At 71.3% G+C, this 225,772-nt stretch carries 209 protein-coding genes, 1 tRNA gene and 1 pseudogene (2 of these 211 running past the window's edge); 110 read left to right on the top strand and 101 right to left on the bottom strand.

Annotated features, from left to right (window positions below; translation table 11 throughout):
• The 3 genes from ASG91_RS13500 to ASG91_RS13490 all read right to left on the bottom strand — a co-directional run.
• A protein-coding gene (locus tag ASG91_RS13500; protein WP_056923114.1) for a DUF1972 domain-containing protein crosses the window boundary here: on the bottom strand, positions 1 to 400 show its beginning. 722 nt of this gene lie to the left of the window's left edge; 400 of the gene's 1,122 nt are visible here — the first part of the coding sequence; its start codon is at positions 398 to 400; the stop codon falls past the left edge of the window.
• A 101-nt stretch (positions 401 to 501) separates the two neighbouring features.
• Positions 502 to 1,302: a CDP-alcohol phosphatidyltransferase family protein gene (locus tag ASG91_RS13495; RefSeq protein ID WP_235545614.1), complete on the bottom strand. Its 801-nt coding sequence runs from the start codon at positions 1,300 to 1,302 to the stop codon at positions 502 to 504.
• Entirely contained in the window at positions 1,302 to 1,718 is a 417-nt protein-coding gene (locus ASG91_RS13490; protein WP_056923113.1) for an adenylyltransferase/cytidyltransferase family protein, read from the bottom strand. The genes ASG91_RS13495 and ASG91_RS13490 overlap by 1 nt, the downstream gene beginning before the upstream one ends.
• A 257-nt stretch (positions 1,719 to 1,975) precedes the next feature.
• On the opposite strand from ASG91_RS13490, the gene mfd reads away from it, so the two are divergent.
• The 3 genes from mfd (at position 1,976) to ASG91_RS13475 (ending at position 7,192) form a co-directional block, all read left to right on the top strand.
• A complete protein-coding gene (mfd, locus tag ASG91_RS13485) occupies positions 1,976 to 5,569 on the top strand; it encodes a transcription-repair coupling factor (protein WP_056923112.1) in 3,594 nt (1,197 codons plus the stop codon).
• A gap of 65 nt (positions 5,570 to 5,634) precedes the next feature.
• A complete protein-coding gene (locus ASG91_RS13480) occupies positions 5,635 to 6,162 on the top strand; it encodes a hypothetical protein (RefSeq protein WP_056923111.1) in 528 nt (175 codons plus the stop codon).
• Between the two features lie 7 nt (positions 6,163 to 6,169).
• Positions 6,170 to 7,192, top strand: a complete 1,023-nt coding sequence (locus ASG91_RS13475) for a MazG family protein (protein ID WP_157606349.1) — start codon at positions 6,170 to 6,172, stop codon at positions 7,190 to 7,192.
• Here ASG91_RS13475 and ASG91_RS13470 read toward each other — a convergent pair.
• The 4 genes from ASG91_RS13470 to ASG91_RS13455 all read right to left on the bottom strand — a co-directional run bounded on the left by ASG91_RS13470 (position 7,150) and on the right by ASG91_RS13455 (position 20,499).
• Entirely contained in the window at positions 7,150 to 11,313 is a 4,164-nt protein-coding gene (locus ASG91_RS13470) for a BTAD domain-containing putative transcriptional regulator (RefSeq protein ID WP_056923109.1), read from the bottom strand. The genes ASG91_RS13475 and ASG91_RS13470 overlap by 43 nt on opposite strands.
• A gap of 90 nt (positions 11,314 to 11,403) precedes the next feature.
• The gene (locus ASG91_RS13465; protein WP_056923108.1) at positions 11,404 to 11,928 is read right to left on the bottom strand and encodes a 2'-5' RNA ligase family protein; all 525 of its coding nucleotides are present in this window, start codon (positions 11,926 to 11,928) and stop codon (positions 11,404 to 11,406) included.
• Positions 11,929 to 11,949: 21 nt separating this feature from the next.
• Complete coding sequence (locus ASG91_RS13460) at positions 11,950 to 16,179, bottom strand: BTAD domain-containing putative transcriptional regulator (RefSeq protein ID WP_056923107.1); 4,230 nt, start codon at positions 16,177 to 16,179, stop codon at positions 11,950 to 11,952.
• A gap of 135 nt (positions 16,180 to 16,314) precedes the next feature.
• Entirely contained in the window at positions 16,315 to 20,499 is a 4,185-nt protein-coding gene (locus ASG91_RS13455) for a BTAD domain-containing putative transcriptional regulator (RefSeq protein ID WP_056923106.1), read from the bottom strand.
• A 151-nt stretch (positions 20,500 to 20,650) separates the two neighbouring features.
• Here ASG91_RS13455 and ASG91_RS13450 point away from each other — a divergent pair, with 151 nt between their 5' ends.
• The 7 genes from ASG91_RS13450 to ASG91_RS13420 all read left to right on the top strand — a co-directional run bounded on the left by ASG91_RS13450 (position 20,651) and on the right by ASG91_RS13420 (position 26,941).
• Positions 20,651 to 20,968 (top strand): hypothetical protein, encoded by a 318-nt coding sequence (locus tag ASG91_RS13450; RefSeq protein ID WP_056923105.1) that lies wholly within the window; start codon positions 20,651 to 20,653, stop codon positions 20,966 to 20,968.
• Between the two features lie 122 nt (positions 20,969 to 21,090).
• Positions 21,091 to 22,287, top strand: coding sequence for a PfkB family carbohydrate kinase (locus ASG91_RS13445; protein WP_082594162.1), 1,197 nt, complete (start codon positions 21,091 to 21,093; stop codon positions 22,285 to 22,287).
• Complete coding sequence (locus tag ASG91_RS13440; protein WP_056923104.1) at positions 22,284 to 23,210, top strand: pseudouridine-5'-phosphate glycosidase; 927 nt, start codon at positions 22,284 to 22,286, stop codon at positions 23,208 to 23,210. The genes ASG91_RS13445 and ASG91_RS13440 overlap by 4 nt, the downstream gene beginning before the upstream one ends.
• 249 nt (positions 23,211 to 23,459) lie before the next feature.
• Complete coding sequence (gene eno, locus ASG91_RS13435) at positions 23,460 to 24,749, top strand: phosphopyruvate hydratase (protein WP_056923103.1); 1,290 nt, start codon at positions 23,460 to 23,462, stop codon at positions 24,747 to 24,749.
• A 23-nt stretch (positions 24,750 to 24,772) separates the two neighbouring features.
• Entirely contained in the window at positions 24,773 to 25,456 is a 684-nt protein-coding gene (locus ASG91_RS13430) for a septum formation initiator family protein (protein WP_056923102.1), read from the top strand.
• Positions 25,453 to 25,968 (top strand): DUF501 domain-containing protein, encoded by a 516-nt coding sequence (locus ASG91_RS13425; protein WP_157606348.1) that lies wholly within the window; start codon positions 25,453 to 25,455, stop codon positions 25,966 to 25,968. The genes ASG91_RS13430 and ASG91_RS13425 overlap by 4 nt, the downstream gene beginning before the upstream one ends.
• Before the next feature lie 16 nt (positions 25,969 to 25,984).
• Positions 25,985 to 26,941, top strand: coding sequence for a Ppx/GppA phosphatase family protein (locus tag ASG91_RS13420; protein ID WP_056923273.1), 957 nt, complete (start codon positions 25,985 to 25,987; stop codon positions 26,939 to 26,941).
• On the opposite strand, the gene ASG91_RS13415 is transcribed toward ASG91_RS13420, so the two are convergent.
• Positions 26,927 to 27,568 carry a TetR/AcrR family transcriptional regulator gene (locus tag ASG91_RS13415; RefSeq protein WP_235545611.1) on the bottom strand — a complete coding sequence of 214 codons (642 nt, stop codon included), beginning with the start codon at positions 27,566 to 27,568 and terminating at the stop codon, positions 26,927 to 26,929. The genes ASG91_RS13420 and ASG91_RS13415 overlap by 15 nt on opposite strands.
• Before the next feature lie 52 nt (positions 27,569 to 27,620).
• Here ASG91_RS13415 and ASG91_RS13410 point away from each other — a divergent pair, with 52 nt between their 5' ends.
• Positions 27,621 to 29,120, top strand: coding sequence for an NAD(P)/FAD-dependent oxidoreductase (locus tag ASG91_RS13410; protein ID WP_056923100.1), 1,500 nt, complete (start codon positions 27,621 to 27,623; stop codon positions 29,118 to 29,120).
• Positions 29,104 to 29,961, top strand: coding sequence for an SDR family oxidoreductase (locus tag ASG91_RS13405; RefSeq protein WP_056923099.1), 858 nt, complete (start codon positions 29,104 to 29,106; stop codon positions 29,959 to 29,961). Before ASG91_RS13410 ends, ASG91_RS13405 begins: the two co-directional genes overlap by 17 nt.
• Positions 29,962 to 30,063: 102 nt before the next feature.
• On the opposite strand, the gene ASG91_RS13400 is transcribed toward ASG91_RS13405, so the two are convergent.
• From ASG91_RS13400 to ASG91_RS13385, 4 genes are read right to left on the bottom strand one after another with little or no spacing between them, the layout of a single operon-like run.
• Complete coding sequence (locus tag ASG91_RS13400; RefSeq protein WP_157606347.1) at positions 30,064 to 30,393, bottom strand: hypothetical protein; 330 nt, start codon at positions 30,391 to 30,393, stop codon at positions 30,064 to 30,066.
• Between the two features lie 13 nt (positions 30,394 to 30,406).
• A complete protein-coding gene (locus tag ASG91_RS13395) occupies positions 30,407 to 30,709 on the bottom strand; it encodes a hypothetical protein (protein ID WP_056923097.1) in 303 nt (100 codons plus the stop codon).
• Entirely contained in the window at positions 30,706 to 32,295 is a 1,590-nt protein-coding gene (locus ASG91_RS13390; protein ID WP_371262050.1) for a radical SAM protein, read from the bottom strand. The genes ASG91_RS13395 and ASG91_RS13390 overlap by 4 nt, the downstream gene beginning before the upstream one ends.
• Positions 32,292 to 33,125, bottom strand: a complete 834-nt coding sequence (locus ASG91_RS13385; RefSeq protein ID WP_235543360.1) for a prolipoprotein diacylglyceryl transferase — start codon at positions 33,123 to 33,125, stop codon at positions 32,292 to 32,294. The genes ASG91_RS13390 and ASG91_RS13385 overlap by 4 nt, the downstream gene beginning before the upstream one ends.
• 51 nt (positions 33,126 to 33,176) lie before the next feature.
• On the opposite strand from ASG91_RS13385, the gene ASG91_RS13380 reads away from it, so the two are divergent.
• A tRNA-Leu gene (locus ASG91_RS13380) sits at positions 33,177 to 33,254 on the top strand.
• 90 nt (positions 33,255 to 33,344) lie between these two features.
• Here the strand turns inward: ASG91_RS13380 and ASG91_RS13375 are convergent.
• Positions 33,345 to 34,121, bottom strand: a complete 777-nt coding sequence (locus ASG91_RS13375; RefSeq protein ID WP_056923095.1) for a hypothetical protein — start codon at positions 34,119 to 34,121, stop codon at positions 33,345 to 33,347.
• 198 nt (positions 34,122 to 34,319) lie between these two features.
• Positions 34,320 to 35,438, bottom strand: coding sequence for an endonuclease/exonuclease/phosphatase family protein (locus ASG91_RS13370; protein WP_056923271.1), 1,119 nt, complete (start codon positions 35,436 to 35,438; stop codon positions 34,320 to 34,322).
• A gap of 160 nt (positions 35,439 to 35,598) precedes the next feature.
• Between ASG91_RS13370 and ASG91_RS13365 the strand changes: the two genes are divergently transcribed.
• Positions 35,599 to 36,468: a Bax inhibitor-1/YccA family protein gene (locus tag ASG91_RS13365; RefSeq protein ID WP_056923094.1), complete on the top strand. Its 870-nt coding sequence runs from the start codon at positions 35,599 to 35,601 to the stop codon at positions 36,466 to 36,468.
• 350 nt (positions 36,469 to 36,818) lie between these two features.
• On the opposite strand, the gene ASG91_RS13355 is transcribed toward ASG91_RS13365, so the two are convergent.
• From ASG91_RS13355 to ASG91_RS13345, 3 genes are all read right to left on the bottom strand, one after another.
• The gene (locus ASG91_RS13355) at positions 36,819 to 37,874 is read right to left on the bottom strand and encodes a DUF695 domain-containing protein (RefSeq protein WP_056923092.1); all 1,056 of its coding nucleotides are present in this window, start codon (positions 37,872 to 37,874) and stop codon (positions 36,819 to 36,821) included.
• A gap of 104 nt (positions 37,875 to 37,978) precedes the next feature.
• Positions 37,979 to 39,202, bottom strand: coding sequence for an acetyl-CoA C-acetyltransferase (locus ASG91_RS13350; RefSeq protein ID WP_056923091.1), 1,224 nt, complete (start codon positions 39,200 to 39,202; stop codon positions 37,979 to 37,981).
• Between the two features lie 50 nt (positions 39,203 to 39,252).
• Entirely contained in the window at positions 39,253 to 40,335 is a 1,083-nt protein-coding gene (locus tag ASG91_RS13345) for an SGNH/GDSL hydrolase family protein (protein WP_056923090.1), read from the bottom strand.
• Positions 40,336 to 40,523: 188 nt separating this feature from the next.
• Between ASG91_RS13345 and ASG91_RS13340 the strand changes: the two genes are divergently transcribed.
• Positions 40,524 to 41,900 carry a cystathionine beta-synthase gene (locus ASG91_RS13340; protein WP_056923089.1) on the top strand — a complete coding sequence of 459 codons (1,377 nt, stop codon included), beginning with the start codon at positions 40,524 to 40,526 and terminating at the stop codon, positions 41,898 to 41,900.
• A 40-nt stretch (positions 41,901 to 41,940) separates the two neighbouring features.
• Here ASG91_RS13340 and ASG91_RS13335 read toward each other — a convergent pair whose 3' ends face one another.
• Complete coding sequence (locus ASG91_RS13335) at positions 41,941 to 42,831, bottom strand: cobalamin-binding protein (protein ID WP_056923088.1); 891 nt, start codon at positions 42,829 to 42,831, stop codon at positions 41,941 to 41,943.
• Between the two features lie 69 nt (positions 42,832 to 42,900).
• Between ASG91_RS13335 and ASG91_RS13330 the strand changes: the two genes are divergently transcribed.
• The gene (locus tag ASG91_RS13330; RefSeq protein ID WP_056923087.1) at positions 42,901 to 43,410 is read left to right on the top strand and encodes a DUF1992 domain-containing protein; all 510 of its coding nucleotides are present in this window, start codon (positions 42,901 to 42,903) and stop codon (positions 43,408 to 43,410) included.
• A gap of 75 nt (positions 43,411 to 43,485) precedes the next feature.
• Here the strand turns inward: ASG91_RS13330 and msrA are convergent, their stop codons facing one another.
• The gene (gene msrA / locus ASG91_RS13325) at positions 43,486 to 44,208 is read right to left on the bottom strand and encodes a peptide-methionine (S)-S-oxide reductase MsrA (RefSeq protein ID WP_371262054.1); all 723 of its coding nucleotides are present in this window, start codon (positions 44,206 to 44,208) and stop codon (positions 43,486 to 43,488) included.
• A 122-nt stretch (positions 44,209 to 44,330) separates the two neighbouring features.
• Between msrA and ASG91_RS13320 the strand changes: the two genes are divergently transcribed.
• The 8 genes from ASG91_RS13320 to ilvA all read left to right on the top strand — a co-directional run bounded on the left by ASG91_RS13320 (position 44,331) and on the right by ilvA (position 52,074).
• Positions 44,331 to 45,344, top strand: a complete 1,014-nt coding sequence (locus ASG91_RS13320; protein ID WP_056923085.1) for a GNAT family N-acetyltransferase — start codon at positions 44,331 to 44,333, stop codon at positions 45,342 to 45,344.
• Positions 45,344 to 45,829, top strand: a complete 486-nt coding sequence (locus ASG91_RS13315; RefSeq protein WP_056923084.1) for an MOSC domain-containing protein — start codon at positions 45,344 to 45,346, stop codon at positions 45,827 to 45,829. The genes ASG91_RS13320 and ASG91_RS13315 overlap by 1 nt, the downstream gene beginning before the upstream one ends.
• A 21-nt stretch (positions 45,830 to 45,850) precedes the next feature.
• Positions 45,851 to 47,041, top strand: a complete 1,191-nt coding sequence (locus tag ASG91_RS13310; protein WP_056923083.1) for a cystathionine gamma-synthase — start codon at positions 45,851 to 45,853, stop codon at positions 47,039 to 47,041.
• Between the two features lie 16 nt (positions 47,042 to 47,057).
• Complete coding sequence (locus tag ASG91_RS13305) at positions 47,058 to 48,386, top strand: glutamate mutase L (protein ID WP_056923082.1); 1,329 nt, start codon at positions 47,058 to 47,060, stop codon at positions 48,384 to 48,386.
• A gap of 9 nt (positions 48,387 to 48,395) precedes the next feature.
• Entirely contained in the window at positions 48,396 to 48,812 is a 417-nt protein-coding gene (locus ASG91_RS13300; protein ID WP_056923081.1) for a VOC family protein, read from the top strand.
• 125 nt (positions 48,813 to 48,937) lie between these two features.
• Positions 48,938 to 49,909: an ATP-binding cassette domain-containing protein gene (locus tag ASG91_RS13295; RefSeq protein ID WP_056923080.1), complete on the top strand. Its 972-nt coding sequence runs from the start codon at positions 48,938 to 48,940 to the stop codon at positions 49,907 to 49,909.
• Complete coding sequence (locus tag ASG91_RS13290; RefSeq protein WP_056923079.1) at positions 49,906 to 50,763, top strand: ABC transporter permease; 858 nt, start codon at positions 49,906 to 49,908, stop codon at positions 50,761 to 50,763. The genes ASG91_RS13295 and ASG91_RS13290 overlap by 4 nt, the downstream gene beginning before the upstream one ends.
• A gap of 84 nt (positions 50,764 to 50,847) precedes the next feature.
• Entirely contained in the window at positions 50,848 to 52,074 is a 1,227-nt protein-coding gene (gene ilvA / locus ASG91_RS13285) for a threonine ammonia-lyase (protein WP_200961304.1), read from the top strand.
• A 65-nt stretch (positions 52,075 to 52,139) separates the two neighbouring features.
• Here the strand turns inward: ilvA and greA are convergent, their stop codons facing one another.
• Entirely contained in the window at positions 52,140 to 52,634 is a 495-nt protein-coding gene (gene greA, locus ASG91_RS13280; RefSeq protein WP_056923078.1) for a transcription elongation factor GreA, read from the bottom strand.
• A 398-nt stretch (positions 52,635 to 53,032) separates the two neighbouring features.
• On the opposite strand from greA, the gene ASG91_RS13275 reads away from it, so the two are divergent.
• Positions 53,033 to 53,488 (top strand): hypothetical protein, encoded by a 456-nt coding sequence (locus tag ASG91_RS13275; protein ID WP_056923077.1) that lies wholly within the window; start codon positions 53,033 to 53,035, stop codon positions 53,486 to 53,488.
• Between the two features lie 62 nt (positions 53,489 to 53,550).
• On the opposite strand, the gene ASG91_RS13270 is transcribed toward ASG91_RS13275, so the two are convergent.
• Positions 53,551 to 53,919: a DUF4307 domain-containing protein gene (locus tag ASG91_RS13270; RefSeq protein WP_056923076.1), complete on the bottom strand. Its 369-nt coding sequence runs from the start codon at positions 53,917 to 53,919 to the stop codon at positions 53,551 to 53,553.
• Between the two features lie 96 nt (positions 53,920 to 54,015).
• Here ASG91_RS13270 and mca point away from each other — a divergent pair, with 96 nt between their 5' ends.
• Positions 54,016 to 54,951 (top strand): mycothiol conjugate amidase Mca, encoded by a 936-nt coding sequence (gene mca / locus ASG91_RS13265; RefSeq protein WP_056923075.1) that lies wholly within the window; start codon positions 54,016 to 54,018, stop codon positions 54,949 to 54,951.
• Positions 54,948 to 55,223, top strand: coding sequence for a hypothetical protein (locus ASG91_RS13260; protein WP_157606346.1), 276 nt, complete (start codon positions 54,948 to 54,950; stop codon positions 55,221 to 55,223). The genes mca and ASG91_RS13260 overlap by 4 nt, the downstream gene beginning before the upstream one ends.
• A 70-nt stretch (positions 55,224 to 55,293) precedes the next feature.
• Here the strand turns inward: ASG91_RS13260 and ASG91_RS13255 are convergent, their stop codons facing one another.
• Both ASG91_RS13255 and ASG91_RS13250 read right to left on the bottom strand, forming a co-directional pair.
• Positions 55,294 to 55,992 carry a hemolysin III family protein gene (locus ASG91_RS13255; protein ID WP_056923073.1) on the bottom strand — a complete coding sequence of 233 codons (699 nt, stop codon included), beginning with the start codon at positions 55,990 to 55,992 and terminating at the stop codon, positions 55,294 to 55,296.
• Between the two features lie 143 nt (positions 55,993 to 56,135).
• The gene (locus ASG91_RS13250) at positions 56,136 to 56,942 is read right to left on the bottom strand and encodes a thioesterase family protein (protein ID WP_082594160.1); all 807 of its coding nucleotides are present in this window, start codon (positions 56,940 to 56,942) and stop codon (positions 56,136 to 56,138) included.
• Positions 56,943 to 56,993: 51 nt separating this feature from the next.
• On the opposite strand from ASG91_RS13250, the gene ASG91_RS13245 reads away from it, so the two are divergent.
• From ASG91_RS13245 to ASG91_RS13235, 3 genes are all read left to right on the top strand, one after another.
• The gene (locus tag ASG91_RS13245; RefSeq protein WP_056923268.1) at positions 56,994 to 57,755 is read left to right on the top strand and encodes an isoprenyl transferase; all 762 of its coding nucleotides are present in this window, start codon (positions 56,994 to 56,996) and stop codon (positions 57,753 to 57,755) included.
• A 354-nt stretch (positions 57,756 to 58,109) separates the two neighbouring features.
• Positions 58,110 to 59,438, top strand: a complete 1,329-nt coding sequence (locus ASG91_RS13240; protein ID WP_056923267.1) for a PhoH family protein — start codon at positions 58,110 to 58,112, stop codon at positions 59,436 to 59,438.
• Positions 59,439 to 59,769: 331 nt separating this feature from the next.
• Positions 59,770 to 60,519: a lytic transglycosylase domain-containing protein gene (locus ASG91_RS13235; protein WP_056923072.1), complete on the top strand. Its 750-nt coding sequence runs from the start codon at positions 59,770 to 59,772 to the stop codon at positions 60,517 to 60,519.
• Between the two features lie 10 nt (positions 60,520 to 60,529).
• Here ASG91_RS13235 and ASG91_RS13230 read toward each other — a convergent pair whose 3' ends face one another.
• Both ASG91_RS13230 and coaA read right to left on the bottom strand, forming a co-directional pair.
• Positions 60,530 to 61,954 carry an aspartate ammonia-lyase gene (locus tag ASG91_RS13230; protein ID WP_082594158.1) on the bottom strand — a complete coding sequence of 475 codons (1,425 nt, stop codon included), beginning with the start codon at positions 61,952 to 61,954 and terminating at the stop codon, positions 60,530 to 60,532.
• Between the two features lie 159 nt (positions 61,955 to 62,113).
• A complete protein-coding gene (gene coaA, locus ASG91_RS13225) occupies positions 62,114 to 63,085 on the bottom strand; it encodes a type I pantothenate kinase (RefSeq protein ID WP_056923071.1) in 972 nt (323 codons plus the stop codon).
• 67 nt (positions 63,086 to 63,152) lie between these two features.
• Here coaA and glmS point away from each other — a divergent pair, with 67 nt between their 5' ends.
• The 15 genes from glmS to ASG91_RS13150 all read left to right on the top strand — a co-directional run bounded on the left by glmS (position 63,153) and on the right by ASG91_RS13150 (position 77,086).
• Positions 63,153 to 65,012, top strand: coding sequence for a glutamine--fructose-6-phosphate transaminase (isomerizing) (gene glmS / locus ASG91_RS13220; protein WP_056923070.1), 1,860 nt, complete (start codon positions 63,153 to 63,155; stop codon positions 65,010 to 65,012).
• A gap of 13 nt (positions 65,013 to 65,025) precedes the next feature.
• Positions 65,026 to 65,376: a holo-ACP synthase gene (locus ASG91_RS13215; RefSeq protein ID WP_056923069.1), complete on the top strand. Its 351-nt coding sequence runs from the start codon at positions 65,026 to 65,028 to the stop codon at positions 65,374 to 65,376.
• A 3-nt stretch (positions 65,377 to 65,379) separates the two neighbouring features.
• Entirely contained in the window at positions 65,380 to 66,837 is a 1,458-nt protein-coding gene (locus ASG91_RS13210) for a bifunctional ADP-dependent NAD(P)H-hydrate dehydratase/NAD(P)H-hydrate epimerase (RefSeq protein WP_056923068.1), read from the top strand.
• A gap of 29 nt (positions 66,838 to 66,866) precedes the next feature.
• Complete coding sequence (gene alr / locus ASG91_RS13205) at positions 66,867 to 68,045, top strand: alanine racemase (protein ID WP_056923067.1); 1,179 nt, start codon at positions 66,867 to 66,869, stop codon at positions 68,043 to 68,045.
• The gene (locus tag ASG91_RS13200) at positions 68,042 to 69,214 is read left to right on the top strand and encodes an alpha/beta hydrolase (RefSeq protein WP_056923066.1); all 1,173 of its coding nucleotides are present in this window, start codon (positions 68,042 to 68,044) and stop codon (positions 69,212 to 69,214) included. The genes alr and ASG91_RS13200 overlap by 4 nt, the downstream gene beginning before the upstream one ends.
• A complete protein-coding gene (gene tsaE, locus ASG91_RS13195) occupies positions 69,207 to 69,680 on the top strand; it encodes a tRNA (adenosine(37)-N6)-threonylcarbamoyltransferase complex ATPase subunit type 1 TsaE (protein ID WP_082594157.1) in 474 nt (157 codons plus the stop codon). Before ASG91_RS13200 ends, tsaE begins: the two co-directional genes overlap by 8 nt.
• Entirely contained in the window at positions 69,677 to 70,351 is a 675-nt protein-coding gene (gene tsaB / locus ASG91_RS13190) for a tRNA (adenosine(37)-N6)-threonylcarbamoyltransferase complex dimerization subunit type 1 TsaB (RefSeq protein WP_056923065.1), read from the top strand. The genes tsaE and tsaB overlap by 4 nt, the downstream gene beginning before the upstream one ends.
• Positions 70,348 to 70,815: a ribosomal protein S18-alanine N-acetyltransferase gene (gene rimI, locus ASG91_RS13185; RefSeq protein WP_056923064.1), complete on the top strand. Its 468-nt coding sequence runs from the start codon at positions 70,348 to 70,350 to the stop codon at positions 70,813 to 70,815. Before tsaB ends, rimI begins: the two co-directional genes overlap by 4 nt.
• Positions 70,812 to 71,891, top strand: coding sequence for a tRNA (adenosine(37)-N6)-threonylcarbamoyltransferase complex transferase subunit TsaD (gene tsaD / locus ASG91_RS13180; RefSeq protein WP_235543384.1), 1,080 nt, complete (start codon positions 70,812 to 70,814; stop codon positions 71,889 to 71,891). Before rimI ends, tsaD begins: the two co-directional genes overlap by 4 nt.
• A 224-nt stretch (positions 71,892 to 72,115) precedes the next feature.
• Entirely contained in the window at positions 72,116 to 72,955 is an 840-nt protein-coding gene (locus tag ASG91_RS20700) for a hypothetical protein (RefSeq protein WP_157581731.1), read from the top strand.
• 401 nt (positions 72,956 to 73,356) lie between these two features.
• Positions 73,357 to 74,166: a hypothetical protein gene (locus ASG91_RS13170; protein ID WP_056923062.1), complete on the top strand. Its 810-nt coding sequence runs from the start codon at positions 73,357 to 73,359 to the stop codon at positions 74,164 to 74,166.
• A gap of 175 nt (positions 74,167 to 74,341) precedes the next feature.
• The gene (locus ASG91_RS13165; RefSeq protein WP_056923061.1) at positions 74,342 to 74,713 is read left to right on the top strand and encodes a hypothetical protein; all 372 of its coding nucleotides are present in this window, start codon (positions 74,342 to 74,344) and stop codon (positions 74,711 to 74,713) included.
• A 114-nt stretch (positions 74,714 to 74,827) separates the two neighbouring features.
• Positions 74,828 to 75,901: a hypothetical protein gene (locus ASG91_RS13160; RefSeq protein ID WP_056923060.1), complete on the top strand. Its 1,074-nt coding sequence runs from the start codon at positions 74,828 to 74,830 to the stop codon at positions 75,899 to 75,901.
• Positions 75,898 to 76,434, top strand: a complete 537-nt coding sequence (locus tag ASG91_RS13155; protein ID WP_082592332.1) for a SigE family RNA polymerase sigma factor — start codon at positions 75,898 to 75,900, stop codon at positions 76,432 to 76,434. Before ASG91_RS13160 ends, ASG91_RS13155 begins: the two co-directional genes overlap by 4 nt.
• A gap of 127 nt (positions 76,435 to 76,561) precedes the next feature.
• Positions 76,562 to 77,086: a hypothetical protein gene (locus tag ASG91_RS13150; RefSeq protein WP_056923059.1), complete on the top strand. Its 525-nt coding sequence runs from the start codon at positions 76,562 to 76,564 to the stop codon at positions 77,084 to 77,086.
• A 276-nt stretch (positions 77,087 to 77,362) separates the two neighbouring features.
• On the opposite strand, the gene ASG91_RS20270 is transcribed toward ASG91_RS13150, so the two are convergent.
• Complete coding sequence (locus ASG91_RS20270) at positions 77,363 to 78,976, bottom strand: alpha/beta hydrolase (protein WP_082594156.1); 1,614 nt, start codon at positions 78,974 to 78,976, stop codon at positions 77,363 to 77,365.
• Between the two features lie 200 nt (positions 78,977 to 79,176).
• On the opposite strand from ASG91_RS20270, the gene ASG91_RS13140 reads away from it, so the two are divergent.
• A complete protein-coding gene (locus tag ASG91_RS13140; protein WP_056923058.1) occupies positions 79,177 to 79,611 on the top strand; it encodes a MaoC family dehydratase in 435 nt (144 codons plus the stop codon).
• Positions 79,612 to 79,651: 40 nt separating this feature from the next.
• On the opposite strand, the gene ASG91_RS13135 is transcribed toward ASG91_RS13140, so the two are convergent.
• Positions 79,652 to 80,893 (bottom strand): glycoside hydrolase family 3 N-terminal domain-containing protein, encoded by a 1,242-nt coding sequence (locus ASG91_RS13135; RefSeq protein ID WP_235545609.1) that lies wholly within the window; start codon positions 80,891 to 80,893, stop codon positions 79,652 to 79,654.
• Positions 80,894 to 80,971: 78 nt separating this feature from the next.
• On the opposite strand from ASG91_RS13135, the gene ASG91_RS13130 reads away from it, so the two are divergent.
• Together ASG91_RS13130 and ASG91_RS13125 are read left to right on the top strand one after the other, a co-directional pair.
• Entirely contained in the window at positions 80,972 to 81,952 is a 981-nt protein-coding gene (locus ASG91_RS13130; protein WP_056923057.1) for a nucleoside hydrolase, read from the top strand.
• Positions 81,952 to 82,785, top strand: a complete 834-nt coding sequence (locus tag ASG91_RS13125) for a PfkB family carbohydrate kinase (RefSeq protein ID WP_056923056.1) — start codon at positions 81,952 to 81,954, stop codon at positions 82,783 to 82,785. Before ASG91_RS13130 ends, ASG91_RS13125 begins: the two co-directional genes overlap by 1 nt.
• Positions 82,786 to 82,853: 68 nt before the next feature.
• On the opposite strand, the gene ASG91_RS21250 is transcribed toward ASG91_RS13125, so the two are convergent.
• The 4 genes from ASG91_RS21250 to ASG91_RS13105 form a co-directional block, all read right to left on the bottom strand.
• Positions 82,854 to 83,561 carry a hypothetical protein gene (locus tag ASG91_RS21250; RefSeq protein WP_056923055.1) on the bottom strand — a complete coding sequence of 236 codons (708 nt, stop codon included), beginning with the start codon at positions 83,559 to 83,561 and terminating at the stop codon, positions 82,854 to 82,856.
• A gap of 115 nt (positions 83,562 to 83,676) precedes the next feature.
• The gene (locus ASG91_RS13115; RefSeq protein ID WP_056923261.1) at positions 83,677 to 84,909 is read right to left on the bottom strand and encodes a hypothetical protein; all 1,233 of its coding nucleotides are present in this window, start codon (positions 84,907 to 84,909) and stop codon (positions 83,677 to 83,679) included.
• An 80-nt stretch (positions 84,910 to 84,989) separates the two neighbouring features.
• Positions 84,990 to 85,322, bottom strand: a complete 333-nt coding sequence (locus tag ASG91_RS13110; protein ID WP_056923054.1) for a DUF6299 family protein — start codon at positions 85,320 to 85,322, stop codon at positions 84,990 to 84,992.
• Positions 85,323 to 85,408: 86 nt separating this feature from the next.
• Positions 85,409 to 86,227 (bottom strand): GNAT family N-acetyltransferase, encoded by an 819-nt coding sequence (locus ASG91_RS13105; protein ID WP_056923053.1) that lies wholly within the window; start codon positions 86,225 to 86,227, stop codon positions 85,409 to 85,411.
• A gap of 259 nt (positions 86,228 to 86,486) precedes the next feature.
• Here ASG91_RS13105 and groES point away from each other — a divergent pair, with 259 nt between their 5' ends.
• From groES to ASG91_RS13090, 3 genes are all read left to right on the top strand, one after another.
• On the top strand, positions 86,487 to 86,780 hold the full coding sequence (gene groES, locus ASG91_RS13100) for a co-chaperone GroES (protein WP_056916628.1): 294 nt from the start codon (positions 86,487 to 86,489) through the stop codon (positions 86,778 to 86,780).
• A gap of 94 nt (positions 86,781 to 86,874) precedes the next feature.
• On the top strand, positions 86,875 to 88,494 hold the full coding sequence (groL, locus tag ASG91_RS13095; protein ID WP_056923052.1) for a chaperonin GroEL: 1,620 nt from the start codon (positions 86,875 to 86,877) through the stop codon (positions 88,492 to 88,494).
• A gap of 146 nt (positions 88,495 to 88,640) precedes the next feature.
• A complete protein-coding gene (locus tag ASG91_RS13090; RefSeq protein WP_056923051.1) occupies positions 88,641 to 90,119 on the top strand; it encodes a hypothetical protein in 1,479 nt (492 codons plus the stop codon).
• A 32-nt stretch (positions 90,120 to 90,151) separates the two neighbouring features.
• On the opposite strand, the gene ASG91_RS13085 is transcribed toward ASG91_RS13090, so the two are convergent.
• Both ASG91_RS13085 and ASG91_RS13080 read right to left on the bottom strand, forming a co-directional pair.
• On the bottom strand, positions 90,152 to 90,376 hold the full coding sequence (locus tag ASG91_RS13085; RefSeq protein WP_056923050.1) for an RNA-binding S4 domain-containing protein: 225 nt from the start codon (positions 90,374 to 90,376) through the stop codon (positions 90,152 to 90,154).
• Between the two features lie 36 nt (positions 90,377 to 90,412).
• A complete protein-coding gene (locus tag ASG91_RS13080) occupies positions 90,413 to 90,706 on the bottom strand; it encodes a WhiB family transcriptional regulator (protein WP_056923260.1) in 294 nt (97 codons plus the stop codon).
• A 236-nt stretch (positions 90,707 to 90,942) separates the two neighbouring features.
• On the opposite strand from ASG91_RS13080, the gene guaB reads away from it, so the two are divergent.
• The 4 genes from guaB to ASG91_RS13060 all read left to right on the top strand — a co-directional run bounded on the left by guaB (position 90,943) and on the right by ASG91_RS13060 (position 97,468).
• Complete coding sequence (gene guaB, locus ASG91_RS13075; RefSeq protein ID WP_056923049.1) at positions 90,943 to 92,544, top strand: IMP dehydrogenase; 1,602 nt, start codon at positions 90,943 to 90,945, stop codon at positions 92,542 to 92,544.
• A 375-nt stretch (positions 92,545 to 92,919) separates the two neighbouring features.
• A complete protein-coding gene (locus tag ASG91_RS13070; protein WP_056923048.1) occupies positions 92,920 to 94,041 on the top strand; it encodes a GuaB3 family IMP dehydrogenase-related protein in 1,122 nt (373 codons plus the stop codon).
• A gap of 119 nt (positions 94,042 to 94,160) precedes the next feature.
• The gene (locus ASG91_RS13065; protein ID WP_056923047.1) at positions 94,161 to 95,753 is read left to right on the top strand and encodes a succinic semialdehyde dehydrogenase; all 1,593 of its coding nucleotides are present in this window, start codon (positions 94,161 to 94,163) and stop codon (positions 95,751 to 95,753) included.
• Positions 95,750 to 97,468, top strand: a complete 1,719-nt coding sequence (locus ASG91_RS13060; RefSeq protein ID WP_056923046.1) for a GMC oxidoreductase — start codon at positions 95,750 to 95,752, stop codon at positions 97,466 to 97,468. Before ASG91_RS13065 ends, ASG91_RS13060 begins: the two co-directional genes overlap by 4 nt.
• 134 nt (positions 97,469 to 97,602) lie before the next feature.
• On the opposite strand, the gene ASG91_RS13055 is transcribed toward ASG91_RS13060, so the two are convergent.
• Both ASG91_RS13055 and ASG91_RS13050 read right to left on the bottom strand, forming a co-directional pair.
• A complete protein-coding gene (locus ASG91_RS13055) occupies positions 97,603 to 99,366 on the bottom strand; it encodes an ABC transporter ATP-binding protein (RefSeq protein ID WP_056923259.1) in 1,764 nt (587 codons plus the stop codon).
• A 38-nt stretch (positions 99,367 to 99,404) separates the two neighbouring features.
• Positions 99,405 to 101,156, bottom strand: coding sequence for an ABC transporter ATP-binding protein (locus ASG91_RS13050; protein WP_056923045.1), 1,752 nt, complete (start codon positions 101,154 to 101,156; stop codon positions 99,405 to 99,407).
• A 128-nt stretch (positions 101,157 to 101,284) separates the two neighbouring features.
• Between ASG91_RS13050 and ASG91_RS13045 the strand changes: the two genes are divergently transcribed.
• From ASG91_RS13045 to ASG91_RS13025, 5 genes are all read left to right on the top strand, one after another.
• Positions 101,285 to 102,532, top strand: a complete 1,248-nt coding sequence (locus ASG91_RS13045; RefSeq protein WP_162257540.1) for a YncE family protein — start codon at positions 101,285 to 101,287, stop codon at positions 102,530 to 102,532.
• Between the two features lie 4 nt (positions 102,533 to 102,536).
• Positions 102,537 to 103,280, top strand: a complete 744-nt coding sequence (locus ASG91_RS13040) for an SURF1 family protein (RefSeq protein ID WP_056923043.1) — start codon at positions 102,537 to 102,539, stop codon at positions 103,278 to 103,280.
• On the top strand, positions 103,273 to 103,623 hold the full coding sequence (locus ASG91_RS13035) for a DUF3817 domain-containing protein (RefSeq protein WP_235545607.1): 351 nt from the start codon (positions 103,273 to 103,275) through the stop codon (positions 103,621 to 103,623). The genes ASG91_RS13040 and ASG91_RS13035 overlap by 8 nt, the downstream gene beginning before the upstream one ends.
• 63 nt (positions 103,624 to 103,686) lie before the next feature.
• Complete coding sequence (guaA, locus tag ASG91_RS13030; RefSeq protein ID WP_304438275.1) at positions 103,687 to 105,297, top strand: glutamine-hydrolyzing GMP synthase; 1,611 nt, start codon at positions 103,687 to 103,689, stop codon at positions 105,295 to 105,297.
• Between the two features lie 3 nt (positions 105,298 to 105,300).
• The gene (locus tag ASG91_RS13025; protein ID WP_235545605.1) at positions 105,301 to 106,047 is read left to right on the top strand and encodes a 1-acyl-sn-glycerol-3-phosphate acyltransferase; all 747 of its coding nucleotides are present in this window, start codon (positions 105,301 to 105,303) and stop codon (positions 106,045 to 106,047) included.
• 125 nt (positions 106,048 to 106,172) lie between these two features.
• Here ASG91_RS13025 and ASG91_RS13020 read toward each other — a convergent pair whose 3' ends face one another.
• Entirely contained in the window at positions 106,173 to 107,174 is a 1,002-nt protein-coding gene (locus ASG91_RS13020) for an AraC family transcriptional regulator (protein ID WP_056923041.1), read from the bottom strand.
• Between the two features lie 76 nt (positions 107,175 to 107,250).
• Between ASG91_RS13020 and ASG91_RS13015 the strand changes: the two genes are divergently transcribed.
• Positions 107,251 to 107,538, top strand: coding sequence for a DUF2892 domain-containing protein (locus ASG91_RS13015; protein WP_157606344.1), 288 nt, complete (start codon positions 107,251 to 107,253; stop codon positions 107,536 to 107,538).
• Between the two features lie 16 nt (positions 107,539 to 107,554).
• Here ASG91_RS13015 and ASG91_RS13010 read toward each other — a convergent pair whose 3' ends face one another.
• The gene (locus tag ASG91_RS13010) at positions 107,555 to 108,088 is read right to left on the bottom strand and encodes a GNAT family N-acetyltransferase (protein ID WP_200961303.1); all 534 of its coding nucleotides are present in this window, start codon (positions 108,086 to 108,088) and stop codon (positions 107,555 to 107,557) included.
• A 163-nt stretch (positions 108,089 to 108,251) separates the two neighbouring features.
• Here ASG91_RS13010 and ASG91_RS13005 point away from each other — a divergent pair, with 163 nt between their 5' ends.
• From ASG91_RS13005 to ASG91_RS12990, 4 genes are all read left to right on the top strand, one after another.
• On the top strand, positions 108,252 to 109,064 hold the full coding sequence (locus ASG91_RS13005; protein ID WP_056923038.1) for a helix-turn-helix transcriptional regulator: 813 nt from the start codon (positions 108,252 to 108,254) through the stop codon (positions 109,062 to 109,064).
• Positions 109,065 to 109,109: 45 nt separating this feature from the next.
• Positions 109,110 to 109,904 carry an oxidoreductase gene (locus tag ASG91_RS13000; protein ID WP_056923037.1) on the top strand — a complete coding sequence of 265 codons (795 nt, stop codon included), beginning with the start codon at positions 109,110 to 109,112 and terminating at the stop codon, positions 109,902 to 109,904.
• Positions 109,905 to 109,973: 69 nt separating this feature from the next.
• Positions 109,974 to 110,798 (top strand): carboxylesterase, encoded by an 825-nt coding sequence (locus ASG91_RS12995; protein WP_056923036.1) that lies wholly within the window; start codon positions 109,974 to 109,976, stop codon positions 110,796 to 110,798.
• A 49-nt stretch (positions 110,799 to 110,847) separates the two neighbouring features.
• Positions 110,848 to 111,681, top strand: a complete 834-nt coding sequence (locus ASG91_RS12990; protein WP_056923035.1) for an alpha/beta hydrolase — start codon at positions 110,848 to 110,850, stop codon at positions 111,679 to 111,681.
• A gap of 57 nt (positions 111,682 to 111,738) precedes the next feature.
• On the opposite strand, the gene ASG91_RS12985 is transcribed toward ASG91_RS12990, so the two are convergent.
• Positions 111,739 to 112,521 carry an alpha/beta fold hydrolase gene (locus tag ASG91_RS12985; protein WP_056923034.1) on the bottom strand — a complete coding sequence of 261 codons (783 nt, stop codon included), beginning with the start codon at positions 112,519 to 112,521 and terminating at the stop codon, positions 111,739 to 111,741.
• Between the two features lie 133 nt (positions 112,522 to 112,654).
• Here ASG91_RS12985 and ASG91_RS12980 point away from each other — a divergent pair, with 133 nt between their 5' ends.
• Positions 112,655 to 113,230, top strand: coding sequence for a hypothetical protein (locus ASG91_RS12980; RefSeq protein ID WP_157606343.1), 576 nt, complete (start codon positions 112,655 to 112,657; stop codon positions 113,228 to 113,230).
• Positions 113,230 to 113,517, top strand: coding sequence for a transcriptional regulator (locus ASG91_RS12975; RefSeq protein WP_056923032.1), 288 nt, complete (start codon positions 113,230 to 113,232; stop codon positions 113,515 to 113,517). The genes ASG91_RS12980 and ASG91_RS12975 overlap by 1 nt, the downstream gene beginning before the upstream one ends.
• A gap of 15 nt (positions 113,518 to 113,532) precedes the next feature.
• Here the strand turns inward: ASG91_RS12975 and ASG91_RS12970 are convergent, their stop codons facing one another.
• Positions 113,533 to 114,510 (bottom strand): NAD(P)-dependent alcohol dehydrogenase, encoded by a 978-nt coding sequence (locus ASG91_RS12970; RefSeq protein ID WP_235543392.1) that lies wholly within the window; start codon positions 114,508 to 114,510, stop codon positions 113,533 to 113,535.
• Positions 114,511 to 114,572: 62 nt separating this feature from the next.
• Here ASG91_RS12970 and ASG91_RS12965 point away from each other — a divergent pair, with 62 nt between their 5' ends.
• On the top strand, positions 114,573 to 115,148 hold the full coding sequence (locus ASG91_RS12965; protein WP_056923031.1) for a helix-turn-helix domain-containing protein: 576 nt from the start codon (positions 114,573 to 114,575) through the stop codon (positions 115,146 to 115,148).
• On the top strand, positions 115,148 to 115,939 hold the full coding sequence (locus ASG91_RS12960) for an SRPBCC domain-containing protein (RefSeq protein ID WP_056923030.1): 792 nt from the start codon (positions 115,148 to 115,150) through the stop codon (positions 115,937 to 115,939). Before ASG91_RS12965 ends, ASG91_RS12960 begins: the two co-directional genes overlap by 1 nt.
• A 50-nt stretch (positions 115,940 to 115,989) precedes the next feature.
• Here ASG91_RS12960 and ASG91_RS12955 read toward each other — a convergent pair whose 3' ends face one another.
• Positions 115,990 to 116,649 (bottom strand): class I SAM-dependent methyltransferase, encoded by a 660-nt coding sequence (locus ASG91_RS12955; RefSeq protein ID WP_056923029.1) that lies wholly within the window; start codon positions 116,647 to 116,649, stop codon positions 115,990 to 115,992.
• Positions 116,650 to 116,745: 96 nt separating this feature from the next.
• Positions 116,746 to 117,780 (bottom strand): alpha/beta fold hydrolase, encoded by a 1,035-nt coding sequence (locus tag ASG91_RS12950; RefSeq protein ID WP_056923028.1) that lies wholly within the window; start codon positions 117,778 to 117,780, stop codon positions 116,746 to 116,748.
• A gap of 160 nt (positions 117,781 to 117,940) precedes the next feature.
• Here ASG91_RS12950 and ASG91_RS20265 point away from each other — a divergent pair, with 160 nt between their 5' ends.
• The gene (locus tag ASG91_RS20265) at positions 117,941 to 118,312 is read left to right on the top strand and encodes a type VI secretion system tube protein Hcp (protein WP_235543395.1); all 372 of its coding nucleotides are present in this window, start codon (positions 117,941 to 117,943) and stop codon (positions 118,310 to 118,312) included.
• A gap of 104 nt (positions 118,313 to 118,416) precedes the next feature.
• On the opposite strand, the gene ASG91_RS12940 is transcribed toward ASG91_RS20265, so the two are convergent.
• Entirely contained in the window at positions 118,417 to 118,767 is a 351-nt protein-coding gene (locus ASG91_RS12940) for a hypothetical protein (protein ID WP_056923026.1), read from the bottom strand.
• A 203-nt stretch (positions 118,768 to 118,970) separates the two neighbouring features.
• Here ASG91_RS12940 and ASG91_RS12935 point away from each other — a divergent pair, with 203 nt between their 5' ends.
• Positions 118,971 to 119,303: a hypothetical protein gene (locus ASG91_RS12935; protein ID WP_056923025.1), complete on the top strand. Its 333-nt coding sequence runs from the start codon at positions 118,971 to 118,973 to the stop codon at positions 119,301 to 119,303.
• Here the strand turns inward: ASG91_RS12935 and ASG91_RS12930 are convergent.
• The gene (locus tag ASG91_RS12930) at positions 119,278 to 120,531 is read right to left on the bottom strand and encodes an AGE family epimerase/isomerase (protein ID WP_056923024.1); all 1,254 of its coding nucleotides are present in this window, start codon (positions 120,529 to 120,531) and stop codon (positions 119,278 to 119,280) included. The two genes, ASG91_RS12935 and ASG91_RS12930, sit on opposite strands and share 26 nt — an antisense overlap.
• 65 nt (positions 120,532 to 120,596) lie before the next feature.
• On the opposite strand from ASG91_RS12930, the gene ASG91_RS12925 reads away from it, so the two are divergent.
• Positions 120,597 to 121,928, top strand: coding sequence for a Mur ligase family protein (locus tag ASG91_RS12925; RefSeq protein WP_056923023.1), 1,332 nt, complete (start codon positions 120,597 to 120,599; stop codon positions 121,926 to 121,928).
• The gene (locus tag ASG91_RS12920; protein WP_082594154.1) at positions 121,925 to 122,734 is read left to right on the top strand and encodes a type 1 glutamine amidotransferase; all 810 of its coding nucleotides are present in this window, start codon (positions 121,925 to 121,927) and stop codon (positions 122,732 to 122,734) included. The genes ASG91_RS12925 and ASG91_RS12920 overlap by 4 nt, the downstream gene beginning before the upstream one ends.
• A 73-nt stretch (positions 122,735 to 122,807) precedes the next feature.
• Here the strand turns inward: ASG91_RS12920 and ASG91_RS21065 are convergent, their stop codons facing one another.
• The 5 genes from ASG91_RS21065 to ASG91_RS12900 form a co-directional block, all read right to left on the bottom strand.
• Positions 122,808 to 123,623, bottom strand: a complete 816-nt coding sequence (locus tag ASG91_RS21065; protein ID WP_200961301.1) for an HNH endonuclease — start codon at positions 123,621 to 123,623, stop codon at positions 122,808 to 122,810.
• The gene (locus ASG91_RS21060) at positions 123,620 to 124,219 is read right to left on the bottom strand and encodes a DUF222 domain-containing protein (RefSeq protein WP_200961300.1); all 600 of its coding nucleotides are present in this window, start codon (positions 124,217 to 124,219) and stop codon (positions 123,620 to 123,622) included. Before ASG91_RS21060 ends, ASG91_RS21065 begins: the two co-directional genes overlap by 4 nt.
• Before the next feature lie 186 nt (positions 124,220 to 124,405).
• Positions 124,406 to 124,843, bottom strand: coding sequence for a hypothetical protein (locus ASG91_RS12910; RefSeq protein WP_056923022.1), 438 nt, complete (start codon positions 124,841 to 124,843; stop codon positions 124,406 to 124,408).
• Entirely contained in the window at positions 124,836 to 125,936 is a 1,101-nt protein-coding gene (locus tag ASG91_RS12905) for a lysylphosphatidylglycerol synthase transmembrane domain-containing protein (RefSeq protein WP_082594153.1), read from the bottom strand. The genes ASG91_RS12910 and ASG91_RS12905 overlap by 8 nt, the downstream gene beginning before the upstream one ends.
• Positions 125,933 to 126,754: a PIG-L deacetylase family protein gene (locus ASG91_RS12900; RefSeq protein WP_056923253.1), complete on the bottom strand. Its 822-nt coding sequence runs from the start codon at positions 126,752 to 126,754 to the stop codon at positions 125,933 to 125,935. Before ASG91_RS12900 ends, ASG91_RS12905 begins: the two co-directional genes overlap by 4 nt.
• A gap of 41 nt (positions 126,755 to 126,795) precedes the next feature.
• Between ASG91_RS12900 and ASG91_RS12895 the strand changes: the two genes are divergently transcribed.
• Together ASG91_RS12895 and ASG91_RS12890 are read left to right on the top strand one after the other, a co-directional pair.
• Entirely contained in the window at positions 126,796 to 127,917 is a 1,122-nt protein-coding gene (locus ASG91_RS12895) for a glycosyltransferase family 4 protein (protein WP_235545602.1), read from the top strand.
• Positions 127,918 to 128,000: 83 nt separating this feature from the next.
• Positions 128,001 to 128,642, top strand: coding sequence for an NUDIX hydrolase (locus ASG91_RS12890; protein ID WP_056923020.1), 642 nt, complete (start codon positions 128,001 to 128,003; stop codon positions 128,640 to 128,642).
• Positions 128,643 to 128,762: 120 nt separating this feature from the next.
• On the opposite strand, the gene ASG91_RS12885 is transcribed toward ASG91_RS12890, so the two are convergent.
• Positions 128,763 to 129,275, bottom strand: a complete 513-nt coding sequence (locus tag ASG91_RS12885; RefSeq protein WP_056923019.1) for a hypothetical protein — start codon at positions 129,273 to 129,275, stop codon at positions 128,763 to 128,765.
• A gap of 5 nt (positions 129,276 to 129,280) precedes the next feature.
• On the bottom strand, positions 129,281 to 130,759 hold the full coding sequence (locus ASG91_RS12880) for a PspC domain-containing protein (RefSeq protein ID WP_056923018.1): 1,479 nt from the start codon (positions 130,757 to 130,759) through the stop codon (positions 129,281 to 129,283).
• A gap of 125 nt (positions 130,760 to 130,884) precedes the next feature.
• Between ASG91_RS12880 and ASG91_RS12875 the strand changes: the two genes are divergently transcribed.
• Together ASG91_RS12875 and ASG91_RS12870 are read left to right on the top strand one after the other, a co-directional pair.
• Positions 130,885 to 132,294 (top strand): ATP-binding protein, encoded by a 1,410-nt coding sequence (locus tag ASG91_RS12875; protein ID WP_082594196.1) that lies wholly within the window; start codon positions 130,885 to 130,887, stop codon positions 132,292 to 132,294.
• The gene (locus ASG91_RS12870) at positions 132,281 to 132,961 is read left to right on the top strand and encodes a response regulator transcription factor (protein ID WP_056923017.1); all 681 of its coding nucleotides are present in this window, start codon (positions 132,281 to 132,283) and stop codon (positions 132,959 to 132,961) included. The genes ASG91_RS12875 and ASG91_RS12870 overlap by 14 nt, the downstream gene beginning before the upstream one ends.
• A gap of 35 nt (positions 132,962 to 132,996) precedes the next feature.
• On the opposite strand, the gene ASG91_RS12865 is transcribed toward ASG91_RS12870, so the two are convergent.
• From ASG91_RS12865 to ASG91_RS12855, 3 genes are all read right to left on the bottom strand, one after another.
• Positions 132,997 to 134,154: a DNA polymerase IV gene (locus ASG91_RS12865; RefSeq protein WP_256363726.1), complete on the bottom strand. Its 1,158-nt coding sequence runs from the start codon at positions 134,152 to 134,154 to the stop codon at positions 132,997 to 132,999.
• Positions 134,155 to 134,216: 62 nt separating this feature from the next.
• Positions 134,217 to 135,221, bottom strand: coding sequence for a quinone oxidoreductase (locus tag ASG91_RS12860; protein WP_056923016.1), 1,005 nt, complete (start codon positions 135,219 to 135,221; stop codon positions 134,217 to 134,219).
• A 65-nt stretch (positions 135,222 to 135,286) separates the two neighbouring features.
• On the bottom strand, positions 135,287 to 136,477 hold the full coding sequence (locus tag ASG91_RS12855; RefSeq protein WP_157606342.1) for a hypothetical protein: 1,191 nt from the start codon (positions 136,475 to 136,477) through the stop codon (positions 135,287 to 135,289).
• A gap of 144 nt (positions 136,478 to 136,621) precedes the next feature.
• Between ASG91_RS12855 and ASG91_RS12850 the strand changes: the two genes are divergently transcribed.
• A complete protein-coding gene (locus tag ASG91_RS12850) occupies positions 136,622 to 137,329 on the top strand; it encodes a response regulator transcription factor (protein WP_056923014.1) in 708 nt (235 codons plus the stop codon).
• Positions 137,326 to 138,696, top strand: coding sequence for a HAMP domain-containing sensor histidine kinase (locus tag ASG91_RS12845; protein WP_200961299.1), 1,371 nt, complete (start codon positions 137,326 to 137,328; stop codon positions 138,694 to 138,696). Before ASG91_RS12850 ends, ASG91_RS12845 begins: the two co-directional genes overlap by 4 nt.
• Before the next feature lie 38 nt (positions 138,697 to 138,734).
• Here ASG91_RS12845 and ASG91_RS12840 read toward each other — a convergent pair whose 3' ends face one another.
• The 3 genes from ASG91_RS12840 to ASG91_RS12830 are packed head-to-tail and all read right to left on the bottom strand — an operon-like array spanning position 138,735 to position 140,697.
• On the bottom strand, positions 138,735 to 139,301 hold the full coding sequence (locus tag ASG91_RS12840; RefSeq protein ID WP_157606341.1) for a GNAT family N-acetyltransferase: 567 nt from the start codon (positions 139,299 to 139,301) through the stop codon (positions 138,735 to 138,737).
• Positions 139,302 to 139,306: 5 nt separating this feature from the next.
• A complete protein-coding gene (locus ASG91_RS12835; protein WP_056923011.1) occupies positions 139,307 to 140,140 on the bottom strand; it encodes a uracil-DNA glycosylase in 834 nt (277 codons plus the stop codon).
• A complete protein-coding gene (locus tag ASG91_RS12830; protein ID WP_056923010.1) occupies positions 140,137 to 140,697 on the bottom strand; it encodes a GNAT family N-acetyltransferase in 561 nt (186 codons plus the stop codon). The genes ASG91_RS12835 and ASG91_RS12830 overlap by 4 nt, the downstream gene beginning before the upstream one ends.
• Positions 140,698 to 140,778: 81 nt before the next feature.
• Here ASG91_RS12830 and pcrA point away from each other — a divergent pair, with 81 nt between their 5' ends.
• Positions 140,779 to 143,238 carry a DNA helicase PcrA gene (gene pcrA, locus ASG91_RS12825; protein WP_056923009.1) on the top strand — a complete coding sequence of 820 codons (2,460 nt, stop codon included), beginning with the start codon at positions 140,779 to 140,781 and terminating at the stop codon, positions 143,236 to 143,238.
• 82 nt (positions 143,239 to 143,320) lie between these two features.
• Here the strand turns inward: pcrA and ASG91_RS12820 are convergent, their stop codons facing one another.
• Together ASG91_RS12820 and ASG91_RS12815 are read right to left on the bottom strand one after the other, a co-directional pair.
• Positions 143,321 to 144,100, bottom strand: coding sequence for a M23 family metallopeptidase (locus tag ASG91_RS12820; RefSeq protein ID WP_157606340.1), 780 nt, complete (start codon positions 144,098 to 144,100; stop codon positions 143,321 to 143,323).
• A 125-nt stretch (positions 144,101 to 144,225) separates the two neighbouring features.
• Positions 144,226 to 145,209 (bottom strand): alpha/beta fold hydrolase, encoded by a 984-nt coding sequence (locus tag ASG91_RS12815; RefSeq protein WP_082594151.1) that lies wholly within the window; start codon positions 145,207 to 145,209, stop codon positions 144,226 to 144,228.
• Between the two features lie 136 nt (positions 145,210 to 145,345).
• Here ASG91_RS12815 and ASG91_RS12810 point away from each other — a divergent pair, with 136 nt between their 5' ends.
• A complete protein-coding gene (locus tag ASG91_RS12810) occupies positions 145,346 to 145,756 on the top strand; it encodes a cobalamin B12-binding domain-containing protein (RefSeq protein ID WP_056923006.1) in 411 nt (136 codons plus the stop codon).
• A 109-nt stretch (positions 145,757 to 145,865) separates the two neighbouring features.
• Here the strand turns inward: ASG91_RS12810 and ASG91_RS12805 are convergent, their stop codons facing one another.
• Complete coding sequence (locus tag ASG91_RS12805; protein WP_056923005.1) at positions 145,866 to 146,447, bottom strand: hypothetical protein; 582 nt, start codon at positions 146,445 to 146,447, stop codon at positions 145,866 to 145,868.
• 202 nt (positions 146,448 to 146,649) lie between these two features.
• Between ASG91_RS12805 and ASG91_RS12800 the strand changes: the two genes are divergently transcribed.
• A complete protein-coding gene (locus ASG91_RS12800) occupies positions 146,650 to 147,024 on the top strand; it encodes a helix-turn-helix domain-containing protein (RefSeq protein WP_082594150.1) in 375 nt (124 codons plus the stop codon).
• On the opposite strand, the gene ASG91_RS12795 is transcribed toward ASG91_RS12800, so the two are convergent.
• The 3 genes from ASG91_RS12795 to ASG91_RS12785 all read right to left on the bottom strand — a co-directional run bounded on the left by ASG91_RS12795 (position 147,021) and on the right by ASG91_RS12785 (position 150,261).
• Entirely contained in the window at positions 147,021 to 147,623 is a 603-nt protein-coding gene (locus ASG91_RS12795) for a ClpP family protease (RefSeq protein ID WP_056923003.1), read from the bottom strand. The genes ASG91_RS12800 and ASG91_RS12795 overlap by 4 nt on opposite strands.
• Positions 147,620 to 148,237, bottom strand: a complete 618-nt coding sequence (locus tag ASG91_RS12790) for a ClpP family protease (protein WP_056923002.1) — start codon at positions 148,235 to 148,237, stop codon at positions 147,620 to 147,622. Before ASG91_RS12790 ends, ASG91_RS12795 begins: the two co-directional genes overlap by 4 nt.
• Before the next feature lie 116 nt (positions 148,238 to 148,353).
• Complete coding sequence (locus tag ASG91_RS12785; protein WP_056923001.1) at positions 148,354 to 150,261, bottom strand: CocE/NonD family hydrolase; 1,908 nt, start codon at positions 150,259 to 150,261, stop codon at positions 148,354 to 148,356.
• Between the two features lie 385 nt (positions 150,262 to 150,646).
• Here ASG91_RS12785 and ASG91_RS12780 point away from each other — a divergent pair, with 385 nt between their 5' ends.
• Positions 150,647 to 152,710, top strand: coding sequence for a M4 family metallopeptidase (locus ASG91_RS12780; RefSeq protein WP_235545600.1), 2,064 nt, complete (start codon positions 150,647 to 150,649; stop codon positions 152,708 to 152,710).
• A 211-nt stretch (positions 152,711 to 152,921) separates the two neighbouring features.
• Positions 152,922 to 154,475: a M4 family metallopeptidase gene (locus ASG91_RS12775; RefSeq protein WP_056922999.1), complete on the top strand. Its 1,554-nt coding sequence runs from the start codon at positions 152,922 to 152,924 to the stop codon at positions 154,473 to 154,475.
• Positions 154,476 to 154,557: 82 nt separating this feature from the next.
• Here ASG91_RS12775 and ASG91_RS12770 read toward each other — a convergent pair whose 3' ends face one another.
• On the bottom strand, positions 154,558 to 155,025 hold the full coding sequence (locus tag ASG91_RS12770) for a hypothetical protein (protein ID WP_157606339.1): 468 nt from the start codon (positions 155,023 to 155,025) through the stop codon (positions 154,558 to 154,560).
• 120 nt (positions 155,026 to 155,145) lie between these two features.
• On the opposite strand from ASG91_RS12770, the gene ASG91_RS12765 reads away from it, so the two are divergent.
• The 4 genes from ASG91_RS12765 to sucD all read left to right on the top strand — a co-directional run bounded on the left by ASG91_RS12765 (position 155,146) and on the right by sucD (position 159,417).
• A complete protein-coding gene (locus tag ASG91_RS12765; protein ID WP_056922997.1) occupies positions 155,146 to 156,117 on the top strand; it encodes a threonine dehydratase in 972 nt (323 codons plus the stop codon).
• A 60-nt stretch (positions 156,118 to 156,177) separates the two neighbouring features.
• Positions 156,178 to 157,185, top strand: coding sequence for a DUF3048 domain-containing protein (locus ASG91_RS12760; protein ID WP_157606338.1), 1,008 nt, complete (start codon positions 156,178 to 156,180; stop codon positions 157,183 to 157,185).
• A 134-nt stretch (positions 157,186 to 157,319) separates the two neighbouring features.
• Positions 157,320 to 158,507: an ADP-forming succinate--CoA ligase subunit beta gene (sucC, locus tag ASG91_RS12755; RefSeq protein WP_056922995.1), complete on the top strand. Its 1,188-nt coding sequence runs from the start codon at positions 157,320 to 157,322 to the stop codon at positions 158,505 to 158,507.
• A 19-nt stretch (positions 158,508 to 158,526) separates the two neighbouring features.
• Positions 158,527 to 159,417: a succinate--CoA ligase subunit alpha gene (sucD, locus tag ASG91_RS12750; RefSeq protein WP_056922994.1), complete on the top strand. Its 891-nt coding sequence runs from the start codon at positions 158,527 to 158,529 to the stop codon at positions 159,415 to 159,417.
• 132 nt (positions 159,418 to 159,549) lie between these two features.
• Here sucD and ASG91_RS12745 read toward each other — a convergent pair whose 3' ends face one another.
• Positions 159,550 to 160,956, bottom strand: coding sequence for a hypothetical protein (locus tag ASG91_RS12745; RefSeq protein WP_056922993.1), 1,407 nt, complete (start codon positions 160,954 to 160,956; stop codon positions 159,550 to 159,552).
• On the bottom strand, positions 160,949 to 161,449 hold the full coding sequence (locus ASG91_RS12740) for an RNA polymerase sigma factor (RefSeq protein WP_235545598.1): 501 nt from the start codon (positions 161,447 to 161,449) through the stop codon (positions 160,949 to 160,951). The genes ASG91_RS12745 and ASG91_RS12740 overlap by 8 nt, the downstream gene beginning before the upstream one ends.
• A gap of 168 nt (positions 161,450 to 161,617) precedes the next feature.
• Between ASG91_RS12740 and ASG91_RS12735 the strand changes: the two genes are divergently transcribed.
• From ASG91_RS12735 to purH, 3 genes are read left to right on the top strand one after another with little or no spacing between them, the layout of a single operon-like run.
• The gene (locus tag ASG91_RS12735; RefSeq protein WP_157606337.1) at positions 161,618 to 162,853 is read left to right on the top strand and encodes a DUF6350 family protein; all 1,236 of its coding nucleotides are present in this window, start codon (positions 161,618 to 161,620) and stop codon (positions 162,851 to 162,853) included.
• A 47-nt stretch (positions 162,854 to 162,900) separates the two neighbouring features.
• Positions 162,901 to 163,512: a phosphoribosylglycinamide formyltransferase gene (gene purN / locus ASG91_RS12730; RefSeq protein WP_235545595.1), complete on the top strand. Its 612-nt coding sequence runs from the start codon at positions 162,901 to 162,903 to the stop codon at positions 163,510 to 163,512.
• Positions 163,509 to 165,152 carry a bifunctional phosphoribosylaminoimidazolecarboxamide formyltransferase/IMP cyclohydrolase gene (gene purH / locus ASG91_RS12725; RefSeq protein WP_082594149.1) on the top strand — a complete coding sequence of 548 codons (1,644 nt, stop codon included), beginning with the start codon at positions 163,509 to 163,511 and terminating at the stop codon, positions 165,150 to 165,152. The genes purN and purH overlap by 4 nt, the downstream gene beginning before the upstream one ends.
• 111 nt (positions 165,153 to 165,263) lie before the next feature.
• Here purH and ASG91_RS12720 read toward each other — a convergent pair whose 3' ends face one another.
• The 3 genes from ASG91_RS12720 to ASG91_RS12710 all read right to left on the bottom strand — a co-directional run bounded on the left by ASG91_RS12720 (position 165,264) and on the right by ASG91_RS12710 (position 168,878).
• Positions 165,264 to 166,406, bottom strand: a complete 1,143-nt coding sequence (locus ASG91_RS12720; RefSeq protein WP_056923249.1) for a ring-opening amidohydrolase — start codon at positions 166,404 to 166,406, stop codon at positions 165,264 to 165,266.
• 5 nt (positions 166,407 to 166,411) lie between these two features.
• The gene (locus ASG91_RS12715; RefSeq protein ID WP_082594148.1) at positions 166,412 to 167,449 is read right to left on the bottom strand and encodes a carbamate kinase; all 1,038 of its coding nucleotides are present in this window, start codon (positions 167,447 to 167,449) and stop codon (positions 166,412 to 166,414) included.
• Positions 167,450 to 167,588: 139 nt separating this feature from the next.
• Complete coding sequence (locus ASG91_RS12710) at positions 167,589 to 168,878, bottom strand: CdaR family transcriptional regulator (RefSeq protein ID WP_082594147.1); 1,290 nt, start codon at positions 168,876 to 168,878, stop codon at positions 167,589 to 167,591.
• 84 nt (positions 168,879 to 168,962) lie between these two features.
• Between ASG91_RS12710 and ASG91_RS12705 the strand changes: the two genes are divergently transcribed.
• Together ASG91_RS12705 and ASG91_RS12700 are read left to right on the top strand one after the other, a co-directional pair.
• Positions 168,963 to 170,072: a ferredoxin reductase gene (locus ASG91_RS12705; RefSeq protein ID WP_056922990.1), complete on the top strand. Its 1,110-nt coding sequence runs from the start codon at positions 168,963 to 168,965 to the stop codon at positions 170,070 to 170,072.
• A 9-nt stretch (positions 170,073 to 170,081) separates the two neighbouring features.
• Positions 170,082 to 171,386: an acyl-CoA desaturase gene (locus ASG91_RS12700; RefSeq protein WP_082594146.1), complete on the top strand. Its 1,305-nt coding sequence runs from the start codon at positions 170,082 to 170,084 to the stop codon at positions 171,384 to 171,386.
• Positions 171,387 to 171,466: 80 nt separating this feature from the next.
• Here ASG91_RS12700 and ASG91_RS12695 read toward each other — a convergent pair.
• Positions 171,467 to 171,961 (bottom strand): annotated as a pseudogene (locus ASG91_RS12695) (phytanoyl-CoA dioxygenase family protein); the annotation flags it as partial.
• 29 nt (positions 171,962 to 171,990) lie between these two features.
• On the opposite strand from ASG91_RS12695, the gene ASG91_RS20695 reads away from it, so the two are divergent.
• A complete protein-coding gene (locus ASG91_RS20695; RefSeq protein WP_200961298.1) occupies positions 171,991 to 172,149 on the top strand; it encodes a hypothetical protein in 159 nt (52 codons plus the stop codon).
• A gap of 4 nt (positions 172,150 to 172,153) precedes the next feature.
• Here ASG91_RS20695 and ASG91_RS12690 read toward each other — a convergent pair whose 3' ends face one another.
• Positions 172,154 to 173,326: a CaiB/BaiF CoA-transferase family protein gene (locus ASG91_RS12690; protein WP_056922989.1), complete on the bottom strand. Its 1,173-nt coding sequence runs from the start codon at positions 173,324 to 173,326 to the stop codon at positions 172,154 to 172,156.
• Between the two features lie 185 nt (positions 173,327 to 173,511).
• On the bottom strand, positions 173,512 to 174,111 hold the full coding sequence (locus ASG91_RS12685) for a YdeI family protein (protein WP_235545593.1): 600 nt from the start codon (positions 174,109 to 174,111) through the stop codon (positions 173,512 to 173,514).
• 140 nt (positions 174,112 to 174,251) lie between these two features.
• Here ASG91_RS12685 and ASG91_RS12680 point away from each other — a divergent pair, with 140 nt between their 5' ends.
• Positions 174,252 to 174,701: a hypothetical protein gene (locus tag ASG91_RS12680; RefSeq protein WP_056922988.1), complete on the top strand. Its 450-nt coding sequence runs from the start codon at positions 174,252 to 174,254 to the stop codon at positions 174,699 to 174,701.
• A 62-nt stretch (positions 174,702 to 174,763) separates the two neighbouring features.
• Here the strand turns inward: ASG91_RS12680 and ASG91_RS12675 are convergent, their stop codons facing one another.
• The gene (locus tag ASG91_RS12675) at positions 174,764 to 175,876 is read right to left on the bottom strand and encodes a carbohydrate kinase family protein (protein ID WP_056922987.1); all 1,113 of its coding nucleotides are present in this window, start codon (positions 175,874 to 175,876) and stop codon (positions 174,764 to 174,766) included.
• A gap of 180 nt (positions 175,877 to 176,056) precedes the next feature.
• Here ASG91_RS12675 and ASG91_RS12670 point away from each other — a divergent pair, with 180 nt between their 5' ends.
• Entirely contained in the window at positions 176,057 to 177,397 is a 1,341-nt protein-coding gene (locus tag ASG91_RS12670) for a 6-phospho-beta-glucosidase (protein ID WP_056922986.1), read from the top strand.
• Positions 177,398 to 177,474: 77 nt separating this feature from the next.
• Here ASG91_RS12670 and ASG91_RS12665 read toward each other — a convergent pair whose 3' ends face one another.
• On the bottom strand, positions 177,475 to 177,990 hold the full coding sequence (locus ASG91_RS12665) for a cupin domain-containing protein (protein WP_056922985.1): 516 nt from the start codon (positions 177,988 to 177,990) through the stop codon (positions 177,475 to 177,477).
• 131 nt (positions 177,991 to 178,121) lie between these two features.
• Here ASG91_RS12665 and ASG91_RS12660 point away from each other — a divergent pair, with 131 nt between their 5' ends.
• Positions 178,122 to 178,685: a TetR/AcrR family transcriptional regulator gene (locus tag ASG91_RS12660; RefSeq protein WP_056922984.1), complete on the top strand. Its 564-nt coding sequence runs from the start codon at positions 178,122 to 178,124 to the stop codon at positions 178,683 to 178,685.
• Between the two features lie 40 nt (positions 178,686 to 178,725).
• On the opposite strand, the gene ASG91_RS12655 is transcribed toward ASG91_RS12660, so the two are convergent.
• Positions 178,726 to 179,388: a TetR/AcrR family transcriptional regulator gene (locus ASG91_RS12655; protein ID WP_056922983.1), complete on the bottom strand. Its 663-nt coding sequence runs from the start codon at positions 179,386 to 179,388 to the stop codon at positions 178,726 to 178,728.
• A 209-nt stretch (positions 179,389 to 179,597) separates the two neighbouring features.
• Between ASG91_RS12655 and ASG91_RS12650 the strand changes: the two genes are divergently transcribed.
• The gene (locus ASG91_RS12650) at positions 179,598 to 180,209 is read left to right on the top strand and encodes an NADPH-dependent F420 reductase (protein ID WP_056922982.1); all 612 of its coding nucleotides are present in this window, start codon (positions 179,598 to 179,600) and stop codon (positions 180,207 to 180,209) included.
• 37 nt (positions 180,210 to 180,246) lie between these two features.
• Here ASG91_RS12650 and ASG91_RS12645 read toward each other — a convergent pair whose 3' ends face one another.
• The 16 genes from ASG91_RS12645 to ASG91_RS12570 form a co-directional block, all read right to left on the bottom strand.
• Positions 180,247 to 181,368 (bottom strand): aminotransferase class V-fold PLP-dependent enzyme, encoded by a 1,122-nt coding sequence (locus ASG91_RS12645; RefSeq protein ID WP_056922981.1) that lies wholly within the window; start codon positions 181,366 to 181,368, stop codon positions 180,247 to 180,249.
• Positions 181,369 to 181,406: 38 nt separating this feature from the next.
• Positions 181,407 to 183,335: a hydantoinase B/oxoprolinase family protein gene (locus ASG91_RS12640; RefSeq protein WP_056922980.1), complete on the bottom strand. Its 1,929-nt coding sequence runs from the start codon at positions 183,333 to 183,335 to the stop codon at positions 181,407 to 181,409.
• Positions 183,332 to 185,470: a hydantoinase/oxoprolinase family protein gene (locus ASG91_RS12635; RefSeq protein ID WP_056922979.1), complete on the bottom strand. Its 2,139-nt coding sequence runs from the start codon at positions 185,468 to 185,470 to the stop codon at positions 183,332 to 183,334. Before ASG91_RS12635 ends, ASG91_RS12640 begins: the two co-directional genes overlap by 4 nt.
• Before the next feature lie 90 nt (positions 185,471 to 185,560).
• Complete coding sequence (locus ASG91_RS12630) at positions 185,561 to 186,862, bottom strand: FtsX-like permease family protein (protein WP_056922978.1); 1,302 nt, start codon at positions 186,860 to 186,862, stop codon at positions 185,561 to 185,563.
• Positions 186,859 to 187,593: an ABC transporter ATP-binding protein gene (locus tag ASG91_RS12625; RefSeq protein WP_082594144.1), complete on the bottom strand. Its 735-nt coding sequence runs from the start codon at positions 187,591 to 187,593 to the stop codon at positions 186,859 to 186,861. Before ASG91_RS12625 ends, ASG91_RS12630 begins: the two co-directional genes overlap by 4 nt.
• Positions 187,590 to 188,444: an efflux RND transporter periplasmic adaptor subunit gene (locus ASG91_RS12620; protein WP_157606335.1), complete on the bottom strand. Its 855-nt coding sequence runs from the start codon at positions 188,442 to 188,444 to the stop codon at positions 187,590 to 187,592. Before ASG91_RS12620 ends, ASG91_RS12625 begins: the two co-directional genes overlap by 4 nt.
• A 134-nt stretch (positions 188,445 to 188,578) precedes the next feature.
• Positions 188,579 to 189,082: a hypothetical protein gene (locus ASG91_RS12615; protein WP_056922976.1), complete on the bottom strand. Its 504-nt coding sequence runs from the start codon at positions 189,080 to 189,082 to the stop codon at positions 188,579 to 188,581.
• A gap of 28 nt (positions 189,083 to 189,110) precedes the next feature.
• On the bottom strand, positions 189,111 to 189,509 hold the full coding sequence (locus ASG91_RS12610; protein WP_157606334.1) for a hypothetical protein: 399 nt from the start codon (positions 189,507 to 189,509) through the stop codon (positions 189,111 to 189,113).
• Positions 189,510 to 189,649: 140 nt separating this feature from the next.
• The gene (locus tag ASG91_RS12605) at positions 189,650 to 191,128 is read right to left on the bottom strand and encodes a serine hydrolase (RefSeq protein WP_082594193.1); all 1,479 of its coding nucleotides are present in this window, start codon (positions 191,126 to 191,128) and stop codon (positions 189,650 to 189,652) included.
• Between the two features lie 110 nt (positions 191,129 to 191,238).
• Positions 191,239 to 192,135 (bottom strand): carbon-nitrogen hydrolase family protein, encoded by an 897-nt coding sequence (locus ASG91_RS12600; protein WP_056922973.1) that lies wholly within the window; start codon positions 192,133 to 192,135, stop codon positions 191,239 to 191,241.
• The gene (locus ASG91_RS12595) at positions 192,135 to 192,752 is read right to left on the bottom strand and encodes a carbon monoxide dehydrogenase subunit G (protein WP_056922972.1); all 618 of its coding nucleotides are present in this window, start codon (positions 192,750 to 192,752) and stop codon (positions 192,135 to 192,137) included. The genes ASG91_RS12600 and ASG91_RS12595 overlap by 1 nt, the downstream gene beginning before the upstream one ends.
• Positions 192,749 to 195,226 (bottom strand): aerobic carbon-monoxide dehydrogenase large subunit, encoded by a 2,478-nt coding sequence (gene cutA, locus ASG91_RS12590; RefSeq protein ID WP_056922971.1) that lies wholly within the window; start codon positions 195,224 to 195,226, stop codon positions 192,749 to 192,751. Before cutA ends, ASG91_RS12595 begins: the two co-directional genes overlap by 4 nt.
• Entirely contained in the window at positions 195,223 to 195,744 is a 522-nt protein-coding gene (locus ASG91_RS12585) for a (2Fe-2S)-binding protein (protein WP_056922970.1), read from the bottom strand. The genes cutA and ASG91_RS12585 overlap by 4 nt, the downstream gene beginning before the upstream one ends.
• Positions 195,741 to 196,643, bottom strand: a complete 903-nt coding sequence (locus tag ASG91_RS12580) for a xanthine dehydrogenase family protein subunit M (RefSeq protein WP_056922969.1) — start codon at positions 196,641 to 196,643, stop codon at positions 195,741 to 195,743. The genes ASG91_RS12585 and ASG91_RS12580 overlap by 4 nt, the downstream gene beginning before the upstream one ends.
• A 104-nt stretch (positions 196,644 to 196,747) precedes the next feature.
• Entirely contained in the window at positions 196,748 to 198,223 is a 1,476-nt protein-coding gene (locus ASG91_RS12575) for a uracil-xanthine permease family protein (RefSeq protein WP_056922968.1), read from the bottom strand.
• 255 nt (positions 198,224 to 198,478) lie between these two features.
• Complete coding sequence (locus ASG91_RS12570) at positions 198,479 to 200,182, bottom strand: CdaR family transcriptional regulator (RefSeq protein WP_082594143.1); 1,704 nt, start codon at positions 200,180 to 200,182, stop codon at positions 198,479 to 198,481.
• Positions 200,183 to 200,265: 83 nt separating this feature from the next.
• On the opposite strand from ASG91_RS12570, the gene ASG91_RS12565 reads away from it, so the two are divergent.
• Genes ASG91_RS12565 through ASG91_RS12545 form a run of 5 tightly spaced genes read left to right on the top strand, consistent with a single transcriptional unit; the run spans position 200,266 to position 205,353 of the window.
• Positions 200,266 to 201,180: a DUF2877 domain-containing protein gene (locus tag ASG91_RS12565; protein ID WP_056922967.1), complete on the top strand. Its 915-nt coding sequence runs from the start codon at positions 200,266 to 200,268 to the stop codon at positions 201,178 to 201,180.
• Complete coding sequence (locus ASG91_RS21245; RefSeq protein ID WP_056922966.1) at positions 201,177 to 202,748, top strand: FdrA family protein; 1,572 nt, start codon at positions 201,177 to 201,179, stop codon at positions 202,746 to 202,748. Before ASG91_RS12565 ends, ASG91_RS21245 begins: the two co-directional genes overlap by 4 nt.
• Positions 202,745 to 204,157 carry a DUF1116 domain-containing protein gene (locus tag ASG91_RS21240; RefSeq protein ID WP_056922965.1) on the top strand — a complete coding sequence of 471 codons (1,413 nt, stop codon included), beginning with the start codon at positions 202,745 to 202,747 and terminating at the stop codon, positions 204,155 to 204,157. Before ASG91_RS21245 ends, ASG91_RS21240 begins: the two co-directional genes overlap by 4 nt.
• Positions 204,158 to 204,206: 49 nt before the next feature.
• Positions 204,207 to 205,079: a bifunctional methylenetetrahydrofolate dehydrogenase/methenyltetrahydrofolate cyclohydrolase gene (locus ASG91_RS12550; protein WP_056922964.1), complete on the top strand. Its 873-nt coding sequence runs from the start codon at positions 204,207 to 204,209 to the stop codon at positions 205,077 to 205,079.
• A 4-nt stretch (positions 205,080 to 205,083) separates the two neighbouring features.
• Positions 205,084 to 205,353: a DUF3017 domain-containing protein gene (locus ASG91_RS12545; protein ID WP_056922963.1), complete on the top strand. Its 270-nt coding sequence runs from the start codon at positions 205,084 to 205,086 to the stop codon at positions 205,351 to 205,353.
• Positions 205,354 to 205,439: 86 nt separating this feature from the next.
• On the opposite strand, the gene ASG91_RS12540 is transcribed toward ASG91_RS12545, so the two are convergent.
• A complete protein-coding gene (locus ASG91_RS12540) occupies positions 205,440 to 206,432 on the bottom strand; it encodes a malate dehydrogenase (RefSeq protein WP_056922962.1) in 993 nt (330 codons plus the stop codon).
• Positions 206,433 to 206,523: 91 nt separating this feature from the next.
• Here ASG91_RS12540 and ASG91_RS21460 point away from each other — a divergent pair, with 91 nt between their 5' ends.
• Positions 206,524 to 207,552 carry a GNAT family N-acetyltransferase gene (locus ASG91_RS21460; protein WP_371262049.1) on the top strand — a complete coding sequence of 343 codons (1,029 nt, stop codon included), beginning with the start codon at positions 206,524 to 206,526 and terminating at the stop codon, positions 207,550 to 207,552.
• The gene (locus ASG91_RS12525; protein ID WP_056922961.1) at positions 207,549 to 207,953 is read left to right on the top strand and encodes a DUF6855 family protein; all 405 of its coding nucleotides are present in this window, start codon (positions 207,549 to 207,551) and stop codon (positions 207,951 to 207,953) included. The genes ASG91_RS21460 and ASG91_RS12525 overlap by 4 nt, the downstream gene beginning before the upstream one ends.
• Before the next feature lie 55 nt (positions 207,954 to 208,008).
• Here ASG91_RS12525 and ASG91_RS12520 read toward each other — a convergent pair whose 3' ends face one another.
• From ASG91_RS12520 to ASG91_RS12475, 10 genes are all read right to left on the bottom strand, one after another.
• Positions 208,009 to 208,419: a nitroreductase family deazaflavin-dependent oxidoreductase gene (locus ASG91_RS12520; RefSeq protein WP_056922960.1), complete on the bottom strand. Its 411-nt coding sequence runs from the start codon at positions 208,417 to 208,419 to the stop codon at positions 208,009 to 208,011.
• Between the two features lie 75 nt (positions 208,420 to 208,494).
• Entirely contained in the window at positions 208,495 to 210,708 is a 2,214-nt protein-coding gene (locus tag ASG91_RS12515) for an NADP-dependent isocitrate dehydrogenase (RefSeq protein ID WP_056922959.1), read from the bottom strand.
• A gap of 241 nt (positions 210,709 to 210,949) precedes the next feature.
• The gene (gene aqpZ, locus ASG91_RS12510) at positions 210,950 to 211,741 is read right to left on the bottom strand and encodes an aquaporin Z (protein ID WP_056922958.1); all 792 of its coding nucleotides are present in this window, start codon (positions 211,739 to 211,741) and stop codon (positions 210,950 to 210,952) included.
• Positions 211,742 to 212,159: 418 nt separating this feature from the next.
• The gene (locus ASG91_RS12505; protein WP_157606333.1) at positions 212,160 to 212,420 is read right to left on the bottom strand and encodes a hypothetical protein; all 261 of its coding nucleotides are present in this window, start codon (positions 212,418 to 212,420) and stop codon (positions 212,160 to 212,162) included.
• Positions 212,417 to 213,199: a hypothetical protein gene (locus ASG91_RS12500; protein WP_056922956.1), complete on the bottom strand. Its 783-nt coding sequence runs from the start codon at positions 213,197 to 213,199 to the stop codon at positions 212,417 to 212,419. Before ASG91_RS12500 ends, ASG91_RS12505 begins: the two co-directional genes overlap by 4 nt.
• On the bottom strand, positions 213,189 to 214,775 hold the full coding sequence (locus tag ASG91_RS12495; protein ID WP_056922955.1) for a S10 family peptidase: 1,587 nt from the start codon (positions 214,773 to 214,775) through the stop codon (positions 213,189 to 213,191). Before ASG91_RS12495 ends, ASG91_RS12500 begins: the two co-directional genes overlap by 11 nt.
• 151 nt (positions 214,776 to 214,926) lie before the next feature.
• Positions 214,927 to 216,090 carry a galactokinase gene (galK, locus tag ASG91_RS12490; protein ID WP_056922954.1) on the bottom strand — a complete coding sequence of 388 codons (1,164 nt, stop codon included), beginning with the start codon at positions 216,088 to 216,090 and terminating at the stop codon, positions 214,927 to 214,929.
• Entirely contained in the window at positions 216,087 to 217,202 is a 1,116-nt protein-coding gene (galT, locus tag ASG91_RS12485; protein WP_200961296.1) for a galactose-1-phosphate uridylyltransferase, read from the bottom strand. The genes galK and galT overlap by 4 nt, the downstream gene beginning before the upstream one ends.
• On the bottom strand, positions 217,199 to 218,011 hold the full coding sequence (locus ASG91_RS12480; RefSeq protein ID WP_056922953.1) for a DeoR/GlpR family DNA-binding transcription regulator: 813 nt from the start codon (positions 218,009 to 218,011) through the stop codon (positions 217,199 to 217,201). Before ASG91_RS12480 ends, galT begins: the two co-directional genes overlap by 4 nt.
• A 5-nt stretch (positions 218,012 to 218,016) precedes the next feature.
• Positions 218,017 to 220,005 carry a beta-galactosidase gene (locus ASG91_RS12475; RefSeq protein ID WP_056922952.1) on the bottom strand — a complete coding sequence of 663 codons (1,989 nt, stop codon included), beginning with the start codon at positions 220,003 to 220,005 and terminating at the stop codon, positions 218,017 to 218,019.
• Between the two features lie 278 nt (positions 220,006 to 220,283).
• Here ASG91_RS12475 and ASG91_RS12470 point away from each other — a divergent pair, with 278 nt between their 5' ends.
• The 5 genes in view from ASG91_RS12470 to trpS are tightly spaced (at most 30 nt apart) and all read left to right on the top strand, a layout consistent with a single transcriptional unit that may run on beyond the window.
• Positions 220,284 to 221,636 (top strand): ABC transporter substrate-binding protein, encoded by a 1,353-nt coding sequence (locus ASG91_RS12470; RefSeq protein WP_056922951.1) that lies wholly within the window; start codon positions 220,284 to 220,286, stop codon positions 221,634 to 221,636.
• Positions 221,637 to 221,666: 30 nt separating this feature from the next.
• Positions 221,667 to 222,623 carry a carbohydrate ABC transporter permease gene (locus ASG91_RS12465; protein WP_235543414.1) on the top strand — a complete coding sequence of 319 codons (957 nt, stop codon included), beginning with the start codon at positions 221,667 to 221,669 and terminating at the stop codon, positions 222,621 to 222,623.
• Entirely contained in the window at positions 222,620 to 223,552 is a 933-nt protein-coding gene (locus ASG91_RS12460) for a carbohydrate ABC transporter permease (protein ID WP_082592350.1), read from the top strand. Before ASG91_RS12465 ends, ASG91_RS12460 begins: the two co-directional genes overlap by 4 nt.
• Positions 223,549 to 225,699, top strand: coding sequence for an alpha-galactosidase (locus tag ASG91_RS12455; protein ID WP_056922950.1), 2,151 nt, complete (start codon positions 223,549 to 223,551; stop codon positions 225,697 to 225,699). The genes ASG91_RS12460 and ASG91_RS12455 overlap by 4 nt, the downstream gene beginning before the upstream one ends.
• Positions 225,700 to 225,712: 13 nt before the next feature.
• Positions 225,713 to 225,772, top strand: partial view of a tryptophan--tRNA ligase gene (trpS, locus tag ASG91_RS12450; RefSeq protein ID WP_056923239.1) — the beginning only. It continues 963 nt past the right edge of the window; only the first 60 of its 1,023 coding nucleotides appear in the window; it begins with the start codon at positions 225,713 to 225,715; its stop codon lies beyond the right edge, outside the window.

Here is a 225,772-nt window from a genome sequence, read left to right as displayed (position 1 = left end):
GGATGGCCTGGCGCGGGATGCCCCAGCGCCGCCGGGTCCACTCCATGCCGTCCATGTTGATGACGTTGGGGATCCGCTTGAGCCGCTGCAGGATGTTGAAGACGCCGGTGTTGTAGCCGAAGGTGAGGCAGACGTCGTCGTGCTGGATGGCGTGCCGGATCGAGGTCCAGTCGAAGGCCGACGTGCCCAGCCAGCCCACGCGGTGCTGGGGGATGGTGACCCGCTCGATGCCGCGCCACGTGTCGTAGGTGATGGGTCCCTTGCCGTCGGCCTGGCAGTAGACGACCACGCGCCAGCCCTGCTCCACGAGGTACAGCCCGATCTGCTCGGCGGCCGTCTCGAAGCCCCCGTATGCCGCGGGCACACCGTGGGTGCCCAGGATCCGTACCGTCCTCGTCATGTCTCCTGCCCCCCGTCGTGGACGTCGCTGCGCGTCGTGGCAACCCTAGAGGGCGCGCCGGCCACCCGGCATACCAGTCGTGCCACTGCGATCAGGCCTGCTCAGGCCACGCGGGACAGGTCGCGGTACCACTTCCCGAAGGCCGCGACGAGCAGGACGACGCCCATCAGGGCGAGCGCGCAGTAGGCCCAGACGAAGAGCTGGTGGAAGCCGAGCAGGACGAACGTCACGCACAGCAGGCCGTAGTCGAGGGGCAGCACGAGCAGCGAGGCGAGCACCGGGGGCCGCCCGTCGTCGACGCTGACGGCGGGCGGCGTCGTGGGCTCGACCGGTGCGTCGGCCGCCGCCGTGGCGGCCGCAGCAGCCGAGACAGCTGCGGAGTCGCGGAGCTGGTCGGTGAGGATCTTGGTGAAGAAGTAGGTGGAGGCCTGGATCCCGAAGACGATCGGGACCAGCAGCATCGCGTCGGGCAGGTCGTAGGAGCGGTACCAGGCGACCAGGACCGCGGAGTGCAGCGCGGCGATCTTGACGCAGTCGATGACGTGGTCGAGCCACTCCCCGGTGCGGCTGCCACCACCCTGCATGCGCGCGACCTGGCCGTCGGCCGAGTCGAGCGCGTAGGCGAGGGCCAGCAGGAAGGCGACCAGGACGCCGACCGGGACGGTGGCCGGTGCGAGCGCCAGCACCACGATGCCGACCAGGCTGGTGAGCCCCGACAGCAGGGTGACCTGGTTGGGCGACAGCCCGATGCGGAAGGCGAGGATGGCCAGCTGGCGGCCGGCGGGCCGATTGATCCAGCGCGAGTAGCCGGGGGCTCCCCGGTTGGACTTCCCGGCACCGGCGGACAGGGCCCGGGCCTGGGCCATGCGGCGGACCGGCGGGCTGAGGGTCTCGTCGGACATCAGGAGGCGAACTGCTCCAGGGCAGCACGCAGCAGCGTGCTGGACGTGTGCATCGTGTAGGGGAAGTACGCGACCTCGACCCCCACGGTGGCGAGGTCACGCTCGAGCCGCTCGCCCTTGGGCGTGCCCCGCCAGTCGTCGCCCTTGAAGATGACGTCGAAGGGGTGGTCGTGCCACACGTCGAGCTTGCTCGGCTGGTGCTCGATGATGACCTCGTCGACGAGGGTGATGTGCTCGAGGATGGACACCCGCTCGGCGAGGGGGATCACCGGCATCTTGGACTTGGCGCGGTAGGCGTTCTCGTCGGTGACCACGCCCGCGATGAGCCAGTCGCACTGCTCGCGGGCGCTGCGGAGGATGTTGAGGTGCCCGATGTGGAAGAGGTCGAAGACCCCGGGAACGTAGCCCCGAACCATTCCCTCGCCTCCTCCAGGACCTGGCGCCCCTCCGCCCGGCCTCACAAGCTCGCTCATTCCCGTTCCCCCTACAGCTGTTTCTTACGGCGTCGTATGCAGTTCACCCAAGTTTGTTGGACCGGGGCTTCGGGCGACTCATGCAAACGACGGACGCCGGGTCACCCCCGATGCGGGGTTAGGGTGGACACCCACCCCACCAGCCCTTTGCTGTGGGGCGTTTGTGCTGTCTACACCCGGTCTGTCCCAGGAGCCTCCTCATGACCCTCGCCCCGCTGCTCGACCTGCTGGGCACCGACCCCGCCGTCGCCCGAGCCCTGGCGGTGGCGCGGGCCGGGGAACCGGTCGCCGACCTCGCCGTGCCGGCGGGCGCCCGACCGGCCCTGGTCGCCGCCCTGGCCCGCGACAGCGGTCGGCCGATCCTCGCGGTCACCGCGACGACGCGAGAGGCCGAGGACCTCGTCGCCGCCCTCGGCTGCTACCTCGACCCCGACCGGGTGGCCGACTTCCCGGCCTGGGAGACGCTCCCGCACGAGCGGCTCAGCCCCCGCAGCGACACCGTCGGCAAGCGCCTCGCGGTGCTGCGGCGCCTCAAGCACCCCGACCCCACCGACGCCACGTACGGCCCGCTCGACGTCGTGGTGGCCCCGGTGCGCGCCGTGCTGCAGCCGGTCTCGCAGGGCCTCGGCGACCTCGCGCCGGTCGCCCTCAAGGCCGGCGACGAGGCGCCCCTGGAGCAGGTCGTCGAGGACCTCGCGGCCGCGGCATACTCGCGCACCGACCTGGTCGAGCGGCGTGGTGAGTTCGCCGTGCGCGGCGGCATCCTCGACGTCTTCCCGCCCACCGAGGACCACCCGGTGCGCGTGGAGTTCTGGGGCGACACGGTGGAGGAGATCCGCTGGTTCAGGGTTGCCGACCAGCGCAGCCTCGAGGTCGCCGAGCACGGCCTGTGGGCTCCACCGTGCCGCGAGGTGCTGCTGACCGAGTCGGTGCGTGCTCGCGCGAGTGCCCTCATCGACCAGCTCCCGGGGGCGGTCGACCTGCTGTCCAAGCTGGCCGAGGGAATCGCCGTCGAGGGGATGGAGTCCCTGGCGCCGGCCCTCGTCGACGGCATGGAGAGCGTCCTCGACACGCTGCGGGACGGCACCGCGGTCCTGCTGTGCGACCCCGAGCGGGTCCGCACGCGAGCCCACGACCTGGTCGCCACGAGCCAGGAGTTCCTCGAGGCCGGCTGGGCCAACGCCGCGGTCGGCAACAGCGTGCCGATCGACCTCCAGGGCATCCTCGGCACCGCCTCGTTCTGGAGCCTCGCCGACCTGCGCGCCCACGCCGCGCAGGCGGGTATGCCGTGGTGGGACCTCGGCCCGTTCGTCGCCGACGAGGAGCTCGCCGACGGTGACTCGGTCGTCGTCAACACCGGTCTGGAGGAGGCGCCGCGCTACCGCGGCAGCACCCCGGACGCGGTCGGCGACCTGCAGGGCTGGGTGGCCGACGGGTGGCGGGTCGTCGTCGTGACCGAGGGCCCGGGTCTGGCCCGGCGGGTGGCCGAGGTGCTCGCGGGGGAGTCCGTGGCGGCGCGGCTGGACGCCGACCTCACCGACCTCACCGATGGCGTCGTGCACCTGACCACCGGCACGGTCGGCAGCGGGTTCCTCGCTCCGGCAAGCAAGTTCGCGCTCATCACCGAGACCGACCTGACCGGCACCCCGGGTCAGGGTGGCTCGACCAAGGACATGCGCAAGATGCCCTCGCGGCGGCGCAACCAGGTCGACCCGCTCCAGCTCAAGCCCGGCGACTTCGTCGTCCACGAGCAGCACGGCGTGGGCAAGTTCGTCGAGATGGTGCAGCGCACCGTCGGCGGTGCGACCCGCGAGTACCTCGTGATCGAGTACGCCCCGGGCAAGCGTGGCCAACCGGGCGACCGGTTGTTCGTGCCGACCGACCAGCTCGACCAGGTCACCCGCTACGTCGGTGGCGAGATGCCGGCCCTCAACAAGATGGGTGGCAGCGACTGGGCCAAGACCAAGGGACGGGCGCGCAAGTACGTCAAGCAGATCGCGGCCGAGCTGATCCAGCTCTACTCGGCCCGGATGGCGACGGCCGGGCACGCCTTCGCGCCGGACACCCCGTGGCAGCGCGAGCTCGAGGACGCCTTCTCCTACGTCGAGACGCCCGACCAGCTGAGCTCGATCGACGAGGTCAAGGCCGACATGGAGCGCACCGTGCCGATGGACCGCCTCATCTGTGGCGACGTCGGCTACGGCAAGACCGAGATCGCGGTCCGCGCCGCCTTCAAGGCGATCCAGGACGGCAAGCAGGTCGCGGTGCTGGTGCCGACGACGCTGCTCGTGCAGCAGCACCTGCAGACCTTCACCGAGCGCTACCAGCAGTTCCCGGTGACCGTCCGTGCGCTCTCGCGGTTCCAGAGCGACAAGGAGGCGCGCGAGACCATCGAGGGGCTGGCCAACGGCAGCGTCGACCTGGTCATCGGCACGCACCGGCTCCTCGGTGGCTCGATCCGCTACAAGGACCTCGGCCTGGTCGTGATCGACGAGGAGCAGCGCTTCGGGGTCGAGCACAAGGAGCAGCTCAAGACCCTGCGCACCGCCGTCGACGTGCTCGCCATGTCGGCCACGCCGATCCCGCGCACGCTCGAGATGGCCGTGACCGGCATCCGGGAGATGTCCACTCTCGCAACACCTCCCGAGGAGCGGCACCCCGTGCTGACCTACGTCGGCGCGTACGACGAGAAGCAGATCGTGGCCGCCATCCGGCGCGAGCTGCTCCGCGAGGGGCAGGTCTTCCTGGTCCACAACAAGGTCTCGAGCATCGAGCGCGCCGCCAGCCGGATCCGTGAGCTCGTCCCCGAGGCGCGGGTGGCGACCGCCCACGGCAAGATGGGCGAGCACAAGCTCGAGCAGGTCGTCGTCGACTTCTGGGACAAGAAGTTCGACGTCCTCGTCTGCACGACGATCGTCGAGACCGGCCTGGACATCTCCAACGCCAACACGCTGATCGTCGAGCGCTCCGACGTGCTCGGCCTCTCCCAGCTGCACCAGCTGCGCGGTCGTGTGGGGCGTGGCCGTGAGCGGGCCTACTGCTACTTCCTCTACCCGCCCGAGAAGCCGATGACCGAGACGGCGCACGACCGGCTCCAGACGATGGCCAGCCACACCGACCTCGGCAGCGGCATCCAGATCGCGATGAAGGACCTCGAGATCCGGGGCGCGGGCAACCTGCTGGGTGGGGAGCAGTCGGGCCACATCGCGGGAGTCGGGTTCGACCTCTACGTGCGACTCGTGGGGGAGGCCGTCGCGGACTTCCGCGGCGACGAGGCCCCCCCGGGTGAGATCAAGATCGAGCTGCCCGTCGACGCCCACCTGCCGCACGAGTACGTGCCGGGGGAGCGGCTCCGCCTGGAGGCCTACAAGAAGCTCGCCAGCGTGGTCGACGAGCCGGCGCTCGCAGAGATCGAGGCCGAGCTGGTCGACCGCTACGGCCCGCTCCCCGAGCCGGTCCGCAACCTCATGGAGGTGGCCCGGTTGCGCACCGTCGCCCGGCAGGCGTCGGTGGCCGACATCTCGGTGCAGGGCAACTTCGTGCGGTTCGGGCCGGTGGACCTCCCCGAGTCGGCGCAGCTCAGGCTGCAGCGGCTCTACCCGAAGTCGCTCGTCAAGGACGCGCTGCATACCATTCTGGTGCCGAAGCCGATGACGGCTCGGGTGGGTGGCCAACCGCTGCGTGACACGGCAGTCTTGCAGTGGGCCAGCGACCTCATCCGGTCCGTCCTGCTGGGCAGCGTCGCCGACGCCGCCCGGGTGGGCACCCGACAGGGTGCGGACTCGGCTCGATGAGCGTGGAGCCGACCGTGGTGAGACTGAGCAAGGTGAGAGGGCTGTACATGACGAAGGGCCATCCCGTGAAGGCATTCAGCGTCCTGCGTGGGGCCGTCGTGACGGTCGCCGTGGCAGGTGTGCTGGCCGTGTCCGGCTGCGCGACCGCCGACACCGCGGCCGTCGTCAACGGCCACCGGATCACCGAGCAGGAGGTCCAGGAGGCCACCGCCCAGATCACGAAGGCCTACCCCGACTCGTCGCTCAACACGGCCAACGCGCTGTCGAGCCTCGTGATGGCCGGGTTCATCAACCAGATCGCCGACGAGTCCGGCAAGGGCCTGTCCGACAGCGCCGCCAAGGCCGCCATCACCGAGATCGAGGACCCGAGCCCGGCCACCCTCGAGCTGGTCAAGTCGAGCCTGGCCTCGCAGCAGCTCACCACCGTCGAGCAGGGCCACGTCGTGGAGCTGGCCCGCAAGGCCCAGGTCACGATGAACCCGCGCTACGGCACCTTCGACGCCAAGGCCGTCCGGTTCGACGTGAGCCAGCCAAACTGGATCAAGGCCGAGCCCGCCCCGGCTGAGCCCGCTCCCACCACCCCTGCGGGCTGAGCGACCCGTGACGGGACGGCTGACCCTGCTGGTCGGCAGCCCCCGCATCGCGCCAGGGCTGTTCACCCGCACCGCCTGGCAGGCCCTCGACGCCGCCGACGCGGTGTTGGCCCGCGACGCGTCGGAGCCGCTCGCCGACGCCGTGTCCGAGGCGGGCGTGCCGGTGGCTCACCTCGGCGAGCTCAGCCCACCTGCGCTGTCCCGCACGCTGATGGACCGGGCCGCCGTGGGCGACGTCGTGTGGGTCTCCTCGGCCGACGGTGACCCCGGGCTCACCGATGCCATCGCGTCCGAGGTGTCCCGGCTGGGCTCACCGCCGGAGGTCGAGGTGCTCGTCGCCTCCTGGGACGTCCCCGGGTCGCGGCTGCTCGACCTGGTGGCGGTGATGGACCGGCTGCGCTCGCCGGGCGGGTGTCCCTGGGACGCCGAGCAGACCCACGAGACGCTGGTGAAGTACCTCATCGAGGAGAGCCACGAGGCAGCCGAGGCGATCGAGTCCGGCGACCGCGACCACATCCGTGAGGAGCTCGGCGACGTGCTCCTCCAGGTGGTCTTCCAGGCCCGCGTCGCCCAGGAGCACGCCACCGAGCCGTTCGACGTGGACGACGTGGCCGGCGCCATCATCGAGAAGCTGGTCCGCAGGCACCCGCACGTGTTCGCCGACGGCGACGCCTTCACCCCCGCCGAGGTGGAGCGCGCCTGGGAGCAGATCAAGGCCGCCGAGCGCGCGGCCAAGGCACCGCACGGCGGAGGCGAGGACGGGCACCAAGGGCTGCTGCACGGCATACCGAGGTCGTTGCCGAGCCTGCTCGCCGCCGAGAAGGTGCTGGCCCGCTTCGACCGGACCGGTGGTGACCTCGCCACGGTGGGAGCCGCGGACGACGACCTCGGCATGGCCATCGTGGCGCTGGCCGCCCGGGCGCGCGAGCGTGGGGAGTCGGCGGAAGCGCTGGTGCGCCTCGCCCTGGCCAGGCTCGACGCTGCAGCTCAGGACGAGCAGACCGACACGAACGGACGACCCGGCAGGTAGGTGCGCCACTCCTGCTCGGTGAGCGAGCGGCCGGCGAGCTGACAGGCCTTGGCAAGCCACGTCGTGGGGTCGAGGGTCCACGTGATCAGGGCCCCGCTGGCTCCGGCGAAGAGGATCTGGCTGTTGTCCTTCGTGAAGGCCATGTCACCGTCCTCGTCGACCGTCGCGGAGCCGAGGTAGGCGCCGGTCCGCGCGTCCCAATGGCTGAGCTTGCCCTCGTTCACGCTCGCCACGAGGGTGCCGTCGTCACTGAACTTGGTGAAGTAGCCCATCAGGTGCGCCTGTGCGGCGTTGGGCCGGGCAACCCACTCCATGGAAGCGGCGTCCAGGAGGCCGACACCCGAATCGCCCAGGTCCACCAGCAGCCTGGTGCCGTCTGGCGATGGGATGGCGAGCTGCACGGGGGCGCCGAGGTCCGGCATCGGCCGGATGGTCCCGGCCACGTAGTCCACGATGAGGTCGTTGGTGTAGACGGTGCGGTGGTCACCACTCGGGGCGAACCCATCCAGTGCCAGCCCCTCCGTCTGGCCCGGCCTGTTCTCGCGCACCTGGATGGGCTCACGTGCCGGTTCCAGAGTGTGGGCGTCCAGGACGTGCAGCCTCCCGGTGGTGCTGCCGACGAGCAGGTACTTGCCGTCGACGCTGAAGAACGCGATGGCAGCGCCCTCGTCGGAGTCCGGGCTCAGCCTGTGGAGAGCAAGTACCCGACCGGTGGCGGCCTCCCAGGTCATCACCACCGGATCCCCGCTGGTGATGTTCAGGGTGGAGTTGTCGGGGTGCCAGGCGAGGTCCTTGTAGCTGCGTTGCTGCATCGCCGGCCTCCGCAGCGGACCCAGCGCCGCGGTGGCAACGTCGCGGACTCGGAAGAGGGGTCCCCCCTCGACATAGCCCACCTTGTCAAGACCGGGGGAGAGCCGCGCGCCGGGTTGGCCCCAGCCCAGGGGCTCGCCGGTTCTCGTGGCCAGGAACCGCCGGTCTCCTTGGAGGTCCCAAGCCTGGATGAGCCCAGCGAAGGTGGCGGTGAAGAGCGTCTGCCCGTCGTGGCTGAACGCTGGGTCTCCCACGGAGCTGTCCTGGGCGAGGATCTCGCGCGCCTCGTCCCCCGCCAGCGCCCAGACCGTGAGCCGGCCGCCCGAAGCTGCCACTCGCGTGCCGTCGGCGGAGAAGGCCAACCCTGTCGTCCGGCCCTGGCCGGACAGGTAGGTGCGCGGCCGCAGGGTGGAGGTGTCGACCAAGACGGCCTCCACGCCGGCGCCGACCGCCAGCAGCCGCCCGTCCGGGCTCTGGACCAGCGTCTCGTCGAGCTGGCGCACGCCGAGGTCACCTGCCTCGATCACCTGACGCGTGCGGCCGCTCGGCAGCTCCGTCACGACGAGTCTTCCTCCGCCGGGGTTGGTCGAGTAGAGCGTGTGACCGTCGGCGCTGACGTTGGGGGAGAACCCCTCAGGGAGCTCTAGGGTTGCCACCGGTTTGGCGGGCGAACGCAGGTCCCACACGGCGGTGACGTCCCCCGTGCTCCCGTGCAGGTGGGTCATCGAGACCACGAGCCACCGGCCGTTGGGGCTGAAGCCCATGTTGTGGAACACGTGGTATCCGGACGGGAAGCCGCCCAGCTGGGTCGCGGACCGTCTTCCAGTCTTCTCCAGGAGCACGACCGGCGGCTCTACGCCGGCTTCGACCAGGTCGGTCCACATCGACACTGCGTAACGAGCGCCGTCCGGGCTGGCGACCACGGCGACTCCGGCGATCTTCTCCGGGGTGGAGATCCTGTCCAGTGTCCGGCCGTCGCGCAGCTCCACCCCCACGTCGTCGGCCGCGGCGGTCGCGACCTGCCCGGTGGCGCCGTTGACATCCATGCTGAGGACGCGGCCGTCGACGCGCGCGCTGCTGACCAGGGAACGGCCGCGGTCAAGGGTGGCCAGGAGGGCGTTCCGGGTGTCCACCGAGTCTTCCAGGGTGACGCCGGCAGCGGCGAGCAGCAGGGAACGGTCCAGGTCGTCGGCCCTGAGGGCCTCCGCGCCGAGGCGACGGGCGTCGGCCACGCGCGCCTGCTGGTCGGCCCGGTCGGCCGCCGTCTTGGCGAGGGCCCCGGCGACGATGGCCACTGCGAGGAGCACGGCCACGGCGGCGAGACCGGCGCGGAGGCGCTGGTTCGAGCGGTGTTCGCGTCGCACCTGCTCCTCGGTGGCCCGCCGCTCGGTCTCGGCCAGGGCCGCTCCAGCGGCAAGGAAGTCCTGCTCCGCAGGGGTGAGGGACGGGGTGGCGCGGTCGCGCCACTCCACGGCCCGCCCCTGCCGGACGCCGCGGTAGAGCTCGCTGTCGGGGCGGCCGAGGTCGTCCCAGCTGGTCGCCGCCACGGAGAGGTGCCGCATGATGCGCAGCCCGTCGACGTCGTCGTCCAGCCACGACCGCAACCGCGGCCACGCCATGGCCAGGGCTTCGTGGGCGATCTCGACGGTGTCGCCGTCGGTGCTGAGCAGCCGGGCACCGACGAGCCGCTCGATGAGCAGGGTGTGGTCGTCGTCGGTGGCCACTGAGCGGCGGGGGATCCGCTGGCGGACCGGCTCGCCGAGGTGGTCGGGTGCCACGAGCCGCACCATGAGGTCGCGAAGCACCCCTTGCTGGACCGGTGTCAGTTCGCGGAAGACGCCCTCGGCCGACTGGGAGATGGCTTCTCGCACACCACCGGTCGCGGAATAGCCCGCGACGGTGAGCGTGCTGCCCTCGCGGTGCTTCCACGTCTGGCGCAGGACGTGGGACAGCAGGGGGAGGGCGGCCGGTTCGCCCTGCACCTCGCGCACGAGCAGGTCGACCAGGCCGGGTTCGAGCCGTAGGCCGGCCTGCGCAGCGGGCCCCTCGATCGCGGCCCGCAGGTCGGGCTCGGTCATGGCGCCGAGCAGGTACAGCCCACGTTCGACCAGCCGGGCGAACTCCGGGTGGGTGGACAGGTCGCCGAGCCGGTCCGCCCGCAGCGAGATGACGAGGACGCCCCGCCCGCGGGTGGCGAAGGCGACGAGGTGGTCGAAAAACTCCGTGCGCTCGGTCCAGTCGGCGTCCAGCGCGAGGGCTTCCTCGCACTGGTCGACCACGAGGACGTCGGTCGCGCGTGGGTTGGCGGCCGAGAGTGAGTCGGTCGGGTGGGCGCCCGGCGTGAAGACCCTCACCCGACGACCATCGCGCTCCAGCGCCGCCCCGACGCCCGCCCGGGCCAGTGATGACTTGCCGCATCCCGAGGGTCCGACGACGGCCAGGACCTGGCCCTCGTCCAGACGCCGCAGGCACGCGGCGATGTCGGCCTCGCGACCGAAGAAGGCCGGTGCGTCGGCGACGTCGTAGGCGACCAGCCCGAGGTAGGGGCACTGGGCGCTGGTCGGGGGGAGGACGGTCTGGGCGGCCAAGGATGGGTCCTGGCGCAGGATCGCCTGCTCGAGCTGGGCCAGCTCGGGCCCGGGGTCGAGGCCGAGCTCGTTGACGAGGGTCACCTTGGCGCGGTGCAGGGTCTGGAGGGCGTCGCCCTGTCGTCCGGCCTGGTACTGCGCGAGGGCCAGGAGACCCCAGCGGCGTTCCCTGGTCGGCTGCTCGGCCACCATCCGCAGCGCGTCACCGAGGACGTCCTGGTAGCGGCCGGACCTCAGCCCCGCCTCCGCGTGGAGGTCGTCGGCGTCGCGCCACAGCTCGACCAGGCGCTCGGCCTCGACCCGCCCCGGGCCCCAGTCTGCGAGGTCGACGAGCGGTTCACCCCGCCACAGCTCCCTGGCCTGCCCGGTGACGTAGCGGGCCCGCTCCGGCTCGTCGTTCGCCAGCAGCTCGCGAGCCCGCGTCAGGAGGTGCTCGAAGTGGAGGTGGTCCACCTCGTCCTGGTGCAGGTCCAGGCGGTAGCCGTGCGGTGAGGTCTGGATCGCGTCCGCGCCGAGCGCCTTGCGGAGCCGGACGATGCACCCCTGGACGATCTTCGGCCAGGTCTCGGGCAGGTCCTCGCCCCACAGCGTCTCCGCGAGAGCCTCGGCGCTGAGCTCCGTGCCGGGGCGGGTGGCCAGGGCCTGCAGGATGATGCGGTCGCGGGGGCCGAGGGTCGTCCGACCCTCGTTGACCTGCAGCGACCCCAGCAGCGCGATGCGCATGTCTCGACAGTGATCCTCGCCCGAGACGGCGTCAACAGCCCTGACACCGGACTGACACCGGCCCCGCACGAGAGCGACACCGGATGGATGTCACGGGAGGTGGGCGAGGGGCCACTGCTGGCCGGTGCCGCTGTCGATGAGGGCGGCACTCACTGTCCGGCCCTCGAGCGGCAGGACGTCGAAGGCGCGAACCGCCGCCGTGGGCAGCAGCTCCTGAGTGGTCCCCGTGGTGAGGCTGCAGTGCGGGATCCACCGCCCGGGTCGGTAGTGCCAGTGCAGGTCCGCGCCGCTGCTCGTGACCGCCTCGACCACCGCCCGCTGCCGAGCCAGCAAGTCCATGGTCGCCGGCGCCAGGAGGGCGCCGCGCCCGCGCGTGAAGAGGCCCACGGAGTCGAACCGCACCTCCGCAGTCGGGCCTCCAGCCAGCCCCTCGACGGCGGCGGTCACTGCCTCGACGTCGAAGCTGCGCAGCACCGCATACGACAGGTGGGGCACGTGCCGCCGGTGGGTGTGGGTCAACAGCGTCCCGATGCCGGCTTCCTCCAGGGCCGCCCACAGCCGGCGGATCGCCCCGTCGGTGTCCGGGTCGAAGAGAAGGCACACCGCAAGCGCCACACCGGCATTCTGCCTGCTCGCTCAGGAAGCGCAGACCGGCTCGAAAGGGCGGTCCGGTAGGTAGTTGTGCCACTCGTGCTCGGTCAGGGGGCGGCCGGCCCGCCGACAGGCTGCTGTGACCCAGGAGTGTGGGTCGAGGTCCCAGTTGAGGACCGAGTCATCGGCGGCGATGAGCAGCCGCTGGTGATCCATCGAGAACGCGGGGTCGCCTCCGGGGACTGCCGTCGTGCTGCCGAGGAGATCCCCAAAGCGCCCGTCCCAGTAAGTCACCCGACCGTCTTGGTTGACGCTGGCCACCAGAGTCCCGTCGTCGCTCCAGGTGGTCGTGTAGTTGCCGACGAGCCCGGCCTGGGCAGCACTGGGCCGGGAGATCCAGCGCATGGTGGTGGCGTCGAGGAGCCCAGTGCCGGTGGGGCCGGTGCCGACGATGAGGCGCTTTCCGTCGGGCGACGGGTACATGTCCACGACCGTAAAGCCGAGGTCCGGCAGGGATCGGACCGTCCCGGCGAGGTAGTCCACGATCGCGTCGTTGAGGTATGCGGTGTGGCCGTCGCCGCTCGCGACGAAGCTCCAGACGTCGTCAGCCCTGGGCTCGCTGTCTTTCACTTCGTGTACCTGGATCGGGGCACGGGCCGGCACGAGGGTCCGTGCGTCGAGGACGTGGATCCGACCCTCGGTGGTGCCGACGAGCAGGTACTTCCCGTCGCGGCTGAAGTAGGAGGCGGCAGCGGACTCGCCAGAGGCGGCGGGAGCGAGCCTCCGGGCAGCCAGCTCCCGGGCGGTGGTGGCGTCCCAGGTCCGGACCCACGGGTCTCCCGACGTCATGCTGACGATGGTGCTGTCGGGGTGCCACGCGATGTCGTTGTAGCTCCCCTGTGCCATGGCTTTCGGTGCGACCTCCGGACCGAGCCGGCCGGTGGCGACGTCGCGGATGCGGAACTTGGGTCCGTTGGCAACGTAGGCGACCTTCGACCGGTCAGGGGAGAACTTGAGCCAGTAGTCTGGCCAGTCCAGGTGCTGACCGCGCCGGGCGGAGAGGAAGCGTCGGTCGCCGCTGAGGTCCCATGCCTGGACGAGACCGGCGACGGTCTTCGTGTAGAGCGTCTTCCCGTCACGGCTGAAGGCAGGGTCGTCGACCTCACCGACCTGGCTGAGGACCACCACCGGCTCGTCGGCGCTGAGGTCCCACACCGTCAGGCGGTCTCCGCTCGCGGCCAGCTGGGTGCCGTCCGCCGAGAAGGCCAACGCCTGGGTGGCCCCCTGCCCGGAGAGGTGCGCTCGTGGCTTCAGCGTGGCGGTGTCCACCAGGACGACCTCGACGCCGGCCCCGACCGCTAGGGTCCGGCCGTCCGGGCTCTGCGCCAGCACGTCGTCGAGCTGGCGGACGGCCAGGTCAGCGGGGTCCAGGGTCCGGCGCGTCGTGCCGCTGGGGAGCTTGGTGACGAGCAGCTGGCCCTTCCCGCCGGGCACGAGGTCCAGGCCGTAGGCGCCCGAGTAGAGCGTGCGCCCGTCGGGGCTGATGGTGGCAGCGCTGCCCACCCACCCGAGCTCGAGCCTGGCCACCGGTCGTTCAGGGTGCTCGAGGTCCCAGACGAACGTGAGCGTCTTGCCGTCCTCCGGCATGCGGACCAGGGATGCGGCGAACCAGCGGCTGGTCGGGGAGAACCCGAGGTACCAGCGGCGGGGGAACCCCAGGTCGAGGACCTGGTAGCGGGGCGGGAGTCCTCCCAGCTGCGCCGTCGACCTGGCGCCGGTCCGATCCAGCAGGAGGATGGGCGGCTGCCCGCTCTCCACGAGGTCGCCCGAGACAGATACGGCGTAGCCCAGGCCGTCCGGCCTGGCGACGACGGTCCCACCGACGAGCTTCTCCGGCAGCGGCATGCGGCGGAGGGTCCGTCCGTCATACAGCTCGAGCCCGATGCCGTCAGCGGCCATCACCGCCACCTGGTCGGTCGTCGGGTTGGCCGCCAGGTGGTAGATCCGGCCGGCACTGCGGGCGCTCGCGAGGAGGGCGGGCGCGCGGTCGAGGGTGGCCAGGAGGTTCGTCCGGGTGTCCAGCGAGTCGTCCAGCGAGACCCCTGCCGCAGCGAGCAGCAGGGAGCGGTCGGCCTCGGTGGCCCGCAGTGCCTCGGACCCGAGCCGACGAGCGTCTGCCGCGCGCGCCTGTCGAGACGCCCTCGCAGCCTGCTGGTCGGCGTTGTCCCGGGCGGTGAGCGCCACGGCCCCGGCGACGATCGCGACAGCCAGCAGGGCGGCGACTGCCGCCAAGCCGAGGCGCAGGCGCTGGTTCAGCTGGCGCTCGCGGAGCACCTGGGCTTCGGTGGCCCGCTGCTCCTTGTTGGCCAGCGCGGCGGAGTCATGCAGGAAGTCGCGTTCGGTCTCCGTGAGCGTGGCACAGCTCCGCTGGTGCCACTCGGCCGCCCGCGCCTGGCGGACGCCACGGTAGAGCTCGCTGTCGGGGCGACCGAGCTCGTCCCAGCTCTCGGCCGCGACGGTGAGGTGACGCAGCGTGCGCAGCCCGTCGACGTCCTCGTCCAGCCACGACCGCAGGCGCGGCCAGGCCACCGCGAGTGACTCGTGCGCGATCTCGACGGTGTCACCGTCGCTCGCCAGCAGGCGGGCCCCGACCAGCTGCTCGACCAGCTCGAGGTGCTCCTGGTCTCCGGTGATCGACCGCCGTGGGACCCGGGTGCGCACCGGGTCGCCTCCTTCGTCGGGCGTGACCAGCCTCAGCATCAGGTCTCGGAGCATGGCCTGGCGCTCGGGGTCCAGCGCGCGGAACACTCCCTCGGCCGACTGGGCCACCGCCTCGCGAACGCCACCTGTCGCGGCATACCCCTCGACCGTGAGGGTGCCGCCCTCGCGGTGTCGCCACGTCTGGCGGAGCACGTGGGACAGGAGGGGGAGGGCCGAGGGCTCGCCGGCCACCTCACGCACGAGGAGGTCGACGAGGCCCGGTTCGAGCCGCAGGCCGGCCTGGGCGGCGGGACCCTCGATCGCTCGTCGCAGGTCGGGTTCGGTCATCGGGCCCAGGAGGTAGAGGCCGCCCTCGACGAGCCGGGCGAAGTCGGGGTGCGGAGCCAGCTCCCCGAACCGGTCCGCGCGCAGGGTGACCACCAGCGGGTGCCGTTCGGCGAAGTCGACCAGCGTCGCGAAGAACTCGATGCGTTCCGGCGCGGACTCGTCGACGGCCAGCGCCTCCTCGCACTGGTCGACGACGAGGACGGTGCCCGGACGCGACGGGACACTGCTGAGGGCACGCATGGGGCGGCTACCCGGCGTGAGCACATGGATGACCCGACCGTCACGCTCGAGGGCTGCTGCGATGCCCGCCCGCGCGAGGGAGGACTTGCCGGATCCCGACGGCCCCACCACCGCGAGCACGCCGGACTGGTCGAGGCGGCGAAGGCACGCGGCGGTCACCTGGTCCCGACCGAAGAAGGTCGGGGCGTCCGCGATGTCGTAGGCCACCAGCCCGAGGTAGGGGCACTCGACGCTGGACGGGGGCAGGACCGTCCGTGCCGCCAGCGACGGGTCCTGGTGCAGGATCGCCTGCTCCAGGTCGGCCAGCTCCGGGCCGGGATCGAGGCCCAGCTCGTTGGCAAGCGTGAGCTTGGCGCGGTGCAGCGTCTGGAGGGCGTCGCCCTGTCTTCCCGCTTGGTACTGCGCGAGAGCCAACAGGCCCCAGCGGCGCTCGCGAGTCGGCTGCTCGGACACCATGCGCAGGGCGTCACCGAGCACCTCCTGGTAGCGGCCGCAGCGCAGGCCGGCTTCGGCGTGGAGGTCCTCGGCGTCGCGCCACAGCTCGATCAGGCGCTCCGCCTCGACGCGTCCGGGACCCCAGTCCGCGAGGTCGACGAGCGGTTCGCCCCGCCACAGCTCGCGGGCCTGCCCGGTGACGTAGCGGGCGCGCTCGGGCTCGCTGCTCGCCAACAGCTCGCGAGCCCGCGTCAGCAGGTGCTCGAACTGGAGGTGGTCCACCTCGTCCTGGTGCAGGTCCAGGCGATAACCGTGCGGTGAGGTCTGGATCGCTTCGGCGCCGAGCGCCTTGCGAAGACGGACGATGCAGCCCTGGACCACTTTCTGCCAGGTCTCGGGCAGGTCCTCGCCCCACAGGGTCTCGGCTAGCGCCTCGGCGCTTAGCTCCGTGCCGGGGCGGGTGGCGAGGGCCTGCAGGATGATGCGGTCGCGGGGACCGAGAGTCGTCCGACCCTCGTTGACCTGCAGCGTTCCCAGCAGCGCAATGCGCATGCCTCGACAGTGATCCTCGCCGGAGGCGGCGTCAACCGCCCTGACACCGGCCTGACACCGGCGCCGCACGAAGGTGACACCGAGCCGGTTTCACCCGGGTCGGGAGAGGTATGCCGCAGTGTCGGTCTCGCCTCGTCAGCAGACCTTGATGCGTTGCCGCTCAGGAAGGAACTTGTCCCACTCCTGGTCAGTGAGATCACGTCCCGCGATCCGGCACGCAGCCCGCCGGGCGGCCTCGGGCCGGTAGTCCCACCGCGAGAGAGCCCCCGTGGACGACACGAGCGTGATGGCCCCGGCATCGTCCGCGAACGAGGCAGCCGCGAGCCCCTCCGACTGCATCGATCCCACCAGTCCACCGGTGAGGTCGTAGACCCGTACCTGCCCGTCCCCGACGGTGAGGAACCGCGTTCCGTCGGCGGAGTAGGTCGGGAAGTCTCCACCGGCCTGGGGCCCGAACACCGACCATGCTGTCGCCAGGGTGCCGGCGTCGAGCACCGAAGTGGCCCCGAAGTAGGCCTGCGCGGGGGCGAGACCCGTGGCGGCGATCGTCCGGCCGTCGGGAGCAAAGCTCACACCGACGGCCACGAAGCCGAGGTCGGCCCTGCGCAGCTCCTTGCCGGACTCGAGATCGAGGAGCACGACCTGCTCGCCCGCGGTCGCGACCGCGCGGCGGCCGTCCCGGGTCATCGCCACCGCACCCGCCGGCTTCTGCGTGCTGATGCGGATGTCGGGTCCCGACGCCCGCCCGCCGGTGCCGAACGTTCTGACCCAGCCGTTCCGGGTGCCGATCGCAAGGCGGGTGCCGTCGCGGCTGAACGACGCCGAGAACACGCCGTCCCCGGGGACCCGGTGCTCGTCGAGGAGGCTGCCGTCATCGCGAGCCCACACCCGGACCCACTCGTCGTCGAGCATCGAGGCCACGGCCGTGCTGTCCGGTCGCCACGCCAGGCCGACGTACCAGCCCTCCGTCTGACGCGTGGGTGTGGCAGGGCCTAGTGTGCCGTTCCCCACGGTGCGGAACTGGACGGCTGGCCCCTTGTCGGTGCGGCCGAACTGGACGAGCGTGCGATGGTCGGGCGACACGGCAGCGACGTAGGGACTGACCTCTGGGTCGTGCTCCACCGACGCGGTCGTGGGGACGTACCGTCGATCGCCCTTGAGGTCCCACGCCAGCAGGAGGCCGTCCGTGCGCGCCCCGAAGAGCGTCGTCCCGTCGCGTCCGAAGACCAGTGCCGCGGCAGCGAACTCGTCGCCCGTCGGGTAGGGCACCCCCGGGAGGTCGGGCGTGCCAATGGAGCGCACGACTGTCGTCCCGTCGACGACATACGCCACCCGCTTGCCCTCGGGGTCAAAGGCGATCGGGTGGTCGATCTGCCCGTCCTCGCGCAGGGTGGCCAGCGTGGTCAGGCGCCCCGGGTCGAGGACCCGGATCTGGGAGCCGTCGCGGAGGGCCAGCTTCGACCCGTCCTGGCTCGTCACGAACCCCTCCGGTTGTGCGGCCGCGAGGTGCTTCAGCTCGCGGCCCGAGGACGCGTCGAAGACGTGCCCACCGTCGTCCGACGTCACATAGACCCGTCGGCCGTCGCCGCTGACCGCAGGTGGGACGCTGGCGATCCAGGAAACGCTGAAGGAGGCGATCGGTGTGCCCACGTGGGCTGTGTCCCACACGCGGAAGACCGTCCTGCCATCAGCCTCGCGAGGGTGGATGAAACCCGCCGCAAGCCACTTCCCGTTGGCGCTGTAGGCGAAGCTCTCGTGAAGGACCCGCCCGGACGGCACGCCGCCGAGCTGGGTTGGGAGCAGCTTTGCGGTCCGCGGGTCGAGCAGGCGGAGAGGAATGGCGTGGACCGGACGTTCCCCGGTGGGGGTCCAGGGGTTCGCGCTGGCCGCCAGCTGCCTACCGTCGGGGCTGAACCGCACTGACCGGGTGGTGACCTCGTCGTTGCGTGCCACCTCGGCCAAAGTGCCGCTGTCGAAGATCGCCACGCCGCCCAAGGGCTCGGCCGCGGCGATGGTCTTTCCGTCCGGGTGCAGGGAGAGCGAGATGAACCCGCCGGTGTTCCGGACGGCGCGGATGAGCTGAGGCGCCCGGTCGAGCACCTGCGCGAGTGCGAATCGGGTGTCGGCGGAGTCGTGCAGTGCCGTACCGGCGGTGGCGAGCAGCAGCGAGCGGTCGATCTCGGTCGATCGCAGTGCCTCGGCGCTGAGCCGTCGCGCGTCTGCGGCGCGAGCCGCGGCGGAGGCCACGGCCTTCTGCTGGTCGGCACGGTCTGCGGCGGTCTTGGCGAGGGCCCCGGCGACGATCGAAACGGCGAGCAGGACGGCGACCGCGGCGAGCCCGGCCCGGAGCCGTTGGTTGGAGCGCCGTTCCCGGCGGACCTGCTCCTCGGTGGCCCGCTGCTCGGTCTCGGCCAGCTCGGCCGAGGTGTCGAGGAAGGCCCGCTCCGGGGGAGTGAGCTCGGGGTCGTGGCTGCGCCGCCACTCCGCTGCCCGGGCCTGCCGGACGCCGCGGTACAGCTCGCTGTCGGGCCGTCCCAGCTCGTCCCAGCTCTCGGCGGCCACGGTGAGGTGGCGCATGATCCGGAGCCCGTCGACGTCGTCGTCCAACCACGAGCGCAGCCGCGGCCAGGCGACCGCCAGGGACTCGTGCGCGATCTCCACCGTGTCGCCGTCACTGCTCACGAGCCGGGCCCCCACCAGCGCCTCCACGACAGCGGTGTGCTCGTCGTCCGACGTGACGACGCGCCGGGACACCCGGGTGCGCACGGGCTCGCCGGAGTCGTCCGACGAGACCAGACGCACCATGAGATCACGGAGCATGCCCTGTTGGCTGGGGCTCAGCTCGCGGTAGAGCCGCTCGGCCGACTGGGCGACGGCTTCGCGCACTCCTCCGGTCGCGGCATACCCCTTGACCGTCAACGTGTCGCCCTCGCGGCGCCGCCACGTCTGGCGCAACACGTGGGACAGGAGGGGCAGCGCCCCGGGCGAGCCCTCGACCTCGCGCACGAGCAGGTCGACCAGCCCCGGCTCGAGCCGCAGCCCGGCCTGCGCCGCGGGCCCCTCCACGGCACTGCGCAGCTCGGCCGGACCCATGCCCCCCAACAGGTAGAGACCCTTCTCGGCCAGGTGGGCGAACTCGGGGTGGACGGCGAGCTCGCCGAGGCGGTCCGCGCGCAGCGAGAGGACGAGCCGACCCCGCCTGGCGAACTCGACCAGTCCCGCGAAGAACGCCTCCCGCTCCGGGGACGTCTCCGGGAGGCCCAGTGCCTCCTCGCACTGGTCGATGACGAACACCGCACCGACCCCGGCCGATGCCTGCGCCAGCACCTCCTCCGGGTGGGTCCCCGGCGTCACGATCTTCACCGCGTGACCGTCGCGGACCAGTGCCGCCGCCACCCCGGCCCGGATCAGCGAGGACTTGCCGCACCCGGACGGCCCCACCACCGCGAGGACGCCGGCCTCGTCGAGGCGCCGCAGGCAGGCGGCGACGTCCGCCTCGCGGCCGAAGTATGCCGGTGCGTCACCGACGTCGTACGCGACCAGTCCGAGGTAGGGACAGGCGGCGTCCTGCTCGGGGGGTGTGCCCTGGGTGACCAGGGTGGGGTCCTGCCGCAGGATCGCCTCCTCGAGGTCGGCGAGCTGGGGTCCGGGGTCGAGCCCGAACTCGTTGACGAGGGTGGCCCGGGCGCGTTGGAGCGTCCCGAGGGCCTCCGCCTGACGACCCGCCTGGTACTGCGCGAGGGCCAGCAGCCCCCACCGGCGTTCGCGGGTGGGCTGTTGGGCGACCATGCGGTGGAGCTCGCCGAGGACGTCGCGGTGCCGGCCCGCGCGGATGGCCGACTCGGCATACAGGTCCTCGCCGTCACGCCTGCGTTCGGCGAGGCGCTCGGTCTCGATCCGTCCGACGTCCCAGTCCGTCAGTCGCTCCAACGGGTCGCCGCGCCACAGGCCCAGCGCCTGGCCGCTGGCGTATCGCGCCCGCTCGGGCTCACCTGTCGCCAGCAGCTCGCCCGCGCGCAGCAGCAGGTCCTCGAAGCAGAGGTGGTCGAAGTCGTCGCGGTGCAGGACGAGCCGGTACCCCGTCCCCGACGTCACGATCGCGGCCGCGCCGAGCGCCTTCCGTAGCCGGGAGACGCACCCCTGCACCACCTTGGGCCACGAGGGCGGGAGGTGTTCGCCCCAGAGGGCCTCCGCAATGGCATCGGCCCGGACGGTCTCACCGGGGCGGGCGGCCAGTGCCTCGAGGACCACCTGGTCCCGCGGCGCCAGGAGGATCCGTCCCTCGTCGACTTCGAGGGGGCCGAGCACGGCGATGCGCACACCTCGAATGTGACCCTCCACCGGCACCCCGTCAACGGCGCTGATACCCGGCTGATACCCGCCCGGCGCTGTCCCGGTACCGGTGGGTGCGACAACGGTCGTGGACAACCCGTCCGGCACGAACCACCAGCTCACGCAAAGGACCAGGACCATGTCGCACACCACCAGCCTTCGCCGGTCGGCCGCCGTCTTCGGAGCCACCGGACTCATCGCCCTCTCCATCGCCGGCCCGGCCAGCGCCCGCCAGGTGCCCGGGAACGGCGACTGGGCCGACCAGCACTGCTCCGTCAACTGCTACGAGGGCCCCGCGACCGGCGGCAACCAGCGGTCCCTGCCCAACCCGATCGACGACAACGGAGTCGAGGTGCTGCAGCTCGGCGCCGGCCTGCTCGCCGGTATCGCCCTCGCCGGTGCCGGTGCGGCGGCGTTCTCGCGCCGGAACCACGGTCACCTGGCCCACCCCGCGTGACCGGGGGCTCGAGCGACACCCGGGGGTCCGGCACCGAGTAGGTGCCGGGCCCCCGCGCTGTGGGACACCGGGCTGCAACCCCGCTCTTGTTTGGAATTACAAGTGCCCTTAGAGTTCCAAGCATGAGCCTCACCGACCGTGAGCGGGACATCGTCGACCTGCTCCGTGCCCAGCCCCTCCTCGACGCCGCGGCCATCGCGGAGCGGCTCGGGTCGACCAAGGCAGCCGTGTCGGTGCACCTGTCCAACCTCACCCGCAAGGGCGCCATCCTCGGTCGCGGCTACATCGTCCGCCCGGATGCGCACTCCGTCGTCGTGGTCGGTGGCGCCAACATGGACATCAAGGCGCACTCGAAGGACGCGATCCAGCTGCGCACCTCCAACCCGGGTGCGGCCATGAGCACCCCTGGGGGAGTGGGCCGCAACATCGCCGAGAACCTCGCCCGGCTGGGCAGCCCGACCCACCTCGTGGCCCCCGTGGGTGGCGACTCGTTCGGCGACGAGATCGTTGCCGCCACCCGGGCGGCCGGGGTCGTGGTGGACCACATGATCGCGTCGGACGATGCCACCGGCACCTACCTCGCCGTGCTCGACTCCACCGGCGAGCTGGTGGTGGCGGTGTCGAACATGCGGGCGACCGACCGGCTCACCGTGCGCCAGCTGATGGCCTCGCGCGACCTGCTCAGCCACGCGACGCTGCTGGTCCTCGACGGCAACATCCCCGAGGCGCCGGCCGCCTGGCTGCTCGACTTCGCCGCGGCCGTCGAGGTGCCGGTGGTGCTCGAACCGGTCAGCGTCGCCAAGGCGCGACCACTGGCGCACCTGCTGTCGCCGCAGCGGCCGGTGCTGGCGCTCACCCCCAACCTCGACGAGCTGTCCGCCATCGTCGGCGAGACCGTGCCCCAGACGCGCGTCGCGATCTCCCGGGCCGCCCGCCGGCTGCACGACGTGGGCGTGCAGAACGTCTGGGTCCGTCGCGGCACCAAGGGGAGCCTGCTCAGCAGCCTGGGCGCAGGGGGGCGCGTCACGGTCGTCACCCTCGCCGCCCCGCCCGTCACGCCGGTCGACGTCACCGGCGCCGGCGACGCCATGACCGCGGCCTTCGTCCACGCGCTCATGCGTGGCGACGGACCGGTCGACGCGGCCCGGTTCGGCCAGATGGCGGCCGCGCTCACGGTCGCCAGCCCCGAGACCGTCCGCCCCGACCTGACCCCCCGGCTCATCGACGCCGAGCTCCGCAAGGTGCTGCGTGACGCGACCCAGAGTGGCAAGACGGCCAGCAGCACGGCCCCGAAGAGCACGTCCAAGGAGAACGCATGACCACCCCGCACCCCTCGCTCCAGCTCACGACCGAGGTGGCCGAGGCGCTCGCCGCCGGCCCACCGGTCGTGGCCCTCGAGAGCACGATCATCAGCCACGGCATGCCATACCCCCGCAACGTCGAGATGGCGCTCGAGGTCGAGCAGATCATCCGCGACGGCGGTGCGGTCCCGGCCACGATCGCGGTCCTCGACGGGGTGCCGCGGATCGGCCTCACCCGCGACGAGCTCGAGACCCTGGCGACCCACCCCGACGTCGCCAAGGTCAGCATCCGCGACCTCCCCTACGTCATCGCCCGGCGGGCGCACGGCGCCACCACGGTCGCCAGCACGATGCGGCTCGCGGCCCTGGCCGGGATCAGGGTGTTCGTGACCGGTGGCCTCGGCGGGGTGCACCGCGGCGCCGAGACGAGCTTCGACATCTCGGCCGACCTCACCGAGCTGGGACAGACCGACGTGGCCGTGATCAGCGCCGGGGTGAAGTCGATCCTCGACATCGGCCTGACCCTCGAGTCGCTGGAGACCCTGGGAGTGCCGGTCGTGGTCGTCGGCTCCGACGAGTTCCCGTCCTTCTACTCGCGCGAGAGCGGGCACCCGGCGCCGATGCGGGTCGACGGGGCCGACGACGTCGCCGCGATGATGCACGCGAAGTGGTCGCTGGGCCTGTCCGGCGGTATCGCGGTCACCAACCCGGTGCCCGTCGAGGACGAGATCCCGGCTGCCGAGATCGGCGGGCTGATCGACCAGGCCCTCGCCGAGTGCGCCGAGCGCGGCATCCACGGCAAGGACATCACGCCCTTCCTGCTGGGCCGGATCGTCGAGCTGTCCGGGGGTGCGAGCCTCGAGACCAACATCGCCCTCGTGCGGCACAACGCCCGGCTGGGAGCCGCGCTCGCGGCGGCATACCAACGCCTGCTGCCCTGACCACCCCCGAACCTCACCTTTATCGGGTCTGGCAAGAACTTTGATCCTCGCACCGCTTCCGAACACGTGCGAGGGTCAACTTTCCTGCTAGACCCGATAAAGCTGTGACAACCGCGAGGTATGCCGCGGGGCGGGCTCCACGGGGTACGTCCACGGTGCGGGTCGGTCGTCGCTGGGCGGGGTGCGGGCGGGTAGCCTCGGACCGTATCTGTCCGGCACCGTCTGTTCAGCAATCCGATGGAGAAGTCTGTGGCCACCATTGACGCAGTAGGCGCTCGCGAGATCCTCGACTCGCGCGGCAACCCGACGGTGGAGGTCGAGGTGGCCCTCGACGACGGCACCATCGCCCGCGCCGCCGTTCCCTCCGGCGCCTCGACGGGCGCCTTCGAGGCGGTCGAGCGTCGTGACGGCGACAAGAACCGCTACCTCGGCAAGGGTGTCGAGCAGGCCGTGGACGCCGTCCTCGACGAGATCAACCCCAAGCTCGTGGGCTACGAGGCCAGCGAGCAGCGCCTCATCGACGGCGTGATGCTCGGGCTCGACGGCACCGACAACAAGGGCAAGCTCGGCGCCAACGCCATCCTCGGCGTCTCGCTCGCGGTGGCCAAGGCCGCTGCGGAGTCGGCCGGCCTGCCGCTGTTCCGCTACCTCGGCGGACCGAACGCCCACGTCCTGCCTGTGCCGATGATGAACATCCTCAACGGCGGCAGCCACGCGGACTCCAACGTCGACGTCCAGGAGTTCATGATCGCCCCGATCGGCGCCGAGACCTTCCGCGAGGCGCTGCGCTGGGGCGCGGAGGTCTACCACGCGCTCAAGGGTGTGCTGAAGGAGCGCGGGCTGGCGACCGGCCTCGGCGACGAGGGTGGCTTCGCGCCCAACCTCGAGTCCAACCGCGCTGCGCTCGACCTCATCCTCGAGGCGATCGAGAAGGCCGGCTACCAGGCCGGCACCCAGATCGCGCTGGCCCTCGACGTCGCGGCGAGCGAGTTCCACAACGAGGACGGCACCTACCAGTTCGAGGGTGCTGCCAAGAGCTCTGCCGAGATGGTCGACTACTACGCCGACCTGGTCGACTCCTACCCGCTGGTGTCCATCGAGGACCCGCTCAACGAGGAGGACTGGGACGGCTGGAAGGCCATGACCGACCGCCTCGGCGACCGCGTGCAGCTCGTCGGCGACGACCTGTTCGTCACCAACCCGGTGCGTCTGCTGCGGGGTATCGAGTCGGGCACCGCGAACGCCCTCCTGGTCAAGGTCAACCAGATCGGCTCGCTCACCGAGACCCTCGACGCCGTCGACCTGGCCCACCGCAGTGGCTACCGCTGCATGATGAGCCACCGCTCGGGCGAGACCGAGGACGTCACCATCGCCGACCTCGCCGTCGCGACCAACTGCGGGCAGATCAAGACCGGTGCGCCCGCCCGGTCCGAGCGGGTCGCCAAGTACAACCAGCTGCTGCGCATCGAGGAGGAGCTCGACGACGCCGCGGTCTACGCCGGCGCCGGCGCCTTCCCGCGGTTCTCGGCACAGGCCTGACGGCTGACTGGCAGGGGCTGACCATGGCCGACTCGCGGCACAGCACGGACGGGCAGGACAAGCCGGTCCGTCCGTCCGGCGCGCCCGCCCGGAAGGCAGCCCCTCGCTCGACGACGCCTCGGACGACCACGCCACGCAGCGGCACCGGGCGACCGGGCACGGCCCGCGCTGCGTCGGCGCGCCCCGGAGCCGGTCCCGGTCGCTCCCGCGCCACCGCCTCGGGTGCGGCCCGCAAGGTGGCCGGGTCGCCGATCCTGCCCGAGCGGCGCAGCTCCCGCGGGGTGATGCGGGTGGTCGTGCTCGCCTCGATCTTCGTGCTCCTGGCCGTCACGCTCGTCCCGACCCTCCGCTCCTACCTGCGCCAGCAGGGCGAGATCGACGCCCTGCGCGGCCAGGTCAGCCAGCAGCGCCAGGGCGTCAGCGACCTGCAGAAGGAACAGGCCCGCTGGAACGACGACGCCTACGTCATGCAGCAGGCCCGCGAGCGGCTCAAGTTCGTCAAGGTCGGTGAGAAGTCCTACACCGTGATCGACGGCAAGCCCTCGGCCAAGGCCCTGCCCGGGGTGGCCACGGCCCCCGCGGCGTCGAGCGACCACCCCTGGTACGGCCAGCTGTGGGAGTCGGTGCAGGTCGCCGACGCCGGTCCTGCCGCGACCGGCTCGACTGGCTCGCCCGGGTCGACCGGCTCGACCACCCCCGCCAAGTGAGCGACCAGCCGACCCAGGCCGACCTCGACGCGGTGCAGGCCCAGCTGGGTCGGGTCCCGCGGGGCGTTGCCGCCGTGGCCCACCGCTGCCCCTGCGGGCACCCCGACGTGCTCAAGACCGAGCCGCGCCTCCCGGACGGCACGCCGTTCCCCACGACCTTCTACGCGACCTGCCCCAAGCTGACCGGCGCGATCTCCACCCTCGAGTCCACCGGGCTGATGAAGGAGATGAGTGACCGCCTCGCCGACGACCCCGAGCTCGCGGCCGCCTACGCCGCGGCGCACGAGGACTACCTGACCCGGCGCGCCGAGCTCGGCCAGGTCGAGGAGATCGAGGGCATCTCCGCAGGTGGCATGCCGACCCGCGTGAAGTGCCTGCACGTGCTGGTGGGCCACTCGCTGGCCGTCGGCCCGGGGGTGAACCCGCTCGGTGACGAGGCGCTGGCCCGGCTCGACGACTGGTGGGCGTCGGGCTCCTGCGTGCCTGCACCGGCTCCCGATGGCGAGGCGTGAGCGCGTCATGGGTGCGGTGACCCGCGTCGGCGCGGTCGACTGCGGCACGAACTCGATCCGCCTGCTCGTCGCCGACGTCGACCCGGAGCGCGGCACGCTCGTCGACGTCGTGCGTCGCATGGAGGTGGTGCGGCTCGGCTACGGCGTCGACCGCACCGGCCGGATCGACCCGGTCGCGATGGAGCGCACGCTGGCGATGGCCGGTGAGTATGCCGCGCAGTGCCGCGAGGTGGGCGCGGAGCGGGTCCGCTTCGTGGCGACGTCCGCGTCGCGGGATGCGTCGAACGCCGACGAGTTCGTGGTCGGCGTGCGAGCAGCCTTCTCCCACTACGGAATCGCGCCCGAGGTCATCTCGGGTGACGAGGAGGCCGCGCTCTCGTTCCGGGGCGCCACGGGCGAGCTGCGCGCACGCGGCATACCCGGTCCCTATCTGGTGGTGGACCTCGGTGGTGGGTCGACGGAGTTCGTCCGCGGCACGGAGACGGTCGAGGCGGCGCGCTCGGTCGACATCGGGTGCGTGCGGATGACCGAGCGGCACCTGCAGTCCGACCCGCCGACGCACGCTGAGATCGCGGCGGCGGTCCGCGACATCAACGCCGCGATCGACAGTGCCGCCGAGGTGGTCGACTTCGCCGGGGTCGGGGCGCTCGTCGGCCTGGCCGGCAGTGTCACCACGATCACCGCCCACGCGCTCGGCCTGACCGCCTACGACCCGGTGCGGATCCACCTCACCGAGCTCGGGTCCGACGACGTGCTGCGGGCCTGCGAGTCGTTGCTGCACATGCCGAGGGCGCAGCGGGCGGCTCTGGGCTTCATGCACCCCGGCCGGGTCGACGTCATCGGGGCCGGGGCCCTGGTCTGGCACGAGGTGGTGCGCCGACTGGCCGGTCTGGGCGTGCACCGGGTGATCACCTCGGAGCACGACATCCTCGACGGGATCGCGCTGTCGACCGCTGACTCAGCCGGGGAGTAGGGCATCGAGCCCGGCCCACACGGTCGACACGACGATGTCGGTCGCCTCCTGCGTCGAGACCCCGGGGCGGCGGGTGCGCCACACGGCGACCCGCTCGCACGCGCCGATGATCACCTCGACGTAGCCCTCGAGCAGCCGGTCGGGCACCTCCGCGAGCGCCGGAGCCTTGCGGAAGGTGGCCATCGTCGCCGCGGACTGCTGCTCGCGGATGCTCTCGATGAGCGGGCTGGCCTGCGACGCGACCGCCCCCTCCTGCTGGATGAGGACGAAGGCGTTGGCGTGCTCCTCGATGAACTCGAAGAACGCGCGGACCCCGGCCCGGAACACCACCTCGAGCGGCGCCTCTGCGCCGACCCCCTGCCAGGCCGCCTCGGTCGCCACCCGGAGCTGGGTGCGCGCGCGGGTGATGCACGCCGAGAGGAGGCCCTCCTTGGAGCCGAAGTACTCGTAGATCAGCGGCTTGGTGACCCCCACCCGCTCGGCGATGTCCTCCATCGTGGTCGCCTGGAACCCCCGCTCCGCGAAGACCTCCTCGGCGATCCGCAGGATCTGCTCCTCGCGCTGGGCACGCGGCATCCGCACCCGCGGTGCGGGAGGGGCGATCGGCGGCTGGGGACTCGGCGGCACGTGGCAACTCTACCCCGGCTGCGACCGAACTTACTGATGGTAAGTTGACGCCATGGCGACACCTCACCACCGGGTGGTCATCGTCGGCACCGGGTTCTCCGGGCTCGGGATGGCGATCCGCCTCGCCCAGCGCGGCGACCACGACTACGTCGTCCTGGAGAAGGCCGACGAGGTCGGCGGCACGTGGCGCGACAACCGGTACCCGGGGTGCGCCTGCGACGTCCCGTCGCGGCTCTACTCCTTCTCGTTCGCCCAGTTCCCGCGGTGGTCCCGCGACTTCGCGACGGCCGGCGAGATCTGGTCCTACCTGCGCCAGGTGGCCGACCGGTATGCCGTGCGCGACCGGATCGAGTTCGGTGCCGACCTGCGCGCGGCCGAGTTCGACGAGACGACCGGGCGCTGGACGCTGACCGCCGGCGACGGTCGCCAGTGGACCTGCGACGCCCTCGTCCTCGGCGCCGGAGCGCTGCACGAGCCGAGGCTCCCTGACATCGAGGGGCTCGAGTCGTTCGCCGGCGAGCTGGCCCACACGGCGCGGTGGCCCGAGGGCACCGAGCTGGCGGGTCGGCGGGTCGGCGTCGTCGGCACCGGGGCGAGCGCGGTGCAAGTGGTCCCCGAGGTCGCCCCGGTCGCGAGCCACACGACGGTCTTCCAGCGCACTGCCGCGTGGACGATGACCAAGCACGACCAGGAGTGGAGCCCCACGCGTCAGCGGCTCTTCGCGCGCTGGCCGGCCCTGCAGCGGCTGGTGCGCTGGCGGACCTACTGGTCGCTGGAGGCCAGGGCGCCGCTGTTCGTGCGGCTCCCGGGGTTGGCGCGGTTCGTCGAGCGGATCGCGCTGCGCGAGCTGGCCGCCGCGGTCCCCGACCCCGAGACGCGGGCCGCTCTGACCCCCGACTACCGGATCGGCTGCAAGCGGATCCTGCTGTCCAACGACTACTGGCCTACCTTCGCCCGCCCCGACGTGAGCCTCGTGACCGACCCGATCGTGCGCGTCGAGCCCGACGCCGTGGTCACGGCCGACGGCACCCGGCACGAGGTCGACGTGCTCGTCCTCGGCACCGGCTTCGACGTGAACGGCAGCACCGACCGCATCGACATCCGGGGCCTCGGCGGTCGCACCCTCGCCGACGCCTGGAGCGGCGGGATGCACACCAACCTCGGCATCACGGTGGCCGGCTTCCCCGAGCTCTACCTGCTGCTCGGCCCGAACACCGGGCTCGGCCACAACAGCGTCGTCACGATGATCGAGTTCGCGACCGACTACGTGCTGAAGGCGATCGACCGGGGCGCGGCCGGCCCGCACGTGACCACCAGACGGGCACAGGACGCCTTCACCCGCGAGATGGTGCGACGCTCCCGCCACACGATCTGGGTCACCGGGTGCCGCAGCTGGTACCTCGACGAGTTCGGCAACAACACCGCCCTGTGGCCGGGATCGACCCTCGGCTACTGGCTCCGCACCCGCAGGCTGGACGACTCCCAGTTCGAGGTGGTCAGCCCCGGACGCCACTCCCCAGCGAAGGAATCCGTTGATGCGCAAGGCATTTGAGCCCAAGGTCTCGATCGTCACGGGCGCCGCCTCCGGTATCGGACGCGCCATCGCCGCCGAGCTGGTCGCCCGCGGGAGCCACGTCGTGGTCGCCGACCTCGACGCAGCCGGGGCGGTCCGGGCGGCTGACGAGCTGGGACCCTCGGCCAGCGCTGCCACGCTCGACGTCGCGGACGCGGCCGCGGTCACCGCCCTCGTCCGCAGCGTCGCCGCCGAGCACGGCCGGCTCGACGTCATGGTCAACAACGCGGGCGTCGCCATCGGCGGCCTGCTCGAGGAGCTCGACGAGCGGCACTGGGCCAAGGCCCTCGACGTCAACCTGCGCGGCGTGGTCAACGGGGTCACGGCGGCATACGAGGTGATGCGCCCGCAGGGCAGCGGTCACATCCTCAACACCGCCTCCCTCGCCGGACTCATCCCGGCCCCGGCGATGCTGCCCTACACGACCACCAAGCACGCCGTGGTGGGGCTCTCGACGGCGCTGCGCGCCGAGGCCGCGAGCCAGGGCGTGCAGGTGAGCGTGCTGTGCCCCGGCTTCGTCGACACCCCGCTGCTCGACGACGTGTATGCCGCGCCCGACAGCTTCGGGGGCAGCAGCGTCCGGGCACGGGTCCGGCTGCTGCAGCCGAAGTTCCTCACGGCGGAGCAGACCGCGAAGCGGGCGGTGGACGGCCTCGCCGCCAACAAGGCCGTCATCCCGGTGGGGTTCCTCGCGCACGCCATGTGGCGCCTGCTGCGCTACGCACCGCCCCTGGCCCGAGCGGTCATCCAGGGCCAGGCAACCGGCCACCGCCGGCTGAACGAACGCGCCGCCGCCAAGGCCGCCAAGTCCCGCCGCTGAGGCGCACCGTCAGGAGAATCGGCCAACTGCCCGACTCCACGGGCTCACGCGCGCGGATCGGCCGGAAGATCGGCCAACTGCCCGACTCCACGAAGGCGGGGGTCAGGAGTTGGGGTTGCCGAGCCCGGCCAGCAGGACGATGCACGCACCGGCCGCCAGGACGAAGAGGATCGCCAGGCCCGCCAGGATGCCGACGACGATGAAGCGGGTGCCCTCCCGCACGAGTCCCAGGATCCCCGTTGCCAGCAGGCCGATGCTCATGCCGAAGGTGGCGAGGCCGCTCAGCTCGCCCGGCAGGTTCAGCTCGTTGCCAACCACCGAGGGGAGGGACACCAGGAGGCCCGCGAGGAACAGCACCGGGATGCACAGAGCCACCCCGATCCAGAACCTCGCGACGTTGGAGAGTCTCCGCCGCCGGGCTGGCTGTGTCATGTGCGTGTCCCCTTCAGTCGATCCAGACGTAGATGCCGACACCCGCCGCGGCGGCGAGCACGGTGAGGTAGAGCAGGACCAGTCGGGTGTCGCCGAGCTTGCAGCGCGAGCGCAGGAGGCCAGCCCGCCGGGCCCTGGCGTAGCCGACGATGGCCAGCACGGAGAAGCCGAGCAGCGCCACCGGACCCAGCACCCACCCCAGCAGCGCGACCGTGGCGAAGACGCAGAGCCGCAGCGGGTCGAAGGGCGCGGTCGGCTGGTGATCGGGCTGTGCGGCGTGCGGCGGCGCGACCTGCCGGGGGTCGGGGCCGGTCATGGCGTGGCCTTCGTCGCGGCGAGCGGGAGGCCCACGGCGGTCGAGATCCGTTGCCGTGACAGGGGTGCCCACGCCTGCACCGCGCAGAACGGCGCGCACTGGTGACCGCCGTCGTCGCCCACTGTGGCCACGTGGACGCAGCACTGTGTCAGGCGCTCCTCGATCATCGTGTTCATGTCCATGAACGGCTTCACGGTGATCCGTAGGACGCGCTCTCCCAGCAGGGCGCGGAGCTTCTCGCGCTGGCCCGGAAGCTTGCCCGCGGCCAGGGTCGCGAGGGTGCCGATGCCCAGGTCGCACCCGCTGCAGACGTCGCGCCAGATGCCCGCCATCGAGGGGTGCGACAGCGACGACTGCTCTGACAGCAGGTCGAGCAGCGACTGCTTGACAGCCGAGCGGAGCGATGCGGGGAGCGCGTCGTCGGCGATCCGGTTCGCGAGCACGTCGGGCTCGAGGTCGAGCCACTCCTTGAGCCGCTCGTGCCCCACGAGCGAGACCAGCGAGCGCCACGTCCCCGAGTCGTCACGCAGGAGGTAGCCCACCGAGCAGCAGTGCGGGTGGGAGCAGGGCAGCGCGGTCAGGTCGCGCCAGGACACCTGCCCGGCCGTCTGGCCCTCGAGCCGGGCGAGGACGCCGGTGTGGGTGAGCCGGTCGTGCGGGTCGATGCCGGTGCTGCGACCGGAGCCGAAGACCGGCTGGATCGTCACGCCACCGACGTAGGGGGTGTCGAGGGCGCGCTTGACCACGAACCCGATCTCGTCGTCGTTGACGCCCAGCGCGGCGGTCATCGTCAGGGTGGTGAAGATGCCCGCTCCGGACAGGCGGTCGATCGCCCGCTCCTTGAACCGCCTGATGTCGGCGCCGCGGTGGTGGGTGGAGGCCTGGGCCGACTCGCCGTCGTACTGCAGGTAGACCTCGACCCGGTCGCGGTGCCGGCGCAGGAGGTCGAGCAGTGCGTCGTCCTTGGAGATGGCGATCCCGTTGGTGTTGACCAGGACTCGCACGATCGGCCGGGTCGCCACGGCGTCGAGCAGCTCGGCCAGCCACGGGTAGAGGGTGGGCTCGCCCCCGCTGAGCATCAACACGTCGATCCGGCCGTTCTCGCGGGACAGCCGGGCATCGACCGAGGCGAGCACCTGGTCGAGCGGCACGACCGATGCGAGGGCCGGAGCCGACGCGGCGAAGCAGGTCGGGCACTTGAGGTTGCAGTGGTCGAGCAGGTCCTCGAGCAGGATGCAGGTGTGCTGGGTCTGCATCTCGGGCAGCCCGTAGGCGTAGGCAGCCGGCACCGGGGCGAAGTTCCCGGCCAGGTCGGGGGTGTGCACCTTGGTGGGCGCGGTCCACTGCTCGAGGTAGCTCAGGATCTCGGGCGACTCGTCGTAGAGGGTCCGCACCAGGCCGTGGGTCGTGCACCCGCGCTCCAGCCAGATCCGACCCTCGCGCTCCACGAGCCACCCGGACAGGCGGTGCACCTCGGTGAGCGGGCGGTCGGGCCGTTCCTCATGGCACAGGGGGCAGAAGGCGTTGACGTAACGGTGGATGCGGTCGCCACGCAACGGCATACCGGGTCCGGTGCGGGTGCTCACGCGACCACTGTCTCGTGCCGCAGCCCGCGGTAGGCGCCGCGACGCGCCTGCACCGCCACTCGCAGGAGGATCAACGGCACCGTCAGTGCGAGGAAGAGCTGCGGGCGGGTCAGCCCCAGCCAGGCGATCTCGTTGCCCCTGACGTACTCGAGGAAGAAGCGGGCGGTCCCGTAGGCACCGAGGTACCAGACCAGCAGCTCACCACTCGGCACCGGGCGGTGGCGCAGCCACCACCAGATGACCGCGAACGCGGCGACGTGGAAGACGATCTCGTAGACGAACGACGGGTGCAGCGGTATGCCGGCCGGCGCACCCGTGCGCGCCGCGGCCGCCTCGTCGAGGGTGATCCCCCACGACGTCCCGGTGGGGCTGCCGGGGCGCTCGGTGAGCAGGCAGCCCACCCGGCCCACGGCCATGCCGGCGGCGACCGCGGGGGCGAAGAGATCGCCGGTGCGCGGTCGGTAGCCACTGAGGCGCTTGGCGACGTGCACCCCGGCCCACGCACCGACCAGGCCGCCGAGGATGCTGCGGTTGCCGTAGGCCCACTGCTCGGCCAACGACGCGTTCTGCCGCAGGTCGAGGTGCTGGAGCCAGGTGCCGAGGCGCATGAAGACCGCACCGCCGACGAGTCCGCCGGTGACCACGATGAGCAGGCGCTCGTCCGTCACCCCGCGCCGACGGGCCTCGGCCGCGAACACCGCCACGGCCGTCAGGACGCCGAGCGCGACGAACAGCGCGTGCGTGTCCATCCCGAACACCGTGGGCACCACCGACACCCCTCCCTTCCCGAGGTCGGGTGTGCCCGCACGCGTCATGGAGCGCGCTGCCACACCCGACTGAAGGGTGGCACGGATGGGACGCGCACGCGGCATACTTGGCCCGCCCCCGTGGCCCAACTGGCAGAGGCAGGCGACTTAAAATCGCCACAGGTGCGGGTTCGACCCCCGTCGGGGGCACCAGTCGCTCTCTCCCCGGTCGAGGTGTTCCGCGACCCGGATCCGGTGCTTGAATACCTCGACCGAGCAGAGCCGGACCTTCAGTCGGGACCCTCAGTCCAGGGCGCAGTGGATCTTGCGGGCCTTCGCGGCCGCCGCCTCGTAGGCCTCGAGCTGCTTCTGCCCCGTCTTCCAGTTCTTGTGCCAGGCCGCGGTCGCCTGAGCCGGCGTGAGATGACCCATCCGCAGCATCTCCATGTCGTGGACGTGGTGCTCCCAGGTCGTGACGGCGGGACGGGCGCGGGCCAGGGCCGTGTTGCGCGCCGAGATCGCGCTGACGCAGCTCTTGAGCGCCACCACCTGCCCATACGGGGCCGCGTTGGCCAGCGCAGGGTCCGGAGCCGGACAGCCCGTGCCGCTGGCCGCCAGCTCCTTGTCGGCGCGGCGGAAGTCGGCTGCGTTCTCGACGGCCTTGACCCGGGTCTCGTCCCAGAAGGTGGTGGCAACAGCCAGCGAGATCTTGCCCGCCACGAGCAGGTTCATGGCGTCGATGTGCTTGTCGAACTGTGCCAACGAGACGTCAGCTGCACTCAGTGGCGCCTGCTGTCGCAGGTTGGCCAACCGGCACCGCTCCGCCACGGCGGCCAGCGAGGTGGGGCCCCCTATGGTTGCGCTGGTCTCGGCACCGGTCCTGACGGCGGTCGAGTCCCGACTGGTCTCGCCCGGCTGCGCGGCGCTGGGTTGGGCATCGCGGGGACGGGGGCTCGCGGAGTCGCCCCGGAAGATGTCGCGCGTCAGGACGAATGGCAGGACCAGCGCGAAGATGCATGCCAGCACCAGGAAGAGGTCCCGTGCGACGCTGATGGTTGGGTGTTCGCCATTGAGGTTCATGGCCTGTCACCTGCCTCCGAAGGGATCCCTTCGAGTTTGTGCCTCCTGGCGCGCGGGGGTCGTCGACCAACCGGATTAGTGGTTGTCATCCAAATGGTGGAAACGGCACCAACCGTGACGCGTGCCCCCCTTCTGGACTTTCCACGCGCTGAGATCTCCACCCGTGGAGCGACTTCGGGGGTGGCTGACCGCCGAGGTTCAGAGGTCGACGTCGGCCCAGATCGCGGCGTGGTCCGAGGCGGCGTCCTGCTCGCGGGTGAGCGTCGGGTACATCTCCCAGCGCCCCGAGGAGGTCCACACGCCCTTGCGGAAGATGCCCGACGCGGTGACGGCGGCGAAGACGGCCGGCGAGCAGAGGATGTAGTCGATCTTGTTGCCAGCCCGTCCCGTCGTGTAGGTGCCCGGCCAGCCGCCGTCGTCGAAGCTCGGGTGGGTGGCGATGTCCTTGAGGTCGGTGGGGGCTGCGGCCGAACCCACCAGCAGCGGCGCGAGCGGCGCGGAGTCCGGGGTGTCGTTGAGGTCGCCGAGGACGACGATGTTCGCGATCCCCTCCGCGCGTCGGGCCCGGTAGATCTCGGCCACGCGCTCGGCCTGGCGCTGGCGGCGCCGGTTGGAGTCGCGCGCGCTGCCGTACCCCTTGGACTTGAAGTGGTTGACCATCACCAGCAAGGTCGCGCCGCTGGGCAGGGCGACGGTGTACTCGGGACAGTCCCGCCCGAAGATCGGTCCGGCCAGGTCCGCGTCGTCGACGTGGCTCACGATCCGTTGGATCTCGTGGTCGCCACGCGTCATGACGCCGACGTCGATGCCGCGGTCGTCGTTGCCGTCGATGAGCATGATGTGGCCGTAGATGCGGTCGCTGATCGGGCGCAGCAGGTCGACGTTGAAGCGCTGCAACGCGATCCGGCTCTCCGCCTCCACCACCCCGAGCACGTCGGCCGCGACGTCGTGCACCACCTGCGCGGTGTGCCGGACCGCGAGCTCGGTCACGGCCTGGGTCTTGAGCTCGAGCCACCCGACCCAGTCGGGACGACCGTCCGCCACGACGATCATCCCGCCGGTCTTCGGTCGCGTGATGAGGCGACCGCGGTTCTGGCGGAGGATGACGTAGGTCCCGGAGTCCGCCTTCTCCAGTCCCAGCGCGACCAGCCACTTCACGATGTTGGCCTTGTCGGTCGCGGAGTATGCCGCGTGCTGGAGGGTGCGGGTCAGCTTGGCGTAGGTGTCGAGGAGGGTGCGGTGGGTCGCCCAGTCGTCGGCGGCGAGCAGCCGGGCGCGGTCGAACAGGTTCTCCACGTTGAAGCTCGCGATCCTCACCACACCAGAGTCCCGCGCCCGACGCCGGGGCACCAGTGGTCCGCGCCGGTCGGCTTCGCCGTCCACAGGGGTGTGGCCCGGGAACTTTCACCCCCGCTCCGCACGTAGTCTGGGGTGAGCGGCCGACCGCAGGGCCGCCCTTCGCCTCCAAGGAGACAGCATGGCCAGCAACCCGGTGTTCGACCGGATCGAGAAGGAGTCCAGGCAGGGCTATGCCGGGTTCGGTCGCAGCGGTGCGCCGGCCCAGCAGCCGACGGCCGGCATGGCGTCCACGGACGGCATGACCAGCCAGCAGCTCCAGGACCTCTACAACCAGCCCTCCGCCGGGCCGGTCCAGACCAAGCGCCTCACCATCGACGACGTCGTGATGAAGACGACCGGCCTGTTCGCGATCGTGCTGGTCATGGCCGTCGTGGGCTGGCGGCTCGCCCCCACCAGCTGGGGTCCGATCGCCGTCTTCGGCGGGATCGCTTTCACCCTGGTCGTGGGCTTGGTCATCGCGTTCAAGAAGACCATCAGCGTGCCGTTGATCGTCCTCTACGCCATCGCCGAGGGCCTTTTCGTCGGCGCCATCAGCAACTACTACAGCCTCGCGTTCGACCCGCCGGAGCAGACCGACGTCTTCCGCGGGATCGTCGCGCAGGCCGTCATCGCGACGCTGTCGGTCTTCGCGGGCACGCTGCTGGCCTACAAGACCGGCATCATCAAGGTCACCGCCAAGTTCCGCCGAATCGTCACCATGGCCGTGATCGGCTACGCGATCTTCGCGCTGGTGAACTTCCTCTACGCCGTGATCGGCAACCACGCCTTCGGCATCGGCGGGACCGGCGCCCTGGGCATCGGCATCTCGCTCTTCGCGATCGGTCTGGCCGCTGCCATGCTCGCGGTCGACTTCGACTCGATCGACCGGGCCATCGCCGCCGGCGCGCCGGAGAAGTACTCCTGGCTGCTCGCCCACGGCCTGATCGTCACCTTGGTCTGGCTCTACCTCGAGATCCTGCGTCTGCTCGGGCGTCTGCGCAGCAACTAGCGTGACCCCGAGATCGCCTGTTCCGCAGGAGGTTTCGGCCGAACTGCAACGCGTGGTCCGGCGGTGGCAACAGCTACCGCTGGACCGCGCGCTGGCATGGGCGCCGAGCGTCCGGAGCCTGCTCGACGACCTCGCAGGTCCCCGAGGACCGGTCCCCGACCTCGGCCCGGCGGTCCTGATGGACCAGCTGACCGTCCTGGTCTACGACGTGTGTGAGGCAGGCGGCGGAGCCACGGCCGACCTGACCTCGCGGCTGGCCGACCTGCGCCGCGAGCTCGCCTGACCGGCATACCCGGACGGCTCGCCGGGTGGTCCCCGCGAGTCGTCGGCATGGTCGTGGGCGCCGTCGCTCAGGTGCGCAGGTGGGCCACGTTCGCCCACCCGGGGTCCGGAGTTACCCTGATCCGGACGTCCTGCGCCCACGGGTCGCACACCGCTGCGAGCGACGGCACCGCGTCGTCGGCGGTGGAGTCGAGGTAGACGTGCAGCAGCCGCACCCCCGCGTGGGACTGGTGGGCCACCACCCGACCGCTGTCGCCGAGCGCCCCGTTGATCGAGTCCTCGAGGGCGCGCAGCTCGGTCAACGCGTCCTGGCCGGGCAGCCCCGAGTCGGTCTGGTCGGAGTAGGGGACCGCGACCGCCGCGTGGGTGTCGAGGTCGGGCGCCGTGGCGGGGTGCAGCGGGATCTGGGCCATCGCCAGGATCGGGCCGCCGTCACCGGTGCCGTTGAGGATGGCCCAGTGTGGTTGGCCGTCCTCGTCGGTCGACTCGGCCTCGAGGTCTCGGACGACTGCCCGCAGCCCGGCGAGCCCGAACCCGTCCAGGGGCGGCACCACCGAGGGCGTCACCTCGCCGACCCAGAGCTCGACGCCGGTCTCGCCCAGGGCGGTGTCGAGGCCGAGGAACGTGATGGTGACCCGCGCGCGTTCGTCGAGCGCCTCGAACGCAGGATGGTGCACGGTCACGTCGATCCGTGATCCCTCGCGTCGGGCGCCCACCACGAGGTCTGCGAACGAGATGGTCTGGCCGCCCACCTCGAGGGTCATGGACTCGGGTTCGCGGTTGGCCTGCCGGGAGTCCGCGAACTCCCACGTGGCGTCGGCAGCAGGCGCGCCCCTGACCCACCGCCGGGCGGCGCCTCGAAGCGCCGCGTCTCCCTCGGGGCTGACCACCAGGCAGTGCTCGGCCTCGCGCCCGGGGCTGAGCTCCCACGCGAGTCCGGGGTGGACGGCCGAGACCCGACGGCTCATCGCCGCGACGAGGTCGTCGTTCGGGCGGCCCGCGATGCTGGCGTCTGCGAGCGCGCGACCCTCGGCGACCCACCAGTCCCAGAAGGCCGTCACCGACTCTCGCGAGCCCTGCCCGCCCTGGTCGTCACGGCCCTTCCTGCGGCTGAAGATCCCCATGGGCCCAGTCTTGCGGGCGCGGGCAGTCGAGAGGCCCGAAACCATGGATCCCGAGGGTGACGGGGATCGGTTTCGGGCCTCTCGAGGCGCGGGAAGGGCAGCGACTAGCTGAGGCGCTCGTAGATGATGGCCATGCCCTGGCCACCACCCACGCACATCGTCTCGAGGCCGAACTGCCCGTCCCGCGCCGCGAGGCCGTTGAGCAGGGTCGTCGTGATCCGCGCCCCGGTCGAGCCGAAGGGGTGGCCGAGGGCGATCGCGCCGCCGTGCACGTTGAGCTTGTCGAAGTCCATGCCGAGGTCGTCCGCGGACGGCAGCACCTGGGCGGCGAACGCCTCATTGATCTCGTAGAGGTCCATGTCGCCGATCGTCATCCCGGCGCGGGCCAGCGCCTGGCGTGACGCCTCGACCGGCCCGAGGCCCATGATCTCCGGCGAGAGACCGGAGACCCCGGTGGACACCACGCGCGCCAGCGGGGTCAGCCCGAGCTCCTTGGCCCTGGTGTCGCTCATGACCACGACAGCCGCAGCACCGTCGTTGAGCGGGCAGCAGTTGCCGGCCGTGATCGTGCCCTGCTCGCGGAAGACCGGGTTGAGGCCCTGGAGGGCCTCCAGCGTCACGCCCGCTCGGGGGCCGTCGTCCTTGCTGACCACCGTGCCGTCGCCGAGCGTGACCGGGGCGATCTCCCGCTCGAAGAACCCGTCGGCGATCGCCTTCTCGGCGCGGTTCTGCGACGAGACGCCCCATTCGTCCTGGCGCTCACGGGAGATACCGCGCAGGGTGGCGACGTTCTCGGCGGTCTGGCCCATCGACAGGTAGACGTCGGGCAGCAGGCCCTGCTGGCGCGGGTCGGCCCAGGTCTCGTTGCTCTGGGCGATCTGCTCGCTGCGGGCGGCCGAGCCGGCGAACTTGGGGTTCTGGTCGTCACCGGAGGACCCACCGGCACCGGCCCAGTTGGTGTACTGCGAGACGCACTCGACGCCACCGGAGACGAAGATGTCGCCCTCGCCGGCCTTGATCGCGTGGTAGGCCATCCGCGTGGTCTGCACGGACGAGGCGCAGAACCGGTTGATGGTGGAGCCGGGCAACCCGTCGAAGCCGGCGAGCACGGCCACGACGCGAGCCATGTTGGACCCGTGCCTTCCCGAGGGCTCGGCGCAGCCCCAGTAGAGGTCCTCGACAAGGGTGGGGTCGAGCTCGGGGACCTTGGCCAGCGCGGCCGAGATCACCTGCACCGACAGGTCGTCGGGACGGATCTCCTTCAGCGAGCCCTTGAACGCGCGCCCGATGGGCGTGCGAGCGGTCGAGACGATGACTGCTTCGGTCACGGGGTCCTCCTCATGCAACAGCGTCGAGGGGCCGCGAGATAAGCGGCCGCTTAGTCAGCCTCGATGGTATGCCGTGCGGCTGGGTCCGCGACTGTGGCGTTGCTCTCGTCGGGGGCGGGCGACTCGGCCTGGCGGTCGGGCACGGGGTCGTGCGGGCGGCGCAGCAGCATCGCCCAGCGACCGCGGGGGCCGCGGGCCTGACCGGCGATCTTGGTCGCGGAGACCTCGGTGCCGGGGTCACGGACGGCGTACTGGGCCGCGACGGCGACCGGGCCGACACCCTCACCGCGGCGCGCGTCGGGGTGCCGCTCCTCGCTCGGCTCGCCGATCCGGACCCCGAGGGCGTCGTAGACGCTCGGCAGGAGGGCGGCGGCCGCTCGGGCGTAGCCGGCGGGGGAGGGGTGGAACCGGTCAGCGCTGAACATCTCGTGCGGCCGCTCGGCGAACTCCGGGCCCAGCAGGTCGCCGAGCGACACCGTGCGGCCACCGGCCTCGACCACGGCGACGGTCTGCGCCGCGGCCATGTCACGGGACCACCGGCGCCCGATCAGCCGCAACGGCTGGGGGATCGGCTGGATGGTGCCGAGGTCCGGGCAGGTGCCGACGACGACCTCGGTGTCGAGGGCCCGCAGCGCCCGGACCGTGGTCTCGAGGTGGCGGACGGCGACGGCCTTGTTGATGCGGTGGGTGACGTCGTTGGCGCCGATCATGATGATCGCGACGTGGGGTCGTGGCACCTGGTCGAGGGCGTTGGCGAGCTGGAGCTCGAGCCCGGAGGACTCCGCCCCCACCACGGCGGTGTTGGTGAGGCGGACCGGGCGGCCGGTCAGGGCCGAGACGCCGTTGGCGATGATCGCGCCCACCGTCTGGTAGCGGTGGTCGGCTCCCATCCCCGCGGCGGACGAGTCGCCGAGGACGACGAGCTCGACTGGCTCACCCACGCCGGCGCCGTAGAGCCCGTTGTCGTCGGGGGAGCCGTCGAACGGCTGGCCGACGATGCGGCGGGCCACCTTGGCCTCGACCTTGAGCACGCCGTAGCCGATCGCGCCGAGTGCGCCGATGCCCGCAGCGAGCCCACCGCCACCGTAGGCGGCGGTGGCGGCGATCTTGCGAGCGCGTCGTGCCCGGCTCATGGGCCATCCCCTCTCGTCCGTGGCTCCTCTGACGGTAACGCTCGACGCTGACATGGTGTCCCCCTACCCCCTCGATGGTGCGACCGCCCCCGTCGCGTCGCATCCCCCACTTGAAGGAGAGGCGAGAGTCGGCTTTGAGACCACCCGCCCGGTCCGGAGGCCTGTCCAGCATCTGAGAGGATGGCCGGGTGAAGTACGCAGAGCACATCGCCGACCTGGTCGGGAACACGCCCCTCGTCAAGCTGAACTCGGTCACCGAGGGGATCGCGGCCACGATCCTCGCCAAGGTGGAGTACCTGAACCCGGGCGGGTCGGTGAAGGACCGCATCGCGCTCAAGATGATCGAGGCGGCCGAGGCCTCCGGCGAGCTCAAGCCGGGCGGCACCATCGTCGAGCCGACCTCCGGCAACACCGGCGTCGGGCTGGCCCTGGTGGCCCAGCGCAAGGGCTACAAGTGCGTCTTCGTCTGCCCCGACAAGGTGAGCCAGGACAAGCGCGACGTCCTCAAGGCCTACGGCGCGGAGGTCGTCGTCTGCCCGACCGCGGTCGCTCCCGACCACCCGGACTCCTACTACGAGACGTCCGACCGCCTGGTCCGTGAGATCGACGGTGCGTGGAAGCCCAACCAGTACGCCAACCCGATGGGCCCGGCCTCGCACTACGAGTCGACCGGCCCGGAGGTCTGGGACGACACCGACGGCAAGGTCACGCACTTCGTCGCGGGCGTCGGCACCGGCGGCACCATCACCGGCACGGGTCGCTACCTGCGTGAGGTCTCCGAGACCCGCGAGGGCGGGCGCGTGCAGATCATCGGCGCCGACCCGGAGGGCTCGGTCTACTCCGGTGGCACCGGGCGCCCCTACCTCGTCGAGGGTGTCGGCGAGGACTTCTGGCCCACCGCCTACGACCCCGCCGTCGTCGACGAGGTCATCGCGGTCAGCGACGCCGACTCCTTCGAGATGACCCGCCGCCTCGCCAAGGAGGAGGGCCTGCTCGTCGGCGGCTCCTGCGGCATGGCGGTCGTCGCGGCGCTGCGGGCCGCCAAGGACCTGCCTGCCGATGCCGTCGTCGTCGTGCTCCTGCCCGACAGCGGTCGCGGCTACATGTCGAAGATCTTCAACGACGACTGGATGAACTCCTACGGCTTCATGCACACCCACACCGAGACCACGGTCGGCGAGGTGCTGCACCGCAAGGCCGGCGACATCCCCGCCCTCGTCCACACGCACCCGACCGAGACGGTCCGCGACGCCATCGAGATCCTCCACGAGTACTCCGTGTCACAGATGCCGGTCGTCAAGGCCGAACCGCCGGTGATGGCCGGCGAGGTCGCGGGTTCGGTGAGCGAGCGGGCGCTGCTCGAGGCGCTGTTCAACGGCAGCGCGCACCTCACCGACTCGGTCGGCAAGCACATGGAGCCGGCCCTGCCGCTCGTCGGCGCCGGTGAGGCCGTCACGGCGGCTCGCCACGAGCTCGAGAAGCACGACGCGATCATGGTCGTCGAGGACGGCAAGCCGGTCGGCGTGCTGACCCGTGCTGACCTGCTGATCGCCTTGGTGGACTAAGGGATTCGTCGACCAGTCACCGACGGGCGCAGTGCGCCGGTCACCGCAGCCGTCGCGCCATGTCCGGGCGCGGCGGCTGCGCCGCGTCCGGGTGCAGGATGCCGGCCAGCGCCTCCACCCCGTCGACGAGGCGAGGTCCGGGGCGGGCGAAGCTGGCGTTCGCGTCGACCGCCCACACGGGTATGCCGTCGGGCAGCTCCCCGTCGTCGATCGCCTTGCGGCCCAACGCCGTCGATCCCTCGAGGTCGTAACCGCAGGGTGCACAGACGATGACCTCGGGGGCGCTGCCGCGCACCGCGTCCCACGTGACGCGCACCGACTTCTCGCCCGTGGTGCCCAGCGCGTTGATGCCCCCGGCTCGGGTGACCATCTCGGGCACCCAGTGGCCGGGCGCGAAGGCCGGGTCGGTCCACTCGAGCACCAGCGCACGCGGTCGGTGCGCGGCGTGCACGGCCGACTCCACGGCATACAGGCGGTCGCGGAGGCCGGCCACGAGCTCCGACGCGCGCGCGGACGTTCCCGTGGCGGCACCGAGCGTGGTCACTGAGGTGAGCACCTCGTCGAGGGTGTGGGGGTCGATGGTGAGGACCTCGGCTCGGCAGCCGAGGAAGGCCAGGGCGTCGTCGACGACGGAGACGTCCACGGCGCAGACGGCGCACAGGTCCTGGGTGACCACGAGGTCGGCGTCGAGGGCGCCGAGGGCTCCGGCGTCGAGGTGGTAGAGGTCTTCGCCGGCCGCCATGGCCTTGCTGACGAAGGCGTCGATGTCGCTCGCCGAGAGGCCCTCGGGAATGGCTGTCGTGGAGACGATCGTGCGCTCACGAGCCTCGGCCGGGGTGTCGCACTCGAACGTGACGCCCACGACCTGGTCGCCGGCGCCGAGCGCGAACAGGATCTCCGTCGTCGAGGGCAACAGGGACACGATCCGCATGCCGCGACCCTACGCGGGCCCGGCGCCGCGGCATACCGTGGCCTCCGGCGCCCGGGTTAGGTTGGCACCATGGAGAACTGGGAATCTCCGGTGGAACGCGCCATCCGTGAGGCGCAGGAGCGCGGGGAGTTCGACAACCTGCCCGGGACGGGGAAGCCGCTGCGCAGCCTCGGTGACCCCGAGCGGGACGACCCGGACTGGTGGGTCAGGCAGCTGGCTGAGCGGGAGCACCTCGACCTGTCGGGTGCGCTGTCGCCGCCGTTGGCGCTGCGCAAGGAGGCCGCCACGTTCCCGGGGTCACTGCTCGACCTGCGCACCGAGGCGAGCGTCCGCGCCGTGCTGGAGGACTACAACCACCGGGTGAAGACGGACCGGCTGCGGCCGGGGGTCGGGTCGACCTTCCCGATCTGGGCGCCGCTCGTCGACGTCGACGACCTGGTCGAGCAGTGGCGCACCCTGCGCGAGGAACAGGCTGCCCAGCGAGCAGCGGCCGCCGGCCACGCGACCACCTCGGCGGCTCGCGACCGTCAGGGCCCCGCGTGGCTCACCCGGCTGCTGCGGCGCCTGTCGGGAGCCTGACCACCAGGGGATCCGACGTCCATCCGTGCCTTCGACGCCACGGATGGACCTCGCGCGCGGTCAGCGCGGCGGGCCTCAGCCGCCGAGGTTGCTCGAGTCGTTGACGCGCAGCACGCTCTCCTGGGACGGCAGCTGGTCCTGCTTCACGATCCCGACCGGGCAGGTCATGCCGTTGGGCCCGTGGTTGCAGTAGCCGCCGGGGTTCTTGTAGAGGTACTGCTGGTGGTAGTCCTCGGCGTAGTAGAACGGGCCGGCGTCCTCGGCTGAGCGCAGCTCCGTCGTGATGGTGCCGAACGCGTTGTCGGTCAACACCTTCTGGAACGCCTCGCGGGTCGCCTCGGCGGCGCGCTGCTGGTCGGGGGTGGTCCAGTAGATCGCCGACCGGTAGGCCGTGCCGATGTCGTTGCCCTGGCGGTTGCCCTGGGTCGGGTCGTGGTTCTCCCAGAACTCCTTCAGCAGCAGCTCGGGGGTGGTCTGCTCCGGGTCGTAGGCGACCAGCACCGCTTCGGCGTGACCGGTCAGGCCGGTGCAGGTCTCCTCGTAGGTGGGGTTCGGGGTGAGGCCGCCCATGTAGCCGGCGGCGGTGGTGACGACCCCCGGGAGCCGCCAGAAGATGCGCTCGGCGCCCCAGAAGCACCCCATCGCGATGTAGAGCACCTCGGTGCCCTCGGGCCAGGGGCCCTCGAGCGGCGTGTGCAGGACGACGTGCTCGTCGGCGATGTGGAACGGACGTGTCTCGCGTCCGCGCAGGGCGTTCTCGGCGGTGGGCAGGGTGGTCTTGGCGCGCGATCCGAATATCACGACCGGTCCAACGCGGCCTGCCCCACGACTGTTCCGGCTGGACCTTACGGTGGGGTGACGTCCGCGCGGCCCGGGCAAACTCGGTGGCCCCGCCACGTCACCTCGGGGAAGGTGGTGCCATGGTCACCATCGTCCTGGTCGAGGACCCGCACGACGCCCAGCGCCAGCTCTTCGACGACTGGGCGGGGGTCTTCGCCGCTGACGGGCGGCACACCTTCGGCCCGGACCACTCCGCCCACTCGGCCGACGAGCTGCGGGAGATGACGCGCAGCACCTCGCAGCACCGGATCGCGTGGGCCGGGGTCGACCAGTCGGGCACCGTGGTCGGCGCGGCGGGGCTGGTGATGCCCAGGCACGACAACCTGGCGCAGGCCGTGGTCACCGTCGTGGTGCACCCCGACCACCGTCGGCGCGGCATCGGCACCGCTCTCCTGGAGCAGGCCGAGGCTTCAGCCCTCGAGCACCGTCGCACGGTCCTCCTCACCGAGACGCAGTGGCGGGTGGGTGCCCGCGACGAGAGCGGCGAGGACTTCGCCGCACGACATGGGTATGCCGCGGCGCAGACCGTGCTGCGCAGCTCGCTGTCCCTTCCCGCTGACCGGGCGCGGCTGGACGCCGCGGTGGAGGGGCACGACGCGGACGGGTACGTCGTGCGGACCTGCTGGGACGGCATACCGGAGTCGTGGTTGGCCGGACGCGCGGAGCTGAGCCGTCGGATGAGCACTGACATCCCGATGGGCGACCTCGTCCTCGAGGAGGAGCGGTGGGACGAGGAGCGGGTGCGCACCGACTACCAGCGGATCGCCGCGATCGGTCGCCGGGTCGTCGACGCATACGCCCAGCACGAGGCCACGGGTCAGCTGGTCGGCTACACCCAGGTGCAGGTGCCGCAGGCCGACCCGCAGGTGGCGTTCCAGCAGGACACCCTCGTGATGCGCGAACACCGAGGTCACCGGCTCGGGCTGCGGATGAAGGCGGCCGGGACGCTGGCGCTGATGGAGGGCTCGCCGGACACGACGAGCGTCCGCACCTGGAACGCCGACGACAACGCGGCGATGCTGGCGGTCAACCGCGACCTCGGCTTCGTCCACGACGGCATGATGCGCGAGTGGCAGAAGGTGGTGACGCTGTGATGGACGACCCGGTCGACGTCGACCTCGGCACGGTGGCCTCGATCCACGTCGCCAAGGCCACCAAGCTGCCCATGCGGCCGGTCGAGTCGGTCGTCGCCGAGGCGGGCGCAGGGCTGGTCGGCGACCGCTACCACGGCTCCAAGCACCGCCACGTCACCGTGCAGTCGGCACCCTCCCTCGCCGACGCGAGCCGGGCCCTCGGCGCCCCGGTCGACGCAGGCGCCACCCGTCGCAACATCACCCTGTCCGGCGGGCCGGTGCCGGGCCGCCCGGGCACCCGGATCCGGATGGGGGAGGCCCTGCTCGAGGTGGTGCGCCCCGCCGCACCCTGTCGCCTGATGGACGACCTCATCGGCCCCGGGGCGATGAAGGCCCTCCACGCGCGCGGCGGCACGGTGTTCCGGATCCTCGAGGGAGGGGTCATCCGGCTGGGCGACCCGGTGGTGCGGGAGGACGCGCAGGAGGGGTCGCCGGAGGGCTCCTGAGCGGGGGCTAGCCTTGCCGCCATGACGGAGCAGCACAGCACTGACCACGGCTTCTCGACGCGTGCGATCCACGCGGGGCAGGAGCCGGACGCAGGCACCGGAGCGGTGATCACCCCCATCTTCCAGGTGTCCACCTACAAGCAGGACGGGATCGGTGGCTTCCGCGGCGGCTACGAGTACAGCCGCTCGGCCAACCCGACCCGCACCGCCCTGGAGGAGTGCTTCGCAGCGCTCGAGGGTGGCGCCCGCGGCTTCGCCTTCTCGTCGGGTCTGGCCGGTCAGGACACCGTCCTGCGGGCCCTCCTCACGCCCGGTGACCACGTGGTCGTCCCGAGCGATGCCTATGGCGGCACCTACCGGCTCTTCAACAAGGTCCTGACCACGTGGGGCGTGGACCACACCATCGCGCCGATGGGCGACCTCGACGCGGTGCGCGCCGCGATCCGCCCCGGCAGCACCAAGATCCTCTGGGTCGAGACGCCGACCAACCCGTTGCTCGGCATCGCCGACATCTCCGCCCTGGCCGAGCTCGCGCACGGCGCAGGCGCGTTGCTGGTGGTCGACAACACCTTCGCCTCGCCCTACCTGCAGCAGCCGCTCGCGCTCGGCGCCGACATCGTCACGCACTCGACGACCAAGTACTGCGGCGGCCACTCCGACGTCGTCGGTGGCGCCGTCGTGGTGGGCCACGACATCACCGTGCCGGGCTTCGAGGACGCGGTGGATCGCGTTGCGTTCCACCAGAACTCGATGGGCGCGGTCGCCGGACCGATGGACGCCTGGCTCGTCCTGCGCGGGCTGAAGACGCTGGCGCTTCGGATGGAGAAGCACAGCGACAACGCCGAGCGCGTCGTGGAGTTCCTCACCGCCCACCCAGCCGTCAGCGCCGTCCACTACCCCGGCCTGGAGAGCCACCCCGGCCACGAGGTCGCGAAGCGCCAGATGAAGCGGTTCGGAGGCATGATCTCTTTCCAGGTCAGGGCGGGGGAGGACGTCGCCGTCAAGGTCTGCGGCGAGACCCAGCTGTGGACCCTGGGCGAGTCCCTCGGCGGGGTGGAGTCGCTCATCGAGCACCCCGCGCGGATGACCCACGCGTCGGTCGCCGGCACCGAGCTCGAGGTGCCCGCCGACCTGATCCGCCTGTCGGTCGGCATCGAGGACGTCGAGGACCTCATCGCCGACCTCGGGCAGGCCCTCGACCGGCTCGGCTGAGGCGAGCGGCGCGCTCGTGCAGCTGCTCTGCGTCGACTTCGGGTCGACCTTCACCAAGGCGGTGCTCGTCGACGGCGAGGGTGCCGTGGTGGCGACCGCCTCGACCCCGACCACGGTCGGCACGGACGTCCTCGACGGGTACCGCACCCTCCGCGACGAGCTGCGCCCGCACGGCGCGGTCGACGAGGTGCTGGCCTGCTCCAGCGCCGGAGGGGGGCTGCGTCTCGCGGTGGTCGGCTACGAGCGCGAGGTCACGGCTCAAGCGGGTTTCCGCGTGGGGCTCAGCGCCGGTGCGCGCGTCGCCCACGTGACGTCCGGGCCGCTGTCGGGGGCTGACGTGAAGGCCCTGCGGGACAGCCGTCCCGACCTCGTGCTGCTGGTGGGCGGCACCGATGGCGGCAACGCAGAAGTGTTGCTGCACAACGCCTCTCGGCTCGCCAAGGCGCGGATTTCCGCACCACTCGTGGTCGCCGGGAACGCCGACGCTCAGGCGGAGGTCGCGGCGGCCCTGTCGGCCACCGGTCGCTCGTTCACCGTGGCGGACAACGTGCTGCCGTCGATCGGTGTGATCGCGCCAGAGTCGGCCAGGGCCGCCATCCGCCGGGTCTTCCTCGAGCACGTGATCGGGGGCAAGGGCCTCTCGCGAGGGCCGGACTTCGGTGCGATGGTGCAGGCGCCCACTCCTGACGCGGTCCTCGACGGGGTCGCCGTGCTGGCCGAGCACCTCGACGGCGACGTCATGGTCGTCGACATCGGCGGGGCGACGACCGACGTCTACTCGGCCCTGCGCCCCCAGGGCGAGGACTCCGGCCTCGCCAAGGACGTGGTGGCCCCCCTGTGGCACGCGCGCACCGTGGAGGCCGACCTCGGGATGCGGTGGAACGCCGAGGGCATCGTCGAGGCCGCGCGGCGCGAGCACGTCCCCGTCCCCGACGGCATCGACGGGTATGCCGCGAGCGTCGTCCGCGACACCGGTCACCTCCCCGAGGATGAAGGGGAGTGGGCGCTCGACCTCGCGCTCGCCCGGGCCGCGGCGGTGGTCGCCGTGCGCCGCCACGCGCGTCCGCCCGCACCGGGCGCTGGGGCCCGGCCCCTGGCCGATGTGCAGGTCGTGGTGGGTTCCGGTGGGGTCCTGCGCCACGCGGACGCCCCCGGTCGGGAGCAGGTGCTGCGGGCCGTCGCCGGTGACCACGCGGGCGGGTGGAAGGTCCCGCGGGACGCCGCGCTGGTGACGGACACGGCATACCTGCTCTTTGCGGTGGGGCTGCTGCGCGAGGCGCACCCGGAGGTGGCCCGGGCGCTGGCCCGGACGGTCGTGGGCCCCGGTGTCGGTGGTCTCTCCTAACGTCGGGGCATGAGCGACGACACCGTCCCGAAGCCCAAGCTCGACCTCGTGGTGCTCGACTGCCCCGACGCCCTGGCGCTCGCCCGGTTCTACGCCGAGGTGCTCGGCTGGGAGACCGAGCCCGACTCCGACCAGGGCTGGGCGACCCTCGTGCCGCCGGGCGGGGGTCTCACCCCCGACCACCCCGATGGCCGGGCGACCCTGGCGTTCCAGCAGATCGACGACTTCGTCCGGCCCACCTGGCCCGGTGGGGCCCACCCACAGCAGTTCCACCTGGACCTCTGGGTGGAGGGGATCGCGGCGGCCGAGCCGGCGGTGCTCGCCGCCGGGGCGACCGTCCACGATCACCAGCCGTCCGAGGACGGCGGGTTCAAGGTCTACCTCGACCCGGCCGGCCACCCGTTCTGCCTGGTCGGCCGACCCTGACGCCGCGCGGGCTTGTGCTGCCCGGGCGAAACGCGATACAACGTGTTGTGACAGACGCGATATAACGTGAATGGAGCGCCGAAAATGAATGGTCGACCACCCGCGCCGCCGCCTAGGGTCGAGCGATGACCTCCCCCGCGATCGAGGCCGAGCACCTCGTCAAGAAGTTCGGAGACACGACCGCCGTCGACGACGTCAGCTTCTCCGTGCCGGAGGGGTCCGTGCTGGGTCTCCTGGGCCCCAACGGTGCCGGCAAGACGACCACCGTGCGGATGATGACGACCCTGGCCAAGCCGACGAGCGGCACGGCGCGGGTGGCCGGCCACGACGTCCTGCGAGAGCCCGACGCGGTGCGTCGCTCGATGGGTCTGACCGGCCAGGCCGCGACCGTGGACGAGCTGCTCACCGGACGCGAGAACCTGCGGCTCATCGGATCGCTCTACGGCCTGTCGGGCAGCTACGTGAAGTCGGCCGGCGCCGACCTGCTGGAGCGGTTCTCCCTCACCGAGGCAGCCGACCGCACCGTGAAGACCTACTCCGGCGGCATGCGTCGTCGGCTCGACCTCGCGGTGAGCCTCATCGCCACCCCGCCGGTGCTGTTCCTCGACGAGCCCACGACGGGTCTCGACCCCCGCAGCCGGGTCGAGCTGTGGGAGGTCCTGCGCGGCCTGGTCAAGGACGGCACCACGCTGCTCCTGACGACCCAGTACCTCGAGGAGGCCGACCAGCTCGCCGACCGCATCGTCGTGATCGACCGTGGCCAGATCATCGCCGAGGGCACGCCGCTCGAGCTCAAGGACCGCAGTGGCAAGGCCAGCCTGGTGCTGACCGTGTCGCGGGCCGAGGACCTGCAGACCGCCGCCGACATGCTGCGCCAGCGGGTCTCCGAGGTGCACGTCGACGAGGCCGCCCGCCAGCTGACCGCGCCGGCCGAGGGGCTGCGCGACATGACGAGGATCGCCGCGGTCTTCGAGGACAGCTCGATCGAGCTCGACGACCTCGGTCTCAAGCGACCGAGCCTCGACGACGTGTTCCTCCACCTCACCGGCCACCGCGCCGAAGAGCCCACCGAGACCGAGCAGGAGCAGGCGTCATGACCACCGACACCACGACCCGGCAGTCGGCCAGCGGGATCGCCCGACCCGAGATCAAGCCGACGGGGCTGCTGCGCCAGTCGCTGGCGATCACCCGTCGCAACCTCATCCACATCAAGCGGATGCCCGAGATGCTGATGGACGTCACCATCCAGCCGGTGATGTTCGTCCTGCTCTTCGCCTACGTCTTCGGCGGTTCGATCGCGGTCAAGGGCTCACCCGCCGGATACCGGGAGTGGCTGATGGGCGGGATCATGGGGCAGACCATCGCCTTCGCGTCCTTCATCGTCGCCGTCGGCCTCACCGCAGACATCGACAAGGGCATCGTCGACCGCATGCGGTCGCTGCCGATCAACCCCTCGGCCGTGCTGGTGGGCCGGAGCATCTCCAGCCTCCTGCACTCCAGCATCGGCATCCTCGTGATGTCGGTGACCGGGTTGTTCGTCGGCTGGCGGATCCGCGGCAGCTTCGCCGAGGCCGTGCTGGCCTACGCGCTGCTGCTGCTCTGGGGCTTCGCGATGATCTGGATCGGCATCCTCGTCGGCTCGGCGATGCGGTCGGTCGAGGCCGTGAACGGGCTGATGTTCACGACGATGTTCCCGATCACGTTCCTGGCCAACACCTTCGCGCCGACCGACAACATGCCCCACTTCCTGAGGGTCATCGCCGAGTGGAACCCCATCTCGTCGTTGGTCCAGGCGGTCCGGCAGCTGTGGGGCAACGACCTCCCGGTGCCGGCCGACGCTGCACTCCCGCTGCACCACCCGATCATCACCACGCTGATCTGGACCGTCGGGCTCACCCTGGTGATGGCCCCACTCGCGATCCGCGCGTTCGCCAAGCGCACCGAGGGCTAGCCAGCCCCCCTGCCCGGGCCCAGGCCCGGGCAGGGGGGTCAGGGGCGTCTCCGGGGCCGGTCCGGAGGGACTAGCCTTCCGGCCATGGCATCACCGACGCTGTCAGTCACCCTGGACGACGTGCGCGCTGCGCAAGACCTGCTCAGCGGCGTCGTCCGACCCACCCCGCTCGAGTACAGCCGGGCCCTGTCCGACCGGGTCGGCGCCGAGGTGTTCCTCAAGTGCGAGAACCTCCAGCGAGCGGGTTCGTTCAAGATCCGGGGCGCCTACACGCGGATGGCTCGGCTCTCCGACGCGGAGAAGGCCCGGGGGGTCGTGGCGGCGAGCGCCGGCAACCACGCGCAGGGTGTCGCGCTGGCCGGCCAGCTGCTGGGCATCGACGTCAAGGTCTACATGCCGTACGGCGCCCCGATGCCCAAGCTGCTGGCGACGCAGGCCTACGGCGCGACCATCGAACAGGTCGGCACGACCATCGACGAGTGCCTGGTCAAGGCCCGCGAGTGGGAGTCGACCAACGGCGCCGTCCTGATCCACCCCTTCGACCACCACGACATCGTCGCGGGCCAGGGCACCGCGGGGCTCGAGATCCTCGACCAGTGCCCCGACGTCCGGACCATCGTGGTCAGCACCGGCGGCGGTGGGCTCCTCGCCGGCATCTCCGTGGCGGTCCGGGCCGCGCGGCCCGAGGTGCGGATCATCGGCGTGCAGGCCGAACAGGCGGCGGCCTACCCCTTGTCCCTCGCGGCAGGCAAGCCGGTCGCCTTCGAGAACATGCAGACCATGGCCGACGGCATCGCCGTCGGGATGCCCGGCGACGTGCCCTACGCGCTGGTGCGCGACCTCGTCGACGCGATCGAGACGGTCAGCGAGGAGGAGCTGTCCCGAGCCCTGCTGTTCGTCCTCGAGCGAGCCAAGCTCGTCGTCGAGCCGGCCGGCGCCGCGGCGGTGGCCCACCTGCTCGACCGGGCCGGCCACCAGCACCTCGACGGACCGGTCGTGGCGGTCCTCTCCGGCGGCAACATCGACCCGCTCCTGCTCCTGCGGATCATCCGGCACGGCATGGCCGCCGCCGGTCGCTACCTGCAGTTCCGGGTGCGGATCTCGGACCGGCCCGGCCACCTGGCCCGGCTGCTCGCCGACTGCGCGGCCGTCGACGCCAACGTGCTGGAGGTCGAGCACATCCGCACCGGCACGACCATCACGGTCGACGAGGTGGAGATCGGGCTGCAGCTCGAGACCCGGGGCAAGCAGCACTGCGAAGAGGTCCTGCGGACCTTGCGCAGCAAGGGCTACCAGCTCAAGTTCGGCTGACCGGCACACCCCGACACCGCAGAAAGGCCGCCCCGAGGGGCGGCCTTCTGCGTGGTGGAGAGTGCTCAGCCGCCGTGCGGCTTGGCGCCCTTCACGGACACCTGGATGACCTTGCCGTTCGGGGCCTTGTAGGAGGCCTTGTCGCCGACCTTCTTGCCGTTGATCGCGGCGCCCAGCGGGGACTTCTCGCTGTAGACCTCGAGGTCGCTGTCACCGGCGATCTCGCGCGACCCGAGGAGGAAGGTCACGTCGTCGCCGAACATCTCTACGGTGACGACCATGCCCGGCTCGACGATGCCGTCATCAGCCGGCTTGGCTCCCACGACGGCGTTCTCGAGCAGCTGGGTCAGCTGGCGGATGCGGGCCTCCATCTTGCCCTGCTCCTCCTTGGCCGCGTGGTAGCCGCCGTTCTCCTTGAGGTCGCCCTCGTCGCGGGCCGCCTCGATCTTCTTGGCGATCTCCGTACGGCCTTCTCCGGACATCTGGTCCAGCTCGGCCTTCAGACGGTCGAAGGCCTCCTGGGTCAGGTAGCTCGCGGTGGGGGTCGCGGTCTCGCTCACGGTGATACTCCTTGATCGGGTCCCCGTCGGACGCGGTTGCGTCTCGGAGAGGGTGGTACGCGCAGCGGCCCGGACCCCGACCACGTCGCTGTTGACGTCGCAGTGGCCGGTCCAGACCGCTCGGTGAAAGGACAAGACTACCTCGCGCCGCACGAACACGTCGCTGAGCCTTTCAACAGCGCTGCGCTGAACATCTGGACAACCCGTCAGGTACGCCGCGTGGCCGGCTCTGCAGACCCATCGCCTCTCGCAAAACCGCAGGTCAACGGCTGTTCGGCGGCAGTCCGAGCGGCACGATCCGCCCGGTCGGGTCGCGCCCCAAGTCAGTCCCAAGTGGTGGGCGGCATCCTCGTCCCAGACGACCACCGAGGACGTCCCGACCAGAGGAGCGAACCAGCATGTCCGTCACCACCCCCGACCGCCCGGCCGACGCCTCGACGCGCGCCGCTCTCCGGGCGCTCCCGCGCAGCAGCGGTGGAGCCCTCCGGCTGGCGATGGCCGTGCTGCTCGCGACCGACCTCGTCGGCGGGCTCGTCGCGGTTCGCGCCGGGGTGAACACCTGGGGCGAGGCGTGGGGCCCGGAGGCCCTGCTCGCTGCACCGGTGCCGATGATCGTGGCGCAGCTGCTGCTGGTCTGGCTGGCGACCCGACGCCTCGGCCGGGGTGCCGCCGTGGCCGCAGGGCTGCTGGCCACCGCGTGCCTGGTGAGCGTCGTCTCCGGGTTCTTCGACGGTGGCCTCGGCAACGCCGAGCTGACCGCCGGGCTGGCTGCCTACCAGTACGTCCTGCTGGCCGTGACGACAGCGGTGGGCGCGCTCGCCATCCGGCGCACCGTCGCCGCCCTCGCCCGCTGATTCGATGTGAACGCGCAGGAGATCCCCGGCGCGTTTACATCGACACGCGGATGGAGGGTCGGTCAGGAGTCGGGCACGCAGTCCCGCACGCTGCCGCCCACGGCCCGGGACGCGGTGCGGACCAGCACCTGCAGGTGGCTCGACCGCTGGGTGGACGCAGGCACCGGCACCTCGAGCACCCCGACGACGCCGTGCGCGGTGTCCTGCGCCTGCACCGTGCAGACGACCTCCTGGCCCGGGGAGCGGTGGACGTCGAACCCGACCTGCACGCTGGTGTCGTCGATGACCTTGTAGTCGGTGTCGGTCCAGGTGATCGCGCCCAGGCTGTTGGCCAGTCCGAGCCAGACGGCGAGGGCGATCCCGATCGTGCAGCCGATCGTGCCGATGACCCACCAGCGGCCGGTGCCTGGGGCGGGACGGGGGAGCGGCATGGGTGACCTTCTGCGGGTGAGAGGATGGCTGGCGGTTCCGAGTGTCTGACGACTCTGGACAATGATTGTCGACGATGGACGAGCGAGGTTCTGCAGGTGGCTGACCGGTTGCGGCTCATGGCGGTGCACGCGCACCCCGACGACGAGTCGAGCAAGGGCGCGGCGACGATGGCGAAGTACGCCGGCACGGGCTATGACGTGCTCGTCGTCTCGTGCACGGGTGGGGAGCGCGGCGACGTGCTCAACCCCCGGCTCAAGGGCGACCCCCACATCGAGCGCGACCTGGCCCAGGTCCGGCGCGAGGAGATGAAGCGGGCCCAGGAGATCCTCGGCGTCGACCACACCTGGCTCGGTTTCGTCGACTCGGGTCTGCCCGAGGGTGACCCGCTCCCCCCGCTGCCGGACGGGTGCTTCGCGCTCGAGCCGATCGAGGTCACCACCGAGGCGCTGGTCCGCGAGATCCGGCGGTTCCGTCCGCACGTCATGACGACCTACGACGAGAACGGCGGCTACCCCCACCCCGACCACATCATGACCCACACGGTCTCGATGGCCGCCTTCGCGGCGGCCGGTGACGCCGCGGCATACCCCCATGCGGGTGAGCCGTGGCAGCCGCTGAAGATCTACTACAACTCGCACAACCGGGCGAAGTACGCGGCGTTCCACGACGCGCTGCTCGCGCAGGGCGTCGAGAGCCCGTATGCCGACTGGCTCAAGGACTGGGACCCGGCCACCGCGCGCACCATCACCACCCGCGTGGAGTGCTCCGACTTCTTCGACCAGCGCGACCAGGCGCTGCTCGCGCACGCCACCCAGATCGACCCCGACGGCGCGTGGTTCCGGGTGCCCCGCGAGATGCAGGTCAGTGTCTGGCCGACCGAGGACTTCGAGGCGGCGCTGTCCTACGTGCCCGTCGAGCCCGTGGAGGACGACCTGTTCGCGGGCATCCCCGACGCGGCGACGGGTGACGAGCTCGCCACCCGCGGTGACCTCGAGATCGCGTACGACGGCCGCAAGGAGAAGACGACGTGAACGGCGCACCGTCGGCGATGGTCTCGCCGGGCCTGTGGGGCTTCGTGGCGTTCTTCGTGCTGGCTCTCGCGCTCTACCTGTTGATGCGCAACATGAACGCGCGGATGCGACGGATGTCCTACGCCGCGCAGGAGCGCGAGCGGGAGGCCGAGGCGGAGCTCTCCGGGAAGGACCCGGGCCGGGGCGAGCCCGGCGCGCCGGAGCCGGGACGTGACGTCGACACTGGTGACGCTGAGGGCGACGGAGAGCAGACTGGGGAGCCCAGGACCTAGCGCTCCGCCCCGGCGGGACGCCGCCCGAGGGTCGGCCGGGGCTGGGCGTCAGTCACGCTGAGGCGAGGCCTCAGGACGCCGACCCGGCCCCGTAGACCGACATCGACGCCGCGATGTAGTGCACCGTGAACGCGGCGACGGTCAGGGTGTGGAAGATCTCGTGGAAGCCGAACCAGCGCGGGGAGGGGTTCGGCCGCTTGATGCCGTAGACGAGCGCGCCCACCGTGTAGAGCAGGCCACCGACGGCGATCAGGGTCACGATCGCCGGGCCGCCGAACTTGAGCAACGGGCCCAGGTAGAAGACGGCGACCCAGCCGAGGGCGACGTAGACCGGCGTGTAGAGCCAGCGCGGGGCGCCGACCCAGAAGACCCGGAACAGGACGCCGGCAACGGCGCCGATCCAGACGATGAGCAGCATCGTGCGCGCGTCGTCGCGCGGCAGCAGCAACGCGAACGGCGTGTAGGTGCCCGCGATGATGAGGAAGATGTTGGAGTGGTCCATCCGCTTGAGCACCCCGGCCACCTTGGGTGACCAGTTGCCGCGGTGGTAGACCGCCGAGGTGCCGAAGAGCAGCCAGGCGGTGACGCTGAAGACGGTCGCGGCGATCCGCGCCGGAGTGGTGGGGGCCAGCGCGATCAGGACGATGCCCGCCGCGACGGCCAGGGGGACCATGCCCGCGTGCAGCCAGCCGCGCAGGTGGGGCTTCACTGCGGCGACGACAGACTCGAGGGGTCCCTGGGTGGAACGGGGGTCGGGTGCTGAGGTCATGGCACCACTGTAACCTACGGTTGCGTAGGTTACTAGCGCGTAGGTTGTGAGCCTTGACTCAGAACGGTCGCGAACTCGGACATCTGCACCACGGTCACCGGCCGTCACGCTGGCGTCTTCTGTCGCCCGGGGGCAGCCCGCCCTCACGCGCCGGGCGTCGGGCGGACCAGCAGGGCCTGGGCGGTCCGGCCCACGAAGCCCTCCTCGTCGAACACCTCGGCCTGCGCCAGGCCGGCCGCTCCGCCCCCGAGGGTCGTGCGGGCGCGCAGCCCGATCCACTCGCCGGCCGGTTCACGCACGAGGTGCGCGGTCAGCTCGGTGTTCATGAACTGCCACTGGGTGATCTCCAGGGCCGCGCTCGCCCCGGACGCGGAGTCGACGCAGACCATCAGCCGCTCCAGCGGTGCCATCGGCTCACCCGTCACGAGAGGCACCCGCGGACGCATCCAGACCGTCGCCGGCCCGACCTGCTCGAGCGAGCCCTCCACCCAGGACCACTCGATCGCGTCGAGGTAGCCGGGGTGCCAGCCCGGAGGGACGGCTCCTTCGCCACCCGTCGCGGGGCCGCTCGGCGGGGTCGGCAGGCCGGCCACCGGGCCCGAGTCGACCCGCGGCACCAGCCAGGCGGCGGCCCGTGCAGCGACACGTCCCGAGTCGGCGTCGGCCAGCTCGCACTCGACCAGCTCGACGCTGCGCCCCGGCCTCGCGACCACCGCCTCGACGCGCAGCCGGCCGACCGGCACCGGTCCGAGCAGGTCGCAGGTCAGCCGTGCGACCACGCGGCTGCCGTCGCCCAGCCGCTGGGCCTCCCTCGCCATCAGCGCCATCGGCGGGCCGCCGTGCTGCGCGTGCGGAGACCAGGGCCCGGCCGTGTGGCTGGTGGAGGTGACCGTGCTGGCCCCCGCCTCGGTGTCGTCGAGCACGTAGAAGGCCTCGGGGGCGGGCGACATGGTGGCCATCCTGCCGGACCGCGACCGCCCGACGGGGGTAGCGTGGTGGCCGTGGCGCTGTCGGACCTCCTGTATGCCGCGTACGAGCGGCGACTCAGCCGTCGCCTCTCCCGGGAGACGCTTCCCCGCCACGTCGGCGTCATGCTGGACGGCAACCGGCGCTGGGCCAAGGCCCGCGGTCACGGCACCAAGGAAGGCCACCAGGCCGGCGCCGACAACATCGCGGGGTTCCTGGACTGGTGTGAGGAGGCCCGCGTCGAGGTCGTCACGCTGTGGCTGCTCTCCACCGACAACCTCAACCGCCCGGCCGCCGAGGTCGTCCCCCTCCTGTCGATCATCGAGACCACGGTCAGTGACCTGGCCCAGACCAAGCGCTGGGTGATCAACCCGGTGGGCTCGCTCGACCTGCTGCCTGCGGAGACCGCTCGGCGGCTCAAGGAGGCCGCCGACCTGACCGAGGGCGTGCAGGGCATGACCGTCAACGTCGCGGTCGGCTACGGCGGGCGCCAGGAGATCACCGACGCCGTCCGGTCGATGCTCGTCTCGCACGCCGCCAACGGCACCACCATCGAGGAGCTGGCCGAGACGCTCCAGGTCGAGCACATCGCCGAGCACCTCTACACCAAGGGACAGCCCGACCCCGACCTCGTCATCCGCACGTCGGGGGAGCAGCGCCTCTCCGGCTTCCTGCTCTGGCAGAGCGCGCACAGCGAGTTCTACTTCTGCGAGGCCTACTGGCCCGACTTCCGGCACGTCGACTTCCTCCGCGCGCTGCGCGCCTATGCCGAGCGGAACCGCAGGTTCGGTAACTAAACGGGCTCGGCGGCATACCAACGTCTGAGGCGCGCCTCGGGCCAACGGGTTAACTCTGGATGACATGGGCCGACATGCGGCGTGGTTGCACGGCGCGGGCGTGATGCGGTCGTACCGTCCGTAGTGACGCGGGGCACCCGTCCCGCGTTCGGGGAGGCCAACCTATGGAGCAGATCCAGCTCCGAGCGGAGGGCCGGAACCGGCTCCCCCGCGGTGGGAAGGCCTGGTCCCGGCACCTCGTTCGCGAGTAGGCGCACCGCGCCGAAGCGCGCGTTGTGCCAAGGAGAGACATTGGCCTCGAACCACGACACCACCCGTCGTACCTCCTCCAGCACTGCGGCCGCGCCTCGCGCCATGCCGGTTCCCAAGGCCAAGGGCAAGAGCAAGGCCCCCGCCTTCCGGACGTTCGTCCTCGACACGTCCGTCCTGTTGTCCGACCCGCGCGCCATGCTGCGGTTCAAGGAGCACGAGGTCGTGCTGCCGGTGGTCGTCGTGACCGAGCTCGAGGCCAAGCGACACCACCCCGAGCTGGGCTACTTCGCCCGGCAGGCGCTGCGGCTGCTCGACGACCTGCGGATCAGTGAGGGGCGGCTCGATGCGCCGGTCTCCGTCGGCGACGACGGGGGCACCCTCCGGGTGGAGCTCAACCACACCGACCCGAGCTCGCTCCCGGCCGGGTTCCGGCTCGGCGACAACGACACCCGCATCCTCTCCGTCGCGAAGAACCTGTCCGACGAGGGCTTCGCCGTCACGGTGGTCAGCAAGGACCTCCCGATGCGGGTCAAGGCGTCGGCGGTCGGTCTCGAGGCCGAGGAGTACCGCGCCGAGCTCGCGATCGACAGCGGGTGGACCGGGATGGCCGAGCTCGACGTCACCGTCGAGGAGATGGACTCCCTCTACGAGCACGGGCGGGTCGAGAACGCCACCGCGGCCGAGATGCCCTGCCACACGGGTGTCGTCCTGCTCTCGCCGCGGGGAAGCGGTCTGGGGCGGGTCGGCGCCGACAAGCAGGTGCGGTTGGTCCGCGGCGACCGGGACGCGTTCGGCCTGCACGGCCGCAGCGCCGAGCAGCGGATCGCGCTCGACATCCTGCTCGACCCCGACGTGGGCATCGTGTCGCTCGGCGGGCGGGCCGGCACCGGGAAGTCGGCGCTCGCGCTGTGCGCCGGCATCGAGGCGGTGATGGAGCGGCGGCAGCACCGCAAGGTCGTGGTCTTCCGTCCCCTGTATGCCGTGGGCGGCCAGGAGCTGGGCTACCTCCCCGGCAGCGAGTCGGAGAAGATGGGCCCCTGGGCCCAGGCGGTCTTCGACACCCTGGGTGCGTTGGTCTCCCACGAGGTGGTCGAGGAGATCATGGACCGGGGGATGCTCGAGGTGCTGCCGTTGACCCACATCCGGGGCCGCTCCCTCCACGACGCGTTCGTGATCGTGGACGAGGCGCAGAGCCTGGAGCGCAACGTGCTGCTCACCGTGCTGTCCCGCATCGGCCAGAACTCCCGCGTCGTGCTCACCCACGACGTGGCCCAGCGCGACAACCTGCGCGTCGGGCGGCACGACGGCGTGGCAGCGGTGATCGAGGCGCTCAAGGGCCACCCGCTGTTCGCCCACGTCACGCTCACCCGCAGCGAGCGGAGTCCGATCGCAGCCCTGGTGACCGACCTGCTGGAGGGGCTCGAGGTCTGACCTCCGAGGGCCGGCCCCCAAGTGTGCGGGCGCTCGTCCCGGTGACGCGCCGCCGTGGTCCCGTACGGGGGAATCGCGAGATTCCTCCCGGAACCACGGCGGCGCCTCCACCGAAAGGATGACTCTGGCGTCACATTCGTCACAGGAGTCACAGAAAGTGGTTGACGATTTCATTTCGCGTCGCCCGGTCGGGTAAGGTCTCGGTTTCATAACGTGCCGGGACGCTGTTCTGTTGGGCTGTTCAAGCCTGTTGGGCGACTTCGGCGAATACATCCCCCCGGCACCGATTTGAGGCCACCACGCAGGTGGCCTTTCCTTTGGAGGAACCCGTATGAGTCAGCCCTACCAGGGTCGACACCGCCATGCGTCGTCCCACGGCAGGAAAGCCTCTCGGTCCTCCGGTCTGACCAAGGCGATCCGTCGCCCCGCGGTCACCTCCAGCATGCTTCTCGCGGTCATCGCGACCACTGCCGCCGGCTACCAGGCCGCCGACCAGCGCCAGACCGGTGCGGCCGCCTTCACGGTGAGCACCGAGGCGATCGCCCAGGCCAACGAGCTCGCGGACGCCCAGATCGAGGACACCGCTCGACTGGCCGCCGACCGCAACAACACCAACGCCAGCATCGCCGCCGCGCAGGAGAAGGACCGCGTCGCCGCGGTCGCCGCCGAGCAGGCCGCCGCGAAGGCGCGTCGTGAGGAGGCCAAGAAGGTCGCCCGCGAGAAAGCTCGCAAGGCGCTCGCCGCCAAGAAGCAGGCCATCCTCGCCAACGCCCAGGCCGACCCGCGGGCGGCAGCCCAGGCGCTGCTGCCCGAGTTCGGCTTCGACGAGAGCCAGTGGAGCTGCCTCGACAACCTCTGGATGGGCGAGAGCGGCTGGCGCTACACCGCCGAGAACTCCTCCTCCGGCGCCTACGGCATCCCGCAGTCGCTGCCCGGCTCCAAGATGGCCACCATCGCCTCCGACTGGCGCACCAACCCGGTGACCCAGATCCGCTGGGGCCTGAAGTACATCAAGAGCTCCTACGGCACCCCGTGTGGCGCCTGGAGCGCTTGGCAGAGCCGCTCCCCGCACTGGTACTGAGCCACCACTCCTAGCGGGGTGGTCGGGTCATCGCCAGCACGTCGAGGGCCTCGTCGAGCTGCTGCTCGGTGAGCTCGCCGCTGGCGACGTGCCCCCGCTCGATGACGACGTCGCGGATCGGGCGACGCTCCTTGATCGACTGCTTCGCCACGGCGGCCGCAGCCTCGTAGCCGATGTACCGGTTGAGCGGGGTGACGATCGACGGCGACCCCTCGGCCAGCTCCCGCGACCGCTCGGCGTCGGCCTCGATGCCGGCCACGCACCGGTCGGCCAGCAACCGGGTGGCGGCGGCCAGCAGCGTCGCCGACTCGAGGATGTTGCGGGCCATCACCGGCAGCATCACGTTGAGCTCGAAGGCGCCTGACGCTCCGGCCACCGTGATGGCGGTGTCGTTGCCGACCACCTGGGCGCACACCATGAGGGTGGCCTCGGGCAGGACCGGGTTCACCTTGCCGGGCATGATGCTCGACCCCGGCTGGAGGTCGGGCAGGTGGATCTCGCCCAGCCCCGAGCGCGGACCGGACGACATCCACCGCAGGTCGTTGCAGATCTTGGTGAGGCTCACCGCGACCACCTTGAGCGCCCCGCTCAGCTCGACGACGGCGTCCTGGGCGGACTGCGCCTCGAAGTGGTCGGCCGCCTCGCGGAAGGCCACCCCGGTGCGCTCGCTGACGCGGTCGATGACGGCCGCCGCGAAGCCGGGAGCGGCGTTGAGGCCGGTGCCGGCCGCCGTCCCACCCAGCGGCAGCTCCGCGGTGGCCTGGGCGGCTACCAGCACCCGCTCGGCCCCGAGCTCCACCTGCCTGGCGTAGCCGCCGAACTCCTGGCCGAGCGTGACCGGCACGGCGTCCATCAGGTGGGTGCGTCCCGCCTTGACCACGTCGGCGAACTCGGACTCCTTGGCGCGCAACGCCTTGGCCAGGTGCAGCAGGCTCGGCGCGAGGTCGCGGTGCACGGCCAGGGTGGCGGCGATGCGCAGGGCGCTGGGGAAGGTGTCGTTGCTGGACTGGCCGGCGTTGACGTGGTCGTTGGGGTGCACCGCATGGTCGGTCGCGAGGTGCGCGATCCGGGCGACCACCTCGTTGACGTTCATGTTGGTCGAGGTGCCCGAGCCGGTCTGGAAGACGTCGATCGGGAACTGGTCGTCGTGGCGACCCTCGGCCACCTCGGTGGCGGCGGCCGCCACGGCCGCGGCCATCGGCTCCGGCAGCACCCCCAGCTCGGCGTTCACCTCGGCGGCGGCCGCCTTGAGCAGGGCGAGGGCGTGCACCACGCCGGCCGGCACGGGCTGGCCGGAGATCGGGAAGTTCTCGACGGCACGGGCGGTCTGGGCGCCCCAGAGGGCGTCGACCGGAACCTCCACGTCGCCCATCGAGTCGTGCTCGGTCCTGGTCGCAGCGGCGGTGACGTGCTCGGCATCGGAAGCAGGCGGCATACCCCCATCATGCGCCGACCTCAGCTTTATCGGGTCTAGGGGGAAGGTTGACCTTCGCACGGGTTTCGAAGTCGTGCGAAGGTCAATGTTCCTGCCAGACCCGATAAAGCTGTGATAGGTGGGGTATGCCGCGGGGCGAGCCACGCGGCATACCCCACCTCAGAGCTTGCGGAGCCGGATCCGGCGGACGCTGTGGTCCTTGCCCTTGGCCAGCACCAGGGTGGCCCGGCTGCGGGTGGGCAGGACGTTCTCGCGCAGGTTGACCTCGTTGATCTCGCGCCAGATCCGGGCAGCGGTCTCGCGGGCCTGCTCGTCCGACAGTGCGGCATAGCGGTGGAAGTAGGAGTGGGGGTCGGCGAAGGCGGTCTCGCGCAGGCGCAGGAAGCGCTCGACGTACCACTGGCGGATGTCGTCGAGGTGGGCGTCGACGTAGACCGAGAAGTCGAAGAAGTCGCTGACCGCCAGGCCGCTGCGGCCGTCCTCCTGCAGTCGTGGCGCCTGGAGCACGTTGAGGCCCTCGACGATGAGCACGTCGGGTTGGCGCACCACGATCCGCTCGTCGGGGACGATGTCGTAGGTCAGGTGTGAGTAGACCGGGGCGCTCACCTCGGCCTTGCCGGACTTCACCTCGGCCACGAACCGCAGCAGCGCCCGTCGGTTGTATGACTCGGGAAAACCCTTGCGCTGCAACAGGTTGCGGCGCTCGAGCTCGGCGTTGGGGTAGAGGAACCCGTCGGTCGTCACGAGCTCGACCTCGGGCGTCCCGGGCCAGCGGGACAGCAGCTCCTTCAACAGGCGCGCGGTGGTGGACTTGCCGACGGCCACCGACCCGGCGACACCGATGACGAACGGCGTCTTGGCCGGGCTCTCGCCGAGGAAGTCCCCGGTGATGCGGTGCAGCCCGGCCGTCGCGCCGACGTAGAAGTTGAGGAGCCGGGACAGCGGCAGGTAGACCTCCTCGACCTCGGTCAGGTCGATCCGCTCGCCGAGGCCCTGGAGCCGGGTGAGGTCGGCGGCGTCGAGGCTGAGCGGCTGGTTCTCCCGCAGCCGGGCCCACGCGGCACGGTCCAGCTCGACGTAGGGCGAGGGGAGGGCGCCGTTGCCGTTCGCGGGGTGGCTCACGGGCGCCATTCTTGCTCACCCGCCCCCCGGCCCTCTGATGCCGTCCTCGGAGCGGTCGACGGTTAGGCTGCCTCCCATGTGCGGAATCGTCGGATACGTCGGCCCGAACGCCGACGGCAAAGCCCTGGACGTCGTCATGGAAGGCCTGGCCCGCCTCGAGTACCGCGGGTACGACTCCGCGGGGGTCGCGCTGGTGACCAGGGACGGGGTGGCGAGCGAGAAGCGCGCCGGCAAGCTGGTCAACCTGCAGGACGCGCTCGACGCCCACCACCTCCCGGGCGCGACGACCGGGATCGGCCACACCCGGTGGGCCACCCACGGCGGCCCCACCGACCAGAACGCCCACCCGCACCGCGCCGGCGAGGACGGCAAGCTCGCCCTCATCCACAACGGCATCATCGAGAACTTCCACCAGCTGAAGAACGCCCTCATCGCGGACGGCGCCTCCTTCACGAGCGAGACCGACACCGAGGTCGCGGCCCACCTCGTGGCCCGCGAGTACGCCGAGACCGGCGACCTCACGAAGGCCATGCAGAACGTCGTCAACCGGCTCGAGGGCGCATTCACCCTGCTCGCCGTGCACGCCGACAGCCCCGGCGTCGTCGTCGGGGCCCGCCGCAACAGCCCGCTCGTCGTCGGTCTGGGCGAGGGTGAGAACTTCCTCGGCTCCGACGTCGCGGCCTTCATCGGCCACACCCGCAGCGCGCTCGAGCTCGGGCAGGACCAGATCGTCACGATCACCCCGGACTCCTACGAGGTCATCAACTTCGACGGCAGCCCTGCCGAGGGCAAGCACTACGAGGTGACCTGGGACGCTGCCGCCGCGGAGAAGGGCGGCTACCCGACCTTCATGGAGAAGGAGATCTACGACCAGCCCCACGCGGTCGGCGACACCCTCCTCGGGCGCACCGACGTCGACGGACGGCTGGTGCTCGACGACATGTCGATCACCGAGGACCAGCTCCGCAACGTCGACCGGATCATCATCGTGGCCTGCGGCACCGCGGCCTACGCGGGCATGGTCGCGAAGTACGCGATCGAGCACTGGACCCGCATCCCGGTCGAGGTCGCCCTGGCCCACGAGTTCCGCTACAGCGACCCGATCGCCACCGAGCGCACGCTGGTCGTGTCGATCAGCCAGTCCGGCGAGACGATGGACACCCTGATGGCCGTGAAGCACGCCCATGAGCTGGGCGCCCTCACCCTGAGCATCTGCAACACCCACGGCTCGACCATCCCGCGCGAGTCCGACGCCGTGCTCTACACGCACGCCGGGCCCGAGATCGCGGTCGCGTCGACCAAGGCGTTCCTGGCCCAGATCACCGCTTGCTACATCCTCGGCCTCTACCTCGCCCAGCTGCGCGGTGGGACCTTCGCCGACGACGCCCAGTCGGTGATGAAGGAGCTCCACGAGATCCCCGCGAAGCTCGAGGAGCTGCTCGGCCGGATGGACCGTGTCAAGGAGATCGCCCGGTTCATGGCCGACACCCGGTCGGTGCTCTTCCTCGGCCGCAACGTCGGCTACCCCGTCGCGATGGAGGGTGCGCTCAAGCTCAAGGAGCTGGCCTACATCCACGCCGAGGGTTTCGCGGCGGGTGAGCTCAAGCACGGGCCGATCGCGCTCATCGACGCCGGTCAGCCGGTCTTCATCGTGGTGCCCGGACCGGGCACCCCGCACGAGCTGCACAAGAAGGTCGTCTCCAACATCCAGGAGATCCGGGCCCGTGGCGCCCGCACCATCGTGGTGGCCGAGGACGGCGACGAGGACGTCCTGCCGTTCGCCGACGAGGTGATCCGCGTGCCCGCGACGTCGCCCCTGCTCGCGCCGCTGCTCACCGTGGTGCCGCTGCAGGTCTTCGCACTGCACCTGTCCACCGCCAAGGGCCTGGACGTCGACCAGCCGCGCAACCTGGCCAAGAGCGTCACCGTCGAGTGAACGCGGACATCCGGTGATCGTCGGGGTCGGGATCGACGTGGTCGACGTGGAGCGCTTCGGGGAGTCCCTGGAGCGCACTCCCGGCCTCCTCGAGCGCTTGTTCACCGACGAGGAGCGGTCCCTGCCGCTCAACTCCCTCGCCGCCCGGTTCGCGGCCAAGGAAGCCCTGGCCAAGGCGCTCGGCGCGCCGGTCGGGCTGCACTGGCAGGACGCCACGGTGCGCCGTGGCGAGGACGGCCGCCCGCACCTCCAGATCACCGGCACGGTCGAGGCGAGGGCCGAGGCGCTCGGCGTGCACGCGATGCACATCTCCCTGTCGCACGATGCAGGGATCGCCTCGGCCGTCGTCATCGCCGAGGGTTGACCGGTGCTCCGCGCCTGGTCCGCGCAGCGGGTGCGCGCCGCCGAGGAGGCGGCCATGGCTGGCCTCGACGACGGCGAGCTGATGGCCCGGGCTGCCGAGGGACTCGCCGCCGTCTGCCGCGCGCGCCTCCGGGACTCCGGCGGCAGTCGCGTGGTCGTCCTCGCCGGGGCGGGCAACAACGGCGCCGATGCCCTGTATGCCGCGGTGCAGCTCTCTGCCGATGGCTTCGACTGCGTTGCGCTGCAAGGGGACTGGCCCTTGGCGATCGGCGACGCATCCTCGTGGGGAGCCGATGGCGTCACGGTGGTCGGGCCCGACGGCGACTGGGCGAGCCGGCTCGCCGGTGCCGAACTGGTCATCGACGGAGTGCTCGGGATCGGGGGACGACCCGGACTCCCCGAGGTGGCGAGGGCCTGGGTCGACGCGATCCCCGAGACGGCGTACGTCGTGGCGGTGGACCTCCCCTCGGGCCAGGACCCGGCCGGTCGTGTTGCCACCGACGACGGGGTGTTCGCCGACGAGACGGTGACCTTCGGGGTGGCCAAGCCGGTGCACCTGCTGCCGGCGAGCGAGGCAGCGGTCGGCCGACTGACGGTCATCGACATCGGGATCGAGCTGGACGGGCTCCCCGACGTGGAGCGTCTCGACTTCGCCGACGTGCCCGCCCTGTGGCCGGTCCCGGGAGCCGCTGACGACAAGTACTCGCGCGGGGTGCTGGGCGTGGTGGCCGGGGGAGAGGACTACACCGGCGCCGCGCTCCTGTGCTGCACCGCCGCGGTCGGGGCAGGGGTCGGCATGCTCCGCTACGTCGGGACCCCGACGCCGACCGCCTTGCTGCGTGCCGCCGTCCCCGAAGCGGTCCACGGAGAGGGGAGGGTGCAGGCGTGGGTCGTCGGACCGGGTCTCGACACCCACTCACGAGCCAAGGGCGCCAAGGCCCAGCTCGACGTCGCCCGCGCCGCGCTCGCCTCCGACCTGCCGGTCCTGGTCGACGCGGGGGGCCTGGACCTCGTCGACGGACCGCGCAGCGGCCCCACCCTGCTGACCCCCCACGCCGGTGAGCTGGCCCGCCTCCTGACCAGGCTGACCGGCGACGAGACCACTCGCCAGTCCGTCCAGGGCGACCCGGTCGGGCACGCGAGGCGAGCCGCCGACCGCACCGGAGCCACCGTCCTGCTCAAGGGTGCGACCACCCTCGTCGTCCCCCCGACCGAGGACGGCGGTCCGGTGCGCTCGCAGAACGACGCCCCGCCCTGGCTCGCGACGGCAGGAGCGGGGGACGTGCTGGCCGGGGTGTGCGGGGCGCTGCTCGCCTCCGGACTGAGCCCGCTCGACGCCGGCAGCCTCGGCGCCCTCGTGCACGGCGTCGCCGCCGACCTGGCCAACCCGGGCGGTCCGGTGCGCGCCCTGGCCGTGGCACACGGCATACCGAGTGCGGTGGCCCACCTGCTCACTCGCTGAGCTGAGCGCTCGTGAAAGACTGGACGACGATGAGTACCGCCACGACCAGCACCCCCCCAGCCCCGGCGCCGCCGGGGCTGCCCGCGTGTGCCCAGGTGGACCTGTCGGCCATCAGCAGCAACGTCGCCGCGCTCAAGGCGCGGGCCGGCAGCGCCGAGGTGATGGCCGTCGTCAAGGCGGATGCCTACGGCCACGGCTTGGTGCCGAGTGCGCGCGCCGCCCTGCGCGGTGGCGCCACCTGGCTGGGCGTCGCCCAGCTGCCCGAGGCCGTCGAGCTGCGCCGAGCCGGTGTGGAGGCCCCGCTCCTGTCGTGGCTGCACGTGCCCGGCCAGGACTTCACCGAGGCACTCGGGCTCGGCATCGACCTCGGTGTCTCCACGACGTGGTCGCTGGACCAGGTGCTCGCGGCTGCGGCCGCGACGGGTCGCACGGCCCGGGTCCACCTCAAGGTCGACACCGGGCTGGGTCGCAACGGCGCGTGGGACGCCGACCTCGCCGACCTGCTCACGACCCTGGCGTCGGCCCAGGCCGCCGAAGCGGTGGAGGTCGTCGGGCTGTTCAGCCACTTCGCCTACGCCGACGCGCCGCAGCACCCCACGGTGCGCGCGCAGCAGGAGCGCTTCGAGGGCATCCTCGAGCAGGCATCCCGGGTGGGCGTCGAGCCGCAGGTGCGCCACCTCGCCAACTCCGCCGCCACGCTCACCAACCCCTCGGCGCACTACGACCTCGTGCGACCCGGCGTCTCGGTCTACGGGCTCTCGCCCGTCCCCGACCTCGGGGCTCCCGCGGACTTCGGGCTGCGCGAGGCGATGCGGCTGGTCTCGCGACTGTCCAGCGTCAAGGACTCGCCTGCGGGACAAGGCGTTTCCTACGGCCACGTCTACACCACCACCGAGCCGACCAAGCTCGGCCTCGTGCCGATGGGTTACAGCGACGGGGTGCCGCGGCACGCCACCAGTGTCGGGCCGGTGCAGGTGGGCGGACGTCGGTATGCCGTGGCGGGCCGGGTCTGCATGGACCAGTTCGTGCTCGACCTCGGTGCCGACTCGACGGCCAGGGCGGGCGACGAGGTCGTGTTGTTCGGCGTCGGCGCAGCCGGTGAGCCGACCGCGCAGGACTGGGCGGCGGCGATCGACACCATCAACTACGAGATCGTGACGCGGGTCGGCGCCCGGGTGCCGCGGATCCACGTCGGAGGCGACCAGTGAGCCCGACGAACCGCAGCCTCGCCGGCCTCGGCATCGGGCTCGCCGCCGCTGGTGTGGCCACGGCTGCCGGCATCGCGGCCGGGCGGGTCAGCAAGGAGCGGCACGCGCGGCTCGCGGTCCTGGCGCCGGCCGGGGCCTTTGCCCACACCCCTGACAAGGAGTTCGTCGTCGTCGCGGACGACGGCGTGCCCCTGCACGTCGAGATCGACGAGCCTGACGCCGACGCGTCCTCGGGGGACAAGCCCACCGTGGTCTTCTCCCACGGGTTCTGCCTGAGCCTCCAGAGCTGGGTCCTGCAGCGCAAGGCGCTGGTGCGGGACGGGTTCCGCGTCGTGACCTGGGACCAGCGGGGCCACGGGCGCTCGGGACGCGGCAGCGAGGAGTCCTGCGACATCGACCAGCTCGGCAGGGATCTGCACCGGGTGATCGAGGAGACGGCACCCGAGGGGCAGCTCGTGCTCATCGGCCACTCGATGGGCGGCATGACGACGATGGCGCTCGCCGACCAGCACCCCGACCTGGTGGGTGACCGCGTGGTCGCCACCGCCTTCGTGGCGACCAGTGCGGGTGGCGCCCAGCTGGTGTCGCTCGGCTTCGGGCAGTACTTCGGCAAGCTCGTCGGCCGGTTCGGGCCGTCGGTGCTCGACCGGCTGTCGGCGCGTCCGGGGCTGGTGCGCACCGCCCTGCGAGCCGGTCGCGACATCGAGGAGTTCCTCGTCGAGCGCTGGAGCTTCGCCTCGCCCGTGCCGCCGGCAGCGGTGCGGCTCACGGCCGACATGATCTTCGGCACCCCGCTCGACGTGATGTCCGACTTCCTGCCGACCTTCGACCAGCACGACAAGCGCGACGCGCTGGTGCACTTCCACGGCGTGGAGGTGTTGGTGCTCAACGGAGTCCACGACGTGCTCACCCCTCCCGACCACAGCGAGGAGATCGTCCGCCTCGTCCCCGGCGCCGAGCACGTGGTGATCGAGGAGGCCGGTCACATCATCATGCTCGAGCACCCGGAGGTGCTGAACGAGCAGTTCGAGGCCCTCATCGACCGCGGCATGCGGGCCGCCGCCGAAGGCGTGAAGGTCGCGCGGAAGCCGCGGGTCCGCCGCACGGTCACCGACCTGGCCAAGCGCCGGAAGGTCGCCAGGGCACGCCGCGGAGAAGGCCGTGCCTGAGCTGACCAGCCCGGACCTGACGACTGCTGAGGACACCCGGGCCTGGGGCGCCCGGCTGGGTCGCCTGCTGTCGGCCGGTGACCTCGTGGTGCTGACCGGAGGGCTGGGTGCCGGCAAGACGACGCTGACCCAGGGGCTGGCCGAGGGGGTCGGGGTGCGCGGCCCGATCACGTCGCCCACGTTCGTGATCGCCCGCGTCCACCCGTCGCTGGTCGGCGGGCCCGCTCTCGTGCACGTCGACGCCTACCGGCTCGGGGGCCTCGCCGAGCTCGACGACCTGGACCTCGACACGTCGCTGGAGGAGTCCGTGACCGTGGTCGAGTGGGGGCACGGGCTTGCCGAGGACCTCGCCGACGACCGGCTCGAGGTCACCCTCAGCGGCGAGGACACCCGTCGGGCCCGCGTGCAGAGCCACGGCCCGCGCTGGGCCGACGCCGACCTGTCCGATCTCGGGGCCAACGGATGAGCCGCGTCGTCCTGGCCATCGACACCTCGACGTCGGTGAGCGTCGCCGTCTCCGCTGGTGCCGACTGGGCGATGGGTTGGTCCGACGACCCGCGTGGCCACACCGAGAGCGTCGCACCGCTGATGCGCGACCAGCTGGCCAGCGCCGGGGTCTCCGCGGCGGACGTGACGGACGTGGTGGTGGGCAACGGCCCGGGGCCCTTCACGGGCTTGCGGGTCGGCATCGTCAGCGGTCTGGTCTTCGCCCATGCCCGGGGGATTCCGGTGCACGGGATGTGCAGCCTCGACGTCCTGGCGCAGCAGGCACTCGAGCACGTCCGGGAGGGCGAGTTCCTCGTGGCCACGGATGCGCGGCGCAAGGAGGTCTACTGGGCGCGGTACCGGGTCGACCCCGACCGCCCCGAGCAGGACCGGGCCGTGCGCCTGACCGACCCGGCGGTCGTGCGTCCTGCGGACCTGCCGGAGGAGGTCCGGTCGCTCCCGACCGCTGGTCGTGGCCCGGTGTTGTATCCCGAGCTCTTCCCCGAACCCCTTGCTGTCCTCGACGTCTCGGCCGGGGTGCTGACCGGCCTTGCGCTGCAACGCCTCGACGCCGGTGTGGACCTGCCGGTCGAGCCGCTCTACCTGCGTCGGCCTGATGCGCTGACCACCGCAGAACGGGCCACGCCATGACGACGGCGACCCTGCGCGACCTGCACTGGACCGACATCGACGACGTCGTCGCGCTCGAGACCGAGCTGTTCCCCGACGACGCCTGGACGCCTGCCTCGCTGTGGGCCGAGCTGGCTGCCCGCCCGCGTCGCTCCTACGTGGTCGTGCAGGAGGGTGACGGCGCGGTGGCCGGCTACGGCGGGGTCGACCTCGGCGGCGAGGTCGCCGACGTGATGACGATGGCGGTGGCGCCCAGCCAGCAGGGGCAGGGCCTCGGCCGCCGGCTCCTCGAGGAGCTCGTGTCGCGCGCGGTCGCCGACCACGCGGCATACCTCATGCTCGAGGTGCGCGCTGACAACGGCGCGGCCCGAAGCCTTTATGAGTCAAGGGGTTTCGAGACCTTGACCGTCCGTCGACGCTACTACCAGCCGGGTGACGTGGATGCCCACGTGATGCGGCTCAAGCTGGGGGAGGTGGCGCCGTGAGTACGGCCACGAGGATCGCCGCTTCTAGAAGCACAGACCAGCCGCTCGTGCTCGGCCTCGAGACGTCCTGTGACGAGACCGGTGTCGGGATCGTGCGCGGCGAGACCCTGCTGGTCGACGCCATCGCGAGCAGCGTCGACGAGCACGCGCGCTTCGGTGGCGTCGTCCCCGAGGTGGCCAGCCGTGCGCACCTCGAGGCGATGGTCCCGACGATCGAGCGGGCGACGCGGGAGGCAGGCGTCAGGCTGTCCGACCTCGACGCGATCGCGGTGACCTCTGGCCCCGGGCTGGCCGGTGCGCTGATGGTGGGCGTGGCAGCGGCCAAGTCGCTCGCGGTCGCCCTCGGCGTGCCCCTGTACGGGGTGAACCACCTCGCCTCGCACGTCGCCGTCGACATCGTGGAGCACGGGCCGCTGCCCGAGCCGACGCTGGCGATGCTCGTGTCGGGCGGACACTCGTCGCTCCTGCTCGTGCCCGACGTCACCGACGACATCCAGTCGCTGGGCTCGACGATCGACGACGCGGCGGGGGAGGCCTTCGACAAGGTGGCCCGCGTGCTGGGGCTGCCCTTCCCCGGCGGGCCACACATCGACCGGATGGCCCGGGAGGGCGACCGTGTCGCCATCGACTTCCCGCGGGGGCTGACGACCGGGCGCGACATGGAGCGCTACCGGTTCGACTTCTCGTTCTCCGGGCTCAAGACCTCGGTGGCTCGGTGGGTGCAGGCGCGCGAGGCGGCAGGGGAGCCGGTGCCGGTCGCCGACGTCGCCGCGTCGTTCCAGGAGGCGGTCACCGACGTGCTCACCCGCAAGGCCGTCCTGGCCTGCAAGGAGCACGGCGTGATGAACCTCCAGATCGGTGGTGGCGTCGCCGCCAACAGCCGGCTACGGGCGATGGCCCAGGAGCGCTGCGACGCCGCTGGCATCACCCTGCGGGTGCCGCGGCCGGGGCTGTGCACCGACAACGGCGCGATGGTCGCGTCCCTGGGGGCGCAGATGGTCATCAAGGGACGCGCGCCGTCCGACCTCGCGCTCCCCGCGGACTCGTCGATGCCGGTCACCCTCGTCCAGGCCTAGCCCGGACCGACCCTCCCGCGACCTCGTTCCTGAGTGACTGAGGGCGACTCGCGATGACTGCGAGTGACTAGAAAGCCAGTCATTGACAGGCAATGCGCCGCTCGGCAGTCTGCCTGCTACGCACTTGGCCGACGGGACTGCGTATCGACACGCAGGCGGCCACGGAGCAGGAGGGGAGCAACATGAGAAGGCTTCTAACGGTTCTCGGACTTGCAGCAGTGTGTGTGGCAACGACGGCTCAGCCTGGCTTTGCAGGGGCGCCCGATCCCATCGTTGTCGATGGAGGAGGCATCACCCCCGCGGGAGCGGCCCCACCGGACACCCCGCAAGCGATCGACAAGGTTGCCGCGACGCAGAGCTGGGCGAAAGCCGCCGCTGCCGGAGACGTTGCCGGCGCGCAGCTCGCGGAAGCAGCCTACGAGGCAAAGTACGGCGGACCCGGTGCAGGGTCGTCGAAGTTGTCGTCGAACATGGCGTCCGGAGTGGCGACGTCGACGGACCTGGCGGCGGCCTTCCCGACCTCGCGGTCCTTGGGGGTCGTCCAGGTGGGGCAGAACAAGGACTACTATTGCGGCCCCGCGAGCGGCTACGAGATCATCCGGTACCTGCACGGGGCCGGCTTCACCAGCCGCTTCGATGGCACGTCTCCCGGGCAGGCCGGCCTCGCCAACGCGAACCACATGGAGACGGACAAGTACGGCAAGACCGACTGGGCTCGAGCTGACTGGACCCGCGGCGTCAACCGCTGGCGAGGGGTCAACTGGTACGTCCAGGTGCACGCGCCAAGCGGTTCCTTGCTGAAGTCCGTGGCCGCGCAGAGCATCGGCGGCAATGGCATGCCGTTCAGCGGTAACACCGTTGAGTTCGTCGACGGGCCGCACTACAACAAGCATCCCAACCGGCTGATCGGACATTGGATCGCCGCGTACGCCTACAGCAACAGTGGAGGCACCATCGGCTGGGCCGACTCCTCGACGACCATCTTCACAACGGCCGCCCGGTATTTCTCCTACAGTTCGTCGTCATTCGCGACCTTCCTCCAGAGCAACGGGATCGCGTACTGAGATGCGGCGAACCCGGGCGACGGCGCTTGCCTTGGCAACCCTGGCTCTCGCCGGGTGCCAGGCCGAGCCCGCATCTCCAGCCCATGTGAGCGCATCTCAGCCACTCTCCACGACAGTGAGTCCGCCAGCCCGTGCTCGGGAGCTGAGCACCGACGCGGCCCGCAAGCCACGGGCTGGCGAGCTCACCGTGCTGACGACCCTGCGGGGCATGTCGGGAACCACTCGCAATGGAGTCCTCGCACTGTCACCCGACGGTCACGCCTTAGTCGGCGTGAATCCCCCGCCCGCCCAGGGCAGCCTCATCGCGCAAACTCGGATGCAGGTGATGAGTGGAGCCAAGCGCTCGTGGTTTGCCTGCAACGCCGAAGGAGGCTCTGCCGCGGCAGGCCTTTGACGGCACGATGCCGAACGACGCCACGGCGGCATGGCTGGAGACCCGGTCCACCGACTTGTTCGACGTCGACTGGAAGGTGTTCGGGTGGTCGCACGGCCAGGTTCGGCTGCTCGCCGACTCCGACACCTTCGCCAAAGGTCATCCGCTTCCGCCGGCGGCTGGCGGCGACCACCTCATAGCCAGCGACGGCAAAAGCGTCTGGTGGTCCTTCCGCAAGGCCGGGACGGACCTGCCCATCGCCACGAACATCGCCACCGTGGAGCTCGATGGGGCTCCGCATCCTCGCGTCTTCCTGGAAGGTGCCGACCTGCCCACCGTCGACCCGCGCGGAGGCCTGGTCTACGTGCGTGATCCAAACACGGCACCGGACAGCGTCGGGTACGACATCCGCCTGCGCCGGGGTGCCCGGGACGAGATCATCTACCACGGGACGGTGGGAGACGTCGGCTTCATCTCGGAGCTGTGTGTGGGCCCGGACGTGGTGGCCTGGGCCATCCCCGTCGGGCCGGATGACGGCGGAACGATCAAGATGCTGAACCGTAGTACTCGGGACGTCCAGACGATCCGCCTGAGGGACAGCGCTCGCGGAACGGAACTGGTCTGCGGCGACGACTTCATAGCGTGGGGAAACGGAAGCGGCGATGGTGACGCAGGTCAGTACTTGTGGTCGCTCAAGACCGGGTCACCGGTGAAGCTGGGCGAGGCGTTCGGCGTCAGTCGGGTGAAGGCGGCGGGCCACTATGTGGCGTGGACCCTGCCGCCGACCTCTCCGCAAGCTTCGGCGAACGTGCGCCTCGCACGCTGGAACGGTGGTTGACCGCATGCGCCGTTGGTGGTCAACGCGGCTTGCCCGGGTGACATCCAACTGGGCCAGACCGCTCGCGGTAGGCCTCGTCATGACTCTTGTCGCGTCAGCCTGCACCGGCGCCGACGCTGGTGCCCCCAGCTCGCCGCCGACGACGACAAGCAGCTCGGCCGACTTCGTTGCGCGCATGGACACCCTCATGGCGTCCGTCAACAGGGCGCAGGACTCGAACGCTGTGGTGACCGTCCCAGCGAGGCCCACCGTTGTCCAACGCACGACCGGCGTCCAAACGATGATCATCCGCGACGAGGATGCTGGGACTTGGCCGGCGGGGACCTACCGCCTCGTCGTCAGGTGCGCTGGAGAGGGCGTGCTCGTAGCGCACTTCTCACTCGGGGACCGATCGGTGATCCGCCAGCTGCACGACTGTGCAGGGACGACGAGCACCGATGCTCTGGAGCTCGTACTCGATCGGGCGGCGCCGAAGTCTGTCGTCGTCCTCGTTCCCGCCGGGAAGTCAATGGCCGCAGTGGGTTATCAGATCCACAAGATTGGGTGACGGTCGTCGCGAAGGCCGACCATCCTGCGGTCTGACGCATGGGCGGGTCGCGGCCCCCTCCGAATGAGTCTCCCGCGGCGTGTTCCTGGGTGAGACTCTGGATCGGAGAAGCCCATGGACACGTTGCGCGACCTCTTGGTGGACCTGGCAGACGACGCACCGACGGGAGGTGCGCCACCGGCCGAGCTCTGGGCACGCGGAAAGCAGGCCCGGCGGAAGCAGCTGGTCGCCCTCACGGCCGCTGCCCTGGTGGTGGGCACCGTCGGCACGGGGGTCGGTCTACGACTCGGCGATCGCGATCGGCCCGACCCCGCGCCGGCGACGACCGTGGCCTTCACGCTTCCGATCCAGTACCCGGCGGGGGCGGCACTGCCGGAGCTCGGGGACTCTCCAGGACCGCTGGCGGCAGTCTGGCTGGTCCCGCGCGAGGGTGGCGGCTCGCCCGAGGCGGTCGGCCTGGTCGCTCGGACGGGGAAGTTCGGCAAGCTCCCGATCCCGCTGTCCCATGACAATCCCGAGGCACCTCAGAACGTGAGGGTCGCGTTGTCGCCCGACGGCCGCAGGATCGCCTACACGTTCCAACCTGGTGCACAGGATGTGGTGCTGCAGCCGGTCGTCCGCGACCTGGTCAGCGGCCAGACCTACACGTCCGCGTTCGGGTTCGGTACGCGCGTGGGGGCCCTCTGGGTCGACAACACGCACCTGTTCGGCCTGGTCGCGGGAGGCAGTGACGGCGACGGATGGCTTTGGGAGCCGGGTAAAGCGCCCACCCGAGTCAACCCCTATCGGGTGCCCTACACCGGTTCCGACGTTGCGGTCGCCAGCTGGCCCGCGCTGGGCCCGCCGACGAACTACAGCGACGATCCGAAGGCATGTTCCACGCTCAACGTCTACGACGCGACGACCCTGGACAGTCCGCCAGCTGACGTGCCAGGTCTCTGCAACCTCCTCGGAGTCATCGGTTCCGACACGCTACTCGGGCACCGGAAGGACCCGACGAATGGCGAGGTGACAGTGGTGGCCGAGGAGTTCCACGCCGCCACTCCGTTCTGCCGGCCGATGATGCGCTGCGAGCTGCCGGTCGATGATGCGCACCGTCGCCTGGTGGTCGCGTCGGGGGCGCCCGAGCGGGTCACCTTCGCCAGCGCCCTGATCGGCCAGGCGCTCCGCACGGGCGGCCGGTCATGACCGGCTACGCCAGCTTCGAGGAGTTCGTGGTCGCTCGCCGAGGAGCGCTGCTGCGGACCGCGTACCTGCTGACGGGGAACCATCACGATGCGGAGGACCTCGTGCAGTCAGCCCTGATCAAGGTGGTGCCGAAGTGGCAACGGATCGAGGACCGGCCGGAGGGTTACGTCCGGCAGGTGCTCGCGCGCGAGTCCGTGAACCGCTGGCGCGGTCGTCGCTGGCGCGAGGTCCCCACCGAGGTGATGCCCGAAGCGTCGTCCCACGCCAGTGCCGAGAACCTAGACCGCATCGCACTCCTCGAGGACCTCCGAAGGCTGTCGCCGCGCCAACGAGCGGTGCTGGTGCTGCGCTACTTCGACGACCTGACCGAGGCCCAGACGGCGGTGGCTCTCGACATCTCCGTCGGAACCGTCAAGTCACACACCCGCGAGGCGCTCGCGCGCCTGCGCAACCAGCCATCGGGCCAGCAGGAGGCTGCGGTGACACCGTCAACGTCCACGGCCAGTCGTCCGCCGGCCTCGGCTACTCCGTAACTTGTTGCTGCACCCCACCGATGGCAACGCGTGACCGGCGGGGCACGGAGCCCCAGGGTTCAGAGCCTCGAAGCCGCAGCTTCGTCGACTCTGGCGTGTCGCCGGGCCGCGAGCCTAGCCTTGCACCATGCGCCGAGCACTCGGCCGGGGTCACGGGGTCCCAGAGAGTCCGGCCGTCGCGACGGCTCCGGACGACTCGGACCCGTTCGTGCGCCAGTACCGCTACCTGTTGCGCTCCGCCCCCGCCGACGCCCTCGAGAACGCGCACCGAGAGGCGATGCTGGAGCTCACGGCGCCACACCGCTCGGCCGTGCTCGACGCAGTCCGGACCGGCATGGCGTCGGGCGCACACCTGACTGTCGACGACACCTTCCGCCTGGCGCACCTCGTCGTCTTCGCCGAGAAGAAGTACCCCGGGCAGTTCCTGGCCGCATGTCCGCCCGAGGCGTTGCGCGCCTTGGCTGACCACGTGCTGCTGGCGGAGGCCTCCTTCGGGTTGTTGGGCGGGTACGCGGCCTGGGACGGTGCCGAACCGCCACCAGTGGACGACTCCGCCTGGGCCGGCGGCGGCTTCCGCAAGGAGAAGGGCGCCCTCGGCAACGGACGAGACCAGCTTCGCGTGGCCCGCGCTCAGCAGTGGCTGCCGTCCTGAGGCACGCGCGTCCCACCGGACGGGGAACGGGAATCGTCTCGACCCCGTCGACCTTGGGCCACGGTTGGGCAGGTCCTCACGCGCGTAGCTCAGCGCAAGAGCAGGTTGAGCCCGACTGTCAGCACGACCGAGAGAAGCACTGACACGAGGATCATCGTGAGGCAGCCTGCTGTGCCCCCGAGGGGCCGGACGTCCACGCTTCCAATACGCATGCGGCGTGTCTACCCCATACTCCTCCATCGACACGGTCTCCTCCATCGACTCGGTGCGGTCCGGTCAGCTGGCCAGGAAGGAGTGGACCTCGTCGACGAACACCCCGAACGCGGGCTCTGCGCCCTGCAGGATGTGGTTCTTGCTGTCTAGCCTGACCAGCCGGCTCCCGCGGACCATGGAGTGCAGCTCCTCTGCCTCGGCGAAGGACCAGACCAGGTCGTCCGACGAGTGCATGATCAGGGTCGGCACGTCGAGGGTGCGGGCGGCCTCGGTGCAGTCGAGGTCTCCGAACGCGCGCCACAAGCGATAGGCGTTGCGAGCTGAGGCTGAGCGTCGCTGCAGCTCGTCGAAGGCACGCCAGCTCTCCAGCGGACCGTCGGGCAGGAACCGCGCGTCGTAGACCTGTCGGAAGCCCGGTTGGTCGCCGCCCCAGGACGTCTTGATCAGCTCCCCCAACGCCACCAGCTCGCGTCGCAGGCTGTCGTCCGCGCGGGCCCACGTGGCCCGGGCACAGGTGCCGTAGACGATGACGTGAGATACGCGCTCGGGGTGGCGCGCGGCATACGTGATGGCTATCGGTCCGCCCTGGGAGATGCCGAGGAGCGGGAAGCGCTCCAGTGCCATCGCGTCGACGACGGTCTCGAGATCACGCACCCACGCCTCCAGCGTGAAGGAGTCGTCGTCCACCTCCCAGTCCGAGAGACCACAACCGCGCTCGTCGTAACGCACGAGGGTGTGTCGCTGCGAGAGCGCGCTCCACCACGGTTGCCAGATGGGGCTCTCCCAGTCGTGGTCGAGGTGGGTCAGCCAGTTCGACGCCTTCACCAAGGGCGGGCCAGATCCACTGACCGCGTAGGCGAGCCGCACGTCGTCTGGTGTGTGGCAGAAGCTCACCCGTTGGTCGGCGAGAGTGGCAGCCCGCGGAGACGCGACCGGCGCCGCCGGCCGCACGATCGGCGTCAGGGCAAGGTCCCGCACGGCGCTGGCTTCGGCGCTGGGTCCGATCCCCAGCTCACGCTCCAGCGCGTCGGTCAGCGCGGTGAAGTGGCGCAGCACCCCGGCACGGTCTCCGGCGTCCAGCAGCTCGCGCATCAGCGCCACTCGCGCCTCCTCGTCGACCGGGTCGAGGGCCACGAGCTCTGCGAACCGGCCGCTGCTCCGGAGCAGCTCGTGATGCCGCAGCTGGAGGCGCTGCCGGTGGTGGAAGGCCCAGTCCTCGTAGAGCTCGTGCGGCAGGAGGTCGCCTTGATACAGGTCGAGGGCGCGCTCCGCGCAGGAGGCCCGCTCCTCGGGCGAGGACTGCGGGTCCAGAGCGGTCCGGGCCAGCCGCTCGAAGACGACTGCGTCGACCTCGACGTCCACCAGGTCCCCGGGGAACAGCGACACGGTGCCGGCGGTGAACGTGACGCTCTCCGGTATGCCGATCGCGCGCCTGAGGTAGTGAGCCGCCGTGTGCAGCCGGTTGCCGACCGAGTCGAGCGAGGCGTCCGGCCACAGGGCCTCCACCACCACCTCGCGGTGGGCGCGTCGCCCGGGCGCCAGCGCGAGGTACTCGGCGAGGCGGATCGGGTCTCGACGACCCCGCGCGCCAGCGATGACCGCTCGCTCCCCGACGCGGACCACGACGTCACCCAGGAGCTGGACGTGGACCACGACCCGGTGTTCGGTGCTGGCCATGCGTTCGATCTTCCTGCCCGGTGCTCGGACCCGTCGAGTGGTGCGGGTGGTCCTCACCAAGGTATCGACGTCCCTTCCACAGACCTTCCGCGAACGCGGGCGGCCTGCGCGGAAGGGTTGCGAAAGGTCGGCTCCCTACCGTGCATCTCATCGAGAACGACTGGAGCACACCAGTTCCGCCGACGGAGTACGAGGTAGTCATGAGCACGTGGTCGAACCGGGCGCCCCAGGTGGGCGAAAAGGCTTCGCTGTCCCGGACCATCACCAAGGAAGACATCGCGCTGTTCACCAGCCTGAGTGGCGATCGCAACCCACTCCACTACGACGAGGAAGCCGCGCGGCGCACTCCCTTCGGCGGCATCGTCGTCCAAGGGGGCGTGACGAGCGCGATCCTCAACGCCGTCGTCGCCGAACGGCTGCCGGGGCCTGGCACGGTCTTCATGCAGACGAACCTTCGGTTCCTCGCGCCGGTCCGCCCCGGAGACACCATCACCGGCGAGGTCACCGTCACGGCTGTGCGGCACGACAAGCCGATCACCAGGCTGGACGTCCGCGTGATCCGCGACGACGCAGTGGTGGCCGTCGAGGGCGACGCCGTGTGCTGGACTATGGACCTCACTGCCGCGCAGGGATGACGTCGAGCCTTCCGCTCTCAGCTGGTACGGCTGGTCCGGGTCAGCTGCACTTCACGAGGCCGAGGTCGGCCTTGAGGTCGAGCACCCGTGCGGCTGCCGCGTCCACCTGGTCGGCGAACGCCGGGCTGGCAGCCCGCTTCGCCGCGATCGCCTTGAGCATGACCGACGCCTGCGACGACCGAGCAGTCAGCACGATGTCGCCGCCGGCCGCGATGAACCGGGTCGCCCGCTGACCGACCGGGACCGCCGAGACCGCCCTGGCCGCGCCCACGTCGTCGGTGATGACCACGCCCTTGAAGCCCATGGTGTCGCGCAGCAGCCCGGTGACGATGGCCTTGGAGAACATCGCCTGGTGGTCCGCGTCGAGCTTCGGGTAGTAGGCCGAGGAGACCATCACGAGAGGTGCGCCCGCCGCGATCCCGGCGGCGAACGGCGCGAGGTAGGGGTCGTCGGCGTCAGCCGTCCGGTCGGTGATCCCAGTGCTGCTGACGTCGGTGTTGCCGGTGATCCGGCCCAGGCCGGGGAAGTGCTTCACGGTCGGGGCGATGCCGGCGGCCAGGGTCCCGCGGACGAACGCCGCGGCATACGCAGCATTGGTCTTGGGCGAGCCGGGGGCGAAGTCGCGGCGGTAGCGGCCGATCGGCTGGTTCGCCGCCCCGAGCGAGGTGGGCACGGTGTCGCTGACCGGGGCGAGGTTGATGTTGACGCCGGCCTTCTTCAGTTCGCGCGACCACGTCTCGACGTTCTTCTCCTCGGTGGCGACGCCGGACTCGGCCTGGGTGCGCGCGGAGGGCATCCGGGTGAACCCCGCGCCTCGCAGCTGCTGCACCTGGCCACCCTCCTGGTCGGCAGCGATGAGCAGTCCGTCGGGGGCGGCGCCCTGGAGGCGGGCCGAGATGGTCGCCATGGAGGTCGCGCCGTTGGACCACCCGCCGAGGTAGATGACGCCACCGAGGTCCTGCTTCTTCACCTGGGCGGCGAGGGTGCGCGAGCTGCCGGTGGGCTGGAGCCCGACCATCAGGAGCTGTCCGGCGCGCTGGGCCGGGGTCATCGCACTGGCCAGCTGCTCGCCGCACGTGGGCGCAGCGGTGGTCGTCGTCGAGCCGGAGGTCGACGAGCTCGGGCTCGACGAGGAGGAGGAGGACGAGGACGAGCTGCCGGACGAGGTGCTCGTGGAGGAAGCCCCCGGGGTGCCCGAGTCGCAGGCGGCCGTCATGGTCAGGGCCAGCACTGCCAGTCCGGTCAGGAGGACGCGGGCGTGGCGGGCCGGGTGCTCAGTCACCGCCCGAACCTATCCCGCTGGCCCAGCTGCGACGAAACCGCGCCGGGCGCGCGCGGCTCCCTCTGGCAGGATCGCGGCATGGCCATTCCCGTCGTGCTCGACGTCGACACCGGCGTCGACGACGCGTGTGCGCTGCTCCTCGCGGCGCTGCACCCAGCCCTCGACCTGCGCGCCGTGACCTGTGTGGGCGGCAACGCCGCAGTGGACGCGGTGGTCGCCAACACCCTCACCGTCCTGGACGCCGCCGACCGGCCCGACGTGCCCGTCGCGAGGGGTGCCGACCGCCCGCTGCTGGAGGAGCCCGTCGACGCCCGGCACGTCCACGGGCAGGACGGCATGGGCGACCTCGACTGGCCCAAGTCGGAGCGGCAGCCCGACCCGCGGCACGCCGTGGAGCTCCTGCGCGACATGCTCCTGGAGGCCGCCGAGGGTGACGTCGACCGCCGGATCACCCTCATCCCACTCGCACCGCTCACCAACATCTCCCTACTCCTGCGCACGTATCCCAGTGCTGCCAAGGGAATTCGCGAGATCGTCTTCATGGGCGGCGGGGCCGAGGTCGGCAACGCGACGGCGTCCGCGGAGTTCAACGTGTTCCACGACCCCGAGGCGGCTGCCGTGGTGCTCGACGCCAGTGCCGAGCTCGACATCCAGGTGACGATGTATGGCTTGGACGTCTTCTACGCCCCGCGGGTTGGTCAGGAGACAGCACGAATGTTGTCCGCCCCCGGGGGGCGCGACGCCGCAGACCTTGCCGGGCGGCTGATCGCGTTCCAGTGCGAGCGGTTCGGGACGGTCGACGCCACGATCGGAGACGCCGGCGCCGTCTGTGCAGTGCTCGAGCCGGCCGGGGTCCGCCGCGAACGCCTGCCGGTGCGGGTCGAGCTGGCCGGCACCTGGTCGCGAGGTCGCACGATCGTCGACCGCCGCGACTGGTCGGCCGGACTCCACCACGACCCGCACGGGCAGGCCCGGTCGACCATCGACGTCTGCCTCGAGGTCGACGCCCAGCGCTACGCGACCCTCTGGCTCGACACGGTCGGCGGGGGGATGCGCTGATGGGCCGGGTCGTGGTGCTGGGCTCGCTCAACGTCGACCTCGTGGCCGCCGTCGAGCGCCACCCCGGTCCGGGGGAGACGATCCTGGCCGACGGAGCGCTCGAGCGGTTCGCCGGCGGCAAGGGTGGCAACCAGGCCGTTGCTGCGGCCGCAGCGGGCGCGGACGTCGCCATGGTGGCCGCGGTCGGCGACGACGAGGGTGGGCGAGCCTATGTCGAGCGGCTCCGGTCCCGAGGGGTCGACGTCACTGCCGTGCGCACCAGCAGCGCGCCGACCGGGCAGGCCTGGATCACGGTGGACGACGAGGGGGAGAACGCCATCGTCGTCATCCCCGGGGCCAACGGCCAGGTCGCTCCCGAGGGTCTGACCGACGCGCTGGCGGGTCTGGGCGCCGGTGACGTGCTCCTCCTCCAGCTCGAGGTGCCGGTGCGCACCGTCGCGGCCGCAGCCCGGCTCGCCCACGGCGCCGGAGCGCGGGTGGTCCTCAACGCCGCCCCGTATGCCGCCCTCCCGCACGATGTCGCGGCCCTCGCCGACCCGCTGGTGGTCAACGAGCACGAGGCTCTCCAGCTCGCGGACAGCGACGCCCAGCCCACTTCGTTGCTGGTGACCTTCGGCGCCGCGGGGTGCAGCTGGGACGGCGAGCGGCACGACGGCATACCGGTCGACGCGGCTGACGTGGTCGACACCACCGGGGCGGGCGACGCGTTCTGCGGTGCCCTTGCTGCGGCGCTGGCACGCGGAGCGGACCGGCACGCGGCGATCAGGGCAGCGAGCCAGGCCGGGGCCGATGCGGTCCGGCACCGAGGCGCGCAGCTCGACCCCGAGCTCTAGCGACCTCGCGCCCCACCGGTTCGAGGTAAACCCGCCGGTGATCACCGGCGCGTTTACATCGAAACGGGTTAGAAGACCGAGACGTGCACGTGGTCGTAGTGGTTGGCCGTGGCGCTGCCGCGGTCCTCCATGCCCTGCCAGCTGCCGCCGGGGTACCAGATGCGCTGGCGCCATATCAGGTACTTGATGTTGAGCTCGCCGGCGTGCGCCTGCAGGAAGCTGGCGATCTCGTTGCCCTCGGCCGTGCTGCACATGATGTCGACCGCGTGGCCGGTGCCGTGGTCGAGCGGGTCGCCGGGGCGGTAGCCACCGAACGGTCCGGAGCCGGGGAACTCCGCCTTCACGGCGTTGATCACGGCGATCGCGTTCGGGGTCATCCCGCCGACGTTGCCCAGCCCGACCCGAGAGGTGTTGCGGGAGATGCCGGTGTCCGTCCGGGCGCTCTTGGCGGCCGCGGTGGCCGTGGCCTTCGGCTTGGCGGCGGCCTTCGCGGTGAACCCGATGACGCCGTAGTCCGCGACCCGGGCGGGGGCTGACAGGGCCTCGGCGCGGGCGACCACGGGCTGCTGGTTCACCTCGGCAGCGGTCAGCTCGAAGGACGCACCCGGCGCAGGGGCGGCGAACGCGGTGGCCACCCCGAGGGCCGACGCAGCCAGGCCCAGGCCCTTGACGGCCGAGCGGTGGCTCGGACGTCGCCACGCCCGGGACAGCAGGGTCGTGGGTCGGGGGCTGGCGCCACGGTGGCGGCCGGAACCGGTGGAGTGAGGGGAGGACATCGCCGCCGAGGATACGAGATGGTAACGGCGCAGGGCCAACTCCCGGCGATTCCGGGCACCGCTTGCCCCGGATTGCCTGCTTTTGCCTCCGGTTGCCCCAGTGGGGTCCGCCGGGTCAGGCCGGGTTGACGATCAGCGCGACCTGGTTGCTGCGGACCCGGGTGAGGACCACGGTCGCCTCCTGGTGCCCCTTTGCCGGCAGCCGGAGCTGGCGCCGGAGCAGGTCGGCGTCGACGCTGACCCCGCGCTTCTTGATGGTCAGCCGGTCGATCCCGTGGTCGCGCAGCCAGCCACGCAGTGCCTTGACGTTGAAGGGCATCGCCTCGACCACGGCATACCGCCTGGCGAAGGGGACGTCGACGGACCGGCTCGACCCGACGTAACCGACCCCGGCATCGAGCTCGGCCCCGTCGGTCGCGGCGGTCAGGGCGCCGACGAGGCCGGCCCGGAGCACTGCTTTGTCGGGTTCGTAGAGCCAGCCGCCGAGGTCGGCGAGGTTCACCAGCGGTGGGGCATCGCCGTCCATGTCGGCCTCGGTGACCACCACCGCGGGGCCGGTGGCGCCCAGCAGCGCCGCGCTGCGGCCCGCGGTCCGGACCAGGGGGCCCCACCAGACGGCGCACTCGACGACGTCGCCCTCCCACGAGGTCCACTGCGCCTCGGACCCAGCGGGCAGGGCAGCGTGCGGGAAGGCGGGGCTGAGCTTGGCCCCCGTCGCGGGGAGGGCCCGGGCGACCTCCTGCACGGTGGTCCAGCTCGGGGAGATCTCGGCCAGGTTGAAGATCCGCCGGGTCCGACCCGTGACGTCGGCGACGCCCGGGGTGCGACGCGCCGGGTCGAGCCAGGCACCGACCCCGCGACCACCCTCGCCGGCCGGGGCGGTGAACTCCTCGACGACGCCCTGCTGCGCGGTCGAGTCGGGCCAGTGCCGCAGGTTGACCGCCGCGATGCCGGCCGTGAGCTCGTCGGCGTCGATCGCGCGGACCCGCAGGTCGAGCCCGGCCATCGCCATCGCGTCGGCACCGATGCCGCAGCCGAGGTCGTGAACGGTGTGGATGCCCGCAGCCCGGTAGCGCTGGGCGTGCTGCGCGGCGACGCCAAGGCGAGTCGCCTGCTCCAGCCCGTCGGACGTCAGCACCATGCCGCGGGCGAACTCGCCGAACTTCTCGACGGCCCGCGCGCGCAGCCTGGCCTGGTTGAGCGCAGCCGCGACGAGGTCCGGGTCGAAGCCGGCGCCGCGCAGCCGTTGCTGCAGGGCCAGCGCGCCCGACTCCTCGTACGGGGGCAGCGACTGCAGCAGACCCCAGCCTTCGCCGGTGGTCAGCCGTCGCAGCAGGGCCAGGTCCATGTCGCGCATTGTTGCGTATGCCGCGCGCTGAGGTCGCGGGTCCCGGCACCCCGACCGGGGGCTGGGACCCGCGACCGCGGTCAGGCCCCCGGGGAGAGGGTGACCTGGCCGCGCGCCGTGTCGTGGGTGCAGGGGGCACCCGCGCAGGCGCTGACCGTCACCTCGCCCTGGGCCGGACCGGGTTGGAAAGCGCTCGGCCCGCTCATGGCGAGGCTCCACGGGTGGACCACTCCGTCGCACACGCCGTCGACCGGAGAGGAGATGCCCTCGACGTCGGACCCCTGGGTCAGTGATCCGGAGATCGACACGGTCGCCGCACCGCTGCCGGAGCACGAGTAGGTGCCGGTGAGTCGCGCGGCGCCGGCCTCCAGGGTGCCGACGGCATCGAGCGTGACTGCGTGCGTCAACTTCACTGGTGACCTCCCGGCCGTGTCTGGGACTCCGACGGAAACCTCATCCACTCAGACGCACGACAGGGCCTCTTGGTTGTGGCGAGTTCTCAGCGGGTGCGTCGCCACTCGTACGGGGTGGTCGTCGAGACCTTGACGAAGCCGGACCGCTCCAGGATCGGTCGGGAGAACTCGGTCGAGTCGCTGTTGATGTAGCGCTTGCCGTAGCCGATGGCCGACCGCGCCCGTGCCGCCGTGAGGGCGCGGTAGATGCCCTTCCCGCGGTACTCCGGTCGCGTCGCACCACCCCAGATCCCGGCGAAGTCGGTGTCCTCGACCGGTTCGAGCCGGCCGGCGCTGACCACGACGCCGTCGTGCTCGGCCACCCACATCTCCATGTCGTCGCGGGTGCGCAGCCGGTGCAGGAGCTGGATGACGTGCTCCTCGGCCTCCTCGGGGTCGTCCCCGAACACCTCGGACTGCATCGCGAGCATCGCGCGGACCTCGTCCTCGTCGGTGACCCGGCGCACCACGATCCCGTCGGGCAGGTCGATGTCGACGGCCAGGAGGCGGGCCTCGCCGATCATCACCGACTCGGGCTCGTCGGGGACGAAGCCGTGGGCGACCAGCGCCTCGTGCAGGCCGGGGGCGTGGTCGTGGCCGCGGGTCTTCCACTCGACCCGCTGGATCTCGGGCATCGCCTCGTAGTGGGCGAGCGCCTGCTCCACGAGCTGCCGGACCGAGTCCTCGTCAGCGGGTCGACCGTCGACGTCCAGGTTCTGGTAGGTGATGAAACCCCGGCCCCCGAGGTAGGTGGCCAGCACCAGCGGCCCGAGCCTGGGTGTGGTGAGGGCGGAGGAGAGCTCCTCGCGCAGCTGCTCGTCGTAGGCGCGGAGCAGGACCGCGGGGTCGCTCGTGGGGGAGGTCATGCGCCAGACACTGCCCGCTCGGGGGTGCTCGGCGCCACCGGATATGGCCTCCGCCGTCCGCCCACGGCGAACTCCCTGACCAGATCTGGCACTCGAGTTGACCGAGTGCTAACCACGAGCCTAGATTTGCGTTGGCACTCCGGTTCGCCGAGTGCTAACGCAGCCAGCCGGTCGACCCCCGCGACGGCGACCGGATCGGCAGCACCCTGCACCACCACCACTGTCCAACTTCGACATTCCCGAAGGGGAGGTCCTCACCGTGTCGGTTTCCATCAAGCCGCTCGAAGACCGCATCGTCGTCAAGTCCGTCGAGGCCGAGCAGACCACCGCGTCTGGCCTCGTCATCCCGGACACCGCGAAGGAGAAGCCCCAGGAGGGCGAGGTCCTCGCGATCGGCCCGGGCCGCATCGACGACAACGGCAACCGCGTCCCGCTCGACGTCACCGTCGGCGACCGCGTGATCTACAGCAAGTACGGCGGCACCGAGATCAAGCACGGCGGCGAGGAGTACCTCATCCTCTCCGCTCGCGACATCCTCGCCATCGTCGGCTGAGCATCCGCACCTCGTGAGTGACGTGCCCTGTATGCCGGCTACGCGGCATACAGGGCACGTCGCGTTCAACCCGACAGACTAGAGAAGGACTTTCATGGCTAAGACGCTGGAGTTCAACGACTCCGCCCGCAAGTCGCTGGAGCGCGGCGTTGACGCGCTCGCGAACGCGGTCAAGGTGACGCTCGGCCCGAAGGGCCGCAACGTCGTCATCGACAAGAAGTGGGGCGCCCCCACGATCACCAACGACGGCGTGACCATCGCCCGGGAGATCGAGCTCGAGGACCCCTACGAGAACCTCGGCGCCCAGCTCGCGAAGGAGGTCGCCACCAAGACGAACGACGTCGCGGGTGACGGCACGACCACCGCGACCGTGCTCGCCCAGGCCATGGTCAAGGAGGGCCTGCGCAACGTTGCCGCGGGTGCCGCCCCGGCCAGCCTGAAGCGCGGCATCGACGCAGCCGTCCAGGCCGTCAACGCCCGGCTGCTCGAGACCGCTCGCGAGATCGAGGGCAAGGAAGAGATCGCCCAGGTCGCCGCACTGTCCGCCCAGGACGAGACGATCGGGTCGACCATCGCCGAGGCATTCGACAAGGTCGGCAAGGACGGCGTCATCACCGTCGAGGAGTCGTCGACGGCGACCACCGAGCTCGAGTTCACCGAGGGCATGCAGTTCGACAAGGGCTACATCTCGCCCTACTTCGTCTCCGACGCAGAGCGCATGGAGGCCGTGGTCGAGGACGCCTACATCCTCATCAACCAGGGCAAGATCTCGGCCATCGCCGACGTCCTGCCGGTGCTGGAGAAGGTCGTCAAGACCGGCAAGCCCCTGCTGATCATCGCCGAGGACATCGACGGCGAGGCGCTGTCGACCCTGGTGGTCAACAAGATCCGCGGCACGTTCAACGTGGTCGCGGTCAAGGCTCCCGGCTTCGGCGACCGTCGCAAGGCGATGCTCCAGGACATGGCGACCCTCACCGGTGGCCAGGTCATCTCCGAGGAGGTCGGCCTCAAGCTCGACCAGGCTGACCTCGAGGTGCTGGGCCAGGCCCGCCGCGTCGTCGTCACCAAGGACACCACCACGATCATCGACGGCGGCGGCAACTCCGACGACGTCACCGGCCGGGTCAACCAGATCAAGGCCGAGATCGAGCGCACCGACTCCGACTGGGACCGCGAGAAGCTCCAGGAGCGCCTCGCCAAGCTCGCCGGTGGCGTCTGCGTCATCAAGGTCGGTGCCCACACCGAGGTGGAGCTCAAGGAGAAGAAGCACCGCATCGAGGACGCCATCTCGGCGACCCGCGCGGCCATCGAGGAGGGCATCGTCGCCGGTGGCGGCTCCGCCCTCGTCCACGCTGCCACCGTCATCGACGACCTCGACCTCGAGGGCGACGAGGCGACCGGTGCGCTGATCGTCAAGAAGGCGTCGGCCGAGCCGCTGCGCTGGATCGCCGAGAATGCCGGTATGGAGGGCTACGTCGCCGTCTCCAAGGTGCGCGAGCTCACCCCGGGCAACGGCCTCAACGCCGCGACCGGCGAGTACGGCGACCTGATCAAGGCCGGCGTCATCGACCCGGTCAAGGTCACCCGCTCCGCGCTCGTCAACGCCGCCTCGATCGCGTCGATGGTGCTCACCACCGACACGCTCGTCGTGGAGAAGAAGGAAGACGAGACCGAGTCCGCCGGTGGCGGTCACGGTCACGGCCACGGTCACTGACCCGGAGGCACACTCTCGTCGAAGGCCCGTCCCCGCTGTCGTCCAAAGACACGGGGGGCGGGCCTTCGACGTGCCCGCCCGCGAACCGGCGGCCTACGATTTGATCAGCGCAGCGAAGCGCAGGGTGGCGCAGAACGAAGGTGGCCATGGCGGACCGGTTCGCCGAACCTCCCAGCTTCGACGAGTACGTCGTCGCCCGGGGGGCCGACCTGCTGCGGACCGCCTGGCTGCTGGTGGGGGACGACCGGGGTGCCGAGGACCTCGTGCGCACGACGCTCGCGCGCAGCTGGCCGCAGTGGCGCCACCTGTCGCACGTCGGTGCGGGCTCGTACGACGCCGAGCTGCGGCGGGCGCTCGTGGAGACCTACCTGCGCCGGCGCCATGCCCGGGTCCGCCGGTCAGCGGAGCGCGTGGCCGACCCGCCGTCCCGCGCTGACGTGCTGGGTGCACTGGCCGAGCTGGGTCCGCGCGAGCGGGTGGCGCTGGTGCTGTGGACCTTCGACGGCCTCTCCGACGGACAGGTCGCCGCGGCGCTCGACGACGACGTCGCCGCAGCACGGCGACACCGGCTGCATGCCCACGACACGGTCGGCGGCCGACTCGGCCTCGACGAAGACCGCCTCCGGGTGGTGCTCGACGCGCTGCCACCGCAGGACCCGTCCGTGGCCGGGCTCCTCGAGCAGACGCGACCGTATGCCGCCCGCTGGCGTGGCGTGCGCGGGTGGGCCCTGGGGGGAGTGGCCCTCGTGGCGGCCGTGGCCATCGGAGGCATCCTCGCGGGCGGAGACCCCGACCGGGTGGCCCCGCTCCCCACTCCGCAGCCGTCCGCGGTGACCTGCCGCGACTCCCTCGCGCCGCCGACCCCGCCGCAGGCCGCCACCGAGCCGCTGAGTCGCACCGTGTCGGCCGTGCTGGTGTGCGCGCAGACCGACGAGGGCTCGGTCTGGTCCGGGTCGCTGCCGCCTGATGCGCCGGTCAGCGAGCCCCTCGCCGTGGACGCCCTGGTGTTGGCTCCTCGCACCTCCGGCACCGAGTGCCCGGACCTGCCCACGGGACCAGCCTTCCGACTGGTGCTCCTGGGCACCGACGGCGCCGTGCGGACCTACGCCAACGAGGGTCTGGCGTGCAACGGCTGGCCGGCGCTGGCCAGCTACTACACGGCGCTGGCGGAGCAGGGCGCGGGAAGCGACATCCTGGGCGCGCCCGGCAGCCAGTTCCTCGGCTGCCCGACGGTGTTGGGCAAGTCGCTCGCCCCTCCAGGGTTGGCGCCGCCGAGCCTGCCCCGTGGGACGGTGCTCGAGGCCGCGACCGCCTGCCTGCACCCGCGGGCCGTGGCCACCGCCGTGCCGCGCTTCCGGCCGATCCGCACCAACGTCATGGGCGCACCCCAGCTGGCACAGCTCAATGCCGACCTCGCCCGGCGCGGGTCGAGGACGCAGGCGGGAAGCACCTGCACGGCCGGGACGTCGCTGTTCGTCGTCGAGGCGCGGCTGCAGAACGGACGGATGCTCGAGCTGAGCAGCAACTGCGCTGACGTCTTCGCGGTGGACTGGCAGTCGCGCGACAACTGGGCGGTCAGCACCCAGACCCGCGACATGCTCCGCGCGCTGCTCGTCGCCCAGTGAGCCGACGGGCCCGTCGCCCGGTGAGGCGGCGCTCAGCCGCCGGCGACGACGTGCAGTGACTCCCCGGCATACGTCACGACCTGGCCGGGGCGCACCTGCGCGCCTCGGCGCACCTCGACGGCGCCGTCGACGGCCACCTCGCCGAGCTCGATGACCGAGCGCGCCATCGCGCCGTCGTCGACCACGCCGGCCAGCTTGAGGAGCTGGCCGAGCCGGATGGACTCGTCACGGATGGGGACGTCGACAGGGCTGCTCACGCAGTCGAGTCTAGGTCGGTCAGCTGCCGGCGTCGGTCAGCTGGCGGCGGGGACGGCGTGGCCGGCGTAGTACGCCTCACGCTCGTCCTCGGTCATCGCGCCCCACACGCCGTAGGGCTCGCGGACGCGGAGGGCGTGCTCGCGACACTGCTTGAGGACCGGGCAGGCCAGACAGACTTCCTTGGCCTGCGAGTCGCGGGAGCGGCGGGCCGGGCCACGCTCACCCTCGGGGTGGAAGAAGACCTCTGGGTTGATCTGCCGACAGGACCCGTCGAGCTGCCATTCCCACAGGTCGGCTACGGGTCCTGGAAGCCGTGACAACTCAGCCATTGTCGTCCTCATCTCCCGCGGCACGATGCCGCACCTCTCGGACGCTACCGTCGCGTGACCTGCGGAAACAGGGCCGTAACGTAAGGGTTTGTTCAAGGCCGTTCACACCGGAGCGGGCCGTCCCAGATGGTGGACGGGCCAGTCGGCCCCGGTCGCGTGACTGGTCGTGACCCGGCTCGGTGGGGTCGTCCGGAGGGTCGTCGTGGGCGGTCGGTGCGGCCGGTTACGATTGGGCAATGAGCCTTGGTGTGGACCTCGACGACCGTCACCGCCTGGAGGAGTCCGCTCCTTCCGCTGCACCGGGTCCCGCCCCTGCCGCGGCCGCCGCTCCCGAGCCCGAGGAGCACGACCCGTTCGGCAAGCTCGGGCTCACCTACGACGACGTCCTGCTGCTCCCCGGCGAGACCGACGTGATCCCCTCCGACGTCGACACCACCGCCCGGCTGACGCGAGAGCTGTCGCTGCGCATCCCGCTGGTCTCGGCGGCGATGGACACCGTCACCGAGTCGCGGATGGCGATCGCCATGGCCCGCCAGGGTGGCATCGGCATCCTCCACCGCAACCTGTCGATCGAGGACCAGGCCTACCAGGTCGACCTGGTGAAGCGGACCCAGACCGGCATGATCAGCAACCCGGTGACGATCGGCCCCGACGCCACGCTCGAGGACCTCGACCGTCGGTGCGGCGAATACCGCGTGTCCGGCCTGCCCGTCGTCGACGAGGGCGACCACCTGCTCGGCATGATCACCAACCGCGACCTGCGCTTCACCCCGGTCGCCGAGTGGGCCACCACCCTGGTGCGCGACGTGATGACCCCGATGCCGCTGGTGACCGGTCGGGTCGGCATCTCGCGCGAGGACGCCACCGCCCTGCTGCGCCAGCACAAGCGCGAGCGCCTGCCGCTGGTCGACGGCGAGGGGCGCCTGGCCGGGCTGATCACGGTGAAGGACTTCGTGAAGTCGGAGCAGTTCCCCCACGCCAGCAAGGACGACCACGGCCGGCTGCTCGTCGGTGCGGCCATCGGCTTCTTCGGCGACGCGTGGGAGCGGGCCACCACCCTGGTCGAGGCCGGGGTCGACGTCCTCGTCGCCGACACCGCCAACGGCCACGCCCGGCTGATGCTCGACATGGTCCGCCGCCTCAAGTCCGACCCGGCCACCCGCCACGTCCAGGTGATCGGCGGCAACGTCGCCACCCGTGCCGGTGCCCAGGCGCTCGTCGACGCGGGCGTCGACGCCGTCAAGGTCGGGGTCGGCCCGGGCTCGATCTGCACCACCCGCGTCGTCGCCGGGGTCGGTGTGCCACAGGTGACCGCCATCTACGACGCCTCGCTCGCCTGCCGCAAGGCCGGCGTCCCCGTCATCGGGGACGGCGGCCTCCAGTACTCCGGCGACATCGCCAAGGCGATCGTCGCGGGCGCCGACACCGTCATGCTCGGCTCCCTGCTCGCCGGCTGCGAGGAGTCGCCGGGCGAGCTCATCTTCGTCAACGGCAAGCAGTTCAAGTCCTACCGCGGCATGGGGTCGCTGGGGGCGATGGCCTCGCGCGGCAAGAAGTCGTTCTCGAAGGACCGCTACTTCCAGGCCGACGTCGCCAGCGACGACAAGATCGTGCCCGAGGGCATCGAGGGCCAGGTCGCCTACCGCGGCCCGCTCGGCAACGTCGTGCACCAGCTCGTCGGTGGCCTGGCGCAGTCGATGTTCTACGTCGGCGCACCGACCCTCCCCGAGCTCAAGGCCCGCGGGAGGTTCGTGCGGATCACCTCCGCGGGGCTCAAGGAGAGCCACCCGCACGACATCCAGATGACCGTCGAGGCGCCCAACTACAGCGGTCGCTGACCGCCCCGTCGCGTCCCTGCAGGACCACCGGTATGCCGCGTGGCCGGCCCGCCGCGCGCCGTGGTGACGGGCGTCTGCCCGGCGTCCAGAACGGCATACGCAATCTGGGTGAGTCGCCCCGCGGGTGCGCAACCTAGGGTTGCGACACGGACGTTCACGAGTCCGAGCAGGGGTCCCACTGAACGTCGTCGCTGACGGGCTGCGGTCGGTCGCGACGATCCAAAGACGTCCCGTCGCCGGTCGCCCCCCTCACCCGGCGACGGGGCGTCGTCCCGTGCCCGGGCCCTGCGCGGCGGACCCCGCGGTGGGCGGTGGCGTGGGCCGCGGGGTGGGCGGTGGCGCGTCGCACCGGTCGGCTGCCGATAGCCTTGCGCGGTGACTGAGATCGAAATCGGCCGAGGCAAGCGCGGTCGCCGCGCGTACTCCTTCGACGACATCGCCGTGGTGCCGTCGCGCCGCACCCGCGACCCCGAGGACGTGTCGGTGGGCTGGCAGATCGATGCCTACCACTTCGACATCCCCGTGATCGCGGCACCGATGGACTCGGTGATGTCGCCCGAGTCCGCGATCGCCCTCGGCCGGCTGGGTGGGTTGCCCGTGCTCGACCTCGAAGGGCTCTGGACCCGCTACGAGGACCCGACGCCACTGCTCGCCGAGATCGCCACGCTCGACCCGGCGCTGGCGACTGCGCGGATGCAGGAGATCTACGCCGCCGAGATCCAGCCCGAGCTCATCACCGAGCGGCTGCGCCAGGTGCGCGAGGCCGGTGTGACGGCGGCGGGGGCGCTCAGCCCGCAGCGCACGCAGCAGTTCTGGAAGACCGTCGTCGACGCGGGGGTCGACCTGTTCGTCATCCGTGGCACGACCGTCAGCGCCGAGCACGTGTCCGGGCGCGCCGAGCCGCTCAACCTCAAGCGGTTCATCTACGAGCTCGACGTGCCGGTCATCGTCGGTGGCGCCGCGTCCTACACGGCTGCCCTGCACCTCATGCGCACCGGTGCGGCCGGCGTGCTGGTCGGGTTCGGCGGGGGAGCGGCCCACACGACCCGTCGCACCCTGGGCATCCACGCCCCGATGGCCAGCGCCATCGCCGACGTCGCCGCTGCCCGCCGCGACTACCTCGACGAGTCCGGCGGCCGCTACGTCCACGTCATCGCCGACGGCGGCATGGGGGACAGCGGCGACATCGTCAAGGCCGTGGCCTGTGGGGCCGACGCCGTCATGCTGGGTGCGGCGCTCGCCCGGGCCACCGACGCGCCCGGTCGCGGGCTGCACTGGGGCTCCGAGGCACACCACCCCGAGCTGCCGCGCGGCGAGCGGGTCGAGGTCGGGGCGCTCGCGCCGCTCGAGCAGATCCTCTTCGGCCCCGGTCGCACGGCCGACGGCAAGAGCAACCTCATCGGTGCGCTGCGCCGGGCGATGGCCACGACCGGCTACTCCGACCTCAAGGAGTTCCAGCGGGTCGAGGTCGTCGTCGCTCCCTACCAGCGCAGCTGAGGACCCGTCTCCGCAGCCTGAGCACCCGGGGGGGCGCCCAGGTCGCAGGACGGGCGGTGTGGGCAAGGTCGCTAACTTACTACTGGTAAGAAGCGGTCGCCGGACCTAGGCTGCGAGGCATGGCCCACGATGTCGTCGCCGACCCCGAGACCGACCCCACCGCCACGTATGCCGTGGACCCGGCCCTGGTCCGACGGCTGGCCCGACGGGTGGTGGCGGCGCCCCGGGCCGGGCACCACGTCAGCCACACCCCGCTCACCGGAGCACCGCTCGGGTCGCTGCCGCTGTCGACCCGTGAGGACGTCGCCGTCGCGGTCGACGCCGCCCGCGCGGCCCAGCGCGAGTGGGCGCGCACGCCGATGGAGCTGCGTGAGCGGATCTTCCTGCGCTACCACGACCTCGTGCTCGAGCGGCAGGTCGAGCTGCTCGACATCGTGCAGCTGGAGTCGGGCAAGACCCGCCGCCAGGCGTTCGAGGAGGTCGCCGACGTCGCGATCGTGGCGCGGCACTACGCCCGCTCCGCCGCGGCATACCTGCGTCCGCGCCGTCGCGCGGGGCTGTTCCCGGTGCTGACGCAGAGCACGGTGCACCACCACGCCCGAGGGGTCGTCGGCATCGTCAGCCCCTGGAACTACCCCCTCTCGCTCGCGATCACCGACGCGATCCCGGCCCTGATGGCCGGCAACGCCGTCGTGCTGCGCCCGGACCTGCAAGCGTCGCTGACCGCCCTGCAGGCCGTGCAGCTGCTCACCGAGGCCGGGCTCCCCGAGTCGGTGCTGCAGGTCGTCCTGGGTGACGGGCCGTCGGTGGGGCAGGCGGTCGTCGACCTGACCGACTACGTCTGTTACACCGGCTCGACCGACACCGGGCGACGCGTCGCCACCTCGGTCGCCGGACGCCTGGTCGGCTACTCACTCGAGCTCGGCGGCAAGAACTCGATGTACGTCGCCGACGACGCGGACCTCGACAAGGCGGTCGAGGGTGCGGTGCGGGCCTGCTTCTCGTCGGCCGGCCAGCTGTGCATCTCGATCGAGCGGCTGCTCGTGCACGGAGCCGTGGCCGACGAGTTCACCCGGCGGTTCGTGGCCGCCGTCGATCAGCTGAGCCTCGGCGCGGAGCTGGCCTACGGCACCGACATGGGTTCGCTGGTCTCCGCCCACCAGCTGGAGCGCGTCGCAGCCCACGTCGACGACGCCCGCTCCAAGGGCGCGCGGGTGCTCACCGGTGGGCGCGCCCGCCCCGACGTCGGCCCGTACTTCTACGAGCCCACCGTCCTCGAGGGCGTGACCGCCGCGATGGCACTGCGTGACGACGAGACCTTCGGCCCGGTCGTCGCGATCTACCGCGTGCACAGCGACGAGGAGGCGATCCGCTTCGCCAACGACACCGACTACGGCCTCAACGCCGCGGTCTACACCCGCGACGTGGCCCGTGGCCGCCGGATCGCGAACGCCATCAAGGCCGGCACCGTCAACGTCAACGAGGGGTATGCCGCGGCGTGGGGGAGCGTCGCGGCCCCGATGGGTGGCATGAAGCAGTCCGGCGTGGGGCGGCGGCACGGCAGCGAGGGCATCCTCAAGTACACCGAGTCGCAGAACGTCACCGCGCAGTACCTCCTGCCCATCGCTCCGGTCGCCGGGATGAGCGAGGAGACCTATGCGCGCCTGATGACCGCCGCACTGCGGGTGCTCAAGTCCGTGGGGCGCGCGTGACGGGTGCGCCTCCGGGCGGCTCGGGCAGCGACTACGACGTCCTGGTCGTCGGGTCGGGGTTCGGCGGCTCGGTCACGGCGCTGCGGTTGGCCGAGAAGGGCTACCGCGTGCACGTCGTCGAGTCCGGCCGCCGGTTCCGCGACGAGGACTTCGCGAAGACCTCGTGGGACCTGCGCAGCTACCTGTGGGCGCCCAAGCTGAAATGCTTTGGCGTGCAACGGGTGCACCGCCTGCCCGACGTGATGATCCTGGCCGGGGCGGGCGTCGGTGGCGGCTCGCTCAACTACGCCAACACCCTCTACGTCCCGCCCGCGGCGTTCTTCGCCGACCGCCAGTGGGGTGACATCACCGACTGGCAGGCGGAGCTGGCGCCCCACTACGACACCGCCTCGACCATGCTCGGCGTCGTCACCAACCCCTGCGAGGGCGTCGTCGAGGACGTCATGCGCCAGACCGCCGAGGACCTCGGGGTCGGCGACACGTTCCGGAAGGCCCCGACCGGTGTCTTCTACGGCATGCCCGGCAAGCGCGTCCCCGACCCCTACTTCGGTGGCGCCGGCCCGGACCGCACCGGCTGCACCGAGTGCGGCAACTGCATGGTGGGCTGCCGGGTCGGCGCGAAGAACACCCTGGTCAAGAACTACCTGGCCCTCGCGGAGAAGCTCGGGGTCACCATCGAGCCGATGCGCACCGTCGTCCGCGTGGCCCCCCGGCGCAGTGGTGGGTATGCCGTGACGCACGAGGCGAGCGGCGCGTGGTTCCGGCGGGCGCGGCATACCGTCACCGCGGACCAGGTGGTGTTCGCGGCGGGGACGTGGGGCACCCAGAAGCTGCTGCACTCGATGCGGCAGACGGGCGTGCTGCCAGGGCTGTCGGCCCGGCTCGGCCACCTCACCCGGACCAACTCCGAAGCCGTCAACGGCGTGATGCTGGAGAAGGTCAAGCCGGGTCTGGACCTCTCTCACGGGGTCGCCATCACGTCGTCGTTCCACCCCGACGCCGACACCCACGTCGAGAACGTGCGGTACGGCAGGGGCTCCAACGCGATGGGCCTGCTCGCGACGATCCTGGTGCCGGGTGGCGAGCTGCCGCGGCCGGCCCAGTTCGTCGTCGAGGTGGTGCGGCACCCCGTGGTCTTCCTCCGGTCGCTCTCGCAGTACCGCTGGAGCGAGCGGACCGTCATCGGCCTGATCATGCAGTCGCGCGACAACTCCCTGCACGTGAACGGCACGAGCGGGCTCTTCGGCGGGCGAGGCCTGACCTCGCGGCAGGGCCACGGTGAGCCCAACCCGACCTACATCCCGGCCGGCCAGGAGGCGATGAAGGCACTGGCGGTGCGGCTCAGCGCGGCGACCGGGCTGAGGGCGTTCGCGGGCAGCAGCGTCAGCGAGATCGCCAACATCCCCTTGACCGCCCACTTCCTCGGTGGCGTGACGATCGGCTCGAGTCCCGAGCGCGGGGTGCTCGACCCCTACCAACGGGTCTGGGGCTACCCCGACCTGCACGTCGTCGACGGTTCGGCCGTCTCGGCGAACCTCGGCGTCAACCCCTCGCTGACCATCACGGCCCAGGCCGAGCGAGCCATGTCGCTGTGGCCGAACAAGGGGGAGGCCGACCCTCGTCCGGCTCAGGGTGCGGCCTACCGCCGGCTCGAGGCGGTCAAGGCCGGCCACCCGGCCGTCACGCGGTACACCCACGAGAGCGCCAGGGTCTGACCCCACCGCGAAAGGCGGTGGGCGACGCACGCCCCTGCGTTGCGTCGACCACCGCCTCAGCGGTGTGGCTGGAGACGAGCCGGGGGGTGGGTCTCCAGCCACACCACCCAGACAACGACGCTGGTGAGCGGGGGTTACGGCGCCCCTGAAACATTTCTCCCGGTGGCCCCCGACGCCGCACCGGGCTGGTCGCGCCAGGAGGCCCACAACGCGGCATACGGGCCGTCGGCGGCGACCAGCTCGTCGTGCGTGCCGATCTCGGTCACCACGCCGTCCTCGACCACTGCCACCCGGTCGGCGTCGTGCGCGGTGTGCAGCCGGTGGGCGATCGCGACCACGGTGCGCCCCTCGACCACGGCGGCGAGCGAGCGCTCGAGGTGCCGCGCGGCGCGGGGGTCGAGCAGCGAGGTGGCCTCGTCGAGGACGAGCGTGTGTGGGTCGGCGAGCACCAACCGGGCGAGCGCGACCTGCTGCGACTGCGCCTCGCTGAGGGTGTGGCCACCACTGCCCACCTGGGTGTCGAGGCCGTCGGGCAGCCCGGCGACCCACTCGTGGGCGTCGACCGCCCGCAGGGCGTCGTCGAGCTCGTCGCGCGACGCACCCGGTCGGGCGAGCAGCAGGTTGTCGGCCAGCGTGCCGACGAAGACGTGGTGCTCCTGGGTCACCAGGGCCACCTCTCCGCGCAGCCGGCTGAGGGTGAGGTCGACCAGCGGCACGCCTCCGACCTCGACGCTGCCCTCGCGAGGGCCGTCGATGCCGGCCATCAGGCGGCCGAGCGTGGACTTGCCCGCGCCGGACGGGCCGACGATGGCGAGCCGTTCGCCGGGTCGCAGGTCGAGCGAGACGCCGCGCAGGACGTCGTGCCCGGGGCGGTAGGCGTAGCGCACGTCGTCGACCGCCAGGTCGGAACCGTCCGGCTCCTCCCCGGTCGCGACACGGTCGGGCGGCACGTCGCCCACCCCGATGACGCGCGCCAGGGAGGTCGCGCCGACCTGGATCTCGTCGAGCCAGCCGAGCACCTCGTCGAGCGGGTTGGTCATCTGGTGGATGTAGAGGGTGACGGCGGTGGCCGCCCCGGCGCTGATGTGGCCGTTGATCGCCAGCCAGCCGCCCCAGAGCACCGCGCCGGCCGTCGGCACGTAGTAGCCGAAGACCACCGCCGGGAACCAGTGCAGCCGCAGGTTGAGGGTGTAGCGCTCGGCTTGGAAGCACTCGCGCAGGGCGTCGTGGAACCGGGTCCGCCGCGCGTCGCCGAGCGAGAGGGCGTCGATCGTGCGCGCCCCGTCGACGGTCTCGGCGACGACGCCGTTGAGCTGGGCGTAGGTCGCGCGTTCCCAGAGGTAGCCGTCGGACGCGTGCCGCAGGTAGCGCCTCGTCGAGAACCAGTAGAACGGCACTCCGAGCAGGATCGGCAGGGTGGCCAGCGGCGAGGTGAACAGCGCCGCCACGGTCGTCATCAGCACCGTCATCGACGCGACGAACAGCGACGGGATGCCGAACCGCACCACGTGCGACAGGGCCTCGACGTCGTTGGTGGTGCGGGCCACGAGGTCACCCGTGCCGGCTCGCTCGACCGTCGACAGCGGCAGGTTGACCGCGCGGCCGACGAACTGCTCCCGCAGCTCGGCGAACACGGTCTCCCCGAGGATGAACGACCACCGTCGCGCAGCCCAGGTCAGCGCCGTCTGCGCGACGACGGCCACGGCCAGGCCGATCGCGATCTTGTCGACGGTGCCGGTGTCTCCGCGGTGGCCGCTGACGACGTCGACGAGCCGGCCGACCAGCCACGGGGCGGCCAGCGCCGCGAGCGCCGCCAGCGCGTGCAGCCCCAGCACCCGCGCCACGAGGCCGCGGTGCTCGCGCACGAGCCCGCGGGTGTGCTGCCAGACCCCAGCCATGTCGGCGATCGGCAGGGTGCGACGGGCGTGGTCGGTGATCACTGGTCGTCCTCCTCTCCGCGGATCACGATGTGTCGGTATGCCGGGTGGTCCAGCAGCTCGCGGTGCGTGCCCGTGAGCGTGACCAGCCCGTCCTCGAGCACCACGACCTCGTCGGCCTGGCCGAGCAGCAGCGGGCTGACTGTCGTGACCACGGTCGTGCGGCCGCGGCGGTGCTCGGCGAGCCGGCCGGCGATGCGGGCCTCGGTGTGGGCGTCCACCGCGCTGGTCGGCTCGACCAGGACGAGCACGGGGGCTTCGGTGAGCAGCGCCCGCGACAGGGCGAGGCGCTGGCGCTGACCGCCCGAGTAGGACCGTCCGCGCTCCTCGACCGTGCCGTCGAGGCCGTCGGCGACGGCGTCGAGGACGTCGAGGGCGCTCGCGGTGGTCAGCGCGGCCAGCACCTCGCGGTCGGCGTGGCCACCTCCGGTGCCGTCGGCCGATGGGCGCCCGTTGGCGTGGCCGCTGAGCTGCTCGCGCAGCACCCCGGTGAACAGTCGCGGGTCGGGCTCGCTGACCACGACGTGCCGGCGGACGTCGGCGATCGACAGGTCGTCGAGTCGCACTCCACCCCAAGTGGTCTGGTGCGGGCCGGGTCCGTGTCGACCCAGTCGGTCGGCCACGGCGGACGACTCCTCGGGCCGCGCCGACACGATGGCCGTCAGGAGGCCGCCGCGGATCACCGTGCCGGACAACGGGTCGACCAGGTCGGCGTCGGCGGGCGGCACGGGGACGGTGCTCGGCCTGGCGGCGTCGTGGTCGGGCTGGACTGCCATGACGCGGAGCATCTTGCCCGCCGCGATCTGCGCCCGGATGCCCCGGTCGACGACCTCGATCGCGGTCTGCAGCGGCATGGTGAGGAACGCCGTGTAGCCGTAGAAGGCCACCAGCTGACCGGCGGTGATGTCACCGGTCACCGCCTCGCGCGCGCCGAGCCAGGTCACCAGGACCACGAAGATGCCGGGGATGAGCACCTCGGCGGAGTCCAGCGCCGCCTGGATGCCGGCCACCTGAAACCCGCGTTCGCGGACCCTGGCCGACTGCTGCTCGTAGCGGCGCAGGAAGGTCTGCTCCCCGCCGATGCCGCGCAGCACGCGCAGCCCCGCGACCGTGTCGGCCCCGAGCGTGGTCAGGCGCCCGGCCTCCTCGCGCTGCCTCGCCTGGCGGCGCTGGAGCGGCCGCACGATGAGGCTCAGGCTGGCCAGCATGACCGGGCCACCGAGCAGCACGAGCCACCCGAGGGCCGGCGACGCGGCGAGCAGGATGGCGCCGACGACCGCGTAGCTCACGACGGCGCCGGAGAACCGGCCCATCACGTCGTACAGGCCGCCGAGCCGCATCACGTCGTTGGCGAAGACGGCGACGACCTCGCCCGACGGCATGGTGCGCGTCAGTGCCGGCCCGGCGCGCTCGGCTCCCTGGGCGGTGAGCTGTGCGCCGCGGTAGGAGGCGAACAGCCAGTTGTAGACGGCGAAGTAGTGCCGGATGGCAGCCGTGACCGCGCAGATCGCACCCAGCCCGATCAGCACCAGGGCCCAGCGGACCAGGCCACCCAGGTCGCCGGGGACGATGCCGTCGTCGACGCCCTTGCCCACGGCGGCCGGCACGAGCGCGATCGCCAGCATCCATGCCATCCCCGCGAGCATCCCGAGCACCTGGGTGCGCCACTGCTGCCGACCGACCCAGAGCATGAACCGGGTGGTGCTACGGGTGTCGGGTCGGCCGGGGTCGGGGAACGGGATCGTCTGCATCAGGATCCCCACCGTATGCCGCGGCGACGACACCCCGACACCGATTTTCCGCCCGCCCGGTGAGCCTTCCGAGTGGCCGCGAGCACGCGGCATACCGTGACGAGCGGAAGGGGTGAGTGGGGATGGTGGTGCGCAAGGAAGCCGTCTACGTGCGCCGCAGGCGCGTTGCGCTCCTCGTCGTCGTGGCCTTCGTCGCGCTCAGCGTCCTCGGGGTCAGCCGGCTGGTCGGCTTCCTCTCCGGCGGCACCGCGGAGGCCGCCGCTCCCCAGCCCGTTGCCACCAAGCCGGTGGCTCCCGAGCCCACCATCCCCGTGCCCACGCCCCACCCGGTCGAGCCCCAGGGCGCCGCCGGACCGTCGGCCAAGACGGCCATGGTGCGGGTGCTGCGCCTGAGTGGCGACCTGACGCCGAAGTCGGTGGTGGCGTCGAAGCAAGGCCTCGTCTTCGCCCAGAACATGATGTACCGGCACACCATCACGGCCTTCCGGGCCGACGGCGCGCGGCTCAGGACCATCGACGACTCCGTCGACCTCGCGAAGTTCCGCGTCAAGGGCCACGAGGGCCCGGCGAAGGGGTCGCCCGTCGAGGCCGCCTTCACCCCGGGTGGGCGCTACGCGTGGGTGTCCAACTACTCGATGTCCGGCAAGGGCTACGGCTCCGAGGGGCTCGACACGTGCACCAAGGGCGACGGCACGTCGCCCAGCACGGTCTACCGGGTCGACACGCGCACCTTCGCCATCGACAAGGTGGTGGCGGTCGGGTCGGTGCCCAAGTACGTCGCGCTGACGCCCGACGGGAAGACGGTGCTCGTCACCAACTGGTGCTCGTGGGACCTGTCCCTGATCAGCGCCTCAACCGGCAAGGAGGCGGCCCGGATCCCCTTGGGGGGCAAGTACCCTCGCGGCATCGCGGTCTCTCCCGACAGCCGCACCGCCTACATCGCGCTGATGGGTTCGGACCGGGTGGTCCGGGTCGACCTGGCCGCCCGGACGGTGCACCCCTACGCGCAGACCGGCGACGGCCCGCGGCACATCGTCGAGAGCCCGGACGGCAAGTACCTCTACGTCACCAACAACGGCGACGGCACCGTCAGCAAGCTCGACCGCCGCAGCGGCAAGGTCATCAAGTGGGTGCACACCGGCAAGGAGCCGCGCTCGATGGCGATCTCGCCTGACGGCGCCGCGATCTACTCGGTGAACTACGAGTCCTCGACGGTCACCAAGCTGCGCACCTCGGACCTCGCGGTCGTCGACGAGGTCAAGACCGACTACCACCCGATCGGCATCACCTACGAGCCGACCAGGAAGATGGTGTGGGTCGCCTGTTACGGCGGCAGCATCCTCGTCTTCGACGACTCGAGGCTTCCCGTAGCCTGACCCGGTGCTGCGAACCGCCCTGAAGCCTCGCTGGCTGGGCCTGTTCGCCCTGCTGCTCGCGATCATGGCGGCCTGCGCGCAGCTCGGGCTGTGGCAGCTGCACGTCGCGCAGGACAAGGGCCTCGCCGATGCGCTGCGCCAGGCGCACGAGGCGCGTCCCGCGCTGCTCGACACGGTCATCCGACCGCACCAGGCGTTCCCGAACCCGCAGTCCAACCGGGCCGTCACCGCCATCGGCACGTATGCCGCGTCGGACCAGTTCCTCGTCGGGCCGCGCCGCCTCGGCGGGGCCACCGGCTACTGGGTCGTCACGCCGCTGGACGTGACGGAGACGGGCGCGCGGCTCGCCGTCGTCCGCGGCTTCGTCACCGACACCACGACTCCCATCGACCCGCCCCCCGGGGTGGTGTCGGTGGACGGCACGCTCGCGCCGGGAGAGGCGCCGGCCGACCCGCCGGCCGGTCTGCCCGCCTGGCCGCAGCAGGCTCGTGGCTCGATCGACTTCTCGCTGCTGGTCAACGAGTGGCCGGGAGAGCTGTACAACGCGTTCGTCTTCGCGCAGGGGGAGAAGACCGGTGCGGGGGTCGGGATCCCCGCACCGGACGGGGTGACGAGGGTGCCGCCGCCCGAGGTGACGGGCGGGCTGAAGTGGCGCAACGCGGCATACGCACTGCAGTGGTGGATCTTCGGCGGCTTTGCCGCGTTCATGTGGTTCAGGATGGTGCGAGAGGATGCCCAGCGTGACTGAGACCGGTGTGAGTGAGATCAAGGACGTCGACGCGGCCCGCAAGGCGCTCGGCTTCTTCAAGGTGATGGCGTTCGTCGTCGGCGTGGGGCTGTTGATCCTCGTGGCGGAGATGGTGCTGCGCTACGGGTTCGACAACCACGTGCTGGACTGGTGGCCGCAGCCGCACGGGTTCATCTACATCGTCTACCTGGTGGCCACCGCCAACCTCGGGTTCAAGGTGGGCTGGCCGCTCGGGAAGATGGTGCTGGTCATGCTGGCGGGGGTCGTGCCGTTCCTGTCCTTCTGGGCCGAGCGCAGGGTCGCGAGTGAGACCGAGGCGCGGCTGGCTGGGGCGCGCCGGTAGCCTGTGCGCGTGAGCGACCCCGCAGCCGCCGACGTGGTGACCCAGGCCCAGGACGACGATCGGGTGGAGGCCCCCGACGCCGAGCGTTCGGACGAGCCGGCCACCCCTCTCCAGGCTCGGCCGGTGCTGGTCGTCGACTTCGGGGCGCAGTACGCGCAGCTCATCGCGCGACGCGTGCGTGAGGCGAAGATCTACAGCGAGGTCGTGCCGCACACGATGTCGGTGGCCGAGATGCTCGAGAAGGACCCGGCCGCGATCGTGCTCTCCGGTGGCCCGTCGTCGGTCTACGAGGAGGGGGCGCCCTCGTTGGACCCCGCCGTCCTGGAGGCGGGCGTGCCCGTGTTCGGGATGTGTTACGGCTTCCAGGCGATGTCGCAGGCGCTCGGTGGCACCGTCGCCCACACCGGGCTCGGTGAGTACGGCGCGACGCCGGCCACCGTCTCCGACACCGAGTCGACGCTCTTCAACGGACAGCCCACCGACCAGTCGGTCTGGATGAGCCACGGCGACTCGGTCACCGAGGCACCCGCGGGCATGACGGTCACGGCGGCCACGGCCGGTGCGCCCGTCGCAGCGATCGAGGACGACGAGCGCCGTCTCTACGGCGTGCAGTGGCATCCGGAGGTGATGCACTCGACCTTCGGGCAGCGGGTGCTGGAGAACTTCCTCTACCGCGGGGCGAGGCTGGAGCCCGACTGGACGGCCGCCAACGTGGTCGACGAGCTGGTCGACGCGATCCGCGAGAAGGTCGGCGACTCGCGGGTGCTGTGCGCCCTGTCCGGTGGCGTCGACTCGTCCGTCGCGGCGGCGCTCGTGCAGAAGGCCGTCGGCGACCAGCTGACCTGTGTCTTCGTCGACCACGGCCTGCTGCGCGCGGGGGAGGCAGAGCAGGTCGAGAAGGAGTTCGTGGCGGCGACCGGGGTGGACCTGGTGGTGGTCGACGCGCGCGAGCGGTTCCTGTCCGCGCTGGAAGGCGTCTCGGACCCCGAGGAGAAGCGCAAGATCATCGGGCGCGAGTTCATCCGCGTCTTCGAGCAGGCCGCCCGCGACGTCGTCGGGTCCCGCGGCGACTCCGACCACCCCGTCGAGTTCCTCGTGCAGGGCACGCTCTACCCCGACGTCGTCGAGTCGGGTGGTGGCACCGGGGCGGCCAACATCAAGTCGCACCACAACGTGGGCGGGCTCCCCGAGGACCTCCAGTTCAAGCTGGTCGAGCCGCTGCGCTCGCTCTTCAAGGACGAGGTGCGTCAGGTCGGGCTCGAGCTGGGTGTGCCCGAGGCGATCGTGTGGCGCCAGCCGTTCCCGGGCCCCGGGCTCGGCATCCGCATCGTCGGCTCGGTGACGGCCGAACGGCTGGAGATCCTCCGGGCCGCTGACGCCATCGCGCGGCACGAGCTCTCGGCTGCTGGCCTCGACCGCGCCATCTGGCAGTGCCCGGTCGTGCTGCTCGCCGACGTGCGTTCGGTGGGCGTCCAGGGTGACGGGCGCACCTACGGTCACCCTGTCGTGCTGCGCCCGGTGTCGTCCGAGGACGCGATGACGGCCGACTGGACCCGCGTGCCCTACGACGTGCTCGCCAAGATCTCGACGCGCATCACCAACGAGGTGCGTGAGGTCAACCGGGTCGTGCTCGACGTGACCAGCAAGCCGCCAGGCACCATCGAGTGGGAGTAGTGCGTGCGGCCAGGTAGGGCGCGCGGCCTCAGCACGGCCAGCGTCAACGACGCCGTGAGCCGGGCGGTGATGCGCTACGTCCTCATCGGGCCGCCCTTGAAGCTGCTCACCGGGCTGCATGTCGAGGGCCGTGAGAACGTGCCGCGCGAGGGCTCGCTCATCGTGGCGTCGAACCACCTCTCGTTCATCGACTCGATCGTCATTCCCCTGGCCTGCGGGCGGCAGGTGCACTTCCTCGGCAAGGCCGAGTACTTCCAGGGCTCGGGCCTCCGTGGGGCTGCCGTGCGCTGGTTCCACTCGACGGCCGGCACCATCCCGGTGGACCGTTCCGACCCGCGGGCTGCGGCTGCGTCGCTGGAGCTGTCGGAGGACGTGCTGCGCCAGGGGGAGGCGTTCGGCGTCTACCCCGAGGGCACCAGGTCACCCGACGGGCGGCTGCACCGCGGCCGCACGGGCGTGGCCCGCATGGCGCTCTCCACCGGAGCCACCTTGTTGCCGTGTGCCGTGATCGGCACCGACCACGTGCAGCCCTCTGGTTCCAACGGTTTCCGCCCCGCGAAGGTCACCGTCAGGTTCGGTGTGCCGGTCGACGTCGCCGGTCTCTCGGCTCGCTTCCAGAAGGCTGCTCTGTTGCGGGCGATCACGGACGCGACGATGGACGCGATCGGTGAGCTGTCGGGGCAGGAGCGCTCGGGTCTCTATGCATCGGACGTGAAAGCCGCCATGGAGGCAGGCAAACCCACCGCCTGAAGTTGCGCGTCCCATCCAGTCGCGAGTCGCAGGCTGCCGGCGCCCCGCATGATCAGTTTCAGTCGCCGCGCCCTCACTCTCCGCGGCGACGCCACCGGCGGTAATGAACAGCCGCCCAGATGCCGTCAGGGCACGGCTCGCCAGACGCTGGGCGCTGTCCCGTGGTCGCGCTTGAAGGCGCGGCTGAAGGCCTCTTCGGACTCGTACCCGACCCGCGGGGCGATCGCGGCGACCGGCAACGTCGTCGTGCGGAGCAGGTCCTCAGCCACGTGCATCCGCCAGCCGGTGAGGTAGCGGATGGGCGCCAGCCCGAGCGCCGCACGGAATCGTTCGTCGAGCACGCTCGACGACGTGGTCGCCGCGCGGGCGAGGTCCGCCAGGGTCCACTTGCGACCGGGGTCGCGGTGCATGGCGGCGAGGGCCGGTGCAACCACGGGATCGCGCAGGGCGGCGAGCCAGCCCGTGTCCGTCGCCGGCGCGTTGGCCAAGTGCAGCTTGAGCACCTCGCGCAGCAGGAGCTGCGGGATGTCGGTCGGCGCCGCGATGCGGTCGTCGGCGACCTGGCTCGTCTGCTGGAGGACCAGGTCGCTGCTGGCCTTGACCCACGAACGGATCGGCCCCTCCGGCGGCGTGACGACGAACACCGGAGGGAAGACGCCGAGGCCACGGTCGAACAACCGGTCGTCACACGCGAGGAAGCCACACACGAGCTCGCTGCGCGCACCTCCGAGGCCATGGACGATGTGCGGCAAGGCATTCCACGGTGGCGGGTCGATGAGCTGCATCACGGGGACGATCTCAGCCGTCTCGTGTCCGCCCATTCGGTGCTGGTCGTTGTAGGGCAGCACGATCACGTCGCCCTCGTGGGCCCAGACCATGTGGGACCCGGCCTCGATCCAGCAGCTGCCGGAGACCACGACGTGGAAGATCACGATCTGCGCCGCGTCGGGGGCCAACACCGCGGCCAGGTCCTGCGACGCCAAGGACTCGTAGGCCCACGCCTCGGTGTACTCGCTGTGCAGGAAGATCGCGCCGGACAGCTTGACCCGTGCCAGGGCATCCGCGAGGGCGGTGGATCGATCAGCTGCCGCGGCTTCCCGGTCATGGTGGGGCCCACCGCTCGTCATGAGACTGAGTCTGTCAGCAGGAAGCACGCGGAGTCAGGAGAAAGCGATGGACGCACAACCCGGATGGGAGGCTCTGATGTCCAGGGCCGATCGGTTCAACGCGACCGCGTTCTCGCAGTGGGTCAACGGGCCGAGTGGCCGGGCGTTCCGACTCGCCGCCGGCGTGGCCTGGCTCTGCTTCGCCTGGGTCGCCCGCGACCACTGGTGGGGGATTGCGGCAGGGGCCTGGGGCCTCCTCCCCCTCACGGCAGGCCTCTTCGACATCTGCTGGATCAGTGCGTCCCTCGGCGGCCCGCTGCAGGGAAGGACCATCCGCGCAGGGCAAGCGGCGATGCGATCAAGGCCAGCAGCACGGGCCTCGTGACCGCTGTGGGGCTCCTTCAGGTGCCCGACGGCCGGCTCCACCGCCACTCCCACACCGCGCCGACCTCAGGATCCTCTTGGTCGGCGATGTGCTGGAAGCCGAGCGACGCGAGGACGCCGGTTGACGGGTTTGGTCCTGGCAGGGTGTGTGCTGTGACGTGATCGACCTCACCGGTGGACACGGCCGACTCGACCAGTGCCCGCGCGGCGGCCACGCCGAACCCCTGGCCCCGGAACTCGGGGGCCACCTCGTAGCCGATCTCGACAGTGCGCTCGACGGGTGGGGCGGCGAACCCACCTGAGCCGACGAGCTGCCCGGTGGCCTGGTCGACGAAGAACTGCATCGACCACGGGCGCTCCGCCTCCGACGCCTTCTGCAGATGCGTCAAGGTGAAGTCGATGGACTCGGGGAACTCGGGCCACCCGTCTGGCGCCGGCGAGCCGATCAGCTCCTCGAACCGCGTCGGGTCGTCGTTTCGCGCGGTCAGCGCGTCCAGCAACGGCACGGTGGCCGGGACGAGCCTGACCCGGTGCAAGCGCTCGAGTCTCAAGGTCGCCCCTTCCTGCCGGACCATCACGCATCCTCCGCCACCCGCCGTGGGGCAGGCAAGTGCCCAGTCCGGCGACGGCGCGGAGCCGCTCGGAAGTCCCTCTTTCGAGGCGCCGAGGCGCCGAGGCTCCGAGGCACGCGCCACGCGTGAGCCAGAATGAGTCATGGCAACCCGCAGCCAGCTGGGCGACTACCTCAGGGCGCGGCGCGAGCTCGTCCATCCGGAGGACGTGGGGTTCCCCGTCGGCTACGAGCGGCGACGCGTCCCGGGTCTGCGCCGTGACGAGGTGGCGATCCGTGCCGGGATCAGCACCGAGTACTACCTGCGGCTTGAACAGGGGCGGGAGTCGCACCCGTCCGACCAGGTCCTCGATGCGCTTGCTCGAGCCCTGCTGCTCGACGAGGTCGCCACGGCATACCTGCACGAGCTGGCGAGGACGCCGCTGCCGCAGCGCGCGGAGGTGGGTGATGAGGTGTCCGACGGAGTGCGGTGGCTGATCGACGCGTGGCCGCTCACCGCGGCTGTGGTCCACAACCGACGCATCGACGTGCTGGCGACCAATGCCCTGGCCAGGGCGATCAGCCCGACGTTTCGGGTGGGTGTGAACAGCCTTGTGTCGCTCCTGACCGACCCGCGCGAGCGGGCCCTGCACGAAGGCTGGGAAGGTCTCAGCGCGAGGTCGGTAGGCCTCCTGCGATCGATGTCTGCCCAACGCAGCACCGATCCGCAACTGCAGTCGCTGGTTGCCGAGCTCTCGAAACAGAGCAGTCGCTTCCGTGAGCTGTGGGACCGCAACGACGTCGTCCAGGTCTCCGACGGAACGCACGTCTTGCGGCATCCGGAGGTCGGCCGGCTCACGCTGCACTTCGCCCGCCTGCCGCTGACGGGCACGGACGGCCAGTCGATCTTCATCTACCACGCCGAGCCGGGGACTCCCTCCGCCGACGCACTCGCGACCCTCGCCGCTAGGGGGTAGTAGCAGGGACAGGCTCGCGACCGGTGGCTGGCCTACCGTCGGCACGTGGACCTCAACCTGGCTGACAAGGTCGCCGTGGTCACCGGCGCCAGCAAGGGGATCGGCCTCGCCGTCACGCGAGCCCTCGTGGCGGAGGGCGTCCGCGTCGTCGCGGGTTCGCGCACGATCAGCAACGAGCTCGTTGCCCTCGCGGACACCGGTCAGGTCATGGCCGTGGCAGTTGACCTCTCCACGGCCGACGGTGTTGCGGAGCTCGTAGCCCGCGTCGAGCACTTCGGCGGACTCGACATCGTCGTGAACAACGTCGGTGCCGTGGTCCCCCGCACGGGAGGATTCCTCTCCGTCACCGACGAGGACTGGCACAGCACCCTGAACCTCGACCTCATGGCCACGGTGCGCACCACCCGTGCGGCCATCCCGCACCTCCTCGAACGCGGTTCGGGCAACGTGGTCACCATTGCCTCCGTCAACGCGTTCCTGCCGGACCCGGGCGTGATCGACTACTCCGCTGCGAAGGCGGCCGTCTGGAACCTCTCCAAGTCCCTCTCCAAGGAGTTCGGCCCCCAAGGCCTGCGGTTCAACACGATCAGCCCGGGACCCGTCTCGACCCCGCTCTGGCTCGGAGAGACCGGCGTGGCAGCGACGGTGGCGAAGAGCTCCGGCATCTCGTTCGACGAGGCCAGGACCCGGATCATCGCGGCCGGTGGGGGCTTCTCGACCGGGCGGTTCACCGAACCAGAAGAGGTCGCGGACCTGGTCCTCCTCCTGGCGAGCAATCGCGCCGGCAACGTGACCGGCGCTGACTTCCTCATCGACGGCGGACTCACGAAAGACCTCTAGGGCCCGCGTACCCGCGGGACCGGAGGACCAATCCACAACCAGACAGTCATCACCACGAAGGGGCTAGTCATGTCGGGAACACCGGTTGTCTTCATCCACGGTCTATGGATCCACTCGACGGCCTGGGCGCCATGGATCGAGCTGTTCGCCTCGGAGGGCTACGAACCGAGCGCGCCGGGGTGGCCGGGCGACGCCGACACGGTCGAGGCCACGCGGGCCAACCCCGAGGCGCTTGATGGCGTGGGAATCCTGGAGATCTGCCACCACTACGCCGACCACATCGAGTCGCTTGACGCCAAGCCGATCGTCGTGGGGCACTCCTTCGGCGGACTCATCGCCCAGGAGCTCCTCGCGAACGACCTTGCGGTCGCTGCGGTCGCGATCGACCCGGCCCCCATCAAGGGAGTCAAGACGCTGCCCTTCTCGCAGCTGCGCTCTGGCTTCCCGGTGCTGGGCAACCCCGCGAACAAGAAGCGCACCGTTTCGCTGACCGCCAAACAGTTCCGCTACAGCTTCGGCAACGCCGTCTCGGAAGAGGAGTCCGACGCCCTGCACGCAGCCTGGACCATCCCCGGTCCGGGTCGCCCACTGTTCGAGGATGCGACGGCGAACTTCCGGCGCAACTCACCAGCAGCCGTGGACACCCACGCAGCGGTGCGCGGCCCCCTCCTGCTGATCTCTGGCAGCGAAGACCACACCGTGCCGAAGGCCGTGACGCTTGAGGTGCTGGGGATGTACGCGGACAACCCGTCGTCGATCACCGAGTACCACGAGTTCGACGGCCGCGGGCACTCGCTGACCATCGACAGCGGCTGGCGCAGCGTCGCCGACGTCACGCTCGAGTGGCTCGCCTCGAAGCGGCTCGGTGCAGCTGCCCCCGCGAACAACAGCTAGGCGCTGACCCCCATACGTCGCAGCACGACTTAGGTCTGAGGAGAGACACATGCACATCGTCAACAGTGGGGGCCGTAGACCCACGTTCCGCATGGCACTGGCGCTCGCGGCCGCGGCCGCTCTCACGGCTCTGTCGCTCACCGGTTCGGCTGACGCCCAGCCGAGACAAGCACCCACGGGGCCACAGCCCACCGTCGTGCTCGTGCACGGGGCGTTCGCCGACGCCTCCGGCTGGAACGACGTGACCACCAGCCTGCAGAAGCGGGGTGTCACGGTGCTCGCCGTGGCCAACCCTCTGCGCGGTCTCAACTCGGATGCCGAGTACGTCCGCTCCATCCTCGCGACGGTCCAGGGTCCGATCGTCCTTGTGGGGCACTCCTACGGCGGGGCAGTGATCACCAACGCGGCGACCGGCAACCCGAACGTCAAGTCGCTGGTCTACGTGGCCGGCTACGCGCTGGACGAGGGGGAACGCGTCATCGAGGCGAACGAGCTGGGAGGTGGCCACTCCTCCCTGGCCGAACACCTCGTCATCCGCCCCTACCCGGGCGGCCCTCCAGGCGACGCGGACGGATACATCGATCCGGCGTTCTTCGGCAGCTTGTTCGCGGCCGACCTGTCCCCGAAGCGGGTGTCCACCCTGGCCGCGTCGCAACGTCCGGTCGCCCTCTCCGTCCTCTTCACTCCGTCGGGTGCGCCCGCTTGGAAGCAGATCCCGAGCTGGTACCTCGTGGCCTCGCAGGATCACACGATCCCGCCCGAGGCAGAGCGGGCCATGGCACACCGCGCAGGAGCCACGACCGTCGAGATCGGCAGCTCGCACGTCGCGATGATGAGCCACCCGGATGCGGTGGTCGCGCTGATCCTCTCTGCAGCACGCTAGGCCCGCTCGAGGGCAGCACCCACCAGCTCGACCTCGGGTGGGTGCTGCGGAAGCCGATCAGACCGCGTGCGAAAGGGCGCTGGCGATCACCGCCGCCGTCTGCTGCGGCGCCTCGTCAGGGAGGAGGAACACCGCACCCGGGATCGTCACGAGCGTCACCTGGGCAGCCGTCTGGAGAGTGGCACGCTCGGCGTCGGTGAGACCGCCATCCCCCTTCTCGGCGTGGACCACCCAGACCGGTGTGCCGGCCGCGGCCAGCCGGGTGGCGTAGTCGGCGTCCGCGGCGATGTAGTCGAGGTAGTCGCCGCTGACGCGGACCGAGTCCCGTGCCTTGTTCTGTCTGAGGTCCGCGACCAGCTCGCGCTTGTGCGGTTCGGGCAGCTTGGCGGACCGGACCATCAGGGGCAGGAGGCGCAGCAATGTGGCCATCGGCCACGGGCCCACCTTCTGCGAGGCCCGCACGACGGCGCGGAAGAACCACGCTTCGTCCTCGGGGGTCAGGCTGATCCCGAGCAGCACCACCGGCCCGCGGAAGTGACCGGACAGCAGCGCCTCCAGCGCCACGGTGGCGCCGTGGGAGAACCCCACGAGCACGTCGCAGCGGTGCACCGTAGCCAGCTCGCCGACCCGACGGGCCATGGCGGGGACGGACCCGTCCTCGCCCAACGGCGCACCGGCCATGCCAGGCAGGGTCGTGGCGATCAGGCGCACCCCGGACAGGACCGGCTCGGCCATCACGAGGTCGAACGAGCGGGCTGCGTTGGCTCCGCCCGGGAGGAGCAGGACGGACCGGTCCGCATCCTCCGGTCCCGAGGTCAGGAGCTCCCAGGCTTTCCTCATGGCACTCTCCGCAACGACGGATCCCTCATCCCTGACGGTAGGCCGCGGAGGCTGGGTGCGAAAGAGGTGCCCACCGTCGCATGCACGCGGAGACGGGCCCAACCGCTACTTGCCAAATTGGAAAGTAGCGGGCATGCTTTCCAACATGGAAAGTATGCCGCTGCCCCAGCGCCCGGACGACCCGCTGTCCGCCCTCGCGGCGGCAGACCGCGCCCGTGACCGGCTGGCCACCAGCCTCCGCTTGCCCAGCGGGCTGTTCCCCGTGTTGGCCGTCGCGATCGCGAGCCAGATGGGCGCGGCTGCCTACGGGGTTGCCGCCCAGACGACCACCGGGCTGGCGGTCGCCCTGGCCGGGGCGGCGGCCTTCCTGGGCGTTGCTGCGCTCGTCGTCGTCCGGTTCCGGCGGATCAACGGCGTCAGGGTCGACGGCCTGGCCAGCACGATCATCCTCGGCACGGGGACGCTGTCTACGCTGGTCTACCTGGGCGCCTTCGTGGCCGCGACCTGGGCCGCCTTCGAGTCGCGCTGGTGGCTCGTCGTGACCGCGGCAGCCGTGGGTGGGGCCGGCTACTCGCTGGGTGCCTGGCGTTGGTGGCGGGCCTACCGGCGCGACCCTGTCGAGCGCGCGGGCGGCGCCTCTCCTCGGGTCCTTGCCCTTCTCGCCGTGGCTGCGCTCGTGGGTTTCGCCGTGCTGGTGGTCGGCAGCTGATGCCCGAGCTCGACCAGCTGATCCACGCGCCAGCGCGGCTTCAGGCGATGACGATCCTCTCTGCGGTCTCCGAGGCCGAGTTCGCCACGCTGCGCACGGCCCTCGAGGTCAGCGACTCGGTGCTCTCCAAGCACATCTCGGCGCTGGCAGACGCCGGCTACGTGCGTGTGCGCAAGGGTGTCCTGGCGGGACGCCGCACGACGTGGATCACACTGACCTCCACTGGCCGGAAGGCGTTGCGCGACCACGTCGCGGCGCTGCGCCGGTTGATCGACCTGGTCGACTGACCTTCTGGCACCGGTTCACGTCGGGACGATGACGACCTTGCCGAGGGCGCGGCCCTCGCCGACGTGGGCCAGCGCCTCCGGCACCTCGTCGAGCGTGCAGGTGCGATCGACGTGGATCCCCACCTCACCAGCGACGCACAGCTCAGTCAGGGGCTGGAAGTGGGCCGGGCCCGGCTTCACGGCCAACACCCCCAGGCGGCGACCGGTGAGCAGGCCCGCGGTCGCTCCGATCGTGAGCACCCGCAACAGCGCTCGGACCGACCCTCCGACGCACTGGTACCGGCCACCGGGAGCGAGCGCGCGACGGTAGGCGAACACCGACCGGTGGGCGACCAGGTCCAGGATGAGGTCGTACCGGTCGGGGCCCCGGGTGAAGTCGTCACGGCGGTAGTCGATGACCTCATCGGCCCCGAGGCTTCGCAGGTAGTCCAGCTTGGCTGCGTTGTCGACGGCGGTGACGTGCGCGCCCCGGCGCTTGGCCAGCTGGATGGCGAACGATCCGGATCCGCCACCCGCGCCGTTGATGAGGACTCGGCATCCCGCCGAGGCACGGGCCGTGCCCTGGAGGGCGATCGCGCCGGCCTGCGGGATCGTCGACGCCTCGACGAAGGTCAGCTCCGTCGGCTTGCGGGCCAGGGCCGACTCGGGTGCGACCGCATACTCGGCGAACCCGCCCATGAGCTGCAGGTTGTCTCCGTAGACCTCGTCGCCCGGCCGGAACCGCGTCACGCCGGTGCCGACGGCCTCGACGAGTCCGGCGATGTCCGAGCCGAGGGTGGGGCGTCGGGGCGAGCGGAGCCCGCCCAGGCGCGCATAGAACGGTGACCCGCGCAGGCCCTCCCAGTCGCTGAGGTTGATCGATGTCGCTGCGACCTTCAGCAAGACCTGCCCACCCGCAGGGGACGGGGTGGGGACGTCCTCGACCCGCAACACGTCCGGGCCCCCGTACCGGTCGTGGACGACGGCTCTCATCTGTCCTCCGGCGCCGCGCATGCCCAGATCCTGTCAGACGGATCCCTTGACAAGAATAATTGTCAAGGGGCACCATCGACACCATGCACGACGTCGAAGTCATCGAGAGCGCGGACGCAGCCGCCGCCGCGCTGGACCCGGTCCGGGCCCGGCTGCTCGGCGAGCTGGCCGTCCCAGCCTCTGCGGCCGGCCTCGCGGCCAAGGTCGGCATCGCCCGCCAGAAGGTCAACTACCACCTCAAGGCGCTCGAGGGGCACGGCCTGGTGACCCTGTCCGAGGAGCGCCGCCACGGGGGCATCACCGAGCGTGTGTTGCAGGCTTCCGCGGCCTCGTACGTCGTGTCGCCGGCCGCCGTGTCCGCGTCAGCGGCCGACCCGGACGCCAACGACGACCACCTCTCGGCGGCATACCTCGTCGCCTTGGCCGGTCGGCTGGTGCGGGAGGTCGGCGCGCTGTCCCGCCGCGCGGGCGCCACCGGCAAGCGCCTCCCCACCCTGACCATCGACACCCAGATCGGCTTCCGGTCGGCCGCTGATCGCGCCGCCTTCGCCGACGACCTGACCGCCGCGGTGCTCGACCTGGCCGCTCGCTACCACCATGACGACGGGCGTCCGCACCGGCTCGTCGTCGCCGCCCACCCACTTCCCGAGGAGAGCTGATGAGCACCATCCCGAACGTCCCGTACCGCCTGGAGTTCAGCGTCGAGGTGCCCGGCACCCCGGAACAGGTCTGGCAGGCCATCGCCACGGCGAAAGGCATGAGCGCCTGGTTCCTGCCGACCGAGCTGGAGGAGCGCCAGGGCGGTGCCCTGCACTTCGAGATGGGTCCCGAGATGGGCTCCGAAGGCCACGTCACCGAGTGGGACCCGCCCCGCCGCATCGTGTACGAAGAGGACTGGGCCGCCCTCATGGGGCAGGACCCGGATGCCCTGAGCCCGCTCACGTCGGAGTTCCTCGTCGAGGCGCAGTCCGGTGGCACCTGCGTCGTGCGCGTCACCAGCAGCGGCTTCGGGACCGGCGCCGACTGGGAGTCGGAGTTCTGGGACGACATGGGCGCCAGCTGGATGCCGTTCTTCGACAACCTGCGCCTCTACCTGTCGCACTTCCCCGGGCAGGAAGCCACCCAGCTTGAGGTCAGCGCGGTCCACCCCGGTGAGGCGGGTTCGGTCTGGTCGGCGCTCCGCGACGCGCTCGGGCTGGGCGCCGAGGGGTCGGCCGTCGAGGTCCGCGGCGCCACCGGCACCGTCGAGCGGGTCGGCGAGCGGCAGGCGCTGGTCCGGCTCACCGGACCCGTGCCCGGGATGTTCACCGCCTTCGCGCACGGCGCAGGCGAAGGGACCTCGACCGCGGGGGTGCGCGCCTACCTGTTCTCCGCAGACGCTGCTGCTTACGTGCAGCGGGAGCAGCCCGGGTGGCAGGCCTTCCTGCAAGGGCTGTCCGTCCCCGCCTGACGGTATGCCGCGTGGCTGGCTCCTCGCGCCCCGTGAGTTTGCTCGGGTGGCTAGGTGGTGGCCGTGCCGGCGATGTGGGTGTTGAACGGCAGGAACGGCGAGTGGATCCGGTAGCGAGTCAGCTCCACCTTCGTGAACCCGGCTGACCGGATCGACCCCGCCAGGTCGCGCTCGCACGAGCAGCCTTCGAAGGTCCAGGCCCACGGCCGGCGCAGGACGCGCTGCGACCAGCGCGTCACCGTCCCGGGCTTCGCCGCAACGTGCTCGGCAAAGCTGAAGCGTCCCCCCGGCCGCAGGATCCGACGGATCTCGGCGAGGACGGCCTCCGGATCGCGGACGCTGCACAGCACCAGGCTCGAGATGACTGCATCGGTGCTGGCGTCAGGCAGGTCGATGCGTTCGGCGACGACGCTGCGGAGCTCGAGGTCGACCCCACGGGAGCGGGCCGCACGCCGCAACCGGTGGTGCATGTAGGGGTTGGGCTCGATCGCGATCAGGCGAGCACCGGCCGGCAGGTAGCGCAGGTTCGCTCCGACTCCCGATCCCAGCTCGACCACGGTCGACGGCAGGTCGGCGAAGGCCGCGGCCTTGTGCTGTCGCAGGTGCCAGTTGATGTAGCCGCCCATCGCCGAGAAGAAGGCGGAGTTGAAGCGGCCGAGGAACGGATGTGGTTGGAACGTCAGGTGATCGGGCGCGGTCTGAGTGGTCATGGGTCGAGCCTGCCGGGGGCGGACGGGCCCCGTCAGCAGTGGAAATACCGCACTTGCGAGGTCAGCCCGCGCGGTCCGCGCGTTGAGCCGGCGAGGTCAGCCCGCGAGGTTGGACGCGACGTACCAGGCGGCGATCTGGGCCCGGGACCGGAACCCCAGCCGCGCGCGGATCCGTTCGACGTGCGACTCGGCCGAGCGCTCGGTGATCACCAGCCCCTCGGCGATCTGTCGGTTCGACCAGCCCTGCGCCACCAGCCCCGCCACCTCCAGCTGGCGTGGCGTCAGCAACGGCCGTGGAGACTCGCGGTCCAGCGACGGCAACCCGAGCCCTCCGCGGATGGCGCTCACCAGGGTGTGCGCATCTCCGGCGAAGGGGATGTGGGTGCGACCCGGCAGCACGGTCAGCGTCGCGCCCTCGATGCCTGCGGCCAACCGCTCACCCTCGGCCAGCGGCACGGCCCGGTCCTCGCGGCGGTGGATGACCGACGTGGGCGCCGTGATCCGACCGAGGTCGTCGGCGACGTCGATGGCATAGCACGCCGCCAACAGGTGGTGCGCCCAGGCCGAGGGAGCCGAGTCCCGTTGGTACCGCGAGAACATAGCGCGGAACCCGGCGTCCGCGTCCGGGGCGAAGATCTCCGTCAGCACGTCCGACGCGAAGCCCCAGTGCTGCGCGACGAGGCCCAGCACGTGCTCCCGCACGTCGGGTGCGGCCACACCGTCACCGTCGACCCACCCGCCATACAGGACCAGACGCGTCACCGACTCGGGATGACGGGCGGCCCACCGCACGGCGAGGGGTGCGCCGAAGGAGGCGCCGACGAGGTCGAAGCGCTCGGCCCCCACTGCGGCAGCGACCGCCGCCAGGACCTCGAGCTCCAGCTCCACGACATCGGTGCGGGTGGTGGGCTCCGACAACCCGCACCCCGGCCGGTCGTAGCGCACCAGGGTGCGGCCGTCGCCCAGCTCCTCGTAGAACTGGCGCTCGGCCGGGACCGCCCACCCGAGCTCGAGGTGCGACACCCAGCCCGGCACGTAGATCGCCACCGGGCCCCGGCCGGAGACCGCGAAGCGGATGCCGGTGCCGTCCGACAGCGTGGTCACGCCGAGCTGCTGCTCCACGAGCGACATTGTGCCGCGCGCGCGGACAGCCTCGGGGAGAACACGTCCTCGTCATGAAGGCCGGCATCGGCATGTCCCGAGCCGAGCCGCTGCGACAGGGGGATTGACACCGGCTGGCGCCGGGTCGACCTTGGGGGAGTCCACGAGTCAGCCCAGGGGAGGACGCATCATGGCCAGCTCGATCTTCGCCCGGATCGGCACGATCAAGGGCGAGTCGCGGGATGCCAGGCACAAGGACGAGATCGACGTGCTGTCCTGGGCGTGGGGCCTGTCCCAGGCGGGCAACCTCGGCCACGGGGGTGGAGGCGGATCCGGCAAGGTCAGCTTCCAGGACCTGACCTTCACCCACCACCTCGACAAGTCCTCGCCGAGCCTGATGAAGGCCTGCGCCACGGGCACGCACCTCAAGGAAGCGTCTCCGACGAGGGGGACACCACGGTCGAGAGTGTCGGCCTCGCGTTCGCGAAGGTCGACCTCGAGTACAAGCCGCAGAAGCCGGATGGCTCACTCGATGTCGGCGTGCACTTCACGTACGACCTGAAGGCGAACAAGGAGGGATAGGCCTCCGCCTCGCTTCTGACGAGCGAGGCGGAGGTGAGCGGACGCGAGTCCGTTGTCCTGCGAGGTTCGTTGTCCCTGAAGGGCTTACGGCTCTTCGCCGCCGCCGGCCAGGAAGCCGCGGTGACCGTTGCAGGAGTCGCCGGGCTGGAAGCCGGACGCCTTCAGGTCCTGGACGGTGGCGCCGTTGGCGCGCTCGACCTGCTGGACGTGTCCCCAGTTCTGGGGCGGTGCTCCGCCGGGCCCGGGGAAGCCGGCTCCGTCGCCGTCCTCCAGCCCTGAGAAGGCGCAGATGGAGTTGGCGTGCGCGGAGCCGAGGCCTTCGCCACCAGGTGGCTTGCCGTTGCCGGTGATCTCACCGGCGCTTGCGGCTGACATGCCGACGAGAACGAGCGCCCCGGCTGCCGCCGGGACGATGAGCAGACGAGTGAGGCGCATGGTGCTCCTTCGATAGCGGATGACCGCCCTGCCCAGCGCAGGGCGTCACTTGACGCTAGGACCGGCCGACCGCCCCGCGCCTCCACCGGCACGGTGACTCCTCCTAGAACATCTGCGGTGACAGGCCTTCCAAATCGGGGCAATCGGACGCGGCCCGGGCATATTCGCTTGCCTGTCAACGTTCGGCGTTGGACCCTCAGCGCATGACCACGCCCGCTTTCGACCCGCCCTACGACCAGCTGCTCGCCACCGCCGAGCGGGTGGCAGCCGAGCGGCCAGAGGTCGACCTCGACCTCGCGCGGGAGGTGTTCGAGGAGGCAGCGACCTTGCTGTACAACGGCCTCGCCCTGGAAGGGCTGGACGACCACGACGCCCACCTGGTCGTCGCAGGCCTGTGCGACGACCTCGTGTCCGGCGACCCGAGCGCAGCAGTTCGCCGTCGCCCCCAGGCCGTCCTCGACGACCCCGGTGGGCTGCACGACCCGAGGGGCGTCGCGGCGGCCTACGAGATCAGCGCGCGGATCCTGCAGCTCTGAGGGCGCCGGCGAAGGACGCAGCGGGCTCCAGCGAGGGCAGCAGTGCGGCCTGGTAGGCGTGGTAGACGTCGGGCTTGCCGGCCCACACGGTTGCTGCCGGCCGGTTCGACTGGTCGAGCTCGTGCCGCCACGAGCCGTTCTCGCGGTCGATGAAGTACCGCTCCGCCTGAGCCCACCACGCGGCATACCAGTCGCCGTAGGACGGGTCGTCCACTGCTCGCCCGAGGGCCCAGGCCGCGCCGATCCCCTCGGCGAGCACCCAGTGGAGCCGGTTGCGCACGACCGGCGTGGCATCGAAGTCGGTCGTGTAGACGAACCCGTCCTGGCCGTCGGCGTGCCACCCGATCCCGACAGCGGTGTCGAACAGCGCCACTGCGTCGTCGAGCAGCCACGACGGCGCCGCGGCGCCGAGGGCGGTGCGCAGGTGCAGCGTCAGGCGCGACCACTCGAGGAGGTGGCCGATGGTGACCCCGTAGGGCCGGAACTGGTCGGCCGGGTGGTCCCGGTTGTAGTCGAGCAGCGGCAGCCAGTCGGCGGTGAAGTGCTCAGGGAGCCGCCAGTCGTTGCCGCGCGCGAACCCGTGCACCACGTGCTCGACGATCCGGGCGGCCTGCGCCCGTGGCACCGGATCACCGGTCACCTCGTGGACGGCCAGCAGGGCCTCGACGGTGTGCATGTTGGCGTTGGCGCCACGGTAGTCCTCCGGGGTGCGCCAAGCACGGTCCCAGCTCTCGACGGCCAACCCGTCGGTCTCGTCCCAGAAGTGCGTCGCGAAGACCTCGCGGGCGAGGTCGAGCACGGCCTGGCCGTCGGGGTGGCCGGCGGCGGTGGCGCTGGACGCGGCCAGCAGCACGAAGGCGTGGTCGTAGCAGCCCTTGACCGAGGACACCGGCTCGTGGGTGGACGGGTCGACGGCGCTGAACCAGCCGCCGTGCCCAGCGTCGCGCAGCACCTCCCGCAAGGCGCGTACGCCGTGGTCGAGCGCGGACTGGGCCTCGGTGTTGCCCTGGAGCACCTCGAGCGCAGCGACATGCGTCATCCGGCAGGTCAGCCAGGCGTGCACCGGTCGCTCGAGCTCCGGCACCCCACTGTCGTCGAGCCACGCGAAGCCGCCGGACGGGTGCACCGCGCCGCGCGCGAAGCTCCACAGCCGCTGGCGCTCGCCCGCCAGCCAGGTCTCGTCGGGCGCGGTATTTGGGGGCGATGGCGGCGAGGGCGCTGACGACATGCGTGGATCGTATGCCGCGTGGTCGGGTGAAGGCGCGCGTCCCACCACGCACTAGGGTTTGGGGCGTGCTGAGGACGACGGCGGCGGTGGTCGCGGGCAAGGCGGCGAGGGCTGCCTCGCGGCTGCGTGGAGGCGGCTCCGCCCTCCCCGGCCTGGTCGCCGAACGGGTCGACCCCGGGTTCCTCGCGCACGCCCTGGCCGACGTCCCGGGCGGGATCGTGGTCGTCACCGGCACGAACGGCAAGACCACGACCACGAAGATGCTGGTCGCCGTGCTGCGGGCGCACGGTCGCACGGTCTTCACCAACCCCACCGGCTCCAACTTCACCCGCGGGGTCATCTCGTCGATGCTCGGCGAGCTGCCCCTGCGCGGGCGTCTCACGGCGGACCTGGCGGTGCTCGAGCTCGACGAGGCACACGCCCTGAAGTTCGCCGCGGCGGTGCGGCCCACGCATGCCCTGCTGCTCAACGTCGCTCGCGACCAGCTCGACCGGTTCGCCGAGATCGACCACACCGCCAAGCTGCTCGCCTCGCTGGCCGAGCAGGCGACGACCGGCGTCGTGCTCAACCTCGACGACTCCTTCGTCGCACGGATCCGGGACAAGGTCGGCGAGGGGGTCGTGGTGCGCTACTTCGGTGTCGACGCGTCGATCGCCGATCGGCTGCCCGAGCTCCAGGAGCAGGACGTGCGGTTCGAGGACGACTTCGTCCCGCCGGTCGCGGGACCTGAGGACGGCCTGCTCAAGCCGAGCGACGAGCGCACCTTCGAGGTGCTCTTCGGTGATGGTGGTGGCGGCGACGGTGGCGCGGGCTCCGGCACCGTCGGCCCGCTGGAGCTCCAGCAGCGTGGGCTCGCCGCGATGATCAACGCCACGGCGGCAACCGCCACTGCCCGGCTGCTCCTCGGTGACGCGTTCGACCCGGCCGCGGCGGCGACCGCCCTGCGGGCGGTGACGCCACCGTTCGGTCGCGGCGAGGTGGTCATGGTCGACGGTCAGCCCCTCGAGCTGGTGCTCGTGAAGAACCCCGCCGGGTTCACCGTGGCCCTCGGCACCTACGGCTCGACCCCTGTCGCGACGATGATCGCCATCAACGACAACTACGCCGACGGGCGCGACGTCTCGTGGCTCTACGACGTCAGCTTCGACTCCCTCCGCGAGCGCGGCGTCACGACGACGAGCGGCGTCCGCGGCTACGACATGGCGTTGCGGCTGCAGTACGACGACGTGCCGGTGGCCGGCGTGCAGCCCGACCTCGACCAGGCCCTCGACGCCTTCCTCGCCGAGCACCCCGACGAGCCCAAGCGGATCTTCTGCACCTACACCGCGATGATGGCATTGCGTCGCACGCTGGCCGCCCGCTACGACCTGCCCGACATCGGTGAGGAGGCGTCATGAGCCGGCCCGGCGGCATACCCGACGTCGCGATCCCCGGCGAGCCCGCGGAATCGGCGCTGGTCCCGGACGCCGACCGCGCCGGCAAGGGCGTCATCCACGTGGTGCACCTGTACCCCCGCGAGATGAGTATCTACGGCGACCTCGGCAACACCCGCACGCTTGCGGCCCGGATCCGGCGCCACGGCTACAGCCCGGTCGTCCACCAGCACCACCCCGGTGGCGAGTTCCCGGAGCAGGCCCACCTCGTCGTCGGTGGCGGCGGCCAGGACTCGGGTCAGGTGCGTGTCGAGGCCGACCTCGAGCAGATCGCTGACCGGCTGCGCTCCCTCGCCGATGGCGGCACGCCGATGCTGATGATCTGCGGGATGTACCAGCTGCTCGGCAACGCGTTCATCACCGTCGACGGCAAGCGCCTGCCCGGTCTCGGCATCCTCGACGTCACCACCCAGGGCAACGCCAAGCGGATGATCGGGCCGGTGGTGCTCTCGACCGACTTCGGCGACGTCGTGGGCTACGAGAACCACTCCGGCTCGACCACCCTCGGTGACGGGCAGGCGCCGTTCGGGCGGGTGCGGTCCGGGTTCGGCAACAACGGCACCGACGGCACGGAGGGCGCCCGCACCGGCAACGTCTTCGGGTCCTACCTGCACGGCCCGATCCTCCCGGCCAACCCTCGGCTCGCCGACGCGCTGATCGGGCTCGCGGCGGAGCAGGCCACCGGCAGGCCGTTCGAGCCCGCGCCGCAGGACGACGCCATCGCTGATGAGGCGCGCTCGCGCCAGGTCCGCCGCCTCGTCAAGCGCTGAGCAGGCTCAGGCGCCGAGTGGACTCAGGCGCCGAGTGGACTCAGGCGCTGAGCAGACTGCGTCCTGAGCCGCCTCAGGCGGTGAGCAGCAGCGCGCCGTAATGACTCTCCAGTGCGCTGACCATGGGCCCCGCGCGGACCCGCGCAGGCAACAGGGGCGGAGCAGTCGAGTCGTAGCTGTGACCGGTGGGTGTCGTCGTGCGCACCGTGTGGCCGGGTCCGGCCCGCACCGTCCTGGCCCGCCAGCCGGGCGCCTCCTTGGCGTAGTTGCACGCCTCGCAGAGCCCCTGCCCGTTCGTCGTGGTCGTGGCGCCGTCGGCACGGGTGGCGATGGCGTGGTCGACGTGCCTGATGGGCGCGTCGCACCACGGCGTGCGGCAGGCCTGGTCGCGCAGCAGGATGAAGCGCCGCACCGTGCCGGTGAACCGTCGACCTGACGCGCTGACGTCGGTGCCTGGTGGCTCGGGCGCGCCGGGCCGGTCTGGCTGGTCGAGCGGGGGCTCGGCGACGTGATCCGGGAGTGGCTCTCGGCGTGACGAGATGCGATCCAGGTCGACTCCCTCGGGGCTGGTGAACACCCGGCGCATCGTCAGGCGGGCGCCTGCCCGCCTTGCGCTGGACACGATGTCGCGTGCGGTCTGCGCCGGCAGCACGTGCCCGCCCAGCCGGGACGGCTCATCGCCGAGCGCTGCAGGCATGACCAGCTGGACCTCGACCGGAACCGCGGCTGCGGTTGTCTGACCGGTCAGCCGCTCGACGAGGGTGTCGGCCATCACCTGGCCGCGCCCGCGCTCGTCACCCTCGGCCCGCGCCGATCCGGCGGCCCGCTCCAATGCGGCGAGCACCGCTACGCCTTGGGCGACCGGCAGCAGTGCCGTCAGGTGGGTCATCGTGTCGGGAGCCGGGCGCAGGTCACGCGGCGCTCGCTGTGAGCCCTCGCCGCGCGCTTGGCCATCGCGGCCGCATCGAGCCGACAGGCGAGCGCCTTGGCTCTGGCCTCGACCTGACGGTCGCCGAGCTGCGGGAGGTCGGCGGCAAGTGCCGCGTCGACCGTGGCGCGGTCTTCCGGACTGAGGCAGGCGGTCTCACGGCAGACGATGGTGGCCCGCCACTCGCTGACCGATCCCGTCTCGAGGTGCTCCGTCGTGTGCGGAAGCTCGCGGACCAAGGCTTCGGCCAGGCCGAGGTGCCGGGAGCCACGAGCGGGAGAGTCCTTGCGCGCCAAGGCAATCTGCGCCGCGACACCCCTGCCTCGCTCGCGAGCCGGCACGCCCGCGGCTGCCTGCGACTCGCGCTGGGACCCGGCGAAGGCCGCTGCCGCTCGCGCCTGGGCGCCCGCAGCGGCGGCCTTGATCGACTCCAGCAGACCGATCTGGTCGATCCGCTCGGAGTCGTCCACCTCGGTGTCGAGGAAGGGGAGGCGCCCCAGGACCTCACGCAGGTCGGCAGTGGTCAAGGCGGACGGCACGGCTCGTCGGTCAGCCACTGACACTGTCATCGCACACCCCCCAACGCCCCGTCGGTCCCCCCTGCGATGAACCGGGGCAGCCGCTTCGAACTGGTGTACCAATCATGGCAGGAGGGTCTGACAGCCGAGAGCCGCCACGAGGTGGCACGCGAGGACGCGGCGGTGCTCACCGTCGACCCCCCGGAGCCCCGCCAGCCACACCGCTCAGATGAAGGTGGGGCCGGCGTCGAGCCGGAGCTTCAACAGGGCGTCGAGGGCGATCGACTCACCGTCCCGGGCGCCGGCACCGACCTGTAGCGGGGGCGGGCTCGGCTCGAGCCCCACGGTGCGCCACCGCCCGAACCGCTGCGGAGCGGTCACGAGCACGTAGTAGCCGCCGTCGGTCCCGACACCGATAGAGAGGTCGCGCCGCAGGTACCAGCCCTGCACGCCGGTGCGGTAGCGGCCACTTCCGGACCACGGCTTCGCGGTCAGCTCCTCGGTGGGGAACCCCGCCTCGCGGGCGCTCGCCACGAACGCGTCGACCAGGACCTGGGCCTTCGCCGACTCGCGTTCGCGCCGCTTGCGGTCCGCGTCGACGTGGTAGGCGGCGCGCTCGGCACGTTCGGCCTTCTCGCGTTCGACGTCCTCCGGGTCAGCCATCGAGGGACTCCTCCTCTGCGGGCGCTGCGGTCTCCTCGACCGGTGCCTTCTTGGGGCTCATCGACCACGCCAGCCAGCCGAGTGCGCCGAGGGGGATCTCCATGAAGTGCGTGAAGAGGGAGAACAGCACGACGGTAGCGCCGGCCTCGGCACTCCCGGCACCCCACCCGACCAGCGCCACGGTCGTCGCGGCCTCGGTGACGCCCAGTCCGCCGGGGGTCACGCCGACCGCCGTGAGCAGCCGGCCGATCGCGTAGGCCGCGAACAGCTGGCCGTAGGGCAGGTCGACCCCGGTGGTGTGCGCACACAGCAGGAAGAGCAGGTAGTAGACCCCGAAGAAGCCGGACAACCCCAAGGTCATGCTGAGCCAGCCGGTGCGGACCACGTCGTTGATGCGGGCGCGCAGGTCGACGACCAGGGTGCGCACGCCCATGCTGCGTCGCTTCCACAGGCGCCCGATCACCTTGTCGAGGCCCTGACCGATGGCGATGGCTGCGCGCTCCGAGGCGAGGATGGAGACGAAGACGAGGAGGATGACCGACCCGGTGAGCGCCCCTGCGACGGCGAGGTCCTCCAGCTTGTTCGGGACGTCCTGGTCGTTGCCGGCCAGCAGCCCGAGGATGGCCAGGACCGGCAGGGCGATCCGGGCCAGGACGTTCCAGACGCCGGTGACGATCGCCGACGTGGAGATGTCGCGGCGCGAGAAGCCCCACGAGCGGCAGATCGTGTAGGTGGCAGCCAGCCCGGCCGCGCCACCACCGGGCAGGAGGTTGCCCACCGACGACCCGGCGACGTTGACGATCAGGGCCTGCCAGTGCCGCAGGCCTCGCATCGACCCGGTGAGGGTGAACGTGTAGCAGTAGAGTCCCACGACGACCCCGCTGAGCAGCACCAGTGCGGTGCCGGTGGGGACCTGGGTCAGGACGTCCCAGATCTTCGACCACGAGGTCTTGGCGAAGTGCGGCACACCCCAGGCCAGCAGGAAGGCCGCCAGCCCCAGTCCGAATGCGCCCTGCACGACAGTCCGGAGCCGAGAGCGGGGCGGGCGGGTGCCCGGACCGTCCGCGCGGCCGTCGGCGGCCTCGACGGTCACGACAACCCTTCGAAGACGTCGTGCGACACCGGCAGACCCACGGGACGCGCGCGGTCGACGAACCACTCGCGCCCGAACACCAGGTCGTAGAGCGGCCTCGGGATCCGCAGGAACGCCGCGAGCGTCCGGTCGGCGCCGTCCTCCGCACTCGCCTGGGAGGCGTGGGCGCGCATGGAAGCCCGCTTCGCGGCGGCATACCGACGCACGTCGATGCGGTGGGTGATCTCGGAGCGGGCGCTGAACGCGCGGCCGAACGCCGCGCGGTCGAACTCGGGTGGGAAGCGGTAGACCTTCGCGGCCAGGCCGACCGCACGCGCGATGGTGTCGCGAGGCACCGTGGCCTCGAGCACGCGTGGCGTCCCCGCGAGGTATGCCGCCCGCTCACCGACCTCGTGCACGCGGACGTGGTCGCGGTGTCCGTAACCACCGTTGCGGTCATAGCTGAGCAGGACGTCGGCACCCTCTTCGCGCAGGACCTCGGCCAGTCGGCCGGCCGCCTCGTCGACGGGAGCGCGCACGAAGCGGACGCGGTCCGGGGGGTCGGGGAGGAGCTCGGGGCCCAGCCCGCTGTCGGCGTAGCCGAGGTAGACGACGCGGGCGACGCCCAGGGCCGAGGCCGAGCGACGCAGCTCCTCGAGCCGGCGCGCACCGAGCCCGCCGTCGGCCGCGTAGGCATCGGCGGCGAGCCCGAGGTCGCCGTCGGTGGCCACGACCACGACCACGCGATGGCCCTCTGCTGCCGCGCGCGCCAACGTGCCCGAGGTCAACAGGGCCTCGTCGTCGGGGTGGGCGTGGAAGGCCACGAGCGTGTGGGTCATCACCGGCCATCCTGTCGCATGGCAGGCTCTTGCCTGTGAAGGTGGCCCTGCTGACGGACTGTTACCTGCCCAGGCTGGGCGGGATCGAGGTCCAGACGCATGACCTCGCAGCCCAGCTGCAGGCGCGCGGTCACGAGGTCGAGGTGTTCACCGCCACGCTGGGTGAGCACGGGGAGCGGCACGGTTTCGTCGAGGACGTCGACGGTGTGCCGGTCCACCGGATGGCGATCCAGCTCCCGTGGCAGCTGCCCGTGAACCCCTTCGCGCCACCCGAGGTGCGGCGGCGGCTCACCGCGGGAGGGTTCGACGTGGCGCACGTGCACATGGGGGTGGTGAGCCCCTTCGCCACCGACCTGGCTCGGGTCGCCCTCGGGTTGGGGATGCCCACCGCGATCACGTGGCACTGCCTCATGGAGCGCTCGCAGCCCGTCTTCCGGGCGCTCGGCCACGCCCGGCGGTGGGGTGCGCGCGGTGCTGCCCTGTCGGCCGTGTCCGGGGTGGCGGCGACGTCGGTGCAGTCGGTCGTGGGGCGCGGCACCGAGGTGCGGGTCTTCCCCAACGGCATCGACACCGCGCTGTGGCGACCGCCGCCCCGGAGCGCACGGTCGCACGATGCACCGGTCGAGGTCGTGGCCGCGATGCGCTTCGCCGCCCGCAAACGCCCCCTGGCCGTGCTGGAGGTCGCTGCCCGCGCGCGCGACGTCGCGGGGGGTGACCTGCCGATGCGGCTGACGTTGTTCGGCGAGGGGCCGGAGCGGAGGCGGCTCGAGCGGTTCGCCGAGCGGCACGACATGACGGACTGGGTATCGATGCCCGGCCGGGTCGGGCGTGCCGCGCTGCGAGATCGCTACTGGCACAGCGACATCTACCTCACCCCCGCCCGGCTCGAGGCCTTTGGGATCGCGGCGCTTGAGGCTCGCACGGCTGGCCTGCCGGTCGTCGCCCGGCTCGACACCGGGGTGGGGGACTTCGTCGTCGACGGCGTGAACGGCCTCCTCGGCGCGGACGACGTGGCGCTCGCGGAAGGGCTGGCCCGACTGGTCACCGATCCCGCGCTGCGCCTGCGAATCGCCACGCACAACCGTGAGGTCGGGCCCGACCAGGACTGGCCCTCGGTGGCGGCCCTGGCAGAGGACGAGTACCGCAGAGCGGGCGCGTCGTGACCGAATCCGTTGGCCCACCGAGTTCCCTTGGCCCCCAGAGCGATCCGATCGTCGTTCGTGCTGACGCAGCCCCCGGGCGGCGGGTGGCCGAGTTCGTCCTGGCCCACGGCGCCGACCCCGTGCGCGAGCTCGCGAGTCTCGGCTGGTCGCGTCCCCACCTCGACGACGCACGCCGTGACGACGACGGCTCACTCGTCCTGCACTTCACGGTGACGCCTGCCTCGGCCGTCGCGCCGACGCAGGCGCCGGTGCCCACCGACCCCGGTCTGGTGCTCGCACCCGGGGAGGAGGCGAGCCCCTACCAGCGCACCGCGGCATACGGCGTCGTCACCAGCGCCCGCGGAGTGCTGCTCACCGAGCTCTCCGAGCTCACCTCCGCCCCCGGTCGGTGGACCCTTCCTGGTGGTGGCCTGGACCCCGGCGAGCAACCGGTGGCTGGGCTGCACCGCGAGGTCTGGGAGGAGAGCGGTCAGTCGGTCGAGTCCGTGCGCCTGCTCGAAGCGCACACCTCGCACTGGATCGGCCGGGCCCCCAGCGGTCGCCTTGAGGACTTCCACGCCGTCCGGATCGTGTATGCCGCGTGGTGCCCCCAGCCGTCCGACCCGGTCGTCCACGACGTGGGCGGCTCCACCGCCGACGTGCGCTGGGTGCCTCGCGACGAGCTGGAGCGCTACCACCTGAGCCGCTCGTTCGCGCCCCACATGCGACGCTGGCTCGCTTCCTGACGCGCGCCTCTTCACAGCTTTATCGGGTCTAGGGACAACGTTGACCCTCACACGACTTCGCTTCCGGGGTGAGGGTCAACGTTCCTGCTAGACCCGATAAAGGTGGGGTATGCCGCGGGGTCAGCTGGTCTTGCTGTTGCGGCGTGAGGTGACCAGGCCGACCAGGCCGAAGAGCACCAGCACCGCACCGGTGAGCACGATGCCGACCGGGCCGACGTCGCCCCAGTCGACGGTGAGCTCGCCGAGCTCCTGGGCGAGGATGATCCCCGCGACGGCGAGGCAGACCAGTCCCAGCACGATGGCCGGGGCGTGCGGTCCACTCGGCCGCTCCGGCAGGGGAGCGATGCCGTGCTCGTCCGCACGGGCAGCCGTGGCCGGGGTGTCGGCTCGCTGCACCTGGTTGCCCTCGGTGGTGTCGAGCTGCTCGGTCCGGTCGAACTGCTCCGTGGTGTCGCTGTGCACGGTCTGCTCCAACTGCGTGGTGTCGTCGGCGGTCGTCTCGTCGGTGGTGTCGTCGGCCGTGTCGTCGGCCGTGTTGTCTGCCGTGTTGTCTGCCGTGGTGTTGTCTGCCGTGGTGGCGAACGTCGTGTCGTCCTGCGGGTCGCCGGGCTGGGTCGCGTCGGGCTTGGTCATGGGACTCACTCCTTGCCGATCAGGATCTGGCCGAGACCCACGTGGGCGTCGACGACGACGTCGGGCGTGCCGGTGCCGAAGGTCTCGACGGTGCTGATGTTGCGCCCGTCGCGGCCGTCGAGCTGGATCGGGTCGCCGTCTCCGTTGGTCCCGCGCGGGGCGATGGGGCCGAGGTCGGCCGTGTCGATCCGCGAGATGTCGCCGGCGCCGACGGAGCTGCGCACCTCGACCGTGAGGTTCTCCGGGATGTAGATCCGGAGCTCACCGATGCCGACCCGGGCCTCGATCTCGCGGGCGGTGCCGGGGTTGTCCGGAGCGTTCGCGAGGTCGAGCTCTGCCGACCCGATGCTCAGCCGGTAGCGCTCGGACGTGTCGGTGGCCGACGGACGCCAGGTGCGTTCGCCGATCCCCCCGCCGAAGGTCACGTCGGGGACCACGGACGCGGTCCAGGTGACCAGGGCCAGCACGATCGCCAGGAAGCCGGTGAACCCGGCGCGCCGACCGAGCAGGCCGAGGACGAGGGTGCCGAGGCCGAGCACGCCGAGGGCGGCTGCGAGAGCCACCGTCTCGTCGCTGCCCGGCCAGTTGGCCGCGTCGTGGATCGAGAGCGTCGCGCCGTAGGCCGCCAGGGCCAGGCCGCCGACGAGCAGGGTGGCGACGAAGCCTCCGCTACGACGCCGGGGGACCTTGGGCGGCCTGGGCCGCGGTGCGACCGGGGTGGGCGGCGGTCCGTAGACCCCGCCGGGGGGTGTGGCCACGGGAGCCGTGGCTCCGGGGGCGGGGGCGTACGTGGTGGTGGACACGGCGGCATACTCCTGCGTCGGGGAAGCGGTGGACTCGGGAACGGGACTCGTCTGCGTCTGGTCAGCGGGCGAGGTGACGCCGGGTGGAGTGGCGCCGGGGGCGGCATACGCAGCTGGTGCGGCGGCGTAGGGGGCCGGTGCGGCATACGGGGCTGATGGTGGGGTGTACGAGGCGGGCGGGGGACCGTAGGCGGGCTGGCCGGCGCGGGCCTTGCGGCCGTCGCGGTTCCGGGTGACCAGCCACACGACGAGCCCGATCGGGACGACCACCCACCAGATCCAGCCGAGCCCGGACGAGTCGCCGGTCAGGCCGTTGGCGCCGATGAGCGACAGCCCGATCACGACCAGCAGGATGATGCCGAGCACGTCACCGTCGCGCAGCGCCTTCTCGGCGATGATCTCCTCGCGGTTGTTGGGCAGGAACGCCCACGCGATGAGGTAGACGGTGATGCCGACGCCGGCGAGCACGACCAGGAGGACCAGGACCGCGCGGATCACGATCGGGTCGACGCCCAGGCGGGTGGCGATGCCGGAGCACACACCCGCGAGCCACTTGTCGTCGCCGTCGCGGCGCAGGTCCACGGAGCGGATCCAGCCGAAGAAGCGGTCGAGCCCGTTGACGTGGCCGTCGGAGCTGGTCTGGTTGGTCGGGCCTGCGGTCGGCCCAGGGTTCTGCGTCATGTCATCCATGGTGTCCGTGCCGGGAGGTCGCTGCCATGAGGGTCGACCCTGAACCGACCCTGAAGGGTGCCGAGACCACCCTGAATAGGTTCGGTATCCACGCGTTCGTGCGTCAGGATGAGGTCATGCCGACTCCCTACGAGCGGCCCGTCCCCCCAGCGGAGGCGAGGGCCGCAGAACGCCGTGCCGCGCGTCCGCAGCTCACCCGCCCCGCTGAGGGCAAGGTGATCGCGGGGGTCGCGATCGGGCTGGCCCACCACCTGGGCTGGCCGGTGCGCTGGATCCGGTTGGCGTTCGTGCTGATCTCGATCCCCACGGGTGCTGGTCTGGTCGCCTACGTCTTCCTCTGGGCGCTCACGCCGCAGTCGCGGGGCGGGGTGGTCGGTCGGGGTCGTCGTGCGGTCGACCCGGCCGACGCCGACGCCCTCGCCAAGGCCGGAGGTGTCCCCGAGCCGGTCACCGGTGCGGGCGAGCGTGACGCCACGAGGGTGCTGCTGGTCGGTGGGCTGATGCTGGGCATCGGACTCGTCGTGGTGGCCCAGAACGCCGGCCTGAACGCGCGCCTCGGCATCCTCGTGCCCCTCCTCGTCGTGGCCGCCGGTGCGGTCCTCGCGTGGTCCCAGCTCGACGACTCCCAACGCGGTCGCTGGCTCGGATCCGAAACTGGCACTAGGCGATTCAGTGTTGCGCGTCTCGCGTTCGGTGGCGTGCTGGCGCTCACTGGCCTCGTCATCATGGCGACTCGTGGCCGGTCGCTCGCCGCGATCTGGGACATCGGCGCCGCCGTGCTCGCCGTCCTCGCGGGCGTCGCGCTGATCGCCGCTCCCTGGGCGCTGCGCTTCTGGTCCGACCTGCGCCACGAGCAGGCCGAGCTGGCCCGGGCGACCGAGCGCGCCGACATCGCCGCGCACCTGCACGACTCCGTGCTCCAGACGCTGGCCCTGATCCAGCGCAAGGCCGGTGACCCGGGCGCCGTGACCCAGCTCGCCCGCGCCCAGGAGCGCGAGCTGCGCTCGTGGTTGTATGCCGGTCCCTCCGACTCCGATGCGACGCTCGCCACCGCTGTGGTCGAGGCTGCGCACGAGGTGGAGGACCTGCACGGCACGCCCATCGAAGTCGTCTCGACCGGCGACCGGCCGCTCGACGACGGTGGCCAGGCGCTCGTCCGCGCCGTGCGGGAGTCGCTGCTCAACGCGGTCCGCCACGGTGCGCCGCCGGTGTCGCTCTACCTCGAGGTCGGCCCGTCGGGCGTCGAGGCGTTCGTGCGCGACCACGGCCCGGGGTTCGAGGTCGGCGAGATCCCGGAGGACCGGCTCGGTGTACGTCAGTCGATCCTGGGCCGGATGGAGCGCCACGGTGGCGCAGCCAAGGTCCGCCGGCTCGAGCACGGCACCGAGGTCAGCCTCAGCCTGCCGCCCGACCTGCGTCCGCCCCAGCCCGTGGCCGAGAACGACCACACCACGAACGCCCAGCCGCCCACCACACCGCCCACTAACGTCCAACCCGCAGCGGAGGAAACCCGTGAACACGCCTGAGAAGAAGCCCGTCGAGGTCGTCCTCGTCGATGACCACCGCATGTTCCGGTCGGGGGTCAGGGCCGAGCTCGGGCAAGCGGTGTCGATCGTCGGCGAGGCGCCTGACGTCGACGCGGCCATCGCGGTGATCCGGCAGGCCAAGCCGCCGGTCGTGCTGCTCGACGTCCACCTGCCCGGCGGCAACGGGAACGGTGGCATCGACGTCATCCACGGCTGCAAGGGCCTGGAGACCGTCGACGGCCAACCGGTGCGGTTCCTGGCGCTCTCGGTCTCGGACGCGGCGGAGGACGTCATCGCCGTCATCCGGGCCGGTGCCCGCGGCTACGTCACCAAGACCATCAGCGCCACCGACCTGACCCGCGCCATCCAGCGGGTGGCCGATGGCGACGCGGTGTTCTCCCCCCGGCTGGCCGGCTTCGTCCTCGACGCGTTCGGCGCCGCCGCCGGTGAGGTCGCCCAGGTCGACGAGGAGCTCGACCGGCTGTCGGCCCGGGAACGCGAGGTGATGCGGCTGATCGCTCGCGGCTACCAGTACAAGGAAGTCGCCAAGGAGCTGTTCATCTCGGTCAAGACCGTCGAGACCCACGTGTCGTCGGTGCTGCGCAAGCTCCAGCTGTCTTCGCGGCACGAGCTGACCGCCTGGGCCATGGGCCGCCGCCTCCTCTGAGCTCCTGCCGGGGCCAGCCGCCTGGCCCTGGTCGGCTAGGGGGCGATGTCTTCGGTGCCGCCACCGGTGCCGGCGGCCCGCGCGCTCGGACCGCCGCGACCGGTCGTGCGGGGGTCGACGTAGCCACCCTCGGGCGGCACCATCTCGGCCCGCACCCCCAGGAGGCGGATCGGCCGGTCGTCCTCGAGAGCGGCGAGCAGGTCGAGGGCGGTCTGCGCGACGACCTCGGCGTCGAACGTCGGCTCACCCAGCTTGCGCACCCGGTTCGTGGTGAAGAACGGCGCGAACCGCACCTTGAGGAAGACCCGCTGGCACGGTCGCTCCTCCCGCCGGATGTCCTCGACCACCTGGGTCGCGAGCAGCCGGATCGCCTCTGCGATCTCGGCAGGGTCGACGAGGTTGGTCTGGTAGGTCGTCTCCCGACCGTGCGCCCGCGCGACCCACGGGGTGTCGTCGACGGTCGCGGAGCTCACGCCGCGGCCGAGCCGGCCGTAGTGCGGGCCCATCGACGGCCCGAACTCCGCCACAAGGGTCGCCTCGTCAGCCGAGGCAAGGTCGCGCACCGTCTGGTAGCCGTGGGAGGCCAGCCGCTGCGAGATCTTCGACCCGACGCCCCAGAGCGCGATCGTCGGCCGGTCGCCCATCACCTCGAACCAGTTGTCGCGGGTGAGGACGTAGACCCCGCGGGGCTTGCCGAAGTCGGTGGCGATCTTGGCGCGCACCTTGGTGTCACCGACGCCGACGGAGCAGTGCAGGTCGGTCGCCTCCAGCACCGCCGCCCGGATCGCCTGGGCGTAGCCGACCGGGTCGTCCGTGGTCACGCCGACGAACGCCTCGTCCCAGCCGAGCACCTCGACGACCGCGCCGGGCATGCTGCGCAGGGTCTCCATGACCCGGGCGGACGCCTCCTCGTAGGCAGGCCCGTCGACCGGCAGGAAGACCGCCTCCGGACACCGCCGCACGGCCACCTTGAGCGGCATACCCGACCGCACCCCGAACTCGCGTGCCTCGTAGGACGCGGTCGACACCACGGCGCGCTCGGTCGGGTCGCCGCGGCCCCCGACGACCAGGGGCACCCCGGCCAGCTCCGGGTGGCGCAGGATCTCGACAGCAGCGATGAACTGGTCCATGTCGACGTGCAGCACCCACGGCCTGGCCACAGGCGCCTGGTCCCCGGTCGGCTCCGACGTCACGGGCCCATCCTGCCGCGTGCCGGTGTCAGCGTGCGCGGATCAGTGCCTCGGCGAGGGCAGGCTCAGGGGATGAGCAGCAGCTTGCCGGTGGTGCGGCGGGCTTCGAGGTCGTCGTATGCCGCGGCCGCGTCAGTGAGCGGGTAGCGCCCGCCCACCTCGACGACGAGCCGTCCGGCCGCGATGTCGGCGAGCACCGAGGTGCCGCGCTCGAGCAGCTCCTCGCGGGTGGCGGTGTAGCTGCCGAGGGTGGGGCGGGTGAGGAAGAGCGACCCGGCGGCGTTGAGCCGCTGGATGTCGAACGGCGGCACCTGTCCGCTGGCCCCGCCGAACAGCACCAGCATGCCGCGCGGCCGCAGCGACGACAGCGAGGCGTCGAAGGTCGCCTTGCCGACGCCGTCGTAGGCGACGTCAACTCCGTTGCCACCATTGGCCGACCGCACCTGGCCGGCGAGGTCGTCGGCCTCGCGGTAGTTGATCACCGCGTCGGCGCCGAGTCCGCGGGCGATCTCCAGCTTGTCGGCCGAACCCGCGGTGGCGATGACCCGGCCGCCCTTGGCCTTGACCATCTGGACGAGCAGCTGGCCGACGCCGCCCGCCGCGGCGTGGACGAGCGCCGTGGTGCCCGGCCCCACGGCATACGTGGAGTTGACGAGGTAGTGCGCCGTCATGCCCTGGAGCATCGCCGCGGCGGCGACGTCGAGCTCGACGCCCTCGGGCACGGGGACGAGGCTGTCGGCAGCCCGGTTCACCACGGAGGCGCCCGCGCCGAGGCCGGAGCCCCACGCGACCCGGTCGCCGACGGCCAGGTCGCTGACCCCGGACCCGACGGCCGTCACCGTGCCGGCCCCCTCGGAGCAGGACACGAACGGCGTCGAGAGGGGGTAGACACCCTGGCGCTGGTAGACGTCCATGAAGTTGACGCCGACGGCAGCGACCTCGACCTGGACCTCACCCGAACCGGGGGGTGCGACCTCGACGTCGCGGACCTCGAGGACCGAGGAGTCGCCGGTGCGGGGGACGACCAGGGCGCGGGCGGAAGCGTCGGCAGTGGTGGTGTCGGAAGCCATGCTCCGACCCTACGTCCTGCCTCCCGGCCGAGGCCGAGAGGCAGGACGAGGACCACGGGCAGCGCCTAGGGGAGTGACTTCTGGTAGGCGACCATGGCCTTGACCGGCGGCTTGACCGCGTAGGCCTGGGCCAGCTGCCCGGAGTCCACGAACCACAGGTGGGTCATCGCTCCTGAGGTCCGCAGCGTGGTGCCATCGGCGCACACCCCGTTGACCGGCTTGAGCTTCTTCAGCCCCCCGCCGATACAGGCCTCGTGGGTGTGCCAGCGGACGTAGGGCTGGTAGCTCGTCGGCGGGGCCTTCTTCTCCGCCGTGAACATGACGCCGATGAGGGTGAACTTCCCGTCGGTGTTGCGGCGGTAGACGAGGGTCTCCGGGGCGCTCGGGTCGAGGACCTTGCCGTCGGTCCGGTTGGCCTCGTTGGGCACGTGGACGGCGCCAGTCCGTGGTGACTTGCGCCTGGCCTCCGTGCCGAGGGCGGCGAGCTTCTTCTGCTTGCGGTCCCACGCGGCCTGCACGTCGAACCCCGCCTTCGTCGCGGCGGCAGGGTCTCGGTAGGCCGTGGTCGCCGCGATGGTCTTCTCCAGCAGGTCCTTGGCCGCCGCGGTCTGGGCCGGCGTGGCCGACGCGGCGTCTGGCAGGTTCGGCACGTCGGAATGGTCGTGCGCGGTGGCCCCCGTGTCGTCGCCGTCGGTGTCGTCGCCCTCGCCGTCCGTGCCGTCGGCGTGGCTGTGCCCTGCCGATGCGCCGGCGACCTCCGCAGCGCCGTGGTCGTGGCCCGGAGCGGCGATCGCGGCACCGCTCGCGACCAGCGTGAGGGCGGCGACGGCGCCGGTGAGCGCGGCGGCCCGGCGCGGGGTCGACGGACCCTTGAGCCGGATCGGTGCCCAGGCGGTGGCTCCGACGACGGCCAGTCCTGCACTGAGCACCTCCAGCGCGACGCAGACGGTGTCGGCGACACCCACCGGCTCGGCGACGCCGGCGCCCGGACCGAATGGCAGGCCGCTGGTGCGCGACACCGCCCAGACCAGCGCCAGCGCCACCGAACCCCCGGCCCCCGCCAGGAGGACGCGCCGCGACGACGGTCGCGACCAGCACCACAGCGCCCACCCGAGCTGGGCAGCCGCTGAGACGAGGAAGAACAGGCCCGCGGCCCACCACTCCCGGAAGTGGTCGGCGCTGACCCCGACGTGGATGAGCGCGGCGCCCACAGTGAGCACTGCCGCGCAGCGGATGAGGAGAGTTCGTGTGTCCATGCGCCGACCATGGCCCGTCGATGTGCGAGCGGCGTGACCGCAGTGTTCGGGGAATGTTCGGGTTCGGCCACGACCGAGCACCGATTGCCCGGTATGCCGCGGGGCCGCTTGCCGTCGCACCCCCGGGTCCGCGACCGTTGCGCCATGACCACACCGCCGGGCGCGACCTCGCGCGTGCTGCTCGTGGAGGACGAGCCCGCGCTGGCCGAGCTCGCCCGCCTCTACCTCGAGCGCGACGGCCACCACGTGGACGTCGTGGGCGACTCCGACGCGGCGCTGGCCGCACTCGACCGCCGCACCCACGACCTGGTGCTGCTCGACATCGGCCTGCCCGGCAGCGTCGACGGGATCGAGGTGTGCCGCCGCATGCGCGCCGGTGACGACTGGACCCCGGTCATCTTCGTGACCGCCCGCGACGACGAGGTCGACCGGATCATCGGCCTCGAGCTCGGCGCGGACGACTACGTCACCAAGCCCTACTCGCCGCGAGAGCTCGCCTCCCGCGTGCGCGCCCTGCTGCGCCGACAGCAGCGCGCCATCCAGTCGGCGGCGGAGCGGCCGCGAACGCTGGCGGTCGGAGCGCTGGTCCTGGACACGGACACCCGACGTGGCCGGCTCCACGACCGCCCAGTGCCTTTGACGACAACGGAGTTCGACCTGCTCGCCCATCTCATGGCCAGGCCCGGCCGGGTCTACACGCGGGGCGAGCTGTTGATGGCCGTCTGGGACTACCCGGCTGACGACCCGACCCGCACGGTCGACGTCCACATCGCCCAGCTGCGCGCCAAGCTCGGTGACGACAGCCCGATCCGCACCGTGCGCGGCGTCGGCTACAGCGTCGAGCGACCGTGAGTGTCGCAGGCCCGGTCGGCCGGGGCTCGCTGGAGCGGCGTACTGCCGCCCTGATGGCGGTGGTCGTCACCATCGCGGTCGTCGTCGCCGGCTTGGTGTCGGTCGGCCTCGTTCGTGGCGCAGCGCAGGACGAGGCGCGAAAAGCGTTGCGCAGCAAGGCAGATCTCGTCAGTGCGGTGCTGGAGGCAAGCCGCCCTGTCGACATCGCACCAGCCTTGAGGGTGGTGCGCCAGCAGGACACCCCGGTCGCGTGGGAGGGCCCGGGCGGGCGGCTCGCCGGAGACGCGCTGGCTCGCACGGCATACACCCAGCTGCCGCAGGCAGAGCGGACGGTCAGCGGTTCGCACACGCTGCGCATCGACGGCCGACAGGTGCTCGTGGAGGTGCGGCCGCTCTCCACGGGCGCGACGGTGGTGTTCGCCGAACGAACCAGCCTCGCCACGGGCCAGAGCCTGCGGATGCTCAACCGCGTGCTGCTGGCGTTGGTCATCGGGCTGGTCCTCGCGGTCCTCGCGTCCGTCCTCTTCGCCCGACGTCTGGCCGCACCGCTGCGCAGCACGGCCGCCGCGGCTCACCGGATGGCATCCGGTGAGCGATCGGTGCGCGTGGTGCCCGAGGGTCCGACCGAGGTCGCTGAGACGGGGGAGTCGCTCAACGCGCTCGCGGAGGCCCTCGAGCACAGCGAACGACGACAGCGTGAGTTCCTGATGTCGGTCTCGCACGAGCTGCGCACGCCGCTCGGGGCGGTCCGGGGGTTCGCCGAGGGCCTGCAGGACGGCGTCATCACCGGGCCCGCCGTGCCCGCCGCAGGTCGCACGATCGTGGCCGAGTCGGCCCGGCTCGAGCGCCTCGTGGCCGACCTGCTCGACCTCGCCCGGCTGGGGGCCGACGACTTCAGGTTCGACACGGTGCCGCTCGACCTGCGCGACGTGGTCGACCAGGCCGCCGAGGTGTGGGACGAGCGCTGTCGCCGGGACGGCGTCCGGTTCGCCGTCGAGCGCCCCGAGGCTGCGGTGCTCGTCCGCACCGACCCGGTGCGGGTGCGCCAGGTCATCGACGGGTTGGCCGAGAACGCCCTCCGGGTCACCGAGGTCGGGGCACCGCTGGTGCTGGCCCTGCGGGTCGAGGGCGACCGTGCCGTGCTCGAGGTGCGCGACGGCGGCCCGGGGCTGACGGCCGACGACATGGCTGTGGCTTTCGAGCGGTCCGAGCTCTACCAGCGCTACCGCGGGGTGCGCCGGGTCGGCACCGGCCTCGGGCTCGCCCTCGTCAAGGCCCTCGTCGACGGTTTGGGCGGCACGGTCGCAGCTCACCAGGCGCCCGCGGAGGGCGGCACCTGCTTCCGGGTCGAGCTGCCGCTCGGCTGAGTCCGGGTCGACAGGCCCACCTGGTCGTCCCGACCGACTCAGGCCCCGGTGGTGATCCAGTAGCGCCGCTTGCCGCGCAGCTCGCCCTCGAGCTCCCCACCGTTCGCCTCGATGGTCCGTGCCGACGCCACGTTGTCGAGGTCGCAGGTCACGAGCAGCCTCGGTATGCCGCGTGCGGCGGCCAGCGGGACGACCTGCCGCAGCGCGTCGCTGGCGAAACCCCGGCGCCGGGCGCTCGGGCGCACGCCGTAGCCGACGTGCCCACCGACGGAGGCGAGCATCGGGTGGACGATGCTGTGACGCAACGAGATCGAGCCCACGAACTCGTCCGGCTGGTCCGGGTCAGCCATCCACCAGTGGCTGGCCGAGGTCCAGCCCGGTGGACGCGGCCCGCCGTCCTCGGCGTCGCCGACCCGGTTGGCCACCAGCCGCGCGAACTCCGCCGGCTCCTCCAGCCCTTCGCGGGTGAAGACCACCCCAGGGAAGTCGCGTTCCGCCGGCCAGTTGACGATGCCGTCGTGGACCTCCTGGCCGGCTGCCCGGAACTCGTCGGCAGCGGCGAGGAAGGACCGGTGGAACCTGACGTGGGGTGTGGCCAGCAGCACCACGGTCAGTCCCGACCCAGCCGTGCGATGGCGGTGTCGAGCATCGCCTCGGTGAGCTTGCCGGTGAAGGTGTTCTGCTGGCTGACGTGGTAGCTGCCGACCAGCCTGACCACGCGTCCCTCAGGGGTGGTGAGCACGGCCTCCGCTGCGTGCCCGAACCGGGGCTTGGGTCGCGGGACGTCCCAGCCGAGCCGCCGCGCGCTGCCGAGCGCCGCGTCCCACGCGATCGACCCGAGCGCCAGCATCGACCGCAGCCGTGGTGCGGCGAGCTCGAGGTCGCGGTCCAGCCAGTGCGAGCAAGCGGCCTTCTCCACGGTCGTGGGCTTGTTGGCCGGGGGCGCGCAGCGGACCGCGGCGATGATCCGCAACCCTCGGAGCGTCAGCCCGTCGCCGCTGGCGACCGACTGCGGCTGGCTGGCGTACCCGGCGCGGTGCAACGCGGCATACAACCAGTCGCCCGAGCGGTCGCCGGTGAACATGCGGCCGGTGCGGTTGGTGCCGTTGGCAGCCGGAGCGAGCCCCACGACGAGCACCTCCGCCTCGGGGTCGCCGAAGCCCGGCCCCGGCCGGCCCCAGTAGGGCTGGTCGGCGAACGACGCCCGACGGCCCTGGGTCGCCACCGTTTCGCGCCACTCGACGAGCCGTGGACAGGCGCGGCAGACGGTGATCCGCGCGTCGAGCTCGGCGATGTCGGGCGAGGTGCAGGCCAGGGCGTCGACCTGGCCGGACGTGCGGGCCACCGGGGTCGCGGCCGTCGCAGGATCGCCGGGCCAGCCGGTGCCGGGCGGCACCGGCGACTCGAACAGCAGGCCCGTGACCGGGTGGGCGTCGAGGCTCATGTCGGGACCCAGTATCGCCGGGTGCCGTTGCGGGAGTCCTCGTAGACGCCGCCGTTGGCCTCGATGGCCCGACGGGAGCCCTCGTTGGACTCGAGGCAGGTCACCAGGACGCGGTCGAGACCCAGCTCCACGCGCGCGATCGGGAGGGTGAGGCGCAGGGCCTCACGGGCGTGGCCGCGCCGCCGTGCCGACGGGCGGATGCTGTAGCCGATGTGCCCGCCCTCGCGCAGCAGGAACGGGGTGAGCTCGTGCCGCAGGGCCAGGGAGCCGACGTAGTCGTCCTCGTCGTCGACGACCCAGAAGAAGTGGCAGGCCGTCCAGCCCGACCTGCGGGGTGCGTCCTCGTCCCGGGCCGCGACCCGCTGGGCCACGAACCGGGCGAACTCCTCGGGGTCGGCCAGGCCCTCCCGGGTGAAGTGGTAGCCGGCATAGCCCGGCTCGGCCGGTTGGGCGAGGTCGCCGTCGCCGTCCCGTTGCTCCCCGGACCGCGCGAACTCGTCCGACGCGGCCAGGTAGCCCGCCTGGTAGCGGACGTGCGGGTCGACGAGCCGGGTCATGCCCCGACGCTAGCCGGGGCTGTCCACGGCCGGCCACGGGATAACCGTCCTGTCGCCCGCGGCACGTAGGCTGGGACCAACATGAGCACGCTCTTCGACGACCTTGCGCCTTTCGACAAGCACCGTCCTTCTGACCCGAGTTCCGGCACACGGCCGAGCGCTGCGGCGGCTCGCGCGACCGCGGTCGACGACCGAGGCGTCCCCACCTGGGCCCAGGCGGCCGCCGAGGGGCGCGGTCCGGATGACGGCGACTCCCACCGCGCCGACCCCGAGACCCTGCTCGAGGGGCTCAACCCCCAGCAGCGCGAGGCGGTCCTGCACGAGGGCGGACCCCTCCTCATCGTCGCCGGGGCCGGGTCGGGCAAGACCCGCGTCCTCACCAACCGGATCGCCTACCTGCTGGCCGCGCGCGGGGTGCAGCCCGGCCAGGTGCTGGCCATCACCTTCACCAACAAGGCCGCCGCCGAGATGCGCGAGCGGGTCGCCGCCCTGGTCGGGCCGCGGGCCAAGGCCATGTGGGTCATGACGTTCCACTCGGCGTGCGTGCGCATCCTGCGCCGCGAGGCCGCGAAGGTCGGGCTCAAGTCGACCTTCTCGATCTATGACGCCGCCGACAGCCAACGGCTCATGGCGATGGTCATGCGCGACCTCGACCTCGACCCCAAGCGCTACCCGCCCCGGTCCTTCAGCCACCAGGTCTCCAACCTCAAGAACGAGCTGGTCGACGAGGAGACCTTCGCCTCGCGGGTGGGGGAGGGCACCCACCAGGAGCGGATGCTGGCCGAGGCCTACACCGGCTACCAGCGCCGCCTGCGGCAGGCCAACGCCCTCGACTTCGACGACCTCATCATGACCACGGTCAACATCCTCCAGGCCTTCCCCGACGTCGCCGAGCACTACCGGCGCCGGTTCCGCCACGTGCTCGTCGACGAGTACCAGGACACCAACCACGCCCAGTACCAGCTCGTCCGCGAGCTCGTGGGTGGTGCAGCCGGCAGCCCCGGTATGCCGGTCGGCGACGGACCCGCGGTCGAGCCGGCCGAGCTCGTGGTGGTCGGCGACGCCGACCAGTCGATCTACGCGTTCCGTGGCGCGACGATCCGCAACATCGTGGAGTTCGAGGAGGACTACCCGACGGCGCGGACCATCCTGCTCGAGCAGAACTACCGCTCCACCCAGACCATCCTGCAGGCCGCGAACGCGGTCATCGCCAAGAACCCCGAGCGCCGCAAGAAGAACCTCTGGACCGACAGCGGCAACGGCGCGGCGATCATCGGCTACGTCGGCGACAACGAGCACGACGAGGCGGCCTTCGTGGCCAAGACCATCGACGAGCTCGGTGACTCCGCCGGCGTCAAGCCCAAGGATGTCGCGGTCTTCTACCGCACCAACGCCCAGTCACGGGCGCTCGAAGAGGTCTTCGTGCGGGTCGGCCTGCCCTACAAGGTGGTCGGCGGCACGCGGTTCTACGAGCGTCGCGAGGTCAAGGACGCGCTGGCCTACCTGCGCGTCATCTCCAACCCCACCGACACCGTCAACCTGCGGCGCATCCTCAACACCCCCAAGCGCGGCATCGGCGACCGGGCCGAGGCGTGTGTGGCGGCGCTCGCCGAGCGGGAGCGGATCCCGTTCATCGCGGCGCTCGGTCGTCCCGAGGACGCCCCCGGCATCGCCACCCGGTCGGTCGCGGCGATCAAGGGCTTCACCGGCCTGCTCGAGCAGCTCGGCCAGATCCACGCCGACGACGAGCAGGGAGTCGGTGCGCTGCTCGAGGCCGTCATCGACAGGTCCGGCTACCTCGCCGAGCTGCGGGCCAGCCACGACCCGCAGGACGAGACCCGCATCGAGAACCTCGCCGAGCTCGTCGCCGTGGCGCAGGAGTTCGACGAGACCCGCGCCTCGACCGGCGAGGTGGCCTCGCTCGAGGACTTCCTCGAGCAGGTGTCGCTGGTGGCCGACGCCGACGAGATCCCCGACTCCGAGGAGGCCGAGGACCTCGGGGTGGTCACGCTGATGACCCTCCACACCGCCAAGGGCCTGGAGTTCCCCGTCGTCTTCGTCACCGGCCTGGAGGACGGCACCTTCCCGCACCTGCGCGCCCTCGGCGACCCCAAGGAGCTCGAGGAGGAGCGCCGGCTCGCCTACGTCGGCATCACCCGCGCTCGCGAGCGGCTCCACCTGTCGCGGGCCGCCGTGCGTTCGGCGTGGGGTGCCCCGCAGTACAACCCGGCGAGTCGCTTCCTCGACGAGATCCCGCCCGAGCTGGTCGAGTGGCAGCGCGCCGAGGCGGCGACCACGACCCGCCGACCGGGACTGCCCGCGGTCGCGACCCTGGCCGCCCGGCCCGGGGTGCGGTCACCCGGCAACCGCCCGCTCATCTCGCTCCACCCGGGCGACAAGGTCACCCACGACAGCTACGGCATGGGCACCGTCGTCAAGACCGAGGGCGAGGGCGACAAGACGCAGGCCCACGTCGACTTCGGCGGCGACACCGGGGTCAAGCGGTTCCTGCTCCGCTACGCCCCGCTCGAGAAGCTCTGACCCGAGGGCTCACCACGCGGCATACCCGAAAGGCGCCCCGGAGGGCGCCTTGGGTGCGGTGCTCGGTGGTGGAGCGGGACTGCTACTGCAGGCCGTGGTTGTGCAGCCACGGGGCGGGGTCGATCGCCGCGCCGCCGTCGGGGTGGATCTCGAGGTGCAGGTGCGGCCCGGTCGAGTGACCGGTGTTGCCGGACAGGCCGACCAGGTCGCCCGGGGCCAGCCTCTGGCCGACCACGACGTCGATCTCGCTCATGTGCCCGAACACCGAGACGGTGCCGTCCCAGTACTCGATCTCGACCTTGTTGCCGTAGCCGCCCTCGACGCCGGCGAAGATCACCGTGCCGGTCGACATCGACCCGATGCGAGTGCCGACCGGGGTGGCGAAGTCGTTGCCCTCGTGCATCCGGCCCCAGCGCCAGCCGAAGCCGGAGGTGAAGGTCGCGCCCTTGATCGGGAGCAGCCACTTCTCGCGGGCCTTGCGCTCTGCTTCGGCCTTCTTCAGGGCAGCAGCCAGCGCACGCTTCTTCGCGACGGCCTGGCGCTCGGCGGTGCGAGCGATGCGGGCCGCCTCCAGCACGCGCGCCTGGGCGGCGGTGGCCTGCACCTCGCGCTGCTGGGACGCCTCGATCCGCTCGAACCGTGCGGTCGCCGCGTCGTTCGCCCTGGCCTTGGCCGTGGCCCCCGTGAGGTCGAAGTACGCCGGTGACGACTCGGCGACGGTTGCCCCCGTGGCGGTCACGACCAGAGCCGCCGCGGCAGCGCTCGGAAGCAGGTAGCCGCTCTTGGCGAGGCGGACACCTCTTCGAGGCGCACGGTGGCGGCCCGGGGCGCGGTGACGGCCCGAGTAGGAAGCGTTGCTCACAGAATGGAAACCTTGCGTGCGGGGGGACACGGAAGCACAGAGGTTAGCGTGATCTTTTCGTTATCCAAAATCGCTCTTGGGTGAATCTTTACCTGAATGTCCGCTCAATGGGCCGAACGGCTGAGTCACGGGGTCCGTCGCCGCAGCTCGGTCACTCCGGGCGTGAGGGTGTGACCCTCGGAGTCGAGGTGGGCCAGGGTGCTGGAGATGCCGTGCACCACGCTGCCGATGATCGGCAGTGACATGTGACCCACGCCGTGCAGGTCGATGTTGCGGACCTGCAGGTCAGGGTGGGTGAGCGCGGCGTTGCGCTGCGGGAACACCATCTGGTCGAGGTCGGACCAGTAGACGACGAAGCGGGTGCGGCACTCCGGCACCGGCTGGTCGAGCTCACGCATGAGTCCGCTGCCGGGTCGCAGCTGTCGGGTCAGCTGGTTGTGCCATCCGTATGCCGTGTACGTGCCCTGGTGGGGTGTGCCCAGCGTCACGAGGGTGTGGACCCGCTCGTCACCACCGAGCCGGGTCACGTAGTAGCGCGCGATGAGCCCGCCCATGGAGTGGCCCACGACGTGGATCCGCTCGTACCCGGTCTCGGCGACGAGCGCCTCGACCTCCTCGGCGAGCTGCGCGGCGGCGACCCGGACGTCCGCCGTGAAGGGCGAGTAGTTCATGCTCGTGACACGACCGAAGCCGCGTCGGCGCAGGCCGAGGCGCAGCAGGGTGAAGATCGACCGGTTGTCGACCATGCCGTGCACCAGCAGGATCGGGGTGCCGGCCGCCTCGACGTCGGAGATCACCAGCCCGCGCTGGATCGGCGGCAGGTGCTCGACCCGGAAGCCGAGCTGGCTGTCGCGGCCGTGTCGCCCGATCAGGCCCCACGGGTAGAGCGCGAGGTGCGTGGTCACCCAGGCTGCCTCGACGGCGGCCCCGAGCGCTCCGGTCGGGGTGGCCAGGGCCTTCGCGGCCCCACCGACGATGTCGCCGGCCAGGCCGGTCGCCGTCCGCACCCCACGAGTGGCCCGGGCGAGCGGGCCCGGGCGTGCCTCCTCACCCGACGGTCGCCGCTTCGGTGCGGCAGGTCGGCGAGGGCGCGGGACGCTCTGCGACATCCCACTGAACCTAGTGGGTGAAACGACCAGTTTCGAGCGTTGTGGCCCAAGCGACACGCGGGTCCGGTTGCGCGACCCTCGTGGCGTGCGCCACCCGGGGGCGGTGTCCGGGCCCCGGAGTGGCTAGTCTGCGGCCATGACTGACTCCCCACTGCGCGTCGTCGTGGCCAAACCCGGGCTCGACGGCCACGACCGTGGCGCGAAGGTGGTGGCCCGGGCCCTGCGTGACGCAGGCATGGAGGTCGTCTACACCGGGCTGCACCAGACGCCCGAGCAGATCGTCGAGGCTGCCATCCAGGAGGACGCCGACCTCGTCGGGCTGTCCGTGCTGTCCGGCGCGCACATGACCCTCTTTGCCAAGGTGATGGAGCTGCTCAAGGAGCGCGACGCCACCGACATCGTCGTCTTCGGTGGCGGCATCATCCCCGAGGCCGACATCCCCGAGCTGGAGAAGATCGGCGTCGCGAAGGTGTTCACCCCGGGTGCGACCACGACCGACATCGTCGAGTGGGTCCGCGGAGCGGTCCGCCAGGACGACGACGCCTGACGCCGGGGCGGCCGTCCGATCGGGGTAGCGGGTAGCGGCCACGGAGCGGGGCACGCACCCACGAACCGAGGGGCCAGACGCCTGCGTCTGACCCCTCGCTCTGTCCGGGCTACCGCAGGAAGCCGTGGCGGCGGACAATCCCGGTGCGTGCCCACGTCTGGCCGAAGCCCCAGGTGTCGCCTGCGAGGAGGGCCGCGAGGGCGACCACGCTGATGGCACCGATCATGTGGTCATCGATGACCGGGTTGTTCTCCAGCGGCAGCGAGGCTGCCCACATCAGCGCGTAGAGCAGGGCGCCGGTGGCTGCGGCGATCCGCATACCGATGCCGAGCGTGAGCGCGAGGCCGATGCCGAGCAGTCCGGCCATGAACAGCCAGTCGGCCCAGGCCTGTCCGGCCATGCCGTTGAAGAAGCCCTGGAAGGGGTTGTCCTCCGGGACCCCGAACTTCAGGAACCCCGTGGTGGGGCTGCCGCCGTTGATCCACGCGGCCGGACCGAAGCGGTCGGTCACGCCGTCAGCGTTGACGCCGGTGTGGAAGCCGAGGGCGAACAGCTTGTCGAAGAAGGCCCACAGGAACGTGAGGCCGAAGGCGACCCGCAGCACCGCAAGCGCCCTGCGGGCCGTGGAGTGGGTCACCACGTCGTGCTCGACGAGCACATCGAGCTTGGGGTGGCGCTGGATCGTTGTCATGACTACTTCCTCCTTGGTGGGCCGAGTTGCCCGGTTGCCTGCACCTCCATGCTCGAACCGAGCCGGGGTGCACAGGAGGGTCCTTGGTCCCGTCGCAGAGTCGTCACCGTGTCTGCCGCGTCACGTCCGGTGCTGGTCCCGCTCGTTCTGCCGTCGGCGAACCCTCCTTCCGGCGGCCTGGTCCCGCGCCTAGCGTGGCTCCATGAGCGCAGCCCCGTCACTCCATCTGGTGCCGCCGGCGGAGACCGAGCCCGACACCCGGTCCGAGTCCTTCGGTCGGGAGCCCCTCGGTCCCGAACCGCTGTGGCGTGAGGTGGTCGGCGCCCGGCTGCGACACCTGCGGCGTCGTCATGGGCTCACCTTGGTCGAGGCGGCCACTCGTGCGGGGATCTCCCCGCAGTACCTCTCCGAGGTCGAGCGGGGCCGCAAGGACCCGTCGTCCGAGGTGCTCGCGGCCATCACCGGCGCGCTCGGCGAGCAGCTCGTCGACGTCACCCACCTCGCCACGCTCGACCTGCGCCGCCAGCACAGTGGGCTGGCGGCGCCCCCTCCCGGCGAGATCCGGCTGTCGGCCTAGGGCTCGGACGGCGTCCGGTAGGACACCAGCCGGTCGACCAGCCCGTACTCCACCGCCGCCTCGGGCGTGAAGATCCGGTCGCGGTCCGTGTCGCGCCGCAGCGCCTCCAGCGGTTGCCCGGTGTGGTGGGAGAGCACCCGCTCGGCTTCCGCGCGCAACCTGATCACCTCGTCCGCCTCCAGGATGAGGTCGGGTATGGCGCCCTGGCTGCGGGCCGAGGGCTGGTGCAGCAACACGCGGGCGTGCGGCAGGATGCTGCGCTTTCCCGGAGCCCCGGCCGCGAGCAGGATCGCTGCGGTGGAGCAGGCCTGTCCGATGCAGGTCGTGGCGATCGGCGCCCGCACGAACTCCATCGCGTCGTAGACCGCGAAGGTCGCCGTGAGTGACCCACCGGGGGAGTTGATGTAGAGGTCGATCGGCTGGTCGGCAGCCTCGGACTCGAGGTGCAGGATCTGGGCGATCAGCGCGTTGGACACCCCGTCGTCGATCTCGGTGCCGAGGTAGACGATCCGCTCGCTGAGCAGGTGGCTGTAGACGTCCATGACCCGGTCGCCCCGGGGATGGCTGCGGATGACGTTGGGGATCGTGTAGGTGCTCATTGCGTGCTCCCGAGCCCGGTGCGGGCGACCCGTCTGGGTCGGATGCTGTCGAGCGAGTCGAGGATGCCGTCGACGAACCCGTACTCCAGCGCCTGTTCCGCGGAGTACCAGCGGTCGCGGGCGGAGTCGTCGCGGATCCGCTCGATCGGCTGGCCGGTGTACTCGGCGATCAGCCCGAGCACCGTCTCCACGGTGTGCCGCAGGTCGTCGGCCTGCAGCTCGATGTCGACGGCGGTCCCACCGATGCCGGCCGACCCCTGGTGCATGAGGATCCGGGAGTGCCGCAGGGCGTAGCGCTTGCCGTGCGTCCCCGCCGTGAGGAGGAACTGGCCCGCGCTGCAGGCGAGTCCGAGGGCGAGGGTCGACACGTCGTTGGGGATGAGCCGGATCGCGTCGTGGATCGCGAGCATGGCCGGCACCGAGCCGCCGGGGGAGTTGATCCAGAGGCTGATGTCGGCCCGCGGGTCCTCGGCGGACAACAGGAAGAGCTGCGAGCAGAGGCGGGTGCCGCCGTGGTCGTCGAGCTCGCCGTCGAGGACGATGATCCGTTGCTCGAGCAGCCGGGTGGTGAGGTGGTCGGACGGGGCGAGCGGGGAGCTGGTGGTTTCGCGCATGCGGCCACCGTGGGACCGACGGTCCCACGGTGGCCAGCACTTTCTGCTCAGAGCAGCGAGGCTGCTCAGAGCAGCGAGCCTGCTCGGAGCAGCGAGGCTGCTCAGAGCAGAACTCCCTACGGCACGACCGGAATGCTGAGCGTGGCCGGCGCGGTGGGTGACGCGCGCACCGTGACCGGCTGCACGGCATACGCGTTCTTGTAGGCCGCGTCGGTGCTGGCGAGGACGAGCCGCAGGCGGTGCCCGGCCTCGACCCGGTGCACGATGGCCGGGAGCTCGATGTGCACCGGTTGGGTGACGTCGGCGACGCGCACCGGGCTGATCAGCTTGTGCACCAACGTGACCGAGCCGTCGGGAGCCACGTCGTACAGCTTGGCGAAGACCTGGAGCTGCCCACTGGGACCGGCGGCCTGGGTCAGCGCGACGGTCGGGGACTCGAACCGCACGTCCAGGGTCGGGGCCCCCACGACGGTGAGCGGCTTGGTCAGCGCGGGTGTCGACCAGGCGCCGAACGTGCCCGGGGTGTCGAACGGGACGGTCAGGCCGTCCGGGAGGTCGACCTGACCCTCGAGCCCGGAGACCTCGGTGTAGGAGGCGGGCGCCCCGAGTCCCGGGTTGGCCCAGGACTTCGACCCGGGCAGGATCGCGGACCGCGACGAGACGAGCTGGTCGGCTGCGGACAGGTACCAGCTGGCGCGGGTGCCGACCGGGTAGCTGCCTGAGCTGGCGTAGGCCGGGGCAGCGCTGCCGCTGTAGGGGACCCAGTCCCGGAAGTACGAGAAGGCAGGACCGGTCGAGACCGAGGACCGCTTGAGGTAGTGGTCGAACCAGTTCTTGATCCGCAGGCCGAGGTAGGTGTCTTCGATGTGCTCACCGGTCAGGTCGAGCTCGCCGGGAGCCGCACCGCTGTTGGCGCCGGTCCCGCCGGAGTGACCCCACGACTGCCAGGCCATGGTCACGGGGACGCCGCGCGCCTTCAGCGATTTGTAGGTGGCGGTGGCCTCCTGGAGGTTGAACAACGTGTCGTTCTCGCCCTGGATGAGGAAGGTCGGCACCTTCACCTTGTCGATGTAGTGGCCCACGGACACGCGGTCGGTCAGCGCAGTGGTCGACGCGGTCGGGTAGCCGAGCGTGTCGAGCGTTGCCTTGGCACGACAGGCCTCCAACACGAAGTTGGGGCACCCGACGTTGCGGGCCGGGTCGATGGCCGCTCCCTGGATCCCGTCGACGATGCCGACCCCGAAGAACAGGCCCGCCCACCCGATCTTCTCGGTGCCCGGGTTGGAGCCGACGTAGGTCACGCCGCTCGTGAAGCTGGTGTTGTTGGGCGCCAATGAGTAGCGCAGGTCGTTCCAGGTGATCAGGGGGACCAGCGTGTCGACTCGGGGATCCGTTGCGGCAGTGGCGAACTGGATCTGGCCCCCGTAGGACCCGCCGATCATCCCGAGACGCGGGTCGTGCGTCGCAGCGTTGTCGAGGACGGTGAAGTCGACGGCTACGTTGCCCGCTCCGCCGGTCGTCCCGCCCACGGTCGAGGAGGTGTATGCCGCGGAGCCGGCGCCGCCGAGGAAGCTCACCAACGAGCTCGCGGCGACTCCGTCGACGCCCGGGTCGTCGAGCGAGATCTTGCATCCGCTGTTGGGAAAACCGAGGCCGGTGTAGGACAGCACCGCGTAGCCACGCTTGGCAAACGCTGCGCCCAACCCCGCCTGGTCGGCCTTGCTGCCGCCGAAGCCGTTGGTCGTGAGGATGGCCGGCACCCGCGCGGCGCGGCTCGCCGAGTGGGGCTTGTAGAGGTCGGCGTCGATGGTGCAGGTCTGCGGCTGGCCGAGGTCGTTCCTGCCTGCCGGCACCGTGAAGGTCAAGCCGGAGTACGTGTCGACGCTGTCGAGCGGAGCGCCGGTCGCCGACGCGGCAGGGGTCGCTGACGCAGCGGACGCCCCGGAGGCGACGAGGGGCAGGGCCAGGGCGGCGACCGCGAGGGCGGCGACCGGCCAGGGCTGGGATGAGGTGCGGCGCGACATCGGGCCTCCACGGTGGCGGGCGGGCCGGGATGGCGCCGCTGCAGTGGACTGACAACGACGGGGGAGACCCTGCGGTTACGTTCGGCGCAGGTGTCCGCATGGTGAGTTCTTGGGTCCAGCGACTGGACGGACAGGAGGCGGCGACGGCGCGGCGATGACGCGATCTTGGGCAACAGCAGAAGAAAACCCGGTGTGGAACGTGACATTTCGCAGGTTCCCACGCATTTGGTCAAGTCTTCGCAAGAAACGTTGACCTTCGCTTCGGGCGGCGGGTTAGGTCAGCACGGCGCGAGCCCACGGCAAACCCTGTGCCGCCCCTGGAGGGGGATCCCGCCGCCCGACGTGCAGGCAACCAAACCTGCGCATGTCCGAGAAGAGGATTTTCGTGATCCGACTGTCTACCGGCGCCGCACTTGGCGTCGCAGTCGCCGCGGCCGTGGCCACTCCACTGTCAGCTGCATCAGCCTCCCCCCAGTCCGCGCCGAGCCAGGCCACCACCAGCGTCGCCTCCGCACAGGCGAATGCCGACCGGGACCACGCGGCTCTCGGCCTGTCCAAGGACGAGAAGCTGGTGGTGCGCAACGTCATCACCGACGCCGACGGCACGCAGCACGTCCGCTACAACCGCACGTTCAAGGGCCTGCGCGTCGTGGGTGGCGACCTCATCGTCGAGAAGTCCAAGGCGGGAGCGACCAAGGAAGTCCTTTACAACGCGAGTGGCAAGGTCGCCGTCACCTCGACGACTCCGTCGGTGACGAAGGCCAGGGCGCTGTCCGAGGGCAGGTCCGCCGGCAAGCACACGCAGTCCCCGACCGGCGAGCTGGTCGTCTGGGCCGGTGGCGCGAAGCCCGTCCTGGCCTACGACGTGCTGGTGAAGAGCGTGCGGGCCGACCAGGTGCCCTCGCGGCTGCACACCCTCGTGGACGCCAAGTCGGGTGCTGCCCTGATCAGCTACGACGAGGTGCAGACCGGCACCGGCGGCGGCATCTTCTACAACGCCTCCCTCGAGACCAAGGCGCACACCGGCGGTGGCTACGAGCTCACCGACACCCACGGCAACAACACCCGCGATGCCCTCAACCAGGGCGACCCCAACACCGGGGTCGGCCCGGCCGGCAATCTCTTCGTCGACTCCGACGACGTCTGGGGCAACGGCGCAGTCTCGGACCGCGCCTCGGCCGCCGTGGACGCCCACTACGGCGCCACCACGACGTTCAACTACTACAAGAACGTCCTGGGCCGCAACGGGATCTGGAACGACGGCCGCGGCGCCCCCTCCCGGGTGCACTTCGCCAACGCGATGGAGAACGCCTTCTGGGACGGCACCCAGATGTCGTACGGCGACGGGGCGGGCAACGCTGCGCCGTTGACCGAGATCGACGTCGCCGGCCACGAGATGTCGCACGGTGTCACCGAGAACACGGCAGGGCTGGTCTACAGCGGCGACGCGGGCGGCCTCAACGAGGCGACGTCGGACATCTTCGGCACCGCCGTCGAGTTCTACGCCAACAACCCGAGCGACCCCGGCGACTACCTCATCGGCGAGGAGATCGACATCAACGGCAACGGGACGCCGCTGCGCTACATGGACAAGCCCAGCAAGGACGGCGCGTCCAAGGACTGCTGGTCCTCGACCCTCGGCCAGCTCAACCCGCACTACTCGTCGGGACCGCTCAACCACTGGTTCTACCTCGCCTCCGAGGGCAGTGGGGCCAAGACCATCAACGGTGTCAGCTACAACAGCCCCGTCTGCGGTACCGCCCCTGCGGTGACGGGCGCGGGTCGGGCCAACATCGAGAAGGTCTGGTACCGCACGCTGTCGACCAAGCTGACCAGCAACAGCAACTACGCCGCAGCGCGCAACGGGGCGATCAACTCCGCCATCGAGCTCTACGGGGCGACCAGCCAGACCTGCAAGTCCGTCGAGGCGGCCTTCACCGCCATCGCCGTCCCCGCCGGCTCGGCCACGTGCGGCACCACGCCTCCGCCCGCTGGCAACCTGCTGCTGAACGCGGGCTTCGAGTCCGGTGCGGTCAGCTGGACCGGCACCGCGGGTCCGATCACCAACAACACCGGCCGTCCGGCTCGCACCGGCAGCTGGAAGGCCTGGCTCGGTGGCAACGGCACGACCTCGACCGAGACCGTGCAGCAGAGCGTGGCGATCCCGTCGACCGTCACCGCCGCGACCCTGTCGTTCTGGCTCCGCACTGACACCGCTGAGTCCGGCAGCACGGCATACGACACGATGAAGGTGCAGGTGGTCGACGGCGCGACGACGACCACGCTCGCCACGTACTCCAACGTGGGCACCAACGCGACGTACACGCAGAAGTCGTTCAACGTCACGGCCTACAAGGGCAAGACGATCACGGTGAAGTTCCTCATGAACGAGGACTCCTCGCTGCAGACGTCGTTCGTCGTCGACGACACCGCGCTGGCGACCAGCTAGTCGCCGGCCGAACCGGGCCGGCGCTCCCCCTGAGCGCCGGCCCGGTTCCTTCGCTGCGGCCCCCCAACGGGTGGCGGCGGGTCCCGGCACCTCCAGGCCCGGCACCCGCCGCCACCACTGCGGGGACAGCACCACCACTGCAGGAGCAAGGCACCACCGCGCTGCCCCCGGGCGCATGTCCGCACCATGCACGTCCCACGAAGGAGATCACGTGAAGAAGCTCTCAGCAGGTTTCGCATTCGGCATCGCGGTGGCCACCGCGGTCGCCGCCCCGCTCGCGGCAGCGCAAGCCGCGCCGACCGCGGACGCCCACCGTTCGCCGGCCGCCACGGCCGAGCAGTCGAGGGTGGGCGACGCCGCCCGCGCGCTGGGCCTGGGCTCGGGCCAGCGGTTGCAGGTCAAGAGCGTCGTGACCGACGCCGACGGCACCAAGCACGTTCGGTACGAGCGCACCTTCCAGGGGCTCAAGGTCATCGGTGGCGACCTGGTCGTCGAGCGCAGCGCCGCGGGGGCGACGAAGTCGGTCCGCTGGAACGCCACGAAGGCCATCGAGGTGTCCACCTCGCCGAAGCTCACCGTCGGGCAGGCGCGCAACGCCGCGAAGGCCGACAGCCGTGCAGCGTCGGGCCTGGTCGTCTTCGCGGGCGACACCGGACCGCGGCTGGCCTACGACGTCCTCACCGTGGGCACCAAGGCGGACCAGACCCCCAGCCGTCTGCACACGGTCGTCGACGCGGTGACCGGCGCCGCCCTCGACTCGTGGGACGAGGTCGTCGAGGGCACTGGCGACTCGATGTACAGCGGCACCGTGGCGCTGGGGACGACGCTGTCCGGCGGCAGCTACCAGCTCAAGGACACGGTCGGGAACTTCACCACCGACCTCAATGGCGCCACCACGGGCACCGGCACGCTGTTCACGGACGCCGACGACCTGTGGGGCAACGGCTCCACCAGCTCACGCCAGACCGCCGGTGTCGACGCGCAGTACGGCGCGGAGCAGACGTTCGACTACTACAAGAACGTGCAGGGCCGGAACGGCATCTGGGACACCGGCGTCGGCGCACGGAGCCGGGTCCACTACGGCAACGCCTACAACAACGCCTTCTGGGACGGCGCCCAGATGACCTACGGGGACGGCGCCGGCAACGCCAAGCCCCTCACGGCCATCGACGTGGCCGGCCACGAGATGAGCCACGGCGTCACCGAGAACACCGCTGGTCTCGTCTACCGCGGCGACGCCGGTGGCCTCAACGAGGCGACTTCGGACATCTTCGGCACCGCCGTGGAGTTCTACGCCAACTCGGCCGCCGACCCCGGTGACTACCTGATCGGCGAGAAGATCGACATCCGTGGCAATGGAACCCCGTTGCGCTACATGGACAAGCCGAACCGCGACGGTGTCTCCAAGGACTGCTGGAGCAGCACCCTGAAGAACCTCGACCCGCACTACTCGTCGGGTCCGCTCAACCACTGGTTCTTCCTCGCCTCCGAGGGCAGCGGCGCGAAGACGGTCAACGGGGTCAGCTACAACAGCCCCGTCTGCGGCACCGCCGCGGCGGTGACCGGTGCGGGTCGCGGCAACGTCGAGAAGGTCTGGTACCGCACGCTCTCGACCAAGCTCACCTCGCGCAGCGACTACAAGGCCGCTCGCGAAGGTGCGATCACCTCCGCCAAGGAGCTGTATGGCGCCGGGTCGCCGACCTGCCTCGCCGTCAAGGGCGCGTTCGACGCCATCGCGGTGCCGGCCGGTTCGGCCACCTGCTGATCGCGACTCGACGCGTGCAGTGACCAGTGCGCCGTCGGCCTTTCGGGCCGGCGGCGCACTGTCGTCGTGGTGGAGCGACCCCTCAGGTGCAGAGCTTGCGGTTGGCCGCGGTCCCGGTCACGTCGGCGAGGACCTGGTTGACGACGGGTGCCGCCATGACGAGGCGGGCGTCGTCGATGGTCAGCACCCCGGTCCCGGCCCCGAACGTCACCGTCATCGCGTCGGAGTGGGTCGCAGGTGGCCCGGTCGGCTGGTCGGTGTCGTGGACCTGCAGCGCGGCCTCGTTCAGGAGGGCGAGGCTGGCGCGGTCGAGGTCGCAGCTGACCTGACCCTGCTTCGTCCCAGCCAGCACGTGCCCGTCGGCGTCGATCGAGATGGTGTCGCGGAAGCCCGCGATGCCGCCGGTGCGCTGGATGGTGAGGGGGAAGCTGGCCTGCCTAGTCGCGGTCGTCGACGACGCCTGGGGGATCGGGGGATCCGTTGCGCCACAAGCCGACAGCGTTCCCGCAGCGAGCACGGCGAGCAGTGGCAACGGTGAGGTTCTGGACATACCGCCCATCCTGCCGTGCCTTCTGGCCAAGCGCAGATCTGCCGCGACGCCACGGGTGCCGCGATCCCGGCCACCGGCGGGTTCACGCGGTGTCGTCGCGGCTCGGGCAGACTGCCGGACATGTCGTTCACCCTCGCCGACCTCGACGCGGCGACCGCCGTCGTGCGTCGTCACTTCCCTGCCACGCCCCAGCTCGAGTGGCCCCTGCTCAGCGAGCAGGTCGGCGCACAGGTGTGGGTCAAGCACGAGAACGCCACTCCCACAGGGGCTTTCAAGGTGCGAGGTGGCCTGGTCTACGCCGACCGGGCCAGCCGTGAGCGACCGGACGTGCAGGGCTTCGTGTCCGCCACCCGCGGCAACCACGGGCAGTCCTTGGCGTATGCCGGTCGGGCGGCCGGGCTGCGCGTCGTCATCGTGGTGCCGGAGGGCAACAGCCCCGACAAGAACGCCGCGATGCGCGGCTTCGGTGCGGAGCTGGTCGTGCACGGTCGCGACTACCAGGAGGCGCGCGAGCACGCGATGGGCCTGGAGGCCGAGCTGGGGCTCGAGGCCGTGCCGCCGTTCCACCCCGACCTGGTCGTCGGCGTCGGGACCTATGCGCTCGAGCTGTTCGACGAGGCCGGGCCGCTCGACACGGTCTACGTGCCGGTCGGCATGGGCTCGGGGATCTGCGGGCTGATCGGCGTCCGTGACCTGCTGGGGCTGTCGACGCAGATCGTGGGCGTGGTGTCCGACCGCGCGCCGGCCACCGCCCTCTCCTTCGAGGCGGGGACCGTGGTCACGACGCCCAGCGCCGACACGTTCGTCGACGGGGTGGCCTGTCGGGCGCCCGTGCCTGAGGCGGTGGCCGAGATCGTGCGCGGTGCCGCCCGCGTGGTCACGGTCGCGGAGGACGACACGGCCGAGGCGATGCGGGTGCTCCTGCGCACCACCCACCAGCTGCCCGAGCCCGCGGGCGCCATCGCGCTCGCCGGGCTGCTCGCCGAGCGTGACGGCCAGGTCGGCCAGCGCGTCGGTGTGGTGATGACCGGCGGCAACTGCGACGCCGACCTGCTCACCACCGTCCTGGCCGGACGCACTCCCAGCGCCTGATCCGGCGCGTCGGGCGTCGGGACGACGGTTGCCGAGTCCGCGGCTCGTATCCTCGAGGTCGTGCCCCGCCCCGCGCTCCTGCCTGCCCTTGCTGCCCTGACCGTGATGTCCCTGGGGCTCGCCGCCTGTTCGGGCGACAAGCCGTCGGCCGCGCCCACGACCCCGTCCCCGTCGACGACGACCACGACCACCACGGCAGCGCCGACCCCAGCCGGACCGCAGCCCCTCGTCGGTGGCCCGGTGCTCGCAGTCAAGATCGACAACACCCCCGCTGCTCACCCGCGGATCGGGCTCGACGTCGCCGACGTCGTCTACGTCGAGCCGGTCGAGGGCGGACTCACCCGGCTGCTCGCCATCTTCAGCCGCACCCAGCCGCCCGAGGTGGGCCCGGTCCGCAGCGGTCGCGAGTCCGACGTCGACCTGGTCGCCAACTACGGCAAGGTCGCGCTCGCCTTCTCCGGGTCGTCGAGCTACACGAAGCGGATCCTCGACCGGGGCAAGCAGGTCAACCTCAGCTTCGACCAGAACGGTCGCGGCTACCACCGTGACCACTCCCGGCCGGCTCCCTACAACGTGATCGGCAACCCCAAGGAGCTGCTCGCGCGCGCCGGTGGCAGCGTCAAGCCGGCCGATATCGGGTTCCGCTACGGCCCCGCGGCAGACGGCGGCAAGGCAGGCACCTCGGTCGCCGCCCGGTGGCCCTCCTCGAGAGTCACGCTGACCTGGAACGCCAAGCGCAAGCAGTACCTCGTCACCACCGACGGCCGCCCGGACGTCAGCCCGAGCGGTCGGCAGTACGGTGCGGGCACCGTGGTGGTCCAGTACGTCGCGACCCACAAGTCGGGGAACCGCGACGTGAACGGCCAGCCCACCCCCGTCGTCGACGTGGTCGGCAGCGGCAAGACGGTGGTACTCCGCGACGGCAAGCAGTGGACCGGCCGGTGGTCGCGCAAGGGTGTCACCGCCCCGACCAGCTTCACCGTGGGTGCGCAGCCCCTGACGTTCAACCCCAAGGGTCCTGTGTGGGTCCTCCTCGTCGCGCCGGGACAGGGCGTCACCGTCCGCTGAGCGACGTCGCCCCCCTCCTGGTGGTGAGATTGGTCCCATTGGGCCCACGGGCCCGCACCCGAGGGGGCCACACGCCCCTGACAGGGCTAGTCTCGGCGTCGAACCAAACCCATCCGTAGACGAGGACGTCAGACGTGGATCTGTTCGAATACCAGGCCCGAGACATGTTCGAGAAGCACGGCGTGCCGGTGCTCGCCGGCGCCATCGCGACCACCCCGGAGCAGGCCCGCGCGGCCGCCGAGGAGATCGGCCCCAAGAGCGGCGGCGTGACCGTCGTGAAGGCCCAGGTCAAGACCGGTGGCCGAGGCAAGGCCGGCGGCGTCAAGGTCGCCAAGACCGCTGACGAGGCCCAGCAGCACGCCGAGGCGATCCTCGGCATGGACATCAAGGGCCACACCGTCGGCACCGTGATGATCGCCCAGGGCGCCCAGATCGCCGAGGAGTACTACTTCTCGGTCCTGCTCGACCGGGCGAACCGCACCTACCTCGCGATGTGCAGCAAGGAGGGCGGGATGGAGATAGAGCAGCTCGCCGTCGAGCGCCCCGAGGCCCTCGCCCGCATCGAGGTCGACCCCAACACCGGCATCGACGAGGCCAAGGCGCAGGAGATCGTGTCCGCGGCGGGCTTCGACGACGAGACCGGCGCCAAGATCGTCCCCGTCCTGCAGTCCCTCTGGACCGTCTACCGCGACGAGGACGCCACGCTGGTCGAGGTCAACCCGCTGGTCAAGACCGAGGCGGGCGACATCGTCGCACTGGACGGCAAGGTGACGCTCGACGAGAACGCCGGCTTCCGCCACCCCGACCACGAGGCCCTCGAGGACAAGGCCGCGGCCGACCCGCTCGAGGCCGCCGCCAAGGAGAAGGACCTCAACTACGTCAAGCTCGACGGCTCCGTCGGCATCATCGGCAACGGCGCCGGGCTGGTCATGTCCACGCTCGACGTCGTCGCCTACGCCGGTGAGGAGTTCCCGGGCCAGCCGAAGCCGGCCAACTTCCTCGACATCGGTGGCGGCGCCTCGGCCGAGGTCATGAGCAACGGCCTGCACATCATCCTCGGTGACGAGCAGGTGAAGTCGGTGTTCGTGAACGTGTTCGGTGGCATCACTGCCTGCGACGCGGTCGCCAACGGCATCGTCGGCGCGCTCAAGAACCTCGGCGACGAGGCCACCAAGCCGCTCGTCGTCCGGCTGGACGGCAACAACGTGGAGGAGGGCCGGCGCATCCTCGCCGAGGCCAACCACCCACTGGTGACCATCGAAGAGACCATGGACGGCGCGGCCCGCAAGGCCGCCGAGCTGGCTTCGGCCGCGACGAACTGACCGAAGGAACGGCATACCAATGGCTATTTTTCTCGACGAGAACTCCAAGGTCATCGTCCAGGGCATGACCGGCTCCGAGGGCATGAAGCACACCCAGCGCATGCTCGCGTCCGGCACCGCCATCGTCGGTGGCGTCAACCCGCGCAAGGCGGGCACGACGGTCGACTTCGACGGCGGCGTCTCCGTGCCGGTCTACGGCACGGTGGCCGAGGCCATCGAGGCGACCGGCGCCAACGTGTCGGTCATCTTCGTGCCGCCGGCCTTCGCGAAGTCCGCCGTGGTCGAGGCGATCGACACGCAGATCGCGCTCGCGGTCGTCATCACCGAGGGCATCGCGGTCAAGGACTCCGCTGAGTTCTTCAACTACAGCAAGGGCAAGGCGACCCGCATCGTCGGACCGAACTGTCCCGGCCTGATCAGCCCCGGGAAGTCCAACGCCGGCATCATCCCCGCGAACATCGCGGGCGCCGGTCGGATCGGCCTGGTCTCCAAGTCGGGCACGCTGACCTACCAGATGATGTACGAGCTGCGGGACTTCGGCTTCTCCTCCGCCGTCGGCATCGGTGGCGACCCGATCATCGGCACCACCCACATCGACTGCCTCGAGGCGTTCGAGAAGGACCCTGACACCGACGCGATCGTCATGATCGGTGAGATCGGTGGCGACGCCGAGGAGCGTGCCGCGGCCTACATCAAGGACCACGTGACCAAGCCGGTCGTCGGCTACGTCGCCGGCTTCACCGCTCCCGAGGGCAAGACCATGGGCCACGCCGGCGCCATCGTCTCCGGCTCCGCGGGCACGGCTGCTGCCAAGCAGGAGGCCCTCGAGGCCGCCGGCGTGAAGGTCGGCAAGACGCCCTCCGCGACCGCCGACCTGATGCGCGAGGTCATGCGGAGTCTTCAGAGCTGAGCGCCTGCAGAGGTAGCTTCTGCCCCAACGCAGTTCACGACGGCCGTCACCCTGGTGGGTGGCGGCCGTCGCGCTGTCTGCGGGATGCCGTGGGGTGCTGAGTGCGGTCCCGCGGAGGTCTGCTTCCGTCGGCTACTTCTGGCGGGCCAGGGCGAGCAGGCGATCGAGCTCGGCGAAGCCCTGGTCGGGGTTCGCCGCCGCCGTGATGACCACCGTGCTGACTGCGCCGGGGGTCCGCTGGCTGGTGACCCCCACCCACTCGGAGAGGGTGGCCGACCCGTCGGTGAAGACGGTGTCGAGGCGGAACGTCCCGTCCGTCGGGCCGGGCGTCGACTGCACCGTGTAGTTGGCGCCGTCGCAGCCCTTGGCGTACAGCGCCTTGGCCTCGGCAATCCGGGCGCTGACGTAGGCCTTCTGGAGCGTGGCGTCCGTGGCGTCGTCGAGCTGCACGCGCTGCCGGCCGAGGTAGCTCGCCGTACCGGTGCCCGTGCGGATCGAGACGACGCCGACCTGACCACCGATGCCGGACTGCTGGTCGTCGGTCTCGCAGCTGGCGATCGCCGTCGACCCCTCGAGGGCGCCCGGACCGGCAGTCGTCTTCGCCCCACCCGTCAGGGCGTCCGAGGCCCACTGCGACGCGGCGACGAAGAGGTTCGACGACGGCACCGGATCGGGCCCGGAGACCACCATCTTCTCGTCGATGGCTTGGGGGCCCGACGTGCTGGGTGCCGGGGTGACGGTGGTGCCGTAGCGGGCCAGCCGCTCCTTCGCGATCTCAGCGAGGGCAGTCACCTGGGCGAGGCTGTACTGCGACTTCCCAGGGGTGGGGTCGGTGACCTGGATGAGCGTGACGTCGGACGCACCGGTGACCACGGCGAACCACCCTGATCCCGCATCGCCCGCGGTGTAGGAGTACAGCGACCCGGCGTCGGTCTCGTCGAGCCGGTTCACGTGGAAGTCGGGTCCCTGTTGGCACTGCGAGATGTCGTTGGTCAGTCCCTCGGCCACCGTCTGGGGATCCTGACCGGACGAGACGGCGAACTGGGTCTGGCCGCCCTGGAACCCCCCGGCGTCGAGGGTGATCTCCTGGCGGAGCTGCTGGCCGGACGGCACGGTGGCGAGGCACTCGAACGACCGGTAGTCGCTCGACTTCGGGTCCTGGGTCGTCATCCGCGCGTCGCCCTTGAGGTCGAGGGCCTTCTTCCACTCCTGGAGCAGGGGCAGCGCACCGGCCTGGTCGAGCGACGACGTCGTGGTCGGCGAAGGCGCGACGGTCGTGGTGCCGCTGCGGTCGGCCGGCACGGGCTTGAGCACGGGGTCACCCGCGAGCTGCGCATAGCCGACGGTGCCGGCCACGACGACGGCCGCAGCCGCGGCCGCCCCTACCGCGAGAAACCGACGGCGACGACGCGCCATACCCCTTGCCTTGACGAAGCGGACGTCGGGCAGGGGAGTGGCCTCGACGTCGGCGCGCAGCGACGACAGGGCAGCCCGAAGGCGGGCGTCCTCCGCCGCGGTCCAGTCGTCGTGCTCAGCCATGGGGGTTCTCCTGGTGCTGCAGGGCCTGGGCGAGCTGCGCCCGGCCCCGGTGCAGGCGCGCCTTGACGGTGCCTGCCGGGGTGTTGGTCTCGTGGGCGATCTGGTCGATGCTCAGGTCGCCGATGTAGTGCATGGTCACGGCCTCGCGGACCGGTTCGGGCAGGGTGCGCAAGGCTGCGACCACCGCCACCCGGTCCTCCGTCGGTGGACCCGTCGTGTCGCGGGCCCCGTGCCGTTCGTGGGCGCGGTCCTGGCTGGTCTTCCTGCGCCAGCCCGAGATCGCGACCCGTCGGGCCACCGTGCGGACCCACGCGAGCGGGTCGTCGTGGGTGCGCACGCTGGGCCACTGCTGCCAGGCCCTCGCGTAGGCCTCCTGGGTGGAGTCCTGCGCGACGGTGAGGTCGCCGGTGAACGCGTAGACCAGGTGGACGACGCGCCGGGAGGTGTCGCGGTAGAACGCGTCGAACTCCGCCTCAGCGGACTGCGCGTCCATCGTCACCCCCTGCATCGGCGCCCTCGCGCCCGTCGGATCCACCAAGGCCATCACACCGCAGCAGACGCGCTCAGGCGAGGTTGGGTTGCGGCGCGTTCGGACATTTCTCGCCGGTCCTCGGCGTTGCACGCCGGCTCGGGCTGGGGCGTCGGCGACGATGGGGCAGCGATGACTGTGATGGACATGCTGAGGGCGGGGACCTCGTCGACCGGTGACGGGCCGGGCTCTGCCGTGCACCGGCGAGCACTGCTGGCCGGGGCCCTGGCCGCGGCCGGGTCGGCCATGGTGTTCGTGCTGCCGGCCCTGCTCGTCTGGGTCGCCGCCTCCGAGAGCACCGTCTCCTGGACCAGCTCGCTGGGCATCGGCGCCAGTCTGTGGCTGCTCGCCGGCGGCGCCCACCTCACGGTCGGCGCGACCCACCTCACGGTCGTCCCGCTGCTGGCGCTCGCGCTGAGCGTGGTCATCGGGGTGTGGTCCGCGACCCGCGCCGCGCGCGAGGCCGCCGACGCGCGCACCATTCGCCTCGCCCGCGACACGCTGCACCGTCCCCTCGCCGCCGACCTCCTCGCGTGGACCCTCGGGTATGCCGCGTGCGCGCTGCTGTGGGTCGCCGTCGCCTTCCTCGCCGGTCCCCACCCGGTGGTGTGGACCCTCGTGCTCCCCGTGCTCGTGGTGCCCGTCGTCTCGGCCGGGCTGGCCCTGGCCCGGCTGCTCAAGGGCCGGCCCGAGCTCGCCGGCCCCGCCCTGCGCCGTCCGACCTGGCTGCCGGAGCCGGTCCGACGGGCGGTGCGACCCGGCCTCGAGGGTGCCGCCGTCCTGGTCGGTGCGGGCACCCTGATCTGCCTCGTGCTGCTCGTGGTCCGGTTCGGCGAGGTGCGCCACCTGCAGAGCGAGCTGGCACCCGGCATCGTCGGGGGAGTGGCGCTGACCCTCGCGCAGGTCGCCGTGCTGCCCAACCTCGCGCTGTGGGCGGTGTCGTTCGTCGCAGGCACCGGCTTCTCGGCGGTGGAGGGGGCCTCGGCCACCTGGACCGGCAGCCGCACCTCGCTGATGCCGATGGTGCCGGCGTTCGGCGCCCTGCCGCAGCCCGGGGCGTTCCCGGGTCTGCTGCCCCTCATCGTGCTGCTGCCCGTGGCGGTCGGGGCCCTCGTGGGCTGGCGGTCGCTGCGAGCCGTGGCCCGGCTCTCGACCGGGCGCACCAAGCTGACCGTCGCCGGCACCGCCGTGGTGGTCGCCGCAGGGGCCGTCGGCCTCCTCGACGTGCTCGGCGGGGGTTCGCTCGGGATGGCCCGGCTCAGGGACATCGGCGCCCCTGCCGGCGCGATGACCCTGGCCCTGCTGGTCGAGCTCGGGCTCGGCGCGGCGCTCGTGCTGGCCTGGGATCGCTGGAAGCTGCGTCGCTGACGGACGCGGGTGCTGTGGTCGCTGGGCACCTCGGTATCGTCTCCCGGGTGACTGCCCCTGAGCCGACCGGGATCGTCGTGCTCGTCTCCGGATCGGGCACCAACCTCCAGGCCCTCATCGACGCCACCGCGGATCCTGCCTACGGCGTGCGGATCCTCGCCGTCGGGGGCGACCGGGCGGGCATCGCCGGCCTCCACCGGGCCGGGGCGGCCGGCATCACGGTGTTCGTCTGCCGGGTCGAGGACTACGACACCCGGGCGGAGTGGGACGCCGCGCTGGCCGAGCGGATCGGCGACCACCAGCCCGCCTTCGTGGTGTCCGCGGGGTTCATGAAGCTCCTGGGACCCGAGGTCCTCGGGCGGTGGACGGTCCTCAACACCCACCCGGCCTTGCTGCCGGCGTTCCCGGGCGCCCATGCCGTCCGTGACGCCCTCGCGGCCGGCGCGCGCCAGACCGGCTGCACCGTGCACGTCGTCGACGCGGGCATCGACACCGGCCCGGTCCTGGCCCAGGCCACCGTGGACGTCGAGCCCGACGACACCGAGGACACGCTCCACGAGCGCATCAAAGCTGTCGAGCACCCGCTGCTCGTCGAGATCGTGGGCCGCGCGGCCCGCGAAGGAATCACCGTTTCCGATGGGAAGGCCACCATTCCGTGACCGAGCAGTCAGCCTCCGCCCCCACTCCCGACGCCGTGGACCAGGCCGGACGTCGGCCGATCCGCAGGGCACTGGTGTCGGTCTACGACAAGACGGGGCTCGAGGAGCTGGCCCGTGGCCTGCACGACGCCGGGGTCGCCCTGGTGTCGACCGGTGGGTCGGCCGCCCTGATCGAGGGACTCGGGCTGCCGGTCACCAAGGTCGAGGACCTCACCGGCTTCCCCGAGTGCCTGGAGGGTCGCGTCAAGACCCTGCACCCGCGCGTGCACGCGGGGATCCTCGCCGACACCCGCAAGGCCGACCACGTCGCGCAGCTGGCCGACCTCGGGGTCGAGCCGTTCGAGCTGGTCGTGGTGAACCTGTACCCGTTCCGCGAGACGGTGGCCTCCGGCGCCGGGCCCGACGAGGTCATCGAGCAGATCGACATCGGCGGACCGTCCATGGTGCGCGCCGCGGCCAAGAACCACCCGAGCGTCGCGGTCGTCACCGACACCGCGGCATACCCGGCAGTGCTCGCGGCGGTCGCGGGCGGAGGGTTCACGCTGACCGAGCGCAAGCGGCTGGCCGCTCAGGCCTTCGTGCACACCGCGGACTACGACAACGCGGTCGCGAACTGGATGGGCAACGCCTACACCGACACCAGTGACGGCACCGGCTTCCCGGCCTGGACCGGCGCGACCTTCCAGCGCGCCAACGTCCTGCGCTACGGCGAGAACCCGCACCAGCCGGCCGCGCTCTACACGCACTGGCGCCCCGGCGTCGCGTCGGCCGAGCAGCTGCACGGCAAGGAGATGTCGTACAACAACTACATCGACACCGATGCCGCCGTGCGCGCCGCGTACGACCACGGCGACCAGCCGACCGTGGCGATCATCAAGCACGCCAACCCGTGCGGCATCGCCGTGGGCGCCACCGTGGAGCAGGCGTATGCCGCGGCGCACGCCTGCGACCCCGTGTCCGCCTACGGCGGCATCATCGCCACCAACGTGCCGGTGACCAGGGCCATGGCGCTCGCCGCCAACGAGACCTTCAGTGAGGTCATCGCCGCCCCGTCGTTCGACGCGGACGCGCTGGAGGTGTTGCGGGAGAAGAAGAACCGTCGCCTGCTCCAGCTCCCGGCAGACCTGGCGGCGCACCGCGACCCCATCGAGACGCGGCCGATCAGCGGGGGCCTGCTGGTCCAGGTGCCCGACCGGATCGACGCCGTGGTCGAGGGCGAGACGCCCGGCGGGGACGACGCGTCCCGCTGGCGGCTGGTCGCGGGCCAGGCCGCGGACGAGGCGACCCTCGCCGACCTCCAGTTCGCCTGGCGGGCGGTGCGGGCGGTGAAGTCCAACGCGATCCTGCTCGCCAAGGACGGCGGATCGGTGGGCATCGGGATGGGCCAGGTCAACCGGGTCGACTCCTGCCACTTGGCGGTCTCCCGGGCCAACGCCGACGACGCCGACCGGGCTCGCGGTGCGGTCGCCGCGTCCGACGCGTTCTTCCCGTTCGCCGACGGGCTGCAGGTGCTGCTCGACGCCGGGGTGCGCGCTGTCGTCGCGCCGGGTGGGTCGGTGCGCGACGAAGCGGTGGTGGCCGCGGCCGACGCCGCCGGCATCACGATGTACTTCACCGGCACCCGCCACTTCGCCCACTAGGCCCAGCGCCCACTGACCCTTCGCCCACTTCTGGCCACCAAGGTCGCACGGGGACGGCGCAAGCCGCCCGTCGTGACGCATGGGTGGCCAGAAGTGCGGGGTGCAGCCCGGTCAGTCGGGGGTGGGGGCGCGGTAACCGGTCGGCTCGCCGGACCCGAGGTCGACGATGGCCGCGACCGGGCCTCCGCCGTCGGGACCCTGGTGGGCCGCCGACACCGAGACGAACACGGCCGGGTCGCCGGTCACCGAGGCGGTCACGCCGCCGACGGCCGACTTGATCTGCCGGTGCCAGTGCACGTCGGAGTCGTCCAGCATCGCGTTGCGGCGGCCGCGGACCTCGCCGGTCTGGCTGACCTCGCACTTGAGGAAGACGTTGACCAGCCGGCCCTGCAGGTCGGAGGAGTGCGGCCGCTGGGGGAGGTCGAGCCCGGCGTCCTTGATGGCCGACCACACGCCGTCGGCGTCGAGGGCATCGCGCATGACCGAGTGGCCGATGCGGTAGCGACCGCCGATCCCCTTGGTGTTGCCGACCACCACGACCTGCGCCTGGTCGAGCTCGACACCGGACGAGCAGGAGGCGACCGCCGAGAACAGCGACCGGTTGTTCATCACGTCGGCGTCGGTCGGCATCTCGATCTCGCCGAGGGCGACGGCGATCCCGAGGCCGGTCGTGCCGTTGGAGAGGTCCATCGACTCGTGGGTGTGGTGGGTCCAGACGGACTTGCCGCGCGACTCGGCGTCACGGATGGTGTGGATGGTCAGGAGCGGGGTCTTGGTCTGCACGTAGTGCACGTCGGCCGGGTCGGTGATGCCGGCGCGCTCCATGGCGACCTTCACGGCGTCGGCCACCTTGCTGATCATCCCGGTGTAGCCGATCTCCTCGGGCAGGATCGGCTCACTCATCGCGAACCCGACCGTCAGCCTGAGGTCGTCGGACTGCTCGGCCTGGTCGGCGGGCACGGTGGCGAAGATCGTGGCGTGCGGGCTGATGATCCCGTCGGTGCCGCCGGACCACACGATCGGCACCTGCTTCACCTGGTCGGCCGGAGCCCCCTTGGCGACCAGCACCTCGCGGAAGGCGCGGTCGGCGATGATCCGGGTGTAGTCGTTGACGCCACCGTTGCCCTCGGTCTTGCCGATGATGGCGATCACCCGGCTGGCGTCCATCACGCCGTCGTCGATGAGCTTGGCCAGCTCGCTCGCGTCGGACACGCTGTGGATCGGGACCTTGCGGACCTCGATGGGCTCGGGCATGGCGGTCACCTCTCTGTTGGGCTGACGGCTGGTGGCGAGTCGTCGGTTGACGTGACGACGTCGCGGTCAGGGTCGAATTCGGTTGGCGTGGAAGGGTCGGTGGGGACTGCAGCGTTTCCGATCACGGTGCCGACGTCGCCGTGCAAGGCGTCGGCGATGCGGTCGAGGGCCGTGATCACGCTGCGGCGGCCGCCGTGGCGGACGAACCGCATGGCAGCCTCGACCTTCGGGCCCATCGAGCCCGACGCGAACTGGCCGTCCGCGGCATACGCCTCCATGTCGGCGAGGCGCACCCGGCCGACGGGTTGCGCGCCGAGGGTGCCGTAGTCGAGGACGGCGTTCTCGACGTCGGTGGCGATGATGAGCACGTCCGCGCCGATGGCGCTTGCGAGCACGGCTGCGGTGAGGTCCTTGTCGATCACGGCCTCGACGCCGTGCACCGTGCCGTCGGCCTCGCGGACCACGGGTATGCCGCCGCCACCCGCCGCGACGACGACGTAACCCGCGCCGAGCAGGGTGCGGAGGGTGTGCGTCTCGAGCACCTCGAGGGGCTCGGGGGAGGCGACGACGCGGCGCCAGCCCTGGTGGCCGCGGTCCTCCCAGGTCTCGCCGTGCGCGATCAGCGGGAGGGCGAAGTCGTGGGCGAGGAACCGCCCGATCGGCTTGGTGGGCTTGGCGAAGCCCGGGTCGTCAGCCGCCACCAGCGTGCGCGTGACGATGGCGGCGACCCGCCGGTCCACCCCCAGCGCGGCGAGGGCGGGCTCGAGCGTGTCGAGGATCGTGAACCCGATGGTTCCCTGCGTCTGCGCGCCGCACCAGTCGAGCGGCACGGGCGGCACGACGTGGGCCGCGAGTTCGTTCTTGACGAGCAGGTTGCCGACCTGGGGGCCGTTGCCGTGGGTGAGGACGACCTCGTGCCCGGCCGCGACGACGGTGGCGACGTGCTCCATCGCCTGCGCGATGGCCTCCCGCTGGGCCTGCGGGGTGGCGCTGCCGTCGGGACCGGTCATGGCGTTGCCGCCCAGCGCGATCAGGACCCGCATGCCACCTCCGTTCGTCGTCCGTGCGGCGAGCCTAGGGATGCCCGGCGCCGCGTGACGTTGTCAGGACCTGCCCAATGGCGTGGGTCGCGTTGTCACATCTGCGAGAGCGGACAGTGGGCGGTGCTGCGGCAGCAGTCTCTCAGGCCGGAGCCTCGCTCGCCTCCGCGACCGGTGCCTGGGTGACCCCGAGCGCGATGACGAGGTCGGCCACCCGCATCGGGTCGTCGAGGGCGTCGCCGAAGAGCTCGCGCAGCTGGCCGACGCGGTAGCGGACGGTCTGGGGGTGGACGAACAACGCCTCAGCGACCGGCTCGCGGCGCCCGCGGTGCAGCAGCCAGAGCCGCAGCGTCTCCTCGAGGCGCTCGCGGCTGGCCGGGGTGGAGTCGTCCAGCGGAGCCAGCGCCTGGGCGCGGAGGTCGGCGAGCGCGATGGGGTCGGCGCTCAGCACGATCTCGGCCAGGTGCGCATCGGTGTCGTATGCCGTGCGCCGGCCCGTGCGCGTCGCCCGCCCCCGCAGGGCGCGCTGGTGGGAGGTGGCGGCCTCGTGCCAGGGGCGGGTGGGGCCGAGGACCACGTCGTGGCCGTCGAGGGCCTGGACGAGGCGGCGCCGGGCTGTCGGGGTCAGCCGGGGGACGATGAGCGCAGCGACGTCGTCGCGGGCGTCGACGCCGGGCACGTCCTCGGTGAGGACCAGCGACCGCCCATCCACCAGGGACCGAATGTGGTGCAGCTCGGAGTCGGGCGCCAGGAGCACGGTCACCGACCTGGGCAGGTCCCAGCCGGCGCGCTCGGCCCGGCGCGTGACCAGCTCGTCCGAGGCCCCGCGCAGCATCTCGAGGGCGAGCCGCTCGAGCTGGCGCTGCTGGACCCGCTCGGCCGTCGCGAGCTCGTCCGCGTGGCCGGCGACGCTCGCTGCAGAGAGCTCGTCGATGTAGGCGAAGACGAGCTCGGCGAACCGAGCGAGCAGCTCGGCACTCATGCCGGCGCGCACGCTCTCCTCGGACAGGCCCCGCCACGAGACGCGCGCGCCGATCCGGTAGGCCGACAGCAGGGCATCCAGGCTGCGACCGCTGCGGGCCTCGCCCCGACCCAGGTTGTACGACGCCTCCCGCGCCGGGCCGAGCGGCGTGCTCGGGTCGTCGGAGCGGGCGGCGATCGACAGGAACGAGCCGAGGGCGACCTGCACCGCGGCCTCGATGTTGCCCACGAGGTAGTCGCGAGCGCTCGCATAGCTGGGCACCTCCTCGATGATCGCCTCGACCGCGTGGCTGGCCACCGCCGGTAGGGCGCCCTTGAGGCGGGCCAGCACCTCGGGCGACATGGTGAGACCGGCGGCCCGCTCGGTGGCGGAGGTGACGGAGGTGGCGGTTGTGGCGTCGGTGACTGCTGCGGCGGCTGAAGGGGCTTTCAGGGGCGAATCGGGACTCATATTGTTCCTAGCGAACAAGGCATTGGAGAGAACTCACTCGGGCAGGTCAGGAAATTAGCCTACCTGATCGCTCATAGTGGAACCATGAGCGCAGTTCTCCCACTTCGCACGACGTCAGGGTCCACGAGCCCCCTGCCGTCCCTGCGTACGGTCCTCCGCCGAGTCGCCGAAGCAGTCGCCACCCCCGTGCTGCCCGACGACTACCTCGACCTCATCGCGCCGATGCGGGCCGGCGCGGACCTGCGCGGCCGGGTCGTGTCGGTGACCCCCGAGACCCGCGACGCCGCCACGGTGCACATCAGGCCGGGCCGCTCGTGGGCCGGGTTCGTGCCCGGCCAGTACATCCGCATCGGGGTGGACGTCGACGGCGTCCGCAACTGGCGGGCCTACTCGCTGACCTCCCCGCTCAACTCGCCCGACGGGCTGATCTCGATCACCGTCAAGGCGATCCCGGACGGCAAGGTCAGCAACCACGTGGTGCGGGCCCTGCAGCCCGGCACCCTGATCCACCTCGACCAGGCGACCGGTGAGTTCGTGCTCCCGACGCCCCGTCCGGCGCGGGCCCTGTTCGTCACCGCCGGTTCGGGCGTCACGCCCGTCATGGGCATGCTGCGCAACCACCTCGACGAGCTGCACGACGTCGTCGTCATCCACTCCGCGCCCACCGAGGCCGACGTCATCTTCGCGGCCGAGCTGCGCGAGTGGGCCGAGGCCGGACGCATCCGCCTCGTCGAGCGGCACACCGACACCGAGGGCATGGTCGGCGCCGACTCCCTCGACGAGCTCGTGCCCGACTGGCGCTTCCGCGAGACCTGGGCCTGCGGGCCCACCGGCATGCTCGACGCCTTCGAGGCGGCCTGGGCCGACGCCGAGATCACCGACCGACTCCACACCGAGCGCTTCCGCCCGGTCATCATCGCCGAGGGCGAGGGTGGCACCGTCACCTTCGGCGGACAGCGCATCACCGTCGATGCCGACGGCTCGACCCCGATCCTCGACGCCGGCGAAGCCGCCGGTGTCCTGATGCCCTCCGGCTGCCGGATGGGCATCTGCTTCGGCTGTGTCGTGCCCCTGAAGGAAGGTGCCGTGCGCGACCTGCGCAACGGCGACCTGACCATTGCCGCCGAGGGCGACGGCATCCGCATCCAGACGTGTGTGTCGGCTGCTGCCGGCCACTGCGAGATCGACCTCTAAGGAGACCTCATGACTGCCACTGCAGAGACCTATGACCTCACCATCGACGGTTCGGCCGCCTCGACCCCCAAGGCTCCTGGCACCCCGTCGCCCCGCTCCACGAACAGCCGGCTCTCGACCGCCATCGCCGAGCGTCGCCACGTGCCCAAGCGCTCCGGCAAGGCAGACCCCACGGCGCACCTGACCGCCGAGGACGTCGAGGCGCTCGCCATGGAGCTCGACGCGCTGCGCCAGGAAGTCCTGGAGTCCCGCGGAGCCAGCGACGCGGCATACATCCGCAAGGTGATCGACGTGCAGCGCAAGATCGAGCTGGCCTCGCGCGCCGTGCTGCTCTTCTCGATCTTCCCGCCGGCCTGGATCGTCGGCACCGCCGGCCTGTCCGTCGCGAAGATCCTCGACAACATGGAGGTCGGCCACAACATCCTCCACGGCCAGTGGGACTGGATGCGCGACCCCAAGATCCACTCGACGACGTGGGAGTGGGACAGCGCCACCCCGGCCGCGCTGTGGAAGCACAGCCACAACGAGCTGCACCACACGTACACCAACGTGATCGGCAAGGACAACGACCTCGGCTACGGCATCATGCGCGTCGACGAGGACCAGCGCTGGACGCCCGCCTACCTCGGCCAGCCGATCTACAACTTCGTCAACATGTGCTTCTTCCAGTACGGCATCGCCGCCTACGACCTCGAGATCGGCAAGCAGCTGGCCGGCCGGGGCGACAAGGAGGAGTTCAAGCGCAACGGCAAGATGGTGCTGCGCAAGGTCGGTCGCCAGGCCCGCAAGGACTACCTCATCCACCCGCTGCTCTCGGGCCCGTCGTTCTTCCACACCATCGCGGCCAACGCGACGGCCAACTTCGTGCGCAACGTCTGGACGCACTCGATCATCATGTGCGGCCACTTCCCGAGCGGGGTCGAGACCTTCGCCCGGGGGTCCATCGAGGGCGAGACCCGTGGCGAGTGGTACCTGCGCCAGATGCTCGGTTCGGCCAACATCTCGGGCAGCAAGGCCCTGCACATCATGTCGGGCAACCTGAGCCACCAGATCGAGCACCACCTCTTCCCCGACCTGCCGAGCAACCGCTACGGCGAGATCGCGCCGAAGGTGCAGGAGATCTGTGAGCGCTACGGCCTGACCTACACGACCGGGCCGCTGCCCAAGCAGGTCGCGTCCGCGTGGAGCCAGGTCATCTCGCTCGCGCTGCCGAACCCCGAGCCGGGCCGCAACCGCCTGGGCATCGCGGCAGAGGAGATCGGCAAGCAGGTGCGCCGCAAGCTGCGCAACCGCAAGCCGCTGCGCGCGGTCTGAGGTCCACCCCGGAACCCGGTGCACGACGAAAGGCCACCCCGGTCACGGGGTGGCCTTTCGTGATGCGTTGTCCTGACCTTTCAGCGCAGGCAACCACCCTCACGATCAGGTCTGATGTGCGGGCGCATCACGTCTGTGGTGCCGGCGGCAGCGTAGGGGTCCCGTCCGGCGACCATGAGGATATCGCGATGGTCGAGCAAGGCCATCGCCTCGCCCGGCTGAGGTGGGAACCACGGCAGCAGCGACTCCGCACTCATGTAGTGGTTGACCAGCGCACGCCGCATGCCGTGCCGCCCGGAGTTCGGGAGCGACCGGTGGAGCAGGTAGCCGTCGAACAGCAGGACCGACCCGGCCGGGATCTCGACGGGCACCGCGTCCTGCTCGCGGTAACCGAAGTCGTAGGCCTCGTCGGTGCAGTCGAACCGGTCGTCGTCCTGAGGTCGGGTCGGGAAGACCACCCCGGACCGGTGCGAGCCCGGGATGACCCAGAGGCAGCCGTTCTCGACCGTGGCATCGTCCAGGGCGATCCAGGCCGCGGTCAGCGAGCGGTCGCGCGTCGGGATGTGCGCCTCGTCCTGGTGCCACGCCCGACCTCACCCTGGCCGTGGTCGCTCGTGAGTGCGGGTATGCCGATGTCGCCCACTTCTCGCACCGGTTCGACGCGACCCACGGAGTCGCGCCCGGGAGCTACCGGCTGTCGGGGGGCGGCCGGTGCCTTGCCCACCCGGGGATCCGCCGGCTCGAACGCCTCGTCTGGGGCTGAGCCGTCAGGCGTCCGGCTCGTCGAGCCACGCGCGGATGCTGGCGCCGTGCTGGTCGAGGGTCGGCGGCGCGTCGTGCTCACTGCGCCCACCGGCATACCGGTTGTCGTCGAAGCGGATCGGTGGGCCGGGCAGCTCGATGTGGCCGAGGACGGGGTGATCGACGTCGAGGACCAGGCCCTGCGACCGCGTCTGGTCCCAGTCGTAGACGCGGTCGATGGTGCGGACCTCGCCCGCAGGGATCCCGAGCTCGGCCAGCCGGGGAAGCAGCTCGGCGAGGGGGTATGCCGCGAAGGCGGCGTTGAGGGCGGCCGTCACCAGGTCGCGGTTGACGGTGCGCTCGCGGTTGGTGGCCATGCCGGGACTGGCGGGGTCGATGTCGAACGCCTCGGCGAGCTTGCGCCACAACGACTCGCTCCCGCAGGCCACCTGGATGTCGCCGTCCTGGCAGTGGAAGAGGCCGTAGGGAGACAGCGACGGGTGGTGGTTGCCCTGGGCGCGGCCGACGTGCCCGGCCACGGTGTAGGCGGTGCCCTGGAACGCGTGGGCGCCGACGAGGGCAGTCAGCAGGCTGGTGCGCACCACGCGGCCGACGCCGGTCGTGTTGCGCTCGTGGAGAGCGGTCACCACGCCGTACGCGCCGTACATGCCCGCCAGCAGGTCACCGATCGGCACGCCGACCCGTTGCGGGGTGTCGGCGTCGGGGCCGGTCACCGACATCAGCCCGGACTCGCCCTGCGCGATCTGGTCGTAGCCGGCCCGTCCGCCCTGTGGCCCGTCGTGGCCGAAGCCGCTGATGCTCAGCAGGACCAGCCGTGGGTTGAGCTCGTGCAGCCGTTCGGCCGAGAAGCCCAGCCGGTCGAGGACGCCCGGGCGGAAGTTCTCCACGAGCACGTCGCCGCGCTGCACCAGCTTGGTCAGGACGTCGCGGCCGTCGTCGGACTTGAGGTCGAGGGTGATCGACTCCTTGTTGCGGTTGGCCGCGAGGAAGTAGGTGGAGATGGGTTCGTCGTCGGGTCCGACGAACGGCGGCCCCCACCCGCGGGTGTCGTCCCCGGTGCCGGGTGACTCGACCTTGATGACGCGAGCGCCCATGTCGCCCAACATCATTGCCGCGTGTGGCCCGGCCAGGGCCCGCGACAGGTCGATGACGACGATGTCTTCCAGCGGTGCGCTCACCGCCTCATCCTGTCAGGGCATTGCGCCCACACGGGAGAGGCCCGCGGCGGGTCATGCCGGCCACACCAGCGCTGCGCTGATCACCAGCCGCCACACCCTGCGTCACGCCGCCCAGAGAGGGCTACGACGTTCAGGCGCCCAATGGGGGTGCATCGACCACGTTCCGGCAGTTTGGTGTCCGAGCCCTAGGTACCGGACTTCTTCGTCGGCGCCGGGAACGGGGTCTTGCCCTGGGCGAGGGCGTCGGTGAGCTGCTCGATGCGACGGGTGCGGGTCTCCGGGCGCACCGCGGTCTGGATGCGATTCAGGAAGGCGAAGCGGTTGCGGCCGTCCAGCGCGGCGTAGACGTCGGTGAGGTCGCGCGCAGCCAGGGCGGCGGCAAGGTCGTCGGGCACCACTGCGGTCGCCGGGCTGTCGTAGGCGGCGTCCCATCGGCCGTCCGCCTTCGCCATTTCCACCACGGCCAGCCCAGCGGGGCGCATCCGCTCCTCGGCGGTGAGCCGCTCGATGCGCTCGCGGTTGATCTTCGACCAGACGCTCTTCGCGCGCCGTGGGGTGAACCGCTGCACGTACCACTCGTCGTCGAGCCGCCGGGCGATGCCGTCGATCCAGCCGAAGCAGAGCGCCACGTCCACGGCCGTCGTCCAATTGATCGACGTGACGCCGGTGCCCTTCTTGGCCATCCGAATCCAGACGTGCGTGGCGGTCGACGCGTATTCGTCGAGCCAGGACTCGAACGCCTTGCCGTCCTCAAAGAACACCGCGTCGGTGTGGGCCATCGACATGGCAGCAGCCTAGGGGTGTGTCGACGGCGCCAGCGAGATCAGATGGCCCGAGCAGAACGCCTACGTCGTTTGGCGATGTATGCGGGCGCCAGGGGCTGCTTGACTTCATGGAGAGCGATTCTGGAGCGAGGCGAGTTGCCATGCGCGGAGCCATTGCGACCGCGGCGTTGATCGGCGCCGTCACCTGGGGCTCAACTGGCCCCGCCGCGGCCTCCAGCAGCTCAGGGGCTGACGTGCAACGCCTTCAGGGCTGCGCGGTTGAGGAGGGTCTGGGCACGTTCTGCAGCGACGTGGTCCTTGTCGGCAACCTGGCGGCGACCCCGGGCGGCAACGTGGTGTTGACGCTGATCTCTCACGGCAGCGTGACCCTCACGGGAGAGTCCGAGTCGGATTCCTTCACCAGCCAGTTCCGGTCAGTGACCCATGAGTTCCGCAAGGACGGTCAGGACTTCTCGCAGGTGAGTCTCCGGCTCTTCAGCGAAGCACGCGTGAGTAGTGGGGAGACCTGCTTCGTGGAGCTGAGGCTGCACTCCGTGAACGGTGTCTGGCAGTTCGAGAGCTTCGAGAGCATCTGTCAGCCCGCCGCCTGAGATCGGACGTCTCGACGACCACCATCTGACGCCGCAGATCGTGTCCTGCGTCCTTTGGTGCGTCAGACATCCGACTGCTTGGCAATGGTGGCGGCGGCGCGACGGACCGCGTTGGAAGGCCCGACGGGTACCAGCGCCTCGAGGAAGGTGAAGCGACGACGCATGGACGCCGCGGCCGCGCTGCGGTCGTCGCTGTCGCGGAGGCGGTGCCACCAGTCGGCGATGTCTCCCCACCCGGGTGCCGCGAGCGAGCCCCCGAACTCCTGGACCGCGAGCGCGGAGCAGAGGCTGGCGAAGTTGAGGCGATGGGCCAGCGGCCAGCCGGCGAGCGTGCCGAGCGTAATCGCGGCGTCGAAGACGTCCCCGGCACCCGTCGGGTCGATCGCCTTGACGCGCAGAGCTGGCGCGGCGGCCTCCTCGCCCGTCGAGCCGTCGATCGCGAGCGCGCCGTCGTTGCCGTTGGTCACGACTGCCAGCGGTACCCGGTCGGCGAGGGCGAAGAGGGCGTCCTGCGCGGTGTCGGTGCGGGTGTAGGACATCGCTTCGACGGCGTTGGGCATGAAGGCGTGGCAGTGCTCGAGCTGGTCCACCACGTGGGTCGGCCATTTGCCGGTGTGATCCCACCCGACGTCGGCAAAGATCAACGCGCCGTCCTTGCGCGCCTGGTCGGCCCACTCGCGACCAGCGTGGCCGGCACCGAGCGGCTGGTCGGCCTTGAGGTCGAGCAGCACAGCCCGAGCCCTGGGCGGGGTGCCGATCATGGCGCTGGCGTTCTCCGGGGCCGCATGGCCGTGGGTGACCATGCGACGGTCCCGACCGACCGCGATGGAGACGGTGACGGGCGAGTGCCACGAGGAGTAGCGACGCGAGCGGGACAGGTCGATGCCCTCCTGCTCCTCAAGGGTGCGCCAGCAGAACTCGCCGTAGTCATCGTCACCGAACGCCGCGCCCAGGGCGGTCTGCATCCCTAGCCGCGAGGCGGCGACGGCAAGGTTGGCGATGCCGCCCGGTGAGGACCCCATCCCCTCGGCCAACACCTCCGTGCCGTTCTTGGGCATGCTCGCGAGTCCGGTGAAGATGATGTCGAGGAACACGGTGCCCTGCAGGAAGACGTCGACCTCCGGGTCCCCGGGCGCTCGCAGCCCGGCGAGGGGGTCGAAGACGTGGGCGCCCATGATTGTCCTCCTCTCACCCCCGGACCCGGCCACGCAACAGGGGAAGCCCCGTATTTGGCGAGTCCGGGCCATGGTGACGCGACCGGACCCAACGATGCAACCACCCTCATGACGAGCCTGAGGTACGGCTCGCGATGGAGGTGGGTAGCCTGCCCAGCAAAGAGTGGAGGTGGTGCGGCAGTGAAGCTGGCGATTCTGGGCGGCGGAGGCTTTCGCGTGCCGCTGGTCTTCGGCGCGCTGTTGCGCGACGCCTCGCTGCACCGGGTCGACCAGGTCGTCCTGTTCGACCTCGATGTCACGCGTCTGGCCGCGATCGGACAGATCGTGCGGCAGATGGCCCAGGGAGTCGACGGCTCGCCGTCGGTGGCCGAGACCACTGACCTCGACGAAGCCCTGCGGGGGGCCGACTTCGTGTTCTCGGCGATCCGCGTTGGTGGCTTGCAGGGCCGGATTGTCGACGAGCGCGTCGCCCTCGACCTCGGCGTGCTGGGACAGGAGACCACCGGTCCGGGTGGACTGGCATATGCCCTGCGCACGGTGCCAGTCGCTCTGCACATCGCCCAGCGGGCCTCCGAATTGGCGCCCGACGCGTGGTTCATCAACTTCACCAATCCCGCCGGCATTGTCACCGAGGCGATGCAGGGCGTGCTCGGCGATCATGTCCTCGGCATCTGTGACTCCCCGATCGCCTTGGCGCGCAGAGCCATTGACGCTCTGGGGCTCCCGCAGGAAAGCACCACGATTGACTACGTCGGCCTCAACCACCTCGGGTGGCTGCGCGCTCTGCACCACGACGGCACCGATCACCTGCCGCGCCTGCTGTCCTCGCCCGACCTGCTGGCGAACACCGAGGAGGGTCGGCTGTTCGGTGCGCAGTGGCTGCGCGCGCTTGGGGCGGTCCCCAACGAGTACCTCTATTACTACTACTTCACGCGGGAGGCGGTGGCCGCCATCAAGACGGCCGACCAGACCCGGGGTGAGTTCCTCCACGACCAGCAGGGTGGCTTCTACGCCGCCGTGACTGCCAACCCCGGGACTGCCTTGCAGGTATGGCAGCGGGTGCGCGCCGAGCGGGACTTGACCTACATGAAGGAGGCGCGGGCGGAGGACGAGTCACGCGACGACGCCGACATGGCCGGCGGGGGGTACGAGGGCGTGGCCCTGGCTGTCATGGCGGCCATCGCGAGCGGCGAGGTAGCCGACCTGATCCTCAACGTCCGCAATGCTGGAGCGGTCCCGGGTCTGCCCGAGGACGCCGTGGTCGAGATCCCGTGCACCGTGGACCGCGCCGGCCCCCACGCCCGCCACGTGCCAGCGGCTGAGGAACACATGCTTGGTCTGATGCAGCAGGTCAAGGCGGTCGAGCGGCTCGTCATCGAAGCCGTGACCACTCGGTCCGAAAGCGCGGCGCTCAAGGCCTTCGCCCTGCACCCTCTGGTCGACTCGGTTAGCACGGCCCGCGCCCTGCTCGATGGCTACCGTCGCAGGTCGCCCGAGATTGGTGCCCTGTTCGACGACTAGCCGAGGCAGCCCGGCCCGGAGAGGCGCCGGGGCTGCGTGGTCTTCTGGACGGGGCGCTTTCCGCGGCGTTGCGCTGGTTATCGAGGCGGTAGGGGCGTCAGGCCGTAGCGCTCGACCAGGTCGGGCAGCCACGGCGCGTCCTGGAAGAGCAGGCCGTGCTTCTCGGCGAGACGAGCGAGCTCGTCGGGGTCGGGTGGCCCGTCCGTGAGCTCGTCTGCCAGTCCCCAGAAGAAGTGCTCGAAGCCTGCCGGACTGATGATCTCGATCATCCTTGCCAGCGTACTACCGGCGTTCCACATGGTGTGCAGCTCGCCACGCGGTTTGGTGATGTACCCACCCGCCTCGAGGACGACCTCACGATCACCGGACCGGAAACCGATCGCGCCCTCGGTGACAATGGAGTACTCGTCCTCCAGCGTGTGCAGGTGCGGCGGCACGAGAGCGCCTACCGGGAACGGGTGCTCGACGACGGAGACCTGGCCGTTCGTCTGCTCCCCGAACAGCTTGAACACCACCCCGATCGAGCCGAGGGACCCTTCCCGTCCCTCGCCGGGCTGGATCACGGTCAGCGGCGGGGCCTCGACACCTGGCATGGAACACCTCTTCTTCACGTGGACCGACGGATATGGAAATACACTGGTGTTCAGCCAATGTCCTCCCAGCCCGAAGTGGTGTCAATACTTTGACTGAACACGAGCGTTCATCCAAAAGTCGCGCGTACCGGATGCGACAGCGCGCCCGCAGCATCGAGGAGACACGCCTTCGCATCGTCGAGGCCACCTCGTTGCTCCACGAGAGCGTGGGGCCGGCACACACGACGATCTCCGGGATCGCCGAGCGCGCGGGCGTCACACGGTTGACGGTGTATCGGCACTTTCCCGACGACGAGTCCCTCTTCGCGGCCTGCTCGGCCCACTGGACTGCCCAACAGCGTCTTCCCCAGCCGTCAGCATGGGCCAACGCCTCTGACCCCGAGGAGCGGTTGCGCGTCGGGCTGACCGACCTGTACCGCTTCTACCGGTCCGGCGAGCCCATGCTCCGTCAGATCTACGGCGACTGGGACTACTTGCCGGCAACGATCCAGGCCCAGCTGTCCCAGCGAGACCACGCCTTCCGCGACGTGCTCCTCGAATCGTTCGGCACCTCACGACGATCCAAACAGCTCGTCGGCGCCGTGGGGCACGCGGTGTCTTTCTGGACCTGGCGGTCCCTCTGTCTCGACAACGGACTGACGAACGCCTCTGCAGTCTCAGCGATGACCGCACTGGCCCTCGCCGTCGCCCCCTGAAACCACGCCTGCTTCGCCGGTCAACAACGCCAGCGCGTCGCTACTTCACCTTGCTGAGATGGACCATGGCGTCGTAGAGCTGGTCGTCCGTCATGGGTGGTTCGGGGAGCGAGTGTGCCCGCTCGGTCCGGTAGGCATCGAGCATGAGGTAGAGCTGGCGCCGCCACGCCGCGGGCGCCTTGGCGCTGGTGGCATCGATGATGCGGCCGTTGGACCAGATCAGGTTGATGATGTCCGCCCGGGTGATGTCGGGGCGAGCCTTGCCAGCCTCCTGGGCCCGGGCCAGAACGTCATCGATCTGTTGGCACATCACGTCGTGGATGTGCTCGGTCTCAGAGTTGCCGGGGAAGCGGCGGGAGAGGAAGTCGTTGAAGCCTCGGTCTCCGGCTTGGACCGCGAACAGGTTGTCCAGGTAGGCGACGAACCCGTCCCACGGATCATCCATCTCCACGGCCCGGTCTGCCCCGTCGACGAACTCCTGGAGCCGAGGCCTGAGCGCGGCCATGAGCAGGTCAAGACGAGTGGGGAAGTGCCGGTACAGGGTGCCGATGGCGACGGCGGCGTCGCGGGCGATCTTCTCCAAGGAGGCATCCACGCCGTGGGCGGCGAACTCGGCCTGCGCCGCGGCGATGAGCTTGTCGCGGCTCTCCCGGGCATCCCGGCGCAGCGGTCTCCGCAGCTGCTCGACGTCGCTCTGGCTCACTCCACCAGTCTACCGACGATGCTGAGGGCAGCCTCCGCTTCTGCGCTGTTCAGAAGCCGTTCACGCGTCCCGTTCTCGGAAACCGAAGCACCTCCGGTCAAGTTGAGGGATCCCTCCGGAATAGAATGAGGGGTGCCTCCGGTTGTGAACCATGCAAGCCGCGGTGCCTCACCTGGCACCCGCCCACCAATCCAGGAGGAACCATCATCATGACCACCATCAGCATCATCGGCTCGGGCAACATGGCCTCCGCCATCGGCACCCGGGCAGCACGACACGGCCACACGGTCGAGCTCTTGAGCCGAAACACCGCCAAGGCTCAGGCGCTCGCCGACCAGATCGGCCACGGGGCCACCGTCGGCACGTTCGGCGCACCGCCGGCAGGTGACATCGTCATCCTGGCCGTCCTGTACAGCGGCGCGGTTGATGCAGTCGCGAAGTACGGGGATGCACTGGCCGGCAAGATCCTCGTGGACATCTCCAACCCGTTCAACGCCGACGCCAGCGGTCTGGTGACCACCAGCTCGGCTGCTCAGGAGATCGCGGCTGCCGCTCCCGAGAGCGCCCTCGTCGTGAAGGCGCTGAACACGATCTTCGGCCAGGTCCTTGCGAAGGGCACACCGTTGGACGCGTTCATCGCCGGCGACAGCGCTGAGGCGAAGTCAACCGTCACGGCGTTCCTGGAGAGCCTGGAGCTGAGGACCCTCGACGCAGGAGGGCTGAAGGCAGCCTCGATCCTCGAGTCGGCCGGCCTCCTGCTGGTCGGGCTGGCCAGCAATGGTGCCGGCTTCGACCTCGCCCTGGGCGCCGAGGTCCACTGAGGGTTCTGCGCCTCGGCGTCAGCCCGACAGGTACGGGCTAGTGCTTCAGGTGGGCAGCCAAGCGCTCCACCGTGCCGTCGACGTCAGTCAGCTTGTCGAGGCCGAAGAGGCCCAGGCGGAACGTCGAGAAGTCGTCACGTTCGCCGCACATCAGCGGCACGCCCGCAGCGACCTGCATCCCGGCCCGCTTGAACTTCGCCCCCGTGCGGATCTCGGGGTCATCGGTGAACGACACCACGACGCTCGGCGCAGCAAAGCCCTCGGCGGCGACAGAGGGGAAGCCACGCTCCGCCAGCAACGCGCGCACCCGGGCGCCGAGTGAGGTCTGGGCGTCGCGCAGCACGTCGAGGCCCAGCGCGCGGGTCTCGACCATGAGCGCGGCGTCGCGCGCGAGCGAGTCAGTGGGCAGCGTCGCGTGGTAGGGCGTCTGGCCCTCGGTGTAGGCCTCGGTGATCGTCAGCCACTTCTGCAGGTCGACCGCGAAGCTGGTCGACGTCGTGGCCATGACGCGGTCGCGGCCCGTCTCCGAGAGCATGACGAAGCCGGCGCACGGCGACCCGCTCCAGCCCTTCTGGGGAGCGCTGAGCAGCACGTCGACATGGAGGTCGGCCATGTCGACCCAGAGGGCTCCCGAGGCGATGCAGTCGAGGATGAAGACACCACCGACGGCGTGCGTCGCGTCGGCGATCGCCCGGACGTAGTCATCCGGCAGCAGGATGCCGGCCGCGGTCTCGACATGGGCCGCGAAGACGACCTCGGGACGGTCGCGCTCGATGGCCTCGACCACCTCGGCGACCGGGGCCGGGGCCCACGGCGCCTGCGGCGCGCCCGTGACCGGACGGGCACGGCATACCGTCACGTCCTCGGCGACGGAACCGGCGTCGAGGATCTGCGACCAGCGGTAGGAGAACAAGCCGTTGCGCACGACGAGGCACCGGCGGCCGGTGGCCAGCTGTCGGGCGACGGCTTCCATGGCGTAGGTGCCACCACCCGGGACGACCGCGACCGTGTGTGCCGAGTACGTCGTGCGCAGGACGTCGATGATGTCCTGCATCGCCCCGACGAAGCGTTTCGACATGTGGTTGAGCGAGCGATCGGTGAAGACGACGGAGTACTCCAGCAGGCCATCGGGGTCGACGTCGGCGCGGGGAAGGGTCACGGCAGCAGGCTGCCACACCTCGCGGAATCCGACACCGGTCAGAGCCAGTCGACGTCGGCGGCGTCCTTGCCGTCGGCGAGGCGGGCGTAACCGGGGCCGCGGTCGAAGAACGGTGCCGCCTCGGGCCGCGCGTCGCGCAGCTGCTGGCGCAGCGTGTCGCTCGCTGCCGTGTCGACGACCGGCGCGTCCTTGGTCCCCGAGGCGACCACCCCGTATGCCGTGCGCGCACCTTCAAAGGACACCTTGCCCCAGCGCAGGTCGCGTTCGACGTCCTCGTAGGGGCGCTCGAGCGGGTCGCCCCAACCGCCGCCTCCGGTGGTGCGGATCCGGATCACCTGGCCGGCCTTGACCGGCTCGGCGTCGGCCAGGGCGTCGACCTCGCGCTCCTCGGGACCGCCGACGTCGATGATGACGCTGAACGAGCTGCCCGCCTTGCCGCCCTTGACGCCCCAGCACGCGAGGATCGAGCGGTCGGCGATCGACATGAAGTGCGCGTCCTTGAGCATCCGGATCTGCTTCTCGTAGCCCAGCCCGCCGCGGTACCGGCCCGCGCCGCCGGAGTCGACGGCGAGCCCCAGCCGCTCGACGATGAACGGGAACCGGCTCTCGGTGAACTCGGTCGGCAGGTTGCGCGAGTCGGGCACCACGTGGATGGTGTCCTCGCCGTCGGCGTAGTAGCGGCCGCCCGAACCGCCACCGAGCACCTCGCGCATGAGGTAGTCGTTGCCGTCGCGGTCCTTGCCGTAGACGCCGGTGTAGCGGATGGTCTCCTGGTCGGCGGGCATCTTGCCGTCCACCGCCTTGGCCACCACGCCGGCCAGCACCCCGAGCAGGCGCAGGATGACGAAGGTCCGGGCGTTCGTCGGGGCGGGGAAGATCGGGGTGAGCAGGGTGCCCTTGTCGGGGAAGCGCATCTCGATCAGGGGCACGACGCCCTCGTTCACGTCGAGCTCGGCCATCCGCTCGGGGCTGTCGGCGAGGTTGCGCAGGATCGGGGCCAGCCACTTCTTCAGGAAGTTGCCGCCGACGTAGTCGCCGCAGTGGTTGATCGGTCCCTTGGCCTGCGGCGCGGTGCCGGTGAAGTCGATGATGAGGCGGGGGCCGCCGTCACCGGGTCCGGGGCCGCCGGTGGGCTCCTTGGTGAGGGTGATCCGCTGGGTGTGCAGCTTGGGGTCGTCGACGCCGTCGTGCTCGGCGTAGTCCTCCCAGACGTAGGTGCCGTCGGGGATCTTCGACAGGATCTCGCGACGGTAGGTCTCGGTGGTCTGGTCGAGGATGGTGTCGAAGGTCGCCTCGATGGTGTCGCGGCCGTAGCGCTCGAACAGCTCGGACAGCCGGCGCGCCCCCATCAGGCAGGCCGAGCACTCGGCGTCGAGGTCGGCGGCCAGCGAGTCGGGCATCCGGCTGTTGCGGGTCATGATCCGCAGCGCCGCCTTGTTGGGAACTCCCTTGTCCCACAGCTTGATCGGCGGGACCGCGAGCCCCTCCTCGAAGACGCTGGAGGCGTTGCTCGGCATCGACCCGGGGACAGCCCCACCGATGTCGTCGTGGTGGCCGAACGCCTGGACGAAGGCCACCACCTCGCCACCGCTGAACACCGGCACGGTCACGCAGAGGTCCGGCAGGTGCCCGATCCCACCCTCGGACTCGTAGACGTCGTTGTGGAAGAAGACGTCGCCCTCGGACATCTCGTCGAGCGGGAAGTCGCGGGCGATCGGGTGCACGAGCGCGCTGTAGGACCGGCCGGTCAGCTTGCGCAGCTGCCGGTCGTGGATACCCGCGCGGAAGTCGTGTGCGTCGCGGATCATCGGCGAGCGACTGGTGCGGGCGATCGCCGTCTCGACCTCCATCTCGACGCTGGCCAGGGTGCCCTGGACGATCTCCACGAGGATCGGGTCGACCTGCGTGCCCAGCGGGGTCAGCCGGTTGCCGTGCTCGTATGCCGTGGGCAGGCCAGCGGTGTTCATCGCGCACCTTCCGTCGTGGTCGTCGTGGTGGTGGCTCTGGTGATGACCAGGTTGCCGATCGAGTCGACCCGGACGGTGAAGCCGGGGTGCACCGGCACCGTCGAGCCGAACTCCTCGACGATGGCCGGCCCGTCGAACGTGTCGCCGGCGCGCAGGTCGGGACGCCACAGCACCGGCGTGTCCCGGTAGCCCTGGTCCGCGTCGAAGCAGACCTCGCGTCGAGTGCGGTTGTTCGGAAGATCGGCGGTGCCCTGACCCGGCGGATCTTCCGAAGACCGGGCGCCCCGGGTGGGGAGGTCGCGCAGCTCCGGTCGGGTGATCGGGCCGATCCCGGTGACGCGCAGGTTCACCCACTCGACCTGTTGGCTGGGGTCGGCCGAGAAGTCATAGCCGTAGAGGGTGCGGTGCGCCTCGTGGAACGACTCGGCGACGTGCGCGGCATACGCCTCGTCGACGAGGCCGTCGGGGGCGGTGACGCGCACCTCGAAGGCCTGGCCGAAGTAGCGCAGGTCGACGGTGCGCGTGTAGCGGTGGGCGTCGCGTGGGAAGCCTTCTCCGTCAAGGGCTTTCGCGGCCCGGTCGGTGAGGTGGTCGAAGGTCTTCTGGACGGCTGCGTGGTCGAGCGCCGCGTGCTTGGACACCATGGTCTGGACGTAGTCGTTCTTCACGTCGACGGTGAGCAGCCCGAAGGCGCTGACGTTGCCGGGGTTCTGCGGGACGACGACCCCGGCCAGGTCGAGGATGTCGACGAGCCGGCAGGCGAGCAACGAGCCGGACCCGCCGAAGGTGGTGAGCATGAAGTCACGGACGTCGAGGCCGCGCTTCACCGACACCTGGCGCAGCGCGTTGGCCTGGTTCCAGGCCGAGATCTCGAGGATGCCGGTCGCACAGCGGACGGGGTCGATGCCGAGCCTGGCCGCCAGCTCGTCGATGCCGGTGCGGGCGGCCTCGACGTCGAGCGGGATCTCGCCGCCGAGCAGGTGGGGCGGGATCCGCCCGAGCACGACGTGGGCGTCGGTGATGGTCGGCTCGGTGCCGCCCTTGCCGTAGCAGAGCGGACCCGGGTCGGCGCCGGCCGAGTGGGGTCCGACCTTGAGGGTGCCCTCGGGCGAGACCCAGGCGACCGAGCCGCCGCCCGCGCCGACCGTGACGACGTCGATCATCGGGATCTTGCTGGGGTAGGCGCCGACGGTGCCCTCGGTGGTCAGGGTCGGCTCGCCGTCGAGCACCACCGACACGTCGGTCGAGGTGCCGCCACCGTCACAGGTGAGGACCTTGGGGAAGCCGGCCCGCTTGGCGATCAGCCCGGCCCCCAGCGCGCCGGCCGCCGGGCCCGACAGCACCGTGGTGATCGGCTGGTGGACGACCTCGTCGGCGGACAGCACGCCGCCGTTCGACTTCATGATCGAGAAGGCGGCGTCCGGGGCGATCTCGGCCAGCCGCTGCTGGATGTTGGTGACGTAGCGGCTGACGTTGGGCTTCACGGCGGCGTCGACCAGGGTGGTCATCGAGCGCTCGTACTCGCGGTACTCGCGCAGCACCTCGCTGCTGATCGACACGATCGCCTCGGGGTGCTCGCGCCGCAGCACCTCGCGCATGGCCAGCTCGTGGGAGTCGTCGGCGTAGGAGTGCAGGAAGCAGACGCCGAGCGTGGTGATGCCGTGGTCGCGGAACCAGTGCGCAGCGGCGACGGCCGAGGCCTCGTCGAAGGGCCGGATCTCGTTGCCCTGGAAGTCCATCCGGCCGCCCACGGTCCGGACCGCGTCGGCGGGCACGATGCGCGGGGGCTTCACCCAGAAGTAGGAGTTGCCGTAGCCGTCGGGGACGGCCTGCCGGGCGATCTCGAGCATGAACTCGTAGCCCTCGCTGGTGACGAACCCGAGCCGCTCGACCTTGCCCTCGAGGAGCTTGTTGGTGGCGACGGTGGTGCCGTGGGCCACGGCGGTGACGTCCTGCCCGGTGGCCCCCATCAGGTCGAGGACCTTGGTCACGCCGTTGATGAAGCCGTCCGCCGGGTTGCTGGGTGTCGACGGTGTCTTGGTCGTGACGAGCTCGCCGGTGTCCTCCTCGAAGGCGACGACGTCGGTGAACGTGCCTCCGGTGTCGATCCCGATCCTGATCCGTCGCTGCGCCATGCGTGAGATTCAACCGGTCGCGCGGCTGCGTCGCCTTGGCACAAGTTGCCAACAGCCCTCGTCAGGCCTGTGTCGTCAGTTGGCCCGGTGTCAGTTGGCCCGCACCAGCCGGTAGGCGCGCAGGGCCGGGAGGAGTCCGGTCAGGAGGCCGACCAGCACCGTCAGGGCGCCGGTGCGCAGGTAGACCGCCAGCGGTGGCCGGAACCGGGTCAGCTCCACCGCGTCGATGTGGTTGAGCAGGTCGGGGTCGAGGCGGGCCAGCGCCAGGCTCGCCGCCATCGAGACGATGCCGACGACCACCGCCACCACCAGTCCCTCGAGCAGGGCGGCCGCGAAGAGGGTCGAGCGGGTGGCTCCCAGCGTGCGCAGGGTCACCAGCTCGGGCGTGCGCACCTCCACCATCGCCGTGGCGACGACGGCGACCGCGACGGCGCCGAGACCGAGGGCCACCCACGCGAACAAGGCGCCCTGCTCGCGTTGCTGGCGCAGGACCGGCGTCAGCTCGTCGTGAGAGTCGACCCGGTTGCCCGCGGCCAGGCTCAGCCCGGCCGTGCGCGCGATGGTCGCGGCGATGCCGGCCACATCGGTGCACTCCGGAGCCCTGCAGCGCCAGTAGATCGAGGCGCTCTCGGGTGCCGCGCCGATCAGGTGCAGGAGGCTGCGGCTGGCCAGCACGTCGTTGACCAGGGCCTTGTTCCGCTCGACCGGCCCGCGGTGGGCCGGGATGTCGGGCAGGGCGCGCGGGCTCTGGGCCCAGGCGTCGGACGCGTCGGCGGCGGCGTCACCTGACTCGGCCGCGTCGGCGACGTCACCCGACTCGGACGCGTCGGCGGCGGCGTCACCTGACTCGGCCGTGCTCGGCGCCGTGGCGGCAACGCTGACGGTGACCAGTCGCGTGGGGGTCACCCCCAGCCGGTCCGCCATCGGGCCGCTGACCACCAGGCGGGGCAGCGCCGTCGGTCCGTCCACCTCGGCGAAGCTCGTCGACGCCGCCGTGGTGGCGCTGATCTCGGCCCACGGTCCGTGGAAGGAGGTGAGCGACGTGGCCGTCGCGGGGCCGGCGACCGGTGCCTGCGAGGAGGTCAGCCCGGCGCTGACGTCGGCCTGGAGCACCACCACGGCCCCGGGGTGCGCGGTGGTCTCACTGTCGAGGGTCGCGTCCATCGTCTGGAGCTGGGCCAACGACGGCGGCGTCTCGAGGTCGGCCCGGAAGGTCTGCTCGTAGCCGAAGACCGCGGCGCCGTAGGTGGTCACCGCCTCCTCGCTCGCCGCCGCCGCGAGCGAGGTGAACAGCTGGGTGCCGATGGCGCCGAACAGGATCACCCCCTTGACCAGGTTGCGACGCCAGTTGCCCCTGACCTCCTGGCCGGCCAGCGTGACGGCACGCCTCATGCGGTGGACCCGACGACGGTGTGGTCGAGCAGCGGCACCAGCTGCCCGTCGTGCAGGCGCAGCTGTCGGTCGCACGCCTGGGCGACCACCGGGTCGTGGGTGACGACCACCAGGGCCGCCGCGCTGACGGCGACGGCGTCGCGCAGGATCTCGAGCACCGCCGCAGCCGTCGTGTCATCGAGGGCGCCGGTGGGCTCGTCGGCCAGGATCAGCGACGGACGCTTGACCAGCGCCCTCGCCAGGGCCACCCGCTGCTGCTCCCCACCCGACAGGGTGCGCGGGCTGGCCCGGAGCCGGTGGGACAGGCCCACCAGCTCGAGCGCGCGATGCGCCTCGCGACGGCGCGTCCTGACCGGCATCCCGGCGATCGCCGCGGCGGTCTCGACGTTGCCCGTCGCCGTGAGGTGGGGGAGCAGCCGGAACTCCTGGAAGACGAAGCCGATGTGCTTGGCCCGCAACGCCGAGCAGGCGCGCTCGGACAGCCCAGAGACGTCGGAGCCGAGCAGCCGGTAGCTGCCCGCGTCGAGCGGCTGGAACAGGCCGAGCGCCCGCAGCAGCGTGCTCTTGCCCACCCCCGACCGGCCCATCACCGCGACGCTCGTCCACGGCGCCACCTGCAAGGACGCGTCGGACAAGAGCTCGGTCACGCCGCCACCGCGGGCCCGGAACGACTTGGCCAGGCCGACGGCGTCGATGACGAACCCGCCGTGCCATTCGGGTCCTGAGCTCATGGCCCGACCAGGAAGTCGGAGGCCAGTGAGAAGCGGAGCACTCGAGCCCCCGCCGGCAGGCCGGTCACCTCGACCCGGGACCCGTCGTGCTGGCCGAGCTCGACGGAGGTCACCTCGGTGCGCCCTCCCTCCACCACGACCACCTGCCCCGCGCCCGTCGTGCCCTGGACCGCCGTCACCGGCAGGGTCGGGACGTCGGTGCGTCGGCTCACGACGAAGGCGGTGGAGGTGCGCAGCCCTTCCACCACGGTGACGTCGTCGGGCACGGCGAGGACCAGCACCACCGACCCGTCCGCGGCGTTGTAGACCCGGCGTTCGAACCGCACGGTGAACCCGGCCGGCCCGCCCACGATCCTGGTCTTGGCGGTCCGCGGTGGTCGCATCAGGTCGTAGAGCGCGGCCGGGTCGGTGACGGTGGCCCGGATGACGTAGCCGGGCGGCCGGATCCTGACGAGCGTGCCGCCCTCGGCGACCTCCGCCCCCGTCAGGGCCGTGATCGCGCCGGCCACCGGCGCCCGCACGACGTGCCACTCGACGCGACACGCGGGGGTGGTGGCCGCGGAGTCGCTGCCCGTCGCCGCGGAGTCGCTGCCCGTGGCCGCCGGGTCGGTGCCCGTGGCCGCCGGGTCGGTGCCCGACGTGGTCGCGCAGGTGCGGATGGCGCCGACTCGCGCCCCCTTGCCCACCCCGTTGCCCTTGCGTAGTCCGCGGGCCGGCGTGAACGTGCCGGTCCAGCGCGACCGGACCGTGCGTTCCGGACGCCGCTCGACCACGCCGGCGACCTCGCGGGCCCGGTAGAGGTCGGCCTGCTCGACCCCGACCGTCTCGGGTGCGCTCGTCGTGGCGCGCACCACAGCGGTCTCCCCCGCAGGCGAGCCGTTCGACGCCGAGCACCCAGCCGACGCAGTGACCGCCAGGCACAGGGTGAGGCGTGCCACCGCCACCCGGCGTCGGGACGGCGACACCGGTCCGCGTGGTCCCGACGCTAGCTGGAGTCGTCGCACTTGTTGGCCGCGACGAACTGCTGGGTCTTCTCGATGTTGTCCAGGACCAGCTCGTCGGCCATCGCCTGGGAGAACGCTTCGCCGCCGGGCATGAGCTTCTGCGACTGCAGGAGGCCCTTGCGGACATCGGCCGTGTCCTTCGCGGCCTTGACCGTGTCGATGGCCGTCAGCGCCCAGGCGCAGAGGTTGCGGAAGCCCACCTCACCTTGTGCCGCGGTGTCGTCGAGGACGACCTGCCCAGAGTTGGGGGCGATGCCTTGCCACATCTCGTCCGGCGTGACGTCCCGCCCTGGCGGCCACGTCAGCTGGTCGTGGTACTTGCGCAGCAACGGAAGAAACTGCTCGCGCCTGTCGGCGGAGGCAGACTGCGGAGCGTTGGCGTCGGCGCTCTGCTTCTGCTCGGTCGTCGCGCTGGGCTCGTCCGTGCTGCTGCACGCGCTCAGGGTCACCAGCGCGAACAGTGCTGTCGCCGCACCCAGGGCCACGCCCGTTCCGCGCCCGGGCCGGCCGTGCTCACGCAAAGTTGTAGTTCCAGTACTGCGTGGACGAGAAGGTCCCGGTCGTCGAGTAGCCGCGGTACTGGACGCGCACACAGCTGCCCGCCAGGAAGTCGGTGCCCAGGACCCGTCGGCCCTCCGCAACCGTGATGTTGTACTTGGTGGCGCCCGTACCGCCGCTGATGCTGCAGCTGGCCCAGCGCGCGTCGATCGCGATGCCGGAGATGACGTCCAGCCCGAAGTCGTCGTGGTCGTGCTGCTGGTAGTAGTAGGTCCCACCCAGCTTCCACTCGATGATCGACCCGGTCGACGAGGTCGAGGTCTTGGTGTTGGCGCCCGCGCTGACCATGGTCGCGACGGCCAGCCCGATCGACGCCACCGTGGCGATCGCGGCCCTACGAATGGTTGTATGCACATCTCCCCCTAGGTGTTCATTTCCCCATGTCTGTTTCCCCATGTTCATGGGCAGTTCTATAGGGGCGTGAACGGCAAGTCAAGGAAACTGCGCGAGTTTGACGATGAGTGGGTCCACTCGGCCCGGTTTGCCTCCGAACGTCAGTCCTGGCGGGGCAGGGCCGAACCGTGCACGGCGAGGTCCAGCGGCTCCGCGCCGTAGAGCGGCACCTCGCGCCAGCCGAGGTGGACGGTCCCGTCGGTCCGGGTCCGCAGCTGCAGGGTGTGTGGCGTCTCAACCAGGCGCAGGTCCGCGCTGAAGCAACCCTCGGCGTCCCAGCCGCCCGCGGACATCACCGGCAGCTCGACGCCGCCCACGGCGAAGGTCGAGAACACCCATTCGCCGTCGCCCACGTCCAGGCGCACCTGGGTGTCGTGGCAGTCCAGGACCACCTCGTATGCCGCGCCGCCGGGCGCGAGGCTCATCGCGGCATACGCCTCGGGGAGGGTGCTGTCCTCGGCACGCACCCAGCGCGCCGCCTCTGGTCCGGGCCCGGACGACGACGGGGTCGGCACGGTCAGCATGTCGAGCCGCTCCTCGAGGGCGGCATCGGCGAGCTCGTCACCGACCTCGTCCGCCTGGCCGACCGCTGGCAGCAGGTGGTCCCAGACGAGGTCGAGGACGGCCTGCATGTCGAGGGTCTCGCTGGTGATCGCGAGGGCGATGTCCTGCTCCGGCAACACGATGGCGTACTGCCCGTAGGCGCCGTCGCCGCGGTAGCCGTGCCGGGCCATCCAGAACGAGCCGCCGTAGCCCTCGCGCCAGTCGGGGTTGGGGTCGGCCTCCCGGTTGGGCAGCCCCGTCGACGTGGTGGCGGTGTCGACCCACTCGGGCGACAGGAGCGGGGACCCGTCCCACTGGCCGTGGTCGAGGTAGAGCTGGGCCAGGCCGAGGATCGCGTCGGTGCCGACGTGGATGCCGGAGAAGCCGAGCTCGCGGCCCGTGGCGGTGCGGTGCCACGCCACGTCCGCCCCACCGGACGGGTCGAGCAGGGGCAGGACCCGCTCGCGCAGGAGGGAGAGCACGGACGAGCCGGTCACCCCGCGGACCGCGCCGGCGGCGAGGTAGGTCGCGACCTGGTTGTAGGCCCATGCGCTGCCGGGCTCGTGCTCCTGCGGTGTGGCCAGGATCGCGGCCAGCACCGGGTCGACGTGGTCGTCGTCGCCGGTGGGCTCGTGGGCCGCGCGGAGGACGTCGGGACCCCAGCCCTCCGCGTCGTGGCCGGTCGCCATCGTCAGGCAGTGGCCGAGGGTGAGCCGGCGGTAGCGGTCCGGGACCTCGACCCCCTCCGCCAGGTCGCCGGGGGGCAGGAGATCGAGGACGGGCTGGTCGAGGGACAGCCGACCCTCGTCGACGAGCAGCCCGACCGCCGTCGCGGTGAAGGACTTGCTCAGCGAGTAGACGAGCTGGACCCGCTCGGGCGCGTAGGGGGCCCACCACCCGCGGGCGATGACATGGCCGTGCCGGGCGACCAGCAGGCTGTGCGGGTCGTGACCGCCGGACTCGAGGGCGTCGACGAGGGCGAGGATGCCGAGGGCATCGACACCCTGGGCCGAGGGCGTGCTGGTCGGGAGCGGCATCGGGCCAGTCTTGTCGGCGGAGCGCATTCGTGCCAGCAGGGCCACGGATGGGCGCCTCGGACGGCCGGCGACGTCGATCCGTGACCCGGGCGCCACGGATCGACGCGGTGTCAGTGGGGGAAGGACGTCTCCGCCGGCCGCTCGAGCTCGTCGCGGTGGGCGCGGATCAGGTCGAGGTTGCGGTCGCGGAGGTGGTCGAACCCCTGCCCGATGTTGGAGCCCGGGGTGAGCGACGACAGGGCCGTGGCGGGGTCGAGCACGGCCGAGACCCAGCCCTCGTGCGAGGCCGCCTTGGCCGCGATGTGCGCGGTGGGCGTGACGATGTGGGAGTTGCCGAAGTAGAGCACCCCGGCCGGGTCGATCCCCGTGGCGTTGGCTCCCACGACGAACACGTGGTTGTCGTAGGCCCGCGCCCGCGAGGTCAGCTCCCAGATGTCGGCCGACCGCAGCAGCGCACTCGGGCGGCAGATGACCTCGGCCCCCTGGACCGCCTGGATGCGGGTGAGCTCGGGGTAGTCGCCGTCGAAGCAGATGATCATGCCGATCTTGCCGAGGTCCGTGTCGACCACCGTCACGCTGTTGCCCGGGGTGACCCAGCCGCCGCCGTCGACGTGCTCGGTGCAGAACGGGTGGGTCTTGCGGTAGACGCCGAGCACCTCGCCGTCGCGCCCGACCAGCACCGACGAGTTGTAGATGACGCCCCGCTCGGGGCCCCGCTCGTAGGTGCCCAGCACGGCATACACCCCGAGGTCGCGCGCGACCTGCTGCACCGGCTCGGTGACGGGGCCGGGGATCTCGGACATGAGGTCCCACAGCTCCTCGACGGAGCAGTCCGGCGTGAACCCGGTGGTGGCCGACTCGGGCAGCACGACCAGCTCGGCTCCGGTCGCGTCGACGCAGCGACGGGTGAAGTCGACGCACTTGTCGAGGTTCTTGCGCACCGACTCCGGCGACAGGGGTCCCGGCACCGGTGCGAGCTGGATGGCAGCCGCGGTGAATGCGCGCATCATCGTCCTCCGATCAGCCATCCCACGATAACCCCCGCGATCGCGACGGCCCCACCGGTCAGGACACCCCAGCCGAAGTCGCGCGGTCCGCCGCGACCGGCCGTCGACGTGCCGACCGCCTCGATGGGCCGCGGACCGGAGGGCACCTCGACCGGCTTGGTCTTCTTCTCCTTGCGCACCCCGGCGATGTCGTCGTCGACGGCCTCGAAGAACTGGCCGGCCATCTTCCTGGTCACCCCCGAGAGCATCCGCTGGCCGACGCCGCCGATCATGCCGCCGACCGCCGCGTCGGCGTCGTAGGACAGGTCGGTCCCGCCGGCCGCCGACGGGGCCAGGTGGACGACGACGTCGGCGTCGACGGTGCCGGGTCCGCCCGCTCCCTGCGCCTTCATCGTGAACCGTTCGGGGTGCCGCGGGTCGAGCAGGGCGACCTTGCCGTCGTAGGTGCCCTTGATCGCGGCGACCCCGGCGGTCACCGTCATGGCGTACTCGTCCGGCCCCACCTCGGTGAGCGACTCGCAGCCGGGGAGGCACCGAGCCAGCACCTCGGGGTCGTGGAAGGCGTCCCACACCTGCTGCGGTGTCGCCTTGAGGGCGGCGGTGCCGGAGATCTTCATGGTGCCTCCCGGGAGGGCGTGGACGGTGCGGACGTGACGGGCGCGGACGTGACAGGCGCGGACGGGGTATGCCGCGTGCCGCGGAGCGAGGGGATCTCGCCGCGGGCGTGCCGCTGGCGCAGCTCCCACAGCTCGACCGGCGAGATCGGCATGGAGGTGATCGCGAAACCCTCGGCGTCGGAGATCGCCGACGCGATGACCGCGGTGACCGGGATGCACCCGGCCTCGCCGGCGCCCTTGATGCCCAACGGGTTCAGTGGCGACGGCGTCTCGAGGTGGTCGGTCTCGATGTGGGGGACCTCCGAGGCGTAGGGCATCAGGAAGTCCATGAAGCTGGCGTTGAGCAGCTGGCCGGAGTCGTCGTAGACCATCCGCTCGTAGAGCGCGCCGCCGACGCCCTGGGCCACGCCGCCGTGCACCTGGCCCTCGACGATCATCGGGTTGATCATCGTGCCGCAGTCGTGGATCACGCAGTAGCGCAGGATCTTCACCTCGGCGGTGACCGGGTCGGTCTCGACGATCGCCGCGTGCATGCCGTTGGCGAAGGTCGCCTGGGTGGGGGAGTAGAAGTCCTTGCCCTCCAGCCCGGGCTCGTCGTCGTCGGCCACCGGCGGCTTGGAGTAGTCGGCGGTGCCGGCGAACTGCGTGGCCGCCTTGGCCGCCTCGTCGAACGCGTAGCGCAGCGGGTTGGACATCACCGAGACCGTGCCGAGCGTCATGTGGGTCCCAGGGGCGCCCTTCACCCGGATGTCACCGTCGACGATCTCGAGGTCCTCGGCCGACACCTCGAGCGCATCGGCCGCGATCCGCAGCGCCTTGGCCCGCACGTTGCGCGCAGCGAGGGCGATGGCGTTGCCGCTCATGACCGCCGCGCGCGAGGCGAAGGTGCCCACGGCGTACGGCATCCGGCGGGTGTCGCCGGTCGTGACGAAGACGTCCTCGATCGACACCCCGAGCTCCTGTGCCACGATCTGCGCGAACGACGTCTCGTGGCCCTGCCCCTGCGAGGTGAGGCCGGTCGAGACGTTGACCCGGCCGCTGGTCTCGATCTGGATGTGCCCGCCCTCATAGGGCCCGACGCCGGTGCCCTCGACGTAGCAACCGATGCCGAGGCCGACCCTGCGGCCCTCCGCCTCGGCCTGCTCGCGGTAGGCCGCGAAGTCGTCCCAGCCGACCAGGGCCTTGAGCTTGGCCAGGCTGGCCGGGAAGTCGCCCGAGTCGTACTTCAGCGGGCGGCCGTCCTGGAAGAGCAGCCCGTGGTCGTAGGGCATCTCGCTGGGGAGGATGAAGTTGCGGGACCGGACCTCGGCGCGGTCGAGGCCGAGCCGGTCGGCGATGGCGTCCATGGTGCGTTCCATGGCGAAGCAGCCCTGCGGCCGTCCGGCGCCCCGGTAGGGCGTCACGAGCACGGTGTTGGTGTAGAGCGACCAGAACTCACACCGGTAGGCGCCCGGCTTGTAGGGGCCGAGCAGCTGGGTCGACGTGATGATCGGGACGATGATGCCGTAGGGCGTGTAGGCGCCGTTGTCGTGCCAGAACTTCACGTCCAGCCCGAGCACCCGCCCGTCGTCGTCGAACCCGACCCGGATCTGCTGGAGCTGGCCGCGCTCGTGGGCGCTCGAGATGAAGTGCTCGCGCCGGTCCTCGGTCCACTTCACCTCTTGGTCGAGAAGCCTTGCAGCCCAAGGGATCAGCACCTCCTCCGGCCAGGGGTGGTTGATCTTGACGCCGAAGCCACCACCCACGTCGGGGGCGATGCACTCGACCTTCGCCAGGGGCAGGTCGAGCTTGGCCGCGACGGCCGCGCGCACCCCGGTCGAGGTCTGCGTCGAGGAGAAGATGCGCAGCTCACCCTTGTCGGAGTCCCAGCGGGCCAGCACGCCCTTGCCCTCCATCGGCATGCAGGCACTGCGCTCGATGTCGAGGTCGAGCTCGAGGGTGTGGGGTGCGGCCGCGATCGCGGCGTCCACGTCGCCGACCTCCTGGAGCATCCGGCACGCGACGTTGCCCGGCACGTCGTCGTGGACCAGGGCCGAGCCGTCCCTGGCGTTCGCGATGCCGACGACCGGGGTCAGCAGCTCGTAGTCGACCCTGATCCGCTGGCAGACGTCCTCGGCGACGTAGCGGTCGCGCGCGACGACCATGACGACGGCCTCGCCGACGTAGTTGACCTCGTCGCGGGCGAGCGCGAACTGGGTGCGTCCGTGGGTGAGCGTCGGGTGCGGGATGAGCAGCGGCAGCGGCTCGCCGACGCGACCGGGGAGGTCCTCGTGGGTCCAGATGCCGACCAGGCCGTCGACGTCGAGCGCGTCGCTGACCTCGATGTCGACGATGCGGGCGTGGGCGTGCGGGCTGCGCACGAACGCCGCGGCGAGGGCGCTGTGGCCCAGGTCGTCGAGGTAGCGCCCGCCGCCGGTCACCAGCCGCGGGTCCTCGCGCCGCTTGACCGGGGCGCCGAACATCTGGCTGGTCATGTCGTCGTACCTGCGCGTTCGGCGCGCAGCTCGGCGGCCCGCAGCACCGACTTCACGATGTTCTGGTAGCCGGTGCAGCGGCACAGGTTGCCCGAGATGGCCTCGCGGGCCTCGTCGGCGGTGGGGTGCGGGTGGTCCTCGAGGTAGGCCGTGATCGTGGTGAGGAAGCCGGGCGTGCAGAACCCGCACTGGAGGCCGTGGCACTCGATGAACGCCTGCTGGACCGGACCCATCGAGTCGATCGCCCCGAGGCCCTCGACCGTGGTGACCTCGTGCGCCTGGGCGGTCACGGCGAACATGAGGCACGACCGCATCGGCTGGCCGTCGACGAGCACCGTGCACGCACCGCACACCCCGTGCTCGCAGCCCACGTGGGTGCCGGTCAGGCGCAGGTCGTGGCGCAGGAAGTCGGACAGCAGCCGACGCGCGGGCGCCTTGGCGTGCCGCGGCACACCGTTGACCACGACCGTGAGGTCGAGCAGCTCTTCGGTCGCGGAGTCGGCGATGGGCTCGGTCATGCGGCAGGTCCTTCGCTGTCGGACAGATGCTGTTGCAGGGCAACGGATCGCGCAGCGGCAGCGGCCAGGGTGAGCCTCGACAGCTCGGCCGCGAGCATCGCGCGGTAGGCCGCGGTGGCGTGGATGTCGCCGTCGGGCTCGATGGCGCCGGCGACGAGGTCGGCAGCCGCGGACCAGTCGACGGCGTCAGGCTCCTGGCCGGCGAAGGCGGAGGTGACGTCGAGGGTGCGCGGCACGTCCGTGACGGACACGAACGAGAGCCGGGCGTCGGCGACGACCCCGTCCTCGACGCGCACGGCCGCCGCGACCCCGGCCATGGCGTAGTCACCGTGTCGCCGCGCGCGCTCCATGAACGCCGTGCCCGTGCCCTCCGCGAAGCGACGGAACCGCACACCCACCACCAGCTCGTCGGCGCCGAGGGAGGTCTCGAGGGCGCCCTCGAAGAAGTCGGCGACCGCGATCTCCCGCGTGCCGCCCGCGGACACCGCCTCGACGACGCCTTCGGTCAGGGCCAGCACGGCCGGCATCTCACCAGCGGCGTCGGCGTGCGCGATCGAGCCGACGGTGGTGCCGCGGTTGCGGATGACGGGGTGGGCGACGTTGACGAGCGCCTGGCGCAGCAGCGGCAACGCGGCATACGCCTCGTCGTGGTGCTCGAGCTGCGCGTGGCGGACCAGCGCACCGATGCGCACCTCGGTGCCGGTGACGACCACGTCGGCGAGCCCGGCGACCTGGTTGATGTCGACGAGGTGGGCCGGGGAGGCCAGTCGCATGTTGAGGATCGGGATCAGGCTCTGCCCGCCCGCGAGCACCTTGCCCTCGGGGCCGACCTGCGCCAGCACCCCGACCGCCTCGGCGACGGAGCGGGGTGCGTGGTGCACGAAGGGGGCTGGCTTCACGGACTGATCCTGCCGTCTGGAGTCAATGGGGGCTAGGGCCGGGCTGGAACGGGTGTGGGCCCCCGACTGGATCAGGGGCCCACACCGTGGTTCGTCAGGCTGGGTCAGCGGCGGTCGTCGCCCTGGTAGAGGTCGTCGACCCCGTCGCTGTCGCCGTAGGTGTCCGTGCCACCGACGGTGAGCACCGTCCCACCTGGTCCGGCGGCGGCGCGGTCGCGCAGCTCGCGTGGGGCGAGGGCCTTGGCGAGGTGGTAGCCGCCGACGGCGACGATGGTGCCGAGCGCGATCCCGGTGAGGGAGAAGTTGTCGGTGAACTTCAGCTTCACGTCACCGACGCCCATGATGATCCCGGCCGCGATCGGCACGAGGTTGATCGGGTTGCCGAAGTCGACGCCGTTCTCCTTCCAGATCTTGGCGCCGAGCAGGCCGATCATGCCGTAGAGCACCACGGTGATCCCGCCGAGCACACCACCGGGGACCGAGGCGACGAGCGCCCCGAACTTGGGCGAGAGGCCGAAGATGATCGCCACCACCGCTGCCACGTAGTAGGCGGCGGTCGAGTAGACCCGGGTCGCCGCCATGACGCCGATGTTCTCGGCGTACGTGGTGGTGGGGGAGCCGCCGACCGCCGAGGCGAGCACGGTGCCGACACCGTCGGCCGCGATGGCGCGACCCATCACCGGGTCGAGGTCGTGGCCGGTCATCTCGGCCACCGCCTTGACGTGACCGGTGTTCTCCGCGATCAGAGCGATCACGGCGGGCAGGACGAGCAGGATCGCCGCCATCGAGAAGCTCGGCGTGTGCCAGCCCACGACCTCCTTGCCGTCCGCGGCGACGGTCGTCTGCGACGGGAAGCCGAAGAGGGCGGCGTCCTTGACGCCGGAGAAGTTCGTGCGGAAGTGGCTGGTCGCCTCGGTGGCACCACCGAGCACGGAGGTGATCTCACCGACGGTCTTGTCGAGGACCCACGACAGGACCGTGCCGAAGATCAGCGCCAGGAAGATCGCGATGCGCGAGATGAAGCCCCGGAAGGCCACGGCGCAGACGATGGTGAAGACCATCACGAAGAACGCCACCCACTGGTCCTGCGGCCAGTAGATGTTGGCGACGACCGGCGCGAGGTTGAACCCGATGAGCATGACGACGGCGCCCGTGACGACCGGCGGCAGCACCTTGTGCAGGACGCCCGATCCGAGGAAGTGGATCAGCAGGCCGACGAGGGCGAGCACCAGGCCCGCGACGAGGATCGCGCCGGTGACCTCCTTGGATTCGCCACCCTGCGCGCGGATCGCGGCGACCCCACCGACGAACGAGGCGGAGGTGCCCAGGTAGCTCGGGACCTTGCCCTGCACGATCAACAGGAACGCGATGGTCGCGATGCCGCTCATCATGATGGCCAGCTGGGGGTTGAGCCCCATGATCAACGGGAAGACGAAGGTCGCCCCGAACATCGCGACGACGTGCTGCGCGCCCAGCCCGACGGTCTTGCCCCAACCGAGGCGCTCGTCCGGGGCGACGACGTCGTCCGGTCCGGAGAGGTTGCCGTCTCCGTGCAGTTTCCAACCCAGGCCCAGTGACATGCGGACTCCTTCTCCACGGGTGTGGCCACCCAGCCGGCGGCCCACAGTCCCTTCCGGGATAGGCGAAAACTAGCGGCCCCACCGCCCGCTGCATTGGGCAATTGTTGCTATCGAGTCCCGCGCGCCTTTCGGCAGAGTATGCGGAGTGGCGCGCTCGCATTCCGCGTCGCGCAGGAGTGCAATGGGCTGTGCCGCGTCCCTCCCGCCAGAGGGCGCGGCGCCATCGTGCCCCCGCGGCATACCGATGTTGCTCGGTCAGATGCCACGCATCTGGTGCACCTTGAGCGCGAGGGCGAGCTTGAGCCGCAGCTGCGGGTCGGTCGTGAAGGGGCCCAGCATCTTCTCCAGCTTCACGATGCGGTAGCGCAGCGTGTTGTAGTGGAAGAACAGCTGGCGCGCGGTCTCGGCGACGTTCATGTTGGTGTCGATGAGGATCGACAGGGTCCGGCGCAGGTCGGCGTGCTCGGCGGTGTCGTCAGTGGACAGCGGCCCGAGCGCCTCGTCGACGAACCGGCGCAGGTCGGCGCTGTCGGGGATCAGCGCGAGCAGCCGGAACACCCCGAGGCCGTCGAAGTGCGTGACCGCGGAGTCGCCGTGCAGCTGGCGTCCGACGCTGACCGCCGAGAGGGCCTCCTCGTAGGCCTGGGGCAGGTCGGCGACGGACTCGACGGGGCGCGAGACGCCGGTCGAGAAGGTCCGCCGGCCGCCGCCGCCGATGCCGCTGATGACCCGCACGATCTCGGTGACGGTGCGCATGATCGACTCCGTGTCGGCCCCTTCGGGGACGCCGCAGAGGGCGACCACCTCCTGGCTGAAGCCCATCACGGGGGCGCGCGGGTCGCGGACCGCCATCGCCTGGTTCCACGCGCGGGCGAAGCGTTCCTGCAGGACCCCCACCTCCTCGGGCGGGCGGGAGGAGTGCGCGTCGTCCTCGTCGGTCTCGGCCACCACCACCACGAGGCGGCGGTCGATGTCCCACCCGAGCGCGGCCGCGTGCGCCACCGCCTCGGCCGGAGCACCGGCCCGGCCGGCGAGGGCGTCGCGCAGGAACTCCGCGCGGTACTTGCTCTCCACCGCCGAGACGGCCTGCTCCTTGGTGATGGCCAGGGCCGCGACGGTGGCGGCGCGCTCGAGCAGGTGGACGTCGTCGGCGGTCAGCGCACGGTCGCCCACGAACGCCGCCAGCAGGCCGTGGTTGAGGTTGCCGGCCACGATCCGCACCATGGCCCGCCGGGCCTGGGCGCCCTGACTCGGCCGGATGCCCACCGGCTCGTGCTCGGTGATCAGCCGGCCGGTGCGGTCGAAGCAGTCGAGCGCCAGCGCCGCGCCGAGGTCCGCGTCGCTCCCGGCCTGCGCGATCACCCGTCCGTCGCTGCTGGTCACCATGGCCGCGCCGCCGAGGAAGCCCGCCAAGCGCTGGCACAGGTCCTCGAGGCCACCGCCGGCGAGCACGACACCGACCAGGATCTGGTGGGCCTCCTCGACGCGCTCGAGGATCCCCGACTGCTGGTCGAGGACCGCTCCGAGCACCTCGGTGACGATGCGTTCGGCCCGGACTCCGTGCGGAGCCAGCACGAGCGGGAGCCCGACCGCGGTCGCGCGCTCCCGCCACCGGCGGACCTGCTCCGCGGAGCCGCCCGCGATGGCCAGGGCCGCGGCACCGTCGAGGGCACTCTGCTCGAGGGGGTCCTGGCCGGCTGCCTCCCAGGCCTCGACGGTCTCGGCGTCGGTGCAGACGAGGTGGTGCCGAGGGGTGGGGGTGGCGCCCAGCAGAGAGGCCCGCAGGACGCCGCGGAGCAGCTGGTCGGGCCCGTGGACGAGCTCGGTGCCCGCCAGCGAGGGCAACGTCAGGAGCCCTTCGAGGCGCACGCCCCCCACGAGGTCGCGACTGGGGGCGGGGGCGCCGACCGATGGCAACTCCGCGTCAACCAGGCCGCCATCCTTGGCAACATTCACCATGAGGTGACTGTAATCGCACTCGATAGCGTCGCTGCGTCAGTCCGGCGAATCACGACGGGACAGCACGCGGGAGGAGGTCGGCGATGACACCGTCAGCGACGACCTGGCCAGCCGCGGTCTCCGAGCGATCGGCCGAGCTCGTCCACGGAGCACCGCGCCGCGGCACGGTCCTGGCGGCCTTCCCGACCGCCCTCTACCTCCAGGTGGGTGGGCACGCCGACGTCCTGCCCGTCGTGACCCGCGACGGACTGCGGCTCCCCACGGCGCTCGCCGTCGCGACCACCCTCCCGACCGTGGGCTGGGGGGCCCAGCCGGGCGACGAGGTCGTGGTCGGCGGGGGTGCCGTGCGGCTACCCGGCGTCACGGTCCGGGCCGTGCGCACCTGGCGCCCCCACCCGGCCCCCCGCGCGGCCGCGACCACCGTCGGCGGGCACCTCGCGACCCTGCCGCTGCCGTGGCGGGTCCCTGCCCGTGGCGTCGCCGAGCTGCTCCTCAGCGGCGCGCCGGCGCCCTCCGCGCTCGCGGACCGCGTGGGCGCGCTCGTCGGGGCGGGGCCGGGACTCACCCCCAGCGGCGACGACGTGCTGTGCGGCGCTCTGCTCGGGCTCCGTCTGCACCCGCGCGGCACGAGCGCGTCCGTCGACGAGCTCTGGCGGGCCGTCCAACCCCGCCTCACCGTGACGACGAGCCTGTCGGCGTCGCTGCTGCGCGAGGCCGCCGACGGGTATGCCGCCGAGCCGGTCACGCGGCTGCTCCAGCGCCTCGCGTCGGCCGGCTCCGACAGCTCCTCCGGTGTCGGTGAGGGGGCCACAGTCACCGAGGCGGTCCACGAGGTGCTCGCGATCGGCCACACCTCGGGAGCCGACCTCCTGGGCGGCCTGGCCGGCTGCCTCGAGGCCCTGACCGCACAGAGCGGCCAGACCACACCGTCTGCCTCGACCACGGTGAACCCACTGACCGCGACCTCCCTGTCCGCCACCCCGAGGAGCCTGCCGTGACCGACCACCTCGAGCTGCGCAGCGGCGCATACTACGACTCCGTGAGCCTCATGCAGGTCTCCCGCCAGGTGGCCGGCGGGAACGGTGTGTCAGCGGCCCAGGTCGCGATGGCCACCGAGCTCAACCTCGAGGTGATCGGCGCCATGGGGTTCACCGTGCCGCAGGGCGTCCAGCCCAACGAGCTCGTGGTCGCCATCCGGGCCGACGACGCCGACGGGGTCGCCGCCGGGCTGGCCGCCCTCGACGCCGCCCTGGCCGGTCTGCGGTCGGCCGGGTCGGGCGCGGGTGGCTTCGGTGCGGCCCCACCACCACGGACTCTCGGCCGGGCGGTCCGCGCCGGCGACGCCACCCTCGCGCTGGTCTCGGTGCCCGGCCAGCACGCCACCGTGGAGGCTTTCGACGCCATCGCCCAAGGGGTCTCGGTGATGGTGTTCTCCGACAACGTCCCCGTCGAGGACGAGGTCCGGCTCAAGGACGCCGCTGCAGCGCAGGACGTCCTCGTGATGGGCCCCGACTGCGGCACGGCCGTGGTGGGCGGCGTCGCGCTCGGCTTCGCCAACGTCGTCGAGCGGGGCCCGGTCGGGATCGTCGCGGCCTCCGGCACGGGTGCCCAGCAGGTGATGGCGTTGCTCGACGCCGCAGGGCTGGGGGTCAGCCACTGCCTCGGCGTCGGGGGGCGCGACCTGTCGTCAGCCGTCGGCGGACGGTCGACCCGTCAGGCGCTCGCCGCGCTCGCGGCCGACGAGGCGACCGAGTCGATCCTCGTGGTCTCGAAGCCGCCGGCTGCCGAGGTGCTCGCCGACCTGGAGGGGTATGCCGCGGGGCTCGGCAAGCCGGTCCACTGGGCGACGCTCGGGGCTGGGCGGCCCGACCTCACGGCCGCCGTCGAGTCGTTCCTGGGCGCCCTCGGTCGCGAGGTCCCGCCGTGGCCACACTGGGACGCACTACCCATCTCCGCGACTCTGAAGGATCCCCCGGACCAGGACCCCCACGATGCTTCAGAGTCGGACGGCTCGCGGCGGGAGCCTCGCTTCCTGCGGGGGCTGTTCTGCGGCGGCACGTTGGCCGACGAGGCGATGCTGGTCGCCGCCCAGGAGCTGGGCGTCGGGCTCAGGTCCAACATCCCGCTCTCGCCCGACCTGGCCCTCGACGCCGACCTGCGCGCCCAGGCCCACCTGGTCATCGACTTCGGTGACGACGAGCTGACCCGCGGGCGGGCGCACCCGATGATCGACCCGACCCTGCGGCTGGAGCGGATCGCGGCCGAAGGAGCCGACCCGGGCTGCGGCGTGCTCCTGCTCGACCTGGTCCTCGGCCACGGCGCACACCCCGACCCGGCTCCCGAGCTGGCCGAGGCGATCCGCGGCGCCCGGGCCGTGGCGACCGCCGCCGGACGTGACCTGCCCGTCGTCGTGTCACTCACGGGCACGCGCGGCGACCCCCAGGGACTCGACACGAGCGGCGCCCAGCTGTCCGCAGCCGGTGCAGCCGTGCACCTCTCCAACGCCGAGGCGACGAGGCATGCCCTCGCCCTCCTCGGCGTCGACCGGGACGGAGCGACCCGATGAGCACCCCCTTGCGCGGGCTCCTGCAGGCCGACCCGGTGGTCGCCACGGCAGGCGCCTCGATGTTCGCCGACGCGCTGCGCGACCAGGCCGTCGAGGTGACCGAGACCGACTGGCAGCCGCCGCTCGACGGCAGTGCGCCCCACCTCGCCCGCGTCGCGGGAGATCCCCGCCGGCGCGAGGCGAACGAGCTCGCCTGGCAGCGGATGACCGCTGCCGGCGCGGACTTCGTCGACGTGCGCCCGGCCAGCGAGGCGCTCGGGCTGGAGCGCGGGACGTTCCTGCACGCAGGCCCCCCGATCGAGTGGGAACGCGCCTCGGGTCCGCTGCGGGGAGCCCTCATCGGCGCGATGCTCTTCGAGGGCATGGCCGACACGGCCGAGGCGGCCGAGGCTGCGCTGGCCGGTGGCGACGTCGAGCTCGAGCCCTGTCACCACCGCGACGCAGTCGGCCCGATGGCCGGCGTCGTCTCCCCGTCGATGTGGGTCTACGAGCTCCGCGACGAGGTGCACGACCACACGTCGTGGTGCTCCCTCAACGAAGGACTCGGCAAGGTGCTGCGCTACGGCGCCTACGGCCCCGAGGTCATCGACCGGCTGCACTGGATGAACTCGGTGCTGGGACCGTTGCTGCAGCAGGCGATTCGCGCGGCGGGCCCGATCGACGTCAAGTCGATCATCAGCCAGATGCTCCAGATGGGCGACGAGGGTCACAACCGCAACCGGGCCGGGTCGCTGATGCTCCTGCGCGAGCTGCTGCCCACCCTCATCACCGCCGACGGGTCGTCCAGCGACATCGCCGAGGCGGTGCGCTTCTCCGGGGCGAACGAGCACTTCTTCCTCAACCTCGGGATGCCGGCCTGCAAGCTCTCGACACTGGCGGCCGAGGGCATCCCGGGGTCGACGGTGGTGACCACCATGGCCCGCAACGGCACGGACTTCGGCATCCGCACCGCAGGCACCGGTGACCAGTGGTTCACCGGACCGGCCAACACCCCCGAAGGGTTGTTCCTCGGCTCCTACGGACCGGACGACGCCAACCCCGACATCGGCGACTCGGCCATCACCGAGACGGCCGGCATCGGTGGCTTCGCCATGGCCGCGGCCCCTGCCATCGTGAAGTTCGTGGGCGGCGACGTGCCGCTCGCGCTCCGGGCCACCCGCACGATGTACGAGATCACGGTCGGTGAGCACACGGCATACCAAGTGCCCATCCTCGAGTTCCGCGGGACGCCGACCGGCATCGACGTCTCCGCGGTGGCGCGGACCGGGATCCTGCCCCAGATCAACACCGGCATGGCCGGACGGGTCGCCGGCACCGGTCAGGTCGGCGCCGGGCTCGTCACTCCGCCCGCAGCCTGCTTCACCCAGGCGATCGCGGCGCTCGCGGCGGCGGTGCCCGGCGACGGGTGACCGCACGCCCGTGCGGACGGGTCGACGCGGCGTGGCAGGATGGGCGACCGTGACGGCACGCATCCTCGACGGCAAAGCGGTCCTGGCGACCATCAAGGACGAGCTCCGCGGGCGGGTGGACGTGCTGCGCGAGCACGGCATCGTCCCCGGGCTCGGCACGGTGCTGGTGGGGGAGGACCCCGGAAGCCAGTGGTACGTCAACGCCAAGCACAAGGACTGCGCCGAGATCGGCATCACGAGCATCCGCCGCGACCTCCCGTCGACCGCGACCCAGGCGGAGGTCGAGGCCGTCATCGACGAGCTCAACGCCGACCCCGAGTGCACCGGGTTCCTCGTGCAGCAGCCGACCGGGCTCGACGAGTTCGCGCTGCTCTCGCGGGTCGACCCGACCAAGGACGTCGACGGCCTGCACCCCACGAACCTCGGCTGGCTGGTGCTCGGCAAGGCCGCACCCCTCCCGTGCACGCCGGCCGGGTGCATCGAGCTGCTCCGCCGGTTCGACGTGCCGATCGCCGGTGCCCGCGTGGCGCTGGTGGGTCGCGGCATCACCGTCGGCCGCCCGCTCGGGCTCATGCTCACCCGTCGCAGCGAGAACGCCACGGTGGTGCTCTGCCACACCGGCACCCGCGACCTCGCCGCCGAGGTGCGGCAGGCCGACATCGTCATCGCCGCAGCGGGACAGCCCGGGCTCATCACCGCCGACATGGTCAAGCCCGGTGCGGCCGTGCTCGACGTCGGCGTGAGCCGGATCGTCGCCGAGGACGGCAGGTCCAAGGTGGCCGGTGACGTGTCCGACGACGTCGCCGAGGTGGCCGGCTGGGTCAGCCCGAACCCCGGTGGCGTCGGCCCGATGACCCGCGCGATGCTGCTGTCCAACATCGTGGCAGCCGCCGAGCGCCAGCTCGTCGAGACCTCGGCCTGACCCGGTGACCGCGCCGCGCCTGGGCTGGTGGTGGGTCGCCGCCCCGGTCCTCCTGGCCGGCGTGGTGTTCTTCCTCTTCGACGAGGTGCTGCTCGCGGGCTACACCATCGCGGCCGGCTTGGGCCTGGCCGCGCTGTTGCGCCTGGTCCTGCCGACGGCCCGCAGCGGCGGGCTCGCGGTGCGCTCGCGGGGCGTCGACGTGGCCACCATGGCGATCCTCGGGGTGGCCCTGGCGTTCATCACCTCCGTGCTCGACCTGAGGCCGCGGGGCTGACCCCGACACCTCGTCCCTGAGGGACACCCGAAAGCGGCCGTCCCCCAGTGGGGGACGGCCGCTTCGAGGTATGCCGTAGGGCTGGGTCAGCCGAGCAGCCCCAGACCCCGGACCGCGTCGCGCTCCTCCTCGAGCTCCTTGACGGAGGCGTCGATGCGGGCGCGGGAGAAGTCGTTGATCTCCAGGCCCTGGACGATCTGCCAGTCGCCGTTGCTCGTAGTGACGGGGAATGACGAGATGAGGCCCTCGGGCACGCCGTAGGAGCCGTCGGACCGGACCGACATCGAGACCCAGTCGCCCTCGGCCGTGCCGAGCGCCCAGTCGCGGGCGTGGTCGACGGTGGCGGAGGCGGCCGAAGCCGCGGAGGAGGCGCCACGGGCGTCGATGATCGCCGCACCGCGCTTGGCCACGGTCGGGATGTAGGTGTCGGCCAGCCAGGCCTCGTCGTTGACCAGCTCGGCGGCGTTGCGGCCACCGACCTCGGCGTGGAACAGGTCGGGGTACTGGGTGGCGGAGTGGTTGCCCCAGATGGTCATGTGCGTGATCTCGGTGACCGAGGCGCCGGTCTTGGCCGCGAGCTGGCTGATCGCGCGGTTGTGGTCGAGCCGGGTCAGCGCGGAGAAGCGCTCCTGCGGGATGTCGGGGGCGTTGCTCATCGCGATCAGGGCGTTGGTGTTGGCCGGGTTGCCGGTCACCGTCACGCGGATGTCGTCGGCGGCCACGGAGTTCAGGGCCTTGCCCTGGGGGGCGAAGATCCCGCCGTTGGCCTCGAGCAGGTCACCACGCTCCATGCCCGGGCCGCGCGGACGGGCGCCGACGAGGAGGGCGTGGTTGACCCCGTCGAACACCTTCTCGGCGTTGTCGCCGATCTCGACCTTGGCCAGCGTCGGGAACGCGCAGTCGTCGAGCTCCATGACGACGCCCTCGAGCGCCTTCAGGGCCGGGGTGATCTCGAGGAGCCGCAGCTCGACGGGGGTGTCCGGGCCGAAGAGCGAACCGCTCGCGATCCGGAAGAGGAGGCTGTAGCCGATCTGGCCGGCGGCGCCGGTGACGGCGACCTTGACGGGGGCAGTGCTCACGGTGGGACCCTTCGCGTTCTGGTGGGGTGTGCCTTGCGTCCGACGCTAGCAGGCGCCACGCAGCACCCGGCCCGGTGGTTAGGGTCGGGGCATGCCGACGCCCGACTTCGTCCTGGCCCTGCGCGAACGGCTGGGACACGACCTGCTGTGGATGGCCGGGGTCACGGCGGTGGTGCGCGACGAGCGCGGTCACGTGCTGCTCGGCCGACGGACTGACAACGGTCTGTGGGGGCTGGTCAGCGGCATCCTCGAGCCCGGTGAGCAGCCGGCCGACGGGCTCCTGCGCGAGATCGAGGAGGAGACCGGCGTCGTCGCGCGGATCGAGGCGCTCGCGGGGGTCTGGACGCAGCCCGAGGTGACCTACCCCAACGGCGACCGCGCGCAGTACCTCGACCTCTGCTTCCTCGCCCGGCACGTCTCAGGGGAGGCGCGGGTCAACGACGACGAGTCGACCGAGGTCGGCTGGTTCCCGGTCGACGCCCTGCCCGAGGGGCTGGCCCCGAACTCCCGGCACAAGCTCGCGACCGCCCTCGCCTTCGACGGCAGGACGAGGTTCGAGGGCGATGGCGTCGGAGGCGGGTATGCCGCCGGGCCCGGCACTGCGGCTCGGCCGCCGCTGGCGGTGCTGGATCCGGGAGACGTGGTGCTCCGGAGGGCCGGCGCGGACGACGTGCGCGCGATCGTCGGCCTGATCGCCGACGACCAGCTCGGGGCGACCCGCGAGGACCCCGGTGACCTCACGGCATACCTGCGGGCCTTTGCGGCGATCGACGCGGACCCGTCGCAGCTCCTCGTCGTCCTCGACGACGGCGGCACGGTCGTGGGCACGCTGCAGCTGAGCTTCCTCCCCGGGCTGTCGCGCCGGGGCGCCATGCGTGGGCAGGTGGAGGCGGTGCGGGTCGCGGCGACCCACCGCGGCCGGCGCCTCGGTGAGCAGCTCGTCCGCTGGGCCGTGGACGAGTCGGCCCGCAGGGGCTGCGGGCTCGTCCAGCTGACCACCGACAAGAGCCGGGCCGACGCCCACCGGCTCTACGAACGGCTGGGGTTCACGGCCTCGCACGAGGGGTTCAAGATGTCCTTGGACGTGGGGACCGACCGACGAGGCGAGGAGCACCGATGAGTGGCAGCGGCACGAAGGACGACCCCTGGGCCCTGAAGACCCCGCCGGGTAGTGGTGACTACACGATGTGGCGCGACGACACCGCGGACCCGCCGCAGATCGTCTGCCAGGTCGGCTCGACCAGGCTCCTCTATGACGCCCGTGTCATCGAGGACCTCGCCGCCTGGCTGCGCGAGCAGGGCGACTGGGTGCCGCTCGGCAGCGCCGACGAGCAGAAGCCCGCCAAGGAGGGGACGGTCGAGGCCTGGGGTCGCTCCGAGTCGAACCCGCTCGGTGGGTGGTACGGCCTGCGCAAGGGCTACCGGGGCCGGGTGGGGATGTACCTGCCGCCACTGCTCGAGGAGCTGGGGCTCGCAGAAGTCGAGCACAACGCGCGCAACAACCGGATGCGCGCCACCTGACCCGGCACCGCTGCGGGGTCACGGGCCGCCGACGACGGCGACCATCACGCGACGGTCAGGCGACCTCGCGCAGGCGCAGGACGGGGATGGTCCGGCTGGTCCTCGTCTCGTAGTCGCCGAAACCCGGTCGGGCCGCGACGATCTCGGGCCACTTCGCGGCGCGCTCGGGGCCGTCCAGCTCGCTCGCCTCGACGGTGAAGGTGCGGGTGCCGACCTCGACCTCGAACCTGGGGTTGGCCAGCAGGTTGTGGTACCAGTCCGGGTTGGTCGGTGCGCCGCCCTTGGACGCCACCACAAGCATCGAGCCGTCGTCCTGGGGGAAGTAGACCAGCGGGTTCACCCGGACCGTCCCGGTCCTGGCGCCGATGTGGTGCAGCAGGATCATGGGCGCGCCCTCGAAGTAGCCGCCGACGCGACCCTCGTTGGCGCGGAACTCCGCAATGACCGATTCGTTCCAGTCGCTCATGTATGAGCCAACCCCGCCGGCGCGCGGGTCATTCCGGGCGGCGGCGGGGCTGGGTCAGGGCAGGGAGTCGCCGGGTCAGCGCAGGGCGGCCAGGGCCGCGTTGAAGGTCGCGGACGGTCGCATCACGGCAGCCGTCTTGTCCTCGTCGGGGCGGTAGTAGCCCCCGATGTCGGCGGGGTGTCCCTGCACGGCCAGCAGCTCGTCGGTGATCGTCGACTCCTGCGCGGCGAGGGTCTCGGCCACCGTGGCGAACGACGCGGCGAGCTCCGCGTCCTCGGTCTGGGTCGCGAGCTCGTGGGCCCAGAACAGCGCGAGGTAGAAGTGGCTGCCGCGGTTGTCGATCTGGCCGACCTTGCGGGCCGGGCCCTTGTTCTCGTTGAGCAGCCGCTCGGTGGCGCGGTCGAGGGTGTCGGCCAGCACCTCCGCCCGGGCGTTGTCGGTGGTGGTGGCCATGTGGCGCAGGCTCTCTGCCAGCGCGAGGAACTCACCGAGGCTGTCCCAGCGCAGGTAGTTCTCCTGCACCAGCTGCTGGACGTGCTTGGGCGCCGAGCCGCCGGCACCGGTCTCGAACAGCCCGCCGCCGTTCATCAGCGGGACGACGGACAGCATCTTGGCGCTGGTGCCGAGCTCGAGGATCGGGAAGAGGTCGGTGTTGTAGTCGCGCAGCACGTTGCCGGTGACCGAGATGGTGTCCTCGCCCTTGCGGATCCGCTCGACCGAGAAGGTCGCCGCGTCGACCGGGGCCATGACCTGGAGGTCGAGACCCTCCGTGTCGTGCTCCGGGAGGTAGGCGTTGACCTTCTCGATCAGGTTGCGGTCGTGGGCGCGCGACTCGTCGAGCCAGAAGACTGCGGGGGTCTTGGAGGCCCGGGCGCGGGTCACGGCCAGCTTGACCCAGTCGCGGATCGGGGCGTCCTTGGTCTGGCAGGCGCGCCAGATGTCGCCGGGCTGGACGTCGTGGGACATCAGCACGTCGCCGGCCGCGTTGACCACCTGGACGGTGCCCGCCTCGGCGATCTCGAAGGTCTTGTCGTGGCTGCCGTACTCCTCGGCCTTCTGGGCCATCAGGCCGACGTTCGGGACCGAGCCCATGGTGGTCGGGTCGTAGGCGCCGTGGGCGCGGCAGTCGTCGATGACGGCCTGGTAGATGCCGGCGTAGGAGCTGTCGGGGATGACCGCCAGGGTGTCGGCCTCGGCGCCGTCCGGGCCCCACATGTGGCCGGAGGTGCGGATCATGGCCGGCATCGACGCATCGACGATGACGTCGCTCGGGACGTGCAGGTTGGTGATCCCCTTGTCGGAGTTCACCATCGCGAGCCGCGGTCCGTCGGCGAGGCCCTGGTCGATGGCGGCCTTGATCTCCGCGCCCTGGTCGCCGAGGGCCGCCAGGCCGTCGATGATCGAGCCGAGGCCGTTGTTGGGGGAGAGGCCAGCCGCAGCGAGGTCGGCGCCGTACCGGGCGAACACGTCGGGGAGGAAGGCCCGCACCACGTGGCCGAAGATGATCGGGTCGGACACCTTCATCATGGTGGCCTTGAGGTGCACCGAGAAGAGCACGTCCTCGCGCTTGGCGCGGGCGATCTGCTCGGCCAGGAACGTGTCGAGGGCGGCCGCCCGCAGGACGGTCGAGTCGACGACCTCGCCCTCGAGGACCTTGAGGCCGTCCTTGAGGACGGTCGTGCCGGCGTCGGTCACGAGCTGGATGGTCAGGGTGTCGGCGGCGGGGATCACCACGGACTGCTCGTTGGACCGGAAGTCGTCCTCCCCCATGGTCGCCACGTTGGTCTTCGAGTCGGTGCTCCACGCGCCCATCGAGTGGGGGTGCTTGCGTGCGTAGTTCTTGACGGCGGCGGGGGCGCGGCGGTCGGAGTTTCCTTCGCGCAGAACGGGGTTCACGGCGCTGCCCTTGACGCTGTCGTAGCGGGCCCGCGCGTCGCGCTGCTCGTCGGTGGTCGCCTCGTCGGGGTAGTCGGGCAGGGCGTAGCCCTTGGCCTGCAGCTCGGCGATGGCCACCTTGAGCTGGGGGACGGAGGCCGAGACGTTGGGCAGCTTGATGATGTTGGCCTCGGGCGTGGTGGCCAGCTCCCCGAGCTCGGCGAGGGCGTCACCGAGCCGCTGGTCCTCGGGCAGCACGTCGTCGAAGGCGGCGATGATGCGGCCCGACAGGGAGATGTCGCGGGTCTCGACGGCGACCCCCGCGGTGCCGGCGAAGGCCTCGATCACCGGGAGGAAGGAGTAGGTCGCCAGCATGGGCGCCTCGTCGGTCAGCGTGTAGATGATCTTGGTCATGGAGGCGACTCTCTCCTGAGGTGGGGTCCGGGTGTCGGGCTGCGAGGACGGTGTTCAGGCTATCGGCCCGTGGTGCCGCCGTCCCTGCGCTGTCACCACAGTATCTTGATATCAAGATACCTGTCCAAGCCGGCCACCGGCGAAGCCGCCCGCCGACGGGCCCCACGACGGAGCGGCCCCCAGCACCCGGTGTGCGGTGTGGGGGCCGGTCGTCTGTGGCGGGCTTCGCCAGGTGGTGGGCTCAGGTGGTGGGCTTGAGGTCCTCGGGGTCGACCACGCCGGTGATGTCCTCGTCGCGACGGTCGACGCCGGTCACCAGGTGGTAGGTCGCCCCTGCGATCGCCGCACCGATGATCGGGGCGACCCAGAAGGCCCACAGCTGAGCCGGCGCGCCGTTGCCGTTGAAGAACGCGACCGCCGTCGAGCGGGCCGGGTTCACCGACGTGTTGCTGATCGGGATCGAGATCAGGTGGATGAGGGTCAGCGCGAGGCCGATCGCGATCGGGGCGAACCCGGTCGGGGCCCGGTCGTCGGTCGCGCCGAGGATGACGTAGAGGAAGAACGCGGTGAGGATCGCCTCGGCGCACAGCACCGCGACGAGCGTGTAGCCGCCGGGGGAGTGGTCGCCGTAGCCGTTGGCGGCGAGGTTACCGGTGGCGTCGAAGCCCGAGACGCCGCGGGCGATGCCCCACAGCGCGAGCCCGGCCACCAGGCCACCCACGACCTGGGCGACCAGGTAGGCGGGCACGTCCCTCCACGGGAAGCGCTTGGCCACGGCGATGCCGATGGTAACCGCGGGGTTGAAGTGCGCCCCTGAGACGTGCCCCACGGCATACGCCATCGTCAGCACGGTGAGGCCGAAGGCGAGGGCCACGCCGAGGAAGCCGATGCCGAGCTGGACCGCTTGTCCGGTCACGACGTTGGGGGCCAGGTACTTGGCCGAGAAGATGGCGCTTCCGCACCCCCCGAAGACGAGCCAGAAGGTGCCGAGCGCCTCGGCGCCCAGGCGTGAGGTCAGTGCAGGTGTGCGCATGCGCAGCTCTCCTTGTGCAGAAAGGGGCCCACCCGGCCCATGCCGTGCCCACTCTCCCGCACTCTCGCGGTTTGCACACGTGCGACACCCAGATCGTCCCGCCGCGCCGTCCCTCCGCCGAAGGGATGAGGCCGACCTCGTCGGATCCGTCCGAAGGGTGGCCCCAGACCGGGCGCAAGCCGCGAAACGGACACCGGGTTCTCGCGATCTGCCGAGGCGCGCGGCGGCGGTCACCTACCTTCAGGTCAAGGGTCACGGCTGGCCGTTGCAGGGGGCGGCCGCCGTGGTCCGGAAGCCTTCCGACCCTCCGCACCCGCACCGCCCCACGGAGAACACGACGTCGCGGTCTACTTCGGCAGCAGGGATGCCGAAGTCGGCGGCGGTCGCCGGTCACGGTCGTCCGGCCGGCGCTGAGCCCTCAGCCTCGCTCGAGGAGCCCCTGGGCGACCAGGGCCTCGGCAGCGGACTCGACCGCCCGCCGTGGGTCCACGCCCCGAGGTGCCGGGCCGAGCGCTGCGACGACCTGGTCGGTCAGGACGTCGAGGTCGGTCCAGGCCTCGCAGCGGTCGAGCAGGACGGTTGCCACCGGCGAGAGCCGCACGACGGTGTGCCCGACCAGCACCACCGACTCGCCGTCACGGTCGACGCGGTCGGTCAGGGGCAGGCGTCGCACCCTCACGGCGCGGCCGCCAGCAGGTCGTCAAGGATGCCCTCGAGGTCGGCGGACTCCCGGTAGTGGATGCGGCGCACGCCTCCCAGTGACTCGCTCAGCTCCGCGAGGCGGCGCAGCGGCCGGGGCTGGTCCGGCAGGTGTGAGGTCTGGGGGACCAGGGACACGAGGCCGTCCAGGGTGGGCAAGGTCTCGACCACCGGCGGGCCGTCGTGGGCGTCGTCGCGCGCCAGCAGGCAGAGGCCGGCGAGGTGCAGCCGTCCGGCGGCGGGCACCAGGCCGATGCTGCCCGGGGCGGTCTCGTCCTTGAACAGGCTGCCGGGCTGGCGCCGGAGGGACAGGGGCTTGGGATACGGCAGCACGGTGCCGTCGTCGAGGACGACCGTCGTCTCGTCGGTGACGTACCACCGGCCCGGGCCCAGCGTGCGGACCAGGGTGGTCTTGCCGGTCCCGCCCGGGGCGACGAAGGCCACGGCGGCGCCACTGGTCGGGTCGGCGAGGCAGGCGGCGTGGAGCATGAGGCACTGACCGGCGCGGGCGTCGACCGCCGTCTCGGTGATCCGTTGCGTCACGACCTGCAGCAGGTCATCCAGCTCGAGGCTGCTGTCGGACAGCACGTCGACGCGCACCTCGGCCGGCGTCCCGACCGCGGTCCGGCAGCACTCCCAGAGGTCCGCGAGGCGGTCCAGCACCTGGTGGGCCCGGTCGCCGGACACCCTGACCCCGACGGGTACCCCGAACGCGTCGACGACGATGTCCCGGGCCGCGGACCCCGCGTCAGCGGCCACTGGACCTCTCGACGCCGGACCGTTGACCACTGGACCTTTGAACGCTGGACTTTTGAACAAACGACGCCAGGTCCTTGGACTGCTGGAGCCGGCTTGGCTCGTGGACGTACATCATGTGGCCGGCCTCGTAGTAGGCGTGCTCGATGTTGCTGCGCAACGACTCCGGGACCTCCAGGTGCGCCACGACGTCCTGCGCGCCGTAGTAGGGCGTCGCCCCGTCGTGGTAGCCGTAGGCGATGTGCACCTTGAGGTGGGGGTTGCCCCGCATGGCCCGGGCCAGCTGCGCACTGACGTCGACCGGCTTGCCCTCGAACTCCTTGAACGACCACTCGGTCGAGGCCAGCTCCGAGATCTGCGCGTAGGGCAGGTCGTTCTGGTAGCCGAGCTCGTCCCGCACGTAGTGGTTCCACGCCGCCGCATAGGGGCCGCTGATCGCGTCCATCGACGGGTCGGCGTCCCACGTCTCGGCGTTGCCACGGACCAGGGGTCCGGTGAACCGCGAGTCGAGACGACCGACGGCCAGGCCCTGGTCACGCAGCAGCTCGGTGAAGAAGCGCACGTGCTCGATCCGCAGGTTGGCGCGGTCCACGTACTCCTCCGACAGCCCGGTCAGGGCGGCGAGGCGGGTCACGTGCTCGGCCCGCTCTGCGGCACTGAGCCGGGACCCCCGCGACAGCGCCCACGGGTAGTCGCGCGCGGCATACTCCTCCGCCTCGGCGAGCACGGTCTTGAGTGACTTGCGCCCGTGCTTGCCGTGGAAGTGCGCCGTGGCGGCGTAGGTCGGGAGGTAGTCGACGTGGGCGCGGTCGTTGCGGAACTCGAAGTCGACGGTGGCCAGGTCGAGCACCGAGCTGATCAGCATGATGCCGTTGACGTAGAGCCCGTGCCGGGTCTGCAGGTGCTCGGCCAGGGCCGCGGCGCGGATCGTGCCGTAGGACTCGCCGGCGATGAACTTCGGTGACAGCCAACGGTTGTGGCGCGTGGTCCAGAGGCGGATGAGCTCGCCCACGCTCTCGATGTCGGCCTTGAACCCGTGGTAGTCCTTGGGCTTGCCGCCCTCGACCGCGCGTGAGTAGCCGGTCGAGACGGGGTCGATGAAGACGAGGTCCGAGACGGCCAGCAGGGACTCGGTGTTGTCGACCAGGTCGTAGGGCGGTGGCGTGAGCCGGCCGACGTCGCCGGAGTCGACCCGCCGTGGGCCCAGCAGCCCCAGGTGGAGCCAGACCGAGCTGGAGCCCGGCCCGCCGTTGAACGCGAAGGTCACGGGGCGGCGGGCGCCCGCAGGTGCGTCGAGGACGTAGGACGTGACGCTGAGCTCGGCCTTGGCCTTGTGCCCCTTGAAGACGCCGTCCTCGAACACCTCCGCGCGCAGCACGATGCGCCCCGCCGTGGCGGTGTAGCGCAGGGTGCGCCGACCGACCTTGAGGGTATGCCGCGTGGTCACCAGGTCGTCCTTCGGCGGCACGGGCGGGGGCTCGGCGTTCGGCTTGCTTCCGACCGGGGCGCCCGCGGTCAACGGGGAGGACTCGGCTGGGGTCGTGGGCGCAGGGGAGGTCTGCGGGGTCTCGTCGGCCATGGTCGGCACCCTAGTGCGGCACTCAGCTGCAGAGGCAGACGACGGCCACGGCGTACGTGCGCGTCTGCGAGGCCTCTTGGTCGGGTTGCATGACGCGGCGCCTCCCGAGGAGCTACGCGGACGGCCGCATCGACAGGGCGACCCGCTGAGCTCAGGCGTCGCGGGTGGCGGAGCCGGAGGCGGTGACGACGAAGCAGTCGGGCGCGCGGAAGCCCCGGTCGGCGAAGGCTGACTCCACGGCTGCGATGGTCGCCTCCGCGGCGTCGGCCCGGACGAGCGCGATGGCCGACCCGCCGAAACCGCCGCCGGTCATCCGGGCGCCCAGGGCCCCGGTGGCCACAGCCGCCTCGACGGCGGTGTCGAGCTCAGCGACCGAGATCTCGAAGTCGTCGCGCATGGAGGCGTGCGAGGCGACGAAGAGGCTGCCCACCGTCGGGAAGTCGTTGTGGCGCAACGCCTCGACCGTCTCGCGCACCCGCTCGATCTCGGTGACGATGTGTCGCGCCCGTCGCCGGAGCAGGTCGGAGGAGAGCTGGGCGAGGCGCTCCGACAGGTCGTCGACGGAGACCTCGCGCAGGCTGGTGACGTCCAGCTCGCGGGCGGCCTGCTCGCACGACTCACGGCGTTCGGCGTACTGGCCGTCGACGAGCGCGTGCTCGGCGCGGGTGTCCATCACGAGCAGGGCCAGCCCGTGGGCGGCGAGGTCGAACGGCACCTGCTCGGTGCTGTGGTCGCGGCAGTCGAGCAGCAGGGCCCGGCCGGCCTCGGCGAGCAGGGCAGCGGACTGGTCCATGCCACCCGTGGGGGCCTGGGCGACGGTGTTCTCGGCCTCCACGCACACCGCAGCGAGGGCCGAGCGGCCCGACGAGGTGGCCAGCAAAGCGAGGTCGTGGAGGTCGGAGACGCCGGCCGCCACTGCACATTCCAGGGCGGCGGAGCTGGACAGACCGGCGCCGAGCGGCACCCCGCCGTCCACGGCCACGTCGAGCCCGTCCACGGCATACCCGGCGGTGCGCAGCGACCACGGCACCCCGGCGACATAGGCGGCCCAGCCGGTCGGGTGCCCGGCGCCGACGTCGCCGAGCTCGACCTCGACCACGCCGTCGCCCTGCGCGGAGACGATGCGCAGGAGGTCGTCGTCGCGACGCCGCAGGGCGGCGAAGGTGCGCTGCGGCAGCGCGATCGGCAGGCAGAGCCCACTGTTGTAGTCGGTGTGCTCCCCGATCAGGTTGACCCGGCCCGGCGCCGACCAGACCCCGGACGGCTCGGCACCGAAGGTCCCGCGGAAGAGCTCTGCGGCGCTGGCAGCGCTCACAGGGCCACGTCCCGCAGGCGCTCCGCGATCTGCTCCGGTGGCACGTCGTTGACCCAGCCGCCCACGCCGGACTCCGAGCCGGCGAGGTACTTCAGCTTCTTCGGAGAACGGAGCACCGACATCACCTGCAGGTGCAGTCGCGACACCTCGCGGCCCCGGCTGCTGGGGGCCTGGTGCCAGCCCGCGATGTAGGGCAACCGGATCGGGCTGCCGTCCTTGGCGACGTAGTAGCGGTCGAGCCGCTGCAGGAGGTCGAGGTAGACGGTGGCCAGGTCGTCGCGCTCGGACGACGTGAGGGAGGGCAGGTCGGGCACGTCGCGCCGCGGCGCCAGGTGCACCTCGACCGGCCAGCGCGCCGCGAAGGGCACGTAGGCCACCCAGTGCTCGCTCTCGGCGACGATGCGGACCTTGGCCTCGAGCTCGGCGGCGAGGATGTCGGCGCCGAGGAGTCGACCCGTGCGGGCGTGGTGCTCGGTCGCCTGCGCCAGGATGGCCGCGGAGCGTTGCGGCACATAGGGATACGCGTAGATCTGACCGTGGGGGTGGTGCAGGGTGACGCCGACCTGCTGGCCACGGTTCTCGAAGCAGAACACCTGCTCCACCTCGGGGAGCGCACCCAGCTCGGCCGTGCGGTCAGCCCAGGCGTCGATCACGGTGCGGGCCCGACTGGGGGAGAGGTCGGCGAAGGTCGAGTCGTGGTCGCTGGTGAAGCAGACCACCTCGCATCGGCCCAGCGCGGGGCCGGTCCGGTCCAGGTCGTCGGTCGGCTCGTCGTCCGGCTGGTGGTCGGAGACCGGCGCGTAGGAGGGGAACCGGTTCTCGAACACGACGACGTCGTAGGACGCCTCGGGCACCTCCGAGGGGACGCTCCCGGTGCCCGTGGGGCACAGCGGGCACTCGTCCTTGGGGGGCAGGAAGGTCCGGTTCAACCGGTGCCCGGCGACGGCGACCCAGTCGCCCACGAGGGCGTCGTGCCGGATCTCGCCCGACCGGGCACGCTCACCGAGGGGACGCTGGTCCTCGGCGGTGCGCACGGGGGCGTCGGAGGTGTCGTCGAAGTAGATGATCTCCCGACCGTCCGCGAGCCGACGGCTGGTGCGGGTCAGGCTCATGGGGTTCCTCGTCGGCGTCGGTCGAACCGGGTGCGGGGCTGCGTGGCGATCGTGACCTCGGCGCCGGCCTCGGTGAGGGCGGTGCGGGCGCGCGACCCGAGTCCCTCGTCGGAGACCACGAGGTCGACCGACGAGAGGGGGATGATCGTGCTGAGGCCGACGGTGCCCCACTTGGTGTGGTCGGCCAGGACGCAGACCTGCCGGGAGGTCTCGACCATGGCGCGGTTGGTCTCCGCCTCGACGAGGTTCGGGGTGGTGAGACCGGCCCGGGCATCCATGCCGTGCACGCCGAGGAAGAGCCGGTCGACGTGGAGCATCCGCAGGGCGGTCACGGCCACCGGTCCGACCAGGGCGTCCGAGGGGGTCCGGACGCCACCGGTCAGCACGACGGTCTGGCCGGGCGCCCCGGACTCGTGCAGCAGCTGGGCGACCGGCACCGAGTTGGTGACGACGGTGAGGTCGGGGACCGCGCAGACGGCGCGGGCGAACTCGAAGGTGGTCGTCCCCGCGGAGATCCCGATGGCCGCACCCGGCTCGACGAGCTGGGCGGCCGCCTCGGCGATGGCGATCTTCTGCGCCTGCATGAGCCCGGACTTGGCCGTGAAGCCCGGCTCCTCGCTGCTCCGGGCGCCGACGGCCAGGGCCCCGCCGTGCACGCGCTGCACGAGGCCCTCGCCCGCGAGCTGCTCGATGTCGCGACGCACGGTCATGTCGGAGACGCCGAGCTGTTCGACCAGCTCGGACACGCGAACCGCGCCACTCTCCTCGACGAGCCCGAGGATGGTGGTGCGGCGCTGGCTCGCGAGCATCTCGATCAGTCCTCCCTGACGACGGCGACGCCACCCGGCAGGAGGGTGACGGTCGGGCCCACGGGGCCATCACCCACCACATCATGGCCGGTCGCCGGCACCTCTTGGGGCTGGTCCGTGTCGTTGAGCAGGAACAGCCACGAACCCTCGGGGCCCCGGCGGCGGGTGGCCTCGACGCCCGGCGGGACGTCGGCGACCGGGGAGACCCCGCCCGCCCCGGTCACCCGGTCGAGGACCGCCGCCAACGAGACGTCGTCCGGGAGCGTGCTGAGGTACCACGCGGCGCCCGCTCCGGTGGCGCGGCGGGTCAGGCTCGGTCGCCCGGCCAGGGGGCCGGCGGCATACCGGTCGAGCACCTCGCTGTCGACGGCGGTGACGTCCTCGCTCCAGAGCCGACCCGCGCCTCCCTCGGCGAGCGCGACGGTCTCACCGGGCATGAGGGGGAAGAACTCCTCGACGCGCACGCCGAGCAGGTCACGGAAGGCGCCGGGGTAGCCGCCGAGCCGCACGTGGTCGTCCTCGGTGGCGATGCCGGAGAAGAAGGTGACGAGCACCTGGGCGCCGGCCGCGGCGGCCGCCGCGATCGCCGCCGCGTGCTCGTCGGTCACCAGGTACAGGGTGGGGACCACGACGACCCGGTATGCCGTGAGGTCGGCACTCGGGTGCACCACGTCGGCCGTGATGCCCTGGTCTCGCAGCACGCGGTGGATCGCGTGCGCCGTCGTGGGGTAGCGCAGCTCGCTGGACGGCATGGCGGGACCGTGCGCGGCCCACTGGGCCTGGTAGTCCCACAGGATCGCGACCTCGGCCTCGACCCGGGAGCCCTTGAGTGCCCCGAGCCGGCCGGCCAGGGCGCCGAGCTGGCAGACCTCGCGGAACCGCGCGCTGTCGCGGCCCGCGTGGGGGACGAGCGCGGAGTGGAACTTCTCGGACCCGGAGCGGGACTGCCGCCACTGGAAGAAGCCGATGGTGTCGGCGCCGCGCGCCACGTGCGCGATGCTGTCGCGCACGGTCTGGCCGGGGTCCTTCGCGGGGTTGACCGGCTGCCAGTTCACCGCGCTCGTGGAGTGCTCCATCAGCAGCCAGGGCGCGCCGCCGGCGAGGCCACGGGTGAGGTCGCCGCTGAAGGCGAGCTCGGCCCGGGGGTGCTCGAGGGTGGCCACGACGTAGTGGTCGGTGCTCACGACGTCCTGGTCGGGCGCCCACTGGTGGTAGTCGAGGTGGTCGAAGTGCGCGAGCGTCATGAAGTTCGTCGTCACCGGCACCCCGGGGGAGAGGTCGTTGAGGACCGCCTTCTCGCTGCGGTGGAAGTCCAGCAGGGTGGCCGACTGGAAGCGCTTGTAGTCGAGCTCGTGGGTCGGGTTGGCGAAGGTCGTGGTGAGCCGCGGGGGCAGGACCTGCTCCCAGTCGGTGTAGCGCTGGCTCCAGAAGGCGGTGCCCCAGGCGTCGTTGAGGCGGTCGAGCTCGCCGTAGCGGCGCTCCAGCCAGACCCGGAACCCGGCGGCACAGGTGTCGCAGTAGCACGGGATGTTGTGGCAGGCGTACTCGTTCGAGACGTGCCACAGGGCGAGCGCGGGGTGGTCGTGGTAGCGCTGGGCCAGCTGGGCGGTCAGCGCCAGGGCGTGGTCGCGGTAGATGTGTGAGCTGGGGCACCAGGCCTGCCGGCTGCCCGGCCACAACGTCCGGCCCTCGTGGTCGACGGGCAGGATCTCGGGGTGCGCCGCGGACAGCCAGGGGGGAGGGGTGGCGGTCGCGGTGGCGAGGTCGACCGCGATGTCGTTCTCGTGGAGCAGGCCCATGATGTCGTCGAGCCAGCCGAAGTCGTACTCGCCCTTGGCGGGCTCGAGCCAGGACCACGAGAAGACGCCGAGTGTCACGAACGAGACGCCGGACTCCCGCATGAGCTCCATGTCCTCGGCCCACACCTCGCGGGGCCACTGCTCGGGGTTGTAGTCGCCTCCGAAGGCGATCCGGTCTGTCGGCCACTGACGCATGGGCGACAGTGTTGCGCTGCTCAGGAAGCCATGTCAACAAAAATCAACATGTTGACGTCGAGATAGTTCGAAGGCGCGTCGCGAGGCGTGTGCGTGCGCGGATGCCGTTGCTGTTGAGCGGATCCTGAAACAGATCACGATGGAAGACCGTTCACGCGAAACGCTTGACAGCAGTCCCCCCGGCGGTCATCCTCGTTTCTTGTTGGTGGTTTTTGATCGAATCTGTCGAGATCAGCGACCTCACCACGCCGGTGCTATCAGCGTTCAAAGGAGACCGCATGTCCCGCCCCGCCTCCGAGGCCGAGTACCTTGCCAGCCTCGTCCCTGCCTCCGTCCGCGGTGTGAGCCGTCGGACCCTCCTGCGCGGCGCCCTCGGCGCCGGCACCCTGCTCGCAGCCCCCACGCTGCTGTCCGCCTGTGGCGGCGGCGGCAGCGGTGGCTCCGGTGGCGCCGCCACCGGCACCGTGACGGTCGGCTCCAACCAGTCGGACGCCGTCCCGAAGGCCGCGATCCAGGCCGTCATGGACGCCTTCCAGAAGGCCAACGCCGGCCTCACGGCCAAGGTCAACACGATCGACCACAACTCCTTCCAGGAGAACATCAACAACTACCTCCAGGGCTCGCCCGACGACGTGTGGATGTGGTTCGCGGGCTACCGGATGCGGTTCTTCGCCTCCAAGGGCCTCGCGGGTGACGTCTCCGACGTCTGGAAGGACCTGTCCGGCGCCGGGATGTCCGACGCGCTCAAGAAGTCCTCGACGGGTGACGACGGCAAGCAGTACTTCGTGCCGTCGACCTACTACCCGTGGGCGATGTTCTACCGCAAGAGCGTGTTCGAGAAGCACGGCTACGCCGAGCCCAAGACGCTCGACGAGTTCAAGACCCTCGGCACGCAGATGAAGAAGGACGGCCTGGTCCCGATCGCCTTCGGCGACAAGGACGGCTGGCCCGCCATGGGCACCTTCGACCAGCTCAACCTGCGGGTCAACGGTTACGACTTCCACGTCAACCTGATGGCCGGCAAGGAAGCCTGGAACAGCGACAAGGTCAAGGCTGTCTTCGACACCTGGGCCGGGCTGCTCGAGTTCCACCAGCCCGACTCGCTCGGACGCACCTGGCAGGAGGCCGCCCAGACGCTCCAGCAGAAGAAGGCCGGCACCTACCTGCTCGGGTCCTTCGTCGCCCAGCAGTTCGCCAAGGGGGCGGAGCAGGAGGACCTCACCTTCTTCAACTTCCCCGAGATCGACTCCACCATCGGCGCCGACGCCATCGAGGCGCCCATCGACGGCTACATGATGGCCAAGCGGCCCAAGAACGAGGCCGGGGCCAAGAAGCTGCTCGGCTACGTGGGCTCCGCCGCGGCGCAGAACATCGTCGTCAAGGCCGACCCGAGCGTCATCGCGACGAACGACCAGGCCGACAAGGCGGCCTACACGTCGCTGCAGAAGAAGTCGGTGGAGTTCGTCTCGCAGGCCAAGTCGATCGCCCAGTTCATGGACCGCGACACCCGGCCGGACTTCGCCTCGACGGTGATGATCCCGGCCATCCAGTCCTTCCTCAAGAACCCGAAGGACATCGACGGACTCGTCAACAGCATCGAGAAGCAGAAGAAGAGCATCTTCGCGAGCTGACCACCCGCGACGACGCCTCGAGGAGTCACCGTGTCGACAAGCACCACGCCAGATCGCACCACGCCGAAGCCCGCCGGGCCCAAGCCCGCCAAGCTGAAGCGCTCGAAGTACAAGGGCATCGACCACCTGTCCCCCGTGGACCGGGTCGTCGTCTCGGTGATGATCGGCGTCCCGACGCTGCTCGTGCTGTGGCTCGTCGTCGTCCCGGCGGTCGGGTCGGTCCTGCTCTCCTTCACCAACTGGGACGGGATCGGCCCGATCTCCTCGGCCAAGGTCGTGGGGCTCCAGAACTACAAGGACGTCCTGACGATCTACCCGCCGTTCGTGCCGGCTCTCCAGCACAACCTGATCTGGCTGGCGGTGATGTTCTTCATCGCCACCCCGATCGGCATGTTCCTCGCCATCCTGCTCGACCGGGAGGTGCGCGGCTCGCGGGTCTACCAGACCGCGATCTACCTCCCGGTCGTGCTGTCGCTGGCCCTCGTCGGGTTCATCTGGCAGCTCATCTACAGCCGCGACCAGGGCTTCATCAACCAGGTCACCGGTGGCTCGATCGACTGGTACGGCGACACCCGATACAACCTCTGGGCGGCCCTGCTGGCGTCGAGCTGGCGACACGTCGGCTACATCATGCTGCTCTACCTGGCCGGCCTGAAGGGCGTCGACCCGACGCTGCGCGAGGCGGCCAAGGTCGACGGGGCCAACGAGCGGACGACGTTCTTCAAGGTCGTCTTCCCGGTGATGTTCCCGATCAACATCATCGTGCTCGTCGTCACCGTCATCGAGTCGCTGCGGGCCTTCGACCTGGTCTGGGTCATCAACAAGGGGCGCAACGGCCTCGAGCTGATCTCGACCCTGGTGACGAGCAACATCGTGGGAGAGGCCAGCCGGATCGGCTTCGGGTCGGCACTGGCCACCTTCATGCTCGTCATCTCCTCGATCTTCATCGTCATCTACCTACGGATCGTCATGAGGGAGCAGCGATGACCGCCAGCAGCGAGGCGCCCCAGGTGGCTGCGCCGAGGAGCCGGAACCCGTTGAGCCCCAAGCGTCCCCAGGGCGCCGGGTCCAAGAAGGGCAACCGCGGCATCCAGGTCTTCCTGGCCGTCGTGGCGCTCGTGTGGATCTTCCCGGTCGCCTACGCCGTCCTCAACAGCTTCCGCGACTACGCCTACACGTCGCAGCACGGCTACCTGTCGTTCGGCGGGTTCACCCTGGCCAACTACAAGAACGCGTGGGAGCAGGCGAACTTCTCCCACACGATGCTCAACTCGGCCTACATCACGGTCCCCGCCGTGGTGCTGACGCTCTTCCTGTCGGCCTGCGTGGCGTTCGTCGTCGCGCGGTTCTCCTTCAAGTTCAACCTGGCCCTGCTCGGGTTGTTCACGGCGGCGAACCTCCTGCCGCCCCAGGCGCTGCTGATCCCGGTCTACCGGATGTTCCGCGCCATCGAGGTGCCGTTCTGGTTCAGCGACTCGGGCACGCTGCTCAACTCCTACTGGGGCCTGATCCTCGTCAACGTGGCGTTCCAGACCGGCTTCTGCACGTTCGTGCTGTCCAACTACATGAAGACGCTGCCCCGCGAGCTCTACGAGTCGGCCGTCGTCGACGGCGCGGGCGTGCTCCGCCAGTTCTTCCAGCTCACCCTCCCGCTGTGCCGCCCCCCGCTCGCCGCTCTGGCCACCCTCGAGGTGACCTGGATCTACAACGAGTTCTTCTGGGCGACCGTGCTGCTCCAGTCGGGCGACAAGTACCCCGTCACCAGCTCGATCAACAACCTGCGGGGCCAGTTCTTCACCGACAACAACCTGGTGGCCGCCGGCTCCGTGGTCATAGCCTTGCCCACCCTGATCGTCTTCTTCCTCCTGCAGAAGCAGTTCGTCGCAGGCCTGACCCTGGGAGCAACCAAGGGATGACGTCGCCGACCGCAACCCTCCGGTCCGCTGGTACCTGCCTCGTCCTCGACACCTCGGGGGCAGGGCTCCCGAGGGTGGTGCACTGGGGCGCCGACCTCACCGACGCCGTGGTCGCCGAGCTCCCCGCCCTCGTGGTCGGCCCCGTGGCCAACAACGCCCTGGACGAGCCCTGGCCGCTGACCGTCCTGCCCACCAGCGGTGACGGCTGGCTGGGCACCCCCGGGTATGCCGCGCACCGAGCCGGTGGCGCGACCGCCCCGCGGTGGGTGGTCACCTCGGAGCTGGACGGTGAGCGTGCCCTGGTCACCACCGCGGCCGACGGCGCGTCCGAGGTCGTGCTGCGGCACTCCCTCGACGAGCACGGCGTGCTCCGGGTCTCGAGCTCGGTGACCAACACCGGCAGCGACGCCGCGACGCCCCTCGACGTCGGCGCGCTGCGGGCGCTGCTCCCGCTCCCTGCGCGGGCCACCGAGGTGCTCGACCTGACCGGCCGCTGGTGCCGCGAGCGGTCGCCGCAGCGCTCGGTTCTCCAGGACGGCACCCACCTGCGCGCCTCGCGGCGTGGTCGCACCGGCCACGACGCGACCCTGCTGCTGACCGTCGGCACGGCCGGCTTCGGCTTCCGCACGGGTGAGGTCTGGTCGGTCCACGTCGCGTGGAGTGGCAACCACGAGCACCTCACCGAGCGACTCCCCGAGGGCGCCGGCATCCACGCGGCGGTGCTCGGCGGTGGTGAGCTGCTCGAGCCCGGCGAGGTCCGGCTCGCGCCGGGGGAGACCTACACGGCGCCCGACGTCGTGTTCGTGCACGCCACCGACGGCCTCGACGGCCTGTCCCGCCGGCTGCACCGCAGCCAGCGCAGCACTGCGCCGCACAGCAACGACCCGCGGCCCCTCGTCCTCAACACCTGGGAGGCGGTCTACTTCGACCACGACCTCGACCGGCTGAAGCAGCTCGCCGACACCGCCGCCGCGATCGGGGTCGAGCGGTTCGTCCTGGACGACGGCTGGTTCGGCAGCCGCCGCGACGACACCAGCGGGTTGGGTGACTGGGTGGTGTCCACCGACGCGTGGCCGCAGGGGCTCGGGCCGCTCGTCGAGCACGTCAAGGGCCACGGCATGGAGTTCGGGCTGTGGTTCGAGCCCGAGATGGTCAACCTCGACTCCGACCTGGTGCGGGCCCACCCCGACTGGGTCCTCGGACCGCAGGCGGGACCTCCGCGTCCGTCCCGGCAGCAGCACGTCCTCGACCTCGCCAACCCCGACGCGGCCGCCCACGTCGAGCAGCAGATCAGCGCGCTGGTCACCGAGCTCGGCATCGACTTCATCAAGTGGGACCACAACCGCGACCTGCACGAGGCGGTGCGCACCGGCCCCGACGGCGTCGACCGACCGGCCGTGCACGCCCAGACGACCGGCTTCTACGCCCTCCTCGACCGGCTCCGGGCGGCTCACCCCGCCCTGGAGATCGAGTCCTGCTCCAGCGGGGGAGCGCGGGTCGACCTCGGCGTCCTGGCGCGCACCGACCGGATCTGGACCAGCGACTGCAACGACGCGCTCGAGCGAGCGCAGATCCAGCGCTGGACCTCGCTGCTGGTGCCGGCCGAGGTGATGGGCACCCACATCGGCCCGGCGACCGCACACACCACCCACCGCACCCTCGACCTGTCCTTCCGGATGCTCGTGGCGCTCCAGGGTCACGCAGGGCTGGAGTGGGACATCACCGGGTGCACCCCCGACGAGCTGACCGCCCTGGCCGCCTGGTCGGGGCTCTACCGCGAGCTCCGCCCCCTGGTGCACACGGGCGACCTCGTGCGCGCCGACCTCCCCGAGGAGCGGGGGCTGCTCGTGACCGGCACCGTCGCGCCGGGCGGCGAGCAGGCGGCATACACGGTGCTGCGGACCCACACGGGTCCGTCGGTGACGCCCGGACTCCTCACCCTCCCCGGGCTCGACCCGGAGCGCACCTACACGGTCCGGGTCCGCCCCGAGGCGGGCCTGCCCGCGGGGATCCAGGTGCGCGGCCCGGGCTGGTGGGACGACGCACTGGACTCGGGCATCCGGGTCAGCGGAGCCGCGCTCGGACAGGTCGGCCTGGCGCTGCCGGTGCTCTCACCCGCCCGAGGTTTCCTCCTGCACCTGACCTGACAGAATGGCGGCCATGCCTGAAGCGTCCGCTCCCGCTGCGCTGCCCCGGACCCTGTCCGGGATGCAGCCGACC

This window comes from Phycicoccus sp. Soil802 (genome assembly GCF_001429605.1).
Lineage (GTDB): Bacteria > Actinomycetota > Actinomycetes > Actinomycetales > Dermatophilaceae > Pedococcus.
This window is presented reverse-complemented; position numbering and strand designations above follow the sequence as displayed.

What these genes read in the sequence shown, in the direction of transcription:
- ASG91_RS13495 (WP_235545614.1), bottom strand. Translation starts at nt 1,302, where the DNA reads ATGTCCGACGAGACCCTCAGCCCGCCGGTCCGCCGCATGGCCCAGGCC.
- ASG91_RS13490 (WP_056923113.1), bottom strand. Translation starts at nt 1,718, where the DNA reads ATGGTTCGGGGCTACGTTCCCGGGGTCTTCGACCTCTTCCACATCGGG.
- mfd (WP_056923112.1), top strand. Translation starts at nt 1,976, where the DNA reads ATGACCCTCGCCCCGCTGCTCGACCTGCTGGGCACCGACCCCGCCGTC.
- ASG91_RS13470 (WP_056923109.1), bottom strand. Translation starts at nt 11,313, where the DNA reads ATGCGCATCGCGCTGCTGGGGTCGCTGCAGGTCAACGAGGGTCGGACG.
- ASG91_RS13460 (WP_056923107.1), bottom strand. Translation starts at nt 16,179, where the DNA reads ATGCGCATTGCGCTGCTGGGAACGCTGCAGGTCAACGAGGGTCGGACG.
- ASG91_RS13450 (WP_056923105.1), top strand. Translation starts at nt 20,651, where the DNA reads ATGTCGCACACCACCAGCCTTCGCCGGTCGGCCGCCGTCTTCGGAGCC.
- ASG91_RS13445 (WP_082594162.1), top strand. Translation starts at nt 21,091, where the DNA reads ATGAGCCTCACCGACCGTGAGCGGGACATCGTCGACCTGCTCCGTGCC.
- ASG91_RS13440 (WP_056923104.1), top strand. Translation starts at nt 22,284, where the DNA reads ATGACCACCCCGCACCCCTCGCTCCAGCTCACGACCGAGGTGGCCGAG.
- ASG91_RS13430 (WP_056923102.1), top strand. Translation starts at nt 24,773, where the DNA reads ATGGCCGACTCGCGGCACAGCACGGACGGGCAGGACAAGCCGGTCCGT.
- ASG91_RS13410 (WP_056923100.1), top strand. Translation starts at nt 27,621, where the DNA reads ATGGCGACACCTCACCACCGGGTGGTCATCGTCGGCACCGGGTTCTCC.
- ASG91_RS13405 (WP_056923099.1), top strand. Translation starts at nt 29,104, where the DNA reads ATGCGCAAGGCATTTGAGCCCAAGGTCTCGATCGTCACGGGCGCCGCC.
- ASG91_RS13400 (WP_157606347.1), bottom strand. Translation starts at nt 30,393, where the DNA reads ATGACACAGCCAGCCCGGCGGCGGAGACTCTCCAACGTCGCGAGGTTC.
- ASG91_RS13395 (WP_056923097.1), bottom strand. Translation starts at nt 30,709, where the DNA reads ATGACCGGCCCCGACCCCCGGCAGGTCGCGCCGCCGCACGCCGCACAG.
- ASG91_RS13375 (WP_056923095.1), bottom strand. Translation starts at nt 34,121, where the DNA reads ATGAACCTCAATGGCGAACACCCAACCATCAGCGTCGCACGGGACCTC.
- ASG91_RS13365 (WP_056923094.1), top strand. Translation starts at nt 35,599, where the DNA reads ATGGCCAGCAACCCGGTGTTCGACCGGATCGAGAAGGAGTCCAGGCAG.
- ASG91_RS13355 (WP_056923092.1), bottom strand. Translation starts at nt 37,874, where the DNA reads ATGGGGATCTTCAGCCGCAGGAAGGGCCGTGACGACCAGGGCGGGCAG.
- ASG91_RS13345 (WP_056923090.1), bottom strand. Translation starts at nt 40,335, where the DNA reads ATGAGCCGGGCACGACGCGCTCGCAAGATCGCCGCCACCGCCGCCTAC.
- ASG91_RS13335 (WP_056923088.1), bottom strand. Translation starts at nt 42,831, where the DNA reads ATGCGGATCGTGTCCCTGTTGCCCTCGACGACGGAGATCCTGTTCGCG.
- ASG91_RS13330 (WP_056923087.1), top strand. Translation starts at nt 42,901, where the DNA reads ATGGAGAACTGGGAATCTCCGGTGGAACGCGCCATCCGTGAGGCGCAG.
- ASG91_RS13320 (WP_056923085.1), top strand. Translation starts at nt 44,331, where the DNA reads ATGGTCACCATCGTCCTGGTCGAGGACCCGCACGACGCCCAGCGCCAG.
- ASG91_RS13315 (WP_056923084.1), top strand. Translation starts at nt 45,344, where the DNA reads ATGGACGACCCGGTCGACGTCGACCTCGGCACGGTGGCCTCGATCCAC.
- ASG91_RS13310 (WP_056923083.1), top strand. Translation starts at nt 45,851, where the DNA reads ATGACGGAGCAGCACAGCACTGACCACGGCTTCTCGACGCGTGCGATC.
- ASG91_RS13300 (WP_056923081.1), top strand. Translation starts at nt 48,396, where the DNA reads ATGAGCGACGACACCGTCCCGAAGCCCAAGCTCGACCTCGTGGTGCTC.
- ASG91_RS13295 (WP_056923080.1), top strand. Translation starts at nt 48,938, where the DNA reads ATGACCTCCCCCGCGATCGAGGCCGAGCACCTCGTCAAGAAGTTCGGA.
- ASG91_RS13290 (WP_056923079.1), top strand. Translation starts at nt 49,906, where the DNA reads ATGACCACCGACACCACGACCCGGCAGTCGGCCAGCGGGATCGCCCGA.
- ilvA (WP_200961304.1), top strand. Translation starts at nt 50,848, where the DNA reads ATGGCATCACCGACGCTGTCAGTCACCCTGGACGACGTGCGCGCTGCG.
- ASG91_RS13275 (WP_056923077.1), top strand. Translation starts at nt 53,033, where the DNA reads ATGTCCGTCACCACCCCCGACCGCCCGGCCGACGCCTCGACGCGCGCC.
- ASG91_RS13270 (WP_056923076.1), bottom strand. Translation starts at nt 53,919, where the DNA reads ATGCCGCTCCCCCGTCCCGCCCCAGGCACCGGCCGCTGGTGGGTCATC.
- ASG91_RS13255 (WP_056923073.1), bottom strand. Translation starts at nt 55,992, where the DNA reads ATGACCTCAGCACCCGACCCCCGTTCCACCCAGGGACCCCTCGAGTCT.
- ASG91_RS13250 (WP_082594160.1), bottom strand. Translation starts at nt 56,942, where the DNA reads ATGTCGCCCGCCCCCGAGGCCTTCTACGTGCTCGACGACACCGAGGCG.
- ASG91_RS13240 (WP_056923267.1), top strand. Translation starts at nt 58,110, where the DNA reads ATGCCGGTTCCCAAGGCCAAGGGCAAGAGCAAGGCCCCCGCCTTCCGG.
- ASG91_RS13235 (WP_056923072.1), top strand. Translation starts at nt 59,770, where the DNA reads ATGAGTCAGCCCTACCAGGGTCGACACCGCCATGCGTCGTCCCACGGC.
- ASG91_RS13230 (WP_082594158.1), bottom strand. Translation starts at nt 61,954, where the DNA reads ATGCCGCCTGCTTCCGATGCCGAGCACGTCACCGCCGCTGCGACCAGG.
- coaA (WP_056923071.1), bottom strand. Translation starts at nt 63,085, where the DNA reads ATGGCGCCCGTGAGCCACCCCGCGAACGGCAACGGCGCCCTCCCCTCG.
- glmS (WP_056923070.1), top strand. Translation starts at nt 63,153, where the DNA reads ATGTGCGGAATCGTCGGATACGTCGGCCCGAACGCCGACGGCAAAGCC.
- alr (WP_056923067.1), top strand. Translation starts at nt 66,867, where the DNA reads ATGAGTACCGCCACGACCAGCACCCCCCCAGCCCCGGCGCCGCCGGGG.
- tsaB (WP_056923065.1), top strand. Translation starts at nt 69,677, where the DNA reads ATGAGCCGCGTCGTCCTGGCCATCGACACCTCGACGTCGGTGAGCGTC.
- rimI (WP_056923064.1), top strand. Translation starts at nt 70,348, where the DNA reads ATGACGACGGCGACCCTGCGCGACCTGCACTGGACCGACATCGACGAC.
- ASG91_RS13170 (WP_056923062.1), top strand. Translation starts at nt 73,357, where the DNA reads ATGCCGAACGACGCCACGGCGGCATGGCTGGAGACCCGGTCCACCGAC.
- ASG91_RS13165 (WP_056923061.1), top strand. Translation starts at nt 74,342, where the DNA reads ATGGACACCCTCATGGCGTCCGTCAACAGGGCGCAGGACTCGAACGCT.
- ASG91_RS13160 (WP_056923060.1), top strand. Translation starts at nt 74,828, where the DNA reads ATGGACACGTTGCGCGACCTCTTGGTGGACCTGGCAGACGACGCACCG.
- ASG91_RS13155 (WP_082592332.1), top strand. Translation starts at nt 75,898, where the DNA reads ATGACCGGCTACGCCAGCTTCGAGGAGTTCGTGGTCGCTCGCCGAGGA.
- ASG91_RS13150 (WP_056923059.1), top strand. Translation starts at nt 76,562, where the DNA reads ATGCGCCGAGCACTCGGCCGGGGTCACGGGGTCCCAGAGAGTCCGGCC.
- ASG91_RS20270 (WP_082594156.1), bottom strand. Translation starts at nt 78,976, where the DNA reads ATGGCCAGCACCGAACACCGGGTCGTGGTCCACGTCCAGCTCCTGGGT.
- ASG91_RS13140 (WP_056923058.1), top strand. Translation starts at nt 79,177, where the DNA reads ATGAGCACGTGGTCGAACCGGGCGCCCCAGGTGGGCGAAAAGGCTTCG.
- ASG91_RS13130 (WP_056923057.1), top strand. Translation starts at nt 80,972, where the DNA reads ATGGCCATTCCCGTCGTGCTCGACGTCGACACCGGCGTCGACGACGCG.
- ASG91_RS13125 (WP_056923056.1), top strand. Translation starts at nt 81,952, where the DNA reads ATGGGCCGGGTCGTGGTGCTGGGCTCGCTCAACGTCGACCTCGTGGCC.
- ASG91_RS21250 (WP_056923055.1), bottom strand. Translation starts at nt 83,561, where the DNA reads ATGTCCTCCCCTCACTCCACCGGTTCCGGCCGCCACCGTGGCGCCAGC.
- ASG91_RS13115 (WP_056923261.1), bottom strand. Translation starts at nt 84,909, where the DNA reads ATGGACCTGGCCCTGCTGCGACGGCTGACCACCGGCGAAGGCTGGGGT.
- ASG91_RS13105 (WP_056923053.1), bottom strand. Translation starts at nt 86,227, where the DNA reads ATGACCTCCCCCACGAGCGACCCCGCGGTCCTGCTCCGCGCCTACGAC.
- groL (WP_056923052.1), top strand. Translation starts at nt 86,875, where the DNA reads ATGGCTAAGACGCTGGAGTTCAACGACTCCGCCCGCAAGTCGCTGGAG.
- ASG91_RS13090 (WP_056923051.1), top strand. Translation starts at nt 88,641, where the DNA reads ATGGCGGACCGGTTCGCCGAACCTCCCAGCTTCGACGAGTACGTCGTC.
- ASG91_RS13080 (WP_056923260.1), bottom strand. Translation starts at nt 90,706, where the DNA reads ATGGCTGAGTTGTCACGGCTTCCAGGACCCGTAGCCGACCTGTGGGAA.
- guaB (WP_056923049.1), top strand. Translation starts at nt 90,943, where the DNA reads ATGAGCCTTGGTGTGGACCTCGACGACCGTCACCGCCTGGAGGAGTCC.
- ASG91_RS13065 (WP_056923047.1), top strand. Translation starts at nt 94,161, where the DNA reads ATGGCCCACGATGTCGTCGCCGACCCCGAGACCGACCCCACCGCCACG.
- ASG91_RS13055 (WP_056923259.1), bottom strand. Translation starts at nt 99,366, where the DNA reads ATGGCTGGGGTCTGGCAGCACACCCGCGGGCTCGTGCGCGAGCACCGC.
- ASG91_RS13050 (WP_056923045.1), bottom strand. Translation starts at nt 101,156, where the DNA reads ATGCAGACGATCCCGTTCCCCGACCCCGGCCGACCCGACACCCGTAGC.
- ASG91_RS13020 (WP_056923041.1), bottom strand. Translation starts at nt 107,174, where the DNA reads ATGACGAGCGGTGGGCCCCACCATGACCGGGAAGCCGCGGCAGCTGAT.
- ASG91_RS13015 (WP_157606344.1), top strand. Translation starts at nt 107,251, where the DNA reads ATGTCCAGGGCCGATCGGTTCAACGCGACCGCGTTCTCGCAGTGGGTC.
- ASG91_RS13005 (WP_056923038.1), top strand. Translation starts at nt 108,252, where the DNA reads ATGGCAACCCGCAGCCAGCTGGGCGACTACCTCAGGGCGCGGCGCGAG.
- ASG91_RS12995 (WP_056923036.1), top strand. Translation starts at nt 109,974, where the DNA reads ATGTCGGGAACACCGGTTGTCTTCATCCACGGTCTATGGATCCACTCG.
- ASG91_RS12990 (WP_056923035.1), top strand. Translation starts at nt 110,848, where the DNA reads ATGCACATCGTCAACAGTGGGGGCCGTAGACCCACGTTCCGCATGGCA.
- ASG91_RS12985 (WP_056923034.1), bottom strand. Translation starts at nt 112,521, where the DNA reads ATGAGGAAAGCCTGGGAGCTCCTGACCTCGGGACCGGAGGATGCGGAC.
- ASG91_RS12980 (WP_157606343.1), top strand. Translation starts at nt 112,655, where the DNA reads ATGCTTTCCAACATGGAAAGTATGCCGCTGCCCCAGCGCCCGGACGAC.
- ASG91_RS12975 (WP_056923032.1), top strand. Translation starts at nt 113,230, where the DNA reads ATGCCCGAGCTCGACCAGCTGATCCACGCGCCAGCGCGGCTTCAGGCG.
- ASG91_RS12970 (WP_235543392.1), bottom strand. Translation starts at nt 114,510, where the DNA reads ATGCGCGGCGCCGGAGGACAGATGAGAGCCGTCGTCCACGACCGGTAC.
- ASG91_RS12965 (WP_056923031.1), top strand. Translation starts at nt 114,573, where the DNA reads ATGCACGACGTCGAAGTCATCGAGAGCGCGGACGCAGCCGCCGCCGCG.
- ASG91_RS12960 (WP_056923030.1), top strand. Translation starts at nt 115,148, where the DNA reads ATGAGCACCATCCCGAACGTCCCGTACCGCCTGGAGTTCAGCGTCGAG.
- ASG91_RS12955 (WP_056923029.1), bottom strand. Translation starts at nt 116,649, where the DNA reads ATGACCACTCAGACCGCGCCCGATCACCTGACGTTCCAACCACATCCG.
- ASG91_RS12950 (WP_056923028.1), bottom strand. Translation starts at nt 117,780, where the DNA reads ATGTCGCTCGTGGAGCAGCAGCTCGGCGTGACCACGCTGTCGGACGGC.
- ASG91_RS20265 (WP_235543395.1), top strand. Translation starts at nt 117,941, where the DNA reads ATGGCCAGCTCGATCTTCGCCCGGATCGGCACGATCAAGGGCGAGTCG.
- ASG91_RS12940 (WP_056923026.1), bottom strand. Translation starts at nt 118,767, where the DNA reads ATGCGCCTCACTCGTCTGCTCATCGTCCCGGCGGCAGCCGGGGCGCTC.
- ASG91_RS12935 (WP_056923025.1), top strand. Translation starts at nt 118,971, where the DNA reads ATGACCACGCCCGCTTTCGACCCGCCCTACGACCAGCTGCTCGCCACC.
- ASG91_RS12930 (WP_056923024.1), bottom strand. Translation starts at nt 120,531, where the DNA reads ATGTCGTCAGCGCCCTCGCCGCCATCGCCCCCAAATACCGCGCCCGAC.
- ASG91_RS12920 (WP_082594154.1), top strand. Translation starts at nt 121,925, where the DNA reads ATGAGCCGGCCCGGCGGCATACCCGACGTCGCGATCCCCGGCGAGCCC.
- ASG91_RS21065 (WP_200961301.1), bottom strand. Translation starts at nt 123,623, where the DNA reads ATGACCCACCTGACGGCACTGCTGCCGGTCGCCCAAGGCGTAGCGGTG.
- ASG91_RS12910 (WP_056923022.1), bottom strand. Translation starts at nt 124,843, where the DNA reads ATGGCTGACCCGGAGGACGTCGAACGCGAGAAGGCCGAACGTGCCGAG.
- ASG91_RS12900 (WP_056923253.1), bottom strand. Translation starts at nt 126,754, where the DNA reads ATGACCCACACGCTCGTGGCCTTCCACGCCCACCCCGACGACGAGGCC.
- ASG91_RS12885 (WP_056923019.1), bottom strand. Translation starts at nt 129,275, where the DNA reads ATGACCAAGCCCGACGCGACCCAGCCCGGCGACCCGCAGGACGACACG.
- ASG91_RS12880 (WP_056923018.1), bottom strand. Translation starts at nt 130,759, where the DNA reads ATGACGCAGAACCCTGGGCCGACCGCAGGCCCGACCAACCAGACCAGC.
- ASG91_RS12875 (WP_082594196.1), top strand. Translation starts at nt 130,885, where the DNA reads ATGCCGACTCCCTACGAGCGGCCCGTCCCCCCAGCGGAGGCGAGGGCC.
- ASG91_RS12860 (WP_056923016.1), bottom strand. Translation starts at nt 135,221, where the DNA reads ATGGCTTCCGACACCACCACTGCCGACGCTTCCGCCCGCGCCCTGGTC.
- ASG91_RS12855 (WP_157606342.1), bottom strand. Translation starts at nt 136,477, where the DNA reads ATGGACACACGAACTCTCCTCATCCGCTGCGCGGCAGTGCTCACTGTG.
- ASG91_RS12850 (WP_056923014.1), top strand. Translation starts at nt 136,622, where the DNA reads ATGACCACACCGCCGGGCGCGACCTCGCGCGTGCTGCTCGTGGAGGAC.
- ASG91_RS12835 (WP_056923011.1), bottom strand. Translation starts at nt 140,140, where the DNA reads ATGAGCCTCGACGCCCACCCGGTCACGGGCCTGCTGTTCGAGTCGCCG.
- ASG91_RS12830 (WP_056923010.1), bottom strand. Translation starts at nt 140,697, where the DNA reads ATGACCCGGCTCGTCGACCCGCACGTCCGCTACCAGGCGGGCTACCTG.
- pcrA (WP_056923009.1), top strand. Translation starts at nt 140,779, where the DNA reads ATGAGCACGCTCTTCGACGACCTTGCGCCTTTCGACAAGCACCGTCCT.
- ASG91_RS12815 (WP_082594151.1), bottom strand. Translation starts at nt 145,209, where the DNA reads ATGTCGCAGAGCGTCCCGCGCCCTCGCCGACCTGCCGCACCGAAGCGG.
- ASG91_RS12810 (WP_056923006.1), top strand. Translation starts at nt 145,346, where the DNA reads ATGACTGACTCCCCACTGCGCGTCGTCGTGGCCAAACCCGGGCTCGAC.
- ASG91_RS12805 (WP_056923005.1), bottom strand. Translation starts at nt 146,447, where the DNA reads ATGACAACGATCCAGCGCCACCCCAAGCTCGATGTGCTCGTCGAGCAC.
- ASG91_RS12800 (WP_082594150.1), top strand. Translation starts at nt 146,650, where the DNA reads ATGAGCGCAGCCCCGTCACTCCATCTGGTGCCGCCGGCGGAGACCGAG.
- ASG91_RS12795 (WP_056923003.1), bottom strand. Translation starts at nt 147,623, where the DNA reads ATGAGCACCTACACGATCCCCAACGTCATCCGCAGCCATCCCCGGGGC.
- ASG91_RS12790 (WP_056923002.1), bottom strand. Translation starts at nt 148,237, where the DNA reads ATGCGCGAAACCACCAGCTCCCCGCTCGCCCCGTCCGACCACCTCACC.
- ASG91_RS12785 (WP_056923001.1), bottom strand. Translation starts at nt 150,261, where the DNA reads ATGTCGCGCCGCACCTCATCCCAGCCCTGGCCGGTCGCCGCCCTCGCG.
- ASG91_RS12770 (WP_157606339.1), bottom strand. Translation starts at nt 155,025, where the DNA reads ATGTCCAGAACCTCACCGTTGCCACTGCTCGCCGTGCTCGCTGCGGGA.
- ASG91_RS12765 (WP_056922997.1), top strand. Translation starts at nt 155,146, where the DNA reads ATGTCGTTCACCCTCGCCGACCTCGACGCGGCGACCGCCGTCGTGCGT.
- sucD (WP_056922994.1), top strand. Translation starts at nt 158,527, where the DNA reads ATGGCTATTTTTCTCGACGAGAACTCCAAGGTCATCGTCCAGGGCATG.
- ASG91_RS12745 (WP_056922993.1), bottom strand. Translation starts at nt 160,956, where the DNA reads ATGGCTGAGCACGACGACTGGACCGCGGCGGAGGACGCCCGCCTTCGG.
- ASG91_RS12740 (WP_235545598.1), bottom strand. Translation starts at nt 161,449, where the DNA reads ATGGACGCGCAGTCCGCTGAGGCGGAGTTCGACGCGTTCTACCGCGAC.
- ASG91_RS12735 (WP_157606337.1), top strand. Translation starts at nt 161,618, where the DNA reads ATGACTGTGATGGACATGCTGAGGGCGGGGACCTCGTCGACCGGTGAC.
- ASG91_RS12720 (WP_056923249.1), bottom strand. Translation starts at nt 166,406, where the DNA reads ATGCCCGAGCCCATCGAGGTCCGCAAGGTCCCGATCCACAGCGTGTCC.
- ASG91_RS12715 (WP_082594148.1), bottom strand. Translation starts at nt 167,449, where the DNA reads ATGCGGGTCCTGATCGCGCTGGGCGGCAACGCCATGACCGGTCCCGAC.
- ASG91_RS12710 (WP_082594147.1), bottom strand. Translation starts at nt 168,878, where the DNA reads ATGAGTCCCGATTCGCCCCTGAAAGCCCCTTCAGCCGCCGCAGCAGTC.
- ASG91_RS12705 (WP_056922990.1), top strand. Translation starts at nt 168,963, where the DNA reads ATGAGCGCAGTTCTCCCACTTCGCACGACGTCAGGGTCCACGAGCCCC.
- ASG91_RS12700 (WP_082594146.1), top strand. Translation starts at nt 170,082, where the DNA reads ATGACTGCCACTGCAGAGACCTATGACCTCACCATCGACGGTTCGGCC.
- ASG91_RS12685 (WP_235545593.1), bottom strand. Translation starts at nt 174,111, where the DNA reads ATGTCGATGGCCCACACCGACGCGGTGTTCTTTGAGGACGGCAAGGCG.
- ASG91_RS12680 (WP_056922988.1), top strand. Translation starts at nt 174,252, where the DNA reads ATGCGCGGAGCCATTGCGACCGCGGCGTTGATCGGCGCCGTCACCTGG.
- ASG91_RS12675 (WP_056922987.1), bottom strand. Translation starts at nt 175,876, where the DNA reads ATGGGCGCCCACGTCTTCGACCCCCTCGCCGGGCTGCGAGCGCCCGGG.
- ASG91_RS12665 (WP_056922985.1), bottom strand. Translation starts at nt 177,990, where the DNA reads ATGCCAGGTGTCGAGGCCCCGCCGCTGACCGTGATCCAGCCCGGCGAG.
- ASG91_RS12660 (WP_056922984.1), top strand. Translation starts at nt 178,122, where the DNA reads ATGCGACAGCGCGCCCGCAGCATCGAGGAGACACGCCTTCGCATCGTC.
- ASG91_RS12650 (WP_056922982.1), top strand. Translation starts at nt 179,598, where the DNA reads ATGACCACCATCAGCATCATCGGCTCGGGCAACATGGCCTCCGCCATC.
- ASG91_RS12640 (WP_056922980.1), bottom strand. Translation starts at nt 183,335, where the DNA reads ATGAACACCGCTGGCCTGCCCACGGCATACGAGCACGGCAACCGGCTG.
- ASG91_RS12635 (WP_056922979.1), bottom strand. Translation starts at nt 185,470, where the DNA reads ATGGCGCAGCGACGGATCAGGATCGGGATCGACACCGGAGGCACGTTC.
- ASG91_RS12630 (WP_056922978.1), bottom strand. Translation starts at nt 186,862, where the DNA reads ATGAGGCGTGCCGTCACGCTGGCCGGCCAGGAGGTCAGGGGCAACTGG.
- ASG91_RS12625 (WP_082594144.1), bottom strand. Translation starts at nt 187,593, where the DNA reads ATGAGCTCAGGACCCGAATGGCACGGCGGGTTCGTCATCGACGCCGTC.
- ASG91_RS12605 (WP_082594193.1), bottom strand. Translation starts at nt 191,128, where the DNA reads ATGCCGCTCCCGACCAGCACGCCCTCGGCCCAGGGTGTCGATGCCCTC.
- ASG91_RS12600 (WP_056922973.1), bottom strand. Translation starts at nt 192,135, where the DNA reads ATGCGCGCATTCACCGCGGCTGCCATCCAGCTCGCACCGGTGCCGGGA.
- ASG91_RS12595 (WP_056922972.1), bottom strand. Translation starts at nt 192,752, where the DNA reads ATGAAGATCTCCGGCACCGCCGCCCTCAAGGCGACACCGCAGCAGGTG.
- cutA (WP_056922971.1), bottom strand. Translation starts at nt 195,226, where the DNA reads ATGACCAGCCAGATGTTCGGCGCCCCGGTCAAGCGGCGCGAGGACCCG.
- ASG91_RS12585 (WP_056922970.1), bottom strand. Translation starts at nt 195,744, where the DNA reads ATGACCGAGCCCATCGCCGACTCCGCGACCGAAGAGCTGCTCGACCTC.
- ASG91_RS12575 (WP_056922968.1), bottom strand. Translation starts at nt 198,223, where the DNA reads ATGTCACTGGGCCTGGGTTGGAAACTGCACGGAGACGGCAACCTCTCC.
- ASG91_RS12570 (WP_082594143.1), bottom strand. Translation starts at nt 200,182, where the DNA reads ATGGTGAATGTTGCCAAGGATGGCGGCCTGGTTGACGCGGAGTTGCCA.
- ASG91_RS12565 (WP_056922967.1), top strand. Translation starts at nt 200,266, where the DNA reads ATGACACCGTCAGCGACGACCTGGCCAGCCGCGGTCTCCGAGCGATCG.
- ASG91_RS21240 (WP_056922965.1), top strand. Translation starts at nt 202,745, where the DNA reads ATGAGCACCCCCTTGCGCGGGCTCCTGCAGGCCGACCCGGTGGTCGCC.
- ASG91_RS21460 (WP_371262049.1), top strand. Translation starts at nt 206,524, where the DNA reads ATGCCGACGCCCGACTTCGTCCTGGCCCTGCGCGAACGGCTGGGACAC.
- ASG91_RS12525 (WP_056922961.1), top strand. Translation starts at nt 207,549, where the DNA reads ATGAGTGGCAGCGGCACGAAGGACGACCCCTGGGCCCTGAAGACCCCG.
- ASG91_RS12520 (WP_056922960.1), bottom strand. Translation starts at nt 208,419, where the DNA reads ATGAGCGACTGGAACGAATCGGTCATTGCGGAGTTCCGCGCCAACGAG.
- ASG91_RS12515 (WP_056922959.1), bottom strand. Translation starts at nt 210,708, where the DNA reads ATGACCAAGATCATCTACACGCTGACCGACGAGGCGCCCATGCTGGCG.
- aqpZ (WP_056922958.1), bottom strand. Translation starts at nt 211,741, where the DNA reads ATGCGCACACCTGCACTGACCTCACGCCTGGGCGCCGAGGCGCTCGGC.
- ASG91_RS12495 (WP_056922955.1), bottom strand. Translation starts at nt 214,775, where the DNA reads ATGGCCGACGAGACCCCGCAGACCTCCCCTGCGCCCACGACCCCAGCC.
- galT (WP_200961296.1), bottom strand. Translation starts at nt 217,202, where the DNA reads ATGAGCCTGACCCGCACCAGCCGTCGGCTCGCGGACGGTCGGGAGATC.
- ASG91_RS12480 (WP_056922953.1), bottom strand. Translation starts at nt 218,011, where the DNA reads ATGCTCGCGAGCCAGCGCCGCACCACCATCCTCGGGCTCGTCGAGGAG.
- ASG91_RS12475 (WP_056922952.1), bottom strand. Translation starts at nt 220,005, where the DNA reads ATGCGTCAGTGGCCGACAGACCGGATCGCCTTCGGAGGCGACTACAAC.
- ASG91_RS12470 (WP_056922951.1), top strand. Translation starts at nt 220,284, where the DNA reads ATGTCCCGCCCCGCCTCCGAGGCCGAGTACCTTGCCAGCCTCGTCCCT.
- ASG91_RS12460 (WP_082592350.1), top strand. Translation starts at nt 222,620, where the DNA reads ATGACCGCCAGCAGCGAGGCGCCCCAGGTGGCTGCGCCGAGGAGCCGG.
- ASG91_RS12455 (WP_056922950.1), top strand. Translation starts at nt 223,549, where the DNA reads ATGACGTCGCCGACCGCAACCCTCCGGTCCGCTGGTACCTGCCTCGTC.